Origin of the sequence: Flavobacterium terrigena, assembly GCF_900108955.1 — a bacterium.
Lineage (GTDB): Bacteria > Bacteroidota > Bacteroidia > Flavobacteriales > Flavobacteriaceae > Flavobacterium > Flavobacterium terrigena.
Window position 1 is genome coordinate 461,373 of sequence record NZ_FNYA01000001.1, and the last position, 230,686, is coordinate 692,058.

The 230,686-nt window shown below is 30.5% G+C and carries 238 protein-coding genes, 3 tRNA genes and 2 riboswitches (2 of these 243 only partly in view); of the genes, 111 read left to right on the plus strand and 130 right to left on the minus strand.

What is annotated here, in order from left to right; genetic code table 11:
- The 5 genes in view from BMX42_RS02160 to BMX42_RS02180 are tightly spaced (at most 12 nt apart) and all read right to left on the minus strand, a layout consistent with a single transcriptional unit that may run on beyond the window.
- Positions 1 to 118: the start of a glycosyltransferase family 2 protein gene (locus tag BMX42_RS02160; RefSeq protein WP_091307825.1), read on the minus strand. Its footprint begins 896 nt before the window's first position; only the first 118 of its 1,014 coding nucleotides appear in the window; its start codon is at positions 116 to 118; its stop codon lies off the left edge, out of view.
- Between the two features lie 5 nt (positions 119 to 123).
- Positions 124 to 1,272: a glycosyltransferase family 4 protein gene (locus BMX42_RS02165; protein WP_091307829.1), complete on the minus strand. Its 1,149-nt coding sequence runs from the start codon at positions 1,270 to 1,272 to the stop codon at positions 124 to 126.
- Positions 1,273 to 1,283: 11 nt separating this feature from the next.
- Positions 1,284 to 2,096 (minus strand): glycosyltransferase family 2 protein, encoded by an 813-nt coding sequence (locus BMX42_RS02170; protein WP_091307833.1) that lies wholly within the window; start codon positions 2,094 to 2,096, stop codon positions 1,284 to 1,286.
- Entirely contained in the window at positions 2,086 to 3,054 is a 969-nt protein-coding gene (locus BMX42_RS02175) for a WaaS/CpsH family glycosyltransferase (RefSeq protein WP_091308789.1), read from the minus strand. The genes BMX42_RS02170 and BMX42_RS02175 overlap by 11 nt, the downstream gene beginning before the upstream one ends.
- Before the next feature lie 12 nt (positions 3,055 to 3,066).
- Positions 3,067 to 3,996 (minus strand): exostosin domain-containing protein, encoded by a 930-nt coding sequence (locus BMX42_RS02180; protein ID WP_091307836.1) that lies wholly within the window; start codon positions 3,994 to 3,996, stop codon positions 3,067 to 3,069.
- A gap of 109 nt (positions 3,997 to 4,105) precedes the next feature.
- Here BMX42_RS02180 and BMX42_RS02185 point away from each other — a divergent pair, with 109 nt between their 5' ends.
- Genes BMX42_RS02185 through BMX42_RS02210 form a run of 6 tightly spaced genes read left to right on the plus strand, consistent with a single transcriptional unit; the run spans position 4,106 to position 9,280 of the window.
- On the plus strand, positions 4,106 to 4,831 hold the full coding sequence (locus BMX42_RS02185; RefSeq protein WP_091307840.1) for a lipopolysaccharide kinase InaA family protein: 726 nt from the start codon (positions 4,106 to 4,108) through the stop codon (positions 4,829 to 4,831).
- Between the two features lie 2 nt (positions 4,832 to 4,833).
- Complete coding sequence (locus BMX42_RS02190; protein WP_091307844.1) at positions 4,834 to 5,994, plus strand: glycosyltransferase family 87 protein; 1,161 nt, start codon at positions 4,834 to 4,836, stop codon at positions 5,992 to 5,994.
- The gene (locus BMX42_RS02195; RefSeq protein ID WP_091307848.1) at positions 5,987 to 6,922 is read left to right on the plus strand and encodes a glycosyltransferase family 2 protein; all 936 of its coding nucleotides are present in this window, start codon (positions 5,987 to 5,989) and stop codon (positions 6,920 to 6,922) included. The genes BMX42_RS02190 and BMX42_RS02195 overlap by 8 nt, the downstream gene beginning before the upstream one ends.
- Entirely contained in the window at positions 6,919 to 7,701 is a 783-nt protein-coding gene (locus BMX42_RS02200) for a polysaccharide deacetylase family protein (RefSeq protein WP_091307852.1), read from the plus strand. Before BMX42_RS02195 ends, BMX42_RS02200 begins: the two co-directional genes overlap by 4 nt.
- 6 nt (positions 7,702 to 7,707) lie before the next feature.
- A complete protein-coding gene (locus tag BMX42_RS02205) occupies positions 7,708 to 8,538 on the plus strand; it encodes a glycosyltransferase family 2 protein (protein ID WP_091307857.1) in 831 nt (276 codons plus the stop codon).
- Positions 8,528 to 9,280 (plus strand): glycosyltransferase family 2 protein, encoded by a 753-nt coding sequence (locus tag BMX42_RS02210; RefSeq protein ID WP_091307860.1) that lies wholly within the window; start codon positions 8,528 to 8,530, stop codon positions 9,278 to 9,280. The genes BMX42_RS02205 and BMX42_RS02210 overlap by 11 nt, the downstream gene beginning before the upstream one ends.
- On the opposite strand, the gene BMX42_RS02215 is transcribed toward BMX42_RS02210, so the two are convergent.
- The 3 genes from BMX42_RS02215 to BMX42_RS02225 all read right to left on the minus strand — a co-directional run bounded on the left by BMX42_RS02215 (position 9,246) and on the right by BMX42_RS02225 (position 12,286).
- Complete coding sequence (locus BMX42_RS02215) at positions 9,246 to 10,367, minus strand: glycosyltransferase family 4 protein (RefSeq protein ID WP_091307863.1); 1,122 nt, start codon at positions 10,365 to 10,367, stop codon at positions 9,246 to 9,248. The two genes, BMX42_RS02210 and BMX42_RS02215, sit on opposite strands and share 35 nt — an antisense overlap.
- Positions 10,367 to 11,182, minus strand: a complete 816-nt coding sequence (locus BMX42_RS02220) for a 2,3,4,5-tetrahydropyridine-2,6-dicarboxylate N-succinyltransferase (protein WP_091307866.1) — start codon at positions 11,180 to 11,182, stop codon at positions 10,367 to 10,369. Before BMX42_RS02220 ends, BMX42_RS02215 begins: the two co-directional genes overlap by 1 nt.
- A gap of 81 nt (positions 11,183 to 11,263) precedes the next feature.
- A complete protein-coding gene (locus BMX42_RS02225) occupies positions 11,264 to 12,286 on the minus strand; it encodes an FKBP-type peptidyl-prolyl cis-trans isomerase (RefSeq protein WP_143055594.1) in 1,023 nt (340 codons plus the stop codon).
- Positions 12,287 to 12,373: 87 nt separating this feature from the next.
- Between BMX42_RS02225 and BMX42_RS02230 the strand changes: the two genes are divergently transcribed.
- The 3 genes from BMX42_RS02230 to BMX42_RS02240 are packed head-to-tail and all read left to right on the plus strand — an operon-like array spanning position 12,374 to position 13,823.
- Complete coding sequence (locus BMX42_RS02230) at positions 12,374 to 12,760, plus strand: RNA-binding S4 domain-containing protein (protein WP_091307873.1); 387 nt, start codon at positions 12,374 to 12,376, stop codon at positions 12,758 to 12,760.
- Positions 12,744 to 13,325: a class I SAM-dependent methyltransferase gene (locus tag BMX42_RS02235; protein ID WP_317040019.1), complete on the plus strand. Its 582-nt coding sequence runs from the start codon at positions 12,744 to 12,746 to the stop codon at positions 13,323 to 13,325. The genes BMX42_RS02230 and BMX42_RS02235 overlap by 17 nt, the downstream gene beginning before the upstream one ends.
- A 3-nt stretch (positions 13,326 to 13,328) precedes the next feature.
- Positions 13,329 to 13,823, plus strand: a complete 495-nt coding sequence (locus BMX42_RS02240) for a phosphoribosyltransferase family protein (protein ID WP_091307879.1) — start codon at positions 13,329 to 13,331, stop codon at positions 13,821 to 13,823.
- On the opposite strand, the gene BMX42_RS02245 is transcribed toward BMX42_RS02240, so the two are convergent.
- Positions 13,815 to 14,330, minus strand: a complete 516-nt coding sequence (locus tag BMX42_RS02245; protein ID WP_245748202.1) for a shikimate kinase — start codon at positions 14,328 to 14,330, stop codon at positions 13,815 to 13,817. The two genes, BMX42_RS02240 and BMX42_RS02245, sit on opposite strands and share 9 nt — an antisense overlap.
- Positions 14,331 to 14,531: 201 nt before the next feature.
- Here BMX42_RS02245 and BMX42_RS02250 point away from each other — a divergent pair.
- From BMX42_RS02250 to BMX42_RS02280, 7 genes are all read left to right on the plus strand, one after another.
- Positions 14,532 to 14,604: transfer RNA gene (locus BMX42_RS02250), tRNA-Lys, on the plus strand.
- Positions 14,605 to 14,647: 43 nt separating this feature from the next.
- Positions 14,648 to 14,723 (plus strand) — tRNA-Lys (locus BMX42_RS02255).
- 41 nt (positions 14,724 to 14,764) lie between these two features.
- A tRNA-Leu gene (locus BMX42_RS02260) sits at positions 14,765 to 14,846 on the plus strand.
- A 92-nt stretch (positions 14,847 to 14,938) separates the two neighbouring features.
- The gene (locus BMX42_RS02265; protein WP_091307886.1) at positions 14,939 to 15,838 is read left to right on the plus strand and encodes a MerR family transcriptional regulator; all 900 of its coding nucleotides are present in this window, start codon (positions 14,939 to 14,941) and stop codon (positions 15,836 to 15,838) included.
- Positions 15,839 to 15,871: 33 nt separating this feature from the next.
- On the plus strand, positions 15,872 to 17,332 hold the full coding sequence (locus tag BMX42_RS02270; RefSeq protein ID WP_091307889.1) for a phytoene desaturase family protein: 1,461 nt from the start codon (positions 15,872 to 15,874) through the stop codon (positions 17,330 to 17,332).
- 1 nt (position 17,333) lies between these two features.
- The gene (locus tag BMX42_RS02275; protein WP_091307892.1) at positions 17,334 to 18,173 is read left to right on the plus strand and encodes a phytoene/squalene synthase family protein; all 840 of its coding nucleotides are present in this window, start codon (positions 17,334 to 17,336) and stop codon (positions 18,171 to 18,173) included.
- Positions 18,174 to 18,231: 58 nt separating this feature from the next.
- Positions 18,232 to 18,678 (plus strand): sterol desaturase family protein, encoded by a 447-nt coding sequence (locus BMX42_RS02280; RefSeq protein WP_091307894.1) that lies wholly within the window; start codon positions 18,232 to 18,234, stop codon positions 18,676 to 18,678.
- 1 nt (position 18,679) lies between these two features.
- Here the strand turns inward: BMX42_RS02280 and BMX42_RS02285 are convergent, their stop codons facing one another.
- The 3 genes from BMX42_RS02285 to BMX42_RS02295 all read right to left on the minus strand — a co-directional run bounded on the left by BMX42_RS02285 (position 18,680) and on the right by BMX42_RS02295 (position 21,867).
- A complete protein-coding gene (locus BMX42_RS02285; RefSeq protein WP_091307897.1) occupies positions 18,680 to 19,756 on the minus strand; it encodes a sensor histidine kinase in 1,077 nt (358 codons plus the stop codon).
- A gap of 184 nt (positions 19,757 to 19,940) precedes the next feature.
- On the minus strand, positions 19,941 to 21,575 hold the full coding sequence (locus BMX42_RS02290; protein WP_091307900.1) for an ABC-F family ATP-binding cassette domain-containing protein: 1,635 nt from the start codon (positions 21,573 to 21,575) through the stop codon (positions 19,941 to 19,943).
- A 91-nt stretch (positions 21,576 to 21,666) separates the two neighbouring features.
- Positions 21,667 to 21,867 (minus strand): hypothetical protein, encoded by a 201-nt coding sequence (locus BMX42_RS02295; RefSeq protein WP_091307903.1) that lies wholly within the window; start codon positions 21,865 to 21,867, stop codon positions 21,667 to 21,669.
- Positions 21,868 to 21,982: 115 nt separating this feature from the next.
- Between BMX42_RS02295 and BMX42_RS02300 the strand changes: the two genes are divergently transcribed.
- The gene (locus tag BMX42_RS02300) at positions 21,983 to 24,748 is read left to right on the plus strand and encodes a PKD-like domain-containing protein (protein WP_091307906.1); all 2,766 of its coding nucleotides are present in this window, start codon (positions 21,983 to 21,985) and stop codon (positions 24,746 to 24,748) included.
- A 71-nt stretch (positions 24,749 to 24,819) separates the two neighbouring features.
- Here BMX42_RS02300 and BMX42_RS02305 read toward each other — a convergent pair whose 3' ends face one another.
- The 8 genes from BMX42_RS02305 to BMX42_RS02345 all read right to left on the minus strand — a co-directional run bounded on the left by BMX42_RS02305 (position 24,820) and on the right by BMX42_RS02345 (position 33,239).
- Entirely contained in the window at positions 24,820 to 25,434 is a 615-nt protein-coding gene (locus BMX42_RS02305; protein ID WP_091307909.1) for a DEAD/DEAH box helicase, read from the minus strand.
- Positions 25,435 to 25,550: 116 nt separating this feature from the next.
- Complete coding sequence (locus BMX42_RS02310) at positions 25,551 to 26,714, minus strand: sigma-54-dependent transcriptional regulator (protein WP_091307912.1); 1,164 nt, start codon at positions 26,712 to 26,714, stop codon at positions 25,551 to 25,553.
- Positions 26,715 to 27,204: 490 nt separating this feature from the next.
- Entirely contained in the window at positions 27,205 to 28,521 is a 1,317-nt protein-coding gene (locus tag BMX42_RS02320) for an ABC transporter permease (RefSeq protein WP_091307918.1), read from the minus strand.
- Between the two features lie 117 nt (positions 28,522 to 28,638).
- Positions 28,639 to 29,559 (minus strand): ABC transporter ATP-binding protein, encoded by a 921-nt coding sequence (locus BMX42_RS02325; protein WP_091307921.1) that lies wholly within the window; start codon positions 29,557 to 29,559, stop codon positions 28,639 to 28,641.
- Between the two features lie 281 nt (positions 29,560 to 29,840).
- Entirely contained in the window at positions 29,841 to 30,953 is a 1,113-nt protein-coding gene (gene dnaJ, locus BMX42_RS02330) for a molecular chaperone DnaJ (RefSeq protein ID WP_091307924.1), read from the minus strand.
- A 41-nt stretch (positions 30,954 to 30,994) separates the two neighbouring features.
- Positions 30,995 to 31,531, minus strand: a complete 537-nt coding sequence (locus BMX42_RS02335) for a nucleotide exchange factor GrpE (protein ID WP_091307928.1) — start codon at positions 31,529 to 31,531, stop codon at positions 30,995 to 30,997.
- Between the two features lie 255 nt (positions 31,532 to 31,786).
- Complete coding sequence (locus BMX42_RS02340) at positions 31,787 to 32,692, minus strand: TIGR01777 family oxidoreductase (RefSeq protein ID WP_091307931.1); 906 nt, start codon at positions 32,690 to 32,692, stop codon at positions 31,787 to 31,789.
- A gap of 85 nt (positions 32,693 to 32,777) precedes the next feature.
- Positions 32,778 to 33,239 (minus strand): DUF4442 domain-containing protein, encoded by a 462-nt coding sequence (locus tag BMX42_RS02345; protein WP_091307934.1) that lies wholly within the window; start codon positions 33,237 to 33,239, stop codon positions 32,778 to 32,780.
- Between the two features lie 287 nt (positions 33,240 to 33,526).
- Here BMX42_RS02345 and BMX42_RS02350 point away from each other — a divergent pair, with 287 nt between their 5' ends.
- From BMX42_RS02350 to BMX42_RS02385, 8 genes are all read left to right on the plus strand, one after another.
- Positions 33,527 to 33,856 carry a PadR family transcriptional regulator gene (locus BMX42_RS02350; protein ID WP_091307937.1) on the plus strand — a complete coding sequence of 110 codons (330 nt, stop codon included), beginning with the start codon at positions 33,527 to 33,529 and terminating at the stop codon, positions 33,854 to 33,856.
- A 6-nt stretch (positions 33,857 to 33,862) separates the two neighbouring features.
- Positions 33,863 to 35,599 (plus strand): PspC domain-containing protein, encoded by a 1,737-nt coding sequence (locus BMX42_RS02355; RefSeq protein WP_091307941.1) that lies wholly within the window; start codon positions 33,863 to 33,865, stop codon positions 35,597 to 35,599.
- 297 nt (positions 35,600 to 35,896) lie between these two features.
- The gene (locus tag BMX42_RS02360; protein WP_091307945.1) at positions 35,897 to 36,736 is read left to right on the plus strand and encodes a GIN domain-containing protein; all 840 of its coding nucleotides are present in this window, start codon (positions 35,897 to 35,899) and stop codon (positions 36,734 to 36,736) included.
- 4 nt (positions 36,737 to 36,740) lie between these two features.
- The gene (locus BMX42_RS02365) at positions 36,741 to 37,148 is read left to right on the plus strand and encodes a hypothetical protein (RefSeq protein WP_091307949.1); all 408 of its coding nucleotides are present in this window, start codon (positions 36,741 to 36,743) and stop codon (positions 37,146 to 37,148) included.
- A 17-nt stretch (positions 37,149 to 37,165) separates the two neighbouring features.
- Entirely contained in the window at positions 37,166 to 37,669 is a 504-nt protein-coding gene (locus tag BMX42_RS02370) for a DUF7738 domain-containing protein (protein ID WP_091307953.1), read from the plus strand.
- A 148-nt stretch (positions 37,670 to 37,817) separates the two neighbouring features.
- The gene (locus tag BMX42_RS02375; protein ID WP_091307956.1) at positions 37,818 to 40,610 is read left to right on the plus strand and encodes a GH92 family glycosyl hydrolase; all 2,793 of its coding nucleotides are present in this window, start codon (positions 37,818 to 37,820) and stop codon (positions 40,608 to 40,610) included.
- Positions 40,611 to 40,666: 56 nt separating this feature from the next.
- On the plus strand, positions 40,667 to 41,203 hold the full coding sequence (locus tag BMX42_RS02380) for a GNAT family N-acetyltransferase (RefSeq protein ID WP_091307960.1): 537 nt from the start codon (positions 40,667 to 40,669) through the stop codon (positions 41,201 to 41,203).
- Positions 41,204 to 41,213: 10 nt separating this feature from the next.
- Positions 41,214 to 41,708 carry a nuclear transport factor 2 family protein gene (locus tag BMX42_RS02385; RefSeq protein ID WP_091307964.1) on the plus strand — a complete coding sequence of 165 codons (495 nt, stop codon included), beginning with the start codon at positions 41,214 to 41,216 and terminating at the stop codon, positions 41,706 to 41,708.
- A gap of 3 nt (positions 41,709 to 41,711) precedes the next feature.
- Here the strand turns inward: BMX42_RS02385 and BMX42_RS02390 are convergent, their stop codons facing one another.
- On the minus strand, positions 41,712 to 42,572 hold the full coding sequence (locus tag BMX42_RS02390; RefSeq protein ID WP_091307968.1) for an AraC family transcriptional regulator: 861 nt from the start codon (positions 42,570 to 42,572) through the stop codon (positions 41,712 to 41,714).
- A 93-nt stretch (positions 42,573 to 42,665) separates the two neighbouring features.
- On the opposite strand from BMX42_RS02390, the gene BMX42_RS02395 reads away from it, so the two are divergent.
- The 3 genes from BMX42_RS02395 to BMX42_RS02405 all read left to right on the plus strand — a co-directional run bounded on the left by BMX42_RS02395 (position 42,666) and on the right by BMX42_RS02405 (position 43,980).
- On the plus strand, positions 42,666 to 43,028 hold the full coding sequence (locus BMX42_RS02395; protein ID WP_091307972.1) for a DUF983 domain-containing protein: 363 nt from the start codon (positions 42,666 to 42,668) through the stop codon (positions 43,026 to 43,028).
- Positions 43,029 to 43,219: 191 nt separating this feature from the next.
- On the plus strand, positions 43,220 to 43,774 hold the full coding sequence (locus BMX42_RS02400; RefSeq protein ID WP_091307976.1) for a DUF2975 domain-containing protein: 555 nt from the start codon (positions 43,220 to 43,222) through the stop codon (positions 43,772 to 43,774).
- A gap of 2 nt (positions 43,775 to 43,776) precedes the next feature.
- Positions 43,777 to 43,980, plus strand: coding sequence for a helix-turn-helix domain-containing protein (locus BMX42_RS02405; RefSeq protein ID WP_091307978.1), 204 nt, complete (start codon positions 43,777 to 43,779; stop codon positions 43,978 to 43,980).
- Between the two features lie 95 nt (positions 43,981 to 44,075).
- Here BMX42_RS02405 and BMX42_RS02410 read toward each other — a convergent pair whose 3' ends face one another.
- From BMX42_RS02410 to BMX42_RS02490, 17 genes are all read right to left on the minus strand, one after another.
- Positions 44,076 to 44,609: a DUF4252 domain-containing protein gene (locus BMX42_RS02410; RefSeq protein WP_091307982.1), complete on the minus strand. Its 534-nt coding sequence runs from the start codon at positions 44,607 to 44,609 to the stop codon at positions 44,076 to 44,078.
- Positions 44,610 to 44,615: 6 nt separating this feature from the next.
- A complete protein-coding gene (locus BMX42_RS02415) occupies positions 44,616 to 45,134 on the minus strand; it encodes a DUF4252 domain-containing protein (RefSeq protein ID WP_091307985.1) in 519 nt (172 codons plus the stop codon).
- A 146-nt stretch (positions 45,135 to 45,280) separates the two neighbouring features.
- Entirely contained in the window at positions 45,281 to 47,197 is a 1,917-nt protein-coding gene (locus BMX42_RS02420; RefSeq protein WP_091307989.1) for a TonB-dependent receptor plug domain-containing protein, read from the minus strand.
- Positions 47,198 to 47,276: 79 nt separating this feature from the next.
- Positions 47,277 to 47,488, minus strand: a riboswitch (cobalamin riboswitch).
- Between the two features lie 44 nt (positions 47,489 to 47,532).
- Positions 47,533 to 48,243: a HesA/MoeB/ThiF family protein gene (locus BMX42_RS02425; RefSeq protein WP_091307992.1), complete on the minus strand. Its 711-nt coding sequence runs from the start codon at positions 48,241 to 48,243 to the stop codon at positions 47,533 to 47,535.
- 12 nt (positions 48,244 to 48,255) lie between these two features.
- The gene (gene thiH, locus BMX42_RS02430) at positions 48,256 to 49,374 is read right to left on the minus strand and encodes a 2-iminoacetate synthase ThiH (RefSeq protein ID WP_091307995.1); all 1,119 of its coding nucleotides are present in this window, start codon (positions 49,372 to 49,374) and stop codon (positions 48,256 to 48,258) included.
- Positions 49,374 to 50,147: a thiazole synthase gene (locus tag BMX42_RS02435; RefSeq protein ID WP_091307997.1), complete on the minus strand. Its 774-nt coding sequence runs from the start codon at positions 50,145 to 50,147 to the stop codon at positions 49,374 to 49,376. Before BMX42_RS02435 ends, thiH begins: the two co-directional genes overlap by 1 nt.
- Positions 50,135 to 50,758, minus strand: a complete 624-nt coding sequence (locus BMX42_RS02440) for a thiamine phosphate synthase (RefSeq protein ID WP_091308000.1) — start codon at positions 50,756 to 50,758, stop codon at positions 50,135 to 50,137. Before BMX42_RS02440 ends, BMX42_RS02435 begins: the two co-directional genes overlap by 13 nt.
- Complete coding sequence (locus BMX42_RS02445; protein ID WP_091308003.1) at positions 50,751 to 51,503, minus strand: hydroxymethylpyrimidine/phosphomethylpyrimidine kinase; 753 nt, start codon at positions 51,501 to 51,503, stop codon at positions 50,751 to 50,753. Before BMX42_RS02445 ends, BMX42_RS02440 begins: the two co-directional genes overlap by 8 nt.
- Entirely contained in the window at positions 51,476 to 52,048 is a 573-nt protein-coding gene (locus tag BMX42_RS02450) for a thiamine phosphate synthase (RefSeq protein WP_091308006.1), read from the minus strand. Before BMX42_RS02450 ends, BMX42_RS02445 begins: the two co-directional genes overlap by 28 nt.
- The gene (thiC, locus tag BMX42_RS02455; protein ID WP_091308010.1) at positions 52,048 to 53,868 is read right to left on the minus strand and encodes a phosphomethylpyrimidine synthase ThiC; all 1,821 of its coding nucleotides are present in this window, start codon (positions 53,866 to 53,868) and stop codon (positions 52,048 to 52,050) included. Before thiC ends, BMX42_RS02450 begins: the two co-directional genes overlap by 1 nt.
- 17 nt (positions 53,869 to 53,885) lie before the next feature.
- Positions 53,886 to 54,092 carry a sulfur carrier protein ThiS gene (gene thiS, locus BMX42_RS02460; protein WP_091308013.1) on the minus strand — a complete coding sequence of 69 codons (207 nt, stop codon included), beginning with the start codon at positions 54,090 to 54,092 and terminating at the stop codon, positions 53,886 to 53,888.
- A gap of 71 nt (positions 54,093 to 54,163) precedes the next feature.
- Positions 54,164 to 54,261: riboswitch (TPP riboswitch) on the minus strand.
- A 4-nt stretch (positions 54,262 to 54,265) separates the two neighbouring features.
- Positions 54,266 to 54,787, minus strand: coding sequence for a histidine phosphatase family protein (locus BMX42_RS02465; RefSeq protein WP_091308015.1), 522 nt, complete (start codon positions 54,785 to 54,787; stop codon positions 54,266 to 54,268).
- Complete coding sequence (locus tag BMX42_RS02470) at positions 54,772 to 55,566, minus strand: adenosylcobinamide-GDP ribazoletransferase (protein WP_091308018.1); 795 nt, start codon at positions 55,564 to 55,566, stop codon at positions 54,772 to 54,774. The genes BMX42_RS02465 and BMX42_RS02470 overlap by 16 nt, the downstream gene beginning before the upstream one ends.
- Before the next feature lie 8 nt (positions 55,567 to 55,574).
- A complete protein-coding gene (gene cobT, locus BMX42_RS02475) occupies positions 55,575 to 57,230 on the minus strand; it encodes a nicotinate-nucleotide--dimethylbenzimidazole phosphoribosyltransferase (protein WP_245748204.1) in 1,656 nt (551 codons plus the stop codon).
- 21 nt (positions 57,231 to 57,251) lie between these two features.
- The gene (locus BMX42_RS02480) at positions 57,252 to 57,896 is read right to left on the minus strand and encodes a Dph6-related ATP pyrophosphatase (protein ID WP_091308024.1); all 645 of its coding nucleotides are present in this window, start codon (positions 57,894 to 57,896) and stop codon (positions 57,252 to 57,254) included.
- A 1-nt stretch (position 57,897) separates the two neighbouring features.
- Complete coding sequence (locus BMX42_RS02485; RefSeq protein WP_091308026.1) at positions 57,898 to 58,404, minus strand: bifunctional adenosylcobinamide kinase/adenosylcobinamide-phosphate guanylyltransferase; 507 nt, start codon at positions 58,402 to 58,404, stop codon at positions 57,898 to 57,900.
- 73 nt (positions 58,405 to 58,477) lie between these two features.
- A complete protein-coding gene (locus BMX42_RS02490) occupies positions 58,478 to 58,852 on the minus strand; it encodes a DUF5522 domain-containing protein (protein WP_091308029.1) in 375 nt (124 codons plus the stop codon).
- Between the two features lie 76 nt (positions 58,853 to 58,928).
- Here BMX42_RS02490 and BMX42_RS02495 point away from each other — a divergent pair, with 76 nt between their 5' ends.
- The 3 genes from BMX42_RS02495 to BMX42_RS02505 are packed head-to-tail and all read left to right on the plus strand — an operon-like array spanning position 58,929 to position 61,873.
- Entirely contained in the window at positions 58,929 to 60,059 is a 1,131-nt protein-coding gene (locus BMX42_RS02495) for an ABC transporter substrate-binding protein (protein WP_091308032.1), read from the plus strand.
- A complete protein-coding gene (locus tag BMX42_RS02500; RefSeq protein ID WP_091308035.1) occupies positions 60,060 to 61,088 on the plus strand; it encodes an iron ABC transporter permease in 1,029 nt (342 codons plus the stop codon).
- A 2-nt stretch (positions 61,089 to 61,090) separates the two neighbouring features.
- Complete coding sequence (locus BMX42_RS02505; RefSeq protein WP_091308039.1) at positions 61,091 to 61,873, plus strand: ABC transporter ATP-binding protein; 783 nt, start codon at positions 61,091 to 61,093, stop codon at positions 61,871 to 61,873.
- A gap of 78 nt (positions 61,874 to 61,951) precedes the next feature.
- On the opposite strand, the gene BMX42_RS02510 is transcribed toward BMX42_RS02505, so the two are convergent.
- Both BMX42_RS02510 and BMX42_RS14495 read right to left on the minus strand, forming a co-directional pair.
- Positions 61,952 to 62,536 carry a pseudouridine synthase gene (locus tag BMX42_RS02510; RefSeq protein WP_091308043.1) on the minus strand — a complete coding sequence of 195 codons (585 nt, stop codon included), beginning with the start codon at positions 62,534 to 62,536 and terminating at the stop codon, positions 61,952 to 61,954.
- A gap of 66 nt (positions 62,537 to 62,602) precedes the next feature.
- Entirely contained in the window at positions 62,603 to 62,758 is a 156-nt protein-coding gene (locus BMX42_RS14495) for a hypothetical protein (protein ID WP_177169101.1), read from the minus strand.
- Positions 62,759 to 62,959: 201 nt separating this feature from the next.
- On the opposite strand from BMX42_RS14495, the gene rmuC reads away from it, so the two are divergent.
- From rmuC to BMX42_RS02535, 5 genes are all read left to right on the plus strand, one after another.
- Complete coding sequence (rmuC, locus tag BMX42_RS02515) at positions 62,960 to 64,306, plus strand: DNA recombination protein RmuC (protein ID WP_091308046.1); 1,347 nt, start codon at positions 62,960 to 62,962, stop codon at positions 64,304 to 64,306.
- 22 nt (positions 64,307 to 64,328) lie between these two features.
- Complete coding sequence (locus BMX42_RS02520) at positions 64,329 to 64,706, plus strand: 6-phosphogluconate dehydrogenase (RefSeq protein ID WP_317040021.1); 378 nt, start codon at positions 64,329 to 64,331, stop codon at positions 64,704 to 64,706.
- On the plus strand, positions 64,706 to 65,251 hold the full coding sequence (locus BMX42_RS02525) for an acyl-CoA thioesterase (RefSeq protein WP_091308053.1): 546 nt from the start codon (positions 64,706 to 64,708) through the stop codon (positions 65,249 to 65,251). The genes BMX42_RS02520 and BMX42_RS02525 overlap by 1 nt, the downstream gene beginning before the upstream one ends.
- A gap of 119 nt (positions 65,252 to 65,370) precedes the next feature.
- Positions 65,371 to 66,507: a hypothetical protein gene (locus tag BMX42_RS02530; RefSeq protein ID WP_091308057.1), complete on the plus strand. Its 1,137-nt coding sequence runs from the start codon at positions 65,371 to 65,373 to the stop codon at positions 66,505 to 66,507.
- A 24-nt stretch (positions 66,508 to 66,531) separates the two neighbouring features.
- A complete protein-coding gene (locus BMX42_RS02535; protein ID WP_091308062.1) occupies positions 66,532 to 68,577 on the plus strand; it encodes an FG-GAP-like repeat-containing protein in 2,046 nt (681 codons plus the stop codon).
- A gap of 56 nt (positions 68,578 to 68,633) precedes the next feature.
- On the opposite strand, the gene BMX42_RS02540 is transcribed toward BMX42_RS02535, so the two are convergent.
- Genes BMX42_RS02540 through BMX42_RS02560 form a run of 5 tightly spaced genes read right to left on the minus strand, consistent with a single transcriptional unit; the run spans position 68,634 to position 72,184 of the window.
- Positions 68,634 to 69,590: an ion channel gene (locus BMX42_RS02540; protein WP_091308065.1), complete on the minus strand. Its 957-nt coding sequence runs from the start codon at positions 69,588 to 69,590 to the stop codon at positions 68,634 to 68,636.
- A 56-nt stretch (positions 69,591 to 69,646) separates the two neighbouring features.
- Positions 69,647 to 70,426, minus strand: a complete 780-nt coding sequence (locus BMX42_RS02545) for a T9SS type A sorting domain-containing protein (RefSeq protein ID WP_091308069.1) — start codon at positions 70,424 to 70,426, stop codon at positions 69,647 to 69,649.
- 10 nt (positions 70,427 to 70,436) lie between these two features.
- Positions 70,437 to 70,946 carry an ankyrin repeat domain-containing protein gene (locus BMX42_RS02550; RefSeq protein ID WP_091308072.1) on the minus strand — a complete coding sequence of 170 codons (510 nt, stop codon included), beginning with the start codon at positions 70,944 to 70,946 and terminating at the stop codon, positions 70,437 to 70,439.
- A gap of 3 nt (positions 70,947 to 70,949) precedes the next feature.
- Positions 70,950 to 71,801 (minus strand): DUF5777 family beta-barrel protein, encoded by an 852-nt coding sequence (locus tag BMX42_RS02555; RefSeq protein WP_091308076.1) that lies wholly within the window; start codon positions 71,799 to 71,801, stop codon positions 70,950 to 70,952.
- A 5-nt stretch (positions 71,802 to 71,806) separates the two neighbouring features.
- Positions 71,807 to 72,184, minus strand: coding sequence for an OB-fold protein (locus BMX42_RS02560; RefSeq protein ID WP_177169102.1), 378 nt, complete (start codon positions 72,182 to 72,184; stop codon positions 71,807 to 71,809).
- 72 nt (positions 72,185 to 72,256) lie between these two features.
- Between BMX42_RS02560 and BMX42_RS02565 the strand changes: the two genes are divergently transcribed.
- From BMX42_RS02565 to BMX42_RS02575, 3 genes are read left to right on the plus strand one after another with little or no spacing between them, the layout of a single operon-like run.
- Positions 72,257 to 72,616 carry a hypothetical protein gene (locus tag BMX42_RS02565; RefSeq protein ID WP_091308081.1) on the plus strand — a complete coding sequence of 120 codons (360 nt, stop codon included), beginning with the start codon at positions 72,257 to 72,259 and terminating at the stop codon, positions 72,614 to 72,616.
- Positions 72,617 to 72,636: 20 nt separating this feature from the next.
- Complete coding sequence (locus tag BMX42_RS02570; protein WP_091308084.1) at positions 72,637 to 73,176, plus strand: YceI family protein; 540 nt, start codon at positions 72,637 to 72,639, stop codon at positions 73,174 to 73,176.
- A 30-nt stretch (positions 73,177 to 73,206) separates the two neighbouring features.
- The gene (locus BMX42_RS02575) at positions 73,207 to 73,863 is read left to right on the plus strand and encodes a hypothetical protein (RefSeq protein ID WP_091308086.1); all 657 of its coding nucleotides are present in this window, start codon (positions 73,207 to 73,209) and stop codon (positions 73,861 to 73,863) included.
- A 63-nt stretch (positions 73,864 to 73,926) separates the two neighbouring features.
- On the opposite strand, the gene BMX42_RS02580 is transcribed toward BMX42_RS02575, so the two are convergent.
- The 10 genes from BMX42_RS02580 to tgt form a co-directional block, all read right to left on the minus strand.
- Complete coding sequence (locus BMX42_RS02580; RefSeq protein ID WP_091308797.1) at positions 73,927 to 75,168, minus strand: asparagine synthetase B; 1,242 nt, start codon at positions 75,166 to 75,168, stop codon at positions 73,927 to 73,929.
- A 478-nt stretch (positions 75,169 to 75,646) separates the two neighbouring features.
- On the minus strand, positions 75,647 to 76,324 hold the full coding sequence (locus BMX42_RS02585) for a response regulator transcription factor (protein ID WP_091308089.1): 678 nt from the start codon (positions 76,322 to 76,324) through the stop codon (positions 75,647 to 75,649).
- Between the two features lie 3 nt (positions 76,325 to 76,327).
- A complete protein-coding gene (locus BMX42_RS02590) occupies positions 76,328 to 77,119 on the minus strand; it encodes a sensor histidine kinase (RefSeq protein ID WP_091308092.1) in 792 nt (263 codons plus the stop codon).
- A gap of 2 nt (positions 77,120 to 77,121) precedes the next feature.
- The gene (locus BMX42_RS14580; protein WP_091308095.1) at positions 77,122 to 77,763 is read right to left on the minus strand and encodes a hypothetical protein; all 642 of its coding nucleotides are present in this window, start codon (positions 77,761 to 77,763) and stop codon (positions 77,122 to 77,124) included.
- A gap of 3 nt (positions 77,764 to 77,766) precedes the next feature.
- Entirely contained in the window at positions 77,767 to 78,066 is a 300-nt protein-coding gene (locus BMX42_RS02600; protein ID WP_091308098.1) for a hypothetical protein, read from the minus strand.
- An 82-nt stretch (positions 78,067 to 78,148) separates the two neighbouring features.
- Entirely contained in the window at positions 78,149 to 79,711 is a 1,563-nt protein-coding gene (gene dnaB, locus BMX42_RS02605) for a replicative DNA helicase (RefSeq protein WP_091308102.1), read from the minus strand.
- A gap of 136 nt (positions 79,712 to 79,847) precedes the next feature.
- Entirely contained in the window at positions 79,848 to 80,804 is a 957-nt protein-coding gene (locus BMX42_RS02610; protein ID WP_091308105.1) for an acetyl-CoA carboxylase carboxyltransferase subunit alpha, read from the minus strand.
- Positions 80,805 to 80,883: 79 nt separating this feature from the next.
- The gene (locus tag BMX42_RS02615; protein WP_091308108.1) at positions 80,884 to 81,804 is read right to left on the minus strand and encodes a DMT family transporter; all 921 of its coding nucleotides are present in this window, start codon (positions 81,802 to 81,804) and stop codon (positions 80,884 to 80,886) included.
- Complete coding sequence (locus tag BMX42_RS02620) at positions 81,791 to 82,867, minus strand: LptF/LptG family permease (RefSeq protein ID WP_091308112.1); 1,077 nt, start codon at positions 82,865 to 82,867, stop codon at positions 81,791 to 81,793. Before BMX42_RS02620 ends, BMX42_RS02615 begins: the two co-directional genes overlap by 14 nt.
- A gap of 65 nt (positions 82,868 to 82,932) precedes the next feature.
- Entirely contained in the window at positions 82,933 to 84,063 is a 1,131-nt protein-coding gene (gene tgt, locus BMX42_RS02625; RefSeq protein WP_091308115.1) for a tRNA guanosine(34) transglycosylase Tgt, read from the minus strand.
- A 293-nt stretch (positions 84,064 to 84,356) separates the two neighbouring features.
- Between tgt and rplS the strand changes: the two genes are divergently transcribed.
- The 9 genes from rplS to BMX42_RS02670 all read left to right on the plus strand — a co-directional run bounded on the left by rplS (position 84,357) and on the right by BMX42_RS02670 (position 94,057).
- Complete coding sequence (gene rplS / locus BMX42_RS02630; RefSeq protein WP_091308118.1) at positions 84,357 to 84,707, plus strand: 50S ribosomal protein L19; 351 nt, start codon at positions 84,357 to 84,359, stop codon at positions 84,705 to 84,707.
- A gap of 214 nt (positions 84,708 to 84,921) precedes the next feature.
- Positions 84,922 to 87,132, plus strand: coding sequence for an NADP-dependent isocitrate dehydrogenase (locus tag BMX42_RS02635; protein ID WP_091308121.1), 2,211 nt, complete (start codon positions 84,922 to 84,924; stop codon positions 87,130 to 87,132).
- A gap of 127 nt (positions 87,133 to 87,259) precedes the next feature.
- On the plus strand, positions 87,260 to 89,638 hold the full coding sequence (locus BMX42_RS02640) for a TonB-dependent receptor (RefSeq protein WP_091308124.1): 2,379 nt from the start codon (positions 87,260 to 87,262) through the stop codon (positions 89,636 to 89,638).
- Positions 89,639 to 89,642: 4 nt separating this feature from the next.
- Entirely contained in the window at positions 89,643 to 90,461 is an 819-nt protein-coding gene (locus tag BMX42_RS02645; protein ID WP_091308799.1) for a DUF4249 domain-containing protein, read from the plus strand.
- A gap of 69 nt (positions 90,462 to 90,530) precedes the next feature.
- Positions 90,531 to 91,193 carry a thiamine diphosphokinase gene (locus BMX42_RS02650; RefSeq protein ID WP_091308127.1) on the plus strand — a complete coding sequence of 221 codons (663 nt, stop codon included), beginning with the start codon at positions 90,531 to 90,533 and terminating at the stop codon, positions 91,191 to 91,193.
- Between the two features lie 97 nt (positions 91,194 to 91,290).
- Positions 91,291 to 91,713: a thioredoxin family protein gene (locus BMX42_RS02655; protein ID WP_091308130.1), complete on the plus strand. Its 423-nt coding sequence runs from the start codon at positions 91,291 to 91,293 to the stop codon at positions 91,711 to 91,713.
- Between the two features lie 26 nt (positions 91,714 to 91,739).
- The gene (locus tag BMX42_RS02660) at positions 91,740 to 92,633 is read left to right on the plus strand and encodes an FAD:protein FMN transferase (RefSeq protein WP_245748206.1); all 894 of its coding nucleotides are present in this window, start codon (positions 91,740 to 91,742) and stop codon (positions 92,631 to 92,633) included.
- A complete protein-coding gene (locus BMX42_RS02665; RefSeq protein WP_091308138.1) occupies positions 92,634 to 92,843 on the plus strand; it encodes a DUF4266 domain-containing protein in 210 nt (69 codons plus the stop codon).
- A gap of 11 nt (positions 92,844 to 92,854) precedes the next feature.
- Complete coding sequence (locus tag BMX42_RS02670) at positions 92,855 to 94,057, plus strand: DUF3570 domain-containing protein (protein ID WP_091308142.1); 1,203 nt, start codon at positions 92,855 to 92,857, stop codon at positions 94,055 to 94,057.
- Between the two features lie 67 nt (positions 94,058 to 94,124).
- Here the strand turns inward: BMX42_RS02670 and BMX42_RS02675 are convergent, their stop codons facing one another.
- Complete coding sequence (locus BMX42_RS02675) at positions 94,125 to 94,994, minus strand: PPK2 family polyphosphate kinase (protein WP_091308145.1); 870 nt, start codon at positions 94,992 to 94,994, stop codon at positions 94,125 to 94,127.
- 137 nt (positions 94,995 to 95,131) lie between these two features.
- Between BMX42_RS02675 and BMX42_RS02680 the strand changes: the two genes are divergently transcribed.
- The 6 genes from BMX42_RS02680 to BMX42_RS02705 all read left to right on the plus strand — a co-directional run bounded on the left by BMX42_RS02680 (position 95,132) and on the right by BMX42_RS02705 (position 101,115).
- Complete coding sequence (locus BMX42_RS02680; RefSeq protein ID WP_091308148.1) at positions 95,132 to 95,953, plus strand: DUF6929 family protein; 822 nt, start codon at positions 95,132 to 95,134, stop codon at positions 95,951 to 95,953.
- A gap of 49 nt (positions 95,954 to 96,002) precedes the next feature.
- Complete coding sequence (locus BMX42_RS02685) at positions 96,003 to 97,466, plus strand: DUF5687 family protein (protein ID WP_091308151.1); 1,464 nt, start codon at positions 96,003 to 96,005, stop codon at positions 97,464 to 97,466.
- A 20-nt stretch (positions 97,467 to 97,486) separates the two neighbouring features.
- The gene (locus tag BMX42_RS02690; RefSeq protein WP_091308154.1) at positions 97,487 to 98,182 is read left to right on the plus strand and encodes an ABC transporter ATP-binding protein; all 696 of its coding nucleotides are present in this window, start codon (positions 97,487 to 97,489) and stop codon (positions 98,180 to 98,182) included.
- Positions 98,183 to 98,328: 146 nt separating this feature from the next.
- Entirely contained in the window at positions 98,329 to 98,865 is a 537-nt protein-coding gene (locus BMX42_RS02695) for an RNA polymerase sigma factor (RefSeq protein ID WP_091308158.1), read from the plus strand.
- A gap of 1 nt (position 98,866) precedes the next feature.
- On the plus strand, positions 98,867 to 99,880 hold the full coding sequence (locus tag BMX42_RS02700) for a hypothetical protein (protein ID WP_091308161.1): 1,014 nt from the start codon (positions 98,867 to 98,869) through the stop codon (positions 99,878 to 99,880).
- Between the two features lie 38 nt (positions 99,881 to 99,918).
- Complete coding sequence (locus tag BMX42_RS02705; protein ID WP_091308164.1) at positions 99,919 to 101,115, plus strand: hypothetical protein; 1,197 nt, start codon at positions 99,919 to 99,921, stop codon at positions 101,113 to 101,115.
- Positions 101,116 to 101,156: 41 nt separating this feature from the next.
- On the opposite strand, the gene BMX42_RS02710 is transcribed toward BMX42_RS02705, so the two are convergent.
- A complete protein-coding gene (locus BMX42_RS02710; RefSeq protein ID WP_091308167.1) occupies positions 101,157 to 102,236 on the minus strand; it encodes a tetratricopeptide repeat protein in 1,080 nt (359 codons plus the stop codon).
- Between the two features lie 57 nt (positions 102,237 to 102,293).
- Complete coding sequence (gene gyrA, locus BMX42_RS02715; RefSeq protein WP_091308170.1) at positions 102,294 to 104,879, minus strand: DNA gyrase subunit A; 2,586 nt, start codon at positions 104,877 to 104,879, stop codon at positions 102,294 to 102,296.
- A 244-nt stretch (positions 104,880 to 105,123) separates the two neighbouring features.
- Between gyrA and BMX42_RS02720 the strand changes: the two genes are divergently transcribed.
- Complete coding sequence (locus tag BMX42_RS02720; protein ID WP_091308173.1) at positions 105,124 to 107,673, plus strand: ATP-dependent Clp protease ATP-binding subunit; 2,550 nt, start codon at positions 105,124 to 105,126, stop codon at positions 107,671 to 107,673.
- A 31-nt stretch (positions 107,674 to 107,704) separates the two neighbouring features.
- On the opposite strand, the gene gcvT is transcribed toward BMX42_RS02720, so the two are convergent.
- Entirely contained in the window at positions 107,705 to 108,787 is a 1,083-nt protein-coding gene (gene gcvT / locus BMX42_RS02725; RefSeq protein ID WP_091308176.1) for a glycine cleavage system aminomethyltransferase GcvT, read from the minus strand.
- A gap of 165 nt (positions 108,788 to 108,952) precedes the next feature.
- Here gcvT and hutH point away from each other — a divergent pair, with 165 nt between their 5' ends.
- Positions 108,953 to 110,440 (plus strand): histidine ammonia-lyase, encoded by a 1,488-nt coding sequence (gene hutH, locus BMX42_RS02730; protein ID WP_091308181.1) that lies wholly within the window; start codon positions 108,953 to 108,955, stop codon positions 110,438 to 110,440.
- Positions 110,441 to 110,507: 67 nt separating this feature from the next.
- On the opposite strand, the gene BMX42_RS02735 is transcribed toward hutH, so the two are convergent.
- The 14 genes from BMX42_RS02735 to BMX42_RS02800 all read right to left on the minus strand — a co-directional run bounded on the left by BMX42_RS02735 (position 110,508) and on the right by BMX42_RS02800 (position 124,275).
- The gene (locus BMX42_RS02735) at positions 110,508 to 111,395 is read right to left on the minus strand and encodes a TolB family protein (protein ID WP_091308184.1); all 888 of its coding nucleotides are present in this window, start codon (positions 111,393 to 111,395) and stop codon (positions 110,508 to 110,510) included.
- Complete coding sequence (locus BMX42_RS02740) at positions 111,392 to 111,754, minus strand: DUF1304 domain-containing protein (protein WP_177169103.1); 363 nt, start codon at positions 111,752 to 111,754, stop codon at positions 111,392 to 111,394. Before BMX42_RS02740 ends, BMX42_RS02735 begins: the two co-directional genes overlap by 4 nt.
- A gap of 11 nt (positions 111,755 to 111,765) precedes the next feature.
- On the minus strand, positions 111,766 to 112,194 hold the full coding sequence (locus tag BMX42_RS02745; RefSeq protein WP_091308190.1) for an SRPBCC family protein: 429 nt from the start codon (positions 112,192 to 112,194) through the stop codon (positions 111,766 to 111,768).
- The gene (locus tag BMX42_RS02750) at positions 112,194 to 112,376 is read right to left on the minus strand and encodes a DUF1272 domain-containing protein (RefSeq protein WP_091308195.1); all 183 of its coding nucleotides are present in this window, start codon (positions 112,374 to 112,376) and stop codon (positions 112,194 to 112,196) included. The genes BMX42_RS02745 and BMX42_RS02750 overlap by 1 nt, the downstream gene beginning before the upstream one ends.
- A complete protein-coding gene (locus BMX42_RS02755) occupies positions 112,376 to 112,561 on the minus strand; it encodes a hypothetical protein (RefSeq protein WP_091308197.1) in 186 nt (61 codons plus the stop codon). Before BMX42_RS02755 ends, BMX42_RS02750 begins: the two co-directional genes overlap by 1 nt.
- A 19-nt stretch (positions 112,562 to 112,580) precedes the next feature.
- Positions 112,581 to 113,162 (minus strand): TMEM175 family protein, encoded by a 582-nt coding sequence (locus BMX42_RS02760; RefSeq protein ID WP_091308200.1) that lies wholly within the window; start codon positions 113,160 to 113,162, stop codon positions 112,581 to 112,583.
- 2 nt (positions 113,163 to 113,164) lie between these two features.
- The gene (locus tag BMX42_RS02765) at positions 113,165 to 113,677 is read right to left on the minus strand and encodes a DUF421 domain-containing protein (RefSeq protein WP_091308204.1); all 513 of its coding nucleotides are present in this window, start codon (positions 113,675 to 113,677) and stop codon (positions 113,165 to 113,167) included.
- Positions 113,677 to 115,035 (minus strand): 30S ribosomal protein S6--L-glutamate ligase, encoded by a 1,359-nt coding sequence (gene rimK / locus BMX42_RS02770; protein ID WP_091308208.1) that lies wholly within the window; start codon positions 115,033 to 115,035, stop codon positions 113,677 to 113,679. Before rimK ends, BMX42_RS02765 begins: the two co-directional genes overlap by 1 nt.
- A gap of 59 nt (positions 115,036 to 115,094) precedes the next feature.
- Positions 115,095 to 116,966, minus strand: a complete 1,872-nt coding sequence (locus tag BMX42_RS02775) for a M1 family metallopeptidase (protein WP_091308211.1) — start codon at positions 116,964 to 116,966, stop codon at positions 115,095 to 115,097.
- 83 nt (positions 116,967 to 117,049) lie between these two features.
- A complete protein-coding gene (locus BMX42_RS02780; protein WP_091308214.1) occupies positions 117,050 to 118,645 on the minus strand; it encodes a S8 family peptidase in 1,596 nt (531 codons plus the stop codon).
- An 80-nt stretch (positions 118,646 to 118,725) separates the two neighbouring features.
- Entirely contained in the window at positions 118,726 to 121,158 is a 2,433-nt protein-coding gene (locus tag BMX42_RS02785) for an outer membrane beta-barrel protein (RefSeq protein WP_091308217.1), read from the minus strand.
- Between the two features lie 13 nt (positions 121,159 to 121,171).
- The gene (locus BMX42_RS02790; protein WP_091308220.1) at positions 121,172 to 122,821 is read right to left on the minus strand and encodes a S8 family peptidase; all 1,650 of its coding nucleotides are present in this window, start codon (positions 122,819 to 122,821) and stop codon (positions 121,172 to 121,174) included.
- Positions 122,822 to 122,971: 150 nt separating this feature from the next.
- Positions 122,972 to 123,400, minus strand: coding sequence for a MarR family winged helix-turn-helix transcriptional regulator (locus tag BMX42_RS02795; protein ID WP_091308224.1), 429 nt, complete (start codon positions 123,398 to 123,400; stop codon positions 122,972 to 122,974).
- Positions 123,401 to 123,411: 11 nt separating this feature from the next.
- Positions 123,412 to 124,275: an MBL fold metallo-hydrolase gene (locus BMX42_RS02800; protein WP_091308228.1), complete on the minus strand. Its 864-nt coding sequence runs from the start codon at positions 124,273 to 124,275 to the stop codon at positions 123,412 to 123,414.
- 229 nt (positions 124,276 to 124,504) lie between these two features.
- On the opposite strand from BMX42_RS02800, the gene BMX42_RS02805 reads away from it, so the two are divergent.
- From BMX42_RS02805 to BMX42_RS02825, 5 genes are all read left to right on the plus strand, one after another.
- Positions 124,505 to 124,834, plus strand: coding sequence for a HesB/IscA family protein (locus tag BMX42_RS02805; protein WP_091308802.1), 330 nt, complete (start codon positions 124,505 to 124,507; stop codon positions 124,832 to 124,834).
- Positions 124,835 to 124,844: 10 nt separating this feature from the next.
- The gene (gene sufB / locus BMX42_RS02810; RefSeq protein WP_091308231.1) at positions 124,845 to 126,293 is read left to right on the plus strand and encodes a Fe-S cluster assembly protein SufB; all 1,449 of its coding nucleotides are present in this window, start codon (positions 124,845 to 124,847) and stop codon (positions 126,291 to 126,293) included.
- A 129-nt stretch (positions 126,294 to 126,422) separates the two neighbouring features.
- Positions 126,423 to 127,172 carry a Fe-S cluster assembly ATPase SufC gene (gene sufC, locus BMX42_RS02815; RefSeq protein ID WP_091308235.1) on the plus strand — a complete coding sequence of 250 codons (750 nt, stop codon included), beginning with the start codon at positions 126,423 to 126,425 and terminating at the stop codon, positions 127,170 to 127,172.
- A gap of 79 nt (positions 127,173 to 127,251) precedes the next feature.
- Positions 127,252 to 128,571, plus strand: coding sequence for a Fe-S cluster assembly protein SufD (gene sufD, locus BMX42_RS02820; protein WP_091308240.1), 1,320 nt, complete (start codon positions 127,252 to 127,254; stop codon positions 128,569 to 128,571).
- Positions 128,572 to 128,652: 81 nt separating this feature from the next.
- Positions 128,653 to 129,279: a hypothetical protein gene (locus BMX42_RS02825; protein ID WP_091308244.1), complete on the plus strand. Its 627-nt coding sequence runs from the start codon at positions 128,653 to 128,655 to the stop codon at positions 129,277 to 129,279.
- Positions 129,280 to 129,333: 54 nt separating this feature from the next.
- On the opposite strand, the gene bcp is transcribed toward BMX42_RS02825, so the two are convergent.
- The gene (gene bcp / locus BMX42_RS02830) at positions 129,334 to 129,783 is read right to left on the minus strand and encodes a thioredoxin-dependent thiol peroxidase (protein WP_091308805.1); all 450 of its coding nucleotides are present in this window, start codon (positions 129,781 to 129,783) and stop codon (positions 129,334 to 129,336) included.
- A gap of 81 nt (positions 129,784 to 129,864) precedes the next feature.
- Here bcp and BMX42_RS02835 point away from each other — a divergent pair, with 81 nt between their 5' ends.
- The gene (locus BMX42_RS02835; protein ID WP_091308248.1) at positions 129,865 to 130,527 is read left to right on the plus strand and encodes an endonuclease III domain-containing protein; all 663 of its coding nucleotides are present in this window, start codon (positions 129,865 to 129,867) and stop codon (positions 130,525 to 130,527) included.
- Between the two features lie 223 nt (positions 130,528 to 130,750).
- Here BMX42_RS02835 and BMX42_RS02840 read toward each other — a convergent pair whose 3' ends face one another.
- Positions 130,751 to 131,338: an RNA polymerase sigma factor gene (locus tag BMX42_RS02840; RefSeq protein ID WP_091308251.1), complete on the minus strand. Its 588-nt coding sequence runs from the start codon at positions 131,336 to 131,338 to the stop codon at positions 130,751 to 130,753.
- A 253-nt stretch (positions 131,339 to 131,591) separates the two neighbouring features.
- Between BMX42_RS02840 and uvrA the strand changes: the two genes are divergently transcribed.
- The 11 genes from uvrA (at position 131,592) to BMX42_RS02895 (ending at position 142,379) form a co-directional block, all read left to right on the plus strand.
- A complete protein-coding gene (gene uvrA, locus BMX42_RS02845) occupies positions 131,592 to 134,402 on the plus strand; it encodes an excinuclease ABC subunit UvrA (RefSeq protein ID WP_091308254.1) in 2,811 nt (936 codons plus the stop codon).
- Positions 134,403 to 134,423: 21 nt separating this feature from the next.
- Positions 134,424 to 134,651 carry a hypothetical protein gene (locus BMX42_RS02850; protein WP_091308258.1) on the plus strand — a complete coding sequence of 76 codons (228 nt, stop codon included), beginning with the start codon at positions 134,424 to 134,426 and terminating at the stop codon, positions 134,649 to 134,651.
- Positions 134,636 to 134,938: a type II toxin-antitoxin system RelE/ParE family toxin gene (locus tag BMX42_RS02855; protein ID WP_091308261.1), complete on the plus strand. Its 303-nt coding sequence runs from the start codon at positions 134,636 to 134,638 to the stop codon at positions 134,936 to 134,938. The genes BMX42_RS02850 and BMX42_RS02855 overlap by 16 nt, the downstream gene beginning before the upstream one ends.
- 32 nt (positions 134,939 to 134,970) lie before the next feature.
- Positions 134,971 to 136,182 carry an acyloxyacyl hydrolase gene (locus tag BMX42_RS02860; RefSeq protein ID WP_091308264.1) on the plus strand — a complete coding sequence of 404 codons (1,212 nt, stop codon included), beginning with the start codon at positions 134,971 to 134,973 and terminating at the stop codon, positions 136,180 to 136,182.
- A gap of 157 nt (positions 136,183 to 136,339) precedes the next feature.
- Positions 136,340 to 138,328, plus strand: a complete 1,989-nt coding sequence (gene uvrB / locus BMX42_RS02865; RefSeq protein WP_091308267.1) for an excinuclease ABC subunit UvrB — start codon at positions 136,340 to 136,342, stop codon at positions 138,326 to 138,328.
- A gap of 268 nt (positions 138,329 to 138,596) precedes the next feature.
- The gene (locus BMX42_RS02870; protein WP_091308271.1) at positions 138,597 to 139,319 is read left to right on the plus strand and encodes a LamG domain-containing protein; all 723 of its coding nucleotides are present in this window, start codon (positions 138,597 to 138,599) and stop codon (positions 139,317 to 139,319) included.
- Positions 139,320 to 139,399: 80 nt separating this feature from the next.
- The gene (locus BMX42_RS02875) at positions 139,400 to 140,398 is read left to right on the plus strand and encodes an alpha/beta hydrolase (protein WP_091308275.1); all 999 of its coding nucleotides are present in this window, start codon (positions 139,400 to 139,402) and stop codon (positions 140,396 to 140,398) included.
- Between the two features lie 102 nt (positions 140,399 to 140,500).
- Complete coding sequence (locus tag BMX42_RS02880; protein ID WP_091308279.1) at positions 140,501 to 140,959, plus strand: tungsten formylmethanofuran dehydrogenase; 459 nt, start codon at positions 140,501 to 140,503, stop codon at positions 140,957 to 140,959.
- A 69-nt stretch (positions 140,960 to 141,028) separates the two neighbouring features.
- Complete coding sequence (locus tag BMX42_RS02885) at positions 141,029 to 141,322, plus strand: hypothetical protein (protein ID WP_091308283.1); 294 nt, start codon at positions 141,029 to 141,031, stop codon at positions 141,320 to 141,322.
- Positions 141,323 to 141,406: 84 nt separating this feature from the next.
- Positions 141,407 to 141,859, plus strand: a complete 453-nt coding sequence (locus tag BMX42_RS02890; RefSeq protein WP_091308287.1) for an SRPBCC family protein — start codon at positions 141,407 to 141,409, stop codon at positions 141,857 to 141,859.
- A 211-nt stretch (positions 141,860 to 142,070) separates the two neighbouring features.
- Positions 142,071 to 142,379 (plus strand): hypothetical protein, encoded by a 309-nt coding sequence (locus BMX42_RS02895; RefSeq protein ID WP_091308292.1) that lies wholly within the window; start codon positions 142,071 to 142,073, stop codon positions 142,377 to 142,379.
- Positions 142,380 to 142,413: 34 nt separating this feature from the next.
- Here BMX42_RS02895 and BMX42_RS02900 read toward each other — a convergent pair whose 3' ends face one another.
- Complete coding sequence (locus tag BMX42_RS02900) at positions 142,414 to 142,668, minus strand: hypothetical protein (protein WP_091308295.1); 255 nt, start codon at positions 142,666 to 142,668, stop codon at positions 142,414 to 142,416.
- 67 nt (positions 142,669 to 142,735) lie between these two features.
- On the opposite strand from BMX42_RS02900, the gene BMX42_RS02905 reads away from it, so the two are divergent.
- The 13 genes from BMX42_RS02905 (at position 142,736) to BMX42_RS02965 (ending at position 154,149) form a co-directional block, all read left to right on the plus strand.
- The gene (locus tag BMX42_RS02905) at positions 142,736 to 143,086 is read left to right on the plus strand and encodes a DUF2200 domain-containing protein (RefSeq protein ID WP_091308303.1); all 351 of its coding nucleotides are present in this window, start codon (positions 142,736 to 142,738) and stop codon (positions 143,084 to 143,086) included.
- Positions 143,087 to 143,101: 15 nt separating this feature from the next.
- Positions 143,102 to 143,662, plus strand: coding sequence for a DUF4256 domain-containing protein (locus BMX42_RS02910; protein WP_091308311.1), 561 nt, complete (start codon positions 143,102 to 143,104; stop codon positions 143,660 to 143,662).
- Between the two features lie 9 nt (positions 143,663 to 143,671).
- Positions 143,672 to 144,478, plus strand: coding sequence for a tetratricopeptide repeat protein (locus BMX42_RS02915; protein WP_091308316.1), 807 nt, complete (start codon positions 143,672 to 143,674; stop codon positions 144,476 to 144,478).
- A 20-nt stretch (positions 144,479 to 144,498) separates the two neighbouring features.
- Positions 144,499 to 144,954 (plus strand): DMP19 family protein, encoded by a 456-nt coding sequence (locus tag BMX42_RS02920; RefSeq protein ID WP_091308321.1) that lies wholly within the window; start codon positions 144,499 to 144,501, stop codon positions 144,952 to 144,954.
- Between the two features lie 96 nt (positions 144,955 to 145,050).
- Complete coding sequence (locus BMX42_RS02925) at positions 145,051 to 145,965, plus strand: Riean_0653 family protein (RefSeq protein ID WP_091308325.1); 915 nt, start codon at positions 145,051 to 145,053, stop codon at positions 145,963 to 145,965.
- 120 nt (positions 145,966 to 146,085) lie between these two features.
- Positions 146,086 to 146,979, plus strand: a complete 894-nt coding sequence (locus BMX42_RS02930) for an ABC transporter ATP-binding protein (protein ID WP_091308328.1) — start codon at positions 146,086 to 146,088, stop codon at positions 146,977 to 146,979.
- A 39-nt stretch (positions 146,980 to 147,018) separates the two neighbouring features.
- Entirely contained in the window at positions 147,019 to 147,873 is an 855-nt protein-coding gene (locus BMX42_RS02935; RefSeq protein ID WP_091308332.1) for an ABC transporter permease, read from the plus strand.
- Positions 147,782 to 149,878 carry a T9SS type B sorting domain-containing protein gene (locus BMX42_RS02940; protein WP_091308335.1) on the plus strand — a complete coding sequence of 699 codons (2,097 nt, stop codon included), beginning with the start codon at positions 147,782 to 147,784 and terminating at the stop codon, positions 149,876 to 149,878. The genes BMX42_RS02935 and BMX42_RS02940 overlap by 92 nt, the downstream gene beginning before the upstream one ends.
- The gene (gene crcB, locus BMX42_RS02945; protein ID WP_091308339.1) at positions 149,875 to 150,246 is read left to right on the plus strand and encodes a fluoride efflux transporter CrcB; all 372 of its coding nucleotides are present in this window, start codon (positions 149,875 to 149,877) and stop codon (positions 150,244 to 150,246) included. The genes BMX42_RS02940 and crcB overlap by 4 nt, the downstream gene beginning before the upstream one ends.
- The gene (locus tag BMX42_RS02950) at positions 150,246 to 151,268 is read left to right on the plus strand and encodes a DHH family phosphoesterase (protein WP_091308343.1); all 1,023 of its coding nucleotides are present in this window, start codon (positions 150,246 to 150,248) and stop codon (positions 151,266 to 151,268) included. Before crcB ends, BMX42_RS02950 begins: the two co-directional genes overlap by 1 nt.
- A 12-nt stretch (positions 151,269 to 151,280) precedes the next feature.
- A complete protein-coding gene (gene gldI, locus BMX42_RS02955; RefSeq protein WP_091308347.1) occupies positions 151,281 to 151,829 on the plus strand; it encodes a gliding motility-associated peptidyl-prolyl isomerase GldI in 549 nt (182 codons plus the stop codon).
- A gap of 12 nt (positions 151,830 to 151,841) precedes the next feature.
- Positions 151,842 to 152,921 (plus strand): peptidylprolyl isomerase, encoded by a 1,080-nt coding sequence (locus tag BMX42_RS02960; RefSeq protein WP_091308351.1) that lies wholly within the window; start codon positions 151,842 to 151,844, stop codon positions 152,919 to 152,921.
- A 10-nt stretch (positions 152,922 to 152,931) separates the two neighbouring features.
- A complete protein-coding gene (locus BMX42_RS02965) occupies positions 152,932 to 154,149 on the plus strand; it encodes a peptidylprolyl isomerase (protein WP_091308354.1) in 1,218 nt (405 codons plus the stop codon).
- Between the two features lie 72 nt (positions 154,150 to 154,221).
- Here BMX42_RS02965 and BMX42_RS02970 read toward each other — a convergent pair whose 3' ends face one another.
- Positions 154,222 to 154,665: a gliding motility lipoprotein GldH family protein gene (locus tag BMX42_RS02970; RefSeq protein ID WP_091308358.1), complete on the minus strand. Its 444-nt coding sequence runs from the start codon at positions 154,663 to 154,665 to the stop codon at positions 154,222 to 154,224.
- A gap of 171 nt (positions 154,666 to 154,836) precedes the next feature.
- On the opposite strand from BMX42_RS02970, the gene ruvX reads away from it, so the two are divergent.
- The 3 genes from ruvX to BMX42_RS02985 all read left to right on the plus strand — a co-directional run bounded on the left by ruvX (position 154,837) and on the right by BMX42_RS02985 (position 156,634).
- Positions 154,837 to 155,250 carry a Holliday junction resolvase RuvX gene (gene ruvX / locus BMX42_RS02975; protein WP_091308361.1) on the plus strand — a complete coding sequence of 138 codons (414 nt, stop codon included), beginning with the start codon at positions 154,837 to 154,839 and terminating at the stop codon, positions 155,248 to 155,250.
- Between the two features lie 122 nt (positions 155,251 to 155,372).
- Positions 155,373 to 155,765, plus strand: coding sequence for an orotate phosphoribosyltransferase (locus BMX42_RS02980; RefSeq protein ID WP_091308363.1), 393 nt, complete (start codon positions 155,373 to 155,375; stop codon positions 155,763 to 155,765).
- A gap of 2 nt (positions 155,766 to 155,767) precedes the next feature.
- Complete coding sequence (locus tag BMX42_RS02985) at positions 155,768 to 156,634, plus strand: hypothetical protein (RefSeq protein ID WP_091308365.1); 867 nt, start codon at positions 155,768 to 155,770, stop codon at positions 156,632 to 156,634.
- A 67-nt stretch (positions 156,635 to 156,701) separates the two neighbouring features.
- Here the strand turns inward: BMX42_RS02985 and BMX42_RS02990 are convergent, their stop codons facing one another.
- The 6 genes from BMX42_RS02990 to BMX42_RS03015 all read right to left on the minus strand — a co-directional run bounded on the left by BMX42_RS02990 (position 156,702) and on the right by BMX42_RS03015 (position 161,963).
- Positions 156,702 to 157,736, minus strand: coding sequence for an o-succinylbenzoate synthase (locus tag BMX42_RS02990; RefSeq protein WP_091308368.1), 1,035 nt, complete (start codon positions 157,734 to 157,736; stop codon positions 156,702 to 156,704).
- A gap of 47 nt (positions 157,737 to 157,783) precedes the next feature.
- On the minus strand, positions 157,784 to 158,974 hold the full coding sequence (locus BMX42_RS02995; RefSeq protein ID WP_091308371.1) for a tetratricopeptide repeat protein: 1,191 nt from the start codon (positions 158,972 to 158,974) through the stop codon (positions 157,784 to 157,786).
- Between the two features lie 178 nt (positions 158,975 to 159,152).
- Positions 159,153 to 159,830 carry a metal-dependent hydrolase gene (locus tag BMX42_RS03000; protein ID WP_091308373.1) on the minus strand — a complete coding sequence of 226 codons (678 nt, stop codon included), beginning with the start codon at positions 159,828 to 159,830 and terminating at the stop codon, positions 159,153 to 159,155.
- A 7-nt stretch (positions 159,831 to 159,837) separates the two neighbouring features.
- Positions 159,838 to 160,737, minus strand: coding sequence for a 1,4-dihydroxy-2-naphthoate octaprenyltransferase (gene menA, locus BMX42_RS03005; RefSeq protein WP_091308377.1), 900 nt, complete (start codon positions 160,735 to 160,737; stop codon positions 159,838 to 159,840).
- On the minus strand, positions 160,734 to 161,114 hold the full coding sequence (locus BMX42_RS03010) for a hypothetical protein (RefSeq protein ID WP_091308380.1): 381 nt from the start codon (positions 161,112 to 161,114) through the stop codon (positions 160,734 to 160,736). The genes menA and BMX42_RS03010 overlap by 4 nt, the downstream gene beginning before the upstream one ends.
- 9 nt (positions 161,115 to 161,123) lie before the next feature.
- Entirely contained in the window at positions 161,124 to 161,963 is an 840-nt protein-coding gene (locus BMX42_RS03015; protein ID WP_091308383.1) for a 1,4-dihydroxy-2-naphthoyl-CoA synthase, read from the minus strand.
- Between the two features lie 131 nt (positions 161,964 to 162,094).
- On the opposite strand from BMX42_RS03015, the gene BMX42_RS03020 reads away from it, so the two are divergent.
- The 9 genes from BMX42_RS03020 (at position 162,095) to BMX42_RS03060 (ending at position 169,348) form a co-directional block, all read left to right on the plus strand.
- Complete coding sequence (locus BMX42_RS03020) at positions 162,095 to 162,526, plus strand: PH domain-containing protein (RefSeq protein WP_091308390.1); 432 nt, start codon at positions 162,095 to 162,097, stop codon at positions 162,524 to 162,526.
- 6 nt (positions 162,527 to 162,532) lie between these two features.
- Positions 162,533 to 163,639 carry a C1 family peptidase gene (locus tag BMX42_RS03025; protein WP_091308393.1) on the plus strand — a complete coding sequence of 369 codons (1,107 nt, stop codon included), beginning with the start codon at positions 162,533 to 162,535 and terminating at the stop codon, positions 163,637 to 163,639.
- Complete coding sequence (locus BMX42_RS03030; protein ID WP_091308396.1) at positions 163,639 to 164,067, plus strand: PH domain-containing protein; 429 nt, start codon at positions 163,639 to 163,641, stop codon at positions 164,065 to 164,067. The genes BMX42_RS03025 and BMX42_RS03030 overlap by 1 nt, the downstream gene beginning before the upstream one ends.
- The gene (locus BMX42_RS03035) at positions 164,067 to 165,251 is read left to right on the plus strand and encodes a serine hydrolase domain-containing protein (protein ID WP_091308399.1); all 1,185 of its coding nucleotides are present in this window, start codon (positions 164,067 to 164,069) and stop codon (positions 165,249 to 165,251) included. The genes BMX42_RS03030 and BMX42_RS03035 overlap by 1 nt, the downstream gene beginning before the upstream one ends.
- Positions 165,252 to 165,327: 76 nt before the next feature.
- Positions 165,328 to 166,011 carry a hypothetical protein gene (locus BMX42_RS03040; RefSeq protein ID WP_091308403.1) on the plus strand — a complete coding sequence of 228 codons (684 nt, stop codon included), beginning with the start codon at positions 165,328 to 165,330 and terminating at the stop codon, positions 166,009 to 166,011.
- A gap of 56 nt (positions 166,012 to 166,067) precedes the next feature.
- Positions 166,068 to 166,655 (plus strand): peptide deformylase, encoded by a 588-nt coding sequence (def, locus tag BMX42_RS03045; protein ID WP_091308407.1) that lies wholly within the window; start codon positions 166,068 to 166,070, stop codon positions 166,653 to 166,655.
- 73 nt (positions 166,656 to 166,728) lie between these two features.
- On the plus strand, positions 166,729 to 167,166 hold the full coding sequence (locus BMX42_RS03050) for a DUF5606 family protein (protein ID WP_091308411.1): 438 nt from the start codon (positions 166,729 to 166,731) through the stop codon (positions 167,164 to 167,166).
- Positions 167,167 to 167,449: 283 nt separating this feature from the next.
- Positions 167,450 to 168,223, plus strand: coding sequence for a nucleoside triphosphate pyrophosphohydrolase (mazG, locus tag BMX42_RS03055; RefSeq protein ID WP_091308807.1), 774 nt, complete (start codon positions 167,450 to 167,452; stop codon positions 168,221 to 168,223).
- Positions 168,224 to 168,277: 54 nt separating this feature from the next.
- Entirely contained in the window at positions 168,278 to 169,348 is a 1,071-nt protein-coding gene (locus BMX42_RS03060) for a serine hydrolase domain-containing protein (protein WP_091308414.1), read from the plus strand.
- 44 nt (positions 169,349 to 169,392) lie between these two features.
- On the opposite strand, the gene BMX42_RS03065 is transcribed toward BMX42_RS03060, so the two are convergent.
- The 4 genes from BMX42_RS03065 to BMX42_RS03080 form a co-directional block, all read right to left on the minus strand.
- Complete coding sequence (locus tag BMX42_RS03065; protein ID WP_091308418.1) at positions 169,393 to 169,947, minus strand: DUF4494 domain-containing protein; 555 nt, start codon at positions 169,945 to 169,947, stop codon at positions 169,393 to 169,395.
- Between the two features lie 163 nt (positions 169,948 to 170,110).
- Positions 170,111 to 171,889, minus strand: a complete 1,779-nt coding sequence (locus BMX42_RS03070) for a carboxypeptidase-like regulatory domain-containing protein (protein WP_091308422.1) — start codon at positions 171,887 to 171,889, stop codon at positions 170,111 to 170,113.
- Between the two features lie 108 nt (positions 171,890 to 171,997).
- The gene (locus tag BMX42_RS03075; RefSeq protein ID WP_091308425.1) at positions 171,998 to 172,228 is read right to left on the minus strand and encodes a hypothetical protein; all 231 of its coding nucleotides are present in this window, start codon (positions 172,226 to 172,228) and stop codon (positions 171,998 to 172,000) included.
- Between the two features lie 76 nt (positions 172,229 to 172,304).
- Complete coding sequence (locus tag BMX42_RS03080) at positions 172,305 to 173,663, minus strand: MATE family efflux transporter (protein ID WP_091308428.1); 1,359 nt, start codon at positions 173,661 to 173,663, stop codon at positions 172,305 to 172,307.
- Between the two features lie 31 nt (positions 173,664 to 173,694).
- Here BMX42_RS03080 and BMX42_RS03085 point away from each other — a divergent pair, with 31 nt between their 5' ends.
- Positions 173,695 to 174,111 (plus strand): hypothetical protein, encoded by a 417-nt coding sequence (locus tag BMX42_RS03085; protein WP_091308432.1) that lies wholly within the window; start codon positions 173,695 to 173,697, stop codon positions 174,109 to 174,111.
- Between the two features lie 15 nt (positions 174,112 to 174,126).
- On the opposite strand, the gene hisS is transcribed toward BMX42_RS03085, so the two are convergent.
- Positions 174,127 to 175,497, minus strand: coding sequence for a histidine--tRNA ligase (gene hisS, locus BMX42_RS03090; RefSeq protein ID WP_091308434.1), 1,371 nt, complete (start codon positions 175,495 to 175,497; stop codon positions 174,127 to 174,129).
- A gap of 194 nt (positions 175,498 to 175,691) precedes the next feature.
- Here hisS and BMX42_RS03095 point away from each other — a divergent pair, with 194 nt between their 5' ends.
- The gene (locus tag BMX42_RS03095; RefSeq protein WP_091308437.1) at positions 175,692 to 176,933 is read left to right on the plus strand and encodes an ABC transporter permease; all 1,242 of its coding nucleotides are present in this window, start codon (positions 175,692 to 175,694) and stop codon (positions 176,931 to 176,933) included.
- A gap of 49 nt (positions 176,934 to 176,982) precedes the next feature.
- On the opposite strand, the gene prmC is transcribed toward BMX42_RS03095, so the two are convergent.
- Both prmC and BMX42_RS03105 read right to left on the minus strand, forming a co-directional pair.
- Complete coding sequence (gene prmC / locus BMX42_RS03100; RefSeq protein WP_091308441.1) at positions 176,983 to 177,837, minus strand: peptide chain release factor N(5)-glutamine methyltransferase; 855 nt, start codon at positions 177,835 to 177,837, stop codon at positions 176,983 to 176,985.
- 6 nt (positions 177,838 to 177,843) lie between these two features.
- Complete coding sequence (locus BMX42_RS03105) at positions 177,844 to 178,329, minus strand: GNAT family N-acetyltransferase (protein ID WP_091308444.1); 486 nt, start codon at positions 178,327 to 178,329, stop codon at positions 177,844 to 177,846.
- A 37-nt stretch (positions 178,330 to 178,366) separates the two neighbouring features.
- Between BMX42_RS03105 and ribD the strand changes: the two genes are divergently transcribed.
- Genes ribD through BMX42_RS03120 form a run of 3 tightly spaced genes read left to right on the plus strand, consistent with a single transcriptional unit; the run spans position 178,367 to position 180,632 of the window.
- Entirely contained in the window at positions 178,367 to 179,410 is a 1,044-nt protein-coding gene (ribD, locus tag BMX42_RS03110) for a bifunctional diaminohydroxyphosphoribosylaminopyrimidine deaminase/5-amino-6-(5-phosphoribosylamino)uracil reductase RibD (protein ID WP_091308447.1), read from the plus strand.
- Positions 179,403 to 180,005, plus strand: a complete 603-nt coding sequence (locus BMX42_RS03115) for an HAD family hydrolase (protein ID WP_091308451.1) — start codon at positions 179,403 to 179,405, stop codon at positions 180,003 to 180,005. The genes ribD and BMX42_RS03115 overlap by 8 nt, the downstream gene beginning before the upstream one ends.
- Positions 180,006 to 180,008: 3 nt before the next feature.
- Entirely contained in the window at positions 180,009 to 180,632 is a 624-nt protein-coding gene (locus BMX42_RS03120) for an IMPACT family protein (protein ID WP_091308454.1), read from the plus strand.
- Positions 180,633 to 180,636: 4 nt separating this feature from the next.
- On the opposite strand, the gene BMX42_RS03125 is transcribed toward BMX42_RS03120, so the two are convergent.
- The gene (locus BMX42_RS03125; protein WP_091308457.1) at positions 180,637 to 181,392 is read right to left on the minus strand and encodes a class I SAM-dependent methyltransferase; all 756 of its coding nucleotides are present in this window, start codon (positions 181,390 to 181,392) and stop codon (positions 180,637 to 180,639) included.
- A 1-nt stretch (position 181,393) separates the two neighbouring features.
- Positions 181,394 to 181,798, minus strand: coding sequence for an acyl-CoA thioesterase (locus BMX42_RS03130; RefSeq protein WP_091308461.1), 405 nt, complete (start codon positions 181,796 to 181,798; stop codon positions 181,394 to 181,396).
- 228 nt (positions 181,799 to 182,026) lie between these two features.
- Between BMX42_RS03130 and dnaA the strand changes: the two genes are divergently transcribed.
- The 3 genes from dnaA to BMX42_RS03145 are packed head-to-tail and all read left to right on the plus strand — an operon-like array spanning position 182,027 to position 184,671.
- Positions 182,027 to 183,457 carry a chromosomal replication initiator protein DnaA gene (dnaA, locus tag BMX42_RS03135; RefSeq protein ID WP_091308465.1) on the plus strand — a complete coding sequence of 477 codons (1,431 nt, stop codon included), beginning with the start codon at positions 182,027 to 182,029 and terminating at the stop codon, positions 183,455 to 183,457.
- A 2-nt stretch (positions 183,458 to 183,459) separates the two neighbouring features.
- Positions 183,460 to 183,915 carry a low molecular weight protein-tyrosine-phosphatase gene (locus BMX42_RS03140; RefSeq protein ID WP_091308469.1) on the plus strand — a complete coding sequence of 152 codons (456 nt, stop codon included), beginning with the start codon at positions 183,460 to 183,462 and terminating at the stop codon, positions 183,913 to 183,915.
- Positions 183,916 to 183,933: 18 nt separating this feature from the next.
- On the plus strand, positions 183,934 to 184,671 hold the full coding sequence (locus BMX42_RS03145) for an SAM-dependent methyltransferase (protein ID WP_091308473.1): 738 nt from the start codon (positions 183,934 to 183,936) through the stop codon (positions 184,669 to 184,671).
- On the opposite strand, the gene BMX42_RS03150 is transcribed toward BMX42_RS03145, so the two are convergent.
- The 34 genes from BMX42_RS03150 to BMX42_RS03315 form a co-directional block, all read right to left on the minus strand.
- The gene (locus tag BMX42_RS03150) at positions 184,668 to 185,306 is read right to left on the minus strand and encodes a peptidoglycan-binding protein LysM (RefSeq protein WP_091308475.1); all 639 of its coding nucleotides are present in this window, start codon (positions 185,304 to 185,306) and stop codon (positions 184,668 to 184,670) included. The genes BMX42_RS03145 and BMX42_RS03150 overlap by 4 nt on opposite strands.
- A 297-nt stretch (positions 185,307 to 185,603) precedes the next feature.
- The gene (locus BMX42_RS03155; protein ID WP_091308477.1) at positions 185,604 to 186,986 is read right to left on the minus strand and encodes an exopolysaccharide biosynthesis polyprenyl glycosylphosphotransferase; all 1,383 of its coding nucleotides are present in this window, start codon (positions 186,984 to 186,986) and stop codon (positions 185,604 to 185,606) included.
- Positions 186,987 to 187,047: 61 nt separating this feature from the next.
- Positions 187,048 to 188,052, minus strand: coding sequence for a glycosyltransferase family 4 protein (locus BMX42_RS03160; RefSeq protein ID WP_091308480.1), 1,005 nt, complete (start codon positions 188,050 to 188,052; stop codon positions 187,048 to 187,050).
- A complete protein-coding gene (locus tag BMX42_RS03165) occupies positions 188,027 to 189,388 on the minus strand; it encodes an O-antigen ligase family protein (protein WP_143055595.1) in 1,362 nt (453 codons plus the stop codon). Before BMX42_RS03165 ends, BMX42_RS03160 begins: the two co-directional genes overlap by 26 nt.
- Positions 189,385 to 190,446 carry a glycosyltransferase gene (locus tag BMX42_RS03170; protein WP_091308485.1) on the minus strand — a complete coding sequence of 354 codons (1,062 nt, stop codon included), beginning with the start codon at positions 190,444 to 190,446 and terminating at the stop codon, positions 189,385 to 189,387. The genes BMX42_RS03165 and BMX42_RS03170 overlap by 4 nt, the downstream gene beginning before the upstream one ends.
- Positions 190,443 to 191,564 carry a glycosyltransferase gene (locus BMX42_RS03175; RefSeq protein WP_091308487.1) on the minus strand — a complete coding sequence of 374 codons (1,122 nt, stop codon included), beginning with the start codon at positions 191,562 to 191,564 and terminating at the stop codon, positions 190,443 to 190,445. Before BMX42_RS03175 ends, BMX42_RS03170 begins: the two co-directional genes overlap by 4 nt.
- Before the next feature lie 49 nt (positions 191,565 to 191,613).
- Positions 191,614 to 192,660 (minus strand): glycosyltransferase family 2 protein, encoded by a 1,047-nt coding sequence (locus tag BMX42_RS03180; protein ID WP_317040022.1) that lies wholly within the window; start codon positions 192,658 to 192,660, stop codon positions 191,614 to 191,616.
- Positions 192,615 to 194,156 carry a glycosyltransferase family 2 protein gene (locus BMX42_RS03185; RefSeq protein ID WP_091308492.1) on the minus strand — a complete coding sequence of 514 codons (1,542 nt, stop codon included), beginning with the start codon at positions 194,154 to 194,156 and terminating at the stop codon, positions 192,615 to 192,617. The genes BMX42_RS03180 and BMX42_RS03185 overlap by 46 nt, the downstream gene beginning before the upstream one ends.
- A 128-nt stretch (positions 194,157 to 194,284) precedes the next feature.
- On the minus strand, positions 194,285 to 195,448 hold the full coding sequence (locus tag BMX42_RS03190) for a glycosyltransferase family 4 protein (RefSeq protein ID WP_091308494.1): 1,164 nt from the start codon (positions 195,446 to 195,448) through the stop codon (positions 194,285 to 194,287).
- Between the two features lie 6 nt (positions 195,449 to 195,454).
- Positions 195,455 to 196,009: a serine O-acetyltransferase gene (locus BMX42_RS03195; RefSeq protein WP_091308811.1), complete on the minus strand. Its 555-nt coding sequence runs from the start codon at positions 196,007 to 196,009 to the stop codon at positions 195,455 to 195,457.
- Complete coding sequence (locus tag BMX42_RS03200; RefSeq protein ID WP_091308496.1) at positions 196,002 to 197,396, minus strand: UDP-glycosyltransferase; 1,395 nt, start codon at positions 197,394 to 197,396, stop codon at positions 196,002 to 196,004. Before BMX42_RS03200 ends, BMX42_RS03195 begins: the two co-directional genes overlap by 8 nt.
- 21 nt (positions 197,397 to 197,417) lie before the next feature.
- Positions 197,418 to 198,629, minus strand: a complete 1,212-nt coding sequence (locus tag BMX42_RS03205) for a hypothetical protein (protein ID WP_091308499.1) — start codon at positions 198,627 to 198,629, stop codon at positions 197,418 to 197,420.
- A 4-nt stretch (positions 198,630 to 198,633) separates the two neighbouring features.
- Positions 198,634 to 199,509 (minus strand): hypothetical protein, encoded by an 876-nt coding sequence (locus BMX42_RS03210; protein ID WP_091308500.1) that lies wholly within the window; start codon positions 199,507 to 199,509, stop codon positions 198,634 to 198,636.
- Entirely contained in the window at positions 199,510 to 200,394 is an 885-nt protein-coding gene (locus BMX42_RS03215) for a hypothetical protein (protein WP_091308502.1), read from the minus strand.
- On the minus strand, positions 200,394 to 201,827 hold the full coding sequence (locus BMX42_RS03220; protein ID WP_091308505.1) for an MBOAT family O-acyltransferase: 1,434 nt from the start codon (positions 201,825 to 201,827) through the stop codon (positions 200,394 to 200,396). The genes BMX42_RS03215 and BMX42_RS03220 overlap by 1 nt, the downstream gene beginning before the upstream one ends.
- Before the next feature lie 2 nt (positions 201,828 to 201,829).
- On the minus strand, positions 201,830 to 202,957 hold the full coding sequence (neuC, locus tag BMX42_RS03225; RefSeq protein ID WP_091308815.1) for a UDP-N-acetylglucosamine 2-epimerase: 1,128 nt from the start codon (positions 202,955 to 202,957) through the stop codon (positions 201,830 to 201,832).
- Between the two features lie 11 nt (positions 202,958 to 202,968).
- The gene (locus tag BMX42_RS03230) at positions 202,969 to 204,084 is read right to left on the minus strand and encodes an acyltransferase family protein (RefSeq protein WP_091308508.1); all 1,116 of its coding nucleotides are present in this window, start codon (positions 204,082 to 204,084) and stop codon (positions 202,969 to 202,971) included.
- A 59-nt stretch (positions 204,085 to 204,143) separates the two neighbouring features.
- Entirely contained in the window at positions 204,144 to 205,184 is a 1,041-nt protein-coding gene (locus BMX42_RS03235) for an N-acetylneuraminate synthase family protein (protein WP_091308512.1), read from the minus strand.
- Between the two features lie 7 nt (positions 205,185 to 205,191).
- Positions 205,192 to 205,869 (minus strand): acylneuraminate cytidylyltransferase family protein, encoded by a 678-nt coding sequence (locus tag BMX42_RS03240; protein WP_091308515.1) that lies wholly within the window; start codon positions 205,867 to 205,869, stop codon positions 205,192 to 205,194.
- Positions 205,859 to 206,764 (minus strand): glycosyltransferase family 2 protein, encoded by a 906-nt coding sequence (locus BMX42_RS03245; protein ID WP_245748209.1) that lies wholly within the window; start codon positions 206,762 to 206,764, stop codon positions 205,859 to 205,861. The genes BMX42_RS03240 and BMX42_RS03245 overlap by 11 nt, the downstream gene beginning before the upstream one ends.
- On the minus strand, positions 206,765 to 207,781 hold the full coding sequence (locus tag BMX42_RS03250) for a glycosyltransferase (protein ID WP_091308518.1): 1,017 nt from the start codon (positions 207,779 to 207,781) through the stop codon (positions 206,765 to 206,767).
- Between the two features lies 1 nt (position 207,782).
- The gene (locus BMX42_RS03255; protein ID WP_091308522.1) at positions 207,783 to 208,472 is read right to left on the minus strand and encodes an FkbM family methyltransferase; all 690 of its coding nucleotides are present in this window, start codon (positions 208,470 to 208,472) and stop codon (positions 207,783 to 207,785) included.
- 46 nt (positions 208,473 to 208,518) lie between these two features.
- Entirely contained in the window at positions 208,519 to 209,712 is a 1,194-nt protein-coding gene (locus BMX42_RS03260; protein WP_091308526.1) for a hypothetical protein, read from the minus strand.
- Positions 209,709 to 210,614 (minus strand): glycosyltransferase family 2 protein, encoded by a 906-nt coding sequence (locus tag BMX42_RS03265; protein WP_091308530.1) that lies wholly within the window; start codon positions 210,612 to 210,614, stop codon positions 209,709 to 209,711. The genes BMX42_RS03260 and BMX42_RS03265 overlap by 4 nt, the downstream gene beginning before the upstream one ends.
- Positions 210,604 to 211,506: a glycosyltransferase family 2 protein gene (locus BMX42_RS03270; protein WP_091308533.1), complete on the minus strand. Its 903-nt coding sequence runs from the start codon at positions 211,504 to 211,506 to the stop codon at positions 210,604 to 210,606. The genes BMX42_RS03265 and BMX42_RS03270 overlap by 11 nt, the downstream gene beginning before the upstream one ends.
- A gap of 12 nt (positions 211,507 to 211,518) precedes the next feature.
- A complete protein-coding gene (locus BMX42_RS03275) occupies positions 211,519 to 212,775 on the minus strand; it encodes a glycosyltransferase family 4 protein (protein WP_091308821.1) in 1,257 nt (418 codons plus the stop codon).
- 8 nt (positions 212,776 to 212,783) lie between these two features.
- Complete coding sequence (locus BMX42_RS03280; RefSeq protein ID WP_091308536.1) at positions 212,784 to 213,800, minus strand: acyltransferase; 1,017 nt, start codon at positions 213,798 to 213,800, stop codon at positions 212,784 to 212,786.
- A gap of 37 nt (positions 213,801 to 213,837) precedes the next feature.
- Positions 213,838 to 214,755 carry a glycosyltransferase family 2 protein gene (locus tag BMX42_RS03285; protein WP_091308540.1) on the minus strand — a complete coding sequence of 306 codons (918 nt, stop codon included), beginning with the start codon at positions 214,753 to 214,755 and terminating at the stop codon, positions 213,838 to 213,840.
- A gap of 7 nt (positions 214,756 to 214,762) precedes the next feature.
- Positions 214,763 to 215,329 (minus strand): acyltransferase, encoded by a 567-nt coding sequence (locus BMX42_RS03290; protein WP_245748211.1) that lies wholly within the window; start codon positions 215,327 to 215,329, stop codon positions 214,763 to 214,765.
- Between the two features lie 53 nt (positions 215,330 to 215,382).
- Positions 215,383 to 216,519: an acyltransferase family protein gene (locus BMX42_RS03295; protein WP_091308546.1), complete on the minus strand. Its 1,137-nt coding sequence runs from the start codon at positions 216,517 to 216,519 to the stop codon at positions 215,383 to 215,385.
- 17 nt (positions 216,520 to 216,536) lie between these two features.
- The gene (locus BMX42_RS03300) at positions 216,537 to 217,850 is read right to left on the minus strand and encodes a glycosyltransferase (RefSeq protein WP_091308549.1); all 1,314 of its coding nucleotides are present in this window, start codon (positions 217,848 to 217,850) and stop codon (positions 216,537 to 216,539) included.
- Positions 217,838 to 219,088, minus strand: coding sequence for an ABC transporter ATP-binding protein (locus tag BMX42_RS03305; RefSeq protein WP_091308552.1), 1,251 nt, complete (start codon positions 219,086 to 219,088; stop codon positions 217,838 to 217,840). Before BMX42_RS03305 ends, BMX42_RS03300 begins: the two co-directional genes overlap by 13 nt.
- Before the next feature lie 71 nt (positions 219,089 to 219,159).
- Positions 219,160 to 219,507: a four helix bundle protein gene (locus BMX42_RS03310; RefSeq protein WP_177169105.1), complete on the minus strand. Its 348-nt coding sequence runs from the start codon at positions 219,505 to 219,507 to the stop codon at positions 219,160 to 219,162.
- Between the two features lie 61 nt (positions 219,508 to 219,568).
- Complete coding sequence (locus BMX42_RS03315) at positions 219,569 to 220,426, minus strand: ABC transporter permease (RefSeq protein WP_091308557.1); 858 nt, start codon at positions 220,424 to 220,426, stop codon at positions 219,569 to 219,571.
- Positions 220,427 to 220,841: 415 nt separating this feature from the next.
- On the opposite strand from BMX42_RS03315, the gene BMX42_RS03320 reads away from it, so the two are divergent.
- From BMX42_RS03320 to BMX42_RS03340, 5 genes are all read left to right on the plus strand, one after another.
- A complete protein-coding gene (locus BMX42_RS03320; RefSeq protein WP_091308560.1) occupies positions 220,842 to 221,720 on the plus strand; it encodes a pirin family protein in 879 nt (292 codons plus the stop codon).
- Between the two features lie 150 nt (positions 221,721 to 221,870).
- Positions 221,871 to 222,185, plus strand: a complete 315-nt coding sequence (locus BMX42_RS03325) for a GNAT family N-acetyltransferase (protein WP_091308564.1) — start codon at positions 221,871 to 221,873, stop codon at positions 222,183 to 222,185.
- A 25-nt stretch (positions 222,186 to 222,210) separates the two neighbouring features.
- Positions 222,211 to 223,107, plus strand: coding sequence for a pirin family protein (locus BMX42_RS03330; protein ID WP_091308568.1), 897 nt, complete (start codon positions 222,211 to 222,213; stop codon positions 223,105 to 223,107).
- An 18-nt stretch (positions 223,108 to 223,125) separates the two neighbouring features.
- Positions 223,126 to 223,524, plus strand: a complete 399-nt coding sequence (locus BMX42_RS03335) for a DoxX family protein (RefSeq protein WP_091308572.1) — start codon at positions 223,126 to 223,128, stop codon at positions 223,522 to 223,524.
- Between the two features lie 182 nt (positions 223,525 to 223,706).
- Entirely contained in the window at positions 223,707 to 224,441 is a 735-nt protein-coding gene (locus tag BMX42_RS03340) for a tyrosine-protein phosphatase (protein WP_091308576.1), read from the plus strand.
- Between the two features lie 111 nt (positions 224,442 to 224,552).
- Here BMX42_RS03340 and BMX42_RS03345 read toward each other — a convergent pair whose 3' ends face one another.
- The 4 genes in view from BMX42_RS03345 to BMX42_RS03360 are tightly spaced (at most 53 nt apart) and all read right to left on the minus strand, a layout consistent with a single transcriptional unit that may run on beyond the window.
- Positions 224,553 to 226,913 (minus strand): GumC family protein, encoded by a 2,361-nt coding sequence (locus BMX42_RS03345; protein ID WP_245748213.1) that lies wholly within the window; start codon positions 226,911 to 226,913, stop codon positions 224,553 to 224,555.
- 1 nt (position 226,914) lies between these two features.
- A complete protein-coding gene (locus tag BMX42_RS03350) occupies positions 226,915 to 227,676 on the minus strand; it encodes a polysaccharide biosynthesis/export family protein (RefSeq protein WP_091308581.1) in 762 nt (253 codons plus the stop codon).
- Between the two features lie 53 nt (positions 227,677 to 227,729).
- On the minus strand, positions 227,730 to 229,673 hold the full coding sequence (locus BMX42_RS03355; RefSeq protein WP_245748214.1) for a polysaccharide biosynthesis protein: 1,944 nt from the start codon (positions 229,671 to 229,673) through the stop codon (positions 227,730 to 227,732).
- Positions 229,674 to 229,723: 50 nt separating this feature from the next.
- Positions 229,724 to 230,686: the 3' portion of a DegT/DnrJ/EryC1/StrS family aminotransferase gene (locus BMX42_RS03360; RefSeq protein ID WP_091308585.1), read on the minus strand. It continues 168 nt past the right edge of the window; only the last 963 of its 1,131 coding nucleotides appear in the window; the start codon falls outside the window, past its right edge — the gene reads right to left on this strand; it ends in the stop codon at positions 229,724 to 229,726.

A 230,686-nucleotide genomic window follows, 5' to 3' on the forward strand; every position in this document is an offset into this window, starting at 1 on the left:
CAAATTGAGAATATGTTTGCGATAAAACACTAGAAATAGATTCTTTTAAGTATTCACTACCATTATAAACGGGCATAAATACTGTTACTTCCATATTTTCATTTGATGCTATTTCCATTTCTTTTAATTAAAAAATAATTCTTTATATTTTCTCACATATTCTTCTTCAGAATACACTTCTTTTATTGAATTATAAGCATTTTTACTTAACTCGCTTAATTTCGTTTTATTTGAATTTAACGCAATTAATTCAGTAACAAAATCATCAACTATTTTTGAATCTTCCTGATTGTTATCAATTAAAATTCCGTTGTTATTTTGTTCATTTATTAAAGATGGAATTTCCCCAACATTAGTAGACATTGGGACCATTCCGTACGCCATACCTTCCAAAATTACCATTGGTAAGCCTTCTCGTCTTGAAGTAATCATGATAACATCACCATTTTTATAATGTTGAATAAGAACTTCTTTTTCTTTTATTTCATCAACAAATTCTACATTTTCCAACAAATTGTCTTTCTTGAAATTCGAAAAATCACCAATTAATTTAAATTTTAATTCCTTATTTATTTCGAGCATTTTTCTGGCTATTTCAATGAAAATTCCTGGTCTTTTTTCACCGCTATCTCTACCAACAAACAATACAACTAAATTGTCATTGAACTGTTTATCATAACTATCAGGAATTGATACTTTATTATTAATTATGACAATGTTATCATTCAAATCGCTGTTTATATTTTTATTCTGGTATAAGTTTATAAAATCGTTTTTGGTTTTAGCTCCTAAAACTACTCGTTTGTTAATTCTAGAAACATAAGGTAAACTATAAATTTCTGCAGCCCAACTTTCATTATCGGAAAACGCATGAATTAAATCTACAATTTTCACATGCTTATCTAAATATGGGATTAAATCGTAAAAAAGTAATGAATTACAACCAAAAATAATTGGATTTTGTTTTTCATTAATTTGCTTAGCTATTTTCTTTAAAAAGAAAGCTTTAAACTTCTTTTTAGACAATTTTCTTAGATGAATTATTGTGGCTAAATTTTCAAATTCTTCTTTAAAATGGTCCTTTGATTTTTCTGTAATGAAGCAAATTGGATTGAACTCCTTAAAAACTTTTAATATATCAATATGCACTCTTTCGGCTCCACCAATATGATAAAAAGGGAAGAAAAAGAAAATTTCTGTATTTTGGATGTTCGTTTTATGTTTACTATCAAAAAGAAATTTGACATAATCCCATCTATAATTCAACGCCATAGGTTGTTATACTATTTAAAAATTTTATTGAATATTTTTCTATACCAAATATTATTATACTTGTTTTTATACTTTACAGCATCATTATTTTGCTTCATTAAATTGGAAATACTAAACTCATTTTCTTTAAAAAAACTATAATGCTTATTGTAAATATACAATCTTGATGCATCTTGAACATCATCAACTTTATTTAATGTTGTTAACGATTTAGAATTCTTGATTTTTCTATATTTATATAAAATTTTTGGGATTCTATAAACTGAATTTTTGTTTTTCGTGATAGTAATCCAAAGATCCCAATCTTCTAAATATTTCAAATTAGAATCGAACATTCCAGCTTTCAAAAACTCTTCTCTTTTAATCATAGCAAAAATCGGAATACAGTTTTCGCTTATGAAATTTTTCATGTTATACTCTGGTAATATCCATTCTCCTTTTTTGTCTCCGAAAAATTCTGCACGAGAATAAACTAATTGCAATTGATTATTTTGTTCAAAAGCAGCAACGTATTCTTCAATAAAATTTTGATAAATAACATCATCCGCATCAATAAAAACTAAATAAAACCCTTTTGCAGCTAATGCGCCTTGATTTCTAGAATAAGAAGGTCCGCTATTTTCTTGTAATATTGAGGAAACCGTTTTATTTTCAGAAGTTATTTTATTAATTATACTTTCAGAATTGTCTTTAGAACCATCATTTACTATAATTATTTCAATATTATCATACGTTTGTCCTAATAATGAATCAATTGTTTCTTTAATTGTAGATTCATTATTGTAACACGGAACTATAATTGATACTAATTTTTTATTTGTCATAATTAAGATTAAAAACAGTTACTATCCAATTTCTAATATGATATTTATTAATTATATTTTCTGGATAAACAGCATCAGAAAAAACAATATTTTCATTTGTATTTGAAATCACTTTAATTTTATTTGCTTCAAAAATATCATACGTTTCAATTGATTTATTGTTAGTAATTACATTTTTTTGCAAACCAATCGCTTCAAAAATTCGGAAACTTAAACCCGATTGGTTATCTCTAACTAAATCGACTATAGTTTCACTTTCATTATACATTTTCAAGGTTTCGTTTTGATTGAATCTGTTTTTTTTGAAAACTATATTTTTATTTTTCCCTAAGAATAATTGTTTCAATTGATTCACGAATGCTTTTTTTCCAATAGCATAAAATTTAAACGATTGCTTTTGTTTTTTTAAATTCTCCCCAAAATCGTTCAAATATTTTAATCTATTATCAATAGAACCGATGTAAATAAAATTTTGTTTTGGTAAAACGGAAACATTTGGTTTATCAAAATAAATATAATTGGTAATTGGTAAAAAACCATAAGTTGAAATATCACCTTTATCAAATGAGAATATTTCATCAAAAATTCCTTCTAATAGATGTTTTACAGGACATCTAGAAACACTATCATAAAGATATGCTATGTATTTATCTGTAAATTTTTTAATTTCAAGATGATATTCTTTGTCAATTAATTCCGGATTAATAACTAAAATTTGATTTTGATTTCCGTTTTCTTTCAACATTTCAAGAATATAATCTTGACGTTTTTTTAATTTTGGATTTTTGCCTAAAAAAACTTTACTAAAAGTATTTTGAACGCGTTCCCAAGTATTTTTATATTTAAAATTGCCAATTTTTATATGAAAACTATCTACTCCATACTCATTTAAAGCAGTTACAATATGCTTATCATAATTCCAATGATCAAAACTGATAACACAAATTTTTTGTTTCATAGATGCTTCCAATTATTTAAATATCTTATTCCAAAAAGTTTGAAAAAAACCATCTTTAGCTTGCTGATTTACATCAAAATTGTTGATTTTATAAACCAATTCTTTCTCTAATATTTTAGAAAATGCAGGAGCAGTTAAATATTGATCATAGATTTCTCTACATTTCAATTGTGCATTTATAACATCTGAATCGCTTTTATTTTCCCACCAAAGAACAATTTTTTCCGCAAGCGCAGTTTCGTTCTTAGCTCTTATAATTACATCATCCCAGTTGATTACATCCTCAAACGGAAAAACCATATCTGAATCAATTAAAACAGGAATTCTTCCTAAAGATAACGCTTGGTAAAATCGAATCGCGAAATTTCCTCTTCCTCTGTTACAAATTGTAAAATGTGAATTAATTAGATTTTGAATGTAGTCATTTTTTAGTTGCTCGTCATTTGGTTTACCAGCCCAAAAGCCTTTTCTTAAAATAAAATCGGTTTCAATGCCTTTATTTTGGTCCATTGCTTTTATGGTTGATAACCTTTTTCCGATATTTTTTTCAACATTACCACAAAAACCAACTTTAGGTTTAGGAGTTTTACTTAATGGCGCTTCTGGTTTATCGTAACATTCCCAAATATAGGGTAATAAAACTTCGTTGTTATTTTTTTTGCTTTTGTATAATGAAGTTCTGTATAAAATTACATTAATAGGAATATTAAATGTTTTGGTATTATCAGAAACTAAAAATATCAAAACTAATTTATTTAGGTTTTTATAACTATTAATTCTTTTTTGAATTTCTTTAGTATCATAAAGACCTACTTCAAGTTTTGAGCTTACAATAATATCACAATTTTCAATAGAAGATTCTACATAATTGAAATTCTCAGATATTGTTTCTTTAGCAATACTTCCTCCTTCAAAAAAAAATTTAAGCTTATTTTCCTCCATTTATTGTAAATATTATATGCAAATATAAATATATTAGTATAGAATAATATTATTAATTTACACCAAAATCAATTAAAGTTTAATAGTTTTGTATCACATTATAATAAAAATGGATTTAAAAACACAAGAAATAATAAACCTTGCCAAAAAAAGCAGTACAGATTTTATTGTTGGAACTAGAAACAGCATTAAACTATTGGACTATAATGGTAAAGTTTTAAGCATTAAAACGTTTAAAACACCTGCTTTTTTTATTGGTTTTATATATAAATTTTTTAGACCTTCTAAAGCTAAAAGATCCTATTTACACGCAAAACATTTACTATCAAAAGGCATTGGAACTCCTAATCCTGTTGGGTATTTAGAAAATCAAAATAGTTTTCAGCTTTTAGACAGTTATTACATTTGTGAACATTTAGAAGCCAACTATATTTTTAAAGATTTATTTCCATTACCCTTAAAAATTTCAGAACCAATTTTAAAACAATTTGCTCAATTTTGCTTTAAAATGCATGAAAATGGAATTGAATTTTTAGATCATTCACCAGGAAATACTTTGATAAAAAAAATTGACGAAACTAATTTCGAATTTTATTTGGTTGATTTAAACAGAATGAAGTTTCACAACACAAAAATGAGTATTTCTGATAGAATGAAAAACATCTGCAGAATAACTCCAGGATTACCTTTCATTGAAATAATTAGCAAAGAATATGCAAGAGTTGCAAACCTTCCAGAAAAAGAAGTTTTTGATTTGCTACACAAACATTCTTCAGAATTTTTCAAAAAATTTGATAATAAGAAAAAGTTGAAAAAATATTTAAAATTCAAATAATTATGATTTCAAAGATATTCAACAACAGAAAATTAATCATTTCTATTTGGGTTTTATTAGCTTTTGTTTCGGCAATTAAGCAATATTTAAGGGGAAACCACAACAATTACCTTATCTTTAAAAATGTATTTTATCATACTTTAGAGCAGAAATCTTTATACACAACTTATCCAGATTTGTATTTTGATCACAACCATTATGGACCAATTTTTAGTTTATTTATTGCACCATTTGCGATTTTACCCGATGCAGCAGGAATGGTTTTATGGTGTGTGTTTAATGCGGTAGTTTTGGTTTATGCGATTAGTCAAATTAAGTTAGAATCGAGCAAAATAAATTTAATCCTTTGGATTTGCGCTCACGAATTTTTGACTGCTATTTTAGGTCAACAATTTAATCCGATAATGACAAGTATTATCATTTTGGCTTATGTTTTAATTGAAAAAGAGAAAGATTTCTGGTCGGCTTGTTTGATTATTTTAGGAACATTTATAAAACTATACGGAATCGTTGGTTTAGCTTTTTTCTTCTTTTCGAAAAATAAAATCAAATTTATAGGTTCATTAGCCTTTTGGTCTGTTGTGTTTTTTGTGCTTCCAATGGCTATTTCATCACCAGATTTCATCATAAATAGTTATTCGGAATGGTTCGCAAGACTTGTAGAAAAAAACAATGAAAATGCTTCATTAACTTCTATGCAAGACATCTCTATTATGGGAATGTTTAGAAAAGTTTTAAATATGCCTCATCTTTCAAATCTGTTATTTTTAGCTCCAGGAATTCTTCTTTTTGGATTGCCTTATTTAAGATTCAGTATGTTTTCCGACAAAAAATTTCAATTATTATTATTGTCTTCAGTATTAATTTTTACAGTTATTTTTAGTTCTGGATCTGAAAGTCCAACTTATATTATTGCCTTTGCTGGTGTAGCTATTTGGTTTGTCATTCAAGAAGAGAAAACAAAATGGACTTGGTTTTTATTTATTTTCGCTATGATATTGACTAGTTTTTCACCATCAGATTTAATTCCGAAGTTTTTAAGAGAAACATATGTCAAACCATATGCTTTAAAAGCCTTACCTTGTATTATAATTTGGTTTCAAATTACATATGAATTACTGACAATCAAAAAAACAACCAATCAATCTATTGCAAATGAATAAATCTATAGCCATAGTTATCCCATCTTATAATGAAGCAACTAACATTGATGTTTTAGTAAAAGCATTGAATGAAACGGTTACAAATTTAAGTTATGATTTTAAATTTGTTTTTGTTGATGACGGTTCAAGTGACGATACGATTGCCATTTTAAAAGAAAAATCGAAATTACAGGATAATATTTTCTATGTAGAATTATCACGTAATTTCGGTCACCAAAATGCTCTAAAAGCTGGAATTGATTTAGTAAAAAACAATGCAGATGCCATTATTTCTATGGATGGAGACATGCAACATCCTCCGAAAATTATTCCCGAATTAATCCGAAAATGGGAAGAAGGTTACGAAGTGGTTTATACAATTAGAGAAGAAGACAAAAAACTATCTTACTTTAAAAACAAAAGTTCGAATATGTTTTACGGTTTAATGAATAAACTTTCCGACATCAAATTTGAGCCAGGAACTGCCGATTTTAGACTTATTGACAAAAAAGTAGCTCAAGTATTTTCAGATTTTAGTGAAAACGAATTATTTATTAGAGGTATAATTAATTGGGTGGGGTTTAAACAATTTGCTGTAAATTATGAACCTAACGAAAGATTTTCAGGAAAAAGTAAATATACATTCGGAAAAATGATGCGTTTCGCGATTCAAGGAATTACTTCTTTTAGCACGAAACCGCTTTCAATGGCAATTATTCTAGGAATTAGTTTATCGGTTTTTGCTTTTATCTTTTATATCGGATATGTGATATATAGCATTTATTATGGTCATGTGATTTCAGGTTGGGCTTCCGTTATTACTACAGTTGTATTTTTCGGAGGATTGAATCTTGTGGTTTTAGGAATTATTGGTGTTTATATTGGAAAATTATTTATGCAATCTAAAGGAAGACCAAATTATTTAATAAGCAATACCAACTACAAATGATTTTACTAAGTTTTGATATAGAAGAATTTGATATGCCTTTTGAATATAATAAAGACATATCATTTGAAAAACAAATAGAAGTTTCTAGATTTGGTACGACTACAATTTTAGACATTTTAAAAAAGCATAAAATAAAAGCTACATTCTTTTCAACAGTTGTTTTTGCTAAAGAAGTGCCCGATTTAATAAAACGAATTATTGATGAAGGTCATGAATTGGCTTCACATACTTATTATCATAGTAATTTTAAAGTCGAACATCTAAAAGAATCAAAAGACGCTTTAGAAGAATTATCAGGCAGTGAAGTTATCGGATTTCGTATGCCAAGAATGTATCCAGTTGATGAACGTGAAATTGAGAAAGCTGGTTATAAATATAATTCATCTATAAATCCGACTTATTTGCCAGGAAGATATAATCATTTTGATAAACCTAGAACCTTTTTCAAATTACATAATGTTTGGCAAATTCCTGCTTCTGTAAGTCCGATTGTGCGTTTTCCTTTATTCTGGTTATCGTTTCATAACTTACCGATGCCGATTTATCTTTTTTTATCGAAAATCACCTATAAAAAAGACAGTTATTTGAATATCTATTTTCATCCATGGGAATTTACGCAACTAAATGACAAAGAAGCGTATAATTTTCCAAATTATGTCAGTAAAAACTCTGGCGATAAAATGACAGAAAGATTAAACCAATTTATCCAATCTATGAAGGAAAAAAAATATATATTTGGGACTTTCAAAGAATTTTTGGTTCAAAAGAATTTAAAGTAATACTGTTTGAGTACAATTTCTGTAATAATTACTACATACAACTCTGAAACTTGGTTAGAAAAAGTTTTGTGGGGTTATGCTGTACAATCGTTTACCGATTTTGAACTTATAATTGCCGATGATGGTTCTACATCAAAAACTAAAGATTTATTAGATAGTTTTAAATCCGAATTTAAACATCCAATTGTTCATGTTTGGCAAGAAGACAATGGTTTTCAAAAAACTAAAATTTTAAATAAAGCCATTGTGAAGGCGTCATCATCTTATATTCTTTTTTCTGATGGAGATTGTATTCCACGTCGTGATTTTATCGCTACACATTTAAAACATAAGAAAAAAGGATATTTTTTATCCGGTGGATATTTCAAACTAAATGATGTAGTTTCAAATTCTATAGATGCCAATAGTATTAAAAACCAGAGTTGTTTTCAGATAAAATGGTTGTTAGACAATGGATTAAAGCTAAATTTTAAAATTTCTAAGCTTACACAAAATTCATTCTTCGGTCAATTTATGAATTGGATAACACCAACTAAGAAAACATTCAACGGGCATAATACTTCCTGTTTTAAAGAAGATTTAATAGCTGTAAATGGCTTTAATGAAGAAATGAAATATGGCGGTTTAGATAGAGAAATTGGCGAACGCCTTTTTAATAATAAAATAAAAAGTAAGCAAATAAGATACAGTGCCATTTGTTTGCATTTAAATCATGATAGAAGTTATGCCACTAAAGATAATTGGCTAAACAACAACTACATAAGAAAATTCAATAAGCAAAATAACGTAACTACCATAAAAAATGGTTTATCAAAATATTTGAACCATGAAGACTAAAATTTCAGTATTTATTATCACCTTCAATGAAGAAAAAATCATTGGAAAATGCTTAGAAAAGTTGGGTGCTTTTGATGAAATTATTGTTGTTGATTCTGGAAGTACGGACAATACAGTTTCCATTTGCGAATCGTTTGGTGCGAAAGTAATTTACCGAAAGTTTGATAATTTTGGATTACAAAAACAATTTGCGTTAGATCAAACTAAAAACGATTGGTCGCTTTCATTAGATGCTGATGAAGTACTTTCTGACGCTCTAATTATTGAAATTAGCAATTTAGATTTTTCATTAGATTTTAACGCTTATACGATTCCTAGAACTCACGTTTTCTTAAATAAAGTCTTCACTTATGGTGCAGAAAACAAACGACCAATTTTACGTTTGTTAAATAAAAATTTTGGTGGATTTACGCCAAATATAGTTCATGAAACCATAGAAATTCAAGGAAAAACTAGTCATTTAAAAAATGAAATGCTACATTATACTGTTTTTGATATTGCAACAGCTATTCAAAAACAAATAAAATATGCGCTTTTGAGTGGTGAATTATTACATGAGAAAAACAAGAAAAGTTCTGTATTTAAACTAGTAATCAAATTTCCTTTCGATTTTATTCGATACTATTTTTTCCAAAGAAATTTCATGAATGGTTATGCTGGTTTCACTTGGAGTATGTTTTCAGCGTTTTGTAATTACTTGAAATATGCTAAACTGAAAGAACTTGCTGATAACAACTCATAACTTCAGATGCAATAACATCATCATTAAATTGTTGCGCAAATTTCAAACCTTCTTCTTTCATTTTTGAAGCTAAAGAATTATCACTCAAAACTTTGCTTATTTTTTTAGATAAATCTACCACATCAAAAGGTTCAATGTATAAAGAATTTGGTCCAGCAGCTTCAGAAAAAACACCCGTTTTATTAGTTATTACTGGCGTTTTAGAATACAAGGCTTCAATTATAGGAATTCCGAAACCTTCAAATATCGATGGATAAACAAAAACAGAAGCCAATTGATAGGTTATTGCTAGTTCTTCACTAGTTAAACCTTTAAGAAAACGCACTCGCTTTTCTAACTTATTTTCGGAAATATATTGATGAATTTTTTCAGTATAATCAGTTTGTTTTCCAATTAAAACTAAATCAACATCTAATTTTTTAATGGCTTTTACAATAGTTAATGCATTTTTTCTTTCTTCAATTGTTCCAACATTTAAAACAAACGTTTCTGGCAAATTGAATTTTTCAGCAACTTGTTGCTTTTCAGAATCGGAATATTCTCTTTTAAAAACATCCTGACAGCCTTGATAAACTACTTTTATTTTACTTGCATCAATGTGCAAATAAGACATAATATCTTTCTTAGTTTGTTCGCTAATAGCAATAACTAAATCGGCTCTTTCAGCGGCTTTTTTAAACTTATAGAAATGGATTTTTCTATCGAAAAAAGAATATAAATTTGGGTATCGAACAAAAATTAAATCGTGAATAGTGACAACTGATTTAATTCCTTTTTTTTGTAAACCTATTGGGATTTCACCTGAAAGTCCATGATAAATTTCCACATTATCTTTTACTAAATCTTTAACAACCGCTTTTTGACGCCAAATCGTAGAAAATTTTTTATTGAATTTAGAGATTGGATTTTTTTCAAAAACATTGGTATTATTTGAAACAAAAAGAGTTTTTTTATACGCTTTAGGATTGTATAAAAAATAGTTATTCTCTGGAAAATAAGTAGCTAAAATTCGAACTAAATCTCGACTATAATTACCTAATCCGGTTTTATTATGAAAAACTCTTTTTGCCTCAAAACCAATATTCATTATACTGCTACGTTATATTCTCTTAAAGCATCATTTAATGATGTTTTTAAATCTGTAGATGGTTTTCTTTGTCCAATAATTAAAGCACATGGCACTTGAAAATCACCAGCAGGGAATTTTTTAGTATATGTTCCAGGAATTACAACTGAACGAGAAGGCACCACACCTTTGTATTCAATTGGCTCACTACCCGTAACATCAATTATTTTTGTAGATGCTGTTAAACAAACATTAGCACCTAAAACTGCTTCTTTTTCCACACGAACACCTTCCACAACGATACAACGAGAACCGATAAAAGCACCATCTTCAATAATCACTGGAGCTGCTTGTAAAGGTTCTAAAACCCCACCAATACCAACTCCACCACTTAAATGTACGTGTTTACCAATTTGTGCACAACTACCCACAGTTGCCCAAGTATCTACCATTGTTCCTTCGTCAACATACGCACCAATATTTACATAAGAAGGCATTAAAATTACACCTGAAGAAATATAAGCACCATGACGAGCAACTGCATTTGGTACTACTCTAATTCCTCTTTCTGCAAAGTTACGTTTCAATGGAATTTTATCGTGATATTCAAAAATACCAGCTTCTAAAGTTTCCATTTTTTGAATAGGAAAATACATTACTACTGCTTTTTTAACCCATTCGTTAACTTGCCATCCATTAGCAACTGGTTCCGCCACTCTAAGCGAACCGTTATCTAATAAATCAACAACTTCTCTAATAGCATTTTGTGTAGTTTCTTCTTGTAATAATGCACGGTTTTCCCATGCCGTTTCTATAATAGATTGCAAGTTTGTCATGTTTACTTATTTTTTAACAAAGATAAAGTTTTCCAATTTGTATTACAAAAAAAAAAATCCTGCTTTTAGCAGGATTTTGTGTTATTTACATGAAGGATCTAAATGTTTTCTAAGCCTTGTTGTTGTAGAGAAGTCTCCAGCACAACTTGGTATTCCTTTAGACTCATCGATTGCAGTAGCTGGATTATCAACTAAAATTCCTTGATAAGGGTACCAAGCTGATTTAGTTACTAAACCATCTAGATATGTATACTTAATTTCATCTTTCGTTAATTTTCCATCATTATCATCATCATAGTCACCATAATCAGGTTTTCCATCACCGTCAGTATCAATTGCAGTTCCTGAAACCAAACCAGTTCCTAAATATTCTTCTTTGGAAAGAATTTTATCGCCATCATGATCTTTATATCTCAACTTCATTAATTTAAAGCTAAATATAATTGGAGTATAAGCTGTAATTGACCCTGTACTTTGACCGTAGTATCCCAATGCAGAAGGAAGAAACATTACACCTGCACCAAAATCGCTGAAAGTTGTTATTCCTGTTGAACTATTATAATTAGAATTTCCAATTTTAAAATCTGGAAATATTTCTCTCCAACCTTGAACTACTTGTTCTAACTGAAACCAAACTGGAGTTGAAGCTTCATCAAAACTTGTTAAATCCGTTTTATACCCTTTGTAAGATGCATAAATTGAATCTAATTTTGTTGGATTATCATTATTTGGATCCGAATCAACATCTGTATTACCTAATCCTTCTTCTAATTTAATAAAATATAATTTATGATCTACACCACCTTTAGTAATTACTTTATGTTTCAGAGGTTTTGCAGGATCATCTTGATTAGTTGAATTATCCATACCATCAGAAATTGGTGTACCTGGAGTACTAGGTGTAATTTCAGTAAAAGTAACATTATTATCACCATCAACCGTCATAAAATGAGTATTCATAAAATCCTCAATCTCAGCAATATCTTCTGCATAAACTTCTGAATATGGTCTTAACACAACGTCATCCGGAGTATCATCAGGTGGACATCCAACCATAATCAATATAAAAGGTAATAAAAGTAATAATCTTAATGATAATTTCATTTTGTAATATTTTAATTTAAAAAAGTGCTCGCAAGATACGATTTTCATTTATTTTTGTACAAATATTAACATTGATTTTTGAAATTTATGCGAATTGATAAATATTTATGGTGTATTAGATACTATAAAACAAGAGGACTTGCTGCAGAAGCTATAAAAAAAGGACATGTTTCGGTGAATAATGTGAAAGCAAAAGCATCACGAGATGTTTATCCTTTGGATAAAATTACCTTAAGAAGAGATCAAATTAACTATATCGTTAAGGTTTTAGACATTCCACCTAACAGAGTGGCTGCCAAATTAGTTGATTTGTATAGAAAAGATGAAACACCAGCAGAGTCTTTTGAACATTTAGAAATGATAAAACTTTCTAAAGAACATTACAGAGCTAAAGGTGAAGGAAGACCAACCAAAAAAGATCGAAGAGATATTTCTGACTATACCGAAAATGACATAGATGATGAAATTGAATAAAGAATATTGGGAAAACCGATACCAGACAGATTCTGCCAAATGGGATATTGGACATGTTTCCACACCATTAAAAGAATATATTGATCAATTGAAAAATAAAGATATTAAAATTCTGATTCCTGGTGCTGGAAATGCGTATGAATTAGATTATTTAATTGAAAAAGGGTTTCACAATGTTTTCGTAATTGATTTTGCCCAACAACCAATAGATGCCATTTTAAGCAGAAATAAAGACTTAGAAAAACATATTATTCAAGGCGATTTTTTTAATCATAACGAAACATATGATTTAATTATAGAACAAACATTCTTCTGCGCTTTAAATCCAAGTTTAAGAGAAAATTATGTTTCTAAAATGCACGATTTATTATCAGATAAAGGAAAAATTTCTGGCTTATTATTTAATTTCCCATTAACAGAAGCTGGACCACCATTTGGAGGAAGTTACGAAGAATATGTAAATCTATTTTCTGAAAAATTTACCATAAAAACATTAGAGCCTGCGTATAATTCGATAAAACCTCGCGCAAATACAGAATTGTTTTTTACATTTGAAAAAAAATAAACCATGCAACACATTATTTTAACTCACACCGAAATAGAACACAAAACAAAACGTATTGCTTATCAAATTTACGAAACGTTTGCTAACGATTCTGAATTAGTAATTGCAGGAATTTCAAATAGCGGATTTACATTTGCGCAAAAAATTGCCAAACAATTAGAAACGATTAGCGATATCAAAATTATTATTTGTGAAGTTAATATTAATAAACAAAAGCCATCAGAACCGATAACAACTTCATTAAATTCTGATGAGTATGCCAATAAAAACTTAGTTTTAGTAGACGATGTTTTAAATTCGGGCGCAACATTAATTTATGCGATTAAGCATTTCTTAAATGTACCGTTAAACAAATTTAAAACGGCTGTGTTAATTGATAGAAATCATAAAAAATATCCTGTAAAAGCTGATTTCAAAGGTTTATCATTATCAACATCTTTACAAGAGCACGTTCAAGTGGTTTTTGAAGAAAACAATTCTTACGTGTATTTAAGTTAGTTTAGATACAATTTCAGAAACTATCTCTTTTTCGTCTTTTTCATCAATAGAAACAATTGTTTTTACTTGATGATAGAAATAGTTGCGTTCAAACAAATGCTTCGCCACAAACTCTTGAAGCTCTTCTTCGTTAAAACGAGCTACTAATGGTCTGGAAGCTTTCTGAGTATGTAAACGTTTCAATATCGTCTCCACAGAAGCTTTTAAATAAATAGAATGAATACCTTCCGATTGATATAATTCGAAATTATCATAATAACAAGGTGTACCTCCACCTAAAGCCAAAACATAATTATCTGCAGTATTTAAAAAATTAGTCAAGACTTCTCTTTCCTTTTTTCTAAAAGACAATTCTCCTTTTTGTTCGAAAATTTCATTAACTTTTAAATTCATATCAGTTTCAATCAAATGGTCTAAATCGTAAAAAGACACATTTAACGACTCAGAAAGTAGTTTTCCAATGGTAGATTTACCAGATGCCATGTATCCAACTAGAATTATTTTCATAATATTTTATCCGTTTTTATGGTATAAATGTATAATAATTTAATGAAATTTTAATTATTAAAAAAACAAGATTTACAACAAACACTTATGAATTAAGGGGTTATAAATTAATTTTAAAAAAATATTAAATTAATACTAAAAAGCTATTGCGAAATAAATAAATCATCTTATATTTGCACCCGCAATGAGGAAATAGTTTTAGACTCTGTAGCTCAGCTGGTAGAGCATTACACTTTTAATGTAGGGGTCCTGGGTTCGAATCCCAGCGGGGTCACTAAAATATTTCAAAATATAAAAAATTACAACTTCATTGCAACGACTCTGTAGCTCAGCTGGTAGAGCATTACACTTTTAATGTAGGGGTCCTGGGTTCGAATCCCAGCGGGGTCACCAAAAGAAGCTAAGCAATTTGTTTAGCTTCTTTTTTTATTTTAGGCCATGTGGAGAAATTGGTAGACTCGCCATCTTGAGGGGGTGGTGCTGCAAGGCGTATGGGTTCGAATCCCATTGTGGTCACTTTTATAAAATCTTGCTTTCGCAAGATTTTTTCTTTTTATGTCATTTCTAATATTTTTTGTTTACTTTTGTTTAAACTTTTTATAAAAAGAATGAACAATATTAAATCTACATTCAGCATAAAGGACTTAGAAAATCTTTCTGGTATTAAAGCACACACTATTCGAATCTGGGAAAAAAGATACGATTTGCTTGAACCCATGCGTACCGATACCAATATCAGATTGTATGATATTAAGAATTTACAAAAACTTCTAAACGTAAAATTGTTAACTGATTTCGGATACAAGATTTCAAAAATCTCAAAACTCAATCAACAGGAAATTGAAAAATTTGTATTAAAAATTCAGAATGAAAAAAATGTTAATAGCCACTTATTAAGTAATTTCAAAATGGCTATGGTAAATTTCGATCAATCACTTTTTGCAAAAACATATAACGAATTAATCGTTGGAAAAAGTTTTAGTGAAGTTTTTTGTGAAACATTTATTCCTTTATTAGAAGAAGTTGGGGTTTTATGGTCAACAAACACTATAACTCCTGCTCATGAACATTTTATTTCGCACTTAATAAAACATAAAATTTTAATTGAAATTGAAAAATACCAATTACAACAAAATGAAATATCCGACGAAACCTATGTTTTGTATTTACCTTTTAATGAATTGCATGAATTAGGGCTTTTATTTTTACATCATGAAATCGTTACAAATGGTCATCACTCTATATACCTAGGAAGAAGTTTACCAATTGAAAACTTAATAGATTTAAATAGTTATTTTAAAAAAATAACATTTATTACCTATTTAACAGTTGAACCACATGAAGATGAAATTGAAGAATATTTTAATGATTTTAATGAAACCATATTAAAAGACAGTTCGAATGAATTATTACTATTTGGTAAAAAAACATCGGGACTAAAAAATTTAAAACTACCACCAAAAATAAAAAGTATAGAAAATATATTAGATTTCTTAGCAACATTATAAACCCTCTTTTAAAAAAATTCGTAAGTACAAAATATGTCCAAAACAATTCAAATAATAGGTTCCGGATTTTCCTCGTTAGCTGCTGCTTGCTATTTAGCTAAGGAAGGCAATAAAGTGTCCGTATTTGAAAAAAACAACACTTTGGGTGGTCGTGCCAGACAATTCACAGAAAAAGGCTTTACGTTTGATATGGGACCATCTTGGTATTGGATGCCAGATGTTTTTGAACGTTTTTTTGCAGATTTTAATAAGAAACCTTCCGATTATTATCATTTAGAAAAATTAACGCCAGGCTATAGAGTGCTTTTTGGCAACAACGAACATTTTGATGTTTCTGATGACTTAAATACGATTATCTCCGACTTTGAAAAAATAGAAAAAGGCAGCGGAAAACAATTAGAAAAATTCATTTCCAATGCCAAAAATAATTATGAAATTGCCATAAAAGACTTAGTGTACCGACCTGGAGAATCTATTTTCGAATTAATTACAGCACAAACTGCTTTCAAATTAGATCAGTTTTTTTCAAACATAAAAAGAGATGTCCGACAAAAAATAAAAAATAAAAACTTACAACAAATCTTAGAATTTCCAGTATTGTTTTTAGGGGCAAAACCTTCAGACACACCATCATTTTATAGTTTTATGAATTATGCCGATTTCGGTTTAGGAACTTGGCAACCCAAAAATGGCTTTTTCGATGTAATTCAAGCGATGATAAAACTTGGAAGTGAATTAGGTGTAACTTATCATACCAATTCAAACATTGAAGAAATTGTAGTTGAAAACAATAAAGCAATCGGAATTAAAATAAATCATGAAATTCTAAAAGCAGATGTGGTGCTTTCCGGAGCCGATTATCATCATACCGAAACCTTATTACCAAAAGAAAACAGACAATATTCTGAAGCGTATTGGAACAAAAAAACATTCGCACCTTCTTCCCTATTGTTTTATGTTGGTTTCGATAAAAAACTAGAAAATGTGTGTCATCATAATTTGTTTTTTGATTCCGATTTCGAGAAACATGCCATTGCTATTTACGACAATCCAAAATGGCCAGAACAACCTTTGTTTTATGCTAATTTCACATCTATAACAAATAAACACACCGCACCAGAAGGTTGCGAAAACGGCTTCTTTTTAGTACCAATTGCACCCGATTTAGAAGACACTGAAGAAGTAAGAGAAAAATACTTCGAAAAAATAATTTCTCGATTTGAAGAAATCACCAAACAAGATGTTCGAAACAACATCGTTTTTAAAAAATCATTTTGTGTGAACGATTTCAAATCGGAATACAATTCTTATAAAGGAAATGCCTACGGAATGGCGAATACTTTATTACAAACCGCAGTTTTGCGTCCGAAATTGAAGAGCAAAAAAGTGAAGAATTTATATTTCACAGGACAATTGACCGTTCCAGGACCAGGAGTTCCACCAGCCATAATATCAGGAAAACTAGTTTCACAATTAATCCAAAAATACCAATAAAATGAAGGCATTATTTGACACCGTTTCTTTCGCTTGTAGCGTAAAAGTAACCAAAGCTTACAGCACTTCATTTTCATCTGCAGTGAAAATGTTGGCGCCATCCATCCGACAAGACATTTATAACATTTATGGTTTTGTGCGATTTGCTGATGAAATTGTGGATAGTTTTCATGACTATAATAAAGAAGTATTATTCGAAAAATTCGAAAAGGAATTAGCGGATGCCATAACAGATAAAATTAGTTTGAATCCGATTTTAAACTCTTTTCAACATACGGTTCACAAATATAAAATCAATCAAGAACTCATTGATGCTTTTATGCAAAGCATGAAACTCGATTTGGTAAAACAAGAATATAAAACCACTGAAGAATATAACGAATATATTTACGGAAGTGCTGATGTTGTGGGTTTAATGTGTTTGCTGGTTTTTGTTAAAGGTGATGAGAAAAAATACAATGACTTGAAAGATTCCGCTATGAAATTAGGTTCTGCTTTTCAGAAAGTGAATTTTTTAAGAGATTTGAAAGCTGATTTTGAAGGTTTGAATAGAACTTATTTTCCAAATACCGATTTATCAAAACTGACAGAAGCTTCAAAAAAAGAAATTATTGATGATATTGAAGCCGATTTTAAACTAGCATACGAAGGCATTTTACGCTTACCAATTGAAGCTAAATTTGGTGTTTACACGGCATATAGATATTATAAAAGATTATTAAATCGATTGAAAGCAACACCTTCTACAGAAATTAAAAACACCAGAATTAGAGTTCCAAATTATCAAAAAGCAGAACTTTTGGCACGTTGTTATGTAAAATACAGATTGAATTTATTGTAAATTACGATTTACGATTTGGGACTTACAAAGTTGACAGTTACAATAAAAAAATAAAATTATGGGATTATATATATTGGTTTTTATACTCACCTTTTTCATCATGGAATTTATGGCTTGGTTTACACATAAATACGTCATGCACGGATTTTTGTGGCATTTACACGCCGATCATCATAAAAAAGATCACGATTCTTGGTTTGAAAGAAACGATACGTTTTTTGTTTTTTATGCCGTAATAAGCATTATCTTTTTCTTGTTATGGCGTTACGAAATTTTAGAAATTGGTTTAGCCATTGGATTAGGAATTTTCGCTTACGGATTAACGTATTTTTTAGTCCACGATATTTTTATTCACCAACGTTTTAAGTTATTTAGAAATGCGAATCACAAATATGCTCGCGCTTTAAGAAGAGCTCATAAAATGCACCACAAACATTTAGGAAAAGACAAAGGGGAATGTTTCGGAATGTTGTTATTCCCTTTTAAACATTATAAAAACGCATAAATTAGAACATCAAAATAGCTTTTGTACCTTTATCGACTTCGCTCTCAAAACTAATTTTAGAATTGATTTTTTCTGAAAGTTTCATAACTAATTGAAGTCCTAGACCAATACCTAATTCGTTATTCGTTCCACGACATGACGTGTAAGAATTTGTTCGAATACTTTGCAATTTTTCTTGACTCATGCCAATTCCGAAATCTTCAACAACCAAACAATTATTTAGTGCATAAATAGAAATTTTTCCGTTAGTTGGTGTGAATTTAATCGCATTAGAAATCAAATTTCGGATAATGATTGTCACAATTTCTTCATCCGTTTCTTTTGTTTTAAAATTACGCAAATCCACTAAAACTGAAATCTGTTTATCTGAACAATTTTCTTGATAAATGGCTACCACATTTTCTACTAAATTTTGATAATCAATTGAAGAGGCATTTAATTGTAAGGAATTAAAATTTAATTTAGCCCAGTTAATCGTAGTTTCAAGCATATTTAAAACTTGCATTGATTCTTTATTAATCAATTCGGCAATTGAAACAAAATCGATGCTAGAAATATTATTACTTATTGCTAATGAAGAAATGGAATACAAATTAGCAATAGGTGTTCTTAAATCGTGGCCTAAAACAGACAACATTCTATTGTTATTCTCATTTTGTTTTTTTAATTCTTCTTGTAAAAGCACTTCATTATTTATATCCACAAAAGCCAAAACAAAGAATGTATTAATGAAAAAGGCTTTAATTTCATACCATTTTTCTTGTTGATTTTTTGGTGTAAGTTTAGCTTTAATTTTTACGAATTTTTCATTTTTAGTTCTCGAAATTTCAATTTCACTTTCAAAATACTGTCTAACAAACTCTCTGTATTCTGCATTTGGATACAAATTTTCATACCAAAGTTCCACACTATTAATCTCATCAACAGAATATCCAAATTCGTCAAGAATATTTTGATTAAAATACAATTCAACAATGTTACTTTCAGGATTTGTTTCGGCAATAGCAAACGGATACGGCAATAAATCTGCCATAGCAACAAAATCTTCTTTCGATTTAAAATGATACTCATCTATCATAATAACACCTTGATTATCAATAAAATATAATCTATAAAGATACGAATATTATTTCTCTATTTCTTTCAAACTTTCTTTTTTCTTGTGAGCTAATAAGCTTTTGAAAAAAAACATAAACGCATAAAAAAAGCTCCAGTTGGAGCTTTTTATTTATTCTTATTCATTAATCACTTTGGACCAATTACTACTTTTCAATTTCACGCATACTTTCCATTTTCTTGTGTGCTAAGAAACCTTTAATATCTTCAAAATGTTCTTTCACACGCTTGTTTCCAAATTCGAAAACTTTTGTAGCTAAACCATCTAAGAAATCACGATCGTGAGAAACTAAGATTAAAGTTCCATCGAAATCACGTAAGGCATCTTTAATGATGTCTTTCGTTTTCATATCTAAGTGATTCGTTGGCTCATCTAGAATTAAAACATTTACTGGCTCTAACAACAATTTAATCATGGCTAAACGCGTTTTTTCACCACCAGAAAGCACTTTTACTTTCTTTTGAATGTCGTCACCTTTAAACATGAAAGCACCTAATAAATCTTTAATTTTCGTACGAACATCTCCAACAGCGATTTGGTCAATTGTTTCAAAAATTGTCATTTCACCATCTAGCAATGAAGCCTGATTTTGAGCAAAATATCCAATTTGAGAATTGTGACCCACTTCTAATTTTCCACCATCAAAATCAATTTCTTTCATGATAGCTTTAATCATTGTCGATTTTCCTTCCCCATTTTTACCAACGAAAGCGACTTTTTGACCACGTTCGATAACTAAATTAGCATCGTCAAAAACTACGTGATCACCATATTTTTTTCTTAAACCTTCCACAACCACAGGATATTGTCCTGAACGTGGTGAAGGAGGAAATTTTAATTTTAAAGCAGAAGTATCTACTTCATCCACTTCAATTGGAACAATTTTTTCTAGCATTTTCACACGAGATTGCACCGATTCTGTTTTAGAAAAAGTTCCTCTAAAACGATCAATAAATGCTTGATTATCGGCAATAAATTTCTGTTGTTCGTCGTAAGCTTTTTGTTGGTGAATTCTTCTGTCTTTTCTCAATTCTAAATAATGAGAATAGACTGCTTTATAATCGTAAATTCGTCCCATTGTCACTTCAATAGTACGATTTGTAATGTTATCAACGAAAGTTCTATCGTGAGAAATTACCATAACCGCTTTCGCTTGATTGATTAAGAAATCCTCTAACCACTGAATACTTTCAATATCCATGTGATTGGTTGGCTCATCTAATAAAATCAAATCAGGTTTTTTCAAAAGGATTTTTGCTAATTCAATTCGCATTCTCCAACCTCCAGAAAACTCAGATGTGTTTCTAGTAAAGTCTTCACGTTCAAAACCTAAACCTTTTAAAACTTTTTCCACTTCCGCTTCGTAATTGACTTCTTCAATAGAATAAAATTTTTCCGAAAGTTCAGAAACGCGTTCAATTAATTTCATATACTCGTCACTTTCATAATCCGTACGAATGGTTAATTGCTCGTTAATTTCGTCAATTTCTTTCTTCATATCTAAAACATCAGCAAAAGCTTTTGATGCTTCTTCCATAACCGTGCAATTGTCTGAAGTCAATAAATGCTGTGGCAAATACGCAATTACGGCATCACCTGGCGCAGAAATTGTACCACGAGTCGCTTTATTCTCTCCGGCAACAATTTTTAATAAAGTTGATTTTCCTGCTCCATTTTTACCCATAAGGGCAATTTTATCATTCTCGTTTATAGCAAAAGTTACATCGCTAAAAAGTGTTGTTCCGCCAAATTCTACGGCAATATCGTTAACTGTAATCATTTTATTCGGGTATAAGTTTTTGGGTAAAAGGTATTAGGTATCACAATAATTAAAAAACTAATCACTATTCACCAATCTCAATTCACTAATTCTACATATTCATTTTAAAATCCTCAATAGCATCGCGAACTTTCATAAAATCGTCTTCTTCTATAAATAATTCAATAATTGCAGCGCTTCCAGAATTTTGTTTGTTTTCACGTTGGATAACAGTCACATTCCCTTTTTCAATAACCGTTTGTAAATTTTTGGCAATGCTTTCTTTTCCAGAAAAAATTTTAATAAGTCCCATGTTTGTGTATTTGGATTTTCGAGGTGCAAAGATAGGTTATTTTGAAAATTATTTAATATCAAAAAACATATTAGAATTAAATTAATTACTTTTGATGTTTACAAAAACAAATTAAATGAAACACACACTACGCCTTTTTTTAATTACTATTTTATTTTTAACGGGAATCAATGCTTTTGCAGAAAAGAAAACTAATGATAATTTGGCTTGTCCAACTGCAGCTATTAGTTATTCTAGCATTAATTTTTGTAGTTCAATAACAAATCCACAAGCAGTAACTTTAACCGGAACGGACGCTTATTTAGGTGGTTTTTTTAGTTCCACACCTGCAGGACTAGCATTAAATCCAACAACTGGAGAAATTATACCGAGTGCAAGTACTCCTGGAATGTACACCGTTGAATATACTATTTCAGCTGCCGGAAGTTGTGGTGCTGTAATTACTACAACAACAATTACTATTACACCAAGTAATAATGTTTCAACAGTTTCTTCTAATCAAACATTATGTATAGATACTCCTTTAACACAAATTACTCTTACAACAACAGGAGCTACGGGAATTGGAACTGCGACAGAATTACCACCAGGAGTAAATGCAATTTGGTCAGCAAACCATATTGTAATTACTGGTACTCCAATATCAGTTGGTATATTTAATTATTCTATTCCTTTAACAGGAGGTTGCGGAACGACTTATGCTACTGGTACAATAACAGTTACACCAAGTAATACTATTCCAAATAACACTGTTTCACCTCCTTCTTCAACTCCAACATTGTGTTTAGGTTCTCCTATGACAACAATTACTCATGCAACAACAGGAGCAACAGGAATTATACAATCAGGATTACCAGTAGGTGTTACAGCTAATTGGTCAGGAAATGTCATAACAATATCTGGTACACCTGTAATGTTTGGAGTATATAACTATTCAATTCCCTTAACAGGAGGTTGCGGAACAGCTTATGCTACAGGAACAATTACTGTCTATGATCAACCACATGCTGGAACTGATGGAAACATATATATTTGCGAAAACAATTCTACAATTGATATTTTTGACATAATTTCTGGTGAACAATATGGAGGAGTTTGGACAAGAACTTCAGGTACAGGTGGAACATTCAACGCAGCAGCTGGAACATTTACATCTGCAATGGGAGCAACAAGTTCATCATTTATGTATACCGTTCCTGCAACTTCTACATGCTCAAGTGATTCTAGTATAGCAATAATTAATATAATGCCTAACCCAACTGGAATATCAATTTCAGGAAGCACAGCAACATGTGCAGGAACTCCAGTTAATTTAATAATAACAGGTACTCCAGGAACAACAATAACAATGACAAATGGAAGTTCTCAAAACACATTTATAACTGGTTCTTCAGGAAGTATTATTATACCGGTTTCGCCAACAGTAACCACAACTTATACATTAATCAGTGCAAGTTTAGACGCATGTACAATTCCAATTATTGGTCAAAGCGCTACTGTTACGATTAATCAAACACCACAATTTATTACACAAATTCCAGATATCACAATTTGTAATGGAGGACAATTAAATATTGCTTCTCAATTAACAAGTACAGTCCCGGGGGCAACTTTTACTTGGAGTGCTACAACTAGCAATGTAAATACAACTACTCTTAATGGAAACCAAACTAATATTGACCAGGTTGTTAATTTAATTGGTGTGAATGCCGTTGGAACTATTACTATACAAGTACGACCAGAAATTGGTAGTTGTTATGGAATGCCACAACAAATAGCAGTTACAGTACAACCAATTCCTACTACAACTTCAACAACGGTAAGTCAAACAACAATTTGTAATAATCAATTTGTAACTATTACTTCAAATAGTAATTCTGCAACTGCATACAATTGGCAAGTAAATTCTTCAACTGGTGTTCAAATTGTTGGTGGAACAACAAGTGGAACTTCAACAACAGGAATTATTGATATACAATTAGCATTAACAAATTCATTAATAGCGGGAACTATTAGTTTTAACGTAACACCAGTAAACGGAATTTGCACTGGAACAACAGTTACAAATGCAGTAACTATTACTGTAAATCCTTTGCCTGGAACACCAATAGCTTTCCCAACTTATGCAATTTGTAGTGGAGAAACATCAAATTTAACAATTGCAACTTTCCCAAATATTACAGGAACAGAGTTAGTTTGGACTGTTACAGATTCACAAAACGTAACAGGTTTTTCAAACGGAATAGGAATGGCACCTGCATCTATAAATGACATATTAATTAACACATCAAATATTCAAGGATTTGTAAAATATAGTGTCACAACAAAGTTGGGAAATTGTGAAGGAGGAACTACAGAATACACTGTATTAGTAAATCCATTGCCATACTTATCAAATTTGACAGATGGTGAGATTACATTTGATGGAAATGGAAATCTAATTCCATATGTATTAGATACTGGATTAAACACATTTGATTATAGTTTTGAATGGTATTTGAATAGTACACTTATTACTAATGCTAATTCAAATACTTATTCAGCTACAGAAGAAGGAATTTATTCTGTAAAAGCGTTTAGTTTAGTAACGGGTTGTGAGAATTACTTATCTGCAGATGTTACAGAAAACCTAATAAATAATGAAGATCCTGTTGATTTAGTTATGTATCCGAATCCATCATTTGATAGTATAAACTTTAGTTACAATAGTAAAGTTAAATCCGTTCAAATCTCTAATCAAATGGGACAAACTGTTTTAGCTAAGGAAGTTGATAATTTAAAAAATGGAACAATCGATATATCAGTTTTAAATATCGGTATTTACAACATTGAATTTGAAACAGAATCAGGAATTGTAAGTCACAGAATTATCAAACAATAAAAAAAAATAAGACATAAAAAAAACTCAAACTTTACAGTTTGAGTTTTTTTTATGTTGTTTCTATCTTAAAACTAATCTTCCATCTCGAAGAATAAAGGTTCAATCATTGTTCTATCAGCTACAGCTTCTACTCTATCCGAAATTTTATTACAAAAAATCAAACGTTGTGATTTAGAAATACTTTCTGAAATTCGGTTTGTTTTGGCATCTAATCGAAGTTTAAACAAAATATCGGCATCATCAACAACGTACATCAATAATCTGTTTACATCAAAACCTGCAGTAGCAAACATTAAATCTAAACGATTAGGCGTTCCTATTAAAACATCAATTCCTAAAGAAATTTGATTTTTATCCCAATCCATATCGCCTTTATCATGTGCGCCATAAACACGTAATTGTGTGTAACGGTTATATTTTCTAAACATTTCAACCATTTCCAAAACCTTCTCTTTTGTTTCCACAATAATTAAAGCTCTTGGCGATTCCATAAATTGTTTTTCCAAACGTTGAATAACATTTAAAACAATTGTAGTCGATTTTCCTGATTTTTTTCCTGATTGAATTACCGCATCAGCGCCACTTTTTATAGTTGAAAAAGTTTCTTGTTGCATTTCATTCGCTTCGGTTAAACCGTTTTCGATTAATGCTTCTTGTAAAAGTGGGTTTATTTTTTTTAATTGCATTGTATTATTGTTACGCAGAGTTTTATAATGTGAGTGCAAAGATACACAAAGAAAAACAAAAAAAGAGATTCACCTTTATTTTGCGAATCTCTTTACTATTTTAAAAAGTATATCTTTTATTTAGACGCAAATAAATTTACATCTGATTCTGAAATTTCGTTGTTTCCTAAAATGATTAAACGCTCTACTACGTTTCTTAATTCACGTATATTTCCTGTCCAATCGTAATATTGTAATAACTTTATAGCTTCTTTCGAGAATGTCTTTTTAGCGTTTCCTTGTTCTTCTGAAATTTTTGTTGCAAAATGTTCAATCAACATTGGAATATCTGATCTTCTGTCATTTAAAGCAGGAACTTTAATTAAAATTACCGCTAATCTGTGATATAAATCTTCACGGAAACGACCTTCTGCAATCTCCAACTTTAAATCTTTATTAGTTGCTGCGATAACGCGAACATCGACTTTAATATCTTTATCTGCACCAACACGTTGAATTAAATTCTCTTGCAAAGCACGTAACACTTTCGCTTGCGCCGACAAACTCATATCGCCAATTTCATCTAAGAAAATTGTTCCACCATGAGCAGCTTCAAACTTTCCAGCTCTATCTTTCACGGCAGATGTAAAAGCACCTTTCACGTGTCCAAATAATTCACTTTCAATTAATTCTGAAGGAATGGCAGCACAATTGACTTCGATAATAGCTTGTGATGAACGATTACTATTTTCGTGTAATTGATGAGCAACTAATTCTTTACCAGTTCCATTTGGACCTGTAATTAAAACTCTAGCATCTGTTTGAGCTACTTTTTCAATCATAGTTTTAATATGAGAAATGGCTTCGCTCTCGCCTATCATTTCGTAGTTTTTAGAAACTTTTTTCTTAAGAATTTTATTTTCTACAACTAATTGTTTTTTATCTAAAGCATTTCGAACCGTATTTAACAATCTGTTTAAATCTGGTGGTTTTGAAATATAATCAAAAGCACCTAAACGCATCGTATTGACAGCTGTTTCTAAATCGCCATGACCTGAAATCATTACCATTGGAATTTCAGGTTTGATTTTTTTGATAGCTTCTAAAACTTCAACTCCGTCCATTTTTGGCATTTTGATATCGCACAAAATCAAATCAAAATCTTCGTTTTTAACTAACTCAACACCTTGTAATCCGTCTTCGGCTTCTTGCACCAAATACGTATCACTTTCTTCTGATAATATTTTATTTAAGACGCGTCTAATTGGCGCTTCGTCTTCTATGATAAGGATTTTTGACATTTTAATTTATTAAATTCAACTACAAAGTAGCATAATTAAATACTAGAATGAATAATAAAATCGAAAAGAAAAACCCCCCAATTTTTATGTATTCACTTTTTTTAAACTCATTTATAAATTCTTCAGAAAATTGATTTCTTTTTAAATTACGATTCCAACTAATGAAAAAATAAATTAATAAACTAAAAATTAGAATTATTATTCCAATGCTAAAAAAAATTGGATTAATACTATTTTCAATTTTATTTCTAAAAAGCAAAAATAACAATGGAAAGAACACAAAAATCATCATTTTTTTGGAATTCTTTTTTTTCAATTCAATATACTTATTAGCATCGTTAGCATCGAGTTTTTTCAATGCTTTTCCAAATACGAAATGAGAAATAATAAAAGGTAAAATTGTTATTATTGGTAATACGTAAACTAAATAATCCATATTTATTCTAAACTTTTAAACTGTTTGTTTTTAGATACTGAAACAAGTTCAGCATTAATATTTCAACCATTTATATAATTCTTTCCAAGTTGGTTTTTTACCGTACATTAAAATACCTACGCGGTAAATTTTACTAGCAAACCAAACTACTCCAACAAATGTACCAAATAATAGTACTAAAGAAACAATTATTTGCCACATTGGTACACCAAAAGGAATTCGCATTAGCATTACAATTGGCGATGTAAACGGAATCATAGAAAAGATTGTGGCAATATTTCCATGTGGATCACTTGCTACAGTGAAAAACCCGATATAAACTCCCAACATTAAAGGCATAATTATTGGCAATAAAAATTGTTGTGAATCCGTTTCGTTATCTACAGCTGCACCAATGGCTGCGTATAATGAACTATATAAGAAATAACCACCAATGAAATAAAATATGAATGAAATTACGATGGTAATTATTGGTAAGTTTTTCAATTCTTCTAAATACAATGGTAATTTTGCCATAAATCCACTGTTTTCAGCAGCTAATTTCATTGCTTCTGGATTAGTGGATGACATAGAACTTGCGGCAGTTTCTGCTCCGAAAAAGGTTGTGGCAATAAAGAAAATCGAAATTCCAACAATAGCCCAAATCGCAAATTGCAAAATTCCAGCTAACGAATTTCCAATAATTTTCCCCATCATTAACTGAAATGGTTTTACTGATGAAATTACAATTTCAATAATTCTGTTCGTTTTTTCTTCAATTACACTTCGCATTACAAAGTTTCCGTAAATGATAATGAACATCATAATTAAATATCCGAAAAGGAAACCTAAACCGATTTTAATTTCATTAATTCCTTTTAAACTCACATCGCCAGAATATTTACTCAATTTTAATGACGATTCTACTTTTGCTTTTTGAATTTTATCAATATCTAAATTATTGGCTTTTAAGTTATCTTGAGTTAAGATAGAATCTACCACTTCTTCAATGTCAGAAATAAAATCGGCACTTGCACTTTCATCAGAAATAAATTCTACTTTCGATTTTAAATCCTGAATCGTTGCAGTTTTTGGAACAAACAACAAACCTTCATAGCTTTTACTTGCTGTATCTTTCGCCACATTGAAAGGCATAGCAGACAAATCTGTATAAGCCGTTTCTTTATCTGATTTTAAACTTCCTTTTAAAATATTTCCTTGATCGTAAATGGCAATTTTAGTGGCTTCATCTTTATTGATACTTGATAAATATCCTATTAGAAATGACATCCCTAAGAAAATAAGCGGACTTAAAAAGGTCATTACAATAAAAGATTTGTTACGCACTTTGGCAATAAATTCTCTTCGTATGATTAATAATAATTTGTTCATTATGTTTTATATTTTTAGAAGATTAGACTTCTTCGATTCTTAAATTTATTTGCTTCTCGATACAATTTTCTCCATTTCATTTCGAAAATCAATCGAAGTGACAAAGAAAATTGAAAACTACTCCGTTACTGTTTGAATAAAAATATCGTTTACGCTTGGAATTTTTTCTGCGAAATGTGTTACTTGTCCGTTTTGAGATAAAATCGCCAATAAGTCATTTGTAGTATGATTTCCTAATTGAACTTCCAGTTTTAAGTCGTCATTTAAAGATTTAAAATCGGTTTGACCAATTGTAAACTTTTGAGTCAATTGATACATTAATCCTTCTACATTTTGTGTCATTACACCAACTTGGAACGTATTTGTTCTGAATTCGCGTTTAACATCTTCTAATCTTCCTTCGATTAATTTGTTCGATTTATGAATTAAAGCAATATAATCGCACATTTCTTCCACACTTTCCATTCGGTGTGTAGAGAAAATAATTGAAGTTCCTTTTTTATTTAATTCGATAATTTCATCTTTGATTAAATTCGCATTTACAGGATCGAAACCAGAAAAAGGTTCATCTAAAATTAATAATTTCGGATTGTGAAGTACGGTTACAATAAATTGTACTTTTTGTGCCATACCTTTTGAAAGTTCTTGTAGTTTTTTATCCCACCAAGTTTCAATTTCAAACTTTTCGAACCAATATTTCAGCTGTTTTTTAGCTTCTTGTTTGCTCATACCTTTCAGTTGAGCCAAGTATAAACATTGTTCACCAACTCGCATCGATTTGTATAAACCACGTTCTTCAGGCATATATCCAATCATTGAAATGTGATTTGGATTTAGCTTTTCACCATTTAAAATAATTTCACCAGCATCTGGCAAAGTAATTTGATTGATGATACGAATTAGTGAGGTTTTTCCAGCGCCATTTGGTCCTAATAAACCATAAATACTTCCTTCTGGAACATTTAATGAAACAGAATTTAGAGCGGTATAATCGCCATATTGTTTCACTACATTTTTTACTTCTAAAATATTATTCATTTATAGTATTTCTTTTTTCTATTAGTAGAGAATATAGGGTTTTCGTTACAAAAATACATTAAAAACTTTCACCATATAAGTCAGATAAGCTCTCTTAATTTAAGTTGCTTTCTTGAACTAAAAAAACACATATAAATCTTTTAAAATTACCCAACAAACAAAGATATGGTAAAAAATAAATCCCATCCTCATTTTAAAAAAATTAGGATGGGAAAAATTGCTATGAAAAAGAACTCAGCTTCCTAAAAAACTGAATACCAAATGTATGAATTATTTTTTATTTATGAGAACATATCTTTCACTTTTTCAAAAAATGATTTATCTGACTTTTCCGGATTTGGAATAAAGTTTTCATCTTCAATCATTTTTTCGAAAAATTGTTTTTGTTCTTTGTTTAAGGTTTTTGGTGTCCAAACGTTTACGTGAACTAACAAATCGCCATTTCCGTAACTATTTAAACTTGGAATTCCTTTACCTTTTAATCGAAGAATTTTTCCTGATTGAATACCTTCTTCTAATTTAATACGAACTTTACCTGAAACGGTTTCAATTTCTTTTGAAATTCCTAAAGCTGCTTCTGGGAAACTTACATATAAATCGTAATGTAAATTTTCGCCTTCACGTTTTAAAAACTCGTGCTCAATTTCTTCAATTGCAACAATTAAATCTCCTGGAACACTGTTTTTTCCTGGCGCGTCATTTCCTTTTCCTGCAACTTTTAATTGCATTCCATCAACCACACCAGCAGGAATTTTGATTGAAACGGTATCGTCTTCAGTAAGCATTCCTTGAGCATCTGCATTGGCAGGTTTACTGTCTAATATTTGACCAGAACCATGACAAGACGGACAAGTTGTCGCAGTTTGCATACGACCTAAGATTGTATTCGTAACACGCATCACTTGACCTTGACCATTACATGTAGAACATGTTTTGTATGTTACGCCAGTTGCTTGTACTTTACGTTTTACTTTAACTTTTTTCTCAACACCATGTGCAATTTCTTCTAAAGTAAGTTTTACTTTAATACGCAAATTACTTCCTTTCATTCTGCGTTGACCTCCGCCACCGCCACCGCCAAATCCGCCGAAACCACCACCGAAAATATCTCCAAATTGACTGAAAATATCATCCATATTCATGTGATGACCACCACCAAAACCACCATTACCATCAAAGGCTTGGTGACCATATTGGTCGTATTTAGCTTTTTTATTTGGATCACTTAAAACTTCATATGCTTCAGCACATGTTTTAAAATTTTCCTCAGCAGTATGATCTCCAGGATTTTTATCTGGGTGATACTTAATTGCTTTTTTTCTATAAGCTTTTTTTATTTCTTCAGGAGAAGCACTTTTGCTAATACCTAAAACTTCGTAAAAATCTTTTTTCATTTTATTTTATTAATGCATTCCAAAAAGAATGATTATGGAAATTAGTTACCTAAAATTACTTTTGGAAAACGAATAATTTTGTCACCTAATTTGTAACCTTTTTCAATTACATCAACAATTTTCCCTTTTAATTTAGGAGTTGGAGCTGGAATTTGAGTAATCGCTTCAGCAAAATCAGCATCAAATGCGTCACCTGCCTTTATTTCAACTACTTCTAAACCTTTAGAAACTAAAGTAGATTTTAATTTTTCATGAATTAATTCCACACCTTTAACCAATGCTTCATCTTCAGATTGAGAAATTTGAGCCCAAGCTCTGTCAAAATCATCTAAAACTGGTAACATAGATTGCAAAATCTCTTGTCCAGCTGTTTTAAACAACTCAACACGTTCTTTTGAAGTTCTTTTTTTGTAATTTTCAAACTCTGCGTATAGTCTGATGAATTTATCTTTTTGCTCTTGCAATTGATCTTCAACTGACACTTCTGGTTCATTATTTTCCTGATTCTCTGTGTTTTCCACTACATTTTCATCCTGAACGATCTCTTTGTCGATGTTTTCAGTATTTTCTTGACTCATGATTGTATATTTTATTTTTCAATTGAGATTGCAAAAGTGTTGCCATTCTTTAATTTATGACACATTGTCAGTGTAATATTTTTCAAGTTTAAGGATTTTTGTAAAGAAAATTTAATATTTCTTTAAGAGTTTCTTCAAAATCTATTGTATAAATTTGAGAAAGTAAATATAATTTATTTCATCTTAAATTATAATAACGAAAAAGTGTTACGTTAAACCAAACGTAACACTTTTTTATTTGAGTCTATTTTCTCTTTATTTTAAAAGATTTTGTAATGATTTGTTAAGTGATGCAAAATGAAATTGAAAGCCAGCATCTAATATTTTTCTACAACTTACATTTTGACTACTTGTTAAGATAATATGCATTTCGCCTAGAAGTAAATTCAGAACGAATTTTGGCACATTCGGTAAAAACAAAGGTTTATTAATCGTTTTAGCAATAGCTTTTGTCATTTCTTCATTAGTTATAGGATAAGGAGAAACCGCATTATAAATACCTTTTAAATTAGCGTCTAAAATATATTTAAAAATAGCTGTCAAATCGTCAATATGAATCCATGAAACATATTGCTGACCAGAACCTAAAACGGCTCCGAAACCATATCTTATAGGTTTTGTCATTTCAACTAAAGCACCAGATTCTTTGGCAAAAACAACACCAATTCTGACAATTGAAACAGAAATTGACAGGGATTTAAACTGATTGGCACTTGCTTCCCAAAGTTGTGTAACTTCTCCTAGAAAAGATTCGTCTATTTGTGTATTGTTTTCGTGATATACATAATTTAAGTCGTCAGGATAAATTCCAACTGCCGAGGCTGATATAAATTGAGTGACTTGATGTGGAGTGTCTTTTAACGTTTCGAAAATTAAATTTGCACCTTCTACTCTACTTTCAATAATTTCTTTTTTATATGAGGTAGTCCATTTTTTTGAAATAGATGCGCCAGCTAAATGAATAATTACGGAAACACCTTCAAAAGCATTTTTATCAATTTCACCAGTAGATGGGTTCCAATAAAAACCTTTGTAGTTGAAATCGTTTTTTAATTTAGATTTAGAAGTAGATAAGTAATGAATTATATGATTGTCTTGATAAAGCAAAGCAACTAACTTACTACCTACCAATCCAGTAGCACCTGTTATTAAAACGTTCATTTTTATAAGATTTAGTATACAAATTTACAACATGCTACTTGTATACAATAAACATTAACTAAGATTAACTTACATTAACATATGTTTATTTTTTGCTTCTTGCTTTTAAAGTCCACTCAAATTGCATTTCCGAAACTTGTTCGCCACTTTCATTAACTCCAATTGAAGTTAACCAAACCGTTTGTCCTTCATTTGTATCGATTGCTTTTTGAATGACTTCAGCAATTAAATTCCCTTGATTACAAGTAAATGTGATTCTTCCAGTAGCTTTTTTAGTAAACACAGCTTTGTTTTGAGCCACTAACATCGAAATATCTTTTCCACTTTTTTTAATATGATACATCACTAAAGCACCAGTTGTAAACTCCGCAGCCATAGCTTGAACTGCAAAATACATCGATTTAAAAGGATTTTGATTGAACCAACCATGTTTAACTGTAGTTTGACAAATTTCAGCTGAAATTGATTTCACTCTCACGCCACTCCAAAAAGCTGAAGGCAATTTAAAAAACGTAAAAGTGTTTAGTTTTATCGGTGTGAACTCCATAATTACTTATATTTTTTGTAAAAATAATAAAAAATACTATGCATTCATAATAAATCTTAAATGTTAAAAAAATGTTAAATATTAGTACTATGCGATACAAGGTAACTGCTTTTAGATATATATTTGCATAAGAAAATAACATACTTACTATAGTACTATTTTCAATCATCAAGTTTCAATCATCAAAATTTGAACAAAAAGGATTCAATTAGAATCTGAAAAAAGTTCAGATTAAATCAAAAAACGAAATCCTGACGTTTTCAGGACTAACAAAAAAATGACAACAAATGAACATTGAAAACACAAAAGCACAAATGCGAAAAGGTGTTTTAGAGTTCTGCATCTTATCTGTTTTAAAAGAAAAAGACGCTTACACATCTGAAATTTTAGACACTTTAAAAACCGCTAAATTGCTTGTAGTTGAAGGAACAGTTTATCCTTTACTAACAAGATTAAAAAACGATAACTTATTAAATTATCGTTGGGAAGAATCAACTTCTGGGCCACCAAGAAAATATTATGGATTAACAGAAGAGGGGAAAGAATTTTTAAAAGAATTAAACAACACTTGGAACGAATTGTCTGGTGCTGTAAACACAATAACTAATCAAAACTAACAGGTCATGAACAAAACAACAAGTATAAATTTAGGAGGATATTTTTTTCATATAGATGAAGATGCCTTTAAAAAATTAAGCAATTACTTTGATGCGGTCAGAAGATCATTGTCTCCAGACGGTAGAGAAGAAATTATTAAGGATATAGAAAGTAGAATTTCTGAAATTTTTACAGAAAAACTAGGAACTACTAAGCAAGTAATTGGTTTAAAAGAAGTTGACGATGTTATTGCTATTATGGGACAACCAGAAGACTATAAAATTGAAGATGAAACACCAAAAAACGAATATTATTCAAGCTATTCTAACTCAGGTTCTACAACAAAAAAATTATACAGAGATAAAGAAAACTCTTTATTAGGTGGTGTAATGTCAGGCTTAGGTCATTATTTCGGAGTTGATCCTTTATGGTTAAGAATAATAATGGTTATCTTATTTTTCGGATTTGGAACTGGTTTAGTATTATATGTAATTTTATGGGTTTTAGTTCCTGAAGCAACGACAACCTCTCAAAAATTAGAAATGAGAGGGGAACCGATTAACATTTCAAATATTGAGAAAAAAGTAAAGGAAGGTTTTAGCGAAATTTCAGATAAATTCTCCAACTTAGACCATGACAAAATTGCTGCAAATGCAAGATATGGAGCAGAAAAAGTTGGATCTACATTGAGTGATATCATTGTAACTTTATTTAAAGCTTTCGGAAAAGTTGTTGGGTTTTTCATCGTACTTTTCGCTACAATTACATTTTTAAGTGTAGTAGTTGGTTCAGTAGTTTTATTGTTCTCTTCTACATTACCAGAAATTATGTTGCATGACAATATTCATACCCCATTTAATTTTGATGTACCACTTTGGGCTCAAGGATTATTGTTATTGTTCTCTGTAGGAATTCCGTTATTTTTCTTTGTATTAGTGGGTTTAAGATTATTAATTCCAAATACAAAATCAATTGGAAGTTATGCAAAATATACATTGTTAGCACTTTGGTTAATTTCAATAGCATCTTTAACAATTGTAGGTATTAATTACGCAACAGAATTAAGTCATGATGGAAAAGTTTCTAAAAAAGAATTACTTCCAATTGTAGCTTCTGATACGCTTGAAGTAAAATTTGTAACTAACGATTTCTTTTCGAAAAGCAATCATCAAATTTCAAATTTAAGAGTAACTCAAGATTCAACGAAACACGATATCATATATTCTAACAACGTAAACTTTCATTTAAAATATACAGATAAAACACAACCTTATATTATAGTTGAAAGAACTGCACAAGGGAAAAACTTCAATGAAGCTAATAACAGAGCAGAAAAAATTAAATACAACTACAAATTTGTGGGAAAACAATTGCTTTTAGATAATTATTTCTTAACTGATGTTCAGAATAAATTTAGAGGTCAAGAAGTGGATATTTACTTATACATGCCAGAAGGAATGGTGTATTATCCAAACAAAAATGTAGAACAATATTTAAGCGGACATAACTCTGATTATGACTACGGTTACGGACCAGAAGGTTACAGATATAAAGTAACTGAAAACGAGTTAAAATGTTTAGATTGTCCTCCAAGTACGGAAAATGATGAAGAAGATACACAAATTGAAAATATTTCTGGAGAAATAATTGGTGATAACAGAGTAGAAACTACTAAAATTGAAAACGACAGTATTGAAAAAGTCTCAGTTAAAGTAAATGGAAAAGAGATCATTAACACGGAAGTGAGAAAATCTAAAAACTAATTATTTAACAAAACTTTATACATTTGTTAAAAGGTAGTTGAGAAAATTTTAATAATTTTACAACACTAAAAAAATCAAAGAACTAAATAAAAAAAATTATGATACAATTTGTAATAAAAGTAATTGATGTTGCTGTACAATTAGTGATTCAATTCATAGAAAGCATATTTTAGTACAAAAAACAATAAATTTTTTCGGTAGGGTTTTCCTATAAATTCTACACGCATATCATATAAATCCCGATTTTTTTCGGGATTTTTTTTAATATATTTGCCAAACAAAATAAAAAACATAAAAATGACAAAAAAATTTACACTCTTCGTTATCACATTGTTTAGCTTAACTATTGCCTCAGCTCAAGTTAAATTAGAAAAAATTAAAGGTTCAAAAATTGTTACTATTTCAGTAAAAGAAGTGGAATCTTTCGAAAATGTTGAAATTGAAGAATTTTTAGATGTGTATTTTGTAAAATCAGAAAAACAATCAATTGAAATTGAAGCAGACGACAATTTACACGACATTATTAGTTACAACGTTTTAGGAAATACTTTAAAATTAACAGCTTTAAAACAACCAACTGGTGAAAAAAAGGTTGCTATTAGAGTAAACTATACAGATAGCTTAAAAACTATTGTAGCCCGTCACGACAGTAAAATAAATGCTATTGCTGATATTAATTTAGAAAACATTACAATTAAGAATTTCGATAGATCACAATCATTTTTAAACATCAGATCTACGAATTTTACTTTAATTATGACAGATAAATCGAAAGCTGAAATTAACGTGAAATCAGATAAAGCTGTTGTTGAATTAAGTAAAGATGCGAAAGTAAAAGGATTAATTGCGTCACCAGAAGCTAAAATCGATTTATACCAAAAAGCAGACGCTGAAATTGAAGGCGATGCACAAATTGCCAAAATCAGATTGGACAATAATGCCAATTTAATTGCGAAAAAATTTACGGTAAAGGATATGGAATTGGTTGCAGAAAGCTACACCAAATGCTCTGTAAACGCTCAAAAATCTATTGAAATATCAGCATCAGGAAAAACCGAAATCGATTTATTGGGTGAACCAAAAGTAGATTTAAAAGTGTTCACAAACAGCGCAATTTTATATAAGAAAGAGAAATAATATAATGAAGAAAGATATTATTATTCCAGAAGTGGAAAACGTATATATTGTTGCTATCAAAGAATGGAATGAAGATTTTGGAGAAAATTCTTGGTATGCTTACATCTTAAATAATAGTTCAGAAAAATTAGAAATGGCCATGGTAGTTTCTAGTGCCTCTGGAATCATTAATAACGAAGAAAGAAAAACAGGAAGTTTCCGTCATGCGTTCAACGAAGTGTTACCAGAAACGGCCATCAAAGTAGAATTGTTAGAAAATAACGTTTTACAACTAAATAACCATTTTATGTTAACTTATTTTCTTAATGGAAAATTATACGATAAAAACTTTATATTTGAAGCTAATTCCATAAAAGAAGAAAACACTTCTGAATTACACTCAATTAATAGATTAGGAGTAATTGGAAAATAACTTTAAAAAACATTAATATGAAAAAATTAATCTTACTACTACTTATTACATTTTCAACAAGCTTTTATGCACAAAACGCTAGAGTTGAATTTAACAAAAATTCAGAATTATTTATAAACGCACAATTAGTTAACAATCAAACCACTTTTGCGAAAATTGTTGAATTACTTGGTCAACCAGAATTAGTTAAAGAATCTAAATCTGGTGTAAAAAATTACACTTATGCTAATCAAGGGATTGCTTTCAAAGTGTATAACGACAAACTTACAATGATTGGTTTCAATTATAATTGGGATGGCGACAAAAATTTTCCAAGCACAAGTTTTACAGGAGTAGCAGTAATTGGTTCTGTTCAACTAGATAATAATACGAACAAAGAATTCATGAAAAAAATTGATTTTGCAAAATTTGAATTAGCTTTTATGGATGTATATATCGCAAAAGCTTTAAACAATGCAATAATGGTTGGTTTTAAAAATGATAAAATCACACAAATTAGTTTCGAATTTAAACCAGAATAAATTCTATTTTAAAATAATTAAACCGCAAATTCAAAGAATAAAATCGATGAATCTGCGGTTTTTTTAATCCCAATAATCTCATTTTATTTCCCATAAAATTGCTTTTTCCAATTAGTTTGTTGAAATTTACAACAACAACAGAAACATTATGAGACAAGCACTTTTACTACTACTATTCCCTACGTTTTTATTTTCACAAAATTTCCAACAACACGTCAATCCATTTATTGGAACAGGCGGACACGGACATACTTTTCCTGGCGCAACAGTTCCTTACGGAATGGTACAATTGTCTCCTGATACAAGAATTGATGGAAGTTGGGACGGTTGTGGTGGTTATCATTACGATGATGCTACTATCTACGGATTTTCGCACACACACTTAAACGGAACAGGTGTTTCCGATTTTGGCGACATTATGTTAATGCCAACAATGGGCGAACCTTCTTTTGATAATAAAGTGTATTCTTCTACATTTTCACATGCTAATGAAAAAGCTTCCGCTGGATTTTATTCGGTAAAATTAGACAAACATAATATCGATGTCCGTTTAACGTCTTCCACACGAGTTGGTTTCCAAGAATATACTTTCAATAACGCTGGAAATGCTAATATTATCTTGGATTTAAATCATAGAGATAAATTACTAGAAGGAAGAATTCGTGTAATTAATGATAAAACTATTGAAGTTTTACGTAGAAGTGAAGCTTGGGCGCGTGACCAATATGTGTATGCGCGAATTGAGTTTAATGTAGCATTTAAAAAGACACTTTCTAAATCATCTAGAGGTGAAGATTTTAAAAATGGAATTGAATCAAGTGCAATAATTTTCTCTAAACAAGTCAAAAAAGGCGAAAAAATATTAGTCAAAGTGTCACTTTCACCAACGAGTTATGATGGTGCAAAATTAAACAGTTCAGAAATTACTCATTGGGATTTCGAAAAAGCAAAAACAGCTGCTCAAGCACTTTGGAATAAAGAATTATCTAAAATTGAAATTACAGAAACTGATAAAAACAAATTAGCAGTTTTCTACACAGCGTTATATCACACAATGATGCAACCGAACATTGCAGAAGATATCGATGGAAAATATCGTGGTCGTGATAACAAAATTCACATCGCGGATACATTTGATTATTATACTGTTTTTTCACTTTGGGATACGTTCAGAGCTGCTCACCCACTTTATACTTTAATTGATAAAAAAAGAACTGCAGATTATATCAACACATTTATCGCACAATACGAACAAGGCGGAAGATTACCAGTTTGGGAATTGGCTTCTAACGAAACAGATTGTATGATTGGTTATCATTCGGTTTCTGTTATGGCAGATGCGATGGTAAAAGGCATTAAAGGTTTCAATTATGAAAAAGCTTTTCAAGCAGCAAAACATTCGGCAATGCTAGATCATTTAGGATTAGATGCTTATAAAAAACAAGGTTTTATTTCTATGGACGACGAACATGAAAGTGTATCAAAAACAGTAGAATATGCTTATGACGATTGGTGTATTGCGCAAATGGCTCAGATTTTAAACCATAAAGAAGATTATGAATACTTCATGAAACGTTCTCAAAATTGGAAAAATATTTTCGATAAAGAAACGGGTTTTATGCGTCCAAAGAAAAATGGTGGATGGTTTAGCCCATTCGATGCTAAAGAAATCAATAACAATTTTACAGAAGGAAATTCTTGGCATTACTCCTTTTTTGTACCACAAGATATTCCTGGAATGATTGAAGCGTATGGCGGACCAGAAAAATTTGAAGCGAAATTAGACGAAATGTTCACCAGTGAAAGTAAAACAACAGGTCGTGAACAAGCGGATGTCACGGGTTTAATTGGACAATACGCTCAAGGAAACGAACCTAGTCATCACATGGCATATTTATATAACTACATTGGCAAACCAGAAAAAACGAAAGAAAAAGTACATTTCATTTTAAATGAATTTTACAAAAACGCACCAGACGGTTTAATTGGCAATGAAGATTGCGGACAAATGAGTGCGTGGTATGTGTTGAGTTCGATTGGTTTATATCAAGTAACTCCAGGACAAGATTTTTGGCAAACTACAGATAAACCTTATTTCTCAAAAGTTAATGTAAAATTAGAAAATGGAAAATCACATTTTGTCAGTTTACCTAATGAAAGAACAGGTTTATTAAATCAAGAAGGTAAAGAAACTATAACGGAAAAATCTTTTGATAAAATCATACCAGTTCCAACTATTCAAACAGAAAGCAAATCATTTAAAGACAAAATGAAAGTGGAGATTCATTCTCAAAATCCATCTGATGTTATTTATTATACTACAAATGATGCAACTGCAAAATTGGATGATAGAATATTTATAAAATATACCAAACCATTTACAATTGATGTAACCACAAATGTATTTGCTTATACGGAAAACAACGGTCAAAAAAGCAACACTATTTCAGGAACTTTCTATAAAAAACCAAACGATTACACTATTAAAATTAAATCAAAATACGATCCGCAATATCATGCTGGTGGACCAGATGGTTTATTAGATGGAATTTTTGGAGATAAAAATTGGAGAAAAGGTGATTGGCAAGGCTACCAAAGTCAGGATTTTGAAGCCGTAATTGATAGAAAAGAAATTTTGCCAATTACTTCAATTAGTGCCAATTTTCTACAACACACACGTTCATGGATTATGATACCAAAATCAGTAGAATTTTATGTTTCTAACGACAATATCAATTTCACTTTAGTTGAAACTTTAACGCATTCTATCGATCCTAAAAACTATGAAGATGAAATCATACATGATTTTTCAACTTCAAAGAAAATAACTTCAGCGCGTTATATAAAAGTTATTGCTAAAAATTATGGCAAACTTCCAGAATGGCACCAAGGCGCAGGTGGTGACGCCTATATTTTTATTGATGAGATTACGGTGAAATAAAAAAACAACCCTCTCAGGGTTTAAAACCCTGAGAGGGTTAATAATAAAATATAAAAATGAACTTCGAAACCTTAGAAACAGAAAGACTAATCTTGAGAAAACTTTCTCCAGAAGATTTTAAATACGTTTTTGCCAACTATTCAAAAGATGAAATCATGTCATTTTTTGGCTTTAAAACGGAAGAAGAATTTCAGACTGGGAAACAAAAATCAGATAAAGGTTATGCCACTCATAACAGAAGTATTGCCTTTTTTCAATTGATTGATAAAACCTCAAATGCAGTTATTGGTGCATGCGGATTTAATAATTGGTATTTTGATCATCGTCGTGCAGAAATTGGTTATAATATGATTGGTGAGGGTTTCAAAAATCAAGGATTTATGTCGGAAGCATTAGAAAAAATCATAGATTATGGTTTCACAGAAATGAATTTACACCGAATAGAAGCACTTGTAGGAACTGAAAATATTCCTTCTTTAAAGTTGATGAAAAAGTTTGGTTTTACTCAAGAAGGCGTTTTAAAACAACACTATTTTATTAACGACAAATTTGAAGATTCTGTCATTTTTTCGAGATTGGTTTCGGATACATAATTCTATAAAAATGAAAAATAAAACACACTTTATCTTATTGTTTATAGTTAGCATTGGTCTATTAGCAGCATGTTCTGTTAAAAACAACAACTATCAACTTACCAAAAATTACAAACCAGATGATGTTGCACTTTACAACACAATTATAGCCTTAGATAGTGCATTTTTCCATACATATAATACTTGCGAAATCAATTTGAAAAAGTATGCTGAATTCTACGATGAAAACATAGAATTTTATCACGATAATGGTGGTTTTATAAATTCGAAGAAAGACTTGGTAGAAGGAACAAAAAATAATATCTGCGGAAAAGTAACTCGAGAATTAGTAAAAGGAAGTATTGAAGTCTATCCAACTAAAGATTTTGGTGCAATTGAAATCGGTTTACATAAATTTCATAATAAAAGAGAACCTAAAAGCGATCCGAAAGTGGGGAGATTTACAATAATCTGGAAAAAAACAAATTCAGATTGGAAAATTGTAAAAGTAATTAGCTTACATTAATTTCTAAACCAACTCCTTAAAGCCTTTCGGAGTCAAATTCGTATATTTTTTAAAAACTTTAGTAAAATAAGAATAATTTTCAAACCCTAACTCGTTGGCCACTTCTCCAATTGTCATATTATTGGCTGATAACAAGCGCTTACTTTCTAAAATGATTTTGTTGTAAATAAATTCGGTTAATGTAATGTTTAAAATATTTTTACAAATTCTGTTCAAATGTTTCAAACTCATATTCATTTTATCCGCATAAAAAGAAGGCAATTTTTCAGTTTTAAAATATTGATTGACCAATTGTTCCAATTCATTAATTTTGACATTATAAGAATGCAAATTATGATCTTGTTGTGATTCATAAATTCTAGCTAATTCGATATGAATAACATCTAGAAGATTTAATAATTTATCTATTTTTTTGAATTCATTTTTGTTGTTTTCTTCTAATAATAACTTAAAATAAGTAGAAATTTCCTGGGTTTGAATTTCGTTTAAAATCATTTCTGGTGAATTCTTCAAATCTCGATAAAACGAATATTCGTCAATTTGCTTATTTCCAAAATACACATTGTACACTTCTTGAGAATAAAACGCAATATAACCACCAATATCTTCGGAAAGTTGCCAACTATGGACTTGGCCAGGTTTCAAAACAAATAAAGAATTCGGTTGAATAGCATACGTATTAAAATCGATGGTGTGAAAACCAGAACCCTTCGTAAAAAGCACTAACAAATAAAAATTATGACTGTGCGAATTTTCAATAAAATCATTAGCAATTAGATGCGTTTTAAAGTCATTAAAATACAAATCATTTTCCTCAGAATGACAATTGAATTTCTTAATTTGATAAACGGGTAATTTTTCCATACTACACAAATGTCTTTATATTACCTTTTTTAGCGAATATAAGAAACTTTTCGCACATGGATAAGTCTTAATTTTGCATAAAAATAATTGATTATGTTACAAACTATCAAACACATATTAAATAATGATTGTCCAAACTGTTATAAAGGAAAAGTTTTTAGAGATAAAAGTTTTTTCTTCAGCATTGGTTTCCCAAAAATGAACGAATATTGTAGTCATTGTAATAACAAATTTGAAAAAGAACCTGGTTATTTCTTTGGCTCCATGTTTGTGAGTTACGGTTTAGGCGTTGGCGAAGCGATAATTACCTATTTCATCGCACATCAATTTTTTGAAAAAACTATCGATTTAAGAATGATTCCAATTATTGCTGGTGTGATTTTATTACTATCTTCTTTCAACCTAAGATTATCAAGAATGATTTGGATTTATATGTTTAAGAACTATTCGAATTAATCTTATTAAACATATAAGTTTTTTTTCCACATAGTTTACTTTGTTGTACTTGGAATTTAGGCACTTCGCTTGAAATAGATAAAATAGTTCCACTTAGAAATATTAAAATCGATTGAAAAAAAATATATTTTTATTGTTTTTCAATAAATTTTTATTGATATTTGCATCATCAACTTTTAATATTTAAAATTATGGAAATTAGAATTAGTTCGAAGCAAATACTTAATGTGTTAAGAATTCTTTGTTGGATTATCTTTATTGGAGTTTGTTTTGAAGCAGGTGGAATTCTGTTCAATCTTTTTTACACAATGCTTTACAACCCAATTGGTGCAGGTTTTTTTTGGAATCAAATTGACTTTTCTGCTATATATGAATATGACAAAGGTCACTTTTTAGCGGTAACTTCAATTATGAGTATCATTGCCATTTTGAAAGCAATTATGTTCTACTTAATTGTAAAAATTTTAGAAAATAAAGAATTAACTATTTCAGGACCTTTCAATCATTCCGTTAGAAAATTCATTTTAAATATGGCTTTTTTGGCCATTGGAATTGGCTTTTTTTCTAATTATGGTGTAGATTATACAGAATGGTTATCCAAAAAAGGGGTTGTTTTACCAACCATTCATCAATTAAAACTAGGTGGTGCTGATGTTTGGTTGTTTATGGGCGTGACTTTAATTGTGATTTCTTACGTTTTTAAAAGAGGAATTGAATTACAAGAAGAAAACGATTTAACTGTATAATTATGGCAATAGTTGTAAACTTAGACGTAATGATGGCAAAGAGAAAGATGTCGTTAAATGAACTTTCAGAAAAAGTAGATTTGACTTTAGCGAATTTATCCATCTTAAAAACAGGAAAAGCAAAAGCCATTCGTTTTAGTACGTTAGAAGCCATTTGCAAAGTGTTAGATTGTCAACCTGGAGATATTTTGGAGTATTCTGAATAACCCTTCGACCCCGCTCAGGGTGACAAAAATAGATATCATAAAAAATCCCGAAACTTCAACAGTAACGGGATTTTATATTTTTAGAAAAACTGAACTTACTTTTTATTTACGAAATTCAAAATAGGTTTTAGTTGTTCCATATCGATATTTGATTTCTGAAGAATGCTAAAAAACTGCATCGCATTTTCAGGTTTCATATCGTTTCCTAAAACACGAATTACGGTGAATCCTAAATCTTTCTGATTTCCGAATAAGATTAATTCATCAATTTCTTTATCATCACCCACTAACATAATAGAAGCGTTATGCCCTACTCCATTTAATTTAATTAAGGGTTGGAAAGTGGTATCTTTTAAAATCTCTTTTACTTCTTTTACTTCTTTAGAATATTGTGCGTTGTTTTTATCGTCTTTTTTGAAAGCCAAAACATTTACTTTATCAAATGATGCCAAAGCTTTTTTCTCTGAATCAGATAGTTTGCTTTCGTTAACATTTAAAATTGACGAAGAAATATCCATTGCCATAAAATCCTTTTTTTCACCACTTTTCACAAAGTATTTTTGCAAAGATGGTTCGTCTTTACAACTCATCATTACCACTACTAAAGCAAAACCAATTAATTTTTTCATAATGTTTTATTTTGAAGTTTTACTTAAGATGTCAGCACCTGGAATGTTTAATTTTTTCACGATTAATGCAATTTCACTCAATGGAAAATCACCTTTAATAGATAAAACCGAAGTTTTTACACCATTGAAATTACCATTAACTACTACTAAAACTTCTTTAACGTTAGTTTGATTGGCATCTGTTTTACCATAAATTTTAATTACATTTCCTTCTTGAGTTGTTGTAGAAATGGCTTCTAACGGATTTCCTTTTAAATAGGATGAAACCGCACTATTTAAATCACCACTCAATTTTGCCTGAGAAGTATAAACTGCTTGTAAATTATCTAATTTTTTAAGCAAGTTCATATATTGTTGCATTTCTTTATCTTTTGCATCAACTTTAACTTTGCTCATCATTTCGAACATTTTTTTCGAAACCACAATGCTTTCTACTCCCTCTTTATCTTCTAATTTATCGAAAGCATTTTGAGAAAACGCCAAAGATGAAACTAACAAAGCTACGTAAACGATAATTTTTTTCATTTTAAATAATTTTATATTTATAGTATATCAAATTCTATTCCAAATATAAGACAATAATTAAGTGCATTTGTTACATAAAAAAAGGATTTAAAGTAAAAAACCTTAAATCCCTTTAGTAACATAACTTTAATTTTCTATTTCAGAAATTAGAATTTTAAGTTTAATCCTAATTTATAGTTTCTTCCTCTTGAAGTAAATCCAACTGTTTCAACAAATTCTTCATTGAAAACATTTTGAACTGCAGCAAATAAACTTAAATTAGATGATACATTTATACTTAGATTTGTATGCACTAATTTGTATGATGGAACTTGTGTTGCAACAGTCGCAAAAGTACTATTATCAAAATAAGCAACATTTCTTTGGTTGATGTATTGATATTGAGCACTCCAAGAAATGTTTTTAGTAATATCAACTGCTAAATTTGCATTTGCTCTGTGTTTAGCCACAAATCTAGCAATTAGTTCATCATTTTCAATAAATGTATAGTTTCCACTTACTGTAACTTTTTCAATTGGTTTAATGCTTAAATTAGCTTCAAAACCTTTTGATTTATTAATTCCTTCAATGTTTTGGTATTGCCCGTAAGGAGGCGTACTTAAGCTTCCAAATACAATTGAATTATTTTGTTCTCTATAGAAAGCTGCACCTCCCAAAATGATTTTTTTGTTTAAAAATGATTTTTCAAAACCAATTTCTGAAGTTGAATTTTCTTGAGGTGTAAGAGCTGAATTTCCATAAGGAGAATAAACTTGATATAAACTTGGAGAAACAACAGCACCACCAATAGAACTAAATATTTTTAAACCAATTTTATTGATATTAAACGATGGATTAAAATTCCAAATTAAATAATCATCGTACACACTGTGCTTGTGGTAACGAATACCAGTATTTATATTTAAACCAAATTTAGTTTCATAAACAGCAGTTAAATAGGGATCAACTACATTATATTTTGCAACATTTCCAAGAATATCACCATAAGGTGTAAACTGATTCATATCAAAGAATTGGAATTGAACTCCTGTTACTAAGTACAATGAACTTAATACATTGTATTTATTAAATGCATCTACATTCACATTTCTTGACTTATAAAAAGAATTTGAAATACCATTCCAAGTGTCAAAATTAGTATAATCTCTTTCTAACAATCCGAATGAAGAATTGATTTTGAATTCCCCTTTTTTGTATTTATAAGTTGGTGTAAAACCAGCTCTAAATTGTTCGCTTGATAAAGAATTAAAATCATTATCTGCAAAAGCACCATCATCAAAAGTTGATTTTAATTTATCGTAATTTGCAAAGAAATCTAAATTTAGTTTTCCATTTACTTTAACTCCAAATTGTTGGTTTAAATTTAATCTCGAGAAAATATCATCTTCAAAATTTACGCCAGCAGCTTCACTCAAACCTTTAACTTCAGTACTGTTTAATGAAGTTAAAAATGAAACTTTCCCATTTGAACCATTAAACGAAAAACCTTGATTAGATTCTTTTCCATATAACTTGTGGTCTTCAGTGGTGTTTTGAGTTCCAACATTAATATATGCTGTACCAGCAACTTTATTTTTTGCAGCCTTTTTTAGAGTAATGTTAATTACAGCTGAAGCTCCGTTTGGACCATATAATACAGTTGAAGCTCCTTTTAAAATTTCGATGCTTTCCACTTGATCTACAGGTAACAAACGTAAATCGTAAGTTGTTGAAATACTTGAAGCATCAACAACTGGATTGCCATCAATTAAAATTAAAACTTGAGTTGTGTTTCCACCTCTAATAAATAAATCTAAGTTTTTTCCAGCACTTCCTTGGTTACCAACCACTTCAAAACCAGACAACTGACTTAAAACAGTTGCGACACTTTGACCTTTTCTTTGTTCTAAATCCTTTTGTGTAATTTTTTCAATACTTCTACCCGATTTTGCTTTACTATGAGCAAACTTAGTGTCCGTAATTACTACTTCTTCAATAGTTTTTGTAGAATCTTGTTCTTGTGCGATTGCAAAAGAAGTTACCAACGTAAAAAACGCGGCAAGTTTAATGAAATTCGTTTTCATCTTTAATTTTTAATTTTTTAAAAAAAATAGGAAAAAAGCACAGAATTACCCATACCCAAACTTTTTCTCCCGAAAGCTTGATACAATATGAATTGAGGCAGGTCTCCTGGCTTGCGTATTATTGTTTTCCTTCCCAAGATGCTGAAATAAATTCAGCAAGCTCAGTGGATTTGTAGTTAACAATAACCTTATTAGCATACAGTTGCGGGTACAGCTCAGGTTTTTAACCTGATTCCCTTTTAATGAATTTTACGAAAAACGCAAAATTCAACCATAATTCGATAGCAAAAATACGAATAATCTAGTTAAATCAAAATTTTAATTGATTTTAATGATTAATATTTCAATTTCGTGAAATTAAAATTCAAAGTATCGAAGAGCACTAATTCATTTTTTAAAGTTGGTAAACCTAAAACAAGTTTCAATGTTTCCTGTGCCATTAGCGTTCCAATTATTCCAGGTAAAGTCCCTAAAACGCCATTCAAAGAACAATTGGGAACGTCTTCCGAATTTGGCGGTTCTGGAAAAAGATCTCGTAAATTTTTAGAATTTTTGTGATTGAAAACTGCGATTTGTCCTTCAAACTTAAAAATGCTTCCATAAATTAAAGGCTTATTAAGTGCTACGCAAGTATCGTTAATTCTATAACGCGTTGTGAAATTATCCGTTCCATCCACAATAATATCAAAATTAGTTATGATTTCTGATGCGTTTTCTAATGTCAATTTTTCTTCAAAAACTTGAAGATTTATATGTTGATTTAGGTTTTCTAAAATCGTTTTTGCAGTCGACGCTTTTAATTGACCAACATGATTTTCCGTATATAAAATTTGGCGATGTAAATTATGCAATTCTACTTTATCAAAATCTACAATGCCAATAGTTCCAACACCAACAGCAGCTAAATATTGTAAAACTGTACAACCTAATCCGCCAGCACCAATAACTAAAACACGAGCTTGCTTTATTTTTAGTTGACCAGATTCGCCAATTTCTGCCAATTGCATTTGTCGGCTATATCTTAAAAAATCTTGAATTTCAATCATATTTAACTAGTTTTATTTTGAAGAATAAGCGATATCCCAATCTTTCCAAACGGGTTCGTATCCTGCGTTTTTAATCAGATTTGCAATTTCTTCAGAGCTTCTTTCATCACTAATTTCAAACTGTTCTAAAGATTCCACATTCACCACATAACCACCAGGATTTGTTTTAGAAGCTGCGCTCATACTCGTCACTCCAATTGGGATAATATTATTTCTGAAGTTTTCGTTTTCACGAGTCGAGATGGAAATTTCTAAATCTTCATTCCAAATTCTGTAAGCGCAAATTAGTTGCAATAAATCTTTATCGTCCATAATGAAATTATGCTTCTCGACTCCTTCTGCTGGACGCAATCTTGGAAAGGAAACAGAATATTTACTTTTCCAATAATTTTTCTGAAGATAATCGATATGCAAAGCATTAAAAAAACTATCCGTTCGCCAGTCTTCTAAACCTAACAAAACACCCAAACCAATTTTATGAATTCCAGCAGTTGCTACTCGGTCTGGCGTTTCTAAACGGAAATCGAAATTAGATTTTTTCCCTTTTGGATGATATTCTTTATAAACTTCTTGATGATACGTTTCTTGATAGACCAAAACCGAATACACACCCGCTTCATGCAATTGCAAATATTCATGTGTCGATAATGGTTGAACCTCAACAGAAATATTCGAAAAATCCTTCTTAATTAAGTCAATCGCATTTAAAAAATAATTGATATTTACCGTGTAATTTGCTTCGCCAGTTACCAATAAAACATGATCAAAGCCCATTTTTTTGAGTTCGGCAACTTCTAACAGAATTTCTGAATCTTTTAAAGTGACGCGCTTGATTTTATTGTCCAAACTAAAACCACAATAGGTGCAAATATTCTGACATTCATTACTTAAATATAATGGTGCATACATTTGAATTGTTTTTCCGAACCTTTTTTTGGTTAAATAATGACTCATTTGTGCCATTTCTTCCAAATAAGGTTGCGCAGCTGGAGAAATTAAAACCATAAAATCTTCCAAACTTTTTTTCGATTTAGCTAACGCTCTTTCCACATCAATTGTGGTCGATTGATAGATTTTAGTTTGGATTTCATTCCAGTTATATTGTTCAAAAATAGCTTTGAAAGTGTTCATTATAAATCGTTTAAAAAGGCTGTTAACGGACTTGAAGCAGCAGCGTATTTCATCGGTTGAGCCAATTGTGCTTCAAAGGCATGTCGCCCTGCAATTACAGCTTCTTTAAAAGCTTGAGCCATTAAAACTGGATTTCCAGCTACAGCAATCGCCGTATTGACTAACACAGCATCGGCACCTAATTCCATTGCTTTTGCGGCGTCTGATGGTGCGCCTAAACCTGCATCAATAATTACTGGAACTTTACTTTGTTCGATAATAATTTCTAAAAAATCGATGGTTTTTAAACCTTTATTACTTCCTATTGGCGCACCTAATGGCATGACAGCTGCAGTTCCGGCTTCTTCTAAAAGCTTACACAAAACGGGATCGGCGTGAATGTATGGCAATACAATAAAACCTAATTTAGCTAATTCTTCTGTCGCTTTTAAAGTTTCAATTGGATCTGGCATTAAGTATTTTGGATCAGGATGAATTTCTATTTTTATGAAATTTGTTTCCAATGCTTCTCTGGCTAATTGAGCCGCAAAAACAGCTTCTTTAGCATTTCTCGCACCTGAAGTATTGGGTAATAACTTTATATTTTCTTTAGGAATATGAGATAAAATTGCATCGGTTTCTGTTTCGAAATCGACTCTTTTTAAAGCCACAGTTACCAATTCACTTCCTGAAGCTAAAACCGCTTTTCCCATTTCTAAATTCGAACCAAATTTTCCAGTTCCTAAAAACAAACGCGAGTTGAATATTGTATTTCCTATTTTTAATTGTTGCATACTTCTTCTGTTTTAAATAAAATTTCTGGGTTTTCATGATGCGTAATTAAACCTGAAACGGCTACACCATAAACACCAATTTCTTCTAATATTTCAAAATCATTTTCTTCAAGTCCACCAATGGCATAAATCGGAATATCAATATTTCTCTTTTTTAATTCATTTATGATAGTTTGATAGCCTTCAATTCCTAAAATTGGACTTAATTTTTCTTTTGTTGCAGTAAATCGAAATGGCCCTAATCCGATATAATCGCATTTTTCATTTATTCTTTTCAATACATCTTGTAGTGTATTTGCTGTTCCGCCAATAATTTTATTTTCTTTTAATAGAATTCTAGCTTCCTTAACTGAAATATCGTCTAAACCTAAATGCACACCATCAGCATTAATTTGCCATGCCACTTGTACATGATCATTAATAATAAGTTTGGCATCATACGATTTACAGATTTTCTGAACCATTTTAGCAAGTTCTAATACTTCCAGAATTGATTTGTTTTTGTAACGTAATTGAATCCATTTGCAGCCAGCATCTAAAGCTTTTGAAATATTGGCTAATTGTTGTTCTGGTGTTTCTCCTTGTGAAACATATTGAATTTTCTCAAACATGATAGGCTAATTTTGATAGATTTGATTGTAATATTTTTTCTGTATATAGTTTTGCTTTTTTGCAAGCTTCTTCAAGATTTTCATCCAAACTTAAATGGGCAGTAATTGCTGAAGAAAGCACACAACCTGAGCCATGTTTTTCTGAGCAATTTTTTAAAGTTGGATGAATTGTAATTTCTTTATTCTTGGTAAGAAGAACATCTTTTCCTTTTGAATCATTTTTATGTCCGCCTTTCCATAAAACAGCAGTGTGATTTCTTAAATAATTTAAGTTTTCTTCCACTGAAATGGCATTTGGAATTAATTTTAAAACCTCATCATGATTTGGGGTAATCAATTGAATCGATTGTAAAATGAATTCTAAATCTTGTTGGTTTTCGATTTCTAAAAAGGAGAATTCAGTCGTTGATTTTAAAACGGTATCCCAAATTATTGGCACTTTTGCATCAATATTTCTAATTTTCTGAATGATTAATTTTAAATCTGATAAGCTAGAAACGATTCCGATTTTTATGGCTTTAATTTTATACTCTTTCAGAAACAATTCAATTTGAAATAGTACTTTTTCAATTGCCACCCATTCTAGTTCTATAAACTGATTTTCCGTTTGAATGGTGTAAGCCGTAGGAATCGCAATTCCGTACGTTTTCAACTGTTCAAAAGTTTTAATATCCGCTAAAATTCCTGCTCCGGCTGAAGGATCAAATCCTGCAATGGTTAATATGAATGGACGATTTTCTGACATTGTTTAAATTTTTGAACTGGATGATCATTTAACCAAATACTTCCCAAAAGCGCTACCGAATCAAAGCCTGAATCTAAAGCTATTTTCATGTTATTTTTATCTAAACCGCCAAGTGCGACTAACTCCGTATTGAAATTAGTTCTGTTGACAATTGTTCCTAAAATTGGGCTATTTTTCCCATAACCTACTTTTGAAATCGATTCGAAAACTGGGCTTAAAAAAGCATATTTCCATTCCTTAGAAAGTTGATTAAATTCATCAATGGAATGTGTGGCTGTTGATATGCTTTTTTCTTGAAATAAATTACAATCCACATTTTGCCAATCGGAAATATGATAGTTTGGGCAACTAAAATTTTCCAATGAGAAATTATGAAACACCATTTTGTCTAGAAATTCTAATCCAATTGCCTTTACAAATTCTTTCTTATCACTTTCGGAATAAGTAGGTTTTCTTACATGCAACAACACTAATCCTTCTTCAAATAATTGACGTATGATTTGAATTTCGTTATCTATTAAAAAAGGAGCAGTGATTACAATCATTACACGTAAATTTCTTTACCGTTTTCTACAAATTCTTCAGATTTGGCTTTCATTCCTTCTTCTGCAGCAGCGGAATCTCTAATTTCTTGAGAGATTTTCATCGAACAGAATTTCGGTCCACACATCGAACAAAAATGCGCAACTTTCGCACCATCAGCTGGTAAAGTTTCATCGTGGAATTCTCTTGCTGTATCTGGATCTAACGCCAAATTAAATTGGTCTTCCCAACGGAATTCAAAACGTGCTTTGCTTAATGCATTATCTCTATATTGAGCTCCTGGATGGCCTTTTGCTAAATCGGCAGCATGAGCCGCAATTTTATAGGTAATTACGCCATCTTTAACGTCTTTTTTATTGGGTAAGCCTAAGTGTTCTTTCGGAGTCACATAACACAACATCGCACAACCATACCAACCTATCATAGCTGCACCAATTGCAGAAGTAATGTGATCATACCCTGGTGCAATATCTGTAGTTAATGGTCCTAAAGTATAAAAAGGCGCTTCATCACAATGTTCCAATTGTTTCTCCATATTTTCCTTAATCATGTGCATTGGCACGTGACCTGGACCTTCAATAAAAACTTGCACATCATGTTTCCAAGCGATTTTTGTTAGTTCACCTAAAGTTTCTAATTCGGCAAATTGCGCGGCATCATTCGCATCAGCGATAGAACCTGGACGAAGTCCGTCACCTAATGAAAACGCCACATCATATTTTTTTAGAATTTCGCAGATTTCCTCAAAATGCGTGTATAAGAAATTTTCTTGATGATGAAACAAACACCATTTCGCCATGATAGAACCTCCGCGAGAAACAATTCCGGTAACTCGATTAGCAGTTAAATGAATGTAACGTAAAAGTACTCCAGCGTGAATCGTAAAATAAGAAACACCTTGTTCTGCTTGTTCGATTAACGTATCACGAAAAATTTCCCAAGTTAAATCTTCGGCAACACCTTTTACTTTTTCTAAGGCTTGATAAATTGGCACTGTTCCGATTGGCACTGGCGAATTACGAATAATCCATTCTCTCGTTTCGTGGATATTTTTACCAGTTGATAAATCCATAATCGTATCTGCTCCCCAACGACAAGCCCAAACTGCTTTTTCTACTTCTTCATCAATACTTGAAGTCACGGCGCTATTTCCGATGTTGGCATTAATCTTCACTAAAAAATTTCTACCAATAATCATCGGTTCACTTTCTGGGTGATTGATATTATTTGGAATTACTGCTCTTCCACAAGCTACTTCATTACGAACAAACTCTGCTGTGATTTTAGTCTTTGGCGTATTCGCACCAAAACTATTTCCAACATGTTGACATTGCATCGCTTTCGTTTGGTTTTCCAATTGCTCGATGCGTTGATTTTCACGAATGGCGATGTATTCCATTTCTGGCGTAATTATGCCTTGTTTTGCATAATATAATTGTGTTACATTTTGACCTTCTTTAGCACGTTTTGGTTTGTGTTGGTATTCAAAACGTAAGTGATTTAATTTTTCATCGTATAAACGTTGCTTACCATATTCTGAGGTGATTTCATCAAGAATTTCCACATCATTACGATTTAAAATCCATTCTTCACGGATTCTTGGAATTCCTTTACGAACATCTACTTCAATATCAATATCAGTAAATGGTCCGGAAGTATCATAAACAGTCACTGGCGGATTATGTTCTACGTTTCCATTTGCTAATTTAGTATCAGACAATACGATTTCTCGCATCGCTACTTTTATCGGATGAATTTCTCCATCGATGTACACTTTTCTCGAATTTGGAAAAGGTTTTGTTGAAATTGTTTCTTCTTGCATTGTGTGTATAGATTAGATTAACCGCCTTGAGTTGCAGTAATGATTAGAATATCGTCTGTGGGAAATAGAAAAGTATTTTTCCAATGAATTTTGGAAATAATAGAGCCATTAACACCAATGGCAATACCATTTTGTTTGTTTGGACATTCGAAATCCAAAAGTTCTTGAACAGAAATAGTTTCTTGTTCGAAGTTTTTTAATTGATTGTTGATTTTTAATTCCATTACCTAAATTTTTTAAAAAAGCTTTAGGAATGGCTACTCAAGAAAGTATATAAAATATACACTTATACAGAAAGAAGTCATTTACTTTTCCCTACGCTAGTATGATCTAGATCAGGTTCAGAGGGTAAAATCTCAGCTTGCTAATTCACAAACACCCCTAAAGCATTGCAAACTTATAAAATTATTTTAACAACCTCACCATATTTTATGGTATATAAAGAAAAAGAATCTTTTAGCTGCGTTTTATGATAGTGCGATAAAATACTTCTTATTGCACCATCATGACAAAAGAGTATAATTTTATCTGCATTTTTTTGAAGTAATTCGGTGTAAAATTCGCCAACTCTTTGATGTAAACCTTTAAAGGATTCACCATTTGGAACACTGACAGTTACAAAATTATCCATCCACGGATTAATTTCTTCTAACGGAATGTCGTTCCAAGCTTTTAATTCCCAATTTCCGAAATTCATTTCCATCAATCGTTTATCGAAAATAATATTATCAGTAAAAAATTCTGCCATTTTTTTACATCTTAGTAACGGACTCGAATACACAATGGCATCAGTAGGAAGTTGTGCTTTTATTTCCTGAAAAATTTCTAGATAGGGTTCTTTGATATCCACATCGGCTTGACCGTAACAAATCCCTTTTGGAGTAACCGGTTCAGTATGACGAACTAAATATATTTCCATAATGCAATTATTGATAAATAAATGATTATTTCAGCTATTTGTTGCACGGCTCCTAAGCAATCTCCTGTGTAACCGCCAATCCATTTTTTAAAATAACGAATCGCAAAAAATCGCAAAATAATAAGTGGAAGTAAAATTAAAATATAGTTCCAATTTAAAAATACAAATACAGATAGAGGTGCTAAACCAAAGATAAAAGCACCTAGAATTTCTTTCCAAGTATTTTGTTTGGCGATAGGTTTACTTTTAGATAATTCATCTTCACGGACATATTCTGTGGTAAAAATAATTGAGATTGCGGTTAATCTACTTAAAGCATGAACCATCACAAATACCATCGCACATTGCATTATTACATAAGAATAATTACCATCTGTGTCAATTGCAGATTGAATTGCAAAAAATTTAATCGCAAATAACAAAACTAATCCAATTGCACCATAAGCACCAATAGCACTGTCTTTCATGATTTTTAGGATTTTTTCTTTCGTCCAACCGCCACCAAAACCGTCACAAACATCTGCAAAACCGTCTTCATGGAAAGCTCCTGTTGTTAGAATATTTACCAATAAACTAAAAAGAATTGTCAGTTCAAAAGAAAATAGTTTATACGAAATGGCGAAAACTAAAGCGCCAATTCCACCAACAATCCAACCAACTAAAGGGAAATATCTGGTGGCTTTGTTTAAATACGTTGGATCGTGAGTAATGTTTTTCGGACAAGGAATTCTTGTATAAAACATTAATGCTGTAAAAAATATATCTAGTTGTTTTTTCATATTTGATTTTATTCTTTATTACTTACTCCAGCGCTTTCGAAACTTGCCATTTCATTAAAAAAAGAAACGGCCGATTGTATAATTGGAAAAGCGACTGCTACTCCACTTCCTTCACCTAAACGCATTTCTAAATTAATAAGTGGTTCTGCATTTAAATAATTTAATAATGTGATGTGTGCTTTTTCGGAAGAACAATGACAAAAAATCGCGTTCTTTTTTATGTCAGGATTTTTAATTGATGCGATTAAATAACTCACAGTAGCAATAAATCCATCTACCAAAATAATCATGTTTTTGTTATAGGCTTCTAACATTGCACCAGCCATTTGAATGATTTCAAAACCTCCAAAACACGCTAATGTTTCCTCTAAATTTGAAGTTGTATGATTAGAAATCGCATCCGACAAAAGTTGTACTTTTCTATTATATTTTTCAGTATCTACTCCAGTTCCTTTTCCAACACAATCTGCAATTGGAATTTGAGTTAAAACCGACATTAAAACCGAAGCCGAAGAAGTATTTCCAATTCCCATTTCTCCAAAACCTATGCAATTTGTTCCAGAATTGGCAATTTGCTCTGTAATTTCTTTTCCGAATTGAAAGGCTAAATGCAATTCATCTAAACTCATCGCTGGAGTTTGCAAAAAAGATTGCGTTCCTTTTGCGACTTTCTTATCTATTAATTTTTCAATTTTTGGAAAATCGTAGTTCACACCAGCATCTACAATTTTTAAATCGATGTTATTTTGTTTGCAGAATACATTAATCGCAGCGCCATCGGTTAAAAAATTCTCCACCATTTGTCGAGTAACTTCTTGTGGATACGCACTTACTCCGTGATTGGCAATTCCGTGATCAGCAGCAAAAACGACTAAAGTTGGATTTGTAATTTGAATTTCTAACGACTGTTGAATAGTTGCAATTTGATGTGCAATAGTTTCTAACTTTCCTAAAGCGCCTAATGGTTTGGTTTTGTTATCTATTTTTTGCTGAATAGATTCACTTGAAATCTTTGTAGAACTTATTTCTTTGATTTCATTTTCGGAATTTATTTCTTGTTTTATAACTGTATTTTCAATTTCAGTCACAACTGGCGAAACGGTTTTTTCATTCCATTTTAATTGTTGTAACATCGGTTGGTTGTCGTAATTTGTAGCTGGTTTTCCTACACAGAAATAACCAATTGGTTCAATATATTCTGGAAAATTTAATAGGTTCTTAAAATCGTAATGATTTAAAATTGAAACCCAACCCATTGAAAAACCTTGTTCAGTTAAGGACAACCAAACGTTTTGTGCCGCACAAACCGCACTGTATTTTATGGCTTCGTTGCTACCAACAGTTCCAATGGTGAAATTATCTAACACACTTCTGTCGTAAGCAATTATGAGTCCGATTGGTACTTCTTCAATGGCTTCTAACTTTAGTTGTAAATATTTCTCTTTTTGAGTTGGAGAATCCGTTAAACTAGCGGCTTTCTCGTGATAGTTTTGAAATATTTTTTTTATTTCGGATTTAATTTCTGCTTTTCGAACAATATAAAATCTGGTAGCATTAGTTAAACCCACACTTGGTGCAAAATGGCCCGCTAAAATGGCTTTATCTAAAACTTCTTGAGGCACTTCATCTGTTGTAAAATGACGCGTATCCCTTCTTTGCTGCATTATTTCGTGTAATGACGTCATCTATTCTTCCCAGATTAAAAAGCAATAATTATCGTATGTTTTCTTGGTAAATTTTGGCAATTCAATCTTATCTTTAAAAATCGGACAATTGATCACTAACGTATGATATTCGCCATTTTCACCACAAGCATCAATTCCTTTTTGTTGTAATTCGAGTGCTAATTCTTTGGTTACGATTTTACCCAAATAGTGTTCACCCATTTCTAAATTACAAGAAACGATCATGGTTTCTATTCCTGAATCAATCATTTGAAAAACCAAATCTACTCTATCTTGTTGCCATAACGGCAGAAAAGCTTTTAGTTCTGCGGCGTTACAGACTTTTTCTTCCCATTCACGGTGTGGCTCTAAATCGATATCACCAAAAACAACACCTTCAATTTCGCATTGCTTTTTAATATCGTGTAAAATCGCAATATAATTTTTCTCGTACTCATTCCACGACGCAGGAACAGCAACTAAAGGCACACCAATTTGTTTCGCATGTTGTTCTAAAATTGACAAAGGAATTCCGTGAGAACGAGACACTTTTCCGTTTTCATTCATCATGTTTAATAAAGCTGTCGGTTTCAATCCTTGTTCTGTTGCTTTCATTAAGGCAAAACAACTGTCTTTTCCACCACTCCAAGAACTTAATACTTTCATCCTATTTAACTTGCATTGGTAAACCTGAAACCATAAAAGTCACTTTATCTGCTTTTTTTGCAATAAACTGATTCACCCAACCTTGTAATTCTACAAATTTTCTACCGATATGCGTTTCTGCGTGAACGCCCATTCCTATTTCATTTGTAATGATTATTATTGTTGTGTCTTCTATTAAAGCTAGCTTTTCAATTTCGGCTTTAGCCAATTCTAAAGAAAGTTCTACATCATTTTTTGTATCCACAAAAAAGTTGGTTAACCATAAAGTCACACAATCTACAACAGCGACTCTTCCTTTAAAATTGATTTGTGACAAGTTTTTTTCTTCTTCTATGTTCGTCCAGTTTTCGTCTCTTTCACTCTGATGTCTGTCGATTCTTTTCTGAAAATCGCCATCCCATTTTCGGGCTGTAGCCACATACATTGGGGTTGCAGAAAGTTCTAATGCTAAATTTTGAGCATAACTACTTTTTCCAGAACGTTCTCCACCAGTAATTAAATATATCATAATCTTTAAATTTCAATGTCAAAAATCAAGTTCAATTTCAAACTTCATTTTACTCTTCACTACTCACAATTCACTACTCACTAAAAGTATATGGACAATGTCTGCAACTGTTACCGCAACACGTTCCTCTTTTTAAATGAAACCATTTTGTTAAAACATACTTTTCATTTTCAATATAATAATCGATATTTTCAATGAAATGAGTAGTTTTAGGTAAATCTTTTGCTTTATTATCTTTCGCATTTTCAGGAGTAATTGTCTCTACATATTCCTCAATTTTCGCAACTGTAGCATTCTTCAAACACGTTGGACACAAACAATCTGAAATTCCATCTAAAGTAAAAATAGGCGGTAAATCATTACACCAACATTTTTTTACTTCTGATTCATTTCCACAACCAAATGGTTCTTCGCAAACGGAGCAGTATTTTTGTCTAATTGTATTCACTTCGTAAAGATAGTATTTTTACGAATTTCAAAAATTAAACCCTCATTTTTTTTATACATTTGCAAAAACAACAACGATGAACAGATTTTACTTATTAATTTTTACATTTTTATCATTATTTCTATTTAATTGTAAAAAGGAAACTTCAACAAATGAAATCACACTTGCGAAAAACAATATTAAATATGCAAAGAGTTTATCTATTGAAGAAGGAACGGATTTTACAATCGTAAAAGTTTCGAATCCTTGGCCAAATGCTAAAGAAACGTTCACTTATGTTTTAAGAAAAAACAACAGTAAAATCCCAAGTACGTATTCTAAATTTCCTGTGATTGATGTTCCGTTGAAAACTTCAATTGTAACTTCTACGACTATCATTCCATTTTTAGAACAATTAGGTGTGGAAAATAGATTAATTGGATTTCCTCATACTGATTATATTTCTTCTGAAAAAACAAGAGTCTTAATTGATCAAAAAAAGATTGTAAATGTTGGGCAAAACGAAAATTTAAATGTTGAAAAAATTATAGAATTGAATCCAGATGTCTTGGTTTCTTTTTGTGTGGATAATGTAAATCCGACTTTAAAAAACTTAGACCAAAACGGAATTAAAATTGTGATTCAAGCCGATTGGATGGAACAAACGCCACTTGGAAAAGCAGAATGGATCAAATTATATGGTGCTTTATTTGGAAAAGAAAAAGAAGCGAATGACATTTTTAATTCGATTGAAAAAAATTATAATGATGCTTTAGCTATAGTTAAAAATCAAAAGAAACAACCTACCATTTTATTAGGTTCATTATATCAAGATCAATGGTTTGTTCCGAATGGAAATAGTTGGTTAGCGTATTATATGAAAGATGCAAAAGGCGAATATTTATGGAAGCAAACGGAAGGAACTGGAAGTACACCTTTAGGTTTTGAGAAAGTTTTAGAAACTGCACATGCTGCCGATAAATGGATAACAAGTAGTTTTACTTCATTAAATGATATGAAAACTGCGAATCCAAATTATGCTGCTTTTGATGCCTTTAAAAAAGGAGAGATATATAGTTTTGAAGTCAAAACAGGAAAAACTGGTGGTGTAATTTATTACGAACAAAGCCCATCTCGTCCCGATTTAGTAATGAAAGATTTCATAAAAATTTTACATCCAGAATTAATGAAAGATTACGAATTTACTTTTGCTACAAAAATCAAATAAATGCAAAAAAATTTTAAAAACAGCTCGCTCTTTACAGGATTATTTTCCTTACTTATCTTAGCTTTTCTAGCGAATTTAGCTTTAGGAAACGTGTTAATTCCATTAGGAGATGTATGCGAAATTTTAATCAATCAAACCCATGAGAAACACACTTGGACGTATATCATTTTAGATTATAGATTTCCAAAAGCTATTGTGGCGATTTTAACTGGAGTCGGACTAAGTATTTCTGGATTAATAATGCAAACGCTTTTTAGAAATCCATTAGCCGGACCTTATGTTTTAGGTTTGAGTTCTGGCGCTAGTTTAGGTGTAGCAATTGTTATTATGGGTTCTTTTTTGCTACCTACTTTTGTTGCTGATTTTTTAGTGAATGATTATGGAATTTTAATTGGTGCTTTCTTTGGAAGTTTCTTAGTTTTGTTATTGGTTTTCTTCGTAGCTTCAAAATTAAAAGACACGATGTCAATTTTGATTGTCGGATTGATGTTTAGCAGTTTAACTAGTGCAATTATCAACGTTTTAACTTCATTTTCGAGTGCAGAACAATTACAAAAATTTACGTTTTGGACTTTAGGAAGTTTAGGGAATTTGAACCAGAATCAAGTGTATTTATTAACCATAGTAGTTTCAATAGGTTTGCTTTTAAGTTTTACGATTATCAAACCTTTGGATGGATTATTATTAGGTGAAAATTACGCGAGAAGTTTAGGAATTTCAATTAAAAGAACACGAAATATCAGTATTATTGCAACCAGTATTTTAGCTGGAACTATTACTGCATTTGTTGGTCCAATTGCCTTTGTTGGATTAGCGATTCCACATATGTCGAAATTAATTTTTCAAACGAGTAACCATAAAACCTTGTTCATAGCGACGTTGCTTTTAGGTGCCATAACGATGTTAGTTTGCGATACGATTTCTCAAATGCCAAATCAAGATTTTACTATTCCAATTAATGCGATTACTTCTATTTTAGGCGCACCAGTTGTTATTTGGTTAATTATTAGAAAGAAAGGAATTAGATAATTATGGAGTCGAAAGCTATCTTAAAAACAGAAAATCTAAACATCGGATATACTTCTAAAAAAGGTAAAATCGAGATTGCAGCTAATATCAATATTGAATTAGAAGCTGGAAAATTAATTACTTTAATTGGAGGAAACGGAATTGGAAAATCGACTTTATTAAAAACGATAACCTCAATTATTCCAGCATTAGAAGGAGAAGTTTATCTTTCTGATAAAAAAATAGCGGCTTACACTCCAGAAACCTTAGCGCAAAATTTAAGTATTGTTACGACTGAAAAATTACCAGCAAGTAATTTAACGGTTTCAGAATTAATTGCTTTAGGTCGACATCCATATACGAATTGGATGGGCAACCTAACAGAAAACGATTTCAATCATATTGAAAATGCCATTTCTGTTACGAAAGTAGATCATTTAAAATATCAAAAATACAGCGAAATAAGTGACGGACAATTGCAAAAAGTAATGATTGCAAGAGCATTAGCGCAAGATACGCCATTAATTATTTTAGATGAACCGACTACACATTTAGATTTATTTCATAAAGTGGCAGTTTTTAAATTGTTAAAAAAATTAGCCAACGAAAACAATAAATGTATTTTATTTTCGACTCATGATATTGATTTAGCGATTCAATTGAGTGACGAAATGATTGTGATGACAGAAGATTTTTGTGTACAAGATCAACCTTGTAATTTAATTGAAAAAGGTGTTTTTGATACGTTATTTAAAGACGAACATATTGTTTTTGATAAAGCACATGGTAAGTTTATTGTGAGATAATTTTTCAACATTAAGATATTAAGAATCATTAAGTTGTTTTTTAAAATCTTAATTTACTTAATAACTTAATGGTAAATTCTACTCCAAAATCCTATCAAAACTTTCCTTAAAAATCTCTTTCACTTCACCAGCTTTCAAATCTCCCAATTCAATATTTCCCACTCGAACTCTGATTAATCGTAAGGTTGGAAAACCAACAGCTGAAGTCATTTTTCGTACTTGACGGAATTTCCCTTCTGTTAAAGTTATGGAAACCCAACTTGTTGGTCCGTGACGTTCATCTCTAATTCTTCTGCCTTCACCAATGTGTATTGGATTGTCAATTAATTTCGCTTGGCATTTTTTTGTGATGTATTTTTTTCCGTGAAAACCTATTTCTACACCATTTTTAAGTTGTTCAACGGCTTCTTCGGTAATAATTCCATCAACTTGTGCATAGTATTCTTTTTCCACTTTTTTACTTCGAACCAATTCGCTCATCATTCCGTCGGTTGTCAGTAATAACAAGCCTTCCGAATCTTCATCAAGTCTGCCAATAGCCATAGTTCCTTCCGGAAAATCGTATAATTCGCCAAGTTTACGTTTATTACGTTTTAGTTCGTAAATAAACTGACTGATAAATCCGTGTGGTTTGTGTAAAATAAAATGCTGGTGTTCTTTCATGGTGCAAAAATAGTTTTTAAACACATAGGCACATAGAAAAATCAAAAATTAAGCGTTAAAAGTTAGCTATGATTTGATTAACTGTAGAAGAATCAGATAATACGCATCGGAAAGTTCTAAAAACGTCCCGACAAAGTCTAAAAATGTTCCGACAACTTCTAAAAATGCTCCGACAACTTCTAAAAACGTTCCGACAACTTCTAAAAATGCTCCGACAAACAAAAACGTTCCGACAACTTCTAAAAACGTATCGGGAAGTTATAAAAATGCATCGGGAACTTTTAAAACAAATGTGTTTCCATATGAAAGAAAATGACTTTACAAATATCAAAATTCTATGTGTTATGTGTTTTATTTTTTTAATCTGAAATTCGTTTAAAAAAAAATAGTATTTTTACTTTTTATTAAAATTATAACCCAAAAATGAACACATCCATTATCTTAGTATTCGCCATTTTAGTTTCGTTAGCCATTGGTTTCTACATTGGCAAACTGCTTTCAAAAACCCAATCTAATGCTGAAAAAAGCAATTTAGACGGACAATTAACTTCACAAAACAATCAACTTTCCGAATTAAAAATTTCGCTTCAGAATTTACAAATCGAAAAGCAAAAAGTACAAGCTGAAAAAGAAGAATTTGCTATTTTATTGGCGAAAAAGGAAAATGATTTCGATAATTTATTGGATCGTACTAAAGAACAAAAAGAAGAAATCAATCAGCTACAAGAAAAATTCAGTAAAGAATTTGAAAACTTGGCGAATAAAATTCTGGAAGAAAAAACACAGAAATTCACCGAACAAAATAAAGAAAATCTAAAAAATATTTTATCGCCTTTACAAGATAAAATTCTCCATTTTGAGAAAAAAGTAGAAGACACGCACAAAGAAAGCATCGATTATCACGCCGCTTTACGTCAGCAAATATTAGGCTTACGCGAAATGAATGCGCAAATGAGTAAAGAAACCATCAACCTAACTAAAGCTTTAAAAGGTGATAGTAAAATGCAAGGAAATTGGGGCGAATTGGTTTTGGAACGCGTTTTAGAAAAATCTGGATTAGAAAAAGGTCGTGAATACGAAGTGCAACAATCTTTCACTTCAGAAGAAGGAACGAGAATTTTACCTGATGTAATTATCAATTTACCTGATGGAAAAAAGATGGTTGTGGACAGTAAAGTTTCTTTAACTGCGTATGAAAAATATGTAAATGAAGAAGACGATGTGCAACAAAATATCTATTTAAAAGAACACGTAAATTCTGTAAAACGACACGTAGAACAATTGAGCGACAAGCGTTATCAAGACATTTATCAAATGGAAAGTCCTGATTTTGTATTGTTATTTATTCCAATTGAACCCGCGTTTGCTTTGGCTTTACAAGAAGATTTGAATTTATACAACAAAGCTTTTGAAAAGAATATAGTGATTGTGACACCTTCTACGCTTTTGGCGACTTTGCGTACGATAGATAGCATGTGGACGAATCAAAAACAGCAAGAAAATGCGATTGAAATTGCGCGTCAAGCTGGAGCTTTATATGATAAATTTGAAGGTTTTGTTTCCGATTTAATTAAGATTGGTAAAAAAATGGACGAAGCCAAAGTAGAATATTCATCGGCTATGAATAAGTTGACTGAAGGAAAAGGAAATTTAGTGACAAGTGCCGAAAAGTTAAAGAAAATGGGCGCTAAAGCGAAAAAAGCCTTACCAGAAGCTATTTTAAAAAGAGCTGAAAATAACGAAGAATTACTAACCGAGTCTGACAATTAACTCAGATTAAAAACCTAACAATATGACTATAATACGAAAGATTTTAGTGTATGGAATACTTGCAATTGTATTAGCTGCTTCAGCCTACATCGCTGCTTTATATTACGCTACTTTTAGTGACGGAATTCGAACTGGCGAATTAATTAAATTTAGTCATAAAGGTTATATTTTTAAAACTTGGGAAGGTGAATTAAGTCAAGGACTTTCTGGTTCACAAAAATTTGCATTTTCTGTAATGGACAATCAACCAGAAGTGATTGAACAAATGAAAGTGAATCAAGGAAAATTTGTAAAAATTGAATACATTGAACGATACGGAACCTTTTCTTGGTGGGGCGAAACGAATTATTATATCACCAAAGTTACTCCAGAAAAATCACCTTATTTTAACGTCAAATAATGAATACTTCTAATACAGTTTCTGCATCAAAAATTACATTATCGGAATTAATGTTACCTTCGCATAGTAATTTTAGCGGAAAAATTCATGGTGGATATTTGTTAAGTTTAATGGATCAAATTGCGTTTGCTTGTGCTTCAAAATATTGCGGAAGTTATTGTGTAACAGCATCAGTTGATACAGTGAATTTTCTAAATCCAGTTGAAATTGGCGAATTAGTTACCTTAAAAGCTTGCGTAAATTATGTAGGAAATAGTTCAATGGTAGTTGGTATTAGAGTGACTTCGCAAAACATTCAAACTGGAAAAGTCAAACATACTAATTCTAGTTATTTCACAATGGTAGCCAAAAACTCAGATGGCGAAAATGTTCAAGTTCCAAAATTAATATTATCCAATTTAGAAGAAGTACGTCGTTTTTACGAAAGCATCAATCGAATTTCAGCTAAAAAAGCGTCCTTACAAGACGAAATTACTTTAGATTTTTCTTCAAAAGAAGCATTAGATAATTTAGAAAAATTTAATATTGTACTTAATTTAAAATAAATCCTAAATGATTTTAAAAAGTTAAAAGTTACTGAATAAAACCAAATAATCTAATAAATATCACAAAAAACTATATTCTTGTTATTATTTTTTCACTATTTTAGTAAAAAATTAATAATATGCACAAAAAACTACTTTCAACATTACTATTATTTAGCATTGTAATTTTATTGTTTTCATGTAATAATGATGACACCGAACAAGAATACATTGACGTTCCAACTTCACCAGTTAAAGTAGATTTAACTCAAGTTCCTTATCCGAAACTTTCCGATTATCATTTTTTTAATGGAGATATGAAAAATCAAATTCCATCATTGAATGTAATTCCATACACTCCAGCTAGTTCCCTATTCACAGATTATGCTCATAAAAAAAGATTTGTTTGGATGCCAATTGGTGTAAAAGCAACATTTAATGGTGATTCAAATGTATTAGAATTACCTGTTGGTGCTGCATTAATAAAAACTTTTTATTACGAAAATGTGCAGCCAAATAATACCACTCGAATTTTAGAAACAAGAGTTATGATTCGAAAACAAACAGGTTGGATTTTCGCAGATTATGTTTGGAATGATGCACAAACTGAAGCTACTTTAGATTTAAATGGAAGTTTTGTAAATATATCATGGAAAGATGAAAATGACATTATAAAAACTACAGATTACAGAATTCCATCCGAAGTACAATGTATTATTTGTCATAAAAGTACACAAATAGTAAATGGAAATCCACAAACCATTCATATTCCAATTGGAATCAAACCTCAAAATTTAAACTTTAATTATAACTACGGAACTTCGTCTCAAAATCAATTAATCAAATGGATTGAACAAGGTTATTTAAATAACAATTTCACTTTACCAACTGAAAACAATACTGCAATTGATTACAACGACACTTCGAAATCTTTAGAAATAAGAGCGCGTTCTTATGTGGATATTAATTGTGCACATTGTCATCAAAACGGAAAACATTGTGATTATAGACCTATGAGATTTGCCTTTAATGAAACGGGAAATGCAAACGGACCAGCTAATATGGGTGTTTGTGTTGACACTCAAGATATGCAAAATTTTGCACCAGCATTAAGTAAAATTGTAACCCCTGGGAATATTAATCGTTCAATGATGTATTACAGATTGAATACTACAAACGAGACATTTAGAATGCCACTTCATGGAAGAACAATTATCCATGAAGAAGGCTTGAACTTAATTGGTCAATGGATTAACTCACTACAGCCCTGTCAGTAAAAACAAACTAAAAACCATTATGACATGAAAAAAACTACTACACTAATTTTATTACTAGCTACAGGTTATTTTGCATCAGCACAAGACACTTGTGCTAGTGCTCTTACAATTACGCCCGGAAATCATATTGTTTCCGCAGTAAATGGAACTGATGTTCCAACTCCAATTTGTGCCGCAAATGGTACTGGAGCAACCAAAGGTGAATGGTATATTTATATACCAACTCAAACTTACACTACAACAGTTAGCACAAATATTGCTGCAAATACACCAAAAATCGACACCCGCTTTCATGTTTACACAGGAATTTGCGGAGCATTTACCTGTGTTGGTGGTGATGATGATTCTGGAGCAAATCTTTCTTCTGTAGGAAGTTTTACAGCTAATGCAGGAACAACCTATTATATTGCTTGGGACAATAGATGGTCTTCAGCAGGATTTACTTTTCAATTGACAGAGGCTACATATGTTCCACCAATTCCAACTCCAATAAACTATACCACACAAACAATTAGTACAATAAACAGTACTTATAACAGCTGTATAGTAGATATGAACGGAGACTATAAGGACGATATTGTTGGTGTAAGCGCTAATAATTTGAAAGTTCATTACCAAGGTGCTGGCGGAACATTTACAGTTAATAATTTTCCAATAACTGGAACTAGTGACATGCCATCATGGAGTTTAGCAGCTGGTGATTATAACAGAGATGGCTTTAATGATTTAGTTTTAGGTAGTTCAAGCGGACTTACATTTTGGCAATCAAACAACACAGGAACGACATATTCAAATGTTAATCCGTCCGAATATATTTTCTGTCAAAGAACAAATTTTATTGACATCAATAACGACGGAAATTTAGATGCCTTTTCTTGTCATGATGTAGCTCCAAATGTATATTATTTAAATAATGGCACTTCATTTACACATTATCAATCTGGCGTAACACCTGGCGCATATTCTTTAGGAACACTTTCTAGCGGAGGAAATTACGCTTCTATATGGACAGATTATGACAATGATGGTGATTCAGACATGTTTATTTCAAAATGCTCTGGTCCTCCATGTGAATTACATAGAAATGATGGAAATGGCGTTTTTACAGATGTTTCTGCACAAGCACAAATTAACTTCACACCTGTACAATCTTGGTCATCTGCTGTTGCAGATTTTGATAATGATGGCGATATGGACATTTTAATTGGAGCTAATGGTGGAAGTGGTCAAAGTAGATTATACAGAAACAATTTAGATACATCAAATAGTACGGAAGAAGCTTTTACAAACATAACAGTTGGTTCAGGTTGGGATTCATTCAATACCATTAATAGAGATTATATTGCTTATGATTTTGATAATAACGGATTTATTGATGTTATGGGAGGCGGAAATAAAATCATGTTCAATCAAGGAAATAACACATTTTCTGTAGCTAATTACTCGCCTTATATTACTCTTGGTGCGATTGGAGATTTAAACAATGATGGCTTTCTAGATATTGCAAACGGTAGTGCAATTCATACAGCAGTTCCAAACGGAAATAACTGGGTGAAAGTAACTTTACAAGGAATTCAAAGTAACAGAAACGGAATTGGTGCTCGTGTAGAAATTTATGGCACTTGGGGAAAACAAATTAGAGATATCAGAAGTGGTGAAGGATTTGAATTTATGAGTACTTTAAATGCACATTTCGGAATTGGTACAGCAACTGCTATTACACAAATAAAAATCATTTGGCCTTCTGGAACTGTAGATGTAATTACAAATCCAAACATTAACCAATCATTAAATGTTATTGAAGGAAACTTCCCATTGAGCGCAACTTCATTTAATGGAAAAGAAATTAAAATATATCCAAATCCAACTTCAGATTATTTATCAATTTCTAATTTAGAAAGTATTAATGTTTCTACAATGAATATTATTGATACTACTGGAAAAACAATTAAAAAGGTAACTTCTAATTTTACAAAAATTGATGTTTCTAACTTAAGTGAAGGTATTTATATTTTAAGTATTGAAACTAAAGACGGGAAAAAATTTGCTGAGAATTTCATTAAGAAATAAAACAAATAAACTTTATAATTAAAAAAGGCTATCTGAATTCAGATAGCCTTTTTTAATTATAAATCTACATTCACAAATTTATTCAAGAAATCTAAATGCAATATCGTTTTAGTGTTTGATTCATTTTTATCATACATAGGCAAAAACTTAGCGCCATATACAATCTCATCAAAAGTATAAGAAGTTCGCTTTACAACCGTTGCACTATACATATCGTCAAAAGCCTTTACATATACCAATACTTCTCCAATAGTTTGTTGATAATCTGAGGCATTCAAATTAAACAATGGACTTTCTTCATCAATTGGATGAACCAACGTCCAGCTTAAAGTTAGCGAATTAATTCTCGTCATTTCTAAAGGTAAACTATAAAATTTATTGGTTGAAACACCGTTTTCTTCAATTAAAATCCCAACAGTAATCAACGCTTCTGCATCTGTTAAATTAGTGTTTTTATGTGGAGCCATTCTCATCATCAAAGCTTTACCATTTCTATATGGAGCAATTAAAGCATTTTCTGAAAATTGAATATGAGCATTTGGTTTACTAAATCTCCCATAAAATAATCCAGTAGCAATAGCAAAGCTTAGCAGTCCAGATAAAGCTTCAACAGCAGCTACAAAACTAGCTAAAAATCCAGATGGACTAATATGTCCATAACCAACTGTGGTAAACGTTTGAATACTAAAGAAAAAAGCTTCACCAAACTTATCCATTCTTGTGATAGAATCTACACCTCGTAAATTTTCTACACCAATAAGCAGATAAATTGACGCGAAAAACAAATTCACAACAAAATAAAAAAGTATTATAATAAACAAAAACTTCCAACGTGGAATTTTCAACATAATATGATACCAGCTGATACTATCTAAAAAACCAATGCCTACTTTTTGAATGTTGGCATTTCCGTTTTTATTAATAAATCGGCCACCATAATTTTGAGAATTCGTTCCAAAACCTGTGTTATTTTCAGCCTTTGCCTTTTTATTTATTTTTTTGAGTATTGACATATATTAAAAAAATCCCAAAATTATGGGACTTTGTAAAATTACTATTTTTTTGATTATTATTCTATAATAACTTTCTTCCAAATCTTTTCTTTATCATTTTTTAATTCTAATAAATAGACTCCAATTGGAAGACCAGATAAATTAAATTCAACATTTTCAGAAGTATCATCAACCTTAATTGTTTTAACAAAAACACCGTTAATAGTATACACATCAATTGTATTTAAAAAGGTTTTAGTTGCAATGGTAAAATTCCCAGTACTTGGATTTGGATAAACTCTTGAAGCATTTAAAGAAAAATCATCTAAACCTAAAATAGCAAATGTTGTATCTAACAAAACACCTCTGTTTGTAGCACCATGGTATGATAAAGCAAAAGATGCCGAACTGAATCGTGCCCAAGCTAAATCTATATCAGAATTTGCAAAATTAAAAGTAAAATCATTCGAATCACCAGTACTAAATGGCCTTGTGTAAACTAATGTTCTTAATCCTGCTGATGGAGAATTGTCGGTATTAGTAACCAAAGTCCAATTGTTAGTAGTGTCATTTGTAGGTGGATTTCCAATTCCGTTATGTCTGGCATCCACTAATATAGATCCATTCCAATACACTAAATCAGCACCAGCTTCCATTCCTCCACTAAAAGAGCCAAACTGCAAAGCAAACCATCTGTCGTTTGGTCCAGAAAGCGTTAATGTAACTAAAGACGTTCCATTATCTAAAGTCATATTTGCCGTCATATTCGTAGTTAAATTAATAACACCCGTTGATTTTTGCTGAGCATTTAGTAACGCAGCAACAAAAATAAATAATAAAGTAATTTTCTTTTTCATAGCTTTTTTTTTATTTTTTTAATAATTGGATAATCATATCATCATTCGTATTTACTGCATATTCAAAAGCTGTTTTACCATCATTATCTTTCAATAATTTATCGGCTTTGTGTTGCAGTAATATTTTAATAATTTCAATTTTTTTAAACTGGGTAGCCAACATTAAAGCCGTTACACCTGTTTTATTTGTTAAATCTAAATTTGCATTTTTCTCAATTAGTAAATGTATCAATCCAACATCATTTTTCATTACAGCTGCCATTAAAGCTGTTCCTTCTGGCGATTGATAATTAACATCATTAACAATGGTAATTAAATATTTAGCTACTTCAAAATTTCCTCGATACGATGCTAATATTAGTGGTGAAAATTCGTTTTTGTCAACTTCATTTACACAATTTGCATTTTTCTCGAAAAGCATTTTCATTTCTTCAACTGTTCCGTTTCTTGCGACAGAAAAAACATCCTTCTGTGCAAAGGAAAAAGAAAACATCAATAAAAATAAAGTTACTAATCTCATCTTTTAAAAAACTCTAACTAAATTAAATCCAAAAGCAATTTGTCCATCACCCCAACTTCCAGCTGTATTTCCTAAATAACCCGATTCGTGCATGGCTTGCGAATTGGTAAAATGCATTTGAAAAACATGTCCACCAGTTTCCAAATCGAAACCAATTGAAAGCGGATTTTTAAATACTGAATTACTTGCTCTGTTTAAATGTGCGGCATAATCCATATTAAAAGACCAACGTTTAGTTAATTTATATCTTCCACCTAAACCTAATGCAAATTGACTATTTTCTTGTGAATTATTGGCCACATAATTTTCATGAAAATACGTTGGTGCCATTTCTAAAGACAAATTATCATTAAATTTTCTTGAAATTAGAATCTGATTTACGTATGCTAATCGATCACTAAATTCAATTTTTGGCAAAAGAACTTTATCTAATTCTGTATTAATTGCTAAACTATTAAAGCCTACAATTTCAAAAGGAGAACCCGATTTATTCTGACTTACCAAACGATATTTAGCTGCAAATTCATAGGCTTTCTGAAAACCTGAACGCGAAGCATGAATACTTATTCCTTTCGTTAATCCGTACACAAATTGCAAACGTGTATTGGCTTCATCTAAACCAAAAAAATCCTTAAAACCTTTATCAAAATATCCAAATCGGTGAGAAACCACAAAATATAAATCTCCTTTTGAGGCTAATTTTGTAGATTCTAAATTTACTATTTTTAACGATTTAAATGCTGAAACAACCATATTGTTTGGTGTTGCTACAGAATCTATTTCGCTTAATAAATCGTCTTGAGCCACCATTAAAAAAGGGAAAACACAAAATAATAAAGTAATTTTTTTTAGCATAATCTCTATTTTATTTGGGCTTGATCTAATTTGATTTCTTCTAATAACGAATCGTAACCTATTAATCTACCTTGAACGGAAACTTCAGTATTTGCAATAACTTTTGGGGAATTAGTTAATAATACAAATACTTTTTCATCAAGAACAATTGTTTTATTGGGACTATCAACACTTGTTACTTTTCCTTTTATTATGATAGATTTATCTAAATATTTTGAATTGGCTTTGGTTTCATCTTCAGTAAACTCCTTTAAAAGTTGATTTACACTAACAGAAAAAGAGGCAACTTCAGTCGAAATATCTCTATGTTCATGATAAAGATACTTATAAGCAATAAATAAAACCAAGATTATAGCTACAAAACCGATTACAATTTTCCTCATAATATTACAATCTTCAACATACAAACTTAACATATTTTTCGTAATATTGTATGTAATATTAATATTTTTAACATGAAAAATAATAAATATTCAATCATTATACCCTTTTTATTACTATTTGGCTGCACGAGTAATTCTGAAGACGACTTAACAAATCCAGTTGTATTAGGCAATACAAAATTCAGTATAGATGTAAAGCCTATTATTGATAGCAAATGTGTTGTTTGTCATAGTGACACACCAACAAATGGAGCTCCGATGCCTTTAACAACAGCGGCTGCCGTAAAAGAAGCCATTCAAAATAGAAATCTTATTGGTAAAATTTCTAGACCAGATGGTGCATTAGGATTAATGCCGTATGGCGGACCAAGACTTCCTCAAGCTTCAATTGATATAATTGCAGATTGGAAAGCAAGTGGCTTTTTGGAATAATAATTGCAATATACAATCATATGAAAAAAATAGCTTTATTAGTATTGGTAGCATTATATAGTTTTACTCCAGTACAAGAAAAAAAATTAACCAAAACGGGAACGATTATCTTCGAAGCTTCAGTTCCTTCCTTTGAAGAAGTGAAAGGAAAAAATACAGCAGTAACTTGTGTTTTAAATACCTCAAATGGAGAAATTGCAGCATTAGCATTAATGAAAGGTTTCCGATTTAAAATAGCCTTAATGGAGGAGCATTTTAATGAAAACTATATTGAAAGTTCTAAATATCCTAAAGCTACTTTTAAAGGAAAAATAGAAAATTTTGATGTTTCTAAAATAACTACAACTTCAGACGATTATACAATTAAAGGCAAACTAGAACTTCATGGAAAAAGTAAAGATATTATTACTATAGCCAAAATTAAAAAAATTGGAAATGACATTGAAGTTAAAACCACATTTCCAGTAAATGTTTCCGACTTTGGTATAGAAATACCAAGTGTAGTTTCGAAAAAAGTTTCGAAAAAAGTAATAATTGATTGTAACTTTTTATTAAAATAACATACTAATCTTAAAATTAAACCTAAAAACATGAAAAATTTTAAACAGATTGCCTTAATTGCATTTGCAATTTTCTCGACTCAGTTTTATGCTCAAACTAAGACTGGCGCAGTAACTTATGAAATGGAAATGCCAGAAAATGAGCAAATGGCTCAAATGGGAAGTAATACTATTAAAATCTCATTTAACGAAAAATCAACTGCTACTCAAATGGATATGATGGGTGGAATGGTTTCAATGAAAACTATTACAGCTGACAAAAACAACACCAAAGACACAAGAATGTTAATGGAAATGATGGGTAAAAAATATGAAGTAACTGGAGAAGCTGAAGGTTTTGGAAACTCTGATATTGGTTCTTTAAAAGATGCAGAAGCTATTACTTATGACAAAAAAGATACTAAAGAAATTTTAGGATACAAATGTTACAAAGCTACGGTTAAAATGACTGATGGAAAATCTGGTCTTTTTTATATTACTGAAGCAATTGCAACTCAAAGTAAAGCAACTGACAAAATGAAATTAGCAGGTTTCCCTTTAGAAATTATGGTTGGTGAAGGTGAAGGTAAAGTAATTTTAAAAGCTACTGCATTTGAAAAAACTGTTTCTGAAAAAACTTTTGTAATTCCTGAAGGATACAAAAAAGTAACTCAAGAAGAATTACAACAAGAATTAGGCGGATTTTAATATTCGATTTAATAAAATTAAAAATCCCAAACTCTGTTTAGAGTTTGGGATTTTTTTTATAAACTATGTTTTCAATTTTTTCTTTCTTGCTGCTGGAAATAAAACATTATTAAGAATTAAACGATATCCAGGTGAATTCGGATGCAAATCTAAAACTGTTGGTGCATCTCCTACTCTATGCTGATAATCTTCTGGATCGTGACCTCCATAATACGTAAACATTCCTTTTCCTTTTGTTCCGTGAATATAACGAGCTTCTCCATTAATTTTACATTCTCCCATTAACAACACATTCGATTTAATCTTATCAGCTGCAAAAGCCGTTGTTTGCCCCATAAATCCTTTTACAATTTGAGTGTGATTTTGGCACAACATAGTCGGAATTGGATCCCATTTCGCAGAAAAATCCATTAAAGTGAAATAATCAACTTCCATAGAAAAACTTCCTTTACCGTGTTCTTCAGTGGTATCAATATCAGAAAACTCATATCTCATAGGTTGTTTTTCTAAGATATAATCTTTGAAAGCAAATGTATTGCTATAATCAATTTTAGCTTGATAATTAGGTTCACTTGCATCACCATCAAACATCGGCTCACATATATCTGTATCTGATGCAGAAAGTGCAATATCAAAACTATCCGTTGCAGAACACATAGCAAACATAAATCCACCACCAATTACATAATCTCTAATTTTTGTAGCAACAGCTAACTTTTCTTCCGAAACTTTATTGAAACCTAACTTCTTAGCCAAAGCTTCCGCTTCCAACTTCTGTTGAATATACCAAGGCGCATTTCTATAATTTCCAAAAAACTTTCCGTATTGTCCTGTAAAATCCTCATGATGTAAGTGTAACCATTCGTATAATACCAACTGGTCAGACAACACTTCTTCGTCATAAATTTCTGTATACGGAATTTCTGCATAAGTCAAAACCATCGTAACGGCATCATCCCATGGTTGTTTTCCTTTTGGAGTATACACTGCAATTTTTGGTGCTTTTTCTAAAACTACCGTTTCCATATTTTGAGAAGGACTACTTATTTCTTCCAAAATAGCTGCAGTTGCTCCATCAGTTAAAACTTCAAATGAAACACCTCGGATTTGACATTCTTTCCGAATATCATCTCCATCTGGTAACAAAAAAGAACCTCCACGATAATTTAACAACCAATTTACCTTATAACTTTTGGCTAATGCCCAATACGTAATTCCGTAAGCTTTTAAATGATTTTGTTGACCTTCATCGTCCATTGGCAACAATATAGAAGAAGCCGTAACTTGAAAGCTAAAGAAAAACATACCAATTGCTAGTGCAAAAAACTTAAATTTTGAATTCATCAAATATATCTAATTCGTTGATTTACTAATAACAAACCAAAGATAAGGAAAAGATAAAATAATTAGATGTTAAAATATAGGTAATTCTACGTATACAAAACCAGGTAATTCTACCTAGATGAAAAATCAGGTATTTCTACTCTAAAATAATAAGTTCAAACTCTATAATTTAGTAAAAAATTAATGATATGAACACGCACCCCATGTTTGAGAAAAAAGACAACAACACGTTAAGACTAATTGGATTAGTCTTACTTGGCATTACGATTTGTATCTATGCTGTTTTGGTGGCTAGATTTTTAATAATAAGTTAATTTATTTTTTTTGAATTCAGTTCGGATAATTTTCTCCCATCCTAGTCCTTAGGAAACCTGATTATTCAATTTATATTCAACAATTCTCTATACTCTTAAATTGTTCGAACTGAATTCACAAAAAATTACAAATCGATTTCGTTTAATGTAATAATATTGTTTTGAATAGCGTAAACTACTAATCCCGCAATATTTTTAGTTTGAGTTTTTAATAACAAATTATTTCTATGTCCTTCTGCAGTTCTCGGACTAATACTTAATGTTTCAGCAATTTCAACAGCATTATATTGTTTACAAATTAATTTCAAAATTTCAATTTCTCTTGAAGTTAACTGCATACTATCTAAATCACTTTTAGGAGTTTGTTTTCCTGAAATAATATCTTTATAAATGACTTTCATTACTTCTTCATTATAATAAAAGCCTTTATTCGCCACTTCATTTATCGTAAGAACTACTTCTTCTGGGGAAGCATTTTTTACGATATAGGAAACCGCTCCAACTTGAATCATATTTGAAATAAATGATGGTGTATTGTAACTGGTTAATGCAATTACTTTGAGTTCAGGAAATTCAGCGTGTAAAATTTTTGTAGTTTCAACACCGTTTAAATTTGGCATTTTTAAGTCGGTAATAACAATATCTGGTAATGTTTTAGCTGATTTTAAATAATCAACCAATTCTTGACCGTCATTGGCTTCAAAAACGATATTAAAATTAGTTTCGCGTTGTAATAAAAAAGAAATTCCTTTTCTAAACAATACCTCATCATCCGCTAAAACAATATTTATAGTTGTGCTCATTTTTTAAAAATTAAATTCAATTTGAACACCTTTATTGATTTCCGAATGGACATTTATTTTTCCATTTAAGAAATTCACTCTACTTTCTATATTTTGCATTCCGATTCCTCTTTTTTGATTACCTAAACTGGCATTAAAACCCACACCATTGTCTGAATACAAACAAGTATTTCGCCCAGTTTTATTTACAAAATTAATAGAAATAACAGTTGCTTTACCATGTCGTATCGAATTATTTAGTAATTCTTGTAAAATTCTAAAAATATGCAATTGATTTTTTGCTTCTAAACTACTAAAATCTAATTCATTAGAGTAATTAATTTGAACATTTTTAGCTGTTGAAAATTCTAAAACTAATTCTTCCACAGCTGCATGTAATCCGAATTTTTCAAAAACGGGCGGTAATAAATCGTGTGCAATTCTTCGAGAGTTTTCTAATGCTTTTTTCGTTAAACTCACAATATTATCAGTAATTTCAGCATATTCTGCTTCAGACAAATTAGGTGTTTTTAGCAAATGTGTATTTAAAGAAACTATATTTAGCTTGGAACTAATGTCATCATGTAAGTCTTGCGCAATTCGCATGCGTTCTTCTTCCTGCGTTTGAATCACGGATTGCAAAATTTCTTTTTGGTAATGAATTTCTTGATTCTTTTTCTCAACAGCAATTTGAACAATTTTCTTTCTCGAAAAATAAAAGAACAACACCAAGGTTAAAAAAACACTAAAAAAAGCAAATAATATAAATAGAAAAGCTTTTATAATTTGGTCTACAGCAATATGAGTAACTTCCATATTTATTTAGATTTTAGTTTTTTTAGTTGATAAAGTAAAACAATTGCGTAAATGATATAAGTAATAAAATGAAGGTCCCGACTGTAGTTAGAAATTATTATATTAAACTCATCTAAATAATCATATTCAATAGAAAGACTTTGCAAAGGCCAAGAAATGAAACAGAAAAAGTTCACAATAAAATGTATTAAAATACCCAAATTTGCATAATATAATTCCTGAGGTTTATCATATTCATTATACAAATACACAACTCCATAAACAATAATTGGAAATATGGTTAGATAAACATCTTGGTAATGTAAAATAAAAAATGTATCCGGAAATATTGAATATTTAATTATTAAATAACTAGAAACAATTATCAATAGAACTTCAACAATATTTCGCCACTTTTTATTATCAAAAGAATAAGAATAAAATAAACTTAAAAAGCCAAATTGAAAAAGAAAAATAATATTTATAAAGAAATGATTATAAATTCCGAACCAATTATACAGTTCATCGCTTATAAAATTCAAAACAACATCAGCAATAAGAAATAGCGAAAAAATCTTATAGGTTTTACTTTTATTTTTAAAACCTATAAGATACAATATTGCTACAGCAAAAGTTAATATATAAAAATAATATTTAACTTTCAATTTTTATGGATTGTATAATGGACTATTAATATCACAACAATTTGGACATGGTTGTGTTCCTGAAAAAACAGTATCAGTCATATCGTCACCATTACCATCAACACCTACAAACATTAATTTTTGTTCTCCAGTTGAGTCAACACCCATATAAGCTCTTACACTTGCTACATCTGATAAAGCTAGTAATTCTGTCAAAACTTCTAATTGTATTAAATGTGCTTTTGCTAAAGGTTTTGGCGGAGCAGTTTGCCATGATTTCGCCCAATCTTCAGCTTCAGATAAAGTAATAATGTAATTTGGCATAATTTTTAAATTTTTATAGTTAATTGCCTAAAAATAACAAAAAAAATAACACAAAAAAGAAAAAATTAACAAAATAAATTACTTAAAATGGCACATCGCTATTTTCATCAAAACTACTATTCATACTACTTCCAAAAGCGTCGTTAGGAGATGGTAAATTTGGAGTTGCAAATGGATTCATCTGAGAGTCTAAATTCATTTTAGAAGGCAAAGAGTCATCGTAAGTCATACCAAATTCATCTAAGTTGTCAAACTTACCAAATTGTCCTAAGAACTTTAAACGAATGTTATCTAAACTACCATTTCTGTGTTTTGCTACAATAAATTCAGCTTGATTAGTCGTTGGAGCTGCTTCTTCATCATCCCAATTATCAATTTTATAATATTCTGGACGATAAATAAACGATACGATATCGGCATCTTGCTCAATTGCACCCGATTCACGTAAATCTGACAACAAAGGTCTTTTACTAGAACCACGTGTTTCCACCGCACGAGATAACTGAGAAAGTGCAATAACCGGCACGCTTAATTCTTTCGCTAAAGCTTTTAAACTTCGAGAAATCATCGAAATTTCTTGCTCTCTGTTTCCTCCACCTTTTCCAGATTGGCCAGCAGACATTAACTGTAAGTAGTCAATTACAATTAGTTTAATTCCGTGTTGAGAAACTAAACGACGCGCTTTGGCACGCAAATCGAAAATAGATAACGATGGTGTATCATCAATATATAATGGTGCTTTTTCTAAATCTTTAACTTTTACATTTAATTGTTCCCATTCGTGTGGTTCCAAATCTCCTTTACGAAGTTTTTCCGATGTTAATCCAGTTTCACTCGAAATCAAACGCGTAATTAACTGTACAGAAGACATCTCTAATGAGAATAAAGCCACTGGTTCGTTATTTGTTACTGCAATATTTCTTGCCATCGATAATACGAAAGCCGTTTTACCCATACCAGGACGAGCTGCAATAATAATTAAATCGGATGGTTGCCAACCAGAAGTTAAATCATCTAACTTTCTGAATCCTGTTGGAATTCCAGATAAACCTTCTTTGTTAGAAATTTCTTCGATACGTTGTTTAGCTTGGTTTACTAAACTCTGAGCGGTTTCGTATCCTTTCTTAAGATTTCCTTGTGTGATTTCGTATAGATTCGTTTCCGCTGTGTCTAATAAATCGAAAACATCCATTCCTTCATCGTAACAATCTTCAATTAATTTACTTGAAATAGAAATTAAACTTCTTTGAATAAATTTCTGAAGAATAATTCTGGCGTGGAAAACAATATGTGCCGAAGAGGCAATTTTTTGAGTAAGTTGAATCAAATAAAAATCACTTCCTGCCATTTCTAATTTTCCGTTTCTTTTCAATTGAGCAGAAACAGTTAATAAATCGATAGGTTGTGGTGGTGTGCTATGGAATAATTGATTAATCGCTTCGTAAATATATTTGTGTGCTTCTTTATAAAAAACATCTGGATTTAGTAAATCAATTACTTCTCCTGGTGCTTTAATATCAATTAACATGGCTCCTAAAACTGCTTCTTCAATATCTACAGCTTGAGGAGGTAACTTTCCTTTTTCTAAATTAATAATAGTAGTTTTATCTACTCGAACAGGGTTTATATTTAACGATTTTTCCATACTGCGAATGTAAGGTAATTAGTAGAAAAAATAAATTTTACTTGTTAATGAAACACTGTTAACAACTTACTACTATTTGTTAACATGTCAAAAAAAACGCCTTGTGATTGACAAGGCGCTTTATATAATATTTTACTTATTTATCGGAGAATTCTCCCATATTACAGTATTTTTCCATTCTTTGCGCTACTAAGTCTTTTGTTGATAAGTCTTTTAATTCCTTATAAGATTTGGTAATGTACTTTTCAACAGTTTTGAACATAGTTTCTTTATCACGATGCCCACCACCTAATGGTTCTGGTATGATATCGTCAATTAACTTCTGCTTTTTCATATCAATAGCAGTTAATTTTAAAGCTTCAGCTGCTTGTTCTTTAAATTCCCAGCTTCTCCATAAAATAGAAGAACAAGATTCAGGAGAAATTACAGAATACCAAGTGTTTTCCAACATAAATACTCTATCTCCTACTCCAATTCCTAATGCTCCACCAGAAGCACCTTCACCAATAATTATTGAGATGATTGGCGTTTTTAAACGTGACATTTCAAAGATATTTCTTGCAATTGCTTCCCCTTGTCCGCGTTCTTCAGCTTCTAAACCAGGATATGCACCAGGAGTGTCAATTAATGTTAATACAGGAAGATTGAACTTCTCTGCCATTTTCATTAAACGTAATGCTTTGCGGTAACCTTCAGGATTGGCCATACCGAAATTACGCAATTGACGCATTTTAGTATTGATTCCTTTTTGTTGTCCGATAATCATATACGACTGACCATTAATTCTTCCTAAACCACCAACCATGGCTTTGTCATCTTTGAAGTTTCTGTCTCCAAATAATTCTAAAAATGTACCATCCGTTAAGTTAGTAATATATTCTAAAGTATAAGGTCTGTTTGGATGACGAGACATTTGAACTCTTTGCCAAGCCGTAAGATTTTTGTATATATCTTTTTTAGTTTGCTCTAATTTTTCTTCTAGTTGTTTACAAGTTGCAGAAACATCAACATCAGATTCTTGCCCTAAAACAACGCATTTCTCCATTTGATCTTCCAGCTCTTTTATTGGCAATTCAAAATCTAAATATTCCATAAAAGTTAGTTTTGTTTAATTTGTTTGTAATTACAAAGATACTATTTAAAAATTATTTGAATAATTTTTGAACTGTTATCTAATCATTTTTTTTGTGATTTCTAATTAATCCATTCAAAATCACCGTAATAAGAATAATTGCTGCTCCAATATAAAAGGAAAAACTCATTTGTTCATTTTTCTCAAAGATTAAAACCGCTAAAGCAATTCCGTAAACCGGTTCTAAATTTATTGTAAGCATTACAGTATAAGGAGAAATAAACTTCATGACAGCAACAGAAGCAATAAACGCATAAGCTGTGCAAATAGAAGCTAAGATGAACAACCACATTAAATCTTCTGCAGTTATTGTAAAAAATTCCATAGTGAATTGTCCGCTAAACAATAAGAAGATACTTAAAAACAATATTCCTCCTAATAATTCATAAAAAGAAACAATTGTGGCATCTAATCTTTGGGCAAATTTTCCGTTAATTATTGAAAAACTGGCGGATAAAAATGCAGAAGTTAATGCTAAAAGCACACCTTGCATAGTGCCCGACATATTTTCACTAAAGCTTTTTTGAATGAAATTGGGTTCTGAAGATTCTACTACAAAATACAAACCTATTAAGACAACAAGTCCGAATACAATTTCGTACCAAACTATTTTTCGGTTGTAAAATATGGGTTCTAAAATGGAAGTAAAAAAAGCGCCAGTTGACAAACAGGCCAACGTAATAGATATATTAGAAACCTTGATGGCTTTAAAAAACGTAATCCAATGCAAAGCAATTACTAATCCCGAAATCAGCAATAAAACTATATCTTTTTTAGATAATTTAAAACTTGTTTTTTTATATAAAATGTACCCAAAAATTAACAACACTGCTAACGACATTCTCCACCAAACTAAAGGTAAAGCATCTAACGAAATTAGCTTCCCTAAAATAGCTGTGAATCCCCAAATGAATACAATTAAATGAAGATGTAAGTTATGTTTTAATTTAACGTCTGGCATTTCGTAGTAAGTAAAAAGCTAATATTCCGAAAACAAAATTTGGAAACCAAACCGCAACAATTGGCGGAATACTTGATTTTTCTGCCAATGTTCCGAAAATTTTATCGAAAAATACGAATGAAAAGGCTACCAAAATTCCAATAGCTAAATTAACTCCCATTCCACCACGTCGTTTCATTGCAGAAACCGCAACCGCAATAATTGTTAATATAAATGCCGATGCTGGAATACTAAACTTCTTATACAAAACAACCAAATACACATCTAAATTAGAGCTTCCTTTAACTCTTTCTTTTTCGATAAATTTCACTAAATCGAAAATATTCATGGTTTCAGCTACATAAACTGTAGGTGTTAAATCGTCTGGTTCAAATTCGAATTTTCGAGTTATTTTATCTTGTTTTTCAAGAACATCACTATTCTTTCCAACAGTTCTTTTTACATAATTGAACAAGGTATAATCTTTCGTTTTTTCATTATACTTTACTCGGTTAGCGTATAATTTATATTCTAATTTATTATCGTTGAACTTTTCGTAAATGAAATCGAAACCTGTTTTAGATAAAGGATTATAACTACTTACATACATGTATTCACTTGGTGTAACTTGTCTGAAAATATCCGAAGTTTGACGTTGTTCAACATTTTTTTTAAGATAGGTATATCTAAAATCCCAATACTTTTCACTAGCATCTGGCAAAATGAAAAACCCCATTAACAAAGTAACTAAAGAAACCAAAGTTGCACCAACAATATAAGGTCGCAAAAATCGTGTAAACGAAATTCCGGAACTTAAAATAGCAATAATTTCACTGTTATTTGCTAGTTTGGAAGTGAACCAAATGATGGATAAAAATAGAAAAATAGGAAATAATAAATTGGCAAAATAGATGGTAAAACCATAGTAATAAACTAAAACATCCTTAAAAGCGACATGATTTTCAATCATACGATTGATTTTTTCCGACACGTCAATAATAATTCCGATAGGAATAAACATCAACAACATAGTTGTAAATGTGATCAAGTATCTTTTAAATATGTACCAATCTATTTTTTTCATTTTCTATTAGTTAGAATTAGACACTTTAACTCCCGAAACTTCTGGACAGTGTGACAATTTTAATCTTACAATCTTGTTGTTACCTTTTTAACCATAATATCTTTCCATTCTCTGAAAGTTCCTGCTAAAATTTGTTGTCTCGCTTCACGAACCAACCACATATAGAAACCAAGATTATGAATTGTAGCAATTTGTTTTCCTAAAAATTCGTTAGCAATAAACAAGTGACGTAAATAGGCTTTCGAATAATCCGTATCAACATACGTATGAGCCATTGTATCAATTGGAGAAAAATCTTCTTCCCACTTTTTATTTTTGATATTGATAAAACCTTCCGATGTAAACAACATTCCGTTTCTTGCATTACGCGTTGGCATCACACAATCGAACATATCAATACCCAACGCAATATTTTCTAAAATATTAGCTGGCGTACCAACACCCATTAAATAACGTGGTTTGTCTTTTGGTAAAATTGCTGTAACGACTTCCGTCATTGCATACATTTCTTCTGCTGGTTCACCAACTGAAAGTCCGCCAATTGCGTTTCCAACTTGATCTCTACTAGCAATAAATTCCGCTGATTGCTGACGTAAATCTTTATAAGTACTTCCTTGAACAATAGGAAAAAAGGCTTGAGAATAATCGTATTTAAAAGGCAATGTATCTAAATGATTGATACATCTATCTAACCAACGATGTGTCATGTGCATCGAACGTTGTGCATATCTGTAATCACAAGGATAAGGCGTACATTCATCAAATGCCATAATAATATCGGCACCAATTGTACGTTGCGTTTCCATTACGTTTTCTGGAGAAAAAAAGTGGTAAGCACCATCTAAGTGCGATTTAAATTTCACACCTTCTTCTTTAATTTTTCGTCGTCCAGATAAAGAATAAACTTGGTATCCACCAGAATCGGTTAAGATATTTCTATCCCAATTCATGAATTTATGTAAACCACCTGCTTTTTCTAAAATATCTAATTTTGGTCTTAAATACAAATGATAGGTATTTCCTAAAATAATATCTGGATTAATATCGTTTTTCAATTCACGTTGGTGCACTCCTTTTACAGAAGCAACCGTACCAACAGGCATAAAAATTGGTGTTTCAATAACACCATGATCAGTAGTAACAAGTCCTGCTCTTGCTTGGCTTTGAGCATCAGTTTTTAATAAATCAAACTTCATATGTTGATGTCTATTTTTTTTTATTAGTCATATGTAATTCGCACATTGACATTGATTTTAACGAGCAAATATAGGTTATGCTCATTTCATATATTCATTTTAATGGGCAAATATAATAATTATAGGTTTAAGAGTTTACTGCTTTATGAGTTTATTAAGTAAATATCCTACACATTTTATTTAAATAAATGTTTTGCAGAAATAAAAAATAGTATTACTTTTGCATCCACTTTAACTAACCTCTGGCGAAAGACGCGTATGTTGCTTAAAATTAATGATTTATACATATTATTATGTCAAATTTAATGGATTTCGTTCAAAACGAAATGGTATCGAAAAAAGACTTCCCTAACTTTAGCGCTGGAGACACTATCACTGTGTACTACGAAATTAAAGAGGGTGAAAAAACAAGAACTCAGTTTTTTAAAGGAGTTGTAATTCAAAAGAGAGGATCTTCTTCTACTGAAACTTTTACAATTCGTAAAATGTCTGGAGCAATTGGTGTAGAGCGTATCTTCCCAATCAACATGCCAGCTTTACAAAAAATTGAAATGAACCAAAAAGGTAAAGTACGTAGAGCTAGAATTTACTACTTTAGAGAACTTACTGGTAAAAAAGCAAAAATCAAAGAAAGAAGAGGTTAATCTTTTTATTTGTTATTATAAAAAATCCCGGCAATGTCGGGATTTTTTTATTTCGTATTTTTCCTACTTCAAAATTATCAAATCTGTATTTTTTCGTACTTAAATTATCAAATTCGAAAATGTAAAGTTAATTGTATTTTAGTCTTTAATTTAGTCCTCGAATTTCTTATATTTGCTAACCTAAAATTTTAGAAACAAACAAACTACATAAATCATGTCAAAAATTTTTTATACCATTACGGATGAAGCACCAATGTTGGCAACTCACTCGTTTTTACCAATAATTAAAGCTTTTACAAAGACCGCAAATATCGAAGTGGAAACTAGAGATATTTCATTAGCAGGAAGAATCTTATCTAACTTCCCAGAATATTTAAAAGACGACCAAAAAGTAGCTGATAATTTAGCCGAATTAGGTCAAATGGCAACTACACCAGAAGCAAACATCATCAAGTTACCAAACGTTTCAGCTTCTATTCCTCAATTAAAAGATGCTATAGCAGAATTACAAGCACATGGTTATGCAATTCCAAATTTCCCAGAAGATCCTCAAAACGATACAGAAAAAGAAATTAAAGCTAAATACGCTAAAGTTCTAGGTTCAGCTGTAAATCCAGTTTTACGTGAAGGAAACTCTGACAGACGTGCACCAAAAGCCGTAAAAAATTACGCAAAACAAAACCCACATTCAATGGGAACTTGGAGCGCAGATTCTAAAACAGAAGTCGCACACATGAATGAAGGTGATTTTTATGGAACGGAAACGTCAACGACTGTAGAAAACGATTCAAAATTTAGAATTATTTTTGAAGGAAATGATGGTTCAACAACTGTCTTAAAAGATTTCGCAAATTTAAAAGCGGGAGAAGTTATTGATAGTTCAGTAATGAATTTAAAAGCTTTAAAAGAATTCACAAAGAAGACAATCGCTTACGCAAAAGAAAAAAACGTTATGCTTTCTGCACATTTGAAAGCGACAATGATGAAAATTTCTGATCCAATTATTTTTGGTGCTATTGTTGAAACTTATTTTGAAGATGTGTATACTAAATATGCAAGCTTATTCAAATCATTAGACATTCACCCAAATAATGGTTTACAAGATTTATACAACAAAATTGCTGGAATTTCTGAAGAGGAAGCCATCAAACAAGATCTTGCCACTGCATTAGCAAACGGACCAAAAGTTGCGATGGTAAATTCTGATAAAGGAATTACTAATTTCCACGTTTCTTCTGATATTATTGTAGATGCTTCAATGGCGGCATTAGCAAGAAGTGGTGGAAAAATGTGGAACACAGAAGGAAAAGAAGAAGATACAATCACTATAATTCCAGATCGCTCTTATGCAGGTTTTTATGCTGCTGTTATTGACGATATGAAAAAGAACGGCGCTTTAGACCCAAGAACAATGGGTTCTGTACCTAATGTTGGATTAATGGCTCAAAAAGCAGAAGAATACGGTTCACACGATAAAACTTTTCAATTGTCTGCAGCTGGAACTGTAAAAGTAGAAAATGAAAATGGAGCAACTTTACTTTCTCAAAAAGTTGAAGCTGGCGATATTTTCAGAATGTGTCAAACGAAAGACGCACCAATTCAGGATTGGGTAAAATTAGCTGTAAACAGAGCACGTTTATCAAATACTCCAGCATTGTTCTGGTTAGATAAAGACAGAGCACACGATAGAGAAATCATCAAAAAAGTAGAAAAATACTTAAAAAATTACGACACAACTGGTTTAGACATCAGAATTTTAGATGTTAAAGATGCGATGACAGAAACGTTAAAAAGAATCAGAGAAGGTAAAGACACTATTTCTGTTTCTGGAAACGTTTTACGTGACTACTTAACAGATTTATTCCCAATTTTAGAATTAGGAACTTCTGCAAAAATGCTTTCTATTGTTCCATTAATGAATGGTGGTGGATTGTTCGAAACGGGTGCTGGTGGTTCTGCTCCAAAACACGTGGATCAATTTGTGGAAGAAGGTTATTTACGTTGGGATTCATTAGGTGAGATTTTAGCTTTAGGTGTTTCTTTAGAACATTTAGGTCAAACTTTAAATAATGAAAAAGCGTTAGTTTTATCTGAAACTTTAGACCAAGCAACAGAAAAATTCTTAGCCAACGACAAATCTCCAGCTCGTAAAATCGGACAATTAGACAATAGAGGTTCACACTTCTACATCGCTTTATATTGGGCTCAAGCTTTAGCTGCTCAAGATAAAAATGCTGAATTGAAAGCATTCTTTACTCCTATTGCTACAGAATTGACAGCTAACGAAGCTAAAATTGATGCTGAATTAATTGAAGCTCAAGGAAAACCTCAAGAAATTGGTGGATATTACCAGCCAAATGAAGACTTGTTAAACGCTGCTATGCGACCAAGTGCAACATTAAATGCAATTATAAATAAAATGTAATTTTTGTTAATTTAAATATTTTAAGGCGATGTGAATTAATTTTACATCGCCTTTTTTATTAACTCCAACTTAACATATGTTTCGTAACATTTGTACGAAATTTGCGTCAAACCAGAAACAAATTACAATGAAAAAAGTCAATTTTCTTATACTCCTATTCTCCTTATTTATAACGTCAGCCTTTTCTCAAGAAAAAGTAACTTTAAGCGGAATTGTAAAAGACCAAAAATCTAATGAAACCTTAATTGGCGTAACTATCTCATTTGAAAACAGTACGACAACACGAACTTCATTAACTAATGAATACGGATTTTATTCAATTTCTTTACCAAAAGGAGAATACACTGTTCAAATTAATTCTTTAAGTTATGCGGGATTTTCTGAAACCATAACTTTAGATTCTAACACAAAAAAAGATTTCATCTTAACTGAAAAAAATAATGAAATTGAACAAGTTGTAGTCACGGGAAATTCGAAAAAACTACAAATTGACAAACCAGAAATGAGTGTCAATAAACTAACAATTGCTCAAATAAAAGCGATGCCCGCTATTTTAGGTGAAGTGGATGTGATAAAATCTATTTTAACTTTACCAGGTGTAACAAATGCTGGAGAAGGACAATCGGGTTTCAACGTTCGTGGTGGCGCTGCCGATCAAAATTTAATTTTATTAGACGAAGCTACCATTTATAATTCTTCCCATTTATTTGGATTTTTCTCCGTTTTTAATGCCGATGCGATTAAAGATTTAAAACTGTACAAAGGTGGAATTCCTGCTCGATTTGGAGGTAGAGTCGCTTCTGTTTTAGATATCTATCAGAAAGAAGGAAATAGTAAAAAATTCGGAATGACAGGTGGAATTGGATTAATTTCAAGTAGACTTTTAGCCGAAGGTCCGATTGTAAAAGACAAAGGTTCTTTTTTAGTTGCTGGAAGAAGTAGTTATGCACACTTATTTTTAAAGCTAGCCGACAATAATAATTCCGCATATTTTTATGATTTAAACACTAAAATCAATTATAAACTTAACGAAAACAACAATCTGTTTGTTTCTGGATATTTCGGCAGAGATGTTTTTAGTTTAAATAAACAATTTGTAAATACTTACGGGAATTCGGTTTTAAATCTGCGTTGGAATCACTTATTCAATGATAAATTATTTTCCAATGCTTCATTCATTTATAGCGATTATTACTACGGCTTAACTTTAGATTTCATCGGCTTCAATTGGGAAAGTGGTATTAAAAACTACAACTTCAAATACGATTTCAAACATTATATTTCAGATAATTTCAAATTATTTTACGGTGCGAATGCCATTTATTACGATTTTAATCCAGGAAGAATTGAACCTATTGATTCAGATTCTGGAATTAATGAAAAACAATTAGCCAAAAAACACGCTTTCGAACCCGCTTTTTACATTGATGCAGAACAGAAATTAACAGACAAACTTTCTGTTAATTACGGATTGAGATATAGCATGTTTTATCGTTTAGGTGAAGAAACTGTCAACATTTATGCCAACAATCAACCCGTGACTTATGATGCCGATTTAGGTATTTATGAAAAAGCAACTCCAATTGACACCAGACACTATGGTAAAAACGAAACTATTGCCAATTTTGACAATTGGGAACCACGAGTTGCAGTTGCATATACTATAGATGAAAATCAATCTGTGAAAGCGAGTTATAACAGAATGAGTCAGTATTTACATTTAATTTCTAATACGCAATCTCCAACTCCATTAGACGTTTGGACACCAAGTGATAACTTTTTAAAACCTCAAATTTTAGATCAATTTGCCGTGGGTTATTTTAAAAATATCAAAAATGGCGATTATACTTTAGAAGTCGAATCGTTTTACAAAACCGTAAAAAACAGATTGGATTATATTGATGGCGCCGACTTAATTGCCAACGAAGCCATTGAACAAGTGTTACTTTCTGGAAAAACTCGTGCCTACGGATTAGAAGTGATGGTAAAGAAAAATGTTGGTAAACTTTCGGGTTGGATTTCTTATACACTTTCTCGATCTGAACAAAAAACAGAAGGAAGAACGCCAATTGAAACTGGAATAAACAACGGCGATTGGTACAAAACAGGTTGGGATAAAACACATAATATTTATATAACAGGAAGTTATAAACTGAATAAAAAATGGAGTTTTGGAAGTATTTTCACGTATCAAACTGGACAACCAGTAACTTTTCCAACGGCACAATATCAATATCAAGGCATAAATGTTCCTGTTTACGGAAATAGAAATGAAGATAATTTACCAGCTTATCATCGTATAGATGTTTCAGCCACTTTAAATCCAACCAAAAACAAAGGAAGAAAATGGCAAGGTGAATGGGTTTTCTCTGTTTATAACTTATATGGAAGAAAAAATGCAGCTTCAATCAACTTCAGACAAAATCAAGATACCGGATTAAATGAAGCTGTAAAGCTATCGATTTTCGGAATTGTGCCAAGTGTTACCTATAATTTTAAATTTTAAGACGATGAAAACAATAATAAAATATTTCATTTTAGTAATTAGTTTTGCATTTATCAGTTGCGAAGAAGTGGTAGATGTTGATTTAAACAAAAGCGAACCAAAATTAGTAATTGATGCTTCCATTAAATGGGAAAAAGGAACAATAGGTAACGAACAAACTATCCGTTTAACAACTACTGGCGATTATTTCAACAACACTGTTCCGGTAGCAAATGGTGCAATTGTTACTATTACAGATTCGAGCAATACTATTTTTAATTTTATTGAAGATGGATTAACTGGTTATTATAAATGTACCAACTTCAATCCTGTTTTAAATGAAGTTTACACACTTTCGGTAGCCTATAAAGGACAAACGTATACTTCTACAGATAAATTATATTCAGTTCCTACGATAACTACAATCGAACAAGATTTAAACGGAATTACAGGTAATGAAATAGAATTAAAATTTAATTTTCAAGACAATGGAACGGAAGAAAATTACTATATGGAAGAGTACAAAGTTCCATTTAGACCATTTCCTCTTTTAGGTGTTTTTAATGACGAATTTACCAACGGAAATGAAATGTTTTCTTTAATTATTGACGAAGATTTAGAAGCTGGACAAAACATTAATTTCACGTTACACGGCATTTCAAAGCGTTATCATAATTATATGAATATCTTAATTGGTATTTCTGGCGGATTAAGTAATGGTCCTTTCAGCACACCTGCTGCGACTGTTAAAGGAAATATTATCAATCAAACCAATAGATCAAATTATCCTTTAGGTTATTTCAGATTGTCGGAAGTGGATGTGAGAAATTATGTGATACAATAATTAATTTTAGTTTTCAAGTCGAAATGTTTACTTTTAAACTTTTAAACTAAGAACTTCTAAACTTAAAACATGTCTTCACACCATATTGTTCGCGACGATCAAGAACCTGCATTAATTATTGCGAATGGTTTAGAATGCAACAACGAATTATTAGGACAACTTTTAGAATGGTCGCCGCTAGTAATTGTGTTAGATTCGGCAATTGAACGTGTCATACAATTAGGTATAAAAGTAGATGTTTTATTAGGTGATTTTGATAGAAATTTTGACGCACATTATTACAAAGAAAATCATTATCCAATTGAAATTATCCACACTCCAGATCAAGACAAAACCGATTTAGAAAAAGCATTCGAATATCTGATTGAAAAAGGTCATAAAGCTGCAAATGTGGTTTGGGCAACAGGTAAACGCGCAGACCATACCTTAAATAATTTTTCGGATTTGGCTTTATATCGAAACAAATTAAAAATTGTATTATTTGACGATCATTCCAAAGTCTTTTTGTTACCAGAATCATTTAAAAAATGGTATCCAAAAGACTCGATTATTTCTCTAATTCCTTTAGGAAAAGTGGACGGAATTTCAACAGAAAATTTATTTTATCCTTTACAAAACGAAAGTTTAGAATTAGGCTTCAGAACCGGAAGCAGTAATTATGTTGCTGAAGATGGAATTGTTACCATAACTCACGAAAATGGTAATTTATTATTAATTGAAGGCTTTGATTAGATTACTGAATTTAGACTAATTATAAACAGCTAGTAATGTGACATTTGTTACAATATAACTATATCTTTTTCGTTAGATTTACTTAAAATTAATCGTAATGAAAAAATTAATAGCCCTACTATTTTTAGCAGTAAATATTGGATTTGCTCAACAAGCGGAAACTTTTACAAAAAAATTGGAAACCGCAAAAGCAGAAAATAAAAATGTTTTACTTTATTTTTCTGGTTCAGATTGGTGTGCACCTTGTATTAAATTTAAAAAATTCATCGTAAACACGCCTGAATTTCAAACTTTTGCCACCGAAAATTTAGTACTTTATAATGCCGATTTCCCAAGGCAATCTAAAAACAAATTAGCCAAAGAAATAGAAAAAGAAAATGAACTTTTGGCAGACAAATACAATTCAAAAGGCGTTTTTCCTCTAATTCTTCTATTAGATGCTGAAGGAAACATTATCAAAAAATGGGAAGAATTACCAAAAGAAACTGTAGAAGAATTTATCGGTAAATTGAAAAAATAATGCGCTACAAAAAGAATCTAAAATTGATGGGAAATCGGTTTGAGATTTCTATTTTGGCAAATGATGAAAATGTTGCTAATTCCTGTATCGATTTAGCTGTTGCAGAAATTAGTAGAATTGAAAAACTACTTACCACATTTTCAAACAATAGCGTTACGTTTCAAATTAATGAGAATGCTGGAATTCAACCCGTTGTTGTTCCAAAAAAAGTTTTTGATTTAATTTTTAGATGTCAAATGATTTCGAAAATGACACAAGGTGCTTTCGATATCAGTTATGGAAGTATCGATAAAAAATTCTGGAATTTCGATTTAAACATGACTTCGTTACCAGATAAAGATTTAGCAAAAAAGGCAGTAGAACTAATCAACTATGAAAACATCATTCTGAATGATAAAGAGCAAACCGTATTTTTAAAAAACAAAGGCATGCGAATTGGTTTTGGTGGAATTGGTAAAGGTTATGCTGCAGAATGTGCCAAAAAAATATTACAACAAAACGGAATTGAAAGTGGAATTGTCAACGCTGCTGGAGATTTAACCGCTTGGGGTTATCAAGAAAATGGTGAAGCTTGGACCATCGGAATTGCCGACCCAAATAAAAAAGAAAGTATATTTTCAACCTTTAATATTACAAATACTTCGGTAGCAACATCTGGAAACTATGAAAAATTTGTAATTATTGACGGAAAAAAATATTCACACACTATTGATCCTAAAACGGGTTATCCTATTTCAGGAATTAAAAGTGTAACCATAATTGCAGAAAACGCAGAAATTGCTGATGCTTTAGCGACGCCAGTTACTGTGATGGGAATTGATGTCGGTTTAAATTTCATCAATCAAATTCCGAATATTGGCTGCATAATTATTGATGATTACGACAAAATGTATAGTTCAAAAAACATAAACATTAATTAAATGAGTAAAAAAATAGTATTAGTAATTACTTTAATAACTTTTGCAAGTTGTTCAGAAGTAAAAGAATATCAGAAATCGAAAATTAATGATTCTGATATGGAATTAGCTGCGAGAAAATCGGAGAAATTCGAAAACACATTTATGTTGTATCGCGAAGCAAGTTCTGGAGCCAATGGTGGAAAAACTGGTGGTGGTTGTGGTTGCAATTAATAATATAGAAAATGAAAAAAAGAATCATATCAGCTGCATTCTTAGCCTTTGTATTAACTAATACAGTAAAAGCTCAAGAAACAAAATCGGATTCAACAGCTTATAAAAAACAAAAATTAAAAATTGAAGAAGTAAACTTCATCTCAAGTTATTATTCACAAGACGGAAACAATTCTGCTGTAACTGGTGGTGTTGGAACAGAAAAACTTACAGATGTTGCCACAACTTTAGACATTAAAGTTTCTCGTTATAATAAAAATGAAAACAAACAAACTTTTGGTTTTGAAATTGGTGTCGACTCCTATTCTTCTGCTTCATCAGATAATATTGATCCAAGCACAGTAACGTCTGCTTCGTATCAAGATATTCGCGTGTATCCATCATTAAATTACACCGTTCAAAACGAAGAAAAAGGACAAATTTTTAGTACTGGAATTTCTGCTTCAGCCGAATTTGATTACTTTTCACTTGGTGGAAATATTGGTTTTACAAAATTATCAAAAAACAAAAACAGAGAATTATCTGTAAAAGCTATGGCGTTCTTTGATACTTGGAAAGTAATCTTACCAATAGAATTAAGAGATAATCCTGATCCAAATTATAAGCAAGGCGATACCAAACCTAGAACTTCCTATAACTTAGGACTTACTTTTTCGCAAATTGTAAATAAAAATTTCCAAATGGCATTTTTAGTTGATGCCGGTTATCAAAAAGGTTTATTAGCAACGAAATTTAATCGTGTTTATTTTGACAACACAAGTGTGAAATCAGAAAATTTACCAGATACTCGTTTCAAATTACCAATTGGAATGCGAACCAGTTATTTCTTAGGTGACAACATCATTTTAAGAGGATTCTACAGATATTATTTTGACAATTGGGATATCAAATCGCACACAGTTAGTTTCGAACCTACGATTAAATTATCGGCGTTTTCATCAATTTCTATTCCGTATAGATATTATGTACAAAATTCTGCCAAATATTTTAAACCTATTTTCCAACATCAAGTGGCGGAAGAATACTTCACAAGTGATTATGATTTATCTGCATTTTCAAGCAATATGATTGGTTTAGGCTATAAAATTACCGATTCTAACAAAGGATTATTTCATTCGAAACATTTCAATAGTTTAGAATTACGATATGGCTATTACCATAGAAACAATGGCTTAAGTTCTCATATTCTAACTTTAGCTTTGAAGTTTAAGTAAAATAAAAAGGCGATTTCAAATTGAAATCGCCTTTTGTTTTACTTTACACTTTTTACTTGGCTCTTAGTTAGCGAAGCTGTTGTTTATACAACTCAAAATTTGCTTTGTCTTTTTCTGACAAAACAGGTTCGTTTATAGGATATTTTTGTAATTCTTCCCACATAATTTTTGCTACTAAATAACGAGCCATTTCTTTATCATCAGCAGGAATGATATACCAAGGTGCGTTTTCTTTAGAAGATTTATTCATTATTTCTTCGTAATAGTTCATATAATCGTCCCAAAATTCACGCTCTTTTAAATCACCAGAAGAAAATTTCCATTGATGGTCTTCTTCCACTAAACGCTTCATCAATCTTTTCTTTTGCTCCTCTTTACTCATATAAAAGAAAAATTTCATCATAATCGTTCCATTATGAGTAATGTGTTTTTCAAAATTATTAATTTGCTCAAATCGGTTTTCCCAAAATTCTGGTGTGATGTCTTCCACTTTTTCAATTTCAGGTAAATTTTCATTCAAAATATATTCAGGATGCACACGAGTGACTAAAACATTCTCGTAATGTGTTCTATTAAAAACAGTAAACTTTCCTTTTTCTGGCAAAGCCAAATAATGTCGCCATAAATAATCGTGTTCTAATTCGTTTGAATTTGGCGTTTTAAAACTATGAACCACTACTCCACGCGTATTAAACTCTTTAAAAACTTCCCGAATCAAACTGTCTTTCCCACTCGTATCCATTCCTTGTAAGCCAACTAAAACGGCATAACGATTGTGTGCATACATCACATCTTGCCATTCACTTAGCTTATTTCTAAGTTGGTCTAATTCCTCTTCTTTTTTATCATCATCCCAAAAACTATTCAATTCCGTTTTATAATCCGATAATTTTATTTGTTTCGTAACTTTATAATCTTCTAATCTGAAATTTTCCATATTTTTACACCTTTAATTTGAAGCTATTTCCTGCTATCCGCTATATCTTAATACCCTTGTAGGGCTCTAACCCTCCAAGGGTATTAAGGATGCCGCTACTATCAGGGCTAGACTTTAGTTTTCCAAAACATAAATATATGCAAAATTTTCAATTAACCGAGTTCTGTCACATTAAAGGAATTGGTTCTGCTTCTGGTTTAATTTATTATCAAGATGTACTTTTCATAATTTCAGATAACAGCTCATTTTTATATCAATATGTAATTGATAAAGATGTAGTATTGAAATTTCCTTTAGTTGAAAATCCACAAGAAAACATTGCTAAAAAAGATAAATATGATTTAGAAGCGATGACCAATTATGGCAATCAGATTTTTATCTTCGGTTCGGGTTCAACTCCACAACGAAATACAATGTTTTCTATAAACTTGGAAAATGATGCTCTACATAAAAACGATTTATCGCATTTATATCATATTTTAAGAGAATTGGCTTCGTTAAAAGAAGACGAATTAAATATTGAAGGTGCAATTTGCATAAACAAAACTATGTTGCTATTTCAAAGAGGAAATGGTGCAAATAACAAAAATGGAATTTTTATCGTACCTGATAATCCAGAACAACCACAAGGTTTTGTTGCCATAAAACTTCCTGAAATTTCTAACGTAGAAACCACTTTTACTGATGCTATTTTAGTAGATAATTTCATTTACTTTTTAGCTGCTGCCGAAGACACCGTTTCCACATATGAAGATGGAGAAGTTTTAGGTTCAATAATTGGAAAAATGAATGCAGAAACTTTCGAAATTATAGAAACGCAAATTATTTCTATTTCACAAAAATTTGAAGGTATTACTTTGTATCAAAACAATGAAAATGAAATCACATTTCTACTTTGCGAAGACACTGATACTGAAATTTTAGAATCAAAAATTTATAAATCGAGTTTTACTAAATAATTCGTAACATTTTATCAGAAAATACTACATATAGCAAAACTAAAACTATATGATTAAACATTTTCTAACACTCGAATGGAGAGCCTTTTTTCGATCTGCATCTTTTAAAACCAATTTGGTCTTTAAAATTTTTATCGGACTCATAATCTTATACTTTATTTTAATTTTTGCGGCTGCAGGAATTGGAGCGTATTACGGATTAAAAAAAGCACATTTAGAACCTTTACAAACGGTAAATAAATTCATGATTTACTATTTACTGGCCGATGTAATGTTTCGTTATTTTTTTCAAAAAATTCCAACATTAACCATTCGTCCGCTACTGGTTTTACCTATAACTAAAAACACAATTGTACATTTTTCTTTAGGGAAAACCGTTTTATCTTTTTTCAATATTACACACGCTTTCTTTTTCATTCCATTCAGCATAGTTTTACTAATAAATGGATATAGCGTATTAGGAGTAATCACTTGGCATTTAGGAATTTTAGCACTTATTTTATTTATCAATTTCTTAAATATTTTAATTAATAATAAAGATGTTATTTTCGGAATTGCAGCTACAATTGTAGTTGGATTAATTGCTTCTCAATATTATAAATTATTTGATGTTACGTTATATACTCAACCTTTCTTTCAAGGTTTGTACGAACACATTTGGATGATTATACTTCCGATTTTAGCATTGCTTGCAACATATTATTTTACCTTTAATTTCTTTAAAAAAGATTTAACTTTAGATGAAAGGTTGCATATTAAAAAGAACTTAGCCACAAACCAAAACTTAAATTGGTTAAATCAATTCGGAACTCTAGGAACGTTCTTAAAAAACGACATCAAATTATTACTTAGAAATAAACGAGCAAAAACTACTTTATATATGAGTTTCTTTTTCTTGTTTTATGGCTTATTATTTTTCACAATGGACGTTTATAAAGGTGGCGTAATGCAAGCTTTTGCAGCTGTTTTTGTAACTGGTGGCTTCTTAATTAATTTTGGTCAGTTTGTACCAAGTTGGGACAGTTCATATTATCAACTAATGATGACACAAAACATATCGTACAAAGAATACTTAAATTCAAAATGGTGGTTAATGGTGATTGGAACGGCAATTAGTATGGTTGCGGCTTCCTTTTATATCTATTTTGGTTGGGATATTTACATGACCATTTTAGCTGTTGGGATTTACAATATTGGCTTCAATTCCTTCTTAGTCTTATTTACTGGCGCTTACACCAGAACTGCCATTGATCTAGAATCAGCAAAAGGTGCTTTTGGCGATAAAAAAGCATTTAGTGTAAAAACAATTCTATTTTCATTACCACAAATGTTATTACCAATCTTGTTATTTAAAATAGGTAAATTATTAGGTAATACCGATATCGGAATTGCATTAATTGCTAGTTTTGGAATTTTAGGATTGCTTTTCAAATCGAAAATATTTATGCTAATTGAAAAAATATTTCAGAAAGAAAAATACAAAGCCATTGCAGCATATAAACAAAAAAATTAATTTAAATACCATAAATTATCATGATACAAGTAAACAATCTTACCAAAAAATATAACAATACCACAGTTTTAAACATTCAAGATTTAGAAATTCCAAGAGGACAAAGTTTTGGATTAGTTGGAAATAATGGTGCTGGAAAAACCACTTTTTTCAGTTTATTATTAGATTTAATTGAGCCAAGTTCAGGTGGAATAATTAATCATGATATACAAGTCAATTCAAGCGAAGACTGGAAACGTTTTACAGGTGCTTTTTTAGATGAAAGTTTCTTAATTGGCTATTTAACAGCGGAAGAATATTTTTATTTTATTGGCGAATTACGCAATCAAAACAAAGCAGATGTTGATGCTTTATTGAAAAAATATGAAGAATTTTTTAATAACGAAATTCTAAATACGAAAAAATACTTACGAGATTTATCTAAAGGAAACATGAAGAAAGTTGGAATTATTGCCACTTTAATTGGAAATCCGGAAGTCGTTATTTTAGACGAACCCTTTGCTAATTTAGATCCAACAACAGTAAATCGATTAAAGAAAATTGTAAAAGAATTAGCCGAAAACCCAGATGTTACGGTTTTAATCTCTAGTCACGATTTACAACACACCGTAGAAGTTTGCAACCGAATTGTAGCTTTAAACAAAGGTGAAGTTGTTAAAGACATCAATACTTCTGAAGAAACACTAAAAGAATTAGAAGCCTTTTTCGCGGTGTAACCATTTAAAATTTTATACTTTTATAATCGTAAGTTTAACCGCTTACGATTTTTTTTTGAAAATAATTTAAAGTCTTCCCAACCTTTTAGATAAAAATGTCATCTATATAAGAAAGCAATTGCAAAACAATATACAGTTTAAAATAAATGATTGATATACAACTCATACAGGCCTGTAAAAAACAGCAACGCGATGCACAACGGCAAGTGTACGAATTGCTCGCACGCAAATTATACTATACGTGTTCGCGCTATTTGAAAAAAGAAGAAGAAATTGAAGAAGCAATGGCCGATGCCTTTTACATCATTTTTACCAAAATTGATCAACTGAAAGAAGAATTAGCTTTTGAAGGTTGGGCGAAAAAAATTGCTGTGAATCAATGTTTGATGCAATTGAAAAAGAACGTGAATTTCAATTTGTATTTGGAAGATGTGAGTTTAAAAGACCAACCATTAACTGATGAAATGTGCGAATTAGAGGAAGAAGATTTACTCAACTTACTCAATTATTTGCCCGATGGTTGCAAAACGGTTTTCAGTTTATTTGTGATAGAAGGTTTTTCACATAAAGATATTGCTGAGAAACTTCAAATTTCGGAAGGCACGTCAAAATCGCAACTCAATGTGGCAAAAACAAAATTAAAAGATTTGGTAAATCAATTTTATTATCAAAAAGCAAAGTAAAATGAACTCAGAAGATAAAATATATAGCAAAATAAGAAACGCTTCCCACAAGGGCGAAAAAGACTTTCCAGGAATGGATAAGGTTTGGAATCGCGTGGAAGAAAAGTTAGACAACACTATTGTGGTGCAAAAGAAAAACACTTGGCAAAAACTAGCTATTGCAGCAACGGTTTTATTGAGTTTCTCAATCATCTACCAATTTATGTCAAACGATGAAATAATTAAAGATAAAGTCATCAATAACACTACAAATCCAATTATCGTTTCTAACGATTCTGTGAAGAAAATTATTGATAAGGCGAAAGAAGTTGTGGTGGAGAATGACATTTCAAAAAAACCAGCAAATACAGTAAATCCTTATTATAATTCTGGAGCAGCTTCTGCAGAAAGTAGTTTTTATCCTGAAGAAACTAAGTCATCAGAAGTAATTGATGATGCAGCTAAAAAAATGGAATTTAGATTTGATAGTAATCTAGCTTTGACTGAAAAAGAAAAGGTTGGAATTACAACTGAATTGAATAAAAACATCAGTACAGAAAATGAAGTTAGTTTTAGAAATAGTGCACTAAACTTCACATCATCAAATACTAATAATGGTTATTTAGCACCAAACAAAAAATATGAAGTGCCAGCTAAAGAAGTAAAATCAAAGTACAAAGCACCTAAATTAAAATCTGCAGCAGCACCAGTTCAGCAAAATAAAGATTTAGTGGTGATTGACGGTGTGGCAATGGACAAAAGCTACAATGCCGAAACAGAATTTACTAAATTGGATATGGACGACATAAAAACTACAGTTTTAACCAATCCTTTATACATTATTAATGGTGTAGAATATTCTGAAGAATCATTATTTGGTAAAACCCCAACGAGTCCGTATGCACCTTTAGATAAACAGAAAATAACATCAACCAATATTTTACAACCTGCAGATGCTACAAAAATTTATGGTAAAAAAGGAGAAAAAGGCATTGTCATAATCACCACTAAAGACGGGAAACCGGCAGATAAATAAAACAGTCAAAAATCAGTATCAAACTCAAAAAAGACAAAATGACAAAACTAAAATTTTTAATCTATGTGCTATTATTAGTAAATACTGTTTTTTCACAAGAGGAAAAAAAACCATTAAAAATGGGCTGGAATATTGGCCATAAAAACATTTTAGCTAATAATCCGAATGTATTATTTGTAGTAAATGGAACCATTTTAGACAAAGCCATACTTGAAAAAATTCCGACAAATAAAATTGAAAGTTTGGAAGTTTTAAAAAATGAAAAAGCTACTTTAATTTATAATGATCTTGGTAAAAATGGGGCAATTTTAATTCAAACAAAAGAGATTTCTGAAGTTGAACTTAAAAATTTATATAAACTATATCCAATTAGTTTTGAATTGAATTTGAAACAAAAACTTAAAGTAATCTCAGGACAAATAACCGATTGTGAAAATGTTTCTTTATCAAATGTTCTTGTTCAAAATCTAAACACCAAAAAAAGTACTTTTACTGATAGTTTAGGAAAGTATACAATCGAAGTTCGTAAAAATGATATCCTTTCATTTTCAAATCGAAACTACCAATCGCAACGCATTCAATTTGTCAAACAAAAAAAGATTGCGATTTCATTAAAAGCCATTCCAACTAGTGATAAAATAATTCTAAAAAAACCAGTAATTTATTTATATCCAACAGAGAAAACAGATATTGATTTAAGTATAAATTTTGATGGTAAAATGCTAACTACTTTTCCGAAATTAGAAAAATCTTGGAAAGTAACTGCTTATGAAAATGGGCAAATTTTCGATAAAAAAACCAATCGCTTTTACAATTCTTTATTTTGGGATGGAGAAATATCCTTTCCAGCTTCGCACTATCAGTATAAAACTGGATTTGTGGTTGAAAAAGAAAATCTGACTTCTTTTTTAATTGAAAAATTAGAATTTATGGGATTAAACACTGTAGAAACCAACGATTTCATTCAATATTGGTTGCCAATTTTAGAACAAAATAAATCAACTTTTATTCACTTTTTAGTGAATGAGGAATATGATATTTTTTCAACGAATAATGTAAGTCCAAAACCAGATACTTCTATAAGAATTTTGATGGAGTTTTTTAGAGTTGATGAACCTATTTCGATTGCTCCTCAACAATTACCTTCAACGAAAAGAAATGGATTTACACTTGTAGAATGGGGTGGTTCTGATGTTAGTAACATGAAACCTATTGATTATTTAAAGATAAATTAAATGACAAAAAAAATCCCCAATTTTCATTGGGGATTTTTTTATTATTTAACCATTGCTGCTTTATCTTTCATACCTAATGTTTCATAGGTTAATCTTAAAATCGTTTTTGTATCTTCATTTGCAACATCTAATTGATGAGCTCTTTCAAAATAAGGTAAAGCATTTGAAAACATGGCCTTACGTTTAGCCATCAATTCTTCATATTTTTTTGGATTCTTTAAATTAGCATTAATTTCTTCTACTAATTTTTCATCATCAGCTAAAGATAAATAACCAACATTATATTGCAATTTAGCGTTGTTTGGATCTTTTGCAATTACTTCAGTAATTAACTTTTTGTAAGTTGTAATATCGTTCATTCTATAGTACAAATTAGCATGATCAATTTCCAACTGAATATCTTCAGGGTTTAACGCTAAAGCTTCTTTAAAATCAATTTTTGCTTGTTCGTTATTGTTATTTGTTGAAGATAATGCTGCAATTGTTTTTAAAACTTCTGCTTCATTAGATTCAAATTTTGATAAACCCGTTCCTTTAAAACCAATTGCTTTAATTTCTCTATAATATTTTTCAGCATCAACAAATTCTGAAGCTTGTAGTGCAGTAATTCCAGCATTTTCTAAATTAGAAACATCTTTTGGATCAAGTTTATATGTATTATAGAAAACTCTTGAAGCTTCTTTGTATTTTTTAGCATTATTGTATGCCAAAGCCATTTGTGTGAAAATTGGTTTAAAAGATTCAATTGTTTCGTTTATGTCAGAAGTGAAAACTTTTTTACCTGTTTTTGTTTCATAATCTAAAGTCGAACGCATACCATCAACCATTTTAGAAAATGCGTCAGGGTTTAATATTTTAGCAATTTGCATTGGATTTGGTTGTGCTCCTAAAGTTGACATTTCAACTAATGGCGACATCGATTTGTAGAAGTTTGAAGCTGTTTTATCATCTTCAGTTGCAGCTATACTTTCAAGTTTTGAAAGCGTTGCTTTGTAAGTAGCAAATTCCTCAGTAGTCAATTGCTCTTTTTCATACATTTTTTTTAATGTCTTTAATTCGTCTTTTTGAGCAAAAGTAGTTGTTGCTACTAAAAGTGAAATTCCTAATACAATTTTTCTCATTTTTATTGGTTTTTAGTTTAAAAAAAAGCCCAACGAATTGGGCTTTTAAAATTATTCCTATTCTTCGCTGTTGTCACTTTCAATATCCGTGCCATCATTTTCAGAAGTTTCCTCATCTGAAGATTCACTTTCCGATACTATCGGATTTCCGTCTTCATCTAATTCAACAACTTCTTCATCTTCACGTAATACTTTAGTTACTGCAGCAATAGAATCGTTTCCTTTAATATTGATTAATCGAACACCTTGTGTTGCACGACCCATAACTCTTAAATCTGAAACCATCATACGAATCGTTAATCCAGATTTGTTAATAATCATTAAGTCATCATCATCAGTTACATTGTTAATTGCAATTAACGAACCTGTTTTTTCCGTAATATTTAATGTTTTCACACCTTTACCACCACGGTTTGTGATTCTGTACACATCTTCACCATCGTCGTCAACTAACTTCGTACGTTTACCGTATCCGTTTTCAGTCACAACTAAAATTTGTGTATCGTTTACATCTTCTTTGTTAACCGTAACAATTCCAATTACTTCGTCTGCTTCGTCTTTTAAAGTAATACCTCTAACTCCAGATGCTGTACGACCCATTGGACGTGTTTTCTCTTCTTCGAAACGAACCATTTTACCAGATTTTCCAGCAATTAACACTTGGCTAGAACCATTTGTTAATTTCGCTCCTAATAATTCGTCACCCTCTTTAATTGTAATAGCTGCAACTCCGTTTACACGAGGTTTAGAGTATTTCTCTAAAGATGTTTTCTTAACCTGACCTTGTTTAGTCACCATGATTAAGTTATGACTTTGGATATACTCTTGGTCTTTTAAGTCTTGCGTACAGATGTAAGCTTTCACTTTATCATCTGGTTCAATATTTATAATATTTTGAATTGCACGTCCTTTACTTGCTTTTGTTCCTTCTGGAATTTCGTAAACACGCATCCAGAAACATTTTCCTTTTTGAGTAAAGAATAATAAATATTGATGATTTGTAGCAACAAATAAATGCTCTAAGAAATCTTGATCTCTTGTTCCTGCTGATTTTTGTCCAACTCCACCTCTATTTTGAGTTTTGTATTCTGATAATGAAGTACGTTTGATGTAACCTGCATGAGAAATTGTAACTACTACATTTTCATCAGCAATCAAATCTTCAATACTAACATCTCCACCAGAATATTCAATTACTGAACGACGAGCATCTCCGTATTTTTCTTTGATTTCAGCTAATTCGTCTTTAATCAATTGCATTCTCAAATCTTCACTAGCTAATAATTCTTTTAAACTAGTAATTAATTTCATGATTTCGTCAAATTCAGCTCTTAACTTATCTTGTTCCAGACCAGTTAATTGACGTAAACGCATTTCAACAATTGCACGAGCTTGTAATTCAGACAATTTGAATCTTTCAATTAATTTAGCTCTTGCTTCTTCTCCATCTTTAGAGCCTCTAATGATTTTAATTACTTCATCAATATTATCAGATGCAATAATTAAACCTTCTAAAATATGCGCTCTTTCTTCTGCTTTTCTTAATTCGTATTGTGCTCTTCTAATAACTACTTCATGACGGTGTTCCACGAAATGGTGAATTAAATCTTTTAGATTTAACATTTGTGGTCTTCCTTTTACTAAAGCAATATTATTTACACTGAAAGAAGATTGTAATTGTGTAAACTTGTATAAAGTATTTAAAACAACATTTGGTACAGCATCACGTTTTAATTCATAAACGATACGCATTCCCGTTCTATCAGATTCATCACGAATCGTAGAAATACCTTCAATTTTTTTCTCGTTAACTAAATCAGCCGTTTTCTTAATCATGTCGGCTTTGTTAACTTGATACGGAATTTCAGTTACGATGATTGATTCTTTTCCGTTCACTTCTTCAAACATCGTTTTAGCACGCATTACAATACGACCTCTACCTGTTTTAAAAGCTTCTTTTACACCTTCATATCCGTAGATTGTTCCTCCAGTAGGGAAATCTGGTGCTTTGATATATTTGATTAATTCGTCAATTTCAATATCTCTATTATCAATGTACGCTAAGGTTCCATCAATAACTTCAGATAAATTGTGTGGCGCCATGTTTGTTGCCATACCCACCGCAATACCAGAAGCACCATTAATTAATAAAGTTGGTACTTTTGTTGGTAAAACTTTAGGTTCTTCTAAGGTATCGTCGAAATTTAATTGAAAATCAACTGTTTCTTTGTCGATATCTGCTAACATTTCTTCAGATATCTTTCTCATTCTAGCCTCAGTGTAACGCATTGCTGCAGGACTATCACCATCAACCGAACCAAAGTTACCTTGACCGTCAACCATTAAATAACGTAAACTCCACTCTTGCGCCATACGAACCATCGCATCATAAACTGAAGTATCTCCGTGTGGGTGATATTTACCCAAAACTTCTCCAACAATTCTGGCAGACTTTTTATGGGCTCTATTAGAAAAAACTCCTAATTCATACATTCCGAATAACACCCTTCTGTGAACTGGTTTTAAACCATCTCGCACATCTGGTAATGCTCTAGATACAATAACCGACATCGAATAATCGATGTAGGCTGACTTCATTTCATCTTCAATATTAATAGGAATTAACTTTTCTCCGTCAGACATAGGTATTTATTTAATTTTTACTCATTTTTTTTAAACGTGCCAATATACGATTTTTTGCGTTTTTTAAAAGGAAATTTTCCAACAAAATCTAAATACTTATCAACAATATCCAAAGAAATTTTTAACAAATAATAACAGTTTTCGCTTTTATTTCTCGTTTTTTTTTTGTCAATTAGCAATATTATAGTGCCAATTTTAAATCGTACTGTACTATTTTGTATTTTTACAATAGATTAAAGAATTTATGGAAGATAATTTTTCACCAAGAGTCAAAGATGTGATTCAGTTCAGCAAAGAAGAAGCCTTACGTTTAGGGCACGACTTTATTGGTACTGAGCATTTACTTTTAGGTATATTAAGAGATGGAAACGGAAGTGCTATTGATATTTTGAACTTTTTGAATATTAATTTCGATTTACTTAGAAAAAAAGTTGAAGTATTAAGTCCAGCTAATCCAAGTGGCGTAGCAAATAACGATAAGAAAAATCTACACTTGACCAGACAAGCAGAAAGAGCATTAAAATACACCTTTTTAGAAGCAAAAGTTTTTAATACAACATCAATAAGCACCGCTTTATTATTATTGTGTATTTTAAAAAATGAAAACGACCCTACAACTAAGTTGTTAAACAAGTTGAAAATTAATTATGAAAACGTAAAAGATATTTATATGAGCCTGAACAACAGTGAAGATGACAATATTTTAAAAAATTCGCCAAGAGCAGAAAACTTTGACGATTCTGGCGATGATAATTTTAAAGATAGCGGTGCAACTCCGCCAAGTAATAGCGGAAGCAAAACTACTAAAAAGTCTAAAACTCCAGTATTAGATAATTTCGGAAGAGATTTAACCGAAATGGCTGAAGAAGGAAAATTAGACCCAGTGGTTGGACGTGAAAAAGAAATTGAACGTGTTTCGCAAATTTTAAGTAGAAGAAAGAAAAATAATCCACTTTTAATTGGGGAACCAGGTGTGGGGAAATCTGCCATTGCGGAAGGTTTAGCCTTAATGATTGTAAAGAAAAAAGTGTCTCGTATTTTATTCAACAAACGAGTTGTGACTTTAGACTTAGCATCTTTAGTGGCTGGAACGAAATACCGTGGTCAGTTCGAAGAACGTATGAAAGCAGTCATGAACGAACTAGAAAAAAACGACGATATTATTCTATTCATTGATGAAATTCATACTATTGTTGGCGCAGGTGGTGCAACAGGTTCGCTTGATGCAAGTAACATGTTTAAACCCGCTTTAGCACGTGGAGAAATTCAATGTGTGGGCGCAACAACTTTAGATGAATACAGACAATACATTGAAAAAGATGGCGCTTTAGAACGTCGTTTTCAAAAAGTAATTGTAGAACCAACTACAGTTGAAGAAACAATTATCATTTTAAATAATATTAAAGGTAAATACGAAGATCATCATAACGTAACTTATACTCCAGAAGCTATTGAAGCTTGTGTGAAATTAACGAGTCGTTATATGACCGATCGTTTTTTACCAGACAAAGCTATTGATGCTTTAGACGAAGCAGGTTCTCGCGTTCACATCACAAATATTGAAGTGCCAAAACAAATTTTAGAATTAGAAAAACAATTAGAAGAAGTTCGTGAATTGAAAAATTCGGTTGTTAAAAAACAAAAATTTGAAGAAGCTGCGAAATTACGTGACGACGAAAAGAAAATTGAAAAAGACTTAGCCATTGCTCAAGAGAAATGGGAAGAAGATTCAAAATCGAACCGAGTTATTGTTACTGAAGATAATGTTGCCGATGTGGTATCAATGATGACAGGAATTCCTGTAAACAGAATTGCACAAACAGAAAGTAATAAATTAGCACATTTACCAGAACTTATCAAAGGAAAAGTAATTGGACAAGATGAAGCAGTTCAAAAAATTGCCAAATCAATTCAACGAAATAGAGCCGGATTAAAAGATCCAAACAAACCAATCGGTTCGTTTATCTTTTTAGGTTCAACTGGAGTTGGAAAAACGCAATTAGCGAAAGTTTTAGCGAAAGAATTATTTGACTCTGAAGATGCGTTAGTGCGTATCGATATGAGTGAATACATGGAGAAATTTGCGATTTCTCGTTTAGTTGGAGCACCTCCAGGATATGTTGGTTACGAAGAAGGCGGACAATTAACAGAGAAAATCAGAAGAAAACCATACGCGGTTGTATTACTTGATGAAATTGAAAAAGCACATCCAGACGTATTTAACATGATGCTTCAAGTTTTAGACGATGGATTCTTAACAGATAGTTTAGGTCGTAAAATCGATTTTAGAAATACGATTATCATCATGACTTCTAATATTGGTGCACGTCAATTGAAAGACTTCGGTCAAGGTGTTGGTTTTGGAACATCTGCTAAAACTGCTCAAGCTGATGATTACAGTAAATCAGTAATAGAAAATGCTTTAAAGAAAGCCTTTGCTCCAGAATTCTTAAATAGAATTGATGATGTAATTGTTTTCAACAGTTTAGAAAAACACGATATTGATCAAATTATCGATATCGAAATGGAAAAACTGATCCTAAGAGTAAAAGATTTAGGTTACACTTTAAATATTACAGAGAAGGCCAAAGATTTCATTGCTGAAAAAGGTTTCGATAAACAATTTGGAGCGCGTCCATTAAAAAGAGCGATTCAAAAATATGTAGAAGATGCTTTAGCTGAAGAAATTATTACTTCAAAAATTCATGAAGGCGATATCATCTTTATGGATTTAGATGAAGCTGCTTTAGAGCTGACAATCAAAATAGAAAAAACAGAAAAACCTGCTAATTAGCAGGTTTTTTTTTATCTCTAAAATAAAATTCTTATTTCTTCAAAAATGGCGTTTTAACCACTTTTGCTTTAATATCTTTATTTCTAATTCTAATATAAATTTCAGAATCTGGAGTTGCTAATTCAGTTGGAACATATCCCATACCAATTGCAATTCCTAATGATGGCGACTGAGTTCCTGAAGTTACAATTCCAACTACATTTCCGTTCGCATCAGCAATTTCATAATCGTGACGAGGAATTCCTCTATCAACCATTTCAAAACCAACTAATTTTCTAGAAACACCAGCTTCTTTTTGTTTTTTCAAGTTTTCAGAATTTGTAAATTCTTTATCAAACTTCGTAATCCAACCTAAACCAGCTTCTAAAGGCGAAGTTGTATCGTTAATATCATTTCCGTATAAACAGAATCCCATTTCTAAACGTAACGTATCACGAGCTGCTAAACCAATTGGCTTAATTCCGAATGCTGCACCAGCTTCAAAAACCTTTGCCCAAATTGTTACTGCATCTTCATTTTTAAAGTAAATTTCAAATCCACCAGAACCAGTATAACCTGTAGCCGAAACAATTACATCTTGTTTTCCAGCAAATTCACCAATTTGAAAAGAATAATATGGCATATTAGCTAAATCGATTGAAGTCAAACTCTGCATCGCTTCTGCCGCTTTTGGACCTTGAATTGCTAATAAAGAATAACCATCAGAAAGATCTTGCATGTCAACACCTAAATCATTGTGTGATGAAATCCAATTCCAATCTTTTTCAATGTTTGAAGCGTTAACTACTAACATATAATGATTGTCAGCAATTTTATATACAATTAAATCATCAACAATTCCACCTTCATTATTTGGTAAGCAAGAATATTGCGCTTTTCCGTCTACTAATTTAGACGCGTCATTTGAAGTTACTTTCTGAATTAAAGCTAAAGCGTTTTCTCCTTTTAAGAAAAATTCACCCATGTGAGAAACATCAAAAACACCCACTCCAGTTCTTACTGTTTCGTGTTCTGCGTTTACTCCTTCATATTGAACAGGCATATTGTAACCTGCAAACGGAACCATTTTTGCTCCTAAACTTTCGTGAATAGCTGTTAATGCTGTATTTTTCATTGTATGTAGTTAAAAAATTTGAAGTTGCTAATGTATTGAAAATTCTTAAAAAAATAAACGCAAAAAGGCACAAATATTAAGAATAACACAAAATAACGTTTTAATACTAATAATAGTTGCATTTTAAGAATTGTTTATGGAATTTTGTCATCTAAAACCAAACTAATGCATTACATAGATTCATCATTACTTACTATTGATAAAGTTAGAGAAATTATTTTCGAAGGAAAAAAATTAGCACTTTCAGAAGAAGCTACTTCAAAAATTGAAAGATGTAGAACTTATTTAGACGAAAAAATGGCTTCACATGATGGTGCTATTTACGGAATTAATACCGGTTTTGGTTCGTTATACAACATTAAGATTTCTGCAGAAAACTTAACAAAACTTCAAGAAAACCTAATGAAATCTCACGCTTGTGGAACAGGTGACGAAGTTCCTCATGAGATTGTAAAAATAATGTTGTTATTGAAAATCCAATCGTTAAGTTACGGACATTCAGGTGTGCAATTAGTAACAGTGCAACGTTTGATTGATTTTTACAATAATGATATTTTACCAGTAGTTTACACGCAAGGTTCATTAGGAGCAAGCGGCGATTTATCACCATTAGCACATTTATGTTTGCCATTAATTTCTGAAGGAGAAGTATATTACGATGGATTCCGTCAACCAGCAGATAAAGTTTTAGCAAAATTAAACTTATCTCCTATTACTTTAAAATCTAAAGAAGGTTTAGCCTTATTGAATGGAACGCAGTTTATGAGTGCTTATGGTGTTTATAACTTGATTCAAGCAGATAAATTATCACAATTAGCAAATATCATCGGAGCTGTTTCTTTAGAAGGTTTTGATGGAAGAAAAGAACCGTTTAATGAATTGATTCATTTGGTTCGACCACATAAAGGACAATTATCAACGGCTCAACATATGTTAGAGTTGTTAGAAGATAGCGAAATTATCGCACAACCTAAAAAACACGTTCAAGATCCGTATTCTTTCAGATGTATTCCACAAGTTCATGGTGCTTCTAAAGATGTGATTGACCACGTGAAAAAAGTATTTACTACGGAAATTAATTCGGTAACGGATAATCCAAATATTTTTGTGGGTGAAGATGAAATTATTTCTGGTGGAAATTTCCACGGACAACCTTTAGCGATGTCTTTAGATTATTTAGGAATTGCTTTGGCAGAATTAGGAAGTATTTCAGAAAGAAGAACATATCAATTAATTTCTGGTTTAAGAGAATTGCCTGCGTTTTTAGTAAGCAATCCTGGATTAAACTCTGGATTTATGATTCCACAATATACAGCAGCAAGTATTGTTAGTCAGAATAAACAATTGGCAACACCAGCAAGTATTGATAGTATTGTTTCGAGTAACGGACAAGAAGATCACGTGAGTATGGGTGCGAATGCTGCGACAAAAACATTAAAAATTGTTGAGAATTTAGAGCGTATTTTAGCTATTGAATTATTCAACGCATCGCAAGCTATTGAATTCAGAAGACCTTTAAAATCTAGTGATTTCATTGAAATGTTTGTGAAGACTTACCGAGAAGATGTGCCTTTGGTTACTGAAGATAGAATTTTACATTACGATATAGAAAAATCAATTCAGTTTTTGAAAAGTTTTCAAGTAGAAGCATAATTTAAGGCAAAAGATAAAAGTAAAATGGCAAAAGTTAATCATTTAAACTTTTGCCTTTTTTTATTAATTATTCTTTCCAAAAAGGCGTTTCATCTCGTTTGGGTTGCGTGGTTAATCTTCGTAATTCTTTGGTATGAATATTTATCATCCAAATATCATAATTTTCTGAATTTCCACGAGTAAAAGCAAGCCAATTCCCGTCTGGTGACCAACAAGGTGAAAAATCTTGCAGAGCATCATTCGTTAAGTTGACAATATTCGTTCCGTCACTATTCATGATAAAAATATCGTAATTACCAGTTATTTCATCTCTACCAAAAAAAGTGATTTTTTTATTATCTGGAGAAAATTTGGCGCCAGAATCGAAACCTCTTTTGAAAGTCAAACGTGTTTCGGTTTTTGTTTTTATATCTAATAGAAAGATTTCTCCATTACTCACTTCAACAAAATCCGTTTTCTCGACTATTTCTCTTGTAAAAAGTAACTTTCTGCTGTTTTTTGAAAAACAAGGTGATTCTTCGTAAAGTGAATTATTGGTTAATCGTATAGTAGTTTTATTTTCCAAGTTCATCAAATAGATTTCTCCATTTTCATTATCTCTATCCGATTGAAAGGCTAATAATTTTCCATTAGGAGCAATTTCTGGAACTCTGTCGTTTGCTTTGTTTGAAGTTAAATTGATTGGATTGGTTCCGTCTGAATTGATACTGTAAATTTCTTCGTTTCCATCTCTATTAGTATAGAAATAGATGGTTTCTCCATTTATCGACCAACAATATCCATAATCTAGTTTGGGATGATTGGAAATATTTTGAACATTACTTCCATCGGCATTCATCGTATAAATTTCGAAATTGCCATTTTGTTTTGATGTATAACCGATTGTTCCTTTTGGCTCTTGTGAAGAAATGATTCCAAAAGTTAACAAACCAGTTATAATCAGTAGCGTTTTCATCTCAGAAAGACTAAAATAATTCCAATAATTGCGGGAATTCCTTGTACGAAAAAGATTCTTTTAGAAACCGAATACCAACCATATAAAGCGGCGACTAAAACACAACCTAAGAAAAAGAAAGCGATATTTTTACTCCAAATAATATCGGAAATAAATAAAGACCAAAGTAATCCTGCTGCTAAAAATCCGTTATACAAACCTTGATTTGCTGCTAACGTTTTGGTTGGTTCAAACAAATGTTCCGGTAGTGTTTTGAATACTTTTTTACCTGTTGTTGTCCAAACAAACATTTCTAACCATAAAAAATAGATGTGAAGTAATGCTACAATTACAATGCTAATGTTTGATACGATTTCCATAATTACTGATTTTAGTTTCTTTCGCTAAATGGCGTAATGATTCCTTTTTCTAAATAGTCTTTGAGTTGGTTTAACAACATCGCCCAACAAAAACTAGCAATTCTATATTCTTTAGTAATTGCTTTCCAATTGCTGTGATAGAATTCAATTTCTGATTTTTCCGAATTAATTTCGTGTATTTTGAAACCAAATTTAGTTGGTAACCATTCTTCCATCGCTTCAGCCATCGAAAATTCGATACATTTATTTTTATCGAACTTAGAAATTTTGGCAAACCAATTGAATTCGTCCGTAAAATTTAAATTATAAATTTCTTCTAATTTCGGGTTTCCAGAGCAGCGTAAAGTCCACCAATTGTTTAATCCTTTTGGAGTAGAAACCGCTTCAAAAAATTTCTCTTTTGAAACATTTACAACGAAATCATGATAGATAGTAAACATTATGCTGAATTTTTACGTTTAGGTCTTTTTACTAATTCGCCTTTACAATTTGGGCAAATAAATTCCATTTCACTTGAACAAGTTTCACAAAAAGTGCATTCATAACTACAAATACAAGCTTCCGATTGCATCGTTAATGAAGTCGTACATTTTTCGCAAACTGTTTTATATTCTAAAGCCATTATTTGTTTTTATTTTTCAATAAATAAACCATAATTGTAGCTCCGAAAATAACTTCTAAAACTACACCAATATTGAAAATTAGTGTCGCACCAGGCCATTCCATAATTTTGAATAAAATACCAAAACCTACAATAAAACTGCAACCAATAATTATAAGCAATAATTTTCTGAATTTGTCGTCCATTGACTTCTTGTTTTAAATATTAGTCTTTATTGTTAATAGTACGTTCGATTCTTTTATCAGGAATTAACCAAAGTAAAGCGACCAAAATATAAATTGCACCAGAAATTTCTACATAAAATTTAGTAAAAATTACCGCGATTATATACAAAATTACGGATAATTTCCCTTTAAAGTCTTTTCCAACCGCTTTTGCTAAATCGGAATTTTTTCCGTGAGATTGAATAATCACATATTGCAAAATATTAAAAGCAATTCCATTCATTAATAAAACGATACCATAAAGCATCATTGGAAAACTAGCAAAATGATGTTCACCAATCCAAGCCGTTGCAAATGGGATTAATGACAACCAAAATAATAAATGCAAATTTGCCCAAAGAATCCTTCCATTTACACTCTTTACAGTATGCAACATATGATGATGGTTGTTCCAATAAATACCCACATAAATGAAGCTTAAAATATAACTTAAAAACTTATGCGACAATAAAATTACAGCTTCAAAAGTGGTATCTGTTGGCACTTTAAACTCCAAAACCATAATCGTTATTATAATGGCTAAAACACCATCACTAAAAGCTTCAAGTCTGTTTTTGTTCATATCTAAGTAGTAATTTCTCCTAAAGTTTTATGAATTCTTTTATGCCTAGTTTGTCTTAAATTTTCTTTTCCTGAAATAATACTTATACTTCCGTTTAATTCCAGCATAGCTAACTTAACGTGTTTATAATTGTCCACGCCGTGTTCTCTAATTACTTCATCTAATTCATCCGAAGTAATATCCAATTTGGAAAGCACATTAAAATCAATTTTTCCATCGTGTATTAAAATCTCTGGTTTACTTTGAACTAACCGACTTAAAAAAGGTGATTTATTAATTATTTTTTTGAAAATATAATTGATTAAAAATAATGAAAAAGCGGCAACAATTCCACCTTCAAGTGAAACATCGCTTCCAACCATTGCGTTTTGAACCGCGTTACTAATTAATAAAATTAAAACAATGTCTGAAGCATTTAATTGCGATAATTCTTTTTTACCAAAAATACGCAAGGCAATTACCATAAAAAAGTAAACACAAATGCTTCTTACGACAATGTCTAAATATGGAATCATTATTTAAAATTTTTCTCGATGGCTTTAATCATTTCGCCAGCAATGTCTTTTTGAGTTGCGCCTTCAATTCCTTCTAATCCAGGAGAAGAATTTACTTCTAACAACAACGGACCTTTACTAGAACGAATAATATCCACACCAGCGACTTTTAAATTCATTGCTTTAGCTGCTTTTATGGCAATTTTTTTCTCATCTGAAGTTACTTTCACTACAGAAGCCGTTCCGCCTAAATGGATATTCGCACGAAATTCACCTGGAGCAGCTTCACGTTGCATCGCAGCTACCACTTTTCCATCAACTACAAACAAACGTAAATCTTTTCCGTTCGCTTCTTTGATGAATTCTTGCACTAAAATATTTGCATTCAAACTTTTAAATGCATTAATTACAGATTCTGCAGCTTTTTTTGTTTCAGCTAAAACCACACCTTTTCCTTGTGTTCCTTCTAATAATTTTACGATTAATGGCGAACCACCAACCATTTTAATTAAATCGTCGGTATCTAAAGGTGAATTGGCGAAACCTGTTGTAGGAATATCAACACCATTATTTAACAACAATTGTAACGAAAATAATTTATCTCTCGATTGTGTAATCGCAGCTGCATTGTTCAAAGCAAAGACTTTCAAAGCTTCAAACTGACGTGTTAAGGCACAACCGTAATACGTCATACTTGGACGAATACGAGGAATAATCGCATCGAAATCGCTCAAAACCAAACCTCCACGATAATGGATCTCTGGATTGGAAGCACTCAATTTCATGTAACAATATTTCAGATTTAAGAAATGCATTTCATGTCCACGCATTTCACCTGCTTCAATAATTCTTCTGTTACTGTATAAATCCGGATTACTGGCTAAAAGTCCAATTTTTAATCCTTTTTTACTTGGTTCGTTGTAATAAAATTCTTTTAAACTTTCTGTTGAAGGTTGTCCTAATTCGAACTTTTTTTCTGGGTCGACGATTAGTCTTCCCACCATGGCTTCACGACCTAATAACATTCTGAAACCCATGGAATCTCTGTTAGTAAGTGTAACCTCAACTTGCCAATTGTGATTTCCTAATTCAACATCTGTTCGGATAACGTATCTTTTTTCTCGAGTTCCGTTAGAACTTTTCACAATTCTTTGATCCACTAATTGCGCTTCACAATGAATAATTGATTTCGAGTTGTTTTGAATCGGATTGATATCGAATTTTAACCATTCGTCACCATTCTTTTCAAAAATTTTGATATTGATAGCGTGTAAAGCTGAAGTTTTTGCTCCAGAATCGACACGTGCTTTAATTGCTGGTATTCCTAATTGTGGAAACGAACACCATTCTTCACTACCAATTAACGTTTTATCTTGCATTTGTAAGTAATTTGAAATCTAATTTAATATTATTTTTTCAGAATCTGATGATGTTCTGATTATTTTTTAGGGAATACATTATCTTCTTTCTTCACATCAGCCATTAAATCACTTGGATCAATAATTACCGATTTAATTGCTCCTTTTTCTTTAGCGATTTCAATAGAATAAGTAGGAATTGCCCAATCCCATCCTGCTAAAACAGTTCTAGTTAAAGTCGTATATGGATTTTGCTTTTCCCAACGCATTAAAGTATTTGGAATGTAGAAATATTCTTTTTTACCGTTTTCAAATTCTACAATTAAATCGATAGGCATTGGCATTCTACCTTTTCTTTCTAAAACAATTTTATTAGTTTCAACAGATTTGATAGCATAATCAATCGTATTTGTAGTTTGTGTCCACTCGTTTAAATACCAATCTAAATTTGCACCAGAAACTTTCTCAGCCGTTCTTTTGATATCGTTTGGCGTTGGGTGTGTGAATTTATAATCCGAATAATATTTTTTAATGGTTTTTTGAAGATTTTCAACACCAATAATATAACCTAATTGCGCTAAGAAAATTTCACCTTTGCTATACGCACCAATTCCGTAAGATTGATTTAAATCGTATCTATCAGCATGTGTCGTCAATGGTTGTTCTTTTCCAGAATTTGCTACGAAAACATAGTTATTATACGAATCAGCAAATGGATTTTCTGGTTCTTTTGGTGGCATAATTTGGTTCATCGCTAAGTCTGAAATGAAAGTTGTAAAACCTTCATCCATCCAACAATGTTTCGATTCATTTGTTGCTAAAATATGTTGAAACCAACTGTGTGCAAATTCGTGAGCAGTTACGCCAACTAAACTTCCGTAACTTCTGTTTCCTGTAATTAAGGTACACATTGCATATTCCATTCCACCATCTCCACCTTGAATTACAGAATATTGTTTGTATGGATATTGTCCAACATTTTTATTGAAAAACGCCAATAATTCAGCTGTTTTAGGTTGCATTTTTTTCCAATTTTCTAAATTCTCTTTTTTGTTTTTATAGAAAAAGTGCAATTCTGTTTCATTTTCACCCATGATTTTATCGTGAATGTATTCTGAATCTGCTCCCCAAGCAAAATCGTGTACGTTTGGTGCCACAAAATGCCAAGTTAATGTTTTCGTTTTTTTAGGATAAGTTACAACCACACCAGTATCTTCATACCCTTTTCCAATCTCATTTTTATTTTGAAGATATCCAGTAGAACCAATTGTGTAGTCTTTATCAATCGTAATTTTTACATCGAAATTCCCCCAAACTCCGTGAAATTCTCTAGCAATATAGGTATCAGCTTGCCAACCTTCGAAATCATATTCTGCCATTTTAGGAAACCATTGCGTCATAGAAAGCGCAACGTTTTCTTCAGAATTTCTTCCAGAACGACGAATTTGCAAAGGCACTTGTCCGTTAAAATCTAACGTAAAATTTGTAGAAGATTTTGGTAAAATTGCTTGTGGTAAAGTAACTTCTAAAACAGTACCTACTACTCTAGTTTGAGCTGCAATTCCGTTTTGTTTAAAATTAGTCACATTCAAATAACCAATTTCATTTGGTTTCAACGTGCTAATTCTACTTTCTTTTACTTCTTTATTATCTTTTGTGAATTTACGAACCATACGTTTGTCTGGATCTGCAATAGTTTGCAAACGTAAATCCATGGCGCTTCCTGGTTGAAAAGCGTTTGGATATAAATGATAAAATACTTTCTTTAAAGTATCAGGTGAATTATTGGTATAAACCAATTCTTGATTTCCTTTATATTGATATTTTTTAACATCCATATTTACGTTCATTTTATAATCAACGTGTTGTTGCCAATAACCTGAATTCGGGTTGTTTTGTGCGAATGAAAATCCTAAAGTAAGGACAAATAAAGTAGTAAATAAGTTCTTCATAAGTAATATTTTGGTATAAATAAGAAAACCACAAAGATAAACGCGAAGTTTAAACTTTGTGGTTTTTTAACTATTTTATAAGATTATTTTTTAGCTGTTTTTTCTGCTAAAAGTAACGCGTTGTATGCATTTACAATTTTACCAGATTTAGAAGTCTCAGCAAAACTAGTTTTGTGTTTATCTTCTCCAACTGTAACTGAATTTGATAATGAAATTCCACTATCCATAATGATTTTTTTTACTTGAACTGCAGTTAAACTTGGATAGTAAGAACGAATTAAAGCAGCTACACCAGCAGCATTTGGCGATGCCATTGAAGTTCCTTGTAAATATTCGTAAGTATTTAATGGAGTTGTTGCGTAAATTTTATCTCCAGGTGAGAAAATATCTACGTTATTTTTTCCATAATTAGAAAAACCAGCAACCATTTTCGAACCATATTCTGGAGAAAGTGCACCAATGATTAAAACATTTTTAGCAAATTCAGGAGAATTGTCATAGGTGTCATTTGGATATTTATTTCTTGTATCTAAATCATAAGATTCGTTTCCAGCTGCAATAACTAAAAGTACATCTTTAGATTCTGCATATTTGATAGCATCGATAACCCATTCTTTATTTTGAGAAAAATATTTTCCGAAAGAACCGTTAATTACTTTTGCACCATTGTCAACCGCATAACGAATTCCTAAAGCAATATCTTTATCGTATTCGTCACCATTTGGTACGGCACGAACTGCCATAATTTCAACTGTATTTGCTACACCATCACCACCTTTTTTGTTCCCTCTAACTTGAGCTACAATTCCAGCAACGTGAGTTCCATGTTTTGCTTCTTTTGGTTCTGGACCAACAACATTATTATTACCATATTTAGTATCTCTAATGTCATTTGGATTATCTCCAACTATTTTTCTACCGTCATAATCAATATTTAAATTGTAGTTTAATTGACCATAAACGTGGTCTTTAAAATCAACAATTTCTTTGTCGAATTCTGCTTTAGTCATTCCAGCTAAAATTTGACTATAAATCATTTTAGCTTGTAATAAGCTTTGATCAGTAGTCTCAATTTTTTTAACATCTTCTAAAGTGTAGTCCTCTTTTTTCAAATGCGTTTTAATTGCTTTATCTGCATTTAAAATCATATCTAATTGTTGTTTCTGACCTTGTAAACCTTGAAGTTCTTCTTCTAATTTTGCTTTAGCTTCCGTATAATCTGGAGTGCTTGGTCCTTTTTTTACGATACGAGTCATTTCTAACTGTTCGTGAACAGCATCTCCTAAGAAATTCCAACCATGAATATCATCAACATATCCATTTTTATCATCATCAATTTTGTTACCAGCGATTTCTTTTGGGTTTGTCCAAATTACTGATTTTAAATCTTCATGATTAATATCAACACCAGAATCTACAATTCCAACAATAACTTTAGTAAATTTTTTACCCTTTAACAATTCAGCGTAAGCTTTATCCACACTCATTCCAGGAACAGTATCTTTCACTAAATCTAAATGACTCCAACGTTGCAAATCTTTTTCTGCTAATGGAGTTGTTTTTAATGGCATTTTGTCAATGCTTTCAACTGGAGCTGAAACCATTTTAGCTGATCCACATCCAGCTAAAACTAATGCCATAGCTGCTGATAGATATAAAGGTTTAATTCTTAAATTCATTATATTATTTTTAATTTTATTGTTTCAAGTTCGTAAAAATACAAAATGTATTTATATAGTTATTCTTTTATAGATTTTTTTTAACCTGCTCTACGTTTTTCGTCTTCTACGCCACTTTTGTGTTGTCTTGCTTTTTCAATTGTGTTTTTACCAAATCGATACGTATATGAAAGTGTTGCTACTCTTGAATCCCAAGTTCTATTTGTGAAAAAATCTTGGTTTTGATATTGAACTTCAACCGCTATGTGATTCGTTAAGAAAATATCGCTAATTGCAAATTTGAATGTTGAATTTTTATTTTTTGAAACCTTTTGAATTCCTGAAGAAACCTGAGCTAAATTCTTGATAATAAACAATCCCCAAACACTTTTACTTTGATAAAACCCATTTAATTCGGCTGACCAACCTTTTCCTAAAGCAATATTATTGGTAAGATTTGCGTCCCAAGAAGTGAAATCATTATGAAGTGTGCTTCCTTGTAAAGGACTTGTATATTTATTGTTATTTACTGAACCTGAAAGCGTTGAATTAACCGTTTTATCAATTTTAAATGGCACATATATTCCTAAGTTAATTTGTTCAAAATCTTGCATGTTTGCTGGAATCTGAAAGGATATTTTTGTAGCATCATCTTGTTGAAAAATATCTGTAATAGCATCATTACTTTTACTATAACTTAAAGTTGTGATGTATTTTCCTTTAAAGGTGTGATTAAATTCAAATATATTAGTAATAACTGACTTCAAAGTTGGATCACCCACTACATAAGTGTACGAATCTACAAAAATTTTAAATGGATTTAATTGTCGATATGTTGGCCTGTCAATACGTTTTGTGTATGAAAAAGCTAGTGAATTATCATCTGAAAACTTTCTATTAACAACTACATTTGGAAAGAAATTGGTATAATCTCTTGAAAACTTTTCATTAGTTGCAATTTGTTCTCCATTAGTATGTGTGTGTTCTGTTCGAAGTCCGAATTGGAAATCCCATTTTGTAAATTCTTTAGCAAAACTAGCATAAACGGCATTAATATTTTCTTTATAAATAAATTGATTAGAACGATTTGAATCTAAAACATTTTCGTTGTCAATTACATCATAAAATTTCACATCATTATCTGAAGTGACTAAACTACTTTTTAATCCAACTTCCAATTTTGCAGTTTTTGAAAATGGATGCGAATAATCTGCTTTAACAGATTTCACAGCAATATTTCCAACCTGATTCGTAAACAATTTATTTAAAGTTACCGTTTGTCCATCTGAACTTAAATTGCTATTGTTTATATCTTGTAAGGTTTTAGAATCGTACTGTCCGAAATCAACATCAGCCGTTACTTCTTTTCCTTCATTATTAAAAGAATGTTTAAAATTTACGTTTCCAAATCCATTAAATCTTTTTTCGTTTAAGGTTACAGAATTATCTGTTGTGTAATCAACACTTCCATCTGGTTTTTTAATTATCGAATTGGTATTTCCATCACGATTACTACTATTCCAATTGCCATTTAACATGACACCAACCACGGTTTTTTCATTTGCATAAAAATCGGCTCCAATTTTAGAATTATCACTAATAATTGGTCGTTTAATGTAAGAGGTTTGATCGAAGATTGAAACTACATTGTGGTTGGCATCAAAAAATTTCCTATTGATGTAAAACATGGTGAAATCTGTTGGTTCGGCATGCGAATATGTACCGAAAAAATTCCATTTTTTATTTCTATAATTCAAATTTGTACTTGCAGAAGGTTTGGCGTAAACACCTTGACCATAGCTTAAAGTAAGTGAACCGTTAAATCCAATTTTTTGATTTTTCTTTAATTTTATATTAATAATACCTGCATTTCCAGCCGCATCATACTTAGCTGATGGATTTGAAATGATTTCAATAGTTTGCACATTATTCGCTTGAATTCCTTTTAAATACGCCATTAAATCTGTTCCAGAAAGTGGTGTTGGTTTTCCATCAATCATTATCACAACACCAGATTTTCCTTTCAAATTGATGGAAGATTCCTGATTTACCATTACGCCTGGCGATCGTTCTAAAACTTCTAAAACAGAATTACCAGTAGCAACAATGCTATTTTCAACATTAACAATAATCTTGTCCAACTTTCTTTCTACAAATGGTTTTATTCCACTTGTCACTACAACTTCCTGAATAGTATTAGAGTTTTTGTTTAGCGTAATATCTGTGAAACTTTTAATTTTATTTCCTGCAGTAATGCTAAAATTTTCACTTTTAAACGTTTTAAAAGTCTGATGTTTAATGGTTATATAATAATTTTCTAGAACAAGATGATCCATTTCGAAATTACCTTTTTCATCTGAAATAGCTGCTTTTACAAAAACAGAATCCGCAACACGATGCAATAAAACATTAGCAAATTCTATTGGCTTTTTATTCTCATCTATTGTATTTCCAATAACTCTCCCATTATTGGTTTGAGAAAAACCGACACTGACTTTTAGAAGAATAGCAATTATTAATATAACTTTTTTCATGTTTAATTATAAATTAATCAACAAATTCATTTTTCACTTTTAAACTCGATTTTTTCTCTTTTTTATTCTTTTTAACGACAGTTTTCTTCACTTCTTTTTTTGTCATTTTTTCCGCCATAATAACAGCACCATAAGCATTAACCATTTTTCCAGAAGTTGATAATTGGTTAAATGGACGCACATCTTTCGGATTACCGCCAACAATAACTTCTTCAGTTGAAGTTGTTCCAGTAGTGTTTATAATTTGTTTTACTTGTTTAGCTGTTAATGATGGATAATATGATCTTAACATCGCAGCAACACCAGCAACATTTGGAGACGCCATTGAAGTTCCTTGTAAATATTGATATTCACCATTTGGAGTTGTAGAATAAATTTTCACACCTGGCGCGTAAACATCTACATTTAGTTTTCCGTAATTTGAGAAGTTAGCCACAACTTTTTTACCGTTTTCATAATTTAAAGCTCCAACTGTAATTACATTATCTGCAAATTCTATTTTTTTATCATCTGAATCGTTTGGGAAATTTGGTTCCACATCAATATCTTTTGAATCATTTCCGGCTGCGTGAATAATTAAAACATCTTTACTTTCCGCATATTTAATCGCATCATAAACCCATTGTTTGTGAGGAGAATAATTTTTACCGAAACTTGCATTAATTACTTTTGCACCATTATCAACTGCATAACGAATCGCTAAAGCAATATCTTTATCATATTCGTCACCATTTGGCACTGCACGAACTGACATAATTTCTACATTATCTGCAACTCCATCACCACCTATATTATTATTACGTGATTGCGCTATAATTCCAGCAACGTGAGTTCCATGTAAAGCACCTTCTTTGTCTGGACCATACACAATATTATTCCCGTAAATTTTGTCGTTAATATCATCAGCATTGTCACCAATTAGTTTTCTACCATCGTATTCTAAATTGTAATTAAAATTTAACTGATTGTAAACTTGTGTTTTAAATTTGTTGACATTTGTCATTAATGCAGTTCCAGCTTTTCCAATTTTTGTAAAAACTTCCATGCTTTTTTTAATTTCAGCATCTTCCGTTTTTATCGCTTTAACTTCATCAATAGTGAAATCTTCTTTTTTGAAATGATCAACTAAGATCTTATTCGCATTGAAAATTTCATCAACTTGTTTCTTATTTGCTAAAAGTGCTTCGAATTTTTTATCAAATTCAGCTTTAGCATCTTTGTATGCTTGAGAACCATCATCTCCTTTTTTCATCATTCTGGTTAATTCTAAATTTTCATTTTCGATATTTCCCAAAAAATTCCAGCCATGAACATCATCGATGTAACCATTTTTATCATCATCAATTCCGTTATTTGCGATTTCATTCTTGTTGGTCCAAATCACCGATTTTAAATCTTCGTGATCAATATCTACTCCAGAATCAACAACACCAACAATAATTTTTTCGCCTTTTTTACCTTTTAATAATTCAGCATAAACTCGGTCTATACTCATTCCAGGAATACTGTCTTTTTCTAAATCGAGATGACTCCAACGTTTCAATTCAATTTCGGTTAGTTTACCTTTTTTTGTGAAATTTGCATTTGGTCCTTGAGCCATTGCCGACATTGTCATTGCTACCGCAACAACTAATGATAAATAGATTGATTTTGTATTTTCCATTTTCTTAAATTTTATTATTTTTTCTACAATTAAATTAAACACAATAACAATATTTGATATATCAAATAAAATAGTATTAATATGTATTTCAATTAATTTGTTTGTTACAGTAAAATTTTAATTTAAGATAACTTTAACACACTAAGGAGGTTAATTACAATTTGCAATTATCTTTTTTAAGGTTGAAGACGTGATGTTTAATTCTTCTTGAGTAATTCCTTTTAAAGCAATTTTTCGGTTTTCTATAACTAAATCATTTACATTTTCAATAATTGCTTCACCTTCTTTTGTAACTTTTAAATTAGATTTTCTTCTATCTGAAGCATTTTCTTCTCTAGTTACATAATTTGATTTCACCATTAATTCAATAATTCTAGTCACAGAAGCATTGTCTTTAAAAACATTTTTCGCAATTTCTTGTTGCGTAATATCCGGATTTTCTAGAATCGATTTGATAATTAACCATTGATCTGTTGTGATCTTGTAGTTATTATCACGAATTCTTTTCATCGCAAACATTCTATATGTTTTAATTGCTTTTTCAATATTATAAAATATGATATCATTTAATTTATCCATTAAAATATATTTTATGAATTGAAAATTTCTTCACACGTAAAAACTTCTTTTAGTCTCACCCCTTTTTCTGTTCTTTCAACAGTAATGATTTGATTATGTGCATCATGTTCTAAAAACAAGTAGTAATTATTATCTGCAGCGGCATTCATAAACTTCGTTTTTTCGTCCAAAGTCAACAACGGGCGCGTATCGTAACCCATCACATAATTAATTGGAATATGTCCAGCAGTGGCTAACATATCGGCACAAAAAACAATCGTTTTTCCTTTATAATTAATGTGAGGTAACATTTGTTTTTCGGTATGACCATCTGCGAAAAATATTCCGAAACCTAATTCTGAAGTGCTTATAAAATCAGCGTCTGGTCGGTTGATAAATTTCAATTGTCCACTTTCTTGCATTGGAATAATATTTTCGTGTAAAAAAGAAGCTTTTTCACGAGAATTTGGTTTCGTTGCCCATTCCCAATGGTTTTCGTTACTCCAGAAATTAGCATTTTTAAACGCTACTTCAAAACCTGTTCTGTCTTTATTCCAAACTACCGAACCACCACAATGATCAAAATGCAAATGTGTCATAAAAACATCGGTAATATCATCTTTATGAAATCCAAGTTTGGCTAATGATTTATCTAAACTTTCATCGCCCCAAAGCGAATAATAACCAAAAAATTTATCCGATTGCTTATTCCCCATTCCGTTATCAATCAAAGTCAGTTTATTTCCGTCTTCAATTAATAAACATCTTGCGGCAATATCTATTAAATTATTTTCGTCAGCTGGATTGGTTTTGTTCCAAATTGTTTTAGGAACAACACCAAACATTGCGCCACCATCTAACTTAAAATTTCCTGCTTCTAATGGGTATAACTTCATGTCTCAAAATTTTTAGCCAAATTACAAAAAAATCAATAAACAGAAACTATTGAAATATAAGTTATAAAAATGTTATCAAACCTTGTAAAAAGCATTTTATGGTTTATCTTTGCAGATAATCTATATGAATTCAAAATAATTATGGAATAGGCGAAGTAAAAAAGCATCTTATTTACAGATGTTTTTTCGTGAATTACATAAATATATAAAAACAAATAATAACAAAGTTATGATACAAGTATCTGAATCTGCAAGTAGAAAAATTGTTGATATGATGAAAGATGACGGTTTTGATGCTGCCATTGATTTCGTGCGAGTAGGCGTGAAAAGTGGTGGTTGTTCTGGTTTATCATATGAGCTAAAATTCGACAAAGAAATTGGTGAAAACGATAAAGTTTTTGAAGATAATAATATAAAAATTGCAGTTGAAAAAAAATCATTTTTGTATTTAGCAGGAACGATTTTAGAATATTCTGGCGGTTTAAACGGAAAAGGATTTGTTTTCAATAATCCGAATGCACAAAGAACTTGTGGATGTGGAGAGAGTTTCTCTCTATAAATAAAAATATATGAGTAAATACACTGAAGACGACTTAAAAGTCGAATTAGAAAATAAAGAATACGAATACGGATTTTACACTGAATTAGAATCGGAAACGTTTCCTATTGGATTAAACGAAGACATTGTGCGCGCGATTTCTAAAAAGAAAAACGAGCCAGAATGGATGACCGATTGGCGTTTGCAAGCCTTCGCTGCTTGGAAAGAAATGGAAGAACCAGAATGGGCAAACGTAAATTATACGAAACCTGATTTTCAGGCTATCGCGTATTATTCAGCACCAAAAAAATCTGATCCAAACAAAACATTAGACGATGTTGATGCGGAATTATTAGAAATGTACAAGAAATTGGGTATTTCTCTTGATGAGCAGAAAAAAATGAACAACATTGCAATGGATATTGTTGTGGATTCTGTTTCTGTAGCAACAACATTCAAAAAGACTTTAGGAGAAAAAGGAATTATTTTCTGTCCAATTTCTGAAGCCATTCAAGAACATCCAGAATTAGTAAAAAAATATTTAGGTACAATTGTGCCTCAGAAAGATAATTTTTATGCAGCTTTAAATTCGGCAGTTTTCTCTGATGGAAGTTTCTGTTATATTCCAAAAGGCGTTCGTTGTCCAATGGAGTTATCAACATATTTCCGTATCAACCAAGGTGGAACTGGACAATTCGAAAGAACTTTAGTAATTGCCGATGAGGGAAGTTATGTATCTTACCTTGAAGGTTGTACAGCTCCAAGTCGTGATGAAAATCAATTACACGCTGCTGTTGTAGAGCTAATTGCTTTAGATGACGCTGAAATAAAATATTCAACGGTTCAAAACTGGTATCCTGGGAATAAAGAAGGAAAAGGTGGAGTTTTCAACTTTGTAACAAAAAGAGGTTTATGCGAGAAAAACGCAAAAATATCTTGGACGCAAGTCGAAACAGGTTCTGCCGTAACTTGGAAATATCCATCTTGTGTATTGAAAGGTGATAATTCAATTGGTGAGTTCTACTCTATCGCAGTTACGAATAATTTCCAACAAGCAGATACAGGAACAAAAATGATTCACTTAGGTAAAAACACGAGATCAACCATTATTTCTAAAGGAATTTCGGCTGGTAAATCGCAAAATAGTTACCGTGGATTAGTACAAATTAGTAAAAACGCAGACAATGCTCGTAACTTTTCACAATGTGATAGTTTATTAATGGGTAATAATTGTGGTGCACATACTTTCCCATATATCGAAAGTAAAAACACAAGTGCTAAAATTGAACACGAAGCAACGACTTCAAAAATTGGAGAAGACCAAGTGTTTTATTGCAACCAACGTGGAATTCCAACTGAAAAAGCGATTGCTTTAATTGTAAACGGTTTCAGTAAAGAAGTATTAAACAAATTACCAATGGAATTTGCAGTGGAAGCTCAGAAATTATTGGAAATTAGTTTAGAAGGTTCTGTTGGATAAATTTGTTTCAAGTTTCAGGTTTCAAGTTAAACCTGAAAAAAACAAGTATAAAGTAAAAAAATTAAAACAAGAGTTTAAAGAACAAGAAACAAAACAACTTGAAACTTTAAACCTGAAACAAAAATAAATATGTTATCAATAAAAAATTTACACGCTTCAGTAGAAGATAAAGAAATATTAAAAGGAATTAATTTAGAAATTAAAGCTGGAGAAGTTCACGCTATTATGGGACCAAATGGTGCCGGAAAAAGTACACTTTCTTCGATCATTGCTGGAAACGAAACGTATGAAGTTACAGCTGGAGAAATTCTTTTAGAAAACGAAGACATTTCAGAATTAGCACCAGAAGAAAGAGCACACAAAGGTGTTTTCTTATCTTTTCAATATCCGGTAGAAATTCCTGGTGTTTCGGTAACTAACTTCATGAAAACGGCTATCAACGAATCTCGTAAAGCACGTGGACAAGAAGATATGCCAGCTAATGAAATGCTAAAATTAATTCGTGAAAAATCTGAATTATTAGAAATTGACCGTAAATTTTTATCTCGTTCACTAAACGAAGGTTTTTCTGGTGGTGAGAAAAAACGTAACGAAATTTTTCAAATGGCGATGTTAGAACCAAAATTAGCTATTTTGGATGAAACAGATTCTGGTTTAGATATCGATGCGTTACGTATTGTAGCAAACGGTGTAAACAAATTGAAAAACGAAAAAAATGCGGTTTTAGTTATCACGCACTACCAACGTTTGTTAGATTATATTATTCCAGACTTCGTTCACGTTTTAATGGACGGAAAAATTGTAAAATCTGGTGATGCCTCTTTAGCATTAGAATTAGAAGAAAAAGGTTACGATTGGATAAAAGCAGAAATTCAGTAAACAGTACTCAGTCTCAGTTTTCAGTCTCAGTAATCAAATTTCACTGCGACCGTAAACCGCAAACTGCAAACTAAAAAATATGGAATTAAAAGAAAAATTAATATCGTCTTTTATGGCGTTCGAAGAAAAAATTGCTGATGTAAACACTGAATTACACGACATTAGAACTTCGGCTATAAAAAACTTCGAAAATAAAGGTTTCCCAACTAAAAAAGAGGAAGCATGGAAATATACTTCGTTAAATGCTATTTTAAAAAATGACTTTAGTGTATTTGCAAAAAATGAAAATTCAGTTGAATTTGCTGATGTAAAAAAATACTTCTTAAATGATGTTGATACGTATAAAGTAATATTTATTGATGGAAAATTCAGTTCGTATTTATCTTCAACAACTCATGATGGTTTAGATGTTTGTTTGATGTCTTCGGCGTTAACCAAACCAAAATACAAAATGGTTATTGATGCATATTTCAACCAAATCGCAAGTAAGGAAGAAAGTTTAACTTCATTAAACACAGCTTTTTCTCAAGAAGGAGCTTATATTCATGTTCCTAAAAGTAAAGTTGTAGAAAAACCAATTGAAATTATTTATTTTTCAACAGGTTCTGAAGCGGCGTTAATGACACAACCTCGTAATTTAGTTGTGGTTGGAGAAAATTCTCATATCCAAATTGTAGAACGTCATCAGAGTTTAAATGATAATCCGGTTTTAACAAATTCGGTTACTGAAATTTTTGCTCAAAAACGTGCAATTGTTGACTATTATAAAATCCAGAATGATTTACAAACTGCGAATTTAATTGACAACACGTACATTTCTCAAAAACAAGACAGTCATGTTTCTGTACATACTTTCTCTTTCGGAGGAAATATCACTAGAAACAATTTAAATTTCTACCATCAAGGTGAACATATCGATTCGACTTTAAAAGGAATTACGATTATTGGCGACAAACAACACGTAGATCATTATACTTTAGTGCAACACGCGACGCCAAATTGCGAAAGTCACCAGAATTATAAAACGATTTTAGATGGAAGTGCAACTGGTGTTTTCAACGGTAAAATTTTCGTAGAAAAAGAAGCGCAAAAAACAGATGCTTTCCAACAAAATAACAACATTTTATTAAGCGACAAAGCAACAATCAACGCAAAACCACAATTAGAAATTTTTGCAGATGATGTAAAATGTTCTCATGGTTGTACGATTGGACAATTAGACGAAAACGCAATGTTTTACATGCAACAACGTGGAATTGGTAAGAAAGAAGCTAAAGCATTATTGATGTATGCTTTCACAAGTGAAGTAACAAATAGTGTGAAAATTCCAGAATTAAGAGGAAAAATTGCTCGTATTATTGCCGATAAATTAGGCGTAAATATGGGATTTGATATATAAGGTATTCAAAAATAAATTAAAAAGCCGTCTTTTATGACGGTTTTTTTTATTCAAAAATGTAAATTGCATCAAAAATAAAATATGAAAAAAATAATATTTCTAGTTATAACAACCTTCATTACTTCGTTCACATTTGGACAAAATTTTGAAGGAAAAATAATTTATAACAATACATTTAAAAGTAAAATTTCAAATATTACTGATGAACAATGGAGTGTTGTTATGGGTTCAAAATTTGAATATTTCATCAAAAATGGAAATTATAAAACTATCTCAAACGGCACAATATTTCAATGGCAACTTTATATCAATAAAGAAAATAAAATTTTTAACAAATTCGCAAATTCAACAAAAGCACTTTGGATGGATGCCAGTAATAATGAAGATGAAATTCTAAAAACGGAAATCAATAAAAATGTAACAACACTTTTAGGGCATAAATGTGATGAACTTGTATTAACATGTAAAAGTGGTGTTCAGAAATATTACTACAATTCTTCAGTTTTAAAAGCTGATGCGAGTCTGTTTACAAATCATAATTATGCGAATTGGAATCAATTTTTAAAAACAACTAAAAGTTTATCATTAAAATCGATTATTGAAACTGATCAGTTTATTTTAGAAAGTATAGTTACAGAAATAATTCCGACAAAATTTGATTCGAAAACATTTGAAATTCCAGCTGGAATTGAAACAGCAAAACAATAATAAAAAGAGCCGTCTTGATTAAATCGAGACGGCTTTCTTAAAATATCTATTTTTCTACAAAATCTGACTCGCGTGATCTTTTGTTTTTACTTTCGTAATCACATCAATAATAATTCCGTTTTCGTCAATTACGAAAGTGGTTCTGTGAATACCATCAAATTCTCTTCCCATAAACTTTTTTGGTCCCCAAACACCAAACGCGTTAATCACAGATTTATCTTCATCAGCCAATAAAGCAAAAGGAAAACTATACTTTTCTTCAAACTTTTTTTGCAATTTCACACTGTCCGCACTTACGCCTAATAATTCGTAATTATTCGCTTGAAAACGTTCATAATTATCACGTAAATCACAAGCTTCTGCTGTACAACCTGGCGTGTTTGCTTTCGGATAAAAGAAAACAACCAACTTCTTACCATTATAATCTGCTAATGAATGTGTTTTACCGTTTTGATCGATTCCTGAAAAATCTGGAGCCTTATCTCCTATTTTTAAATGTGTCATTGTATATTTTTTGTTTAAAGTTTTTTTTGTTTGAAGTTTCAAGTTATTTTTGATGTGAAAATACATTTCAAATATACTAAAATGACTAAGAAAGAACGTGCAACATTTGTTATAAATACGTTAAACGAATTATATCCTGAAATTCCAATTCCATTAGACCATAAAGATCCCTATACTTTATTAATTGCCGTTTTACTTTCGGCTCAATGCACAGACGTTCGTGTCAATCAAATTACGCCAATTTTATTTGCGAAAGCAGATAATCCATACGATATGATTAAAATGAGTATTGAAGAAATACAAGATATAATTCGTCCTTGCGGTTTATCACCAATGAAATCAAAAGGCATTCATGGTTTGTCACATATTTTAATTGATAAATATAATGGCGAAGTCCCACAAAGTTTTGAAGCTTTGGAAAGTTTACCAGCTGTCGGACATAAAACTGCGAGTGTGGTAATGAGTCAGGCTTTTGGTGTCCCAGCTTTTCCGGTTGACACACACATTCACAGATTAATGTATCGTTGGAATTTAACTTCAGGAAAAAACGTGACTGAAACAGAAAAAGATGCGAAATCAATTTTCCCAGAAAGCACTTGGAACGATTTACATTTACAAATCATTTGGTACGGAAGAGAATATTCTCCAGCGCGTGGTTGGAGTTTAGACAAAGATATTATTACCAAAACAATTGGAAGAAAATCGGTTTTGAAAGAATATGAAATAAAAAATGCTCCGAAGTAATTCCGAAGCATTTTTATCAATTTACAATGTTTTCAAAAGTCAGATTCCCAACTTTTACTATTTTCATTGCCTGCGAATAACTCAAAATAAAACTAACTGTTTCTTTACTGGGTTTCATTTCTTCAATTGATTTTCTTTTTTTAGAGTAGAGTTTTGCCATCTATACATTTAATTGTTTATTAAAGTATAACGTAAAAACTTCTCTATTATTGTGTTACATTATTTAATTTGTCAAAATAATGCTATTTTTTTCAATTATTTTTCTCAGATTGATTACTGCATAACGCATTCTTCCCAAGGCAGTATTGATGCTCACGCCAGTAATCTCAGAAATTTCTTTAAAACTTAAATCTTCGTAAAAACGCATTTTAATTACTTCTCTTTGGTCTTCTGGTAATTGCTCTACAATTTTTCTAACATCTAATTCAACTTGATTTTCAATTAATTGATTTTCAATCGATAAACTAGAATCGGTCATAAAATTAAAAATACTATACTCGTCAGTTTCTCTCTGAAACGGCATTTTTTTATTATGACGGAAATAATCTATCACTAAATTTGAAGCAATACGCATTACCCAAGGTAAAAACTTACCTTCTTCATTATATCCTTTTGTTCTTAAAGTTTTAATCACTTTAATAAAAGTATCTTGAAAAATATCATCACAAACTGATCTATCTTGGATTTTGGAATAAATAAATCCATAAATCTTAGATTGATGTCTGTCAATTAAAATTTTTAAAGCAGATTCATCTCCACTAATGTAGTTGTGTAATAAAACCGCGTCTGGATTTTGTACAATATTTGCCATAAATATACCTCTTAGATTTTGAGAATAATGTTTCTAAAAAAAGTATTTTTATGTTATAAGCAAATTTGTTTTTGAGATTAGTAAGAGCAAATATAATGTTAAATATTTCATAAAAACAAATATTTTATACAAATTTAACATTTTTAGCACAATAAATCTAAATTTAATGCAAAACATTTTTATCAAATTTGGGATTTCTTAATTCAAAAAATGGTAGTTATTATTTGTATCTTTGCAAAAATTCGCTTTTTGTATGATACCAAAAGACATTACAACACTAGAACCAAAAAAATATATATTGATTAAAGGTGCGCAATTGCACAATTTAAAAAATATAGATGTTGCCATTCCGAGAAATCAAATGGTGGTCATTACTGGACTTTCAGGTTCTGGAAAATCAAGCTTAGCATTTGACACGTTATATGCTGAAGGACAACGTCGTTATGTCGAAAGTTTATCTTCTTATGCACGTCAATTCTTAGGAAAATTAGACAAACCAAAAGTTGAATACATCAAAGGAATTGCTCCAGCTATTGCCATTGAACAAAAAGTAAACACTACAAATGCGCGTTCAACAGTTGGAACCTCAACAGAAATTTACGATTATTTAAAATTATTATTTGCACGAATTGGAAGAACGTATTCTCCTATTTCTGGTGAAGAAGTAAAAAAACATACGGTTTCAGATGTGGTCAAACACATTCAATCTTTAGAAATCGACTCAAAATGGTTATTGTTGGCGCCGATTCATTTAGAAGAAGGAAGAAAATTACACGACAAGCTAAAAGTCTTATTACAACAAGGTTTTGCACGTGTTTTAGTCGATAATCAAACGGTTCGTTTAGACGATTTTGTTTCAACTTTAGAAATGATTGACGAAAACACAATGGCCGACAAAGAAATTCTATTAGTCATTGATCGTATTGTGGTCAAAGAAGATGAAGAATTCTTAAACCGAATTGCCGATGCTTTACAAATTGCGTTTTATGAAGGTAAAGGCGAATTATATTTACAAGAACCTGACAATTCTCACCGTTCTATTTTTAACTCTAATTTCCAGTTAGACGGTTTAGATTTTTTAGAACCAAACATTCATTTATTCAGTTTCAACAATCCGTACGGCGCTTGTCCAACTTGCGAAGGCTACGGAAGTGTAATTGGGATTGATGAAGAATTAGTCGTACCAAACACTGCGCTTTCTGTTTATGAAAATGGAATTTTTCCATGGCGTGGCGAAAGCATGGGTTGGTATCGCGATCAATTGGTAAATAATTCACATCATTTTGATTTCCCAATTCACAAACCTTATTTCGAATTATCTGCTGAACAAAAAGCTTTAATTTGGAACGGAAATAAATATTTTACAGGTTTAAATGACTTTTTCGCCGATTTAGAAGCGAATAATTATAAAATTCAAAACCGTGTGATGCTTTCTCGTTACAGAGGGAAAACTAAATGTAACACGTGTTTTGGAAAACGTTTACGTCCAGAGACGAACAATATTAAAGTTGCTGGAAAAACGATTTCTGACTTGGTTGATTTACCAATTATCAAACTAATTCCGTTTTTCAATACGATTGAATTATCGGAATATGATGTAAAAGTGGCGAAACGTTTGTTGTTAGAAATCAAAAACAGATTAGCATTTTTAGATAATGTAGGTTTGAATTATTTGAGTTTAAACCGACAATCAGCTACACTTTCTGGTGGTGAATCGCAACGTATTAATTTAGCAACTTCATTAGGAAGTTCTTTAGTAGGTTCGATGTATATTCTAGATGAGCCAAGTATCGGTTTACATCCAAAAGACACCGAAAAACTAATTGAAGTTTTATTAAATTTAAAGAAATTAGGCAACACAGTTATCATCGTGGAACACGACGAAGATATTATGAAAGCTGCCGATATGATCATAGATATTGGTCCAGAAGCAGGAACTTTAGGTGGACATTTAGTTGCACAAGGAACGTATGAAGAAATTTTACAATCTGATTCTTTAACGTCAAGATATTTGAATGGAAAAGAAGAAATCGCTGTTCCAAAAATAAGAAGAAAATTCAAAAATCATATTGATGTCAAAGGTGCTCGTGAAAACAATTTAAAAAACATTGATGTTACCTTCCCATTAGATTGCTTAGCTGTAATAACTGGAGTTTCTGGAAGTGGAAAAAGTACGTTGGTGAAGAAAATATTGTTTCCAGCGATGCAAAAAAAGCTAACTGGTTTAGGAGAAAAAGCTGGACAATTTACCGAATTAGAAGGAAGTTTTTCACATATTAAAAACATCGAATACGTTGACCAAAATCCAATTGGAAGAAGTTCACGTTCGAATCCTGTAACATACATAAAAGCATACGACGATATTAGAGAATTATACGCAAAACAAACGACTTCAAAATTAAGAAATTACCAAGCGAAACATTTCTCATTCAATGTTGATGGTGGTCGTTGCGAGACTTGTAAAGGTGATGGAGAAGTTACGATTGAAATGCAATTTATGGCCGATGTGCATTTAGAATGCGAAACGTGTAACGGAAAACGCTTCAAAAAAGAAGTGTTAGAAGTAAATTTCGAAGGCAAAAACATCGACGATTTATTAAAAATGACCATTGATGAAGCGGTAACATTCTTCGAAACGCATGGTCAAGCAAAAATTACGCAGAAATTACAACCACTAAAAGATGTTGGTTTAGGATATGTGCAATTAGGGCAATCTTCTTCTACGCTTTCTGGTGGTGAAGCGCAACGTATTAAATTGGCTTCGTTTTTAGTAAAAGGGGCAACCAAAGAAAAAATGCTTTTCGTATTTGATGAACCAACTACAGGATTACATTTTCACGATATCAAAAAATTATTAAAATCATTCGATGCGTTAATCGATAAAGGACATTCTATCATCGTAATTGAACACAATTTAGAACTAATAAAATGTGCCGATTATATTATTGATATCGGTCCAGAAGGTGGTGAAAACGGCGGACAATTAGTCGCATTTGGAACTCCGGAAGAAGTCGCAAAAAACAAAAAATCATTAACAGGTAAGTATTTAGCAGAAAAGTTGTAATTTCGATAAAATTTCAAGATTATGGATACGTTAGAATTAAAAAACATATTAATTGAAGAAATAAATCAAATTGAAGATAAATCTTTTTTAACAGCTTTGAGAACTATAATAGAATCAAAAATTAAAAAAGAAAATCTTTATGAAGAATACAATTCAGAGATTTTAAAAGCGGAAGAAGATATTGAGAATGGTTATACTATTTCTCACGACGATGTTAAAGGCAAAATTGACGAATGGAAAAAGAAATAATTTGGTCAAAAACTGCTTTAGAACAATTAGAAAGTATTTATTTCTATTTGATAAAAAAAACAAAAAGTAAAACTGTTTCAAACAAAGTTGTTGATATTATATATGAATCTGTAACAATACTAAAATCAAATTGGGAAATTTATGAATTAGACGAAATGAAAAAATCTAATTCTGGTAATTTTAGAGCTTATGAAATTTATAATTACAGAATTTCGTATAAAATTACACCAAATGAAATTTTTATAGTTAGAATAAGACATACCAAACGAAACCCTAAAAGCTTATAAAAGCCCCATAAGTTTTTAATTTTAACCTAACAATGAACAAAATAACCTTCTTTCTCTTATTGGGAATTACGAGTGTTTTCGCTCAAAAAAAACAACTTTTTACCGAATATTCCATTGGTAAAACTTCATCAGCAAATAATACTTTCATTACTTTAAAATCGAGTCAAACTTTCGGAATTGGTTTCGGAATGCAGCATAACGATTCTTTAAATTGGGTAAAACAATTACGAAATCCGTTTACAGGTGTGATTTTACAAGTTGCAAATCACGGAAATACAGAAAAAATCGGACACACCATTTCCCTACTTCCATATATTGAAACGCCAATTCTATTTAAAAACGAAAAACTAAAATTACTTACAGCACTTGGTGTCGCTTATCATACGAAAAAATATGATTTAGAAGACAATTGGGAAAACAAAGCCGTTTCAACAGATTTTACATATGCTTTTAGATTAGGATTATATTACGATGTTTTCCAAAAAAGCGATTTTCATACAAGATTAAACCTTAACTATTTACATTATTCTAACGGCCATATTCAATGGCCAAATAACGGAATCAACACCTTAGCTTTAGGGTTGAACATTAGTTATGATGGGTTTAATAAAAACACAAATACATCAGAAAAAAAGGTTACTCCAAAAGAGATTCAAAAAAGCAAACAATCTTTCTTTTCAGTGCAAACTGGAATTGGAGAACACGCTTTGTATCGCTTTTACAACTTCAGAAGAAATGTGTATTCGGTTGATTTAATGTATGGAAAAATCTACAACAAAACGCATAAAGTTGGTTTAGGATTGTACATGAGACATTACACCAATAATTACATTTATATTAAAGAAGGTAATAATTTAGTTTCAGAGGAATATCCAGAACTTCAAAAAAATCCGTTTTTAAATGCAAGTAGTTTAGGAATCGCTTTAAATTACGAATTCTTAATGCAACATTTTTCTGTTGAAACAGAATTAGGCCTAACTTTATTCCGACCGTTTTTTGAAACAGAATATCGTCTAGATGCCACATTAATCAACAAACAAACCCAACAATACGAAATCGGTAAAGCAGAAGGAACGACTTACACTTTAAAACGTTTCATATCTGGAAAATTAGGATTGAAGTATTACTTATTCAATACCAACAAAGCACCAAAAAACAACTTTTACGTTGGCGGACATATCGTTTCCAGACTAGGACAAGCAGATTACAGCGAATTTACTTTGGGTTATGTTCACAGTTTTTAATTCCCCTTTTTTAAAGAAAAGTGTCGAACAATAAAAAACATTGCGAACTTTGCGTGAATCCTTGCGTTCTTTGCGGTTAAAACTCACCACAACGTTTGTCACCTGAAAGGGTTTTACTAACTTCGCATAATTCGTAAATCTCAACTCGTAAATCCAAATGAAATTCCAAGTAGTATCAGATTATGTTCCAACAGGAGACCAACCTCAAGCAATTGAAAAATTAGCTGCAGGAATAGTTGCTGGCGAAAAATACCAAACGCTTTTAGGAGTTACAGGTTCAGGAAAAACATTTACGGTCGCGAATGTCGTTCAAGAAGTTCAAAAACCAACCTTAGTTTTAGCACACAACAAAACTTTAGCGGCGCAATTGTATTCGGAATTCAAGCAATTTTTTCCGAATAATTCCGTACAATATTTTGTTTCATATTACGATTATTACCAACCAGAAGCCTTTATTCCGGTGACTGGAACTTATATAGAAAAAGATTTATCTATTAACGAAGAATTAGAAAAACTTCGTTTAAGCACTACTTCTGCCCTACTTTCAGGTCGTAGAGATATCATTGTAATTTCCTCTGTTTCGTGTTTATACGGTATTGGAAATCCAGCTGAATTTCAGAAAAATGTAATTAATATCGAAAGTGGTCAAGCCATTTCTCGTACCAAATTATTACATCAACTAGTCCAAAGTTTATATGCCAGAACGGAAACGGAATTTACTCCAGGAACGTTCCGAATTAAAGGAGATACAGTAGAAATCTTCCCAAGTTATGGCGATGAACCTTTCCGAATTCACTTTTTTGGTGATGAAATTGAAGAAATCGAAGCTTTCGATGCGCGAACTTCGCAAGTTTTAGAAAAATACGATAAACTAAGCATTTATCCAGCAAATATGTTTGTGACTTCACCAGATGTTTTACAAAAAGCCATTTGGGAAATCCAACAAGACATGGTGAAACAAGTGGAATATTTCCGAGAAATTGGAAAACATTTAGAAGCCAAACGACTAGAAGAACGTACTAATTTCGACTTAGAAATGATTCGTGAATTAGGCTATTGTTCTGGAATTGAAAATTATTCCCGTTACCTTGATGGTCGTGAACCTGGAACCAGACCTTTCTGTTTATTAGATTATTTCCCAGACGATTATTTAATGGTTGTGGATGAAAGTCACGTAACCATTTCGCAAGTTCATGCGATGTATGGCGGCGACAGAAGTAGAAAAGAAAATTTAGTAGAATACGGCTTCCGATTACCAGCAGCAATGGACAACCGACCTTTAAAATTTGAAGAGTTTGAAGCCTTACAAAATCAAGTGGTGTATGTTTCTGCAACGCCTGCCGATTACGAAATGCAAAAATCGGAAGGGATTTATGTCGAGCAAATTATTCGTCCAACTGGATTGTTAGACCCAATTATAGAAATTCGTCCAAGTGCGAATCAAATTGACGATTTAATTGAAGAAATTCAATTGCGTTGCGAAGCCGACGAACGTGTTTTAGTCACGACTTTAACCAAACGTATGGCGGAAGAATTATCAAAATATTTAACCAAAGTTTCTATTCGTTGTCGTTATATTCACTCGGATGTGGATACTTTGGAGCGTGTGGAAATCATGCAAGATTTACGTAAAGGTGTTTTTGATGTGTTAATTGGTGTCAACTTATTACGTGAAGGTTTAGATTTACCCGAAGTTTCCCTAGTTGCCATTTTGGATGCCGACAAAGAAGGTTTTTTACGTAGCAAACGTTCGCTTACACAAACTGTTGGTAGAGCGGCAAGAAACATCAATGGAAAAGCAATTATGTATGCTGATAAAATTACGGCAAGTATGCAACACACCATTGACGAAACCATTTACCGACGCGAAAAACAAACGGCTTACAATACTTTACACGGAAAATCGCCGCAATCTTTAAACAAAAGTTTAGGAAACGCTTTTAATGCCAATTCCGTTTCTACACAATACTACGAAAATCAAGCCTACAAAGCCGCTGAACCAGAAAGCGAATACTTAAGCAAACCCGAAATTGAAAAGAAAATCCGCGACAAACGCAAACTAATGGAAAAAGCTGCCAAAGAATTAGACTTTATGCAAGCTGCCAAGTTTAGAGATGAGATTAAGGAATTACAAGAGAAGTTGTAGTTTTTTTTGAAGCAAGAAAAATAAATTTCAGAACACCAACTCACACGTGTTCCACTTTCTCTTTTGTTTTGTTCCTTTTTATTAAAGCAACAAAACAAAAGGATGCCGTTACACCCACGGCTATACCACAAAATATAATTTTTGTAAGAAATTTTGTGATTTTTTATATTCAAAACCTAATATGAAAATTTTAATAGTATTTTTGAAAACCCGATTAAATTAAGCGCAACAATTATATAAAAAACACATCTTAATTAAAAACATTACTATGAAACTAAAAAATATCGCACTACTACTTGCAACAACCATCTTATTGAGCTGTAATGATGAAGATGATAAAGCTACTAAAAAAGCAAGTTGTTTACCAATTAACTTACAAACTGACATTATTGCCTTTTATCCTTTCAGTAATGGATCATTAAATGATGTTTCTGGCAATAATTATAATTTAACAAATCCAACAACAGCAAATTCAGGAATGGATAGGGATGGAAATCCAAATTGCGGTTTTAGTTTTAACAGTACAAATGGAGATTTTTTAGAATATCAAAATCCAACTTTTCTTGATAATTTAACCTCTACTGGTATGTCAATATCTTTTTGGTATAAATCAAACGACATGGAGTCTGGCAATTTCATCATGAGAGATATTGCTCATTATTGTGACTTTTCTAATGGCGTTTGGTCAGTTCATCATGTAAACAACATGATTATTACTGGAACAAATAATGGATATGGAATGAATTATGGCGTAGCAACTTCAAATTGGCAACATATTGTGGTCACTTCTAAAAGTAATGGAGTACAATTATTTGTTGACGGTACTTTAATAACATCTGCAAACAATTCAAGTTGTCCAGATTTAAATCAAGGGAATTTATTTATTGGTAAAGAATATGATGGACTTATTGATGATGTAATCATTTACAATCGTGTTTTGTCACAAACAGAAGTAAATCAATTACATAATTTACCAGCTTGTTGTGAATAAAGTATACACACGCTAGCGCGAGCATCTTGCTCGTGCCCATTCCAAAATTAAAAAAGTAAAACCAACTCATTCACACACCCATGAAACAAACCTTTTCAATAATTCTATTCATCTGTACATTCCTTGTAAATGCTCAAGATATTTTTAAATATGAAAAAGAAATAAATGATACAGCACAGTATGATTTTGAAGAAATAGATTTTCAAAACCTGGATGAAAAAATTAAACTTTCAGGAACTTTAATTAAACCCAGACTTGATTTCGATAAAATTGTTATTATTGTTCCCGGTAGTGGAAAAGACACTAGAAATTCTCATTATATTTTAGCAGAAGAACTTCTAAAAAACAACATTGCCGTTTATAGATTTGACGAACGTGGCGTAGGAAAATCTGAAGGTAAATACTCTGAATTAGCCAAAGATTTATCAAATGATTTAAATTGTGCTTTTAAAGATTTGCAAAAAAAATACAGCACTAAAAAAATCGGTGTTATCGGACATAGTTTGGGTGGAGTGGCAACTCTTGGAATTATGGAAAAAAAATGTAATCCAGATTTTGTTGTATTCATAGAAAGTCCAGTTGGAAAAAATGGGGCATTTGTTTTGAATCAAATCGAAATGAATTATGAAACGAGTCTTCCACAATTCATGCGTGAAGGGAAAACGAAAGAGGAAGTTATGGCTTTTTTAGAAGGCTATTTTGAACTGGTAAGAAACTTTAACCAAAAGCCTACTTTAGAAAAAGAAGTCAAAAAATACATAAAAGAAAAAGGATTCAACAAACGTTTTATTGCTTTATTGAATGATGCTTTTCTTATGGAAATGGTTACAGTGAATTTAGAAGATACTATAAAAAACACAACAATAAAATCTTTATATCTTATAGGAACTTTAGATAAATTCATTAATCATAAAGAGGAAACAAATACCGTAGAATCTTTCAAAAATTCAAATATTGAAACTAAAATTTTTGAAGGTTTAAATCACTATTTGACAGACAGAAATGGTGCTGTAGGTTCTTCTTTATATCAAATGGACGGAGAAGCACTTAAGTTTATAATAAATTGGATAAAAAGCTAACACGGATTTATTATACATGTATATAATGTAAAAATTTTACAATATTCTATAAATCAACTCATAACATTTTTCGTAAATTTATATCCTTTAAATTTTATCATCATGGAAAAGTTACAATACAAAATAAACATCAACGCACCTTTAACCAAGGTTTATGATTTTATGCTTGGCTTAAGCAATAAATCAACTTATGAGCAATGGACTGCTATGTTTAACCCAACATCAACCTATGAAGGAACTTGGGACAAAGGAAGTAAAATTCTATTTCTTGGAGTAGATGAAAAAGGAGAAAAAGGTGGAATGGTTTCCAAAATAGTGGATAACGTTCCCAACAAATTTGTTTCAATTCAACATTATGGTATTCTTAAAGCCGACAAGGAAATTACAGAAGGACCAGATGTGGAAAAATGGGCAAACGGATTTGAAAATTATACTTTCGAAGAAAATAATGGGACTACAAGCATTACTGTCGACTTAGATACCACTGAAGATTTTGTAAATTATATGAATGAGACCTACCCAAAAGCTCTCGATAAGTTGAAAGAAATTTGTGAAAAATAACAATTTCCCCCTACATACAAATTAACTGAACCTGCCAAAAAATTAGTACTCACATTAAAAAATAGTATTATGATAATAGTTCATGAAATTTTTGTTTGCAAGCCAGGAAATGCTTCAAAATTAGCAACGCTTTTTAAAGAAGTAATGGCTGACAGTCCAGAATTCGTAAATATTATGACGGATATGACTGGAGAATTTAACCGTGTAATCATCCAAAGTAAGTATGAAAACCTTACAGCATATGAAGAGCGTTTTAAAAACTACATGGAAGATAGTGAAGAAGTCAAAAAGATGAAAGAAAAAATGCAAGGCTATCACGATTTGTATCTATCAGGAAAAAGAGAAATCTTCAAAATTTGGTAAACCCGCAGCGCAATCCCTTTCACTATTCACAACTCACTATTCACCAAGTTTTTCATAAATTTATATCCTTTAAAATTTACTATCATGGAAAATAACAGCGTCTCCTTACACCGAGTATTTACGGCGTCTCCTGAAAAAGTCTATCGTGCTTTTACAGAACCAAATGCCATGGCATCATGGATTCCTCCTTATGGTTTCGTATGTGTCGTTCACAGAATGGATGTAGAAGTTGGTGGGCATTACAAAATGTCATTTATAAATTTCTCTACTGGTAACGGACATTCTTTTGGAGGTGAGTATCTAGAACTTAAACCCAATGAATTTATCAAATATTCAGACCGATTTGACGATCCAAATTTACCTGGAGAAATGATAACTTCCGTTTGGTTGAAAAAAGTGTCTTGTGGAACCGAAATAAAAATTCTACAAGAAAACATCCCTGCTCCAATTCCTACAGAAATGTGCTACTTGGGTTGGCAAGAATCTTTAGAGAAATTAAAAAAGTTAGTGGAACCAGAAATTCCAGACGGACCGTAATACTGAGATACAAAAACTAAACACAAAGTTTGTCACCCTGAAAGGGACTCACGCAATTCAATTCACGCAAAGTATTAAAAAGAAATAATAAGAGATGCTTTCAGCATGACAAAAATAACACAGAAAAAAATCTGCAACCCGAGACTTTTGGTCGAATTGACGAAGTAATCTGCGGTAAAATTTTTCATCTCAATAAATTAAAAACCAAATTATGATAAACGTAATCGTCTCCTACCAAGTAAAACCAGAATTCGTAACAGAAAACAAATTGAACATTGAAAACTTCTTAAACAGTTTTAAAAGTCTGGATAACAACAAATTTAATTATAGTGTTTTCCTAAATACCGACGGCGTTACATTTACGCATGTCTCCAATTATCAAGACGAACAAATCCAAAAAGAAGTTTTAAACACGCCATCATTTTTAGAGTTTCAAAAAAAACGTGATGATAGTGGCTTAAACGATTCGCACAAGGTTCAAGTTTTAGAATATATCGGATCAACAAATAACATCATTTAACAGCTGCGCAAAGTTTCAATACTTTGCGCTTTTTTTAATATTCAAAAAGAAAACTCCTAACACCAAAGTTAAAACTACCTTCCGCTTTGTTAGAATTACCTTCCGATCTGTTAAAACTCCTAACCGCTCTGTTAGAATTACCTTCCGCTTTGTTAAAACTCCCTTCCGCTCTGTTAGAATTACCTTCCGCTTTGTTAAAACTTCCTTCCGCTCTGTTAGAATTACCTTCCGCTTTGTTAAAACTCCCTTCCGCTCTGTTAGAATTACCTTCCGCTCTGAGAAAACTCAAAACTGCGATTAATTTTAAAAATTAATCTGTAAATTTGTTCTAATCCACATTAAAGCATACCGATACTATGGACATTTCAAGAATATACAAACTGCTTTTTTCAAGCGTCTATCCGTTATACATTCAAAAAGTAGAAAGAAAAGGACGCACTAAAGATGAATTAGATACTGTGATTTTTTGGCTAACAGGTTACAACGAAACAACCCTACAACAACTAATTGATCAAAAATCAGATTTCGAAACCTTTTTCGCGCAAGCACCACAAATGCATCCAAACGCTCATAAAATTACAGGAATGATTTGCGGTTATCGCATTGAAGAAATTGAAGATGAAGTCGTACGAAAAATGCGATACATGGATAAACTCGTAGACGAATTAGCCAAAGGCAGAAAAATGGAGAAAATTTTAAGAGAATAAAAATCCAAATATATTATGGCAACACAACAACTAACATCAGAAGAAAGTGCAACATTATTAGACATTTTAAAAACGCGCTTTGAGAAAAACAAAAACCGTCATACTGGTTTAGAATGGGCAAATGTGCAAACAAAATTAGAAGCCAATCCAAAAAAAATGTGGTCATTACTACAAATGGAAAAAACAGGCGGCGAACCTGATGTAGTAGCTTTTGATGAAAAAACGAAGGAATATATTTTCTTCGATTGTTCAGCCGAATCTCCAAAAGAAAGAAGAAGTATTTGCTACGATCACGAAGCGTTAGAAAAAAGAAAAGAACACAAACCAAAAGACAGCGCTATCAACATGGCAACCGAAATGGGAATTGAATTGTTAACCGAAACCCAATATCGCGACTTACAAAAACTAGGAAATTTCGATGCCAAAACATCAAGTTGGATTCAAACTCCTACAGAAATTAGAAATCTAGGCGGTGCCACATTTTGCGATTTCCGTTATAACACGGTATTTTTATACCATAATGGCGCCGATTCTTACTATGCTGCAAGAGGTTTTCGAGGTTCGTTAAGAGTTTAAACTAAAATTATGAGAACAATTATATTCTTTGCTGTTATAGCTATTCTTTCTTTTAACAAAGTAAATGGGCAAAATGATAATGTCGCAGAAAACTTTCTAAAAAAAGCTGAAGACTTTAAATCGAAATCAGTTCCAGATAGTGCCATTGTCTATTATGAAAAAGCCGCTGTCGAATTTCAAAAAAACAATAATCCAGAAAAAACCATAAACGCTTACAATCAAATTGGCACTATTTTCAATCGTCAAGACAAATCTGATAAAGCAAAAATATATTTAGAAAAAGCTTTAACAATTGGAGAATCTTCAAATAATTTGAATAGTTTAGCCATCGCAACAACCTATATCACTTTAGGTGTGAGTTATAGCGCGGAAGATAAATTTGAAGAATCATTAAAATATCACAACAAAGCACTTTCCATTCGACTTTCGAAACTAGGGAAAAACAATTCTGATGTAGCAACAAGTTATGGTAATATTGGAAATGTTCATTTTCGTAATAAAGACTATAACGAAGCGATTAAAGCACATCGAAAAGCTAAGCAAATTAGAGAGAAATTATTTGGTAAAAACAGTAATGAAATTGTTCAAAGTTATACCAATTTAGGAAATGCGTATAAAGAACTAAAACGCTATAAAAAAGCTTTAAGTTATTATGAAAACGCATTATCAACTAAAATAAAACTAGTTGGGGAAAATCATAAAGATTTGATTCGATTTTACAAAAACGTAAGCGAAGTTCATCTTTTAATGGATAATAAATTGAAAGCTGAGGAATACCGAATTCAAGCAGAAAAAATAGAAAAACAAACGAAATAAGAAATCATAAAATCACCATTATGCAAAACATTGAAACCATATTAAAATTAGAAGACGAAATTGCCATCATTGAAGCCGTTGGGACTCACATTTGGGCAAAAAAAGAAACAGGTGATTTAAACCATTCTGAACTAACATTTGTGTATGTTGACATTTTTGAAGCAGCCATGAACGAAGGCGGTTTACATTATTTCTTCAATACGGAAAGTGGCGATTTTGCTGCAGAAATCATTCAAGCATACAAAGACATTAACGCAACAAAAACTGCGACTTTAATCACAAAAGCGTTTCAATTATTTACCGTAAAATATACTGCAATTACAGAAGATAGAAAAAAAGTAATTGAAAAATTAGACGAGAAAATCATTTCAGGTTGGGAAGATTTAGATGAAATTTTCTTTTCTGAAGAAGAGGAAGATGTTGTGAATTTGATTGTAGAATATATCAAAAAGAATAAAAACAAGTTTTGTAACTAAAAAACAAGTTTAAGTTACAAAACTTCAAATCAAATTTTTATTAAGATAAAATATGATTTTTTAATTTATTTTTACCCAAAATATTTAATATAAAAAATGAAAAAATTAATTCTTAGTACTTTATTAAGTACATTATTCGTGTTATTTTCTTGTAGTGAAGATAGTACTTCTGAGCCTGAAAACACTTCAGCAGGTACAATGTCAGCAACCGTAAATGGTAATTCATGGAATTCAATTCCAGGTGCAGCAATTGCAAATGTAACTGAAGTAGATTTTGATGGTGAATCTCAAACAGCATTACAAATAATCGGTACTGCACCAAATTTTAGCTCATTTACAATTAGTTTACCAATTTCAGAATTAAGTGTAGGTAGTCAAACTTTTACGGGTGATTCTGCAAACGGAATTTTAGGATATTTTAATGGTTCTTCAAATTTTTACACTTCACAACATGTTAGTGGTCAATTTACTATCAACATTACTACTCTTAACCTTGTAGAAGGAAAAATGTCTGGTACTTTTTCAGGAAAATTATATGATGACACTGATGCATTATTAAATATTACAAATGGAGCATTCAGCAACATTTCTATATTTTCTACAGAATATTACAGTAATGGTTCTATGTCTTTAAAAAGAAATAGTGGGCAAATTTTCACAATGGACACCACAAATAGTGATGGAAAATTCATAACAATTGCTCAGTCTTCAGCAAACAATTCTATTTCAATTTTTGGAAACAACACTACATTAACTAGTGATTTCGGAATCTACAATATTAATTTCCCTAAAGATGTTTCAACTGGAACTTACACATTAACAGACAATGGAACATATTCGGCAGGTTTAGGTAATTCTGATACTGAACCAGAATATACTATAACTGGTGGTAGCTTAACGATAACTTCTCATAGTGGAAATAACGTAGTTGGTACATTCAATTATACAGCAAATAATGGTGTTCAAACCGTAACTATTTCAAACGGTAATTTTAGTATTACTCACAAATAATACTACTAAAAATATAGTAAAAAGCCAAGGTATAATTTATCTTGGCTTTTTTTATTAATTTCAATTTGTAACAAGTTTTAGTTTCCATCGTCTTACTATTAAATTTAATACGAAAACACATTGGAAACTATATTAAAAATCACCAATCTGCATAAAAAATACCGCAAAGTTCATGCGGTAAACAACGTTTCAGTTGAAATTAAAAAAGGAAATGTTTACGGAATTTTAGGACCAAATGGTTCTGGAAAATCAACCACTTTAGGAATTGTTTTGAATGTTGTCAATAAAACTTCAGGAGAATTTGAATGGTTTGACGGAAAATATTCTACTCACGATGCACTAAAAAAAGTGGGAGCTATTATCGAGCGACCAAACTTTTATCCATACATGACGGCAGAAGACAATTTGAAATTGGTCTGCAAAATAAAAGACATTCCATACACTAAAGTTTACGAAAAGTTAGAATTAGTTGGACTTCTAGAAAGAAAAGACAGTAAATTCAAGACTTTCTCTTTAGGTATGAAACAACGTTTAGCCATTGCTTCTGCCCTACTAAACGATCCAGAAATTCTAATTTTAGACGAACCAACCAATGGTTTAGATCCACAAGGAATCAGACAAATTAGAGATTTAATCCGAATTATTGCGAATCAAGGAACAACAATTCTTTTGGCTTCTCACCTTTTAGATGAAGTTGAAAAAGTATGTTCACACGTAATTGTAATTAGAAATGGCGTGACTTTATACCAAGGAACGGTTGATGGAATTACTGCAAACGAAGGTTTCTTCGAATTAGAATCGGAAAATTTAGAGCAATTAAAATCGGCTTTACAACACTTTTCTCAAATTGAAAAAATTGAAAAAGACGAAAATAAATTATTGGTGTATTTAAATAATAATTTAGAACCCGCTGAATTAAATTCTCATTTATTCAAACAAAACATTACGTTAACTCATTTGGTAAAACGCAAACATAGTTTAGAAGAACAATTTTTAGAATTGACAAAACATTAATTTTAAAACCTTTTACCATTAACTTTTCAAACAAAAAAAATGATACGATTACTCTCTATAGAATTACAAAAAATTTGGCAAAACAGATCAAGTAAAATATTAACTATTATTTACTTTTTATCATTAACTTTATTAGCAACAGTTGCGTTAATTGAATTTGAATTTGGCCCATTTAAATTTAGAGCTGCTGAAAGTGGTTTTTTCAATTTCCCATATATTTGGCACTTTACCACTTATGTATCCTCATGGTTAAAAATATTTTTAGCCGTCATAATTGTTTCCATGATTGCCAATGAATACAGTTACGGAACTTTAAAACAAAACTTAATTGATGGAATGTCCAAAAAAGAATTTTTGCTATCCAAAATTTATACTATTATTTTATTTTCAGTTGTTTCAACTGTTTTAGTCTTTATTATCAGTTTAATTTTAGGATTAAAATACTCATCTTTCACAGAAACAGGCATTATCTTTTCTGATCTAGAATATTTATTTGCCTACTTCTTAAAACACGTAGCTTTCTTTTCTTTCTGTTTGTTTTTAGCCATATTAATAAAACGTTCAGCCTTTACATTAGGTTTCATTTTTGTTTGGTTTTTGGGAGAAAACGTAGGTCACGCCATTTTAAAATATAACATTTTAGGTTACAAACATGGAGATAAAGATACTGTTGTTATAGATTGGGTTAAAGATGCATTACCATTAGAATCTATGGCAAATTTAATTGTGGAGCCTTTTACAAGATTAAACTTTGTAAAATCAGTAACCACAACCGTTGGTGCCAATTTTAAATATAATTACGATGTGCAACCAATTAATGTTGCTATTGTTCTTTTCTGGACATGTTTATTCTTATTTTTATCATTTTACATTCTTAAAAAACGAGATTTATAGTATCTTTGCAGATGCTATGAAGAAAATAACATTTATACTTTTTACCCTTTCATTTACAGTTGGATTTTCCCAAAATATAACTGTAAATGAAAGTTTTACACCACAACAATTAGTTCAAAAACTTGTAAATAGTGGTTGTGTTTCGATTTCTAATTTTTCAGTTAGCGGTGGAAATTTTGCATCAGGCGAATTAAGTTATGGATATTTTAATGCAAATGGTTCTTCATTTCCTTTCCAGGAAGGAATTCTTTTAAGCACAGGGAAAATAAATTCTGCAGTTGGTCCCAACTCTAATTTCTCTGATGATGGAAATAATATTGGTTGGACAGGTGATTCTGATTTGAATTCAGCTTTAGGTTTATCAAACACTTTTAATGCAACTACTTTAGAATTTGATTTCGTGCCAAATGCCAACAACATTAGTTTCGAATATATTTTTTCCTCAGAACAATACTTACTAAATCCTCTGCCAAATCAATGTAATTTCACGGACGGTTTTGCCTTCTTACTAAGAGAAGCTTCTACAACTTCCTATCAAAATTTAGCTTTAATCCCAAACACAACTACACCAGTTCGTGTTAACACTGTTCGCGGAAGCGGAACTATTTGCCCATCAGCCAACGAAGCCTATTTTGACACATTTAATACTGGAAATTACCCAACAACTTACGACGGACAAACCAAAATTTTAACCGCACAATCTGTTGTAACACCAGGAACTTTATATCATATTAAATTGGTCATTGCCGATGAAGGAAATGGACGTTTCGATTCTGGTATTTTTTTAAGAGCTGGAAGTTTTATTTCCGAAAAAGATTTAGGTCCAGATAGATTAATTGCAACAGGAAATCCATTATGTAACAATGAAGTTTTAACGTTAAATGCGACTCAAGCTGGCGTTACAAATTACCAATGGTATCAAAATGGAAACCCAGTTGGAACAAATAATCCAACATTTAATGTAACTACTGCCGGAACTTATTCTGTAGAAATTGATATTAATACAACTTGTACTTTAACAGGTTCAATTGAAATTGAATATGCTCCAAATTTAGTAGTTGTTAAAGATAATTTTAAAGTTTGTGATACGAATACTGATGGTTTAGCTGCATTTGATTTAGCAACACTAAAAACACAAATTTTCAGCAATTTACCCGCAAACTTTACAGTTGAGCTGTTTGATTCTACAACTTCAACAACGCCTTTGCCTTCAACTTTTACGAATACTACTCCTTTTCAACAAATCATTTACGCTCGAATTACGAACATTCAAAATTGCTACGGAAATATTCCAATTACGCTGAAAGTAAATGTTTTTTCGCAAACTTTCAATGATGAATCTATAGGAATTTGTAACAACACACCAACCAACTTAAATGCACCAAGTGGTTTTTCTAGTTATAGTTGGAATACGAATCCCATACAAACTACGCAATCTATTACAGTTTCCAATGCTGGAACGTATATTGTAACCATTACGAATACTGATGCATGTTCCAAAACTAAAACGTTTACAGTTGTTACTTCTGAAGTGGCAACCATTACAAATATTGATGTAACCGATTTTGATGAAAATTTAATCGCTACCATTTCAGTAACTGGAAGTGGAAATTATGAATATTCATTAGACGGCATCAACTTCCAAAATAGTCCAGTTTTCAATTTACCTGATTCTGGAGAATACACCATTTATGTCAACGATAAAAATAATTGTGGTTTGGTTTCTGAAACATTTTATGCGTTGAGTTATCCGAAATTTTTCACACCAAATGGAGATAATTATAACGACACTTGGCAAATTAAAAACTTAGAGAAAAAAGGATTAGAAAATAGTAAAATCAATATTTTTGATAGATTTGGAAAATTAGTAAAACAAATTAAAGCTGGCGGAACGGGTTGGAATGGAACTTTTAATGGAAACCAACTTTTTTCATCAGATTATTGGTTTGTTTTAGAATTAACTAACGGAAAAACTGTTAAAGGACATTTTAGTTTAATACGATGATAAAAAACCTACTTTTAGTTTTACTAGGCGGCGGATTAGGTAGCATTGCCAGATATTTGTTGAGTTATTTTTTTACTAAAAATAATGTCACACATTTTCCATGGGCAACATTTATTGCTAATTCAATTGGTTGTTTACTAATTGGCCTGCTTTTTGGTTATATTCAGAAAAATAATTTACAAAACGAAACATTAAAACTGTTACTAATAACTGGATTCTGTGGTGGATTTACCACTTTTTCAACATTTAGTTTAGAAAACATACAATTCATTCAAAACCAAAATTATAACTTAGCCATAATTTATACATTAGCATCCTTATTTGTAGGATTTTTGGCAGTTATTATAGGTTTTAAAATATTTAATTAATGACACATTTAAACGAAACTCAGATTACTGAGTTAAAACAATTTTTAGCGAGTCCAAAAAAAATCGCTATCATTCCACACAGAAATGTGGATGGAGATGCCATGGGTTCTACTTTAGGATTGTATCATATTTTAAAACAATTAAACCACAATATTACTGTTGTTGTTCCAAATGAAATACCAGATTATTTGCAATGGATTCCAGGAACAAAAGAAGCGACTTTAGTTTACGAAGGTTCAAATGTTAATCAAGCCATTAAAACATTAAAAGAAGCAGAACTTATTTTTACTTTGGATTTCAACACGTTTCATCGTGCCGGTGAGCAAATGGAAAGTATTTTAAAAACGTTAGAATCTACTTTCGTGATGATTGACCATCATGAAAAACCAGATGGTTACGCAAAATACATGTTTTCGGATATTGAGTATAGTTCAACTTGCCAAATGGTGTATGATTTTGCTCAACAGTTAGAAATTGGACAATACATAAATTTAGATGCGGCAACCTGCTTATATACTGGAATTGCTACAGATTCTGGCGGATTTCGTTTTCCAAGAACAACTGGAAATTTACACCGAATTGTAGCCGAATTATTAGACAAAGGTGTAGACAATTCGCAAATTCACGTGAATTTATATGACAATGGCGACTATAATAAATTACAAATTTTAGGAAAAGCATTATCTAATTTAAAAGTTTTACCAGAATTTAAAACGAGTTACATTACGCTTTCTCAAGAAGAACAAAACGCTTTAAATGTAAAAAAAGGCGATACAGAGGGAATTGTTAATTATGGATTAACAATTAAAGACATTGATTTTACAGCTTTTTTCACGGAAGTAAAAGAAGAAAATATGATTAAAATTTCTTTCCGTTCACAAGGAAGTTTTGATGTAAATCAGTTTGCAAGAAATCATTTTAATGGTGGCGGACATAAAAATGCAGCAGGAGGAAAATCTTTTGACAGTTTAGAAGATACTATAACTAAATTTATTGCTATTTTAGCAATCGAAAAAAAATAAATTTTTCAAAAAATGAAACAATTCAAATATATACTGCTTGTTGGAATAAGCGCTTTCTTAACATCGTGTTCAGAACAACAAGCTCGTAAATCTATTTCTCATTCATCTGGTACTTTTATGAAGGAATCAATTGATAGAAATAAAAAAATGAATGCTCAGGAAAAAGAAGCAATAGCAAAAATCATAAAAAAAGACACAGCACATATTTATAATGTTTCTGAAAAAGGCTTTTGGTATGCATATAAAACGAAGAGTAATGCTAATGTTTTTCCTGTAAAAGGTGATGTAGTTAGCTTTGATTATGAAGTAACAGATTTATACGGAAATAGCATTTATACAGCAGCCGAATTAAAAACACAAACCTATCATGTTGACAAACAAAACATCATGAATGGTCTAAGAAACGGTATCAAATTAATGCACAAAGGTGACAAGGTAAAATTCATTTTCCCATCACAATCTGCTTATGGATATCATGGAGATGATAAAAAAATTGGTACAAATCAACCTATTATTTGTATCGTAACATTAAACGAAATAAAAACAGTAATCCCTGAATAATTAAATTTTAAAATGAACAGAATATTAATTGCCCTATTTTTTTTAAGCACACTATTTCTTTCTTGCAATAATAAAGCAGAAAATGGAGAATTATCAGATGGTTTATATGCCTTACTTGAAACTTCAAAAGGAGAAATTACAGTAAAATTAGAATTCGAAAAAGTTCCATTTACTGTAGCCAACTTTGTAACATTAGCAGAAGGAAAAAACAATTATGTAAGTCCAAACTACAAAGGCATTCATTTTTATGATGGTTTAATTTTTCATAGAGTAGAATCAAATCCACCAATGATTCAAGGTGGAGATCCATTAGCTTCAGGACAAGGCGGACCAGGTTATCATTTTAAGGATGAATTTCATCCAGATTTAAATCATGGAAAACCAGGGATTTTGTCAATGGCAAATTCTGGTCCAAATACAAATGGTTCACAATTTTTTATTACAACAGATGAAACTTCATTTTTAGACGGAAAACACTCTGTTTTCGGAGAAGTAGTTGAAGGTTTAGATATTGTTAGTACAATTACTGTTGGTGATCCAATAAACAAAGTTAAAATCATTAGAATTGGTCAAGCTGCTAAAAAATTTGATGCGGTTAAAGTATTTAAAGAATATTTCGAAAAACAGGCCGAATTACAAAAAATTCTTGAGGCTGTAAAAGCAAAAAAAACAGCTCTAATTGAAGATATTAAAGCAACTGGAACTAAAACAAAATCAGGATTAATTTATAAAATTTTAAAAGCTGGAACAGGAAAAAAACCAAATGCTGGACAAACTGTTTTTGTTCATTATGCTGGATTTTTTCTTGATGGTACATTATTTGATACAAGCTACGAATCTGTTGCAGATGAGAATGGCGTTTTAGATTTAGCTCGAAAAGATGCTAATGGATATTTGCCTTTTGATTTTATGTATGGAAAAAAAACAGGGTTGATTCCTGGATTTATTGAAGGATTAGAGAATATGAAATTTGGAGATAAAATGGCATTACTAATTCCAAGTCACTTAGGATATGGTGAACAAGGAAACGGCGCAATTCCTCCAAATACAGATTTATTATTTGAAATTGAACTATTAGAAAAACAAAATTAACAACATTAAGATGAAAAAGTTATTATTACTATTCTGTGCCTTAACTGTAGCAGTTACATCAGCACAAACTAAAAAAGAAACACCTAAAAAAGCAGCTTCAGAAGGTATTTTTGCAGAAATTTACACTAATAAAGGTAAAATTTCTTTACAATTAGAATTTGTAAAAACTCCAGTAACTGTTGCTAACTTTATTACTTTAGCAGAAGGAACAAACACATTCGTAACCAATGATAGAAAAGGAAAACCTTTTTATAATGGTTTAAAATTCCATAGAGTTATTGCTAGCTTTATGATTCAAGGTGGTTGCCCATTAGGAAATGGTTCTGGCGATCCAGGTTATAAATTTAAAGATGAATTTGACCCAAGTTTAACACATGATAAACCAGGAATTTTATCAATGGCTAATTCTGGACCTGCAACTAATGGTTCTCAATTTTTCATTACACATAAAGACACACCATGGTTAAACAATAAACATAGTGTTTTTGGACACGTTATTGAAGGACAATCAGTAGTAGATGCAATTGCTCAAGATGATATGATTGAAAAAATAGTTATTGTTAGAAAAGGAAAATTAGCAAAAAACTTTGACGCGGTAAAAGTTTTTTCTGAATACATGAAATTAAAACCAGAATTAGACAGAAAAGCTGCTGAAGAGGCTAAAATTAAAGCTGAGGCACAAGCAAAATTAGATTCAGAAAGAAGACAAAAAGAAGCAGAAGCTAAAGCAATTGCTGATGCTGAAACGAAAGCTAAATTAGGTCCAATTTTAACTGCAAAAGTAGCTGAATTTAAAGCCTTAAGAGCAAAATCTACTAAAACAGCAAGTGGTTTACAATATAGTATTTTGAAAAAAGGATCTGGCGTAAAACCAACTGAAGGAAAAGACATTTATGTTCATTATGCTGGTTATTTAGAAGACGGAACTTTATTTGATAGTAGCTACGAAGCAATCAATAAAGTATATGGGAAATTTGACCAAAACAGAGCGAACGCAAATGGTTACCAACCTTTCCCATTTCAATATGGAAAAAAAGATGGTTTAATCCCAGGTTTCTTAGAAGGGTTAAACACTATGAATTTTAATGACAAAGCTATTTTCTTTATTCCATCAAACTTAGGATATGGTGAAAAAGGAGCAGGAAATGTAATTCCACCAAATAGTAATATCATTTTTGAAGTAGAAATTTTAGAAACTTTACCAGCTGCAACGACAGTTAAACAATAAAAATTTTTAAAATAAAAAAAATCTCATCTTGTTTTAATATAAGATGAGATTTTTCATTTAAACCAAAATAGGTTATTCCTTTATTTCAACACTTAAACCAACACCAATTATATTCGGTACAAATCCGAACTTAGATTTTGGAGAAAATTTTACAGTATATTTTCCTTTATTAAGTCTTACGTTATCTTTAACTAAAAACTTCACATCACAAACATCACCCAAACATTCCGTATTTTTAAAATTAACAAGTACTTCTTCTTTTTCAATTGAACCATCAGGTTTTGAAATTTCAAAATTCACAGGAAATTCACTCATCTCAGAATTTATGACGTGACTAATTTCAATAAAAATATTATAATTTTTACCGGCTTCTAAAATTTTAAAAGTATGCGTTTTCACATCCTTTTCAGCCCAACGTTGTGATTCAATCTCATTTTCAAAATCTCTATACACTTGTTTTTTGTCACAAGATAATGTTGTTAACATAACAAAAAGTAATACTGCAGCTTTTTTCATATTTGTAAAATTTATTTTTTAGTGGTCAAATATGGTATCGCCTTTTTATTTATTGGTGTTTGTTTGAAACAAACTATTGTTAATGGCGATTTCATAATTCGAAGGATAAAGTTTTTACTAATGTATAAAAAAGGCATTGTATTTGCTTACTTTTGTAATTAAATTTAAATAATGGCACGAATTTTATCAATAGATTACGGACTAAAGCGAACAGGAATTGCGGTTACAGACGATTTCCAAATTATTGCAAGTGGCTTAACTACTATTCCATCTACAGAATTGATTTCGTTTTTAAAAACCTATTTTTCGAAAGAAAATGTGGAGACTGTAATTATTGGTGAACCTAAACAAATGAATGGTTTACCGAGTGAAAGCACCGAGATTATTGAAAAATTTATTGTACAATTTCATACCGAATTTCCAACAATGAAAATGGAACGTGTAGATGAACGTTTTACTTCAAAAATGGCATTTCAAACCATGATTGATAGCGGATTAAATAAAAAACAGCGCAAAAATAAAGGTTTAATTGATGAAATTGCCGCAACTATTCTATTACAAGATTATTTGAATTACAAGAAATAAATAGTAAATTTGGATTTAAGATTTACAAATTTAAATTTACGAAACTTTACCCGAGGCGAAACTGAACAGAATGGAGCGCAGCGAAATTAAACTATCAACAACAAATAATAAAAAAAAACATAATGAATTTAGAAAGTCCAAAAACAAACGTAGAAAAATCAGCAGAATATATTTTTAACGCGTTAACAGATATTAAAAATTTCGAAAAATTAATGCCCGAAAACATTGCAAAATTTGAAGTAATTGACGAAAATTGTTTCGAATTTGGTTTAAAAGGTATGCCAGAAATTAAATTGGTAAAAAAAGAAGTTACACCTAACTCGAAAGTAGTTTTAGGAGCTGCATCTAGCAAATTGCCTTTTACTTTAACAGCAAAAATTGATGCCGTTTCTGAAAATTCTACAGACGTACAATTATTTTTCGAAGGTGAATTTAATGCTATGATGGCGATGATGGTAAAAGGCCCAATTTCGAAGTTTATTGAAACGTTATCAAGTAATATGAATAAATTATAATAATGAAGAAAGTATTATTTTTCGCTTTTTTTGCTTTTTCATTAAATTGTGTTTCACAAAACACTAGCAATCGAAACCAAGGACCTGTAGGCGTTCAATTCTATTTTGGTAAAAAAGAATTTGTTCCTGCAACTGTTCAACTATCAAATGGCAAAACGTTAATGGGAGAAGTACAAGATTTTGATTCTCCAAATACTGTTGAAATTATAGATTATGGGTTTAAACCAAGCGATCTTGAAAACAATATTAATTACAATAGAAAAAAAATAAAATTTAGAAAAAATGCGGAAGATACAACGATACAAATTCCAGCAGATTCTATAAATTATTTAACACATTTTGATACCGAAACAAAAGAAATTAAAGAATTTAAAAGGTTAAAGATTTTAAAAACTAAGAACAATGGTGAAATTGAAGAAACGGACCGTGTTGTTTTCTTGCCATTAATCAAAAAAGATTCCATAAATTTCTATGGTTACAATATGCTTATGCAAGGAAAATATGTTAGAACTGTTTTTTATTTAAACAATTCAAAAGACAATTTAGCGATTAATCCTTTAGATTTTAGCATGTCTGATTTATTTAAAAGTCAAGATAGATTAGGTCAAGAAGTTGTAAATTCTATAAAAGTAGTAACGAACGATTGTCCAGAATTTCAAAAAGTACTAGATCAAAAAACGAATTTCACAGCAGAAATGAAAAAAGATGCTATGCAGAAATACAATAAAATGCAAAGTGATGTAAAAGAAGGCAAGAAAAATCTGAAAACAAAAAAAGAAAAAACGGAATTTGAAAGTACTGTTTTTGCAAACTATTACTTAGAACCTTTTGTAAAACTAACAGAAAGTTATAAAAGCACATGCAAATAAAACCAAAAGCGACTGAACGATTTTAGTCGCTTTTTTTTTGTGAATTATACTAAAAATTTGCTTCCAATTAAAATTTAAAATCCCAATTCAAATCAGTGTTATAGTACAACTGTCCTTCTTTAATTGCTAATGGGCAATCAAAATTATTGGTATATAATCCGCCAGTTCCTAAACCTTGTGGCATTTTATTATTTAACGTATACGTAAATTGTGCAATAGCATTTAAACCAACATTGCTTTCTAAAGCGGAAGTCATCCACCAACCAATGTTTCGTTTTTCGGCAATTTCTATCCATTCTAAGCTGCCTTTTATGCCTCCAATAAAACTTGGTTTCAGAATAATATATTGTGGTTGAATCGCATCTAAAAGTTTCATTTTGTCTTCATAATCAAAAACTCCAATTAATTCTTCATCTAAAGCAATTGGAAAAGGCGTTTTCTTGCAAAGTTGCTGCATCGCTACAAATTGTCCTGCTTTTATGGGTTGCTCAATGCTATGTAATTGATATTGTGAAAGTAATTGTAGTTTTTCTAAAGCTTCATTTGGAGAAAAAGCACCATTGGCATCTACACGAATTTCAATAGTCTTTTCATCAAAATGTTTTCGGATAAAAGTTACTAAATCTAATTCTTGCTGAAAATCAATTGCCCCAATTTTTAGTTTGATGCACGTAAAACCATCGGCTAATTTTTCTTCGATTTGTTTTTTCATAAAGGCTTCTTCGCCCATCCATACCAAACCATTAATTGTAATCGTATCTTTTCCTTTGGTAAAATTAGAAGGAAATAATTCAAAAGTCGATTCTGCTTGTAACGACAAAAATGCCATTTCTACTCCAAATTGAATCGAAGGAAATTCCAATAATTCTTGCCACAATTTGTCTTTTCCTAAATGGATATTTTGACAAACCCATTGTAATTTTTCTTCGTAATCTGGTCGATCATCAACAGACAAACCTCGCAACAAACCGCACTCACCTACTCCAATTTTACCATTTTCTTCCAATAGTAAAAACCAAGTTTCTTTTTCCGTCAATACACCACGAGATGTGCCGCTTGGACGTTTAAAGTTGAGGATGTGTTTTTTGTAAGTCGCTTTCATTTGTTAATTAGACAATGAGCCTATTTTCAATTTGCCAATTATTGAAATTATTCCAATATTCTTAAAATCTTTTTAAAATTATCAGTTGGAAAACCTCTTTTTTCGAAATCTTCAAAATCAGATTTAGTTTGAGCAATCCAGCTTTTATTTGCCGAAATATTATTGTCTTTGTACAATTTATGAATGTCTTTTGCTTGGCTAACTTTATTAGAAAACAAGTAAACGTGTGCCAATTTCAATTGATATGCTAATTCAGAAGAATTTTTATCGATGGCTTTTTTATATTGTTCTTCCGCTTTTACAAATTGTTTGTTGGATAAATAAATATTGCCTAAAGCACTATAATCGTTGTCTTTGGCATATTTTTTTTCGATAATTTCTTTTTGAATTAAAGCAATCGCTTCATCCGATTTTCCTTTTTTAAACAACTCTAAAGAAGTACTTCTAATTTTATCTAAATAATTTTGCAATTCACCAGATTGAATTAAACTTTCAGTGGCAATGCTTTGCATTATATTTGCCTTCTCAATAGCTAACAATTGTTTGTACTCGCTATATTTATATTTGGCTGCGTAAACTTTTAAAAACGTAGCTAAGTAATTGTTTTTATTAGAGACCATTTTAACTGTTGCTAATTTTTCAGCTTCTGCTAAAAGTTCTTTTTTAGTGTTTGCATTCCAACCACGACTCGCGTTATAATCGACCCAAGAAACCACTTCCAAAACAATTTTGGTACTCATTACCCAGTTTTTATTTTCGAAAGCAAACCAAACATTTGGTGCATTTTCAAAACATTTTGTGTTTTTTATTGAAATCAATTTACTGTCTTTACTTACAGCTTCTTTAACGAAATAGCAAGCGGTTTCTAATTTCCCATCTTTTAAAAACTGATTTCCAGCCTTTTCAGAAGCATAAATTCCGTACAAACAAGTATCGTCACCAGAAAGTGAATTGGTTAACGTAATGGCTCCTGCAGTTCCTTGACTAATTCCTGTTGGATCTGGAATGGCCTTTAAAATCGAAGCTAAACTTGTGGTGATTTTTCCGTTTTCGTCAATTAATAAAATTCGGAAAACAAATTCGGAAGTTCCTTCTGGTAAATCATCAATTTTAACTAAAGTTCGGTTACCCGATGACAATTTAATTTCTTTTGTAAAAGCACGTTCTTTATCCCAAAATCCGTCTTTTTGAGCGAAGGAAAATTGGGTAATAAGTAATAATAGGAATATTTTTTTCATTTAATTTATTTATTTTTTAAACACATAGGCACATAGAATTTTCTGTTTTAGATTGAGTCGCTTCGCTCTAAATAGATAACATAGAGAAATTAATTTTCTATTGTTTTCTTTTCCAAACAAAGTTAAAAAAAGCTATGTGTCTATGTGTTTCAACATCTAGCAATTTTGATACCAAAGTTTACAAATCGATACTTTGACCAATTTCTAAAAGCATTAAATCTTTTCCGTTTTCGAAGAATTTACGTTTAGCTTCTTCATGATTGATTTCGATATAACCGAAAGTGTCGTAATGATAACCTAAAACTTTATCGCAATCCAGAAAATCAGATGCAATAATTGCGTCACCAACATCCATAGTAAAATTACTTCCGATTGGTAAAACGGCTAAATCTAAATTAGTTCTCATTGGAATTAACTTCATATCCATTGATAAAGCGGTATCACCAGCAATGTAAATATTTTTATGTTCGCCTTCAATTACAAATCCGCCAGGTTGCCCGCCATAACTTCCATCTGGAAAAGAAGAAGTATGAATAGCGTTGACATATTTTACATTTCCGAATTCGAAATCCCAACTTCCACCATGATTCATGGGATGAAATTGAAATCCTTTATTTCCGTAATGTGTCGCAATTTCATGATTCGAAACAATAACAGCATCGGTTCTTTTTGCGATAGTTTCCACATCTAAAATATGATCTTGATGTGCATGTGTTAACAAAATATAATCGGCTTCAATTTCATCAATATTAATATGTGAAGCTTTTGCATTAGCAGAAATAAATGGATCAACCAAAATATGAATGTCGTTGATTTGAATTCCCAAACAAGCGTGTCCGTAAAATGTAATTTTCATAATATTATTATTTTAAATTATAAAGAAAGCTAATCCAAATTAGGATACTTAATGCAAAAGTTCCTAAGGCAACTTTTTTCAATTCGGGATCAAAATCTTCGTGCTTTTCAGATTTTCTAACTTTTTCTAAATGTTTCAAAAAGATAATAAAAACAATAAAACTCAAAAATATTCTAGTATCAACTCCGATCGAAAAAATAAACAAACAAAAAAACGGAGCAAGAATTAAAAAATGATGGTAATTTTTCGCCCATTTTAATCCGTTTTTCACCACAACAGTATTTTTTCCAGCAACCTTATCATTTTCAATATCGCGCATGTTGTTCAAATTTAGAACCGCTGTGCTCAACATTCCAATAGCAATTGCAGGTAAAAACAACTTAATATCAATAGTCTTCGAATACAAAAAATTACTTCCAATAACGGCTACTAATCCAAAAAAGATAAAAACGAAAACATCTCCGAATCCACTATAGCCGTAGGCATTATTTCCAACTGTATATTTAATAGCAGCAGCAATTGAGGCAATTCCTAATACTAAAAAGATTAGAGAATAGAGAAAGTTTTCTTGTCCGAATGCGAAATAAATTAAAGCAACAGCCAAAACAAAAGCAATAACTCCATTGATGATAATAGCTTGTTTCATTTGCCCTGAAGTAATTTCTCCAGAAGCTACTAAACGTTTTTCACCAATTCTGTTGGCGTCTGTTCCTTTAATTCCATCACCATAATCGTTAGCAAAATTGGATAATATTTGAAAGGATAATGTGGTTAATAAAGCTAAAATGAAAATAATCCATTCGAATTTATGTTGATAGTAGGCATAAGCGCTTCCCACCAAAATTCCAGAAATAGAGAGTGGTAAGGTTCTTAATCGTGCGGCTTGAATCCAAGATTTTATGTTCATATAATTCCGTAAATAATCAACGTTCCAAATACTATTGAAATGGGTGCTAATAGTTTTAAATAAATAGGTTTTAAATAATCCGAAGCTTTTTTAGAAAACTGATTGTGTTTTTTAATTGGTAAAATCATTAGCAATAAAGCAGAAATAACAAGAAAATAACCAAAACAATCGTAAACTGTTTCAAATTTAGTTTCTACAAAAACGAAAGCTAATCCAACTATAAGTCTTATTCCTAATTCTGAATAATTTATGGTAAAAGTACTTCCAGCTTTACTAATTATTTGTTTCGCTTTTTCGGGATAAAAAAACATGATAAATCCACAGAAAATTAGAAAAACTCCAAAGAGAACAATAATAGCTAAAGTAATTTCTTTCATAAATTGTTATTATGGTAAATATTTCTTTTCAAAATTAGGCTTACGTTTCTCTAAGAAAGCATCTCTACCTTCTTTCGCTTCGTCAGTCATGTATGCTAAACGAGTGGCTTCACCAGCAAAAACTTGTTGTCCCACCATTCCATCATCAGTTAAATTCATTGCGAATTTTAGCATTTTAATAGAAGTTGGCGATTTTCCTAAAATTTCTTGTGCCCATTCGTACGCAGTATCTTCCAATTCAGCATGTGGAATTACGGCATTTACCATTCCCATTTCATAAGCGTCTTGAGCAGAATAATTTCTTCCTAAAAAGAAAATTTCTCTAGCTTTTTTCTGACCTACCATTTTCGCCAAATAAGCAGAGCCATAACCACCATCAAAGCTAGTTACATCCGCATCAGTTTGTTTAAAAATGGCGTGTTCTTTACTTGCCAAAGTCAAATCGCAAACCACGTGTAAACTATGTCCGCCACCAACAGCCCAACCTGGAACTACACAAATAACAGCTTTTGGCATAAAACGAATCATACGTTGTACTTCTAAAATATTTAGTCTATGGTATCCGTCTTCTCCAACATAACCTTGATGTCCGCGCGCTTTTTGATCGCCACCGCTACAAAAACTCCAAATTCCGTCTTTAGAACTTGGTCCTTCAGCCGAAAGTAAAACTACTCCAATTGAAGTATCTTCTTGCGCATCATAAAAAGCATCAATTAATTCTTTTGTGGTTTTTGGACGGAATGCATTTCGAACATCTGGTCTGTTAAATGCAATTCTGGCAACACCATTACATTTTTTATACGTTATATCTTCGTATTCTTTTACAATTTTCCAGTTGATATTTGACATAATTTTATATTGAAATTGTCTCGAAATTTCGAGATTATTATTGAAATTATATTTTATAATATTTTCAGTAAAAATAATCCTTTTTTAATTTATATTGCAATCCAATATTACATAAAATTAAATTTTCATTAATGCATTATAAATCAAGCGTTTCAAAAATATATTACATCATATTTCCTTTGTTTATGGCTGGAATATTTTTGATGAATTATTTCCTTCCTTCAGAAAAGGAAAAAATTATAACTTTTGCGCCATTATTTGTTTTGTTTGGCGGGTTAATCCTTTTTATTATTGCGATTAAAAACACCAAATATTACATCGAAGGGAATGTTTTAATAAGTCAGGTTTTATTTTATAAATACAAAGTCAATATTGAAACCATTAGAAAAATTGAATACAACCATACTATTTTTGTAGGCACAACAACAAAATTAGGCTGGGACACGAAAGGATTAATTGTTCACTATAACAAGTTTGATGATTATTTTATTTCACCAGCAAACAAAGAACAATTTATTGCCCATTTATTACAACTCAATCCAAATATAGAAATTAAAAAATAATTAAAAATGAAAAAATCTATTATACTTTCTGCATTTTTGCTAGGAACTTTCGCTATACAAGCACAGAATTATGATTTTAAGGAAACTAAAAACTTAGAACATAATCCGGTAATCTCACAAGGGCAAACTGGAACATGTTGGAGTTTTTCAACTACTTCGTTTTTGGAGTCGGAAATTACTCGAATTACAGGTAAAAAAATTGATATTTCTGAAATGTATCAAGCTCGAACAACTTATCCTTTAAAAGCAGAAAATTATGTGATGCGACAAGGAAAAGCCAATTTTAGCGAAGGTGCGTTAGCTCATGATGTAATTAATAGTGCCAACAAATACGGAATTGTGCCAAACAGTGCTTATACTGGTTTAGAAAACGAAGAAACCAAACACAATCATGCAGAAATGGTTGCGGTTTTGGAAGCTATGGTAAAAACATATGTAGCAAATCCGGCTGGAAAATTATCGAAAAATTGGAAAAATGCTATAAATAGTGTTTTAGATACATATTTAGGAAAAGTGCCAAATGATTTTACATTTGAAGGTAAAAAATACACGCCAAAATCATTTATGGAAATGACGAAAATTAATCCGTCAAATTATATTACCTTAACATCTTTTACTCACGAACCTTTTTACAAACCATTTATCTTAAACATTCCAGATAATTTTTCAAACGGAAGTTTATATAATATCACTTTAGATGAATTAGTTGCTGCAACAGACAAAGCGTTAGATAATGGCTATACATTATCAATTGATGCCGATGTTTCTGAAAAATATTTCACAAAAGATGGAATTGCTTTTGTTCCAGAAAACGAGAGCGATTTAGAAAAAGGTAAAACAGAAATTGTTGCGGAGAAAACAATCACTCCAGAATTTCGTCAACAAGAATTTGAAAACTTCGCTACAACTGATGATCATTTAATGCATATTATTGGAAAAGCAAAAGATGTAAAAGGTAACGAATATTACCTTATTAAAAACTCTTGGGGAAACAAAGCTGGAAAAGACGGATATTTTTATATGAGTAAACCTTATTTTAAACTAAAAGCTATCTCAGTAATGTTACATAAAGACGGAATTGAAAAAGATTTAAAAAAGAAACTAAGTTTATAATGCAATTCAAATCTGGTTTTAGTAAAATCAATTTTACAATACCTTTAATACCTGTATTTATAATACTTATTATCAGTATTTTTACAGAAAAGGATATTAACTTAATTATTTTTCCAGCTTTAGGAATTTATGTTTTTATAATATTGCTTTTCACAATTTTGTTTTACACAACCTATTATGAAATTCGAGAAGACTTTTTAATTGTTTCATTGTTTTTTTACAAAACTAAAATTAAAACTTCTGAAATAAGAAGCATTAAATATTCTAATTCAATTATAAAAACAAATTTATATAAGCCAGGTTTTGATCACAAAGGAATAGAAATTAGGTATCACAAATACGATGATATTTTTATCTCACCAAAAAACAGAGACCAATTTATTGCTCAATTACAAAAAATCAATCCCAACATTGAAATAATAAAATAATGAAATTTTTACGCTTACTACTACTATCGGCTATACTAATTGCTTGTAAAGACAAGGCAAAAGATTTTTCTAAAAAAAATGGTACTCAAAAAGATCAAGGAGATTTTTTTGTAGCCTTTAATGAGTTAGACAAATCGTATTGCGATAAACAAAAAGAAGAAATCAGTTATCTATACAATAAATTAATCAACAAAAATGATTTTTATGGTCAGTTTTTAGTCGCCAAAAACGGAAAAATTTTGTTTGAAGACTATGAAGGATTTGCCTATAAAGAAAAAGACGATAAAAACAGAAAAGACAAACCTTTACATATAGCATCAGTTAGTAAAGTATTGACAGCTGCTGTTATTTTACGAATGGTTGATGAAGGAAAAATTGGTTTAGATGATAAAGTTTCGAAGTATTTAAAAGGGTTTTATCACGATGAAATTACGGTAAGAATGTTGTTAAATCACCGAAGTGGTTTACGTCATTATGGCTATTTTATTGAGCGTGATGTTAAATGGGACAAATCGAAACGTATTACTAATCAGGATATTTTAGATTTGATAAATTCTGGAAAAATTCATTTAGAAAGTACGCCAGGAACTCGTTTTGCATATTGTAATACGAATTATTCAATATTAGCTTTAATCATTGAAAAAGTTTCAGGAATGCGTTATCATGAAGCCATGGACAAGTTACTTTTCAAACCTTTAGGAATGAAAAATACTTTTGTTTTTGATTATGAAAAACACCACGACACAGTAAGTCAAACTTATAAAGCAAGTAGATTACGACTGGCTTTTGACCATTTAGATTTAGTTTATGGTGACAAAAATATTTATTCAACCGCACGCGATTTATTAAAATTTGATTTAGCAACGTATTCTGATAAATTTTTCAGTGATAAACTTAGAAAAGAAATTTTTAAAGGCTACAGTTACGAATCTAAAGGTGAAAAAAACTACGGATTAGGTATTCGTTTACGTGAATGGAAAGAAGCACCAACATTAACTTATCATAACGGTTGGTGGCACGGAAATACTTCATCATACATTACTCAAAAAAATGATACGGTTACTATAATTGCACTTTCGAATAAAATGACACACAACACCTATCAAACTAAAAAGTTTATTAAGTTATTTAATCCTAAATATCCAATAAAATTAGACAGTGATGCTGGTGGTGCGAATGAATAGTTAGAAATTATTATATTTTGTGGGTTTTTAAATACTAACCAATCATATTTTGCGTTTTTATTAAAAACCTCACAAAATGTTACTAAAATTCACTTTTACTATAGTTTCAATTCTATTTGTTAGTTACGCTTCCATAAAAAACGATATTAACACAAGTAGAAAGCAATTATCACAATCCTATAAAATTTCAACAAATAAGTCCGGCTCGAGCAATAGCGAACTGGCGAAGCAAACCTTAAATCAGATTAGACATAAATTCACCAATCATTTAGTGAGAGATATTATTCCCCAATGGTATGGTACGAAATGGTCTTTTGATGGCTATTCTGAAACTCCGAAATCTGGTAGCATTGCTTGTGGCTATTTTGTTTCTACCACTTTACGTGATATGGGAATGAACATCAATCGTTACAAACTCGCACAAAAAGCACCTTATCATGAAGCGAAAGTAATTGCTTGTGGCACAGTTATTGAGACACTTCAAAACAAAACAAAAGAAGAATTAAAAGCGTATTTCATTCACAATAAAAAAGACGGATTGTACTTTATTGGGTTAGATTTTCATGTCGGATTTATTTTAAAAGAAGGCCAAAACATCTATTTCATTCACTCCAATTACCACAACAATTCTGGACCAACAAAAGAAAAAATTGAAGATTCTAAAGTCATGAAAAGTAGTGTTTATCATTTTTGTAATATTACACATAACGATGTTTTACTTAAAAAATGGTTAAATAATGAAGTTATAAATACAAATTAGGCTTTTAAACTCTAACAATAGAAGAAAATTTACTAATTTTGCAAAAAATTTAAACCATGATTTTACCAATTTACGGATACGGCGAAGCTGTTTTAAGAAAAGTTTGCGAAGATATCCCACAAGATTATCCAAACTTAACAGAAACTTTAAGTAACATGTATGAAACCATGTATAATGCTTCAGGTGTTGGTTTGGCTGCCCCTCAAGTTGGTTTAGCAATAAGATTATTCATCATTGATACTACTCCATTTGCTGATAGCGATGAAGTTTCAAAAGAAGAAGCAGAAGAATTAAAAGGTTTCAAACAAACTTTTATTAATGCAAAAATTGTAAAAGAAGAAGGTGAACTTTGGGGTTTTAACGAAGGTTGTTTGAGTATTCCAGATGTTCGTGAAGACGTTTTTCGTCATGATACCATTACAATTGAATATGTTGATGAAAATTTCGCTAAAAAAACAGAAGTATATAACGGATTGATTGCGAGAGTAATCCAACACGAGTACGATCATATTGAAGGAATTTTATTTACAGATCACCTTTCCATGTTAAAGAAAAAATTAGTCGGTAAAAAATTGCAAAACATTATGGAAGGCAAAGCCAGACCAGATTACCGTATGAAATTTGCCAATTTAAAAATTAAGTAAAAATTAAGTATTTCAAGTTTGTTTTTGAAATTTTAAAATATATATTTGCCATCTTATAAAAACTAAACACACTATGAGTTTTCAAAAAATATTAGCCATTTCTGGTAAGCCAGGATTATATGAATTAAAAGTACAAACCCGTTCTGGTTTTGTGGCTGAAGCTTTATTAGACGGTAAAAAAATTACTGTTGGATTAAGAAGTAATGTAAGTTTATTATCTGAAATTGCCGTTTACACGTATAACGAAGAAGTAAAATTAATCGAAATTTTCAAAACTATTTCTGCTAAAGAAAATGGAGAACCAACTATTTCTCATAAAGAAAGTGACGATAAATTGAAAAGCTATTTCAGAGAAATTTTACCTGAATTTGACGAAGACAGAGTTTATACTTCAGACATTAAAAAAATCTTTAATTGGTATAACATTTTACAACCAAAAGGTTATGTATCAGTAGAAGCTTTAAACACAGAAGTTAAAGAAGAAGAAAAAGAAGAAACCGCAGCTGAGTAATTTATTACTTGTTCAAAAATTATACTCGCCCTGAGCATGTCGAAGGGTCAAATCCCATTCTTATTTAGAGTGGGATTTTTTTTGTAGCACATAAATTTCTTTTCAAAACACTTTTAGTCGTGTCTTCCACTAAATCTTTTATTAATTGTAAAAGAAATTAATAAAAGGATACCGCTTCAACCACGGCTAGACTAAACAACTATTTTTTCAAATCATAATTTATCCGTATTTTTATCAAAACAAACCTGAAACTTGAAACTTGAAACCTGAAACAAACTTAAAAATGAACACACGTCAACAACAATTACAAGCCTTTGAAAGATTACTGGATATTATGGACGATTTACGTGAAAAATGTCCATGGGATAAAAAACAAACCTTAGAAAGTTTACGTCATTTAACTATTGAAGAAACTTACGAATTAGGTGACGCCATTTTAGATAACGATTTACCAGAAATTAAAAAGGAATTGGGCGATTTGTTGTTACACATTGTGTTTTATGCTAAAATTGGTTCTGAAACCAACGATTTTGACATTGCTGATGTAGCGAATAGCATTTCTGATAAGTTAATTGATCGTCATCCTCATATTTATGGCGATGTTGTGGTGGAAAATGAAGAACAAGTAAAACAAAATTGGGAAAAACTGAAACTAAAAGAAGGAAGAAAATCGGTTTTAGAAGGTGTTCCGAAAAGTTTACCAGCGTTAGTAAAAGCAAGCAGAATTCAAGATAAAGTAAAAGGTGTCGGATTTGATTGGGAAGAATCGCATCAAGTTTGGGAAAAAGTACAAGAAGAAATTGCCGAATTGCAAGTGGAAATCGCATCCAACAATCAAGATAAAATTGAAGCCGAATTTGGTGATGTTTTATTTTCAATGATAAATTATGCTCGATTTTTAAACGTAAATCCAGAAGACGCTTTAGAACGCACCAATAAAAAATTCATCAAACGTTTTATGTATTTGGAAAGTAAAGCTTCTGAATTAGGAAAACAATTATCAGATATGTCTTTAGCCGAAATGGATGTTTTTTGGGAAGAAGCTAAAAAAATGTAATATTCAATTAAACCTTTTTCGTCATTATAAGTCTAATTATTAAATCCGAAAACCATGAGATTAAAATATCTTCTACTAATTAGCTTATTATCCATTTTCATTTCTTGTAGTAATGATACTGAATCTAATCCTTCTCCAACTGAAGAAGCGATGTATTTTCCACCAATAACTGGTACAACTTGGGAAACCAAAACACCCCAAAGTTTAGGATGGAATACTACAAACATTCAGCCTTTATACGATTATCTTAATCTAAAACATTCTAAAAGTTTTATTGTTTTGCACAATGGAAAAATTGTGATGGAACAATATTTCAATGGTCATACCTCAACTTCACCTTGGTATTGGGCAAGTGCAGGAAAAACATTAACCTCAACTGTAACTGGAATTGCCGAACAAGAAGGATTTTTAAACATCAATAATAAAGTCTCTGATTATTTAGGAACGGGTTGGACAAGCGCTACTTTAGCAAAAGAAAATTTAATTACTTGTAAGAATTTATTAAGTATGAATTCAGGTTTAGATGATGTTTTAGGCGATGATGTTTCACCTGCCAACTTACAATATGTTGCCGATGCTGGAACACGTTGGGCTTATCATAATGTGTATGTAAAATTACAAGATGTAGTTGCTGAAGCTACCAATCAAACCTGGGATAATTACTTTAACACCAAACTCCGTGATAAAATTGGAATGACTGGAACATGGGTTCCTAATGGCGATTTAAGTGTATATTGGAGTAATACCAGAAGTATGGCGCGTTTCGGATTATTAGCTTTAGCCAAAGGAAAATGGAATGGCACACAAATTATCAATTCAACCTATTTAAACAATGCTACAAATACCTCGCAATCTATTAATTTAGCTTATGGCTATTTATGGTGGTTAAATGGAAAAACTAGCTATCACATGCCACAAAGTCAAATACAAATTCCTGGAACTTTAATTCCAACTGCACCATCAGATATGTATTGTGCTTTAGGGAAAGATGATCAAAAAATATATGTTATACCAAGTAAAAAATTAGTAATTATCAGAATGGGTGACGCTGCAGATGGCTCTAATTTTGCTTTATCCGATTTTGATGAAACACTTTGGGAAAAAATTAGTGCAGTTATAAATTAAAAAAGCAAATCCCAATTTGAAATGTCAAATTGGGATTTGCTTTTTTATGCTCTTTCTTGAAGAAGCGCTTCATCAAATTCCATGGAATCTATAATTTCTTCTTTAATTTCGGGTTTAGACAATCTTAATAGATTGAATTTTTCAAACTGTTCTAAATTCTCTTCTTTACCATTAAAATAAGGAAAAACATCCATAATTGGCGATTCTGAAATTACAGGAATTGTATATTCTCCCATAGTTCCATTCATAACTGTTACAGTATTATCAAAAGCCTCTTTAATATCATTAGCTTGTAACAAGATATTGATATTCGATTTTCTTTCTTTTCCACTTTCTTCATCATAAGCCAACAAGGAAACTTTCGATTTAAACCAACGATCTGAATTCTCAAAAGGGTGAATTTCAGCATAGTTAGCGACTTTAATATTTGTGATTTTAAATTCTTCACTAATGTAAGCAGACATTTCTTCATTAATTCTAGTTTCCGCTTCAGTATAAGATAAAGCATCCACCAAATAAGGTTCAGTGACAACTTTCTGAACTCCAGTATCGTCCATTTTTCTATATTTCACTCTACATTCAAACCAAATTGCACTCATATTTTATTTTATTTTTTATTTAAAAACCAAAGGTAAGATTAACAAAAAAATTAATGAAGTGTTTCACAAATTAGATATCCACAATTTATTAATTTCTAAAAAATCATAAAAAAAACCGCTACAAATTCTTGCAACGGTTTTTTAAAATCTAATAATTTAAGAATTAATTATCTCTAAAAACATGAATTGTTGCAGAAAGAGTATGAGTTCCGGTTGAATTTGTATAAGTTCCGTTAATTGTCATATCAATATAACCTCCAATTGGACCAATTTGACTAACAACAAACTGAAGATCATTTGTTACATTATAATCTACAGTAGTAGTGGTAGTTGTTCCAGGTGTGGTTGAAAAATTCAGTGAAATTTGAGGTGCATTACCAATCGTGTAAGTACCTACTGAAGTCATTAAATCACCATTTAAAGCAAAATAAGGTACATTTTGCTGAGTATTTATGAATATTCCAGGCGCTACTGGTGTAAAAAGATTGGCATACACATTTGACACAACATAATTCACTGGATTATTATCTACTTGATAGGTAATAAATTCATTAACTGCATTACAAGCGTTAATAATTCCAATATTTGTTGTTGGTGCAGTTGCAGTAAACGTAATTGCATCGGTGCTTTGTAAATTAGTAAAATCTTCGCCTACAATTTCAAATTGCTGTGAAGTTCCACAAACATTAGTTGTAAAAGAAAAATCACCATTTGTTACCGTTTGTATTACTTGTCCGTAGTAATTAGAAACATTCAAGTTTTTTAACTTTACAATTCCATTTGTGACATTGGCATTGGCACACGTTTTTAAAATTCCAGTAATATTAATCGTTGTAATTGCAGTTGCTGTCAAATTTATGACTGGTAAAGTATTTGAACTTCCTGTAGCGAATGGCCCAACTGAAGCAGTATAAATTACATTTCCACAAAAATCTGAAACATTTAAGGTCAACGTTTCATTTGCTGGAATAATTCCAGTTACTTGTCCAGTACTATTTGTTAATCCGTTAGTACCATAAGCCTGACTTGGTCTAATTAATGTTACCGTTAAATTAGAAATAGGCAAATTATTATTATTTTGAACTGTTACAGTTAAATTACACTGATCAAAAGGTGCATCGCAATTCCACCAAGAAAAATGAGAAACATTACCCACATATTTATTTCCAACTTTAGTTGCAGCACCTTCTTGTTTCCATATTCCTGCTACTTCATCAAATGACCAAAGTGGAATTGTTGAAGGAGAAGAACTCAATTGACTTGCATCAATATCTAAAGAAATTTCAGCTGTATGACCGTTGGCAATATTTAATTTTTGTCCGCCACTTCCAGTTAATTCAACATGAAGCATTCCGAAAGTTTCCAACACTTTTGCATCACCATTAGAATTACTTGCTAATAAAGAACCTGGCATGGTTTCGCTTAAATACGTATCAGATGGTTTCAAGTGATATAACCCAACTTGAACGCTACCAGTATAAGCATTTCCATTTGCATCTTTAAATGCACCATCAAATTTTACTTTGGTTCCGTTTGCCAAATTCACTTCGCTATTAATCCCTGAAGTAACAGTTGCAGTTGGTGTATTAGGAATAAGCATGATATTAATACGATTATCACCAGATGTTGGCACCAAAACTCTTGAACCATCAATAAAACCAGGTTTCACAACTTTTACATGGGCAAATTTTTCTTTTACTGAAGCATTACTAATTGAAAATAAACCGTTAGAATTCGTTTGTACTGAAGTTGACCCAATTGTAACCGTAGCATTAGAAACTGGATTTCCATTAGTTTCCAAAATTAAGCCATGAAAATTTCTGCTTACATCATTACCTTGATCGTAATTAATAACCTGATGGTTGTCTTCAATTGCATCATTATCTTCGTTACAACTTAAAAACAAAGCAGAAAGAAATAATATTAAATAGTATTTTTTCATAATAGTAGTGTTTAGTTTTTTATAGTTAATCTTATAAAAGTAGTAAATATTTTCTTACCTAATACAAAAAAAACCGCTACAACATTTTGTAACGGTTTTGTTATTTTTCTATGCTTGTTCGTAGCGTTCCATTTCTCGGTCATAAAATTCGCCAGCTAGCGTAATTAAATGTTCCATTTCAGCTTCTAATTCGGTTTGATCTTCTTCTTCAATATCTTCTAAAAATTCTACTGAATCATCTTTTAAATTGATGAAAAATCTCGGATATTCTAAATGAATAACAAAAATATCATCCGGAAAATCAGTATTATCGCCTGTTACAAATTTTGGTATTTCCATGTTTTAAATTGTATAATGTTTTATTGTAAATTCTAAATTCTTTTGTAAATGTACAAATTCTATTAGTTTATTAAAATTATCTGTGATGTTTCAGCAAAAATCTGAATCGTAAATACAGCATAATGGCTGCTGCAGTTAATCCGGCTAATAAGCCAATCCAAACACCTTCTGCTTTTAATTCTGTATATCTTCCCAAATAAATTGAAATCGGAAAACCAATCATCCAATACGCAACAAAAGTCAAATACATAGGCACTTTTACATCTTGCAAACCACGTAATGCTCCTAAAACCACGACTTGAATTCCATCAGAAATTTGGAAAAATGCTGCTACGATTAATAATTTAGAAGAAATAGAAAGCACTTCTTTGATTTCAACTGCATTTAATTGTGTTTCTGAATTCACAAAGAACGAAGGAAAAAATTGACAACCCAGCATAAAAATAACCGCGAAAACAATTTCAACAATTATGGCCATTAAGAAAATAGAATGGGCAACTGTATTTAATTTTTTATAATCGTCTAAACCTTTGTGATTGGCCACACGAATCATGGCTGTTACGCTTAATCCCATGGCAAACATAAATGTTAGTGAAGCCAAACTCAATGCAATTTGATTCGCGGCTTGACTCGTAGTCCCAATCATTCCGCACAACCAGATTGCTCCAGTGAACAACGCCACTTCAAAAAACATTTGCATAGAAGATGGAATTCCCAACTTAATGATTTTATCCGACATACTTTTCTGAAAAGATTGCCATCCGAAATTTTGGAAAAACGATTTGAATTTTTTGTTTTTAGATAAGATATAATGCATATAAATTACCATAAAAATACGAGCAATTAACGTTCCGATAGCAGAACCTACAATTCCCATTTTAGGAAACATAAACAGTCCGAAAACCAATAAAGCATTAATTACAACGTTAATAATATTTCCGTAAATTGTAGCATACATCGAATATTTCGTTTCACTCATTCCGTCAGCAAATTGCTTATAAGCTTGAAAAATCACAAGCGGAACCAATGAAAAACCAACAATATCTAAGAAAGGTTTAGCTAATTTCACTACTTCAACCGGCTGGTTCATGTAGGACAAAATCGGTTTGGCAAAAAACAACAAAAAGAACAATCCGAAACCTAAAATGGTACATAAGATTAATCCGTTTTGAAAAGCACTTCTTCCGCCTTCTCTGTCTTTTTGACTATCAAACTCTGCTATAATTGGCGTTATTGCAGTTGAAAATCCTATTCCGATTGACATCCCAATAAATACAAAACTATTACCTAAAGAAACTGCCGCTAATTCTGTAGAACCTAATTGTCCCACAAAAATATTATCTACCACTCCAACCAAAGTATGTCCAACCATACCTAAAATCACAGGTAAAGCCAAGTTGAAATTGTATTTGAATTCTTGGAAGTATTTTTTCATTTTATATTATTTATTATCTTGCCTAAAAAAAATGTTTGAGACAATCCTTATTATAACTGTAATTTTAACTAATGTAACAATCTACTTTTTCTTAAATGATAAAGAAAGATATAAACCAATTTACTTAAAAACCTCTATTGCATTAATAACAGTTTCTTTGATATATTATTTAGCGTTTAAACCTGAAACTTTTAGTTTAAACTTTTTATCAATTCTGTTTTTCTTTAGTATTGGATTAATTATTATGCATTATATGCAAATACCTATTGATAATAGAATGGATCAATTTGTTCAGCAAAATAAAAATAATACAGGCTTACAAAAAATGAGAGAATTTCAAAAAACGATTATTTCATCAACAAAATTTTTATTTTTTCCTGGGATAACCATTGTACAAATTATTATGATTCTATCATTAGAAATGAGACTTGATATGATTCACAAATAAAATTTGTCTAATAAACTATTTCAATTTTTCTACTAATTCGTTTAACGAAACAGTAACTTGTTCACCAGAAACTAAATCTTTGACTTTAAATTGATTTTGTTTCATTTCTTCTTCACCAACCAAAACCGCAAACTGAATTCCTTTTTTCTCTGCAAACTTAAATTGTTTATCCAATTTCGATTTATCAGGATACATTTCAACTTTAATTCCGCTTTGTCTTAAGTGCGAAATCGCTTTTAATGAAAATAACGTTTCTGCTTCTCCGAAATTAATGAATAATGCTTTTGAAGTTGTAGCTACCGTTTCTGGAAACAATCCTAATTCTTCCAAAACCAAATAAATTCTATCTAATCCGAAAGAAATTCCAACACCACTCATATTTTTCAAACCGAAAATACCAGTTAAATCGTCATAACGACCACCGCCACCAATTGAACCCATTGCAACACCTTCCGGCGCTCCGACTTCATAAATAGCTCCAGTATAATAATTTAAACCACGAGCTAAAGTCACATCTAAATCTAAACTTGCCGATTGTAAACCTAATTCGTTAATTGCATTGCAAATGAATTTCAATTCTTCTACACCTTTTGTTCCTTCTGCTGAAGCAGCTAAAAGCGTCGCTAATTTTTCAATTTTTTCGTTAATAGTTCCAGTGAAGTTGAAAAGCGGTTGTACTTTTTCAATAGCCGATTCAGAAATTCCTTTTTCAAGCATTTCTTTCTTCACACCATCTTCACCAATCTTATCTAATTTATCTAATGCAACTGTAAAATCAATTAATTTATCAGAAGCACCAATCACTTCAGCAATTCCAGATAATATTTTACGGTTGTTAATTTTAATATTTACGCCTTTTAAACCTAAAGCGGTAAAAATCGTATCGTACAATTGTACAAATTCTACTTCTTGCCAAAGCGAATTACTTCCCACCACATCTGCATCGCATTGAAAAAACTCTCTAAAACGTCCTTTTTGTGGTCTATCTGCTCTCCAAACGGGTTGAATTTGATAACGTTTGAACGGAAATTCTAATTCGTTTTGGTGTTGCACAACATAACGCGCAAATGGCACGGTTAAGTCGTATCGCAAAGCTTTTTCTGAGATTGAAGACGTTATTTTTTTACTATTTTTAGCACTTAAATCTTCATCAGAGACTTTTTCCAAATAATCTCCAGAATTCAATATTTTAAAAATCAATCTGTCACCTTCTTCACCATATTTCCCCATTAAAGTATCCGAATTTTCAAAAGAGGGTGTTTCAATTGGTTGAAAGCCAAACTTTTCAAAATTAGATTTTATGATAGAAAATATGTAGTTTCTTTTTGCTACTTCTGTAGATGAAAAATCGCGAGTTCCTTTAGGAATACTTGGTTTTTGAGCCATAATAGTAATACGTCAATGCGGCAATTTGCCAATTATCAATTATTGTGGTGCAAATATCTTACTTTTAAATGACAATAGGAAAAAGAGCTAAGGAAAAAGTATGAAGAGCCAAGAAAAACTTTTGCCTTTTTACTTTGCCTTGGCTGTTTTTTAAAAAAGGTGTAACAAAAACATAAAATCAACTACAAATAGGCATGGTTGGATTATTCAAAGAAAATACAAGAATTGCTATTGACTCTATTAGAAGTCAGGCTTTACGTACGTTTTTAACAGTATTTATTATTGTTATCGGAATTACTTTTTTAGTAGGAATTTTAACTTTAACGAAAGCGTTAGAAAATAATTTATTTGGAAATTTTGCTTCTATGGGAGCGAATACCTTTTCTATTAGTCAGTACGATTTCTCAGAACAAATTAACCAAAATGATGGTGAACAAAAGATAAATCCATTTATTAGTTATCCACAAGCCAAGAGTTTCAAAGAAAAATTTCAATTTCCTTTTTCAGCCACTTCTCTTTCATTTACTGCTTCCGCAACTGCTGAAGTAAAATTTGACAATAAAAAAACAGATCCAGAAATTACCATTTTAGGTTCCGATGAAAATTTTATCCCGAACAATGGTTTCGAACTATCAGCAGGTAGAAATTTCAATTCTTTTGATGTGGATAACAACAATTATGTTTGTGTTGTAGGTGCTAATTTTAAAGACGGTTTATTTGAAGGCGTTAACCCAATTGACAAAACGATTTCGGTTCGTGGCGCAAAATTTAAAGTGATTGGTTTATTAAAAGAAAAAGGTGCTACGTTTGGTAACAATCAAGATTTACGAGTAATTATTCCGATACAAATTGCACGTTCTATCTTTTCTCAAGCAAATATTAATTACGATATTGATGTAAAAATTAGTAACAAACAATTATTAGACGAAGGTGTTGACAATGCAATTTTGACAATGCGTCGTGTTAGAAAATTAAATCCTGTTGAAAAAGATAATTTCGGAATTAAACGTAGTGATGATTTAATTCAGAAATTAGGAGAAAATATCGCTGTAATTAACATTGCAGCTATTGCTATTGGCGCGATTACCATATTTGGTTCTACAATTGCTTTAATGAATATTATGTTAGTTTCCGTTTCAGAAAGAACACGTGAAATTGGTATCAGAAAAGCACTTGGTGCAAAAAGAATTACAATTGCTTGGCAATTTTTTACGGAAACATTTATCATCAGCCAAATTGGTGGAATTATAGGAATTATTTTAGGATTATTACTCGGTTCTTTAATTGCTTCTTTAGCTGGTTTCGAATTCGTAACACCTTGGGTTGCAATTTTGATTGCTTTTATGACGACTTTTATTGTAACTATTATTTCAGGGTTGTATCCAGCAGTAAAAGCATCGAAATTAGATCCTGTTGAGGCATTACGTTATGAATAAAAGTTTTCAGTCGCAGTTTTCAGTATTTCACTGTGACTGAAAACTGCGACTAAATAGAACAACAAATCATTCTGTCATTACCCACAAAATCTTTTCGTAATTCAATATTTTTGAAACCTAAATTTTCTAATAATTCAACGGTTTCTTTTCCTAAATATTGATTGATTTCAAAAAACAATTTCCCTTTTGGAGCTAAACTTGTCAATGCTAATTGTGCAATTTTTCTATAAAACAACAACGCATCGGAATCTTCTACAAACAAAGCCAAATGCGGTTCATAGTCTAAAACATTCTTTTTTATTTCTTGCTTTTCTAAATTTCGAACATAAGGCGGATTTGAAACAATGATGTTATATTTTTCATCAAGTGAATCCGTTTCTAAAATGTTTTTCAGCATAAAATTAACTTCCACTTCATTATCTGAAGCATTTTTCTGAGCCATTTCCAACGCTTTTTCCGAAACATCAATTGCAGAAACTATTGCATTTGGAATTTCTTTTTTTAGTGAAATCGGAATACAACCCGAACCTGTTCCAATATCTAGAATATTCAACTTCGCGCTACCAACTTCCAGCTTAGTACTTTCAATAATCCATTCTACTAATTCTTCTGTTTCTGGTCGAGGAATTAAGGTGTTTTCATTGACTTCAAATCGCAACCCATAAAACCAAGCTTCACCAGTGATATATTGAATTGGCTTTTCGGTTTTTAGTTCTGAAATGATAATTTTCCATTTTTCTAAATCTGCTTCAGAAACATCAAAATCTGGATTTAGAGAAACATCAATTCGTTTTAAATTGTGTAAATATTCGGTCAAAATAAAAAAGAAACTTTCTATTTCTGAATCTTCCTGAATTGTTTGTAATTCAGAAAAAAAATGAGTTTTTAGATTTTTAATTTGCATCGATATTTATTCTAATTTTTTAATCATAAAAACGTGGCAACTACTATGACCTGTACAACCTAAAGGTGCATCAATATAATCAAAATCAAATTTTCTGTATAATTTTTGAGCCGCTTCCATGTAAGGTAACGTTTCTAAATAGCATTTATTGTAGCCTGCTTGCTTGGCAAATTCTAAACAGTTGCTCATCAATTCCTGTGCAATTCCAAAACCACGAATTTCTGGTGCAAAATACATTTTTTGCAATTCACAAATTCCAGAAGTATCATTGGATAACGGAGCAATTCCTGCGCCACCTTTTATTTTGCCATTTACTTCCACCACAAAATATGCTTCATTTTCAGACAAATACACATCTGACAAACTATCCAAATGCGGATCGGCATAAGCTGTCCCTTCTTTTGGTGCATTTAATTCTTCAAAAATATTTCGGATAATTTCAGCTATAGCGGCATTATCTTTCGACTCAATTTTTCGTATTGTGTAATTCATGTGCAAATATAAAATGTAAAAGTACTAAATTTGTAAGATGATTGAGCATGAAATTTACATGAAACGTTGTTTACAATTGGCTAAAAATGGTTTAGGAACCACATATCCTAATCCGTTAGTAGGAAGTGTAATTGTACATAATGGAAAAATAATTGGTGAAGGTTGGCACAAAAAAGCAGGCGAACCTCATGCAGAAGTGAACGCTATAAATTCGGTTAAAAACAAAGAATTATTAGCCGAAAGCACTATTTATGTGAATTTAGAACCGTGTAGCCATTTTGGAAAAACGCCTCCGTGTGCGAATTTAATTATCGAACATAAAATTCCGAAAGTGGTGATTGGTTGTATCGATAGTTATTCGGAAGTTGCTGGAAAAGGCATTGAAAAATTAACCAATGCTGGTTGTAAGGTAACTTTAAATGTTTTAGAAAAGGAATGTTTAGAAATCAACAAGCGCTTTTTTACTTTTCACAATAAAAAAAGACCATATATTATTTTAAAATGGGCAGAAACGGCTGATGGTTTTATTGCTCCGTTACAAAATGAAACCAAGACTTCGATTACTATTTCTAATCAATATTCACGACAATTAGTCCATAAATATCGTACAGAAGAACAAGCTATTTTAGTTGGTACGAATACGGTTTTAAACGACAATCCGAATTTAGATGCCAGAGATTGGTTTGGGCAGCATCCTACTCGAATCGTTTTAGATCGAACGAATAAAATCCCAGTGGATTTCCATGTGAAAAACAAAAAAAATCCTACAATAATTTTTACAGAAGAAGAAAATTATGTAAATTCGGAAAATTGTATTTATGAATTTAGTATATTTGATACCCTTTTTATTTCGAATATTTTAAAGAATTTATACGAAAAAAATATTCAATCTATTATCATAGAAGGTGGCTCTATAACATTGCAACAATTTATTGACAGTAATTTATGGGATGAAGCCCGAGTTTTTATTTCTGAAAATAATAGTATTGAAGGCGTAAAAAAACCAGTTTTTAATTTCGACACCAATCAAACCGTGAAAATTAAAAATAACCAATTAAAAATATACACAAATTATGATTGAAGCTATTATTTTTGATTTAGGAGATGTATTTTTAAACTTGAATCACCAAGCAAGTGTTGATGCGTTTAAAAAATTAGGGTTAAACGACTGGAACGACGACTTAAAAGCAAAAACTATTTCATTTGAAACCGGGAAAATAGATGAACTTCAGTTTATGAAAGCGCTTCAAAAATATATTCCAAATCATGAATTATCTGAAATTAGAGACGCTTGGAATGCTATAATTGTAGATTTCCCTTTAGAAAGATTAGAGTTTTTAGAAAAACTAAAAAACAAATACAAATTATACTTATTAAGTAATACCAATCAAACACATATAGATAAATTTGAGCATAGAGTTGGCTTAACATTTGCCAGAGAATTTTATGCCCATTTTGATAAAATCTATTTTTCGTACGAAATGAAAGTAAGAAAACCTGATACCGCTGTTTATAATTTAATTATTCAGCAAAACAATTTAAAACCAGCGAAAACGCTTTATGTTGACGACACTTTAGAACACATTGAAGCCGCGAAAGCATTAGGTATAAATACTTGGCAGATAATAGTTGGACAAGAAGATGTTACCAATTTATTTGATAAAAAAATATTATAAAAATTGCAAGATTCCGAAATTAAAGACACCTACAACACCATTGACTACGCTGTTGAAAACATTTTATTCAAAGAAAAAAACAGTAAATTTATAGGTTACGCTTATCCGATTACTTCTGAAAACGAAGTCAAAACTCATATAGAAAATTTAAAAAGAGACCATTTTTCCGCACGCCATTGGTGTTATGCGTATCAAATTGGCACGGAAACCATTAAGTTTAGAGCAAATGATGATGGAGAACCTAGTAATTCAGCTGGAATGCCAATTTATGGCCAAATTCAGTCGTTTGATATTACGAATGTATTAATTGTGGTTGTTCGCTATTTTGGTGGTGTAAAACTAGGCGTTGGTGGCTTAATTTCTGCATACAAAACTACAGCGCAACTTACTTTAGAAGAGGCGAATATTGTTGAAAAAACAATTGACAAACATTTCAAAATTACTTTCGATTATAAAAACATGAATAAAGTCATGCGAATTATAAAAGAGAAAAATATTGATATTGTGAATCAGAAAATGGAATTGAATTGTGAAATTGAAATCGCCACACGAAAAAAAAATGCCAAACAAATATTTGACATTTTTTCTACTTTGTTTGAAATTGAGATTAAAGAAATTGAAGAGTAAATTTTTACTTCTTACAAATACAATAACACGACAATCCATATATCTTAATTCCGATTTTTTGTAATAACTGTGTAAAACCAAAATCGAGTTTTAAGACTGAAGTAATTAACTTGGATTTGAAATCACCTCCATTCCAATTATCAATCGAAGCTTTTTTATTTTTATTGAAAATACCTTCCAACCATCTTACCAATAACAACGACGTAAAATAATAGCCTTTATTTTGAATTTGAAAATCGTATTGTTTCAAAACGCTTTCTAATTGCTTTAAATTATATCTTCTGTAATGTCCAAGTAAAACATCGTGATTAGAAAAAACCGATTGAAAGGCAGGAACTGCAAACAAGAAATAATTATTTTTTTCAGTCAGATGATTTAAAATTACGCCTTCATTTTCTAAATGTTCCAAAACATCCATACATAAAAACAATGTATTTTCTTGAGAATGGAAATGAGTTAAATAATCCGTTAAATTTTGCACATAATGAATTGGGTTTTCTCCGTAATTCATTTTCAGTTGCGCAATAATTTCTGGAGAATAAGCCGTATCAATGGTAAAATATTCTTCGGCAAGATTTTGTTTATAAATTTCATTAATAATAAAAGCATCTCCACCTCCAATATCAACAATTCGTTTTACAGGAAACTTAATTTCAGAAGATTTTAACAATTGAAACATCACATCTCTTCGAGAAATTTCCCAGGGATGTCTTTTATAATTTTCTTTATCAAATAAACGATCAAATTCGGTTAAATCCATCCTATAATAATTGGTTTATTTTTTCAGTAATATACGATGGTGGAACTATCGGTCTTCCCGTTTTCATATCCACAAAAACTAACATCGAGTAACCAGTTGTTAACAAGTGATTTTCCTCATTATAAATCTCATAATCAAATTCTATCTTAACAGAAGTCTGACTTTTTAAGATAGTTTTTACGCGTAATAAATCGTCATAACGAGCAGGTTTTTTATAGTTCATTTCCAAAGAAACAACAGGAAGCATTACACCATTTTCTTCCATCCATTTATAAGAAACCCCAAGATTTCTAAGCCATTCTACTCTACCCATTTCAAAGTATTGTGCGTAATTACCGTGGTATACCACGCCCATTTGATCTGTTTCTGCATACCTAACTCGTACGCTAAATTCGTAATCTTTCATTTTATTTTTTTATATTTAAATTCTTAAAAATTTTATGTTAAGAAATTATTAAATAAGTCTTAATTCTGTTTACAACAATATTTTTTAATTTACAATAGCAATTGATTTTTTTTTACAGAAAATTGTTCACATATTTGCCTTCCTAATATGAAACACTTATCAACATAAAAATTGATTCGTTTTTATTCTGAATTAGACTACAAAAAACTATAAAAAAAATTATAAACTATGACTAAAGCAGCAAAATCTGTTTGGAATAATTGTCTGTCTTTTATAAAGGACAACATTCAGGAACAAGCCTACAAAACTTGGTTTGAACCTATTGTGGCAATTAGCCTATCAGAAGACAATGCTTTACACATTCAAGTACCTAGTAAATTTTTCTACGAGTGGCTTGAAGAGCACTATGTTATAATTTTAAAAACAGCTTTAACTAAAGAACTTGGAAACCAAGCAAAGCTAGTGTATAAAATTAAAATGGAAAACACTTATGGTAATAAACTTCCATTTACAGAGCAAATTCCTAGCACACACCGTAGTTCAGTTAAAACTCAAGAAATTGACGTACCAGTTGTTAACAAAAATCCGGAATTAAAAAATCCGTTTATTATTCCTGGTATTAGAAATGTAAAAATTGAATCTCAATTAAATGCCAATTATAGCTTTGATAACTTTTTAGAAGGTGATTCTAACAGATTATCAAGAAGTGCTGGTATGGCTGTTGCAAATAAGCCAGGCGGAACATCATTTAACCCATTATTAATTTTTGGTGGTGTTGGATTAGGTAAAACACATTTAGCGCACGCCATTGGTGTTGAGATTAAAGATAAATTTCCTGAAAAAACAGTTTTATATATTTCTGCTGAAATTTTCACGCAACAATATATCGAATCAGTTAAGAAAAATACTAGAAATGATTTTATTCACTTCTACCAATTAATTGATGTGTTAATTATTGACGATGTGCAATTTTTATCTGGTAAAGCCGGAACACAAGATGTATTTTTCCACATTTTTAATTACTTACACCAAAACGGAAAGCAGGTTATCTTAACTTCAGATAAAGCGCCTGTTGACATGCAAGATATTGAACAACGTTTATTATCTCGTTTCAAATGGGGATTATCGGCAGAATTACACCAACCAGATTATGAAACAAGAATTTCTATCTTAAGAAATATTTTGTACAGAGATGGTGTAGAAATGCCAGAAGAAATTTTAGAATACGTTGCTAAACATATCAAATCGAATGTTAGAGAATTAGAAGGAGCTATTATCTCATTAATTGCACAATCTTCTTTCAACAAACGTGAAGTAAATTTAGAATTGGCGAAACAAGTTGTTGAAAAATTTGTAAAAAATATCAAACGCGAAATTTCTATCGACTATATTCAAAAAGTGGTTTCAGATTATTTCCAATTAGATACGGAAACTTTAAAATCTAAAACTAGAAAACGTCATATCGTACAAGCGCGTCAATTAGCGATGTATTTCTCTAAAAAATTCACTAAAGCTTCTTTAGCTAATATTGGTGCACAAATTGGAGATAGAGATCACGCTACGGTTTTACACGCTGTAAAAACGGTTGATAACTTGGTATCTACAGACAAACAATTTAAAAAGTTCGTAGAAGACATTAACAAAAAGCTAAGTATCTAAACATGTCTGTTAAAGTTTTAATGGTTTGCTTGGGCAATATTTGTCGCTCGCCATTAGCTGAAGGCATTTTACAAGCTAAACTTCCAAACAATTACATTGTTGATAGTGCAGGAACTGCAAATTATCATGTTGGTACAGCTCCAGACAAACGTTCTGTCGTAACAGCACGAAAATTTGGCGTGGATATTAGTCAACAAAAATGCCGTCAAATTACAAAATCCGATTTTGAAAATTTTGATCATATTTATGTAATGGACACTTCTAATTACAAAAATGTATTGGCAATTGCTCCAAATGAAGCAGCTAAACAAAAAGTAAAAGTAATTTTAAACGAATTACATCCCGATAAAAATTTAGAAGTTCCCGATCCTTATTATGGCGACATGCAAGGCTTTGAACACGTTTACAAATTGTTAGACGAAGTTTGCGAAGTGATTGCAGCTAAAATAAAATCATAATATTTATAAAATTCAACAATGAGCACAACTGCAAAACTTGGTAAATTATATTTAATTCCTTGTACTTTATCAAATCCAGGTGAAGTTTCTGTAAATCCAGAAGATGTTTTACCACAAACCATCAAAAGATGTGTAGAATTGATTGACCATTATATTGTTGAAAACGAAAAAACCGCTCGTAAATCTATCAAAGCGATTTTACCTGAAAAATCTCAGCCTAGTTTACAACTTTCTTTATTAAATAAACATACCGAAGTTAGCGAACATTACGAAATGATTAAACCTCTATTAAATGGAATTAATGTTGGTTTAATGAGTGAAGCGGGTTGTCCTGGAATTGCAGATCCAGGTGCGGTGATTGTAAAATTAGCACATGAAAAAGGAATTCAAGTGGTGCCTTTGGTCGGACCAAGTTCTATTTTACTAGCTTTAATGGCAAGTGGAATGAACGGACAAAGTTTCGCGTTTACAGGCTATTTACCAATAGATAAGAACGAAAAGAAAAGTGCATTGCGTAATTTAGAAAAATGGTCGCAGGAGAAAAATCAAGCTCAAATTTTCATGGAAACTCCATATAGAAACAATAAATTTTTAGAAGATATTTTAGGAACACTGCATCCACAAACGAATTTATGCGTGGCTTGTGATATTACGTTGCCTACAGAATTCATTAAAACAAAAACCGTAAACGACTGGAAAAAACAAAAGGTCGATTTACACAATCGACCTTGTATTTTTGTTATCCAAAAAAATTAAAGTATTACTTTCGCAAATCTATTAGGATTAATGTTTGAAGTATCGTAACCATTAAACTTTTTAATGTAAGATTTTAAAGAAGTTCCAAAACCGTCTTTAAATCCATTTTTACCATTACTTCTTAGATACGTTTTTACAGAACTTGCACCAGCTAAATGTGCTGCTGCTAATAAACCTGATTCTGTAATTTTGATTCCGTTTATTACTCTACCAGAGTAATTTCTAATTTCTTTTCTTAATTCCCATTTATTAATGCTTAATAAAGCTTCAATTGCTTCTTCTTGTAAAGCTGGGTTATTAAGGAAGTTTTTAAAATCGTAAACACCAACATTTCTCAATGTACTTCTTCCGAATTGGTATTTACCCATGTAGCCGTAAGCATTAACTAAATCATACAATCCTGCAGATTCTTTTACTGCCAATGCTTGTTTGAATCCTGTGAAAGTCTTTCCTGTGAAAGGAATATTGTAATTCGACTTTAACGATTCGTCTTTTGAAGGAACTCGATAATCATAAACTTCTGTGTCTTCAATATGAAACCCGTCTACCGATTCATCTTTAAATGCTTTAAAACCTGAACTAATTATGGCAATAAATGCAATTGCAACTCCAAAATAAATAATGTCTTTTCTCATGTAAATTTATTTCTCAATTGGGCAAAAAACAAGTTTTTAACGAAGTGTTTGATTGACATAAATCAGACAACACCAATTGAATTAACTGAGGCAAAGATACGAATTTTTTTATTATTTTTCTGAAAATCAACTTGTTAACATTTTTTTAAGAACTCAAAAACACCAAAAAACCCTTATAAGCATATTGACTTACAAGGGTTTATAATTTTTAAATTGTTGATAATTTTTTCCCTTTTTTAGATAAAAAGCATCAAAAAATCGTCTAAAATTGAGATGAAAAATGCGAAAAACACAAAGTTATTGCCCTTTCATGTATAAAATCGTTCCGAAGGTTTTTACGGCAATATTAATATCTAAAAAAATATTTCTGTGTTTGATGTAATATAAATCGTATTCCAATTTCATCAAACTATCTTCTAAAGTTTCACCATACGGATAATTGATTTGTGCCCAACCCGTTAATCCTGGTTTTACAATATGTCTGGTGTGATATAATGGAATTTCATTTGCAATTTGATCCACAAAAACTTTTCGTTCTGGTCTAGGACCAATAATTGACATTTCGCCCTTTAAAACATTAATAAATTGTGGGAATTCATCAATTCTAGTTTTACGCAATAATTTTCCAAAAGGAGTAATTCTACTATCATTTACAGTTGCGAAAACCGCACCGTTTTTTTCGGCATTAATAATCATGGTTCGCAATTTATAAATTTGGAAAGGTTTTTCTTTCTTACCAATTCGTTCTTGATGAAACAACAATGGTCCTTTATTCCAAATTAAATTGAAAAGCAAAATTAAAGGCGTAATTACAAATAAAACCGTAAGTCCAATTATTGAAACCAAAACATCAATAACACGAACTACCATAAGATATAAAGTGTTTTTCTTTTTCGAAAACGGGAAAAATTTATATAACGATTTGTCTTTTAAATGTAATGGAATTCTACTTGTAAGCTCCTCATAAACATCTTCGTATTGAGTAACAGGTATTCCATTTTCTGAAACTTCTAATAATTTATTATAAATTTCAATAGAAGTGTTCTTAGAATAATTAGCCACAACAATTTCAGAAATAAAATTAGCATGCAAAAAATTATCAATATTACCTAAATTTAACTGAGATTCTGAAAGTACACAAGTTTGACTATCATAATCAACATCAATAAATTTTACAATTCTTACATGTGGATCATTAATAATTAAACCTTTAGATAATTTATTAAAATCTTTACTTCTACAAACTAACACAATAGGCTTATAGAAACGTTTTGAAGCTAACAAATAGATATAAATCAACCTCCAAATAGTTAATGAAACGAGTACAACTAGAAAAAGTAAAAACAGCTCTACTCTTTTTTTAGGAAAAGATGGCGTCACTAAAGGTGTGAAAATAAAAAATAGAGTTGTAAAAAAGGAAGTTAACAACAAGCCTTTAGTAATTTTATTAGCAAAACTAACAATTACCAGATTATACATTTCAAAAACAGTACCTAACAAAGTTAAATAGATACCTAAAACTGCAATCCAATAATAGTTTTCACATAATTCTGCAAAATATCTTAAATCGGTAAAAGCATGTATTAAAAACAAAAAAGCTACGACAAAAAACACATCAAAAAAGCGCAAAAGAATTTTACGTTCAGATATTTCGAAATGTTTTTTATAGGGTTTTGTCATTATTCAATTTTGAAAACGAAATATACTCAAAAATGCTTAAAAAGCAAACATTTTTACGGTATTATCGCAATAAATTAGTCCATTGGTTATCAACCACTTTCCAATCCATTTTTGAAATCATACTTTTAGCATTACCAATAATTTCATTTGTTTGAGATGGAAAATTGATAATTTGTTCTATTTGTTCAACCATTTCAGAGGCATCATTATCATTTACTAAATAGCCATTTTTTTGATGAGAAATTAAAAATGGTAAGCCACCAACGTTTGTTGAAATAACTGGCAAACCTAATGCCATTGCTTCTAAAACACTAACTGGTGTGTTATCAAAATGAGTCGTGTTAATAAAAATATCGTGATTTTGAGCTAAATCTGTCCATTCTTCTTTAGATAGTTTTCCAGTGAAATTAACATTCAAGTTGAATTGATTGGCATATTTTTTTGTAATATCTAAACTTCCGTCTTTATCTGGCCCAACCATAGTTAAAGTAGCTGAAGGATATTTTTTTTGAAGAATATTCAATACATCAATAGCCATTTTTGGATTATAAATTTCGGCAAAAGCACGAACCCAAATTAAATTTGGAGCAAAACTTTGTCTTTCTTTAAAAGAATATTCAGATACATTTATAGAATTTGGAATACACACTACATTTGAAATTCCGAATTTTTCAAAATGATATTTTAAGTATTCAGATGGAGAAACATTTACAAATGCCTTATTGAATAACATCTTACACAACTTTGGATTAGAAATTAATCTGTTTGGTAAGTTTCCACCATGTAAAATGGGAATGTATTTGATATGTAACATTCTAGCTAATTGACTTCCAAAAAAAGCAAACCAAAAAGCAGAAGTACTATAGGTGTCGATTAAAATATATTTAGCATCTTTATGTTTAAGAATTCCGAAAAGCATGTCTAAAATTCTTAATATGCTGTTTTTTTTGGAAGAATAGGAAACAACATTAAAACCAGATTGAGATAATTTTTCACCCAAAGTTTCAACCGTAGTTTTATTTATTCCGTGTTTAGAAAGCTTATTGCCTAGATACAGAATCTTCATCTTCTTCATTTTTTATATAAACATTAAGTAATGTTAAAGCATATAAAATTCCTGGTGCGGCAATACGCGTAGCGGCATGATTTATCGTTAATCCCCAAAATATCAAGAAAGGAAAAAAATAAATATGATGATATTGTCTAAATCTAAAATACTTTAAAATGGGTACAAAAATCAATAGCAGTAAAATTATCAAACCTAAAGAACCATGTTCCGCTAAAAGTCTTGTTGGTTCACTATGTGCTTGAACACCTTGCAAACCATCATCTCCACGCATCATTCCACCAATACCTGGCCCAACTCCAAAAACTGGATTTTCATAAAAATAATTCAAATCCGTTTCCATAATATCTTCTCTACCAGACATTTTAGATTCTTTAACTCTTCCTGCAGCATCCTGATTATTATACCTTTTATCAATCATTCCACCAGTTTGATAAGAACTATAAAACCAGGCGGAAATTCCTAAAATTACCAATAAGGAGAAAACACCTAAAAATTTTGATTTTGCTTTTTTATTGAGCAGTTTATATACTGTATAACAAAAAACTAAAACCATAGCTAAAGCCGTTAACATTCCACCTCTAGAAAATGTTATTAATCCTCTATAAACGAAAACAAAAACCAAGAATAAACAGAGATAAGAAAAGATTTTTTCTTTAGTATTAAAAAAAAACTGAATGAAAAAAATAAATATACCCAATCCTAAAATTACTGACATTTGGTTAGGTCCAAAACCACCAGATGTTGCAAAATTTGATTTAGTACTTTCAAACACCTCTGCATTATTAGATGGTGTAAAAACAATAATTAGGGTAAGAATACTAATCAATGGCCCACAAGCAGCAAACAAACATTCATTAAATTTATTTAATGATATCGATTTATTATAAGCATATAAGGAAGCAAAAACCAAACTTATTGGTCCTAATAGGTTAAACATAATTTTTTTTCGAACATCAATTTCAAAAAAGAAAGTATTTACGGTTAATACAATTCCTGGAATAAACAGAAGTAATATTAAAAAATAAGGCCAAGCTTTTAAATTAATTCGGATAAATCCAAAACTTAAAACACAGAAATAAATAATAGAATACTTCCCTAAATCATACAAAGCTCCATCAGATCGCATCCTAAATAAAACTTCCAAACCAACTACATATAGCATTAAAGTTAGCGTTTGGAAATCTCTATCATTACTTTTAACAATCCAATATGTTCCAGCAGCTAAAAAAACGGCATAATAAATAAACACGAATGAACCGAAAAAATGAACAATCAAGCCTAACAAGACATGAAAGGCCAAATAAGCAATTTTATTTGATTTGAAAAGATTCAATTAATTAGATTTAAGTATTTATGTATTATGGCTTCTTTAGAATAATTTAATTCTATATCCTTTTGAAATTGTGTTGCAAAATTAGCACAAATTTCAGGATTATTCATTAGATACAACAAATGGTTTGATAAATTATCCGAATCCAAAGGATCGAATAATAATCCGTTTGAATTATGATTTATCAAAAACTTACAATATCCTACATTTGTAGAAACTACAGTTAATTTTGCTTGAGCATATTCTAATAAGGTAACTGGAAAACCCTCATAAGTTGAAGATAAAACTCCAATTTCGGACTGACTTAAAATAAACTGGATATCCTGACAAGCATTATAAATAAATATGGAATTTTCCAATTCATTTTCTTTAATGATGGCTTTCAAATTATTAGAATAGGCATCATTAAAATCTTTTCCAATTAAATGTAAGGTCCAATTTTCTTTATAAATTCCACTAGCAATAAATGCATTAATCAATGTTAAATGATTTTTCGGATTTTTTAAATTAGCCAAACAAACAATTCGTTTCTTGTTTTCTCCTTTTAGAATGGTTTTTTCTTCTGATTTTTTTAAATCAGAAAAATTAGGAATAAAAAAAACATATTTACAATTCAAATTTTTTAAAGACCAAACTCTAAGTTCATCGTTAACAGTTAGTATTTTAGAAAAAAAGAAAGAACAAATTTTAAGAACATTTTTTTGTTTATTATCTTCAGCTCTATTCCCATAATGGTCGTGCCAAATTAATTTAATTTTCGGGTTAAAAAGTTTAACAAGTACGCCAAAAAAGTAAGAACTACTATGTGCGTGAACAATTTCAACTTTATTCGTTTTAATATATTTGGAAGCCAAAAAAATAGCATTAATATCAAATTTATTTTTTCTTCCAAGAAAAGTATAAGTATTAATATGTTTTATTTCTTGTTTTAAAACACCTTCTTTACGTGTAGCTAAAATACCTGAAAAAGCAATTTTTTCAGATAAAGCATTGGCAAAATTTACCGCCATTCGTTCTGCTCCACCTGCTTCTAAACTATCTATTAATTGTACGATTCTCATGAGACAGCTAAAAGTTTTATAATTTCATTTTCGAAATATTCAGTAGTAAAATGCTGCGACCAATCTCTAGCATCAATACACATTTTTGAATAATGTTCTTCATTTTGAATCAAATCATAAACTAATTGAGTATCCTCTTCAAGATTTAAGCTCAATAATTTACCTCTGTTTTCATTATCAATCATATAATTCACACAAGAAACATTAGTCGTTAATGGTAAACTTCCCCAAAACATAGCTTCAGCTACCACTTTTGGCCAACCTTCAGATTTTGAGGCTAAAATTAAAAAATGACTTTCTTTATAGGCTTGTTCAATAACTTCTTTACTCTGATTTCCTTTTAAAAAGATAAAAGCTGCCAATTTATTTGATTCAATGTATTTTTCCAATTCATTTCTTAAAACGCCATCGCCAAATAAATTTAAATGAACATCTAATCCCAAATTTTTCAATTTTTCTATCAATTGAATAGCATACAAAGGTTTTTTTCCAATTGATAAAGTCCCAACAAAAACAAAATTGATTTTTTGATTTAAACTTCTCGGAAGAATCTGTTCTTTTTTAGTTTCAGAATAAGTCGCGGTAAAAAATGGTTTTATATTTTTAGAACTTCCCTCCCACTTACCATACACTAAAACTTGCATGTTTTTGGTTAGAAAGGTGTTATTTAATATCCATTTCTGAATTTTATAAGTCGATGGTTGTTTTGCTTTTGGATCCCAATTTCCAGCATATTTAGCTGTTTTTGGAGTGTTTGGAAATAAAATTTGAACCAAACAACCTAATAAGCCCATATTTCCTGGACAACGTAAATGGATGTGATCTGCTTTTTTCATGGCCAAAAAAATGGTCCACAAAATAGAAGGTAATTTTAAAAGTGTTCGTAATGAATTTAAAAAACTAGTTGTATTAAAGTTTTGAACTTCTTTAAATTTAAGGTTTTTATGCTGATAGGCTAAATGAATATTGTCCAACTTTGACTTTTCAATTGGCGCCACAACTGTAACTTTCTTTACATATTTTAACCAAATATTCATTTCTCTAACATACGGCGCATACCCATAATAATTGGAGTTTTCTTTAATATGCTGCACATGTGTGATGATAACGAAATTCATTCTGAAATTTTAAAATATAAAAATAGGATATAAAGCCAATGTAATCAAATTAATTGATAATTTTTGGTTTATTGAAAACGATTGAAAACCATCCAACTGTTCTTCCTAAACTTTCAGTAAAGGCTTCTTTGCGTTTTTTTGTAGTCAGAATATTAGCGATTCTAATAAATGTGAGTAAAATAGTAATCGTGTGCCATTTCACACAATGAATCATTTTAGGATTTGGATTTTTTGTTCGCCAAACATACCAACCATTTCTCACCACCATTTTCCCATAATGATATTGATTTGGCCGGCCAGAAGCATCATGATGGTGTTCTAGTTTCGCATTGGTATTATAATATAATTGTCCAAGTTTTGAAATTCGTATGGTAAATTCTGCATCTTCATACAAACCATAACCATCAAAATAAGTGGAAAATTTATGAGTATCTAAAACATCTTTTCTGAAAGAAGAAACACCACCCATTAATTGTTCAACTTTGTAAGTTTTTCCAGAAAAAGGCAAATAACTCACACTTCTTCCATGAGAAAATAGTGGTGAAAAACCAGGTAAAACATCAGAATCTAAACCTAACATTTTTCTTAAAATAAATCTTTTATCTTCAATTCTATGAAATCCATCAAAAGTAAAACAGCAATCATTCTCTTTATAATCAACAGCATTTTCTTTCCACTGAACTTCATTAGTGATACAACCACCAACTCCAAAAGCATCAGGGAATTTTTTATATGTATTTACAATTTCAGAAAAATAATTTTCATCTAAAATGGTATCATCATCTAAAAAACAAATGATTTCAGAAGTAGGATTCACTTTTGAAATTCCAAAATTTCGTTGTTTAGTTAAACCTCTATGAGTAGCATCAACCAAAAAATAATCTACATTTTTGAAATTAGTAACTTCAAAATAAGTCTTTGTATCCTGATTTAAGGAACCATCAACAATAACAATTTGATTAGGATACAACGATTGAGTAACTATAGAATTCATAAGAGTTTCTATAGCATTTCTTCTATTATAGGTACAAATTATTAAACTAAAATTCATTAATTGGATATTAATTTTTGAGCCCAATACATACTTCGATTCCATTTAGAAATCATGGCTTTGTGATTTTTTATTGGGTTTTTTAAATTTTTAAAATTATAATTTTTAAAAAAATACATGAATTTGTAAGCGAACAATTGTTCTTCCGAATCGTAAGTTAACTTAAATACCATAACCGTTGGTGAGGGTTTGGGTTCAATTAAGTCATTGTCCCATTTTCTATTTACCTTAGTTCTGAAACCACCCATTGGGGCTTTTAAATGTATAATTTCTGGTGTTGGAAAATATATAATATCGTTACCATTATTTCTAATTTGCATTCCAAAATCGGCATCTTCTCCAAAACCAAATTCATATTTCGAATCAAATTTTAAGTTTTTGATGGCATTTGCATTTACAAAACTTGCGCCCGAGCCAAAACTTACCCATTGAAAGCAATTATTGAAATGTTTCTTCTCATTTCTTAATAAGCAAGATAGTGAAAAAACTTGTTGGTTATAATTTTTAGCATTTTCTAGGCATTTTTCTAAAAAATCACTTTTAATTTCAATGTCGTCATCTGCGAAGAAAACCCAATCTGAAGTAATTTCTTTTAGCGCCAAATTTCTTGCATTACAAGCGCCTAATTGGTAAATTAATTGGTGTTTAACTTGAAAAGGCCAATTTTCATTTACTAAATAATCTAATTCACTAACCGCATTTTCTATTGGATTTTGCTCAATAATAATAACGCTTTTTGGCAAAATAGTTTGTTCTGATAAATTCTTTAAAAAATTAAACAAAGGCTCTTTTCTACCGATAGTAGGAATTAGAACATCAATATTGTTAGAATATTTAAAGTCATTAGTTGATAATAAGTTGAATTTACTAATTTTTATCTTATCAACAGCAATTTTTGAGTAAAAAAATGATTTTAAAAAAGCTAGTAATGGAAATTTTCCTTTTTTATAAATCAAACAAATGAACAAAACTAGTAACCAAACTTTTTTATAATGTTGGCTAACAAATTTGAATAAACTACTAAAGCTAATTTTATGATTAAAAGATATTTCTGTATTACTTTCTATTAAAAGATTCGGATTTGAATAACAAAAAACACCTAATGGCATGGCTATTTTTGCAATTGAATTTAAAAAGTAATCAAAATCTTTAACTGGTTGAATTATTGTTTTTAAATCTGAAAAAATAGTAGCGTGAGCAATTCCAATAGCACTACTCATTTGCCATGTGGCAATTTTTACTTTTTTCGAAAAATTTATAAATATAGATTGCTCTACAAAACCAATATTTTTTGAAAGGTAATTTTCATTTGAAATATTATAGGAAATAATTTCATTATTAGAATTACAGATAGAATTTATTTGCTCATAATTTATAAATGGTCCCAATTCTGTGTGACACCATAAAATTAATTCAGAAGGAAACAATTCCGTTAATTTATAAATGGTTTCAGATATATTCAAATTATCAAAAACTTCTAAAGGCTGATTGTCTTTAGAGATTTTTAAAACAGTATTAGAATTATGAAAAACTTGAATCATTTATAATTTTAAAAATAGCGCCAATTATTTATTTTAAAAGCTTAAAATAACACTAAAATTGAAAGTCCAAATATAGCATTATCTGTATAAATACTGTTGTATAATTTTTATTTATTTAGCCCAAAAAATTAGAGTGCTTTTTGCTTTTCGATTATTTTTTTATAAAAATTAAGGTTCTGATTAGCAATTAGATTGATCTCAAAATGCGATGAAATTCTTGCTTTGGCATTCTGTTCCATTTTCTCTCTTAAAGAATTATCAGCTAACAATTGTAAAATTCTATCTGCATATTCTTGATGATTGAACGGATGTGCAACGAATCCGGAAATACCATTTTCAACAATTTCATTTCCCCAACCAATATTTGAAGCAACAATAGCTTTTTCCATTGCCATGGCTTCTAACCAAGAAACAGGCAACGCTTCTGCGTAAGTGGGGAAAACACAAACCGTGGCTTTCTCAATTTGTTTTTTGACTTCCGAATAGGCAACTGGACCAAAATAAGTTACTTTTTCTAAGGCATTTGGAGTAAATAATTCTTGCATCATTTTCCAAGTAGAACTATTCCCAGAAATAATATCTGAAGCATCTTTACCAACCAAAACTAATTGTGCATTTGGATTTTTCTCGTGAATGATATTAAAAGCATGAGGCAATTCTAACAAACCTTTTTTACGAATTAATGTTCCAAAATATAAAATGATGTTATTATTTTCTGTTATAATTGTATCATTATTTTGGAACAAACTCATATCAATTCCATTATGAATGATAGTGAAATTATTATTCTGATTAAAAACTTGGTTCGTCATTTTAGCCGTGTAATCACTTACCGAAACATGACCATCTGCATTTTGCAATGCTCGTTTTTCATGAAACTTATTCAACCATTTTACAGGACGATTATCTAAATGACAAAAATAGGTATCACTTCCGTTTAACTTAATAACAATTGGACATTTTTTAGGTTTAATAAATGATGTAATTCCTGTCCAATCGGTAGCTTCAACGATTTCTATTTTATTCGTATCGTACAAAGTATTAATTATTTTTTCAATTTTCTTTCTAGTAAAATACCAAGAAAGCCCTTTGATTTTTATGTTTTTTATTTGATGAACTTCAACTGCTTTATCTAAAAAAACAGCATCTAGTTTTTGTCCGTAAACCAGTATAACAACTTCATGCCCCAATGCTGTTAGTGCATGAGCTAAGTTTTTAATACTCGTACCTAAACCACCTGAATTACCTGTTTTTTCGTGTGGATATTCTGGTGTAAGAAAGCCAATTTTCATATAAATTTAGTATCTGTTATGAATGTAATTTTCAGACAAATCTTTATCTAAAATTGTTATTGCAGAAGCTACTACAGTAGAATGTGAAGGTATTGATTTTGTTACGACTGAATTCGCACTTATTGTCACATTATTTTCTATTTCAACATTTCCAAACACACAAGCATTCGGACCAATAAAAACATTATCTCTAATAATTGGTGTGCCAATATTTCCAGAATTTGAAACACCTAAAGTAACACCTTGAGAAATATTACAATTGTTTCCAATAATGACATCTCCATGAATAACAATTCCTCCAAAATGTCCAATATAGAAACCTGCACCAATTGTTGTTCTGTAAGAAATGTCCATTCCATATTTAAATTTCAAACGACGAAGCCACAAAAAATAAAAGTAAAATAACAACTTATTTCTTTTTCTATATTTCTGACAAAGTCTGAAAATTGTCATGAATTTTAATCCTGGATTTGGGAAAAACCAAAAAACAGAAAGCACTTTAGAAAAAGTAACTTTATCTATTCCATGTCTTTTAAAATCAGATTCAATTAATTTATTCATTTTTAAGAATTTTGTTAATCTCATTCCAAATTCTATACGAAGCCTTATCTGCTGGTTGAATATTAATTCTTTCAAACCATTTCTTAGCACCTGCAATAGAAGAATTATTTTCTAGAGCTAGCTGTATTTTTTGTTCAATTTCAGATTGATTATTTATCCAAATTACATCATTTTTAGAATACATTGATCTAAAATGAACATATTTATAAATTTTATCTACAGACCAATCCTTTTGTTTTTTATTCGTAACATCATAATTGATATACAAACAAGGTTTTTCAAACACGGTGAAATCAAAAACCATTGATGAACCTAAGTTTATAACTATTTCAGAATGTCTAATTGTATTCACCAAAACTGCATTGTCTTCTTTAAGTGGCAAAACGGTATTCCAACCATCACCAATTTTAGCCCATTTCGGATCAATAGGAACAATAATATCTTTAAATTTTTCTAAAACTTCATGGTATCTGTTTGAAAAATCAACAGGACTTTTCCTAAGAATAATCCCTAAATTATTTCCTTTTGAATTCAAATTAGAAACCGCATTTACAACAGCTTCTAAATATCTTTCGTCGTCAGGACAAGTAGTAATATCATCACCCGAATAACAAATGTATTTTTTGTTTGTATCTAAGTTATACTTTGCAAAAAAAGCATCACGAGTTACATAATTCTCCTCATCAAAATGAGTTTCAAATTGTGGTGTACCAGTTATTTTTACTTGTTCGTTTTTTATATTCGGATAATATTTTAGTAATTCATTTTTCATAAAATCACTCCAAACAAAATAAAAATCTGTTTCAACAACCATTGTTGCTTTTGGTAAATTATCCCAAGAAAAAATAAAAGTTGCTGTTGGTATATTTAATTCTTTAGCGGCTAATAAAGGTGCTAAAGCACTTAAATGTCTTTGATTCGTACAAAAAACAAAGTCAGGTTTTTGTAAAATCAATTGCTCTCTACACGTTTTATAATAAGCTGTGGTTTGTTCCAGTTTGTTTAAATAATTTCTTAAAAAAGAGATTCCTTTTCTATTCGTGCAAACTTTAATTAAACCATCAACTAGAAAATTTTTAAGCTTGTTTTTTATGCCTTTTGTATTCGGTTTAAATCGATAAGAATCATAAACGTTATCGTTATCATTTTTCTTATTTAATAATAAAGTCGATTGAATTATAGCATTCTTTAAAACATCTGATGCTAAATGTACTTTAGCGTTTGTTATTTTAACTTCAGAAAAATCAAATTCCGTTAAGTTAAAAGGCGTATTATTCCAAAATGTAATATCGAAATTCTCTTTCCCAATTTTATGAAAATTTGAAAAGGCAAAATTTCGGAGACCAATTCCATCAGGTAATAAGATAAAAATCTTTTTATTATTCATTAAAATTTTTGATTTATAACGTTATAGAATTTGATTTTTAAGTTTTAACGACAAGGTAATAATTGCGTAAACATTAATACTGAAAATTAGAAAAATATTTAAGTAATTAAATTTTGAAAACCATTTTGAATCCATTTTTAATTCTGAATAATACAAAATCAATGGTATAAACACCCCAATTAACCATCTTATTTCAATATTTAAAATAAGAATAAAGCAAAGTACAAAAAGCGTAATTATGGTTGAAATCGGAATAAAAACATCTTTAATTTTAATCTTATTAAGATATAAAACCAAAATAAAAGGAATAAAAAATATTAATCCTAATTGTCTGAAACCGTCTTTTGATGCGTAAAATAAATTCTTAAAAAACTCCGTAAAAGTCAATTTTAAATCAAAAAAAGCACTTTCTAAAGTCGTTTTAGGTAAAGAGTTCATTCCGTTTTTAACAAGATAAGCATCTGTTTCTTCCCATGAAACATGATGCCCATTTGATAATTTCCCATCATTAATTGCCAGTTGTGACAAATAATTTCTTTGTGTCCAATTCGATTTAACACTTGCTTCAGGAACTTTCTGATCATAAGAGAAACTCTTTTTGACAAGCAATGAAGGCATATTAATTGCAACAAAAACCAAAAACAGAAATGCTGGTATTTTATAATTAATAGTCTTTAATGCACTATTTTTATAAATCACATAAAAGCCTAATAAAATTGCAGGAAAATAAACCCAAAATAACTGTCTCGTGAAAAACGCAATTATTAATGCCGAAATTGCTAAACTTGAATTCCATTTATTGTTTTTATTTAAAAAATAAACTTCACATAAAAAGACAATTATTCCTAAAAAGAAGATGGTATCATTCGTCCCTGAGAAAAAGACTTTAGAAGTACTTATAAAAAATAAAAAACAAAAATAGAACAAGAAATTCACCTTTCTTTTATAAAAGTAAAACACTAATAACAAGAAAAGTGCTGAGTTAATTATTCTAAAAAATTGCAGATTAGTAAACAGAAAAGAAAACAGATAACTTAATAGCATGTAGGGAATTGAAATTCCTTTTTCAATAGAATGAATCCATCCTTTTTCTTGAATTAGCTTTAAATCTTCTAAAAATAAAATTTCATCTCCTCCACCAATCCTTAAGTTAAAACAATAAATAATTGTTATAACTAAATTTACAATAACCGTAAATAAAAGTATTGATTTGGTTAATTTATTTAATTTCATAAAATTAGTTATAAAAGAAATTCATAATGTAATTAGTATATATTTTCGCTCCTTCATCATTTAAATGCCCACAAGATGCAAAATATTTATCGTCAGTAATTACGTTTTCAAAATTATGGATTTCTGGATAGAGTTGATGAACTTTATCAAAATAATCCAATCCTTTAGTATTCTGACACATCGGTGTCATTACTACAGTCAATTTGATATTGTTTTGTTTACAAATTTGTTTTATTTCTTCGTAATATTTATTTCTAATCACTTTCAATGAAGAAATATCATTCTTCATATTTCCTTTTTTATGGGAAATTAACGGGTAATATCCTTTATTAAATAAGGTATTCGTTGGCTTTTTCGCAGCTACATCATATACTTCTCTAAAACCTATTTTATTATCAAATTTAATATATCTGTAAAAGGGCAAATAATAAATTTGGTAAAAATCGGCTTCATTTTTATAATGGTTTTTAATAATTTCATTTCGATGAATATAAGGCATAAAACGAGCAGTTGTTCCTTCATCTCTTTTCTCATTGCAAATACTCAAATCGGCTTCTAAAATTAAATTTTTGATTTCATATTTATTAGCAACCATTAATTTTAATAATAATGACGTTTCAAATAAATGCGAACCACTAATTCCATAGTTAAAAGCTTTAAAACCTTTATCTTCAAACACTTTAGTCACAAAATGATTGTTAGCACGAGAAGTTCCCATAAAAACAACATCATATTTTTTATTTGAGGTATGAATGACATTTTCTATTTTATTTCTCTCTGCCGAATGAGATATAATTGCAGTATAGATAACATCTAACAACAAAGAAGCTACAAAAAGTATAACTAGAAATAATATTATTTTTTTAAAAAAACGTTTCATCTATAATTTTAGTTTTTCTATTAAAACATTCGTAAAAGCTAATGCTCCATCATGGTTTACATGCAATTTATCATAGAAGTATTTATCTTCAGAAATTACATTATGAAAATTATGAAGTTGTGGCACATTTTGTTTCAATTCATCAAAATAATTTAAATTCTCCGATTTTAAAGATATTGGGGCGCTAAAATAGATAAACTTTAAATTTTCGGATGTAGCAAAAGTATTTATTTCGCTAAAGTATTTATTTTTTTTATTAGCACTATTTGGAATTTTTTCAAGTTTTCTAGAAGAAGATCCATACAACGGTTCATAACCTTTATTCGAGTTAAAAATAGAGGGTTTGTTTTTTAATGAAGAAAATACTTTCCTAAAACCAATTAACTGATCAGAACCAGTATATTTTAAGAATGGAATATATTTATAAAATAAATAATTCTCCTTAGTGTTCTTTAAATAATCATTTATTATCATATTAGAAGAACTACAAAATGGCAATAACTCAAAACTGAAAAATTTAGATGATTCTTCCTCATGATTAAATGAATAATCAATTTGAATGAACAATTTTTCATAGGATACATTATAGTCTTTTAAAAGTTTAATGATATAACTCATATCTTTCAACTTTAATCCTTTTATCCCTAAATTTATTGTTTTTTTATTTGTCTTTTTTTCTATTTCTTCTGCTATTACAGAATTTTCAACACGAGAAGAACCAATGAAAATATAATCGAATTTTTGATTTTTTAAACTATTGATATATTGAACTTTGTTTTGTGGTGTTGCATTTTCATACACATACGTAAAACCAAAATCTAACGCATAAGCACATACAATAAGCACAAGTACTATTTTCAGAATATGTTTTACAAATGTTTGCATTAAAACTGAAAATAAATAAATTCTTTATAATCAGAAAAAACACCTAAAGCTAAAATTGCCATGATACAAAACAATAGTTTTACATTTTCATATTTACCAGAAATAGGTTCTGTTTTGTATTTATGAAACCATTCAAATACAATAAAAACACCAACTAACGGCAATAATTCAAATGAGTAACGCTCATTTCCTAAATATTGAACATCAAAATTTAAGTTGGTAAACATGTTTTTAATGTACAACAACGCATCTGAAATAGATTTTGCTCTAAAAAAGATCCAAGCAAATGTTGTGATTGAAAAAGTAAGCACAATATGTAGAATCGTTTGCAAACCTTCTCTATTCCATCTAAAATTGATATCTTCTAAGTTACTCCTGTTTTTATTTAGCAACAATAAAGGCAAGAAATAAATAGCATTGATTAATCCCCACGCGATAAATGTCCAATTGGCTCCATGCCAAAATCCGCTCACTAAAAAGATGATAAACGTATTGCGAACTTGCATCCATTTTCCGCCTTTACTTCCGCCTAACGGAATGTATAAATAATCTCTAAACCATGATGATAATGAAATGTGCCAACGGCGCCAAAACTCTGCAATATCTCTTGAAAAATAAGGGAAATTGAAGTTTTTCAACAAGTCGATTCCAAAAAGTTTTGATGTTCCTAAAGCGATATCTGAATACCCTGAAAAATCACCATAAATTTGAAAAGCAAAATAAATAGCTCCTAAAACTAGTGATAACGAATTCATATCTTCTTGATGATTAAATACTTCATTAGCATACATGGCACAAGAATCGGCAATGACAACTTTTTTGACTAATCCCCAAATAATTTGGTGTACACCTTCTTTAGCTTTTTCAAAGCTAAACTCACGTTTTACTTTTACTTGCGGTAATAAATGTGTGGCACGTTCAATCGGACCAGCAACTAACAAAGGAAAGTAACTCACGAAAAGTGAGTAATCTATAAAATTATATTCGGCTTTAATTCGTTTGTAATAAATATCAATTACATAAGATAAACCGTGAAAAGTATAGAAAGAAATACCAACTGGTAAAATTACTTTAATCAATAATGGGTTAACTTGAAATCCAAAACCATTGATTAATTCGGTAAAGGATGTGGCGAAGAAATTATAATATTTAAAAACTCCTAGAAATCCAAGATTAACAATAATACTTAGCCAAAACCAAAATCTTCTTTTAGAAATGGTTTCGTTTTTTTCAATCATTATTCCCGTAAAATAATCTAAAAGGGTTGAAAATACTAATAAAAAAAGGAAACGCCAATCCCAACAAGCATAAAAATAATAACTTGCTATAATTAATAAACTATTTTGCCACGATTTATTTTTATTGAAAACAAACCAATATAATAGAAAGACTATTGGTAAAAAAGCCGCGAAGTGAAGTGAGTTAAAAAACATTATTAGTGGATATCTTTAAATTGCTTTTGATGATTGAGCTGCCAAATATCGGTATTTAATAATGAATTTAAAAACAATTGTGCGCTATTACCTGTTCCATAATCATTTTTCGATGGTAAAATTTCATGTGTATCGATAGATTGTAAAGCTTCTGTAATGATTTCTTTCGTATAATCTACATTAATAATATCAGCATGAAGGGAACGGTTTTGTTGTCGGGTTCCAATATTAATAATTGGCAAACCGTAATAAGGTGCTTCACGAATTCCGGCGCTACTATTTCCTATTATGAATTGAGATTTTTTCAATAAGGTTAGAAAATATTCAAATCGTAAAGAAGGAAATATTCTGAAACGAGAATTATTTTTTAATTTCTCGTATGCTTTGATAATGGCATTACTACCTAAATCGTTATTCGGAAAAACAACTACATAATTGTGAGTATCATTTAACAGAACCTCAACAAAATCATTTGCGTATTGTTCCATATATTTAGCTTCCGTTGTTACTGGATGAAACATCACAATTGCATATTTATCAAAGATAATTTCGTAATATTTTTTGGCTTGTTCTAAATCTGGTAAACTGTCAGAAAACATAATATCTACATCTGGAGAACCAATAGTAAAAATAGATTCGTCCAATTCGCCCATTTGAATTAAGCGTTTTTTGGCTTGTTTGTTAGATACAAAATGAATGTGACTCATTTTACTGGTGGAATGTCTGATTAACTCATCAATAGTTCCTGAAACCTCACCACCTTCAATATGCGAAACTAAAATATTATTTAACGAACCCACAATCGCACCTGCTAAAGCTTCTACTCTATCACCGTGAATGACAATCATATTGGGTTCGCAATCTTTCACATAAGACGATAATCCTTCAATAGTTTTAGCCAAAGTTAAATCCATTGTGGTTTCGTGAGTATGATTTTGAAAGGTATGAATATTTGCAAATCCGCATCGTTCTACTTCTAAAAGTGTGTAACCATATTCTTCTTGAAGATGCATACCAGTTACAAAAATATAAGGTTCGAAATTTGGATGTGCTTCCAAAATTTGAATAAGCGATTTTATTTTACCAAAATCGGCACGAGTTCCTGTTAGAAATAGAATTTTTTTCAACATGGTCATTACTTTTAATTAATTCTATTTGGATAATATTTATCTCTAATTTTTAAAAAATATTTTTCTAGATAATAAGTTATAAACATCCCAGCTAAAACACTTGTTATTATATTGATGGCAAATAATAATATATAATTTATTTCAATTTTTAATATATAATTACAAAAAATTGAAATAACAATTCCAACGAATCCATGAATCAAATAAATGGAATACGATGAAAAACCAATTTTACTAATTACATTGACAATCCTATTAGAAAAAATAAAGTTAATTTTTTTATTAATGTCTTTCTCTAAAAGAAAATAAATTAACAACAATCCAAAAGCTACATAAAGCATTGTAAATCCGATTGTTCTCACAAAAAACGAATGATCATAATCTACAAATGGCGTAAATGATAGTAACGCAACAATTATAAAAAACAACCCTTTTTTATAACGATTGAAATAATTAATAAGCCAATTTTGCTTAAAGTAATACAAATAACTAATAAATACACCTGCTAAAAGTGAATCAATTCTTAAATGTGTCATCGTTATGTTTTTCTCATTATATTCTGGATGATATAAATTATTATAAACTCTTAAAAGTAAACAAATTAGAAAAATAAAAACCAATGCCGTTTGAAAATAATTTACTTTTTTATTCAAAAAATTGAAAGAAGTATGTAACCATTTTTTAGTAAAAGCCAGATATAAAAAAACTACTAAGCTGAAATAAAAATGTTCTTCCACAGCTAAAGACCAAGAAGCTACATAGCCCCAGCCCCAGCCCCAAACATAATTTTGAACAAAAAACATATCTGCTAAAAATCCTTTAATTTCAAACTGATTTTTAACAATTTTTGGTATTAGATAAAGTACATAAACTAAATAATAAATAGGATAAATTTTGAATCCACGTCTTATTAAAAACAAACCTGGTTTAATATTTCCAAATTTAAGATACTCTTTAAACAAAAGTCCTGACACCAAAAAACCACTTAAAACAAAAAACAAATCAACACCAATCCAACCCATTTCTGTTGTAAATTGAAATAAATGTTGATGTCTTAGTAATACTAAAATAATGGCAATTCCTCTTAAAAAATCTAATTCTCTTAACCTGTTAACTTTTTGAATCATTAAACTGTTTTTGTTTTATCAAAATGGACACGAATATCATTTTGATATAATATTTTTATTTAATTAATTTCATCCCAAGTTAACTGTTCATCATTTTCAATATCTCTAGTAGCAACTTTTCCTAAAATTGATTCGAAATGCTCTGCCAATATTTTTCCAGTTCCAGGGCGTTTTACCCAAATATTATCTTTAGAGAAAACTTCCCCTTTTTGGATTGGTTTTATGGTACAAACGGTTGCAAAAGCAAAATCAATAGTGACTTGTTCTTCATCTGCAGGTTTTTTTGTTCCACCGCGCATTAAAGCCATTTCTGCAGAATTTACAATTAATTCGGCACAAGCTTTTTCATCCATACTACAAACGATATCCGGACCAGTGCGTTGCATGTGATCTGTAAAATGTCTTTCTAAAATACTTCCGCCTAAGGCAACAGCTCCTAAACAAGCATTATTATTTAAAGTATGATCTGATAATCCGAAAACTTTATTTGGAAAAGCTTCATGCATTTCCATCATCGCACCAAAACGAACCAAATGAATTGGTGTTGGATATAAATTTGTAGTGTGTAATAAAGCAACTGGAATATTATGCTTATCAAAAATCGCCACCGCTTTTTCAATACTTTCAATTGTATTCATTCCCGTACTTAAAATTACAGGTTTTCCGAAAGAAGCAATATGTTCTAATAAGGGATAATTGTTACATTCTCCAGAACCAATTTTATAAGCTGGAATATCAAATTTTTTCAATCTTTCTGCAGCAGCACGAGAAAAAGGAGTAGAAATAAAAATCATGCCTAAACTTTCAACATAATTTTTCAATTCCAATTCGTCCGCTTCATTTAAAGCACAACGTTCCATAATTTCATAAATGGAAACTGTTGCATTTCCAGGAATTACTTTTTTTGCAGCACCACTCATTTCATCAGCGACAATATGCGTTTGATGCTTTACCACCTCAACACCAGCGCGGTGAGCAGCATCAACCATTTCTTTGGCTACTTGTAGTGAACCTTCATGATTAATACCAATTTCGGCGATAACTAATGGTGGAAAATCGGCTCCAATTTTTCTTCCTGCAATTTCTATATATGGATTCATGTTTTAGTTATGAATTATGATTTATAATTTTATTGTAAAGATATTCGGCGTAATCAAAGTCTTCTTGCGTGTCGATATCAACTTTTGCAAAAATATGATTTACTTCTAAAGGGAATGCATTATCGGAAATAATAACATCATTTTTGATAAGATTGGCTTTAGAGATATAAAGCAAACCATTTTCGAAAAATAAAGGTTCTAAATCTTGACTACGTTGTCCGATAGTATAATTAAACGGTTCAAATTTATCATTGATAATTTTTCCTAATTTATCATGATTTCTTGAAACCGTAAATAAACTATCAGAATTAGATTTTGAAAATAGTTGAAAAGCTTCTTCTAATAGATTTTCTGGTCGTAATGGATTGGTCGGTTGTAATAAAACTACATTTTCAACCTCATCAGAAATAGATTCTAAAACGTGTTTTAAAGCGGAAACTGTTGGTTCAAAATCGCCCGAAATTTCGGTTGGTCTATCAATAACTTTTGCTCCAAATTGTAAGGCTACATTTTTAACCTCTAAATTATCTGTAGTTACATAAATGTCATCAATAAATGAAAATTTTTGTGCATATTTTATACTATGTACAAGCAATGGAATTCCTCCAAGAAACTTTGTGTTTTTTCCTGGTAATCTTTTAGAGTTGCCTCTAGCTGGAATTATAGCAATGGTTTTACTTTTCATTTGGATTCCAATATATTTTTGCTTTAGCTAAATTACAATATTCTTTATATTCTTTATGGGTTAATCTGTTACTGGTTTTAAAAATATTCACACTGTTTAAAAGCAAATCTAAAATGGCTTGAAACATGGCAAAAGTAGCTTTACTATTTCCTTTAAAAGTATGATTCTTTAATTGTTGCCAAATGGTATAAAGCATTTTTTTAGGAACTATTGAAATCGGGTAAAACATAAAATAATTATACCAACCGGCTCTTAATGAACGTCTTCTACGAATTTGATAATCTTTGTCTTTTTTTCTGGCAGAAACATTTACGCGATGATGTACTAAAATTTCAGGTACATAATGAATTTCTAAACCTTTCTTTACTAATTGAAGGCTAGCAAAATCTTCTTCACCATAAAACTCAAACCATTCTGGATAATTAGGGATTTTTTTCCAAGCATCCATATTCCAAATGTGTCCGCAACCAACAAAACCACTTACTTTTTGAGCAACTTCATTAGTATGAATTGCAAAAGGTTCTTCTTTACTCCAAAAAATTCTACAAGCAATTACGCCGCAATTTTCATTTGTTTCAAAATGATTTTCAATAATTTCTAAACAATTTTCAGTTATAAAATTAGAATCATCATCCAACGAAATGGCATATTTACCTTTACAATTATTTAATAAATAGTTTCTATTATAGATATAACCCTTACTTTTTTGGTTTGTAAGCAATTGAATATTTGTGTGATTCTCTTTTAAAAACTCAGAAGTTTTATCTGTGGATCCATCATCATAAATAATGCACTCTACATCTTCTCTTTGTAATAAATGAGAAATCTTTTGAAGTGTTAGTTGCAAATCTTCAAGGCGATTTTTAGTCGAAATTAAAATGGAGAATTTAATCATTTAATAGTTGTTTCTCATTTGTTTAGGCAATCCGAAATTTTTATAAAACAGTTTTTTGAAAAATCGTTTTGAAAAACACAAGCGATTAAATAATTTATTTTTAATAAAAAATTCAATATTTGAGACGTTTTTTATTTTTCCTTTTTCTGCATATAAACCAAAATTAAAGTTGGTAGCAGTAGTAGATTTTATTTCACTCATCCAATCTTCAAAAACATTTCCCATATGAAATGCGAAATTCTTTGCAGTAGTTAAGCGCCATAATCCATATTTTAATGGAATTTTATCTAAAAAAGCTTCGGAAGTTCCACCCATTTTGAAACCAATAAATGTTGGCATTTCAGTGAAAATCACTTTTTTATAAGTAGCCACATAATGTCCAGAGCCAATTAAAGCTTTACAATTTGAATTTTCAATGGAAAGTGTATATTTCAAGTAATCCTGATTATATTCTTTTCCCCAACCGATACTTTCATAAAATTTTTCTAATTCGACAGGTTGTTCCACTTGTGTGAATTTAAGTTGTTTTGAAAAATAATTTTCGAATAAAACATTCCCACAATAGGTTTCATAGGTTTTAAATTGCGGAGTAATTCCAACAACACCAACCTTTTTAAAGCTATGAAACACATTCATAGTTTCTTCTTGCCAGTTGGAACAAAATAAAACATCGGAATCGGAAATGGTAACATAGGGAATATTATTTCCAGAAATTCCTTTTAAGATAGCATTTAGTTTTCCGATATTTTCGGTATGAATAACTTCATGAATTTTATTATTTTCATACAAATTATCCAAATAATTTCGAATTTCTAAACAGCTACCATTATTGATAATTGTAACAAACGTTTTATCATGTATAGTTTCTAAAAGTGAATTGACACACAACTGTAGAATTTGAAAACTATCTTTAAAATAAGCTTCTAAATTCGGAATATAAACAGGTATAACAATCTGATGCAAATAATTTGCATGTGTAGTTTCTTTATCTTTATGAGGATTGTTACCTACTCTCATGTTATAATCTGTTATCTATAAATAATAAATTACCTAAATCGCCATTCATAACTGTTTTCCCAACTAATCTGTAATCTACAGATTCTAAATAAGTGGTAATTTCAGAAACAACGTCTTCTTTTATTGAAATATCAGTTTCAGTAACCACAACTTTTGGTCTATATTTTTCCCAATCATTAGATTGTAAAACCTCCAAATCAAATCCTTCAACATCTACATCAAAAAAATCTAATCTATCGTTAACCGAAATATTTTTATCTAAAATTTCTTTCAAACTGAAAGTAGGAATTGTTATTGTTTTTTTTATGTCTTTTTCTAAATCATGTTTTTTTAAAAAATCAAGATTTAAAGTATTCATAGAACTATTACTGTCACTTAACATATAATAGTTCAAATTCGCATCCATTTCTCCAACAGCACAATTCACAAAAACATCATTTGGTCGGAATTTTTTATATAATTTTTCCAATTCAGGATTTGGGTCAATGCAAATTCCTTTCCAATTTCTTAACGAGAAAAAAAAGCTATTTGATGCTTTTACTGGATGCCAACAGCCAATATCAACATAAGTTCCTGGGGTAGATTGATTGATTAGCTTCATTAGTTGAAGATCATCTCCAGATTTAGAAAAACTTATATTATATCTCTGATAAATTTTTCTCTTTATGGCGTATTTAATATTTTCTAACATTATATATCTTTAAATTGGTGATGATTATACTAATTCAATATTTTCTTTATGCAAAAATTTGGTCCAATGATTTTTTAAAACTTTCATCAGAAAACAATTCTTTTGCGGCTGTATTGTGTAAATCTTCTGAAGTTAAAACGTCATATAATTTTGACTTCGTATCTTCTAAATTGTTCATATCGCATAGAAAAGGATAATTTGGCAAATATCTTCTTAGCTCACTTCTGTCTGGCGATGAAATAAAGACTTTTTTATCTAAAGCGAATAAAAAAGGAACTTTTCCACCTAAAATATTTGAATAAAAAGGTCCGTTTTCTAAAATAATATTGATATCACTTTCGTGAATTTGTTCATTAGAAGAATTTGAAAAATTAAGTGTATCTAAAACTAAAATATTAGCAGAATCTTTGACCATTTCTTTTAATTTATTAACGCCATCACCTTTAACTCGTAATACAAATTCAACTTCCTCTTTAATCCATTCGTGTTTTTCCATCAATTGTTTGAAAGCATCTACAATTGTAAACACATTTCTTCCAAACATTAAAGCACCATGATACGAAATTTGAATTTTTTTACCCTTTTTTCGTACATTGTCTTTATCAGACAAATCAAAACCTTCAAATGTGAACTGATGTGGCAAGGTATAAAAATATTTATCCGAAGCATATAGATATTGTAAATCTTTAGCCATATAATAAGCTGAAGCACAACAAGCTTTTGCATCAGAAACAATTTGAATAATTTTTTGAAGTCTTTTTAATTCGCTATTATTAATTTTTGAAGCCAAACCTTTATACCAAGAGTATGGATATGGATCGTGAAAATTAACAACCGTATGTTTTAAAATAGGTAAATTATGCATGGCAAGTAATGTCTCATGTTCTAAACCAGCGCTTCTAACCATAATATGGTCATACAAAGTATAATCTACTTTTTTTATTTCATTTGCGAATTGATTATGTATGTAATTTTCAGCATACATAACATTGAAAAGTCTCGTTGAAATTCTATTTATCCACTTCACGTGAAAAGGAATTTCACGATTAATTACTTTTTTTACGATTGAATTTACTGGTAAAATATCTAAGTTATCATCATGATTATGAGTACATAAATAAAGTACATCAATTATAGCTTCTGGATGAATTTTTCGAAGTTTTGACAAAAAAGAACGCTCAATAATACCTTGACTTGTTCCTGAAACACGTAAATCTTGTGTAATTATTAATAACCTCATAAAATCCTTTTAATTGCTTTAAAAACTAGAGTAACAAACTGTAAAAATCTACCTTTTGTTGCGTACAAATTTAGGGTTTTTATCCAAAAGTTTAAGTTCTTCTTATTATCTAAAATAGTTTTCTCTAATTTATCTATTAAAACAGCATTTTGCTCTTTATTAAAATGGCTTTTCTTGTCGGTTAATAAATAATAATAAAACTGAAAAGTAGCTTCGTTTTTTAAAACATGATCATCCGTTTTTGAAGTAATATTAATACCACTCAATCTAAATTTTAATAACGCTTCATTAATCGTATAAATATTTCCAAAATGTGAAAATTCTAAAACGCCTAATAAGTCGGAATACCAAGCCAAAGGCAGATTTTTGAATCCTATAGAAAGAAGTGCTTTTCTTTTAAAAATGTATTCACTTAATGTGCTTCTTGTTCCTCCTTTTAGTTTTCTAAATAAAAAATCAACCGCATTTTCCATTTTAGGATGATTGATTACTACAGATAAAGAATCATTATTTTCATCAATTACTTGCGAAGCGTATCTAACAACTTCAACTTTAGAACTACTAATTTCATTTATATTATTATGAAATGCTTCAATGTAATTTGTCGTAATTGTATCGTCATCACATAATATCATTAACCATTCTTCTTCTTTGGCTAAATCAATACATCTGTGCCATTGATTTACGAGTGATTTACTTCCTAAGTTTTCTTGAAACTCGAAATATTCGAAATCAAAATCGTTTTCATATTTAGATAAAAGTTCCGATGCATTGTTTGGACTAGCATCATTTCCAATATAAACTTTAAAATTTTTGTTGGTTTGATTGGCTAAAGAATCTAGCGTTTCTTTAAAAAAATCGATTTTATAATATGGAATAACTATTGCTAAATTACTTTTCATCTTTAAAAAACTTAGCGCTCAAAAGCTTAATTATACCTAACAACTTAAGTTTCGCCAACATCTTTTTCACAAATATGGCTGCTCTATACGTTTTACTTTTTCTAATCGCATCTAATTTAAATGCATTATCATAAGACTTTAAATAATATCTTTCAATTTGATGAATAAGTAATTTTTCATGATTTTCAGATCCAATATATTTTTCAAATAGTTCCAACGCTTTAAAGTGATCTTCTTTTAAAGAAACGGTTTGTGTTCTGCTAGAGTTGTGCTTTCTATAAAAACTTAAAGTTTTATCTAAAACCAATACTTTTGGATTTTTTTGAAATAATCGCAACCAAACTAACCAATCTTCTTGAGCAGTTAAGTCGGTATTGAATTCAATTCCATCAAGTAAAGACTTTTTAATAATCGCACTATGAATTGGAATGATTATTTTTTCACCCCAGTATAATAGTAAGTCATTGAAGTTTAATAGTTCAGCATCGATTTTGATATCGTATAATTTATTTTCCATTACATCTTGAAAATAACTTGTAGTATTGAACACAATGCTTAAATCTGCGTTTTTCTGAAAATTGGAAATGGCTTGAGATATTTTTTCTGGATGAATTAAATCGTCGCCATCTAAAAACAAAATACAATCACCCTTTGCTTGTTGTAAAGCTAAATTCCTGGCATTACTTACTCCTTTATTTTCAGAATTTATGAAATGAAAACGATTATCTTGAGCTACATGTTCATTTATAATCTCAACAGAATTATCCATACTTCCATCATTAACCAAAATACATTCCCAATTAGAATAGGCTTGATTAATAACTGATTGTAATGTTTCTTTTAAGTATTTTTCCTGATTATATACCGGAATAATTATGGAAACTAAGTTCATATTTTCTCGATATTATAAATTAGAATAAATGCTTGACCATTTCTCATTGATAACTTTTTGACTATAATTTTCTTCAACAAATTTAAAACAATTATTACTCATTTCTTGAATAACAGCTCTGTTTTCATTTAGAAACAATAGCTTTTCCACAACTTTATCAATTTCAAATTCGTTAAATAAAAATCCGGTTTCGTTTTCTTTTATAGTGTATTTAACTCCACCAGAATCGTAGGCAATTACGGGAAGGCCGCAAGCTTGCGCTTCAAGTGTGGCTAAACCTTGTGTTTCTCTTCTTCCATCAGGTAAAGGAACGGCTGCAAAAACGTATAAATCAGAATTTAAATACATTTCTTTAATTTCCGATTGTGTTTTTTTACCAACAAGTTTGATGTTTTCAGATAAATTATATTCTTGAATTAATTGTTCTAAATTGCTTCTTTCATCACCATCGCCAATAATATCCAAATGAATACCAACGCCTTTTTTTATAATTTGGTTTACTATTTCAATAAGATATTTATGTCCTTTCACTGGATCAAATCTGCCAACATTAATCAATTTTAAAGTTGTATTTGTATTTTTTATTCGATTTAATGAATTAAAAAAATTCGTATCTACTCCAACAGGAACAATTTTCAATTTCTCTGTCGGACAATCTAATTGTTCAATTTTATCTGCTAAATATTTTGTGTTAGCTGTGATTACATTGGCGCTTTCAAACAACAAATCGTAATATCCATCATTAGGAATAAAACCGTGCATTGGAAAAAAAGCATCGTGACCATGAAAAGTAGTGATTACTTTAGCTTTATAATTGCATTTCGCTTTTAAAACATCAATTGGGAATTTATTATTACCATATTGAATATGGAAAATAGTGTTTGAATTATTGAATTGCTTGTAAAAATTCCAATAGAAAATCCAGCTAAAGCTTTTCTCTTTTTGAAATTTGTAGAAATTAAAAATGCTCTTTAATCTGCCTAAATTCAAGATAAATAAACTGAAAATTTTTAAAAATCGAATGGGTTTATTTTTAGGAATTGTAGCTTCTTCAATAATAATTAAATCCTTTAATTTATGTTTTAAAAGTAGTTCTTCGTGTAAACTCTGCTTAAAATCTAAGACTTTATTCACCAAAATTACCACATCATAATTGAGTTGGATTGCAGTAATTATTTGAGCAATAATAAAAGTTTCAGATACATGAGGAAACTCACTAATCTTAAAAACAATTTTCTTTTTATTTTTTCTATTTTTTTTAATCTCCATTTTATGATTTAAGCAATTAGATGCCCAAATTTTATTTTTTTTATGATGAAAATTACAATAAAACTCAATGAAAAACAAGCTAAAGAAATTATTAAAATACCAAGTATTGGATTTATAAAAAAGGCACTCATACCAAGTATTGCAAAAATAGTAAGTACAAACGGATGAATTAGAAAAATTCCGAAACTACACGCGTCTAATCTTGCAATAATAGGTTTTGCTTTTTCATTTATGTTTTCGATTTTAGAAAAAAGAAGAAAAACTCCAACTGAAACCAAAAGTGTATTGATACTTATATAATCATAAAAATGATCAAAGAATTTATTGTTTTTGAAACTAAAATAATATGTTCCGAAAATGGTTATAAATACTCCAATTAAAATTAATGATAAGGAAATGATTTTATTACTTTTTACATAATTTTTCAAATAATAACCTAAAATAAAATAACCTAAGAAACCTGAAAAATAGGATAAATTAATTTTCGGAAAATAAATATTCACACCTGGAATAGCTAGTAATAGAGTAAATACCCAAACAATTAAAAAATACGAAACATCTTCTTTTTTAGAAAATGCAATCCATTTTTGAAAGATGGGTGTTATTAAATATATTCCAATTAAAGAATAAACGAACCACAAATGATATTCGCTTCCATAGAAAACATCTTTTACTATTTTAGTAATATCAAATGCTTCGTTTGTAAAAACAAATCTATTTGTTAAGCTATAAAACAAGGACCAAAACAAAAATGGCGGAATTATTTTTCCTAACCTATTTTTTAAAAAATCTTTAATTTCACTTTGTCTGCCTAATAATAAAGAACCGCTGATCATAAAAAAAACAGGAACAGCATATCTACTTATACTGTCATAAAAGTTGGCTGCATGCCAATCAGAATTTGATATTTTCCCGATTTCAACAACAAGAGGTCCAGACACATGAATCATTATAACTGATAATGTGGCTAAAATTCTTAAAATTGAAATCCCGAAATTTGTTTGAGTTGTTTTACTTTTATCCATTAAAAAGAATGTACTTACAATTTACTTTTATTATTAATTAGTCAACCGAACGACCTAATACCATTTTAATATACTTTTTATTTATTTTTAGAAAAAAATTAAAATCCCAAAGTAAAATACTCTTGAAGTATAAAATTACAAATAGCGATAATTGCTTTTCTTTATTGTGTATGGCATGATTTAATACCTTTTCAATGATAATTTTTCTAGTAAATTTATCTAAAAAGTTGAGTTTGTTTTTGATTAAATATTGATAAAACTGAAATCTGGCTAAAAATAATTTATCATTCACTTTTTCCGTTTGACCAGATAAACTTTCAGAAGAAATTCTAACAAAAACAATTGCTTCATTTATACTGAAGATATTTTTTTTTGCTGATAAATCTAAAACAATCTTATCATCACTATAAAATGCGGAAGGATAATTTGTGAATTTATATTTTAAAAATTCCTTTTTATTGAAAACAAATTCTGATAAGGAACCTCGTGTTTTTCCATTGATTTTTCTTGAAATATATTCAATTCCCAATTCAAATAACGGATTTGTATATACTTCTGACAGAACATTATCAATCTGATTAATTACTTTAGTTGCATATCTAACTACATAACTCTTTTCATTAATTTCAGGATAATTTTCATAAAATTCGGCAACTACATTTTCACTTAAATAGTCGTCATCGCCCAATATCATAAACCATTTTTCATCTTCATCTAACAACTCAATACAACGTTCCCATTGTTGAGATAAACTTGTTCCACCCACATTAGTTTCGAAACGATGGTATTTAAAATCGAAATGTCCTTCAAATTGTTTCAATACTGTGCTACAATCTTCTGGACTTGCATCATCACCAATATAAACTCTAAATCGCTTATCGGTTTGGTTAGCCAATGATTGCAATGCAGCTTCAAAAAAAGCAAGTTTATAATATGGAATAATTATGGCTAACATGAGAAATTTATTCTATTACTTTAATTATTTTGGCAGGAATTCCTCCAACAACTGTATTTGCTGGAACGTCTTTTGTGACAACAGCGTTTGTAGCAATAATTGCGTTTTCACCAATTGTTACTCCAGATAAAATAGCAACGCCATCACCTATCCAAACATTATTTTTTATTACAACTGGTCCTTTTGAAAATAACTTTCTTTTTTCTGGTGGCAATTGAAGTGCTTCTAAAGAAGTGTCGCCATGATCATGATCGGTTATATAAATTCTGCTAGCAAGCAAGCAATTATTTCCTATTTCAACTTTATCAATACAGCCAATATGCACATCTGTACCAAAACTAACATTATTTCCAATACTTATGGAAGGAGAAAATTTTTGATTTTCATATGATTCAATTGCTTCAATTCTTAATCGGTGAGAAGCCCAAAAGTTTTTACCAAACTGCATGAATTGCGGATTTAATATACTATAATCCTTTCCCAAACCAAAACCAACACCAAAGCTTTTGAATTGTTTTTTAAAACTTTCAAGTTGTTGCTGTTCCTTTTTGCGTTGCAAATCTTGTAGTTGCAAAAAGAGATAGTTTAAGATTTTATTTTTGAGTTTTCTAATCATTGTTTTTACTGTTATTTTGCTTCATCACCGCTAATAATCTTGGTGAAGATATTCTTCTTTTTAATAAAATAACTTTCAAAATAGGTATACGAAATACTTGAAATAATTATTGTGGTTGCTACGGCTACAAACATTTGAATAAATATATTTGAAATATTATAGTTGTATAAAATCTTTAATGTTAACATTATCGCAATTGGATGAAACATATATATACCATAGGATATTTTACCTAAATAATGAAACACCTTATTTTCTAAATTTACGATTGTATTTTCATTTGCAGCTAAATTTATAATTATTATACCAAATAACACTGCATAAAACTCAAAATTCACAAATGGAACTTCTATTCCTTTAAGAATGAAAACCGCCAGAATTAAAAAGGTTGCTATTTGAAAATACTTAGAAAAAAGTAATTCTAATATTTTGTTTTTTTCGAACAAAAAAATGGCAAATAAACCACCAATGGCCATACAATCTATACTAAAACTATTAAAAATCTCTTTTGTTTTTTCTAAAGAATCATTCCAAAACACATAATTTTCTAAAAGATTGAAAACGAATATTTTAATGATTAAATAGCCAACAATTATTGAAATTAATAATCTTTTTTTGTTTTTGACATTTTTGATTAAGATTGGCCAAATCAGGTAAAATTGTTCTTCAACTCCAACTGACCAACTTTGACTTGCGTATGGAATTGGAGGGAAAATTATTAAGGCAATATTGGGCAAAAACATGATAAAGAATAATAATTTAAACGGTAAATCATTAAAAATCATCCCAGACCATTCACCCAAATTGAAAAATGATATTTTTGGCAAAACAAAAAAGCTTAACAAAATAATCAAATAATACAAAGGCCATATTCTTAAAATACGGCGCATATAAAATGATTTTATAGAAATTGTTTTGGTAAGTTTTTCTTCAACTAATAAAAGATAAGTGATTAAAAAACCACTTAAAACAAAAAACAAAACCACACCTAAAGGTCCAATTTGTTGAACTGTTGGATTCTCCCAATGGTTTTTAAAACCAAGTATCTTTTTAAACTGTTCTAAATGATGAATAATTACAAGAAATGCAGCTATAAATCGGATCCCATTTAGATTAGGAAAATATATTTTATTTGAATTTTCAATCATTATTTTTTTCCTAAATGCTAATTCAACATTTCGTTTTTCAAAATTTCACCTACAGCTTTCATTGAAGAAAACTGTTCCACTTGTTTTACTGCATTTTCAGAATATTGTTTGTATTCTTCTGTAGTTAATTCTAAAATTGTTTGTATCCCTTTTGCTAAATCAACGCTGTCTTTTAGCATCGCTTTGTAGCCATTAAAACCCGTAATTACCATATTATTCACTACACCCATATCAAATCCAACTACTGGTGTTCCACAAGCTAAGGCTTCCGAAACCATAAGCGGACCAGAATCTTCTATTGAAGAATTTACAAAAACATTAACTGACTGATATAGTAAAGCGAGTAATCTATAATCTTTAATAAAATCGATATGTTTTTTTGAAAAAGGGATTTCATCAAATGATTCCGAAACATCTCTTGAAACAATAATTACCTCAACCCTATTTTTTTCATCGGCACTCAAATTCTTTTCTAAAATTTTTAAAGATTCAACCAAATATTCAAATCCTTTTCTTTTAGCTTTGGCATTTTGACATCCCATTAATATGTAAAACTTATGGTCTTCTAATTCAAAAATTCTTTTGGCAATGTCTCTATTTTTATTATTAAATAGTTTTACATCAATCAGACTATTAACATTAAGTATTACATCCTGATTTTTATATATTTTAGATTCTTTTGCCTGATTTAGTGTCCAACCAGAACCAGCAAGTATTTTAAATTTTCCTGCCTCAGCATTTTTAAGTTTAATGTCAAAATTTATTTTTGCCAAATCTTTTCCAAATTCGCTTAAAATGGCAGGGCAAGTATTACATCCATTAATATAACCTTTACAATCCCAAGCAAAATGGCATCCTCCAGTAAAGTGGTTCATATCAACGGTGATAGTATAAACCTGTGCTTTTGTTACTTTTTGTAAATTAAGTAAATCTGTTGAATTCATAAAATTATCAGTCATTCCAGAATAGATAAAATCAGGTGTAAAACCTATTAAATCAACAATTCTTTCCGCTGAAACATTTACAGAAGTTTCATCAACACTAATAAAATCATAATTTAAATCGAATTTTATCTTTGGTGTAGGTTCTTGTTTTTTTAGCTTCTGTTTTATTTTTAACAAGAGAAGTTCAAGAATATTTTTTCTTTTAAAGGGTTTAGGAACATCAGTATAAGCAACAATAAAATCATCAGATTTTGTTTTATTTTTAACCAACATTTTCACTTGGAAACCATCAGAAACAAAATGTTTTGCTAGTCTGTAAACGGCTTCATAGGCTCCGTTAACATCTCCCGATGAAAGTAATAGTATTTTTTTCTTTACTTGCTCCATTGAATTGGCATTTTAAAAATTCCGTTTTCACTATCACCATACTTAAATTCATCTTGAGCAATATTGACAATACTTAAATTGGTTTTTTCCATAGGAAAATCTAAAACTCTTACTTTTGGAATATCTAAGGCCAAGCCAATTTTGTAGAAATTTGCTATTAAAGTATCACCCGGTAATTGAACAACCCATTCCGTAGTTCCAGTAAAATCTAAATCTTTTCTATTGATAAAAACTACATTTTCAAATTTATCCAAGATAGAAAAATTCAATCTTGCTCCTTTATTTAATAACGTGTTTCTTAAAGTAATATGAATACAAATTTCTTGATCCGAAAAATATTCTATAACATCTTTTCCATCTTTATCTTTTAAAACAACTTTTAAAATTTGAGCTTCTTTATTTTCATCTAAATCATAGCTAATTCCAGATTGTTGCTCGTTAGAAGAATAGTTTAAAAGATAAGAATCTAAAGTTGAATCAATATTTCCATCATGAATTAATTGACCGTGATGTAACAACAATCCTTTGTTACACAATTTTTTTACAGCATCTAAGTTATGACTCACGAACAAAACCGTTCTTCCTTCGCCTTTACTTACATCGTTCATTTTACCTAAACATTTCTTTTGGAAATCGGCATCACCAACGGCTAAAACTTCATCTACAATTAAAATTTCAGATTCTAAATGTGCGGCAACAGCAAAAGCTAATCGCACATACATTCCAGATGAATAACGTTTCACAGGTGTGTCAATGTAACGTTCAACTCCAGAAAAAGCAATAATTTCGTCTAATTTTCTTGCAATTTCGTGCTTACGCATTCCTAAAATAGCTCCATTCAAAAAGATGTTTTCTCTACCCGTTAGTTCTGGATGAAATCCTGTACCCACTTCTAACAAAGAAGCAATTCTTCCTTTTGTATAAATTTTACCTGTCGTAGGTTGTGTAACTTGACTTAATATTTTTAATAAAGTTGATTTACCAGCTCCGTTTCTTCCAATAATTCCAATGGAATCACCTTGGTTAATTTCGAAATTAATATCTTGTAAAGACCAAACATAATCGCTTTCGCCTTTACTACTTCTATCATTCGCTTCGCCAATTTTTAAAAACGGATCTTCCGCACCACGCATTTTATACCACCATCTTTTCATATCATCTTTTATGGTACCTGTTCCTACAAGTCCCAAACGATATTGCTTAGATATATTTTCCGCTTTTATAACTACTTTACTCATTTCTTTTTAGTGAGTTGTGAATAGTGAATAGTGAATAGTTGGCTTTCCATACTAATCACTATACATATCCACTATTTTTTTAATAAATAATTTTTAAAACCAATTAACAATTTATTAAGTACTATTAATTCGTTTTCTATAATTTCATTCCTAACAACATATTTCAATCTAAGTGAAATCAAATATTGTGTTTCAACTTCCGCCAAAGAACCAATCGCAATATGTATAAACTGAATCAGCTCTTTATCACTCTTTCGCCCAGATCCTTCCGCAATATTTGATGGAATTGAAACCACAGCTCTTCTTATTTGATTTGTCAATCCGAATTTTTCTGAATCTGGAAAATCATTTGTCATTTGATAAATTGACTCCACCAAATCCATACTCTTTTTCCAAACCTCTAAATCCTTATGATTCACAATCTATATTTCTTTTCACTTTTCAAAACCCCATTCACAATTCACTAATCACAATTCACTTCTAAACCGTATCCATAAAGGTTTTTTGCGTTTTATTAAAAACTAAAATCCCTAGAAATAAAATTACTATTGAAAATATGGATGGATATACTAAAGAATACGCATCAAATGAACCAATACCAATATAAGCATATCGCATATATTCGAATAAACCAACAAGCGGATTCCAATCTAAAACCCATTTGAAATTTTCAGGCACTGCTGAACTTGGATAAATAACTGGTGTTGCATACATAAATAGTTGTATTCCAAATCCGATTAATTGATTTAAATCTTTGTACTTTGTAGTCATTGAAGATAAAATAAGTCCAATTCCCATAGAGATCAATGCCATTAATAAAATGACAAATGGAGTTAACAATATCCAGATATTAGGAGTGATTTTATTGATTAAAGTATAATAAACGATAAAACACACAAACAATAAAAATTGCACTCCAAATTTCATTAAATTAGAAATCACAATGGTTAAAGGCATTATTAATCTTGGAAAATAAACCTTTCCAAATATTCCTGCATTCGCATTAAAGACTCCAGAAACTGAAGTTAAACAATTTGAAAAATAATTCCACAAAGTAATACCAGCCATATAAAAAATTATTTTTGGTGAATCTTCAGTAGACAACTGAGCAATATTACCAAAAATTACAGTAAAAGTAATTGTGGTTAATAAGGGCTGAATAAAAAACCATAAAGGTCCTAAAATAGTTTGTTTATAAACCGTAACGAAATCTCTCTTTACAAACAAAACCAATAAATCTCTATAATGCCATAATTCCTTAAAATTAATATCAAAAAGAGAATGTTCAGATTCTATTACAGTATCCCATTCATTAGTATTCGTTTGCTTTTTTTTCATTTATTTTTATTTATCTTCTATTCAAAATGCCATTTACATTTTAAAAATCATTTCACATCGTATAAGTGTTGTAATATATGCTATTTCTTCATAAAATCAAACACTTAAACCAAGCTCCAAAATTAGTCTATTTTAAAGAAGTACCAAATAATTTTTTTAAAAGAAATAGCACCAACAATCTTATCAAATAGCAACTAAATGAATCGCTTTTTATAGCAATTTTTAACTAATTATTTTTGTTATTTAATTTTCAAAACGAGAAAAAAAATAACAGCTTTTGTTATTTAAGAAATCAGAACAATTCATCACTGACAATATTCTAAATTCGTAAATCCAAAGCACTTCTTAATCTACATTAAGTACTTCTGCTAATTTGATTCTGTAACTTTGTGTAACAATTTAAAAACAAAATAGTATGTCAACAAAAAATATAGAATTAATAGCCGAACCAAAAGCACCACATTTTGTTGGTGATGGTTTTAGAGTACATAATTTTATTCCAAGTGGATATCGTTTGGATATGGAACGTATGAGTCCGTTTATTATGTTAGATTACAATTCGAAATATCATTTTTCACCTTCTGAAATTCCGAGAGGAGTTGGTGTTCATCCGCACAGAGGTTTTGAAACTGTTACTATTGCTTATAAAGGAAAAGTCGCACATCATGACAGTTCGGGTGGCGGAGGAATTATTAGCGAAGGAGATGTACAATGGATGACAGCAGCTTCAGGAGTTTTACATAAAGAATATCACGAAGAAAACTTCAGTAAAACGGGTGGTGAATTTCAAATGGTGCAACTTTGGGTGAATTTACCTGCAAAAGACAAAATGTCAACTCCAAAATATCAAGCGATTTCAAATGATGAAATGAAACGTTATGAACTTGCAGATAATGCTGGGTTTATTGAAGTAATTGCAGGAAATTATAAAGACATAAAAGGTCCAGCTTCTACATTCACACCAGTAAATATGCAGAATGCAAAATTGATCAAAGGTGGAAAAGCAGATTTTTCATTTCCTGCAAATTACAACACGGCATTATTAGTAATTGAAGGAAGCATTAAAGTAAACAACAAGGAAATAATTCCAACGGATCATTTCGGTTTATTTGAAAATGATGGTGAAGATTTTACGATTGAAGCATTAGAAAACGCAATTGTTTTAGTCTTAAGTGGAGAACCAATTAACGAACCAATATTCCCACATGGTCCATTCGTAATGAATACTAGAGAAGAAATTGTTCAAGCAATTGAAGATTTTAACAATGGAAAATTCGGACATCTTGAAGATTAATCTCAAGTTTTTAATCTCACACTAAGTCTGTCGAAGTATCTAAGTTCTTATAAAAACCAAAACACAATTCCACTCAACTGTCAGACTGAGCTTGTCGAAGTCCTTATGAAAATAAAATCGTAAATCCAAAATCGTAAATCGTAAATAAATATGAAACCCGAATTCGAAAATATCTCACTTATAAAAAACGAAGAAAAGCATCGTTTTGAAATCACTTTTAAAAATCACAAAGCATTTATCGACTACAAAGAAAGACCTGGTAAAATTTCACTAATTCACACCGAAGTGGAACCAGAATTAGAAGGTAAAGGTGCCGCAACAGCTGTGATTGAAAAAACGCTAGAATACATCGAACAAAACAATTTCAAACTCGTTCCACTTTGTCCGTTGGTGTTTGCCTACATAAAAAGACATCCAGAATGGAAACGAATTGTAGATGAAAATTTTAAAGGTTTTGAAGAATAAATCGTAAATTTCAGAAAAAAATAATATGTCGAATATACAATTAATAATAGAAGAACGTTCCGCCGATATTGGTAACTTTATGGTTGGAAGACTGCTCCCATTCCGAGAAAAAAGAACTGTTGGACCTTTTGCCTTTATTGATCATATGGGACCAACTTATCTTAAAGACTATCAAAATTTAGACGTTGGACCTCATCCTCATATTGGACTTTCTACTTTAACTTATTTGTTTGAAGGCAGTATCATGCACAAAGACAGTTTGGGTACTGAAATTGAAATTCAAGCTGGTGCAGTAAACTGGATGACTGCTGGAAAAGGAATTGTTCATTCTGAAAGAACGCCACAATATCTTAGAACTTCAGATAAAATGCTACATGGTTTACAAATTTGGGTAGCGCTTCCGAGAGAATTAGAAGAAATGGAACCTAACTTTACTCATATTGAAAAAGACGATTTACCACATTGGGAACAAGATGGCGTTTCTATAAAATTAATTGCGGGTGAAGCATTTGGTAAAAAATCACCAGTTCCTGTTTATAGTCCGATGTATTTTTTAGAAATTAAATCAAAATCTGCACAAAAAGTAAAAATTGGCGACCATTTATTTGGCGAAAGTGCCTTGTATATTTTAGAAGGAAGCATAAAAAGCGATGGAAACACATTCGAACCGAAACAAATTTTAATTGCCAAAGACAGTAAACTTTGTGAATTTGAAATGACTGAAAACACAACTTTTTATATTTTTGGTGGTGAAGCTTTCCCAGAAGAACGATTTATTTATTGGAATTTTGTATCTTCCACAAAAGAAAGAATAGAAAAAGCAAAAATGGATTGGCAAAATCAAACATTTCCAAAAGTTCCAGGCGAAACGGAATTTGTACCACTTCCGCCAGAAAATAACGCTTTTAAAATTAAAAAGTAACCAAAAACCTTTAATATTATGAAAAACAACGATTTAGGATTACTAATTTTCAGACTTTCATTAGGATTATTAATGCTTTTACATGGAATAGCCAAACTTACTCACGGAGTTGATTTTTTAGGAGACATGTTTAAAAATTTAGGACTTCCCTCATTTTTGGCTTATTCCGTTTATATTGGAGAAGTTATTGCTCCTGTATTAATTGTCATTGGCTATCGCACTAAATTAGCAGCAATAGTTTTTGCATTTACTATGGTAGTTGCTGTAGGTATGGCGCATTCAGCAGATATTTTCTCATTGAGTGAAACTGGAGGTTGGGCATTGGAATTACAAGGACTTTACTTTTTTGGAGCTTTAGCTTTATTTTTTACTGGAGCTGGAAAGTATGCTGCATCAACCAATTCTAAATGGGATTAATACAAATAATATTTTAAAGATACATACACAGCCATACAACTAAACTTGTGTGGCTGTGTTGTTTTAACGACAAACAATAAAAAAATTCCAAATCGTAATTCACAAATCAAAAATTATGTCATCCTGAGCCTGTCGAAGGACGTAATTAAGAAAACAAAAACTATCTTTGCAAAAAAATATTTATGTTTTCCTTTTTAAAATCTAAGCCAACTTTAGCCTCACTAATTCCAAATAATTATGTGGATATTCATTCGCATGTATTACCTGGAATTGATGATGGTGCTAAAAACCTTAAAGACAGTCAGTTTTTAATGGAATCGATGATTGGTTTTGGATTTAAAAAATGTATTACTTCGCCACACACCATGGCAAACGTTTACAACAATACAATTGAAACCATAAATAACGCTAAAAATAAAATTGAAAACGAATTACCAGATTTAGCTCAACAACTAGATTTAAGAGCTGCTTCTGAATATTTTATTGACGAGAATTTTATAGAAAACTTCAAATCGAATCCTTTATTGACATTAAAAGACAATTATGTTTTAGTAGAAATGTCTTTCTTAAATCCGCCAATTCAACTACACGACTATTTATTTGAACTACAATTGGCAGGTTACCAACCCGTTTTAGCGCATCCAGAACGTTATGCTTATTATCATACGAATTTCAAAGGTTTTGAAAAGCTAAAAAAAATGGGCTTAAAATTTCAGTTGAATTTATTATCAAGTGTGGGTTATTATGGTCCTGATGTGACAAACACAACCGATAAACTTTTAAAAGCAGGTTTTATTGATTTTGTAGGTTCAGACATACATCACAAACAACACATCGATTCTTTTGCTAGAAAAGTTGCCATAAAACAAACTAAAGCCTTACAAATTGCAATAGAAAACAATCAGTTTTTCTTGTAGTACAAAGTATTTAAAAAACTACTGATAACAAAATTCTTTTTCATTAGGCTTCGACAAGCTCAGCTTGACAATTGTGGAATTACGAGTTTAAAAAACTAATAAAAATAATTTCTATTTACCTAGAATCTTCTTCCACCAAGGTTTTGTTTCTACATCAACACCATAACCATATCCGTAGCCATAACCATATCCGTAACCTTTTTGTGAATCGGTATCGTTAATTAAAATAGACATATTTGGCAACTTCGATTCGTTGTATAATTGTTGTGGTAATTTCAACATACGTTTGTCTAAATAATTCGCACGAGTAACATATACAAAAGCATCTGCTAAATGACCAACAATAAGTGTATCTGTAACCAAACTAACTGGTGCCGTATCAACAATAATATAATCGAATTTAGTTTTTAGTTCATCGAACAACTTCCCTACTTTTTTATCCATTAATAATTCGGCTGGATTTGGAGGAATAATTCCAGCAGGAAGCACATAAAAATTAGAATAATTATCAATCTTAACAATTAATTCATCAATTGAATTGTATTTATTTGACGATAAATAATTCGTTAATCCAACACCAGGAACTTGTAAATAATTCTCAATTTTTGGGTTTCTAATATCTAATCCAACCAATAAAACTTTCTTATCTGACAAAGCAATTGTGGATGCTAAATTTACCGAAACAAATGTTTTTCCTTCTTTAGGAAAAGTAGATGTTACAAATATTGTTTTCGCAAAACCATCTTGAACATCTTTTAATAAAAACTCTAAATTGGTTCTTATGATACGAATAGCTTCAGCTGTATTTGTTCTACTATTTAATTGAATAATTTCATTTGGATTGTCGGCTTTTGGCACATCTCCAATAAAAGGAATACTTGTATTTCTTTCAATATCTAATCTTGATTTAACCTTATTATCGAAGAAATCTAAGATATAAATTACAGAAAACGGTAAAACAACACCTAGTAATAATGCTATAAAATATATTAATGATCTATTAGGTGAAATTGGAGAATAAGACTCAATTGCTTCATCAATAACTTTTGCATTAGGTTGAGTAACCGCTAGTGAAATTGCTGTTTCTTCTCTTTTTTCTAATAAATACAAATACAAAGATTCTTTTACACCTTGTTTTCTTGAAATTATTCTAAATTCTCTTTCCTGTGTTGGAATTTGAGAAATCTTACCTGACAACTTAGCATTTTGTTTGGCAAAATCTTTTCTTTTAATTTCTAAAGAAACCCTTAATTGCTGTAAACTAGATTGAACAGAACCTTGAAGTGAATATATTTTTTTAGTTATTCCAATAACCGCAGAATTGCTTTCACCAGCCGTTTTTAATAACCTATTACGTTCTAACACTAAAGTATTATACTGCTTAATTAATTCATTTGAGCTCGCATCTCCCGACAAAACATTAGCTGGAATTAAATCGTTAACTGTACTTGCTTTCAAATAGTCAAGCATTGTGTTAACCACTTTTAATTGCGTATCTGTTTCAATTTCCTTCTTTTCAAAATCGCTGGCATTTTCTAAAAACAAACCTGCTTCTGAAGCTATATCTGTAACTTTATTTGTCTTTTTAAAAGTTTCTGCGTCTTTTTCAACATTATCTAATTCAGAGTAAATTAGTTTCAATCTGTTTTCAATAAATTTTGCCGTGTTTTCTGCAATAAAGTTCTTATCTTCAATTGCATCTTTATTGTAATTTTCTACTAATTTATTTAAAAAATCTTTTGCTCTTACTGCCAAAGGATCAACTAAATTCAATTCAATTACACTCGTGTTTTTCCCTAAAGTAAGCACGTTTAATCTCCCTTTAAAGCTATTAGCAATATTTTCAACTGGATGAACTTGAACGTTAATTTTGAAATTATTATTATCATGGAATTCACCATTTTTTAATACAATAATTTCAGAATCTTTATATTCAATTTTTGTTCCGTAACTAAATACTCCAACTATTTTATTATCTGATGAGAATTCAAATGAATTTTGAGCCTTTGAAGAAACAGTATACTGATGAAATATATCTTTATCAGCTTTGTTTTTTTTAGAATGGATTAATTTTATTGGTGAACCGTTGTATAATTCGCCATCTCTAATATTTCCTTCATTGATATAAATTACGTTTAATTCTAAATCTGAAACTGTTTTCTGAATCAAACTTCTCGATTTAACAACTTCAACTTCATTATCAACGTTACTTTTAATCCCTTTTAACATTCCAATATCTGAAAAAGCAGATAATTCAGATGCCATTCCTCCTTTTCTATCATCTTTCACTAAAATAGTGGTAGCAGCTTTATATTGAGGAATTGTATATCTTAAATAGATAAATGCTAGAGTAAACATTAGTATAACTGATACTACAAACCATTTCCAATAGCCTAAATATTTTTCAATTTGCTCTCTAATATTAATAGTAGCAAAAGTATCCATTTCGTTATTTTTTGAAAAATCTGACATTTTACTTTAATGTTAAGGCTAAAATAGTGACCACTAATGACAATGCCGAGATTCCAATTGTTAAGTTGGGTCCAACTGCAGATGAATTTACTTTTGTTTTATTTGGCTCTACATAAATCACATCATTTTGAGATAAATAATAGTTTTTCGAGTTGATAAAATCTGTTTTGGTAATGTCTATTTTTTCGTAAGTTTTCACTCCGTTTTTTTCTCTAATCAATAAGATGCTATTTCTTTTTCCGTAAATCGTTAAATCACCCGCTAAAGCTAAAGCTTCCACCAAAGTCACCCTTTCTCCAGAAATAGAAAACACACCAGGTTTGGCTACTTCTCCTAAAACAGAAACTTTAAAATTCAACAATCGCACATTTACAATTGGATCTGAAATGTGTCCGTTTTTTAAAAGCGCTTTTATTTTATTTGTTGTTTCAATTCGAGTTAATCCACCAACTTTTATTGTTCCTAACATTGGAAATTCGATGTTTCCTTCTTGGTCAACAACATAAGCTTGATTTCTTTCTTGAGCAATTACATTTTCTGAATTTCCTTGAAAAGCAACAGTTTTCAAATTATATGGCGAAGCTACTTCAGGGTTTTCTGAAGAAACAATAATTAATAATTGATCATCTGGTTGTAAAGTCGTTTCAAATTTCACATTAGCATCTAAAGAACCTGAACTATTTAGATACACCATTTTAGATGGCGACGTACAAGAAACTAATGTTATGAAAACTAATAGAAGACTATATATATGCTTATTCATTGGGTGCTTTTTTTACAAAGATAATTTTTTTACTGATAAATGCTCTATTTCAACTAATTATCGAACTTTTCAAATTTTGAGTTTAAACTTATGAATTCTGGAACGATTTGTTTCATCTTAATTACCAAAGCATCCGATTTATTTTCATTCGCTAAATCTATTAATTCCAGAACATCTTCGTTTAGAGAAATATAATTTTCAGTAGTGTCTTTAGCAATCATAATTTTTTGATGATGCGTAGGTAAAGTCGTAGAAGCATTGGTTAATAATTCTTCAAATAATTTTTCGCCAGGTCGCAAACCAACCACTTCAATTTTAATTTCTTCTTCTGGAATATAACCTGCTAATTTTATCATTTTGTGGGCTAAATCTATAATTCTTACGGGTTCACCCATATCAAAAATAAAGATTTCGCTGCCTTTTCCCATCGCGCCAGCTTCCAAAACCAATTGACACGCTTCTGGAATGGTCATGAAATATCTGATAATATCAGGATGTGTGATTGTTATTGGTCCGCCCGCATTAATTTGTTTTTTAAACAAAGGTACAACTGAACCATTCGAACCCAAAACATTTCCGAAACGGGTGGTAATAAATTTGGTTGAAGATTCACCCATTTGATCTAAATAAATAGATAACGATTGGACATATTTTTCGGCAATACGTTTGCTCGCACCCATTATGTTACTTGGGTTTACCGCTTTATCTGTAGAAATTAACACAAAACGTTCTACTTTATATTTAACCGCTAAATCTGCTAAATTTTTAGAACCTAAAACGTTAGTAAAAACCGCTTGATTTGGATTTTTCTCCATTAACGGCACATGTTTGTAAGCCGCAGCATGAAATACAAATTCAGGTTCGTATTGTTCGAAAACATTTTCCAACTGTTCTTTATTTCTAACATCAACAATGACTGGAATTATTTCTAAGTTAATCTGATTTAACTCTAAAGTTAATTGATGTAAAGGAGTTTCTGCTTGGTCTAATAAAATGATTTTTGAAGGCGAAAAATGAATAACTTGTCTTACTATTTCACTTCCAATAGAACCTGCAGCACCAGTAATTAATATGACTTTATTTGAAACTTTATTTGAAATTTTAAAATTATCTAAAACAATTTCATCTCTGTTTAATAAATCTTGAATTTCGAAAGTTTTAATTCGTTTCGAAATATTTTTTTGAGAATTCCAGTCGGAAATTACAGGAATCGTTAATAATTTTACGTTGTTTTCTAAACACTCATCAACCAAAGCTAATTGTTCGTTTTTGCTTAAACCATTATTCGAGAGAATTAGTAATTCTGCATTTAAATCATTTAAAATACTTTTTACATTTTGATTGTGATGATAAATAGGCAATCCTAAAATTTGCTTCGTCTCATTCTTTTTAGAATTATCGGCAAAACCGACTAATTTATATCTTTTTGGATATTCGGCATTTATTGCATTCGCTAAAGAAATCGCATTCGAATCGGTACCATAAATAACAATATTCTCCAAATTATTCTGATTGCCCGAATCTAAATAAACTTGATATAGCACTTTTACGACAATTCTGAAAAACAACAGAAAAATAAAAGAGAATAAGAAAGTAAGAAATAAGGCTGGCATCAAAAATATCTTCGTACCTGCTTTATAAAAATGAATATAATTTAATGCAGATAAAGCTAAAAAAGAACTAAATGTAGCTTTAAATAAATTGTAACCATCATTTAGAGTAGAATGTCTGATAATTCCTGCATAGGTTTTAAATGCAAAAAAGAAAAAAGATTGCGTGACTAAAATGATTATCGTTCTGCCCGTTAAATCAAGTGTGTTGTAATATTTGTACGTTAAGTGAGTAATTAAAAAATACGTAACAATATTGGCGAAAATGACAATAAAAATATCAATAGAAAAAATAATCCATCTTGGCAAATAACCAAAATGTAGAATTTTATCTTTTAGGAATAAATCTGAAAATATAGATTTATGAGATGTTTTATTACTTTTCACAGCTAAAAATTGGCTTACAAATGTAACAAAATTTGCTTACTAAACGAGATTTATAACTTAAAGAAATTTTCAATTACGTTTAAAACTCTTGCTCTATCAGAATCCGTTAAATTAGAACCTGAAGGCAAACACAAACCTTTTTCGAATAAATTTTCAGAAACCTTTTCGCCATAATACGGTGCGTTTTGAAAAACAGGTTGCAAATGCATTGGTTTCCATAACGGTCTTGTTTCTATATTTTCAGTTTCAAAAGCTAATCGTAATGCTTCTCTTTGTTCATATGATTGCAATAAAATAGCCGATAACCAATGATTAGAATAAAAATCAGAATTAGGTTCCGTTAATAATTTTACATCATTTATTTTAGAAAAAATTTCACAATAAAATTGATGATTGGCTCTTCTTAAATTCACATGTTTGTCTAACACTTCCATTTGACCACGACCAATTCCAGCGCAAATATTACTCATTCGGTAATTATAACCAATTTCCGAATGTTGGTAATGTGGTGCATTATCTCTAGCTTGAGTTGACAAGAAAACTGCTTTATCTTTTAATTCTTTTGTGTGAGTCACCATTGCACCACCACCAGAAGTTGTGATAATTTTATTTCCATTGAAAGACAACACAGAAATATCGCCAAAAGTGCCACATTTTTGATTTTTGTAAGTACTACCTAAAGCTTCCGCACTATCTTCTAAAATTGGGATTTGATATTGATTAGCAATAGCTTTAATTTCATCCATTTTAGCTGGCATTCCATATAAATGAACAGGAATTATAGCTTTTGGGTTTTTACCCTTTGAAATTCTATCTTTTATGGCTTTTTCTAATGCAATTGGACACATATTCCACGTTTCCATTTCGCTGTCAATAAAAACTGGTGTGGCTCCTAAATAAGCAATTGGATTCGCTGATGCCGAAAAAGTCATCGATTGACAAATCACTTCATCCCCAGGTTTTACATCTAATAAAATCAAACCTAAATGTAAAGCAGCAGTTCCAGAACTTAA

Coding starts and splice junctions, on each gene's coding strand:
- bcp (WP_091308805.1), bottom strand. CDS start 129,783: ATGACACATTTAAAAATAGGAGATAAGGCTCCAGATTTTTCAGGAATC.
- sufC (WP_091308235.1), top strand. CDS start 126,423: ATGTTATCAATAAAAAATTTACACGCTTCAGTAGAAGATAAAGAAATA.
- BMX42_RS02470 (WP_091308018.1), bottom strand. CDS start 55,566: ATGAAAAAACAACTAGATATATTTTTTACAGCATTAATGTTTTATACA.
- BMX42_RS03210 (WP_091308500.1), bottom strand. CDS start 199,509: ATGAAACGTTTTTTTAAAAAAATAATATTATTTCTAGTTATACTTTTT.
- BMX42_RS02615 (WP_091308108.1), bottom strand. CDS start 81,804: ATGCCAGACGTTAAATTAAAACATAACTTACATCTTCATTTAATTGTA.
- BMX42_RS02915 (WP_091308316.1), top strand. CDS start 143,672: ATGAGAACAATTATATTCTTTGCTGTTATAGCTATTCTTTCTTTTAAC.
- BMX42_RS03195 (WP_091308811.1), bottom strand. CDS start 196,009: ATGAATAAATTAATTGAATCTGATTTTAAAAGACATGGAATAGATAAA.
- BMX42_RS02395 (WP_091307972.1), top strand. CDS start 42,666: ATGTTACAAACTATCAAACACATATTAAATAATGATTGTCCAAACTGT.
- BMX42_RS02295 (WP_091307903.1), bottom strand. CDS start 21,867: ATGGGACTTATTAAAATTTTTTCTGGAAAAGAAAGCATTGCCAAAAAT.
- BMX42_RS02445 (WP_091308003.1), bottom strand. CDS start 51,503: ATGTCAGAAAATCGTCCATTCATATTAACCATTGCAGGATTTGATCCT.
- BMX42_RS03160 (WP_091308480.1), bottom strand. CDS start 188,052: ATGAAGATTCTGTATCTAGGCAATAAGCTTTCTAAACACGGAATAAAT.
- BMX42_RS03335 (WP_091308572.1), top strand. CDS start 223,126: ATGAAAAACAACGATTTAGGATTACTAATTTTCAGACTTTCATTAGGA.
- BMX42_RS02290 (WP_091307900.1), bottom strand. CDS start 21,575: ATGATTACAGTTAACGATATTGCCGTAGAATTTGGCGGAACAACACTT.
- BMX42_RS02550 (WP_091308072.1), bottom strand. CDS start 70,946: ATGAGATTAGTAACTTTATTTTTATTGATGTTTTCTTTTTCCTTTGCA.
- dnaA (WP_091308465.1), top strand. CDS start 182,027: ATGACTAAAGCAGCAAAATCTGTTTGGAATAATTGTCTGTCTTTTATA.
- BMX42_RS02385 (WP_091307964.1), top strand. CDS start 41,214: ATGAAAAATAAAACACACTTTATCTTATTGTTTATAGTTAGCATTGGT.
- dnaJ (WP_091307924.1), bottom strand. CDS start 30,953: ATGAAAAAAGATTTTTACGAAGTTTTAGGTATTAGCAAAAGTGCTTCT.
- BMX42_RS02210 (WP_091307860.1), top strand. CDS start 8,528: ATGAAGACTAAAATTTCAGTATTTATTATCACCTTCAATGAAGAAAAA.
- BMX42_RS02620 (WP_091308112.1), bottom strand. CDS start 82,867: ATGAAAAAAATAGATTGGTACATATTTAAAAGATACTTGATCACATTT.
- BMX42_RS03190 (WP_091308494.1), bottom strand. CDS start 195,448: ATGAAAATTGGCTTTCTTACACCAGAATATCCACACGAAAAAACAGGT.
- BMX42_RS03240 (WP_091308515.1), bottom strand. CDS start 205,869: ATGAAAAGTAAAACCATTGCTATAATTCCAGCTAGAGGCAACTCTAAA.
- BMX42_RS02280 (WP_091307894.1), top strand. CDS start 18,232: ATGGGATTATATATATTGGTTTTTATACTCACCTTTTTCATCATGGAA.
- BMX42_RS02920 (WP_091308321.1), top strand. CDS start 144,499: ATGCAAAACATTGAAACCATATTAAAATTAGAAGACGAAATTGCCATC.
- BMX42_RS03010 (WP_091308380.1), bottom strand. CDS start 161,114: ATGAAAGAAATTACTTTAGCTATTATTGTTCTCTTTGGAGTTTTTCTA.
- BMX42_RS02860 (WP_091308264.1), top strand. CDS start 134,971: ATGAACAAAATAACCTTCTTTCTCTTATTGGGAATTACGAGTGTTTTC.
- BMX42_RS02495 (WP_091308032.1), top strand. CDS start 58,929: ATGAACAGATTTTACTTATTAATTTTTACATTTTTATCATTATTTCTA.
- BMX42_RS02450 (WP_091308006.1), bottom strand. CDS start 52,048: ATGATTGTAATCACTGCTCCTTTTTTAATAGATAACGAAATTCAAATC.
- BMX42_RS02545 (WP_091308069.1), bottom strand. CDS start 70,426: ATGAAAAAGAAAATTACTTTATTATTTATTTTTGTTGCTGCGTTACTA.
- BMX42_RS02885 (WP_091308283.1), top strand. CDS start 141,029: ATGATAATAGTTCATGAAATTTTTGTTTGCAAGCCAGGAAATGCTTCA.
- BMX42_RS02910 (WP_091308311.1), top strand. CDS start 143,102: ATGGCAACACAACAACTAACATCAGAAGAAAGTGCAACATTATTAGAC.
- BMX42_RS03170 (WP_091308485.1), bottom strand. CDS start 190,446: ATGAGAATCGTACAATTAATAGATAGTTTAGAAGCAGGTGGAGCAGAA.
- BMX42_RS02485 (WP_091308026.1), bottom strand. CDS start 58,404: ATGATATATTTAATTACTGGTGGAGAACGTTCTGGAAAAAGTAGTTAT.
- BMX42_RS02645 (WP_091308799.1), top strand. CDS start 89,643: ATGAAAACAATAATAAAATATTTCATTTTAGTAATTAGTTTTGCATTT.
- BMX42_RS03320 (WP_091308560.1), top strand. CDS start 220,842: ATGTCAACAAAAAATATAGAATTAATAGCCGAACCAAAAGCACCACAT.
- BMX42_RS03025 (WP_091308393.1), top strand. CDS start 162,533: ATGAAAAAATCTATTATACTTTCTGCATTTTTGCTAGGAACTTTCGCT.
- BMX42_RS02805 (WP_091308802.1), top strand. CDS start 124,505: ATGATACAAGTATCTGAATCTGCAAGTAGAAAAATTGTTGATATGATG.
- BMX42_RS02825 (WP_091308244.1), top strand. CDS start 128,653: ATGAAAAAAATAATATTTCTAGTTATAACAACCTTCATTACTTCGTTC.
- BMX42_RS02215 (WP_091307863.1), bottom strand. CDS start 10,367: ATGAATATTGGTTTTGAGGCAAAAAGAGTTTTTCATAATAAAACCGGA.
- BMX42_RS02710 (WP_091308167.1), bottom strand. CDS start 102,236: ATGAGAAAAATTGTATTAGGAATTTCACTTTTAGTAGCAACAACTACT.
- BMX42_RS02435 (WP_091307997.1), bottom strand. CDS start 50,147: ATGCAACAATTAAAAATAGGAAATACAATATTCAACTCGCGTTTGTTT.
- BMX42_RS02795 (WP_091308224.1), bottom strand. CDS start 123,400: ATGGATAAATTAAATGATATCATATTTTATAATATTGAAAAAGCAATT.
- BMX42_RS02380 (WP_091307960.1), top strand. CDS start 40,667: ATGAACTTCGAAACCTTAGAAACAGAAAGACTAATCTTGAGAAAACTT.
- BMX42_RS02510 (WP_091308043.1), bottom strand. CDS start 62,536: ATGAAAGAACACCAGCATTTTATTTTACACAAACCACACGGATTTATC.
- BMX42_RS02265 (WP_091307886.1), top strand. CDS start 14,939: ATGAACAATATTAAATCTACATTCAGCATAAAGGACTTAGAAAATCTT.
- BMX42_RS02240 (WP_091307879.1), top strand. CDS start 13,329: ATGCAACACATTATTTTAACTCACACCGAAATAGAACACAAAACAAAA.
- neuC (WP_091308815.1), bottom strand. CDS start 202,957: ATGTTGAAAAAAATTCTATTTCTAACAGGAACTCGTGCCGATTTTGGT.
- BMX42_RS02800 (WP_091308228.1), bottom strand. CDS start 124,275: ATGAAGTTATACCCATTAGAAGCAGGAAATTTTAAGTTAGATGGTGGC.
- BMX42_RS02465 (WP_091308015.1), bottom strand. CDS start 54,787: ATGGAAATATATTTAGTTCGTCATACTGAACCGGTTACTCCAAAAGGG.
- BMX42_RS02745 (WP_091308190.1), bottom strand. CDS start 112,194: ATGTTTACTATCTATCATGATTTCGTTGTAAATGTTTCAAAAGAGAAA.
- BMX42_RS02855 (WP_091308261.1), top strand. CDS start 134,636: ATGGAAAAAGAAATAATTTGGTCAAAAACTGCTTTAGAACAATTAGAA.
- BMX42_RS02570 (WP_091308084.1), top strand. CDS start 72,637: ATGAAAAAAATAGCTTTATTAGTATTGGTAGCATTATATAGTTTTACT.
- BMX42_RS02245 (WP_245748202.1), bottom strand. CDS start 14,330: ATGAAAATAATTCTAGTTGGATACATGGCATCTGGTAAATCTACCATT.
- thiC (WP_091308010.1), bottom strand. CDS start 53,868: ATGCAAGAAGAAACAATTTCAACAAAACCTTTTCCAAATTCGAGAAAA.
- BMX42_RS02785 (WP_091308217.1), bottom strand. CDS start 121,158: ATGAAAAAAGTTATATTAATAATTGCTATTCTTCTAAAAGTCAGTGTC.
- BMX42_RS03235 (WP_091308512.1), bottom strand. CDS start 205,184: ATGAATCCATATATAGAAATTGCAGGAAGAAAAATTGGAGCCGATTTT.
- dnaB (WP_091308102.1), bottom strand. CDS start 79,711: ATGGAAAAATCGTTAAATATAAACCCTGTTCGAGTAGATAAAACTACT.
- BMX42_RS02325 (WP_091307921.1), bottom strand. CDS start 29,559: ATGAATAATATTTTAGAAGTAAAAAATGTAGTGAAACAATATGGCGAT.
- rmuC (WP_091308046.1), top strand. CDS start 62,960: ATGAACACATCCATTATCTTAGTATTCGCCATTTTAGTTTCGTTAGCC.
- BMX42_RS03030 (WP_091308396.1), top strand. CDS start 163,639: ATGCAATTCAAATCTGGTTTTAGTAAAATCAATTTTACAATACCTTTA.
- BMX42_RS02335 (WP_091307928.1), bottom strand. CDS start 31,531: ATGAGTCAAGAAAATACTGAAAACATCGACAAAGAGATCGTTCAGGAT.
- uvrB (WP_091308267.1), top strand. CDS start 136,340: ATGAAATTCCAAGTAGTATCAGATTATGTTCCAACAGGAGACCAACCT.
- BMX42_RS03350 (WP_091308581.1), bottom strand. CDS start 227,676: ATGAATAAGCATATATATAGTCTTCTATTAGTTTTCATAACATTAGTT.
- BMX42_RS02170 (WP_091307833.1), bottom strand. CDS start 2,096: ATGACAAATAAAAAATTAGTATCAATTATAGTTCCGTGTTACAATAAT.
- BMX42_RS03040 (WP_091308403.1), top strand. CDS start 165,328: ATGTTACTAAAATTCACTTTTACTATAGTTTCAATTCTATTTGTTAGT.
- BMX42_RS02720 (WP_091308173.1), top strand. CDS start 105,124: ATGGAAGATAATTTTTCACCAAGAGTCAAAGATGTGATTCAGTTCAGC.
- BMX42_RS02500 (WP_091308035.1), top strand. CDS start 60,060: ATGCAAAAAAATTTTAAAAACAGCTCGCTCTTTACAGGATTATTTTCC.
- BMX42_RS02925 (WP_091308325.1), top strand. CDS start 145,051: ATGAAAAAATTAATTCTTAGTACTTTATTAAGTACATTATTCGTGTTA.
- BMX42_RS02790 (WP_091308220.1), bottom strand. CDS start 122,821: ATGGAAAATACAAAATCAATCTATTTATCATTAGTTGTTGCGGTAGCA.
- BMX42_RS02305 (WP_091307909.1), bottom strand. CDS start 25,434: ATGCAATTAAAAAAAATAAACCCACTTTTACAAGAAGCATTAATCGAA.
- cobT (WP_245748204.1), bottom strand. CDS start 57,230: ATGCAGCAAAGAAGGGATACGCGTCATTTTACAACAGATGAAGTGCCT.
- BMX42_RS02440 (WP_091308000.1), bottom strand. CDS start 50,758: ATGTTTGAGAAAATTCAATATGTTTCACAAGGAGAAACACCAGAACAA.
- BMX42_RS02530 (WP_091308057.1), top strand. CDS start 65,371: ATGCACAAAAAACTACTTTCAACATTACTATTATTTAGCATTGTAATT.
- BMX42_RS02780 (WP_091308214.1), bottom strand. CDS start 118,645: ATGAATTTAAGAATTAAACCTTTATATCTATCAGCAGCTATGGCATTA.
- BMX42_RS03340 (WP_091308576.1), top strand. CDS start 223,707: ATGTTTTCCTTTTTAAAATCTAAGCCAACTTTAGCCTCACTAATTCCA.
- BMX42_RS03075 (WP_091308425.1), bottom strand. CDS start 172,228: ATGGAAATACCAAAATTTGTAACAGGCGATAATACTGATTTTCCGGAT.
- BMX42_RS03130 (WP_091308461.1), bottom strand. CDS start 181,798: ATGAAAGATTACGAATTTAGCGTACGAGTTAGGTATGCAGAAACAGAT.
- BMX42_RS02420 (WP_091307989.1), bottom strand. CDS start 47,197: ATGAAAACGAATTTCATTAAACTTGCCGCGTTTTTTACGTTGGTAACT.
- BMX42_RS03295 (WP_091308546.1), bottom strand. CDS start 216,519: ATGATTGAAAATTCAAATAAAATATATTTTCCTAATCTAAATGGGATC.
- BMX42_RS03125 (WP_091308457.1), bottom strand. CDS start 181,392: ATGGATTTAACCGAATTTGATCGTTTATTTGATAAAGAAAATTATAAA.
- BMX42_RS03000 (WP_091308373.1), bottom strand. CDS start 159,830: ATGAAAATTACATTTTACGGACACGCTTGTTTGGGAATTCAAATCAAC.
- BMX42_RS02880 (WP_091308279.1), top strand. CDS start 140,501: ATGGAAAAGTTACAATACAAAATAAACATCAACGCACCTTTAACCAAG.
- BMX42_RS02665 (WP_091308138.1), top strand. CDS start 92,634: ATGAGTAAAAAAATAGTATTAGTAATTACTTTAATAACTTTTGCAAGT.
- BMX42_RS03325 (WP_091308564.1), top strand. CDS start 221,871: ATGAAACCCGAATTCGAAAATATCTCACTTATAAAAAACGAAGAAAAG.
- BMX42_RS02750 (WP_091308195.1), bottom strand. CDS start 112,376: ATGGCTTTAGAATATAAAACAGTTTGCGAAAAATGTACGACTTCATTA.
- rplS (WP_091308118.1), top strand. CDS start 84,357: ATGTCAAATTTAATGGATTTCGTTCAAAACGAAATGGTATCGAAAAAA.
- BMX42_RS02685 (WP_091308151.1), top strand. CDS start 96,003: ATGATTAAACATTTTCTAACACTCGAATGGAGAGCCTTTTTTCGATCT.
- BMX42_RS02310 (WP_091307912.1), bottom strand. CDS start 26,714: ATGTCAAAAATCCTTATCATAGAAGACGAAGCGCCAATTAGACGCGTC.
- BMX42_RS02735 (WP_091308184.1), bottom strand. CDS start 111,395: ATGAAAACGCTACTGATTATAACTGGTTTGTTAACTTTTGGAATCATT.
- BMX42_RS02755 (WP_091308197.1), bottom strand. CDS start 112,561: ATGGACGACAAATTCAGAAAATTATTGCTTATAATTATTGGTTGCAGT.
- BMX42_RS02560 (WP_177169102.1), bottom strand. CDS start 72,184: ATGAGGAAAATTGTAATCGGTTTTGTAGCTATAATCTTGGTTTTATTT.
- BMX42_RS02270 (WP_091307889.1), top strand. CDS start 15,872: ATGTCCAAAACAATTCAAATAATAGGTTCCGGATTTTCCTCGTTAGCT.
- BMX42_RS03305 (WP_091308552.1), bottom strand. CDS start 219,088: ATGAGTAAAGTAGTTATAAAAGCGGAAAATATATCTAAGCAATATCGT.
- BMX42_RS02585 (WP_091308089.1), bottom strand. CDS start 76,324: ATGAGCACAACTATAAATATTGTTTTAGCGGATGATGAGGTATTGTTT.
- BMX42_RS03145 (WP_091308473.1), top strand. CDS start 183,934: ATGAGCACAACTGCAAAACTTGGTAAATTATATTTAATTCCTTGTACT.
- tgt (WP_091308115.1), bottom strand. CDS start 84,063: ATGAAGTTTGATTTATTAAAAACTGATGCTCAAAGCCAAGCAAGAGCA.
- BMX42_RS03255 (WP_091308522.1), bottom strand. CDS start 208,472: ATGTTAGAAAATATTAAATACGCCATAAAGAGAAAAATTTATCAGAGA.
- BMX42_RS03105 (WP_091308444.1), bottom strand. CDS start 178,329: ATGAATTACACAATACGAAAAATTGAGTCGAAAGATAATGCCGCTATA.
- BMX42_RS03245 (WP_245748209.1), bottom strand. CDS start 206,764: ATGATTAAATTCTCCATTTTAATTTCGACTAAAAATCGCCTTGAAGAT.
- BMX42_RS02415 (WP_091307985.1), bottom strand. CDS start 45,134: ATGAAAAAAATTATCGTTTACGTAGCTTTGTTAGTTTCATCTTTGGCG.
- uvrA (WP_091308254.1), top strand. CDS start 131,592: ATGATACCAAAAGACATTACAACACTAGAACCAAAAAAATATATATTG.
- BMX42_RS02405 (WP_091307978.1), top strand. CDS start 43,777: ATGGCAATAGTTGTAAACTTAGACGTAATGATGGCAAAGAGAAAGATG.
- gldI (WP_091308347.1), top strand. CDS start 151,281: ATGAAACAATTCAAATATATACTGCTTGTTGGAATAAGCGCTTTCTTA.
- BMX42_RS02840 (WP_091308251.1), bottom strand. CDS start 131,338: ATGGCAAATATTGTACAAAATCCAGACGCGGTTTTATTACACAACTAC.
- BMX42_RS02870 (WP_091308271.1), top strand. CDS start 138,597: ATGAAACTAAAAAATATCGCACTACTACTTGCAACAACCATCTTATTG.
- BMX42_RS02695 (WP_091308158.1), top strand. CDS start 98,329: ATGATTGATATACAACTCATACAGGCCTGTAAAAAACAGCAACGCGAT.
- BMX42_RS02875 (WP_091308275.1), top strand. CDS start 139,400: ATGAAACAAACCTTTTCAATAATTCTATTCATCTGTACATTCCTTGTA.
- BMX42_RS02345 (WP_091307934.1), bottom strand. CDS start 33,239: ATGGAGTTCACACCGATAAAACTAAACACTTTTACGTTTTTTAAATTG.
- BMX42_RS02640 (WP_091308124.1), top strand. CDS start 87,260: ATGAAAAAAGTCAATTTTCTTATACTCCTATTCTCCTTATTTATAACG.
- def (WP_091308407.1), top strand. CDS start 166,068: ATGATTTTACCAATTTACGGATACGGCGAAGCTGTTTTAAGAAAAGTT.
- BMX42_RS03265 (WP_091308530.1), bottom strand. CDS start 210,614: ATGAAAAGTAATTTAGCAATAGTTATTCCATATTATAAAATCGATTTT.
- BMX42_RS02965 (WP_091308354.1), top strand. CDS start 152,932: ATGAAAAAGTTATTATTACTATTCTGTGCCTTAACTGTAGCAGTTACA.
- BMX42_RS02220 (WP_091307866.1), bottom strand. CDS start 11,182: ATGACAAACTTGCAATCTATTATAGAAACGGCATGGGAAAACCGTGCA.
- BMX42_RS02185 (WP_091307840.1), top strand. CDS start 4,106: ATGGATTTAAAAACACAAGAAATAATAAACCTTGCCAAAAAAAGCAGT.
- BMX42_RS03330 (WP_091308568.1), top strand. CDS start 222,211: ATGTCGAATATACAATTAATAATAGAAGAACGTTCCGCCGATATTGGT.
- thiH (WP_091307995.1), bottom strand. CDS start 49,374: ATGAACACTTTCAAAGCTATTTTTGAACAATATAACTGGAATGAAATC.
- menA (WP_091308377.1), bottom strand. CDS start 160,737: ATGAACATAAAATCTTGGATTCAAGCCGCACGATTAAGAACCTTACCA.
- ruvX (WP_091308361.1), top strand. CDS start 154,837: ATGGCACGAATTTTATCAATAGATTACGGACTAAAGCGAACAGGAATT.
- BMX42_RS02990 (WP_091308368.1), bottom strand. CDS start 157,736: ATGAAAGCGACTTACAAAAAACACATCCTCAACTTTAAACGTCCAAGC.
- BMX42_RS02340 (WP_091307931.1), bottom strand. CDS start 32,692: ATGAACGTTTTAATAACAGGTGCTACTGGATTGGTAGGTAGTAAGTTA.
- sufB (WP_091308231.1), top strand. CDS start 124,845: ATGAGTAAATACACTGAAGACGACTTAAAAGTCGAATTAGAAAATAAA.
- BMX42_RS03250 (WP_091308518.1), bottom strand. CDS start 207,781: ATGAGAGTAGGTAACAATCCTCATAAAGATAAAGAAACTACACATGCA.
- BMX42_RS03175 (WP_091308487.1), bottom strand. CDS start 191,564: ATGAATTTCGTTATCATCACACATGTGCAGCATATTAAAGAAAACTCC.
- BMX42_RS02175 (WP_091308789.1), bottom strand. CDS start 3,054: ATGAAACAAAAAATTTGTGTTATCAGTTTTGATCATTGGAATTATGAT.
- BMX42_RS02190 (WP_091307844.1), top strand. CDS start 4,834: ATGATTTCAAAGATATTCAACAACAGAAAATTAATCATTTCTATTTGG.
- BMX42_RS02505 (WP_091308039.1), top strand. CDS start 61,091: ATGGAGTCGAAAGCTATCTTAAAAACAGAAAATCTAAACATCGGATAT.
- BMX42_RS03020 (WP_091308390.1), top strand. CDS start 162,095: ATGCATTATAAATCAAGCGTTTCAAAAATATATTACATCATATTTCCT.
- hisS (WP_091308434.1), bottom strand. CDS start 175,497: ATGGCTCAAAAACCAAGTATTCCTAAAGGAACTCGCGATTTTTCATCT.
- BMX42_RS02555 (WP_091308076.1), bottom strand. CDS start 71,801: ATGCTAAAAAAAATTACTTTATTATTTTGTGTTTTCCCTTTTTTAATG.
- BMX42_RS02655 (WP_091308130.1), top strand. CDS start 91,291: ATGAAAAAATTAATAGCCCTACTATTTTTAGCAGTAAATATTGGATTT.
- BMX42_RS03015 (WP_091308383.1), bottom strand. CDS start 161,963: ATGTCAAATATCAACTGGAAAATTGTAAAAGAATACGAAGATATAACG.
- BMX42_RS02235 (WP_317040019.1), top strand. CDS start 12,744: ATGATGAAATTGAATAAAGAATATTGGGAAAACCGATACCAGACAGAT.
- BMX42_RS03115 (WP_091308451.1), top strand. CDS start 179,403: ATGATTGAAGCTATTATTTTTGATTTAGGAGATGTATTTTTAAACTTG.
- BMX42_RS02350 (WP_091307937.1), top strand. CDS start 33,527: ATGAACATTGAAAACACAAAAGCACAAATGCGAAAAGGTGTTTTAGAG.
- BMX42_RS03060 (WP_091308414.1), top strand. CDS start 168,278: ATGAGATTAAAATATCTTCTACTAATTAGCTTATTATCCATTTTCATT.
- BMX42_RS03345 (WP_245748213.1), bottom strand. CDS start 226,913: ATGTCAGATTTTTCAAAAAATAACGAAATGGATACTTTTGCTACTATT.
- BMX42_RS03035 (WP_091308399.1), top strand. CDS start 164,067: ATGAAATTTTTACGCTTACTACTACTATCGGCTATACTAATTGCTTGT.
- BMX42_RS02675 (WP_091308145.1), bottom strand. CDS start 94,994: ATGGAAAATTTCAGATTAGAAGATTATAAAGTTACGAAACAAATAAAA.
- BMX42_RS02960 (WP_091308351.1), top strand. CDS start 151,842: ATGAACAGAATATTAATTGCCCTATTTTTTTTAAGCACACTATTTCTT.
- BMX42_RS02575 (WP_091308086.1), top strand. CDS start 73,207: ATGAAAAATTTTAAACAGATTGCCTTAATTGCATTTGCAATTTTCTCG.
- sufD (WP_091308240.1), top strand. CDS start 127,252: ATGGAATTAAAAGAAAAATTAATATCGTCTTTTATGGCGTTCGAAGAA.
- BMX42_RS03080 (WP_091308428.1), bottom strand. CDS start 173,663: ATGAAAAAATACTTCCAAGAATTCAAATACAATTTCAACTTGGCTTTA.
- BMX42_RS02225 (WP_143055594.1), bottom strand. CDS start 12,286: ATGAAATTATCATTAAGATTATTACTTTTATTACCTTTTATATTGATT.
- BMX42_RS02760 (WP_091308200.1), bottom strand. CDS start 113,162: ATGAACAAAAACAGACTTGAAGCTTTTAGTGATGGTGTTTTAGCCATT.
- BMX42_RS02390 (WP_091307968.1), bottom strand. CDS start 42,572: ATGGAAAAATTACCCGTTTATCAAATTAAGAAATTCAATTGTCATTCT.
- BMX42_RS02705 (WP_091308164.1), top strand. CDS start 99,919: ATGACAAAACTAAAATTTTTAATCTATGTGCTATTATTAGTAAATACT.
- BMX42_RS02890 (WP_091308287.1), top strand. CDS start 141,407: ATGGAAAATAACAGCGTCTCCTTACACCGAGTATTTACGGCGTCTCCT.
- BMX42_RS02765 (WP_091308204.1), bottom strand. CDS start 113,677: ATGATTCCATATTTAGACATTGTCGTAAGAAGCATTTGTGTTTACTTT.
- BMX42_RS03285 (WP_091308540.1), bottom strand. CDS start 214,755: ATGTTAGCCATAATTATTCCATATTATAAACTTGCTTTTTTTGAAGCT.
- BMX42_RS02895 (WP_091308292.1), top strand. CDS start 142,071: ATGATAAACGTAATCGTCTCCTACCAAGTAAAACCAGAATTCGTAACA.
- BMX42_RS02740 (WP_177169103.1), bottom strand. CDS start 111,754: ATGGAAATCGTATCAAACATTAGCATTGTAATTGTAGCATTACTTCAC.
- BMX42_RS03315 (WP_091308557.1), bottom strand. CDS start 220,426: ATGAAAAAAAAGCAAACGAATACTAATGAATGGGATACTGTAATAGAA.
- BMX42_RS02520 (WP_317040021.1), top strand. CDS start 64,329: ATGACTATAATACGAAAGATTTTAGTGTATGGAATACTTGCAATTGTA.
- BMX42_RS03070 (WP_091308422.1), bottom strand. CDS start 171,889: ATGAAAAAATACTATTTAATATTATTTCTTTCTGCTTTGTTTTTAAGT.
- BMX42_RS02690 (WP_091308154.1), top strand. CDS start 97,487: ATGATACAAGTAAACAATCTTACCAAAAAATATAACAATACCACAGTT.
- thiS (WP_091308013.1), bottom strand. CDS start 54,092: ATGGAATTAAAAATCAACAATCAATTAAAAAACTTCGAACAAGAAACT.
- BMX42_RS03065 (WP_091308418.1), bottom strand. CDS start 169,947: ATGAGTGCAATTTGGTTTGAATGTAGAGTGAAATATAGAAAAATGGAC.
- gcvT (WP_091308176.1), bottom strand. CDS start 108,787: ATGAAAAATACAGCATTAACAGCTATTCACGAAAGTTTAGGAGCAAAA.
- rimK (WP_091308208.1), bottom strand. CDS start 115,035: ATGCAAGATAAAACGTTAATTGGTAGTGAAGAATGGTGTTCGTTTCCA.
- BMX42_RS02995 (WP_091308371.1), bottom strand. CDS start 158,974: ATGAAAAAAATATTCCTATTATTACTTATTACCCAATTTTCCTTCGCT.
- BMX42_RS03150 (WP_091308475.1), bottom strand. CDS start 185,306: ATGAGAAAAGACATTATTTATTTTGGAGTTGCAATTGCATTTATTGCC.
- BMX42_RS03205 (WP_091308499.1), bottom strand. CDS start 198,629: ATGAAATTAAATAAATTAACCAAATCAATACTTTTATTTACGGTTATT.
- BMX42_RS03155 (WP_091308477.1), bottom strand. CDS start 186,986: ATGACAAAACCCTATAAAAAACATTTCGAAATATCTGAACGTAAAATT.
- BMX42_RS02850 (WP_091308258.1), top strand. CDS start 134,424: ATGGATACGTTAGAATTAAAAAACATATTAATTGAAGAAATAAATCAA.
- BMX42_RS02590 (WP_091308092.1), bottom strand. CDS start 77,119: ATGGAAGTTACTCATATTGCTGTAGACCAAATTATAAAAGCTTTTCTA.
- BMX42_RS02165 (WP_091307829.1), bottom strand. CDS start 1,272: ATGGCGTTGAATTATAGATGGGATTATGTCAAATTTCTTTTTGATAGT.
- BMX42_RS02200 (WP_091307852.1), top strand. CDS start 6,919: ATGATTTTACTAAGTTTTGATATAGAAGAATTTGATATGCCTTTTGAA.
- BMX42_RS02425 (WP_091307992.1), bottom strand. CDS start 48,243: ATGATTGAAATTCAAGATTTTTTAAGATATAGCCGACAAATGCAATTG.
- BMX42_RS03275 (WP_091308821.1), bottom strand. CDS start 212,775: ATGGAGATTAAAAAAAATAGAAAAAATAAAAAGAAAATTGTTTTTAAG.
- BMX42_RS02935 (WP_091308332.1), top strand. CDS start 147,019: ATGATACGATTACTCTCTATAGAATTACAAAAAATTTGGCAAAACAGA.
- BMX42_RS03215 (WP_091308502.1), bottom strand. CDS start 200,394: ATGCAAACATTTGTAAAACATATTCTGAAAATAGTACTTGTGCTTATT.
- BMX42_RS02275 (WP_091307892.1), top strand. CDS start 17,334: ATGAAGGCATTATTTGACACCGTTTCTTTCGCTTGTAGCGTAAAAGTA.
- BMX42_RS03140 (WP_091308469.1), top strand. CDS start 183,460: ATGTCTGTTAAAGTTTTAATGGTTTGCTTGGGCAATATTTGTCGCTCG.
- hutH (WP_091308181.1), top strand. CDS start 108,953: ATGCATTACATAGATTCATCATTACTTACTATTGATAAAGTTAGAGAA.
- BMX42_RS02180 (WP_091307836.1), bottom strand. CDS start 3,996: ATGGAGGAAAATAAGCTTAAATTTTTTTTTGAAGGAGGAAGTATTGCT.
- BMX42_RS02365 (WP_091307949.1), top strand. CDS start 36,741: ATGAAGAAAGATATTATTATTCCAGAAGTGGAAAACGTATATATTGTT.
- BMX42_RS03185 (WP_091308492.1), bottom strand. CDS start 194,156: ATGATTCAAGTTTTTCATAATTCTAATACTGTTTTAAAAATCTCTAAA.
- BMX42_RS02540 (WP_091308065.1), bottom strand. CDS start 69,590: ATGTCAATACTCAAAAAAATAAATAAAAAGGCAAAGGCTGAAAATAAC.
- BMX42_RS02580 (WP_091308797.1), bottom strand. CDS start 75,168: ATGTTTTTCTTTAGCTTTCAAGTTACGGCTTCTTCTATATTGTTGCCA.
- BMX42_RS02905 (WP_091308303.1), top strand. CDS start 142,736: ATGGACATTTCAAGAATATACAAACTGCTTTTTTCAAGCGTCTATCCG.
- BMX42_RS02600 (WP_091308098.1), bottom strand. CDS start 78,066: ATGCCAAATTACATTATTACTTTATCTGAAGCTGAAGATTGGGCGAAA.
- BMX42_RS02635 (WP_091308121.1), top strand. CDS start 84,922: ATGTCAAAAATTTTTTATACCATTACGGATGAAGCACCAATGTTGGCA.
- BMX42_RS02230 (WP_091307873.1), top strand. CDS start 12,374: ATGCGAATTGATAAATATTTATGGTGTATTAGATACTATAAAACAAGA.
- BMX42_RS03085 (WP_091308432.1), top strand. CDS start 173,695: ATGTTTGAGACAATCCTTATTATAACTGTAATTTTAACTAATGTAACA.
- BMX42_RS02985 (WP_091308365.1), top strand. CDS start 155,768: ATGAAGAAAGTATTATTTTTCGCTTTTTTTGCTTTTTCATTAAATTGT.
- BMX42_RS03200 (WP_091308496.1), bottom strand. CDS start 197,396: ATGAATAATAAAAAGATTTTTATCTTATTACCTGATGGAATTGGTCTC.
- BMX42_RS02480 (WP_091308024.1), bottom strand. CDS start 57,896: ATGAAAGTATTAAGTTCTTGGAGTGGTGGAAAAGACAGTTGTTTTGCC.
- BMX42_RS02670 (WP_091308142.1), top strand. CDS start 92,855: ATGAAAAAAAGAATCATATCAGCTGCATTCTTAGCCTTTGTATTAACT.
- BMX42_RS03270 (WP_091308533.1), bottom strand. CDS start 211,506: ATGAACTTAGTTTCCATAATTATTCCGGTATATAATCAGGAAAAATAC.
- BMX42_RS02410 (WP_091307982.1), bottom strand. CDS start 44,609: ATGAAAAAATTAATTGGTTTTGCTTTAGTAGTGGTAATGATGAGTTGT.
- BMX42_RS02360 (WP_091307945.1), top strand. CDS start 35,897: ATGACAAAAAAATTTACACTCTTCGTTATCACATTGTTTAGCTTAACT.
- mazG (WP_091308807.1), top strand. CDS start 167,450: ATGAACACACGTCAACAACAATTACAAGCCTTTGAAAGATTACTGGAT.
- crcB (WP_091308339.1), top strand. CDS start 149,875: ATGATAAAAAACCTACTTTTAGTTTTACTAGGCGGCGGATTAGGTAGC.
- BMX42_RS02370 (WP_091307953.1), top strand. CDS start 37,166: ATGAAAAAATTAATCTTACTACTACTTATTACATTTTCAACAAGCTTT.
- BMX42_RS02525 (WP_091308053.1), top strand. CDS start 64,706: ATGAATACTTCTAATACAGTTTCTGCATCAAAAATTACATTATCGGAA.
- BMX42_RS02970 (WP_091308358.1), bottom strand. CDS start 154,665: ATGAAAAAAGCTGCAGTATTACTTTTTGTTATGTTAACAACATTATCT.
- BMX42_RS02660 (WP_245748206.1), top strand. CDS start 91,740: ATGGGAAATCGGTTTGAGATTTCTATTTTGGCAAATGATGAAAATGTT.
- BMX42_RS02700 (WP_091308161.1), top strand. CDS start 98,867: ATGAACTCAGAAGATAAAATATATAGCAAAATAAGAAACGCTTCCCAC.
- BMX42_RS02320 (WP_091307918.1), bottom strand. CDS start 28,521: ATGAACAAATTATTATTAATCATACGAAGAGAATTTATTGCCAAAGTG.
- BMX42_RS02980 (WP_091308363.1), top strand. CDS start 155,373: ATGAATTTAGAAAGTCCAAAAACAAACGTAGAAAAATCAGCAGAATAT.
- BMX42_RS03095 (WP_091308437.1), top strand. CDS start 175,692: ATGGTTGGATTATTCAAAGAAAATACAAGAATTGCTATTGACTCTATT.
- BMX42_RS02565 (WP_091308081.1), top strand. CDS start 72,257: ATGAAAAATAATAAATATTCAATCATTATACCCTTTTTATTACTATTT.
- BMX42_RS02680 (WP_091308148.1), top strand. CDS start 95,132: ATGCAAAATTTTCAATTAACCGAGTTCTGTCACATTAAAGGAATTGGT.
- BMX42_RS03180 (WP_317040022.1), bottom strand. CDS start 192,660: ATGGAATCGAAGTATGTATTGGGCTCAAAAATTAATATCCAATTAATG.
- BMX42_RS02195 (WP_091307848.1), top strand. CDS start 5,987: ATGAATAAATCTATAGCCATAGTTATCCCATCTTATAATGAAGCAACT.
- prmC (WP_091308441.1), bottom strand. CDS start 177,837: ATGCAAATTAAAAATCTAAAAACTCATTTTTTTTCTGAATTACAAACA.
- BMX42_RS03280 (WP_091308536.1), bottom strand. CDS start 213,800: ATGGATAAAAGTAAAACAACTCAAACAAATTTCGGGATTTCAATTTTA.
- BMX42_RS02355 (WP_091307941.1), top strand. CDS start 33,863: ATGAACAAAACAACAAGTATAAATTTAGGAGGATATTTTTTTCATATA.
- BMX42_RS02610 (WP_091308105.1), bottom strand. CDS start 80,804: ATGGAATATTTAGATTTTGAATTGCCAATAAAAGAGCTGGAAGATCAA.
- gyrA (WP_091308170.1), bottom strand. CDS start 104,879: ATGTCTGACGGAGAAAAGTTAATTCCTATTAATATTGAAGATGAAATG.
- BMX42_RS03050 (WP_091308411.1), top strand. CDS start 166,729: ATGAGTTTTCAAAAAATATTAGCCATTTCTGGTAAGCCAGGATTATAT.
- BMX42_RS02400 (WP_091307976.1), top strand. CDS start 43,220: ATGGAAATTAGAATTAGTTCGAAGCAAATACTTAATGTGTTAAGAATT.
- BMX42_RS02650 (WP_091308127.1), top strand. CDS start 90,531: ATGTCTTCACACCATATTGTTCGCGACGATCAAGAACCTGCATTAATT.
- BMX42_RS02940 (WP_091308335.1), top strand. CDS start 147,782: ATGTGCAACCAATTAATGTTGCTATTGTTCTTTTCTGGACATGTTTAT.
- BMX42_RS02950 (WP_091308343.1), top strand. CDS start 150,246: ATGACACATTTAAACGAAACTCAGATTACTGAGTTAAAACAATTTTTA.
- BMX42_RS02375 (WP_091307956.1), top strand. CDS start 37,818: ATGAGACAAGCACTTTTACTACTACTATTCCCTACGTTTTTATTTTCA.
- BMX42_RS02775 (WP_091308211.1), bottom strand. CDS start 116,966: ATGAAGAACTTATTTACTACTTTATTTGTCCTTACTTTAGGATTTTCA.
- BMX42_RS02535 (WP_091308062.1), top strand. CDS start 66,532: ATGAAAAAAACTACTACACTAATTTTATTACTAGCTACAGGTTATTTT.
- ribD (WP_091308447.1), top strand. CDS start 178,367: ATGATTGAGCATGAAATTTACATGAAACGTTGTTTACAATTGGCTAAA.
- BMX42_RS03220 (WP_091308505.1), bottom strand. CDS start 201,827: ATGTTTTTTAACTCACTTCACTTCGCGGCTTTTTTACCAATAGTCTTT.
- BMX42_RS02285 (WP_091307897.1), bottom strand. CDS start 19,756: ATGATAGATGAGTATCATTTTAAATCGAAAGAAGATTTTGTTGCTATG.
- BMX42_RS02835 (WP_091308248.1), top strand. CDS start 129,865: ATGACTAAGAAAGAACGTGCAACATTTGTTATAAATACGTTAAACGAA.
- BMX42_RS03300 (WP_091308549.1), bottom strand. CDS start 217,850: ATGGAGCAAGTAAAGAAAAAAATACTATTACTTTCATCGGGAGATGTT.
- BMX42_RS02300 (WP_091307906.1), top strand. CDS start 21,983: ATGAAACACACACTACGCCTTTTTTTAATTACTATTTTATTTTTAACG.
- BMX42_RS03260 (WP_091308526.1), bottom strand. CDS start 209,712: ATGAGGTTATTAATAATTACACAAGATTTACGTGTTTCAGGAACAAGT.
- BMX42_RS03230 (WP_091308508.1), bottom strand. CDS start 204,084: ATGATTCAAAAAGTTAACAGGTTAAGAGAATTAGATTTTTTAAGAGGA.